This window comes from Kaistia granuli DSM 23481 (genome assembly GCF_000380505.1).
Taxonomy (GTDB): Bacteria; Pseudomonadota; Alphaproteobacteria; order Rhizobiales; family Kaistiaceae; genus Kaistia; species Kaistia granuli.
In genome coordinates this window covers 288200-515785 of record NZ_AQYH01000007.1, presented here as the reverse complement: position 1 = coordinate 515785, position 227586 = coordinate 288200, and the positions used below count along the sequence as shown (strand labels likewise).

At 66.2% G+C, this 227586-nt stretch carries 218 protein-coding genes, 2 tRNA genes and 3 pseudogenes (1 of these 223 running past the window's edge); 109 read left to right on the top strand and 114 right to left on the bottom strand.

All coding sequences use genetic code 11. From position 1 onward, the window contains the following. Positions 1-84: 84 nt before the first annotated feature. Entirely contained in the window at positions 85-714 is a 630-nt protein-coding gene (gene catB / locus G342_RS0112345) for a type B chloramphenicol O-acetyltransferase (protein WP_018183457.1), read from the top strand. A 140-nt stretch (positions 715-854) separates the two neighbouring features. Here catB and clpB read toward each other — a convergent pair whose 3' ends face one another. The 6 genes from clpB to G342_RS0112315 form a co-directional block, all read right to left on the bottom strand. Beyond that, positions 855-3455, bottom strand: coding sequence for an ATP-dependent chaperone ClpB (gene clpB / locus G342_RS0112340; RefSeq protein WP_018183456.1), 2601 nt, complete (start codon positions 3453-3455; stop codon positions 855-857). Positions 3456-3720: 265 nt separating this feature from the next. Next, complete coding sequence (locus G342_RS0112335) at positions 3721-4971, bottom strand: DUF4167 domain-containing protein (RefSeq protein ID WP_018183455.1); 1251 nt, start codon at positions 4969-4971, stop codon at positions 3721-3723. A gap of 464 nt (positions 4972-5435) precedes the next feature. Then, positions 5436-6308, bottom strand: coding sequence for a peptide chain release factor N(5)-glutamine methyltransferase (gene prmC, locus G342_RS0112330; RefSeq protein WP_018183454.1), 873 nt, complete (start codon positions 6306-6308; stop codon positions 5436-5438). Continuing rightward, positions 6305-7375: a peptide chain release factor 1 gene (gene prfA, locus G342_RS0112325; RefSeq protein WP_018183453.1), complete on the bottom strand. Its 1071-nt coding sequence runs from the start codon at positions 7373-7375 to the stop codon at positions 6305-6307. Before prfA ends, prmC begins: the two co-directional genes overlap by 4 nt. A 5-nt stretch (positions 7376-7380) precedes the next feature. After that, positions 7381-9648, bottom strand: coding sequence for a phosphoenolpyruvate--protein phosphotransferase (gene ptsP, locus G342_RS0112320; RefSeq protein ID WP_018183452.1), 2268 nt, complete (start codon positions 9646-9648; stop codon positions 7381-7383). Positions 9649-9811: 163 nt separating this feature from the next. Further along, positions 9812-11065 carry an aspartate kinase gene (locus G342_RS0112315; protein ID WP_026304373.1) on the bottom strand — a complete coding sequence of 418 codons (1254 nt, stop codon included), beginning with the start codon at positions 11063-11065 and terminating at the stop codon, positions 9812-9814. A gap of 321 nt (positions 11066-11386) precedes the next feature. On the opposite strand from G342_RS0112315, the gene ubiG reads away from it, so the two are divergent. Further along, entirely contained in the window at positions 11387-12139 is a 753-nt protein-coding gene (gene ubiG / locus G342_RS0112305; RefSeq protein WP_018183449.1) for a bifunctional 2-polyprenyl-6-hydroxyphenol methylase/3-demethylubiquinol 3-O-methyltransferase UbiG, read from the top strand. A 51-nt stretch (positions 12140-12190) separates the two neighbouring features. On the opposite strand, the gene G342_RS0112300 is transcribed toward ubiG, so the two are convergent. Genes G342_RS0112300 through G342_RS0112285 form a run of 4 tightly spaced genes read right to left on the bottom strand, consistent with a single transcriptional unit; the run spans position 12191 to position 14589 of the window. Next, positions 12191-12625, bottom strand: a complete 435-nt coding sequence (locus G342_RS0112300; protein ID WP_018183448.1) for a DUF1178 family protein — start codon at positions 12623-12625, stop codon at positions 12191-12193. A 15-nt stretch (positions 12626-12640) separates the two neighbouring features. Beyond that, on the bottom strand, positions 12641-13492 hold the full coding sequence (locus tag G342_RS0112295) for a carbon-nitrogen hydrolase family protein (RefSeq protein ID WP_018183447.1): 852 nt from the start codon (positions 13490-13492) through the stop codon (positions 12641-12643). A 40-nt stretch (positions 13493-13532) separates the two neighbouring features. Then, positions 13533-13790: a glutaredoxin 3 gene (gene grxC, locus G342_RS0112290; RefSeq protein WP_018183446.1), complete on the bottom strand. Its 258-nt coding sequence runs from the start codon at positions 13788-13790 to the stop codon at positions 13533-13535. A 37-nt stretch (positions 13791-13827) separates the two neighbouring features. Beyond that, positions 13828-14589, bottom strand: coding sequence for a ComF family protein (locus tag G342_RS0112285; protein ID WP_245557268.1), 762 nt, complete (start codon positions 14587-14589; stop codon positions 13828-13830). A 111-nt stretch (positions 14590-14700) separates the two neighbouring features. Here G342_RS0112285 and G342_RS0112280 point away from each other — a divergent pair, with 111 nt between their 5' ends. Next, positions 14701-15582, top strand: coding sequence for a methyltransferase domain-containing protein (locus G342_RS0112280; RefSeq protein ID WP_018183444.1), 882 nt, complete (start codon positions 14701-14703; stop codon positions 15580-15582). A gap of 7 nt (positions 15583-15589) precedes the next feature. On the opposite strand, the gene G342_RS0112275 is transcribed toward G342_RS0112280, so the two are convergent. The 5 genes from G342_RS0112275 to G342_RS0112255 form a co-directional block, all read right to left on the bottom strand. Then, positions 15590-15802, bottom strand: coding sequence for a Flp family type IVb pilin (locus G342_RS0112275; RefSeq protein ID WP_156830906.1), 213 nt, complete (start codon positions 15800-15802; stop codon positions 15590-15592). Between the two features lie 51 nt (positions 15803-15853). Beyond that, the gene (gene mutT, locus G342_RS0112270; RefSeq protein ID WP_018183442.1) at positions 15854-16252 is read right to left on the bottom strand and encodes an 8-oxo-dGTP diphosphatase MutT; all 399 of its coding nucleotides are present in this window, start codon (positions 16250-16252) and stop codon (positions 15854-15856) included. Between the two features lie 8 nt (positions 16253-16260). Continuing rightward, a complete protein-coding gene (locus tag G342_RS0112265; RefSeq protein WP_018183441.1) occupies positions 16261-17064 on the bottom strand; it encodes a GNAT family N-acetyltransferase in 804 nt (267 codons plus the stop codon). After that, complete coding sequence (gene argJ / locus G342_RS0112260) at positions 17045-18277, bottom strand: bifunctional glutamate N-acetyltransferase/amino-acid acetyltransferase ArgJ (RefSeq protein ID WP_018183440.1); 1233 nt, start codon at positions 18275-18277, stop codon at positions 17045-17047. The genes G342_RS0112265 and argJ overlap by 20 nt, the downstream gene beginning before the upstream one ends. Positions 18278-18433: 156 nt before the next feature. Continuing rightward, positions 18434-19270 (bottom strand): peptidylprolyl isomerase, encoded by an 837-nt coding sequence (locus G342_RS0112255; protein WP_018183439.1) that lies wholly within the window; start codon positions 19268-19270, stop codon positions 18434-18436. Positions 19271-19649: 379 nt separating this feature from the next. On the opposite strand from G342_RS0112255, the gene secA reads away from it, so the two are divergent. Together secA and G342_RS0112245 are read left to right on the top strand one after the other, a co-directional pair. Continuing rightward, the gene (secA, locus tag G342_RS0112250) at positions 19650-22373 is read left to right on the top strand and encodes a preprotein translocase subunit SecA (RefSeq protein ID WP_018183438.1); all 2724 of its coding nucleotides are present in this window, start codon (positions 19650-19652) and stop codon (positions 22371-22373) included. Between the two features lie 136 nt (positions 22374-22509). After that, positions 22510-23289, top strand: coding sequence for an aminoglycoside nucleotidyltransferase ANT9 (locus G342_RS0112245; RefSeq protein ID WP_018183437.1), 780 nt, complete (start codon positions 22510-22512; stop codon positions 23287-23289). Positions 23290-23382: 93 nt separating this feature from the next. Here the strand turns inward: G342_RS0112245 and G342_RS24025 are convergent, their stop codons facing one another. From G342_RS24025 to G342_RS0112225, 4 genes are all read right to left on the bottom strand, one after another. Next, positions 23383-24522, bottom strand: coding sequence for a L,D-transpeptidase family protein (locus tag G342_RS24025; RefSeq protein ID WP_156830905.1), 1140 nt, complete (start codon positions 24520-24522; stop codon positions 23383-23385). Between the two features lie 136 nt (positions 24523-24658). Continuing rightward, a complete protein-coding gene (locus G342_RS0112235; RefSeq protein ID WP_018183435.1) occupies positions 24659-25612 on the bottom strand; it encodes an acetyl-CoA carboxylase carboxyltransferase subunit alpha in 954 nt (317 codons plus the stop codon). A gap of 127 nt (positions 25613-25739) precedes the next feature. Next, complete coding sequence (gene xerD / locus G342_RS0112230; RefSeq protein ID WP_018183434.1) at positions 25740-26699, bottom strand: site-specific tyrosine recombinase XerD; 960 nt, start codon at positions 26697-26699, stop codon at positions 25740-25742. After that, entirely contained in the window at positions 26699-26848 is a 150-nt protein-coding gene (locus G342_RS0112225; RefSeq protein ID WP_018183433.1) for a hypothetical protein, read from the bottom strand. Before G342_RS0112225 ends, xerD begins: the two co-directional genes overlap by 1 nt. A 216-nt stretch (positions 26849-27064) precedes the next feature. Between G342_RS0112225 and G342_RS0112220 the strand changes: the two genes are divergently transcribed. Together G342_RS0112220 and aroB are read left to right on the top strand one after the other, a co-directional pair. Continuing rightward, positions 27065-27670: a shikimate kinase gene (locus tag G342_RS0112220; protein WP_018183432.1), complete on the top strand. Its 606-nt coding sequence runs from the start codon at positions 27065-27067 to the stop codon at positions 27668-27670. 4 nt (positions 27671-27674) lie between these two features. Beyond that, the gene (gene aroB, locus G342_RS0112215; protein ID WP_018183431.1) at positions 27675-28799 is read left to right on the top strand and encodes a 3-dehydroquinate synthase; all 1125 of its coding nucleotides are present in this window, start codon (positions 27675-27677) and stop codon (positions 28797-28799) included. A gap of 241 nt (positions 28800-29040) precedes the next feature. On the opposite strand, the gene G342_RS0112210 is transcribed toward aroB, so the two are convergent. Continuing rightward, on the bottom strand, positions 29041-29304 hold the full coding sequence (locus G342_RS0112210; protein ID WP_018183430.1) for a BolA family protein: 264 nt from the start codon (positions 29302-29304) through the stop codon (positions 29041-29043). Positions 29305-29373: 69 nt separating this feature from the next. Between G342_RS0112210 and G342_RS0112205 the strand changes: the two genes are divergently transcribed. From G342_RS0112205 to G342_RS24015, 5 genes and pseudogenes are all read left to right on the top strand, one after another. After that, entirely contained in the window at positions 29374-29997 is a 624-nt protein-coding gene (locus G342_RS0112205; RefSeq protein ID WP_018183429.1) for a J domain-containing protein, read from the top strand. 100 nt (positions 29998-30097) lie between these two features. Continuing rightward, a complete protein-coding gene (gene cobS, locus G342_RS0112200; protein WP_018183428.1) occupies positions 30098-31084 on the top strand; it encodes a cobaltochelatase subunit CobS in 987 nt (328 codons plus the stop codon). A 157-nt stretch (positions 31085-31241) separates the two neighbouring features. Next, positions 31242-33152 (top strand): cobaltochelatase subunit CobT, encoded by a 1911-nt coding sequence (cobT, locus tag G342_RS0112195; protein ID WP_040878705.1) that lies wholly within the window; start codon positions 31242-31244, stop codon positions 33150-33152. Then, positions 33149-34195 carry an esterase-like activity of phytase family protein gene (locus G342_RS24020; RefSeq protein WP_018183426.1) on the top strand — a complete coding sequence of 349 codons (1047 nt, stop codon included), beginning with the start codon at positions 33149-33151 and terminating at the stop codon, positions 34193-34195. Before cobT ends, G342_RS24020 begins: the two co-directional genes overlap by 4 nt. A 59-nt stretch (positions 34196-34254) precedes the next feature. Continuing rightward, positions 34255-34728, top strand: a pseudogene (locus G342_RS24015) (DNA helicase); the annotation flags it as partial. 58 nt (positions 34729-34786) lie between these two features. Here the strand turns inward: G342_RS24015 and G342_RS0112180 are convergent. Further along, entirely contained in the window at positions 34787-35425 is a 639-nt protein-coding gene (locus tag G342_RS0112180) for a queuosine precursor transporter (protein WP_018183424.1), read from the bottom strand. A gap of 8 nt (positions 35426-35433) precedes the next feature. After that, positions 35434-35736, bottom strand: a complete 303-nt coding sequence (gene rpmB, locus G342_RS0112175) for a 50S ribosomal protein L28 (protein ID WP_018183423.1) — start codon at positions 35734-35736, stop codon at positions 35434-35436. 257 nt (positions 35737-35993) lie between these two features. Here rpmB and G342_RS24010 point away from each other — a divergent pair, with 257 nt between their 5' ends. From G342_RS24010 to G342_RS0112145, 6 genes are all read left to right on the top strand, one after another. After that, complete coding sequence (locus tag G342_RS24010; RefSeq protein WP_018183422.1) at positions 35994-36854, top strand: DUF3108 domain-containing protein; 861 nt, start codon at positions 35994-35996, stop codon at positions 36852-36854. Positions 36855-37482: 628 nt separating this feature from the next. After that, positions 37483-40704 carry a helicase-related protein gene (locus G342_RS0112165; protein WP_040878702.1) on the top strand — a complete coding sequence of 1074 codons (3222 nt, stop codon included), beginning with the start codon at positions 37483-37485 and terminating at the stop codon, positions 40702-40704. Positions 40705-40732: 28 nt separating this feature from the next. Further along, positions 40733-41146 (top strand): RNA-binding S4 domain-containing protein, encoded by a 414-nt coding sequence (locus G342_RS0112160; protein ID WP_018183420.1) that lies wholly within the window; start codon positions 40733-40735, stop codon positions 41144-41146. Positions 41147-41265: 119 nt separating this feature from the next. After that, positions 41266-41604 carry a ferredoxin FdxA gene (gene fdxA, locus G342_RS0112155; protein WP_026304367.1) on the top strand — a complete coding sequence of 113 codons (339 nt, stop codon included), beginning with the start codon at positions 41266-41268 and terminating at the stop codon, positions 41602-41604. 454 nt (positions 41605-42058) lie between these two features. Next, positions 42059-42652 (top strand): CarD family transcriptional regulator, encoded by a 594-nt coding sequence (locus tag G342_RS0112150; RefSeq protein ID WP_018183418.1) that lies wholly within the window; start codon positions 42059-42061, stop codon positions 42650-42652. A gap of 213 nt (positions 42653-42865) precedes the next feature. Then, a complete protein-coding gene (locus G342_RS0112145; protein ID WP_018183417.1) occupies positions 42866-43732 on the top strand; it encodes an RNA polymerase factor sigma-32 in 867 nt (288 codons plus the stop codon). A 98-nt stretch (positions 43733-43830) separates the two neighbouring features. Here the strand turns inward: G342_RS0112145 and G342_RS0112140 are convergent, their stop codons facing one another. From G342_RS0112140 to G342_RS0112100, 9 genes are all read right to left on the bottom strand, one after another. Further along, positions 43831-44340 (bottom strand): heme-degrading domain-containing protein, encoded by a 510-nt coding sequence (locus tag G342_RS0112140; protein ID WP_018183416.1) that lies wholly within the window; start codon positions 44338-44340, stop codon positions 43831-43833. A gap of 5 nt (positions 44341-44345) precedes the next feature. Further along, positions 44346-44849 (bottom strand): OsmC family protein, encoded by a 504-nt coding sequence (locus G342_RS24005; RefSeq protein WP_018183415.1) that lies wholly within the window; start codon positions 44847-44849, stop codon positions 44346-44348. A 54-nt stretch (positions 44850-44903) separates the two neighbouring features. Continuing rightward, positions 44904-45095: a hypothetical protein gene (locus G342_RS0112130; protein WP_018183414.1), complete on the bottom strand. Its 192-nt coding sequence runs from the start codon at positions 45093-45095 to the stop codon at positions 44904-44906. A 283-nt stretch (positions 45096-45378) separates the two neighbouring features. Further along, positions 45379-46167 (bottom strand): sugar isomerase domain-containing protein, encoded by a 789-nt coding sequence (locus tag G342_RS0112125; RefSeq protein WP_245557267.1) that lies wholly within the window; start codon positions 46165-46167, stop codon positions 45379-45381. Positions 46168-46211: 44 nt separating this feature from the next. Further along, positions 46212-46955 (bottom strand): GntR family transcriptional regulator, encoded by a 744-nt coding sequence (locus tag G342_RS0112120; protein ID WP_018183412.1) that lies wholly within the window; start codon positions 46953-46955, stop codon positions 46212-46214. Then, positions 46952-47848 carry an ROK family protein gene (locus G342_RS0112115; protein ID WP_018183411.1) on the bottom strand — a complete coding sequence of 299 codons (897 nt, stop codon included), beginning with the start codon at positions 47846-47848 and terminating at the stop codon, positions 46952-46954. The genes G342_RS0112120 and G342_RS0112115 overlap by 4 nt, the downstream gene beginning before the upstream one ends. Continuing rightward, complete coding sequence (locus G342_RS0112110; protein WP_018183410.1) at positions 47845-48711, bottom strand: carbohydrate ABC transporter permease; 867 nt, start codon at positions 48709-48711, stop codon at positions 47845-47847. The genes G342_RS0112115 and G342_RS0112110 overlap by 4 nt, the downstream gene beginning before the upstream one ends. Further along, positions 48708-49595, bottom strand: a complete 888-nt coding sequence (locus tag G342_RS0112105) for a carbohydrate ABC transporter permease (RefSeq protein WP_018183409.1) — start codon at positions 49593-49595, stop codon at positions 48708-48710. Before G342_RS0112105 ends, G342_RS0112110 begins: the two co-directional genes overlap by 4 nt. Positions 49596-49864: 269 nt before the next feature. Then, positions 49865-51172 carry an ABC transporter substrate-binding protein gene (locus G342_RS0112100; protein ID WP_245557266.1) on the bottom strand — a complete coding sequence of 436 codons (1308 nt, stop codon included), beginning with the start codon at positions 51170-51172 and terminating at the stop codon, positions 49865-49867. 313 nt (positions 51173-51485) lie between these two features. On the opposite strand from G342_RS0112100, the gene G342_RS0112095 reads away from it, so the two are divergent. From G342_RS0112095 to G342_RS0112085, 3 genes are all read left to right on the top strand, one after another. After that, positions 51486-52895 (top strand): pyridoxal-phosphate dependent enzyme, encoded by a 1410-nt coding sequence (locus tag G342_RS0112095; RefSeq protein ID WP_018183407.1) that lies wholly within the window; start codon positions 51486-51488, stop codon positions 52893-52895. After that, positions 52892-54061, top strand: a complete 1170-nt coding sequence (locus G342_RS0112090) for a cystathionine gamma-synthase (protein WP_018183406.1) — start codon at positions 52892-52894, stop codon at positions 54059-54061. The genes G342_RS0112095 and G342_RS0112090 overlap by 4 nt, the downstream gene beginning before the upstream one ends. Positions 54062-54155: 94 nt before the next feature. Next, the gene (locus G342_RS0112085; RefSeq protein ID WP_018183405.1) at positions 54156-54455 is read left to right on the top strand and encodes a BrnA antitoxin family protein; all 300 of its coding nucleotides are present in this window, start codon (positions 54156-54158) and stop codon (positions 54453-54455) included. Between the two features lie 79 nt (positions 54456-54534). On the opposite strand, the gene G342_RS0112080 is transcribed toward G342_RS0112085, so the two are convergent. The 6 genes from G342_RS0112080 to G342_RS0112055 form a co-directional block, all read right to left on the bottom strand. Beyond that, positions 54535-54870, bottom strand: coding sequence for a cytochrome C oxidase subunit IV family protein (locus G342_RS0112080; RefSeq protein ID WP_018183404.1), 336 nt, complete (start codon positions 54868-54870; stop codon positions 54535-54537). 9 nt (positions 54871-54879) lie between these two features. Further along, a complete protein-coding gene (locus G342_RS0112075) occupies positions 54880-55584 on the bottom strand; it encodes a heme-copper oxidase subunit III family protein (RefSeq protein ID WP_026304365.1) in 705 nt (234 codons plus the stop codon). A gap of 39 nt (positions 55585-55623) precedes the next feature. Then, a complete protein-coding gene (locus G342_RS0112070) occupies positions 55624-56328 on the bottom strand; it encodes a cytochrome c oxidase subunit 3 (RefSeq protein WP_018183402.1) in 705 nt (234 codons plus the stop codon). Further along, the gene (locus G342_RS0112065) at positions 56325-58121 is read right to left on the bottom strand and encodes a cytochrome c oxidase subunit I (protein WP_018183401.1); all 1797 of its coding nucleotides are present in this window, start codon (positions 58119-58121) and stop codon (positions 56325-56327) included. Before G342_RS0112065 ends, G342_RS0112070 begins: the two co-directional genes overlap by 4 nt. Before the next feature lie 116 nt (positions 58122-58237). Beyond that, the gene (locus tag G342_RS0112060) at positions 58238-59053 is read right to left on the bottom strand and encodes a cytochrome c oxidase subunit II (RefSeq protein ID WP_018183400.1); all 816 of its coding nucleotides are present in this window, start codon (positions 59051-59053) and stop codon (positions 58238-58240) included. A 220-nt stretch (positions 59054-59273) separates the two neighbouring features. After that, positions 59274-59663, bottom strand: coding sequence for a c-type cytochrome (locus G342_RS0112055; RefSeq protein ID WP_018183399.1), 390 nt, complete (start codon positions 59661-59663; stop codon positions 59274-59276). Positions 59664-59909: 246 nt separating this feature from the next. Between G342_RS0112055 and G342_RS0112050 the strand changes: the two genes are divergently transcribed. Together G342_RS0112050 and G342_RS0112045 are read left to right on the top strand one after the other, a co-directional pair. Continuing rightward, the gene (locus tag G342_RS0112050; RefSeq protein ID WP_018183398.1) at positions 59910-60236 is read left to right on the top strand and encodes an NIPSNAP family protein; all 327 of its coding nucleotides are present in this window, start codon (positions 59910-59912) and stop codon (positions 60234-60236) included. A 275-nt stretch (positions 60237-60511) separates the two neighbouring features. Next, positions 60512-61639: a linear amide C-N hydrolase gene (locus G342_RS0112045; protein ID WP_018183397.1), complete on the top strand. Its 1128-nt coding sequence runs from the start codon at positions 60512-60514 to the stop codon at positions 61637-61639. Positions 61640-61707: 68 nt separating this feature from the next. Here the strand turns inward: G342_RS0112045 and cax are convergent, their stop codons facing one another. The 5 genes from cax to aspT (G342_RS0112020) form a co-directional block, all read right to left on the bottom strand. Continuing rightward, positions 61708-62799, bottom strand: a complete 1092-nt coding sequence (cax, locus tag G342_RS0112040; protein ID WP_018183396.1) for a calcium/proton exchanger — start codon at positions 62797-62799, stop codon at positions 61708-61710. 119 nt (positions 62800-62918) lie between these two features. Next, positions 62919-63278, bottom strand: a complete 360-nt coding sequence (locus tag G342_RS0112035) for a potassium channel family protein (protein ID WP_018183395.1) — start codon at positions 63276-63278, stop codon at positions 62919-62921. Between the two features lie 97 nt (positions 63279-63375). After that, on the bottom strand, positions 63376-65067 hold the full coding sequence (aspT, locus tag G342_RS0112030; protein WP_018183394.1) for an aspartate-alanine antiporter: 1692 nt from the start codon (positions 65065-65067) through the stop codon (positions 63376-63378). An 82-nt stretch (positions 65068-65149) separates the two neighbouring features. Further along, positions 65150-67861 (bottom strand): aminotransferase class I/II-fold pyridoxal phosphate-dependent enzyme, encoded by a 2712-nt coding sequence (locus tag G342_RS0112025; RefSeq protein ID WP_018183393.1) that lies wholly within the window; start codon positions 67859-67861, stop codon positions 65150-65152. A 181-nt stretch (positions 67862-68042) separates the two neighbouring features. Then, entirely contained in the window at positions 68043-69734 is a 1692-nt protein-coding gene (aspT, locus tag G342_RS0112020; protein ID WP_018183392.1) for an aspartate-alanine antiporter, read from the bottom strand. 695 nt (positions 69735-70429) lie between these two features. Here aspT (G342_RS0112020) and G342_RS0112015 point away from each other — a divergent pair. The 5 genes from G342_RS0112015 (at position 70430) to ydiK (ending at position 76471) form a co-directional block, all read left to right on the top strand. Further along, complete coding sequence (locus G342_RS0112015) at positions 70430-71578, top strand: porin family protein (protein WP_018183391.1); 1149 nt, start codon at positions 70430-70432, stop codon at positions 71576-71578. Positions 71579-71708: 130 nt separating this feature from the next. After that, positions 71709-73316 carry a bifunctional aspartate transaminase/aspartate 4-decarboxylase gene (locus G342_RS0112010; protein WP_018183390.1) on the top strand — a complete coding sequence of 536 codons (1608 nt, stop codon included), beginning with the start codon at positions 71709-71711 and terminating at the stop codon, positions 73314-73316. A 181-nt stretch (positions 73317-73497) separates the two neighbouring features. Then, positions 73498-74010 (top strand): hypothetical protein, encoded by a 513-nt coding sequence (locus G342_RS0112005; protein ID WP_018183389.1) that lies wholly within the window; start codon positions 73498-73500, stop codon positions 74008-74010. A 3-nt stretch (positions 74011-74013) separates the two neighbouring features. Then, positions 74014-75246 (top strand): HlyD family secretion protein, encoded by a 1233-nt coding sequence (locus G342_RS0112000; protein WP_018183388.1) that lies wholly within the window; start codon positions 74014-74016, stop codon positions 75244-75246. A gap of 175 nt (positions 75247-75421) precedes the next feature. Then, positions 75422-76471: an AI-2E family transporter YdiK gene (gene ydiK / locus G342_RS0111995; RefSeq protein WP_018183387.1), complete on the top strand. Its 1050-nt coding sequence runs from the start codon at positions 75422-75424 to the stop codon at positions 76469-76471. A gap of 132 nt (positions 76472-76603) precedes the next feature. Here ydiK and G342_RS0111990 read toward each other — a convergent pair whose 3' ends face one another. From G342_RS0111990 to G342_RS26460, 5 genes are all read right to left on the bottom strand, one after another. Further along, positions 76604-77839, bottom strand: coding sequence for an HlyD family secretion protein (locus G342_RS0111990; protein ID WP_018183386.1), 1236 nt, complete (start codon positions 77837-77839; stop codon positions 76604-76606). Positions 77840-77842: 3 nt separating this feature from the next. Continuing rightward, positions 77843-78361 (bottom strand): hypothetical protein, encoded by a 519-nt coding sequence (locus tag G342_RS0111985; RefSeq protein ID WP_018183385.1) that lies wholly within the window; start codon positions 78359-78361, stop codon positions 77843-77845. Positions 78362-79024: 663 nt separating this feature from the next. Continuing rightward, on the bottom strand, positions 79025-79786 hold the full coding sequence (locus G342_RS25705) for an outer membrane protein (protein ID WP_245557264.1): 762 nt from the start codon (positions 79784-79786) through the stop codon (positions 79025-79027). Between the two features lie 86 nt (positions 79787-79872). After that, positions 79873-80259 (bottom strand): helix-turn-helix domain-containing protein, encoded by a 387-nt coding sequence (locus G342_RS26465; protein ID WP_245557275.1) that lies wholly within the window; start codon positions 80257-80259, stop codon positions 79873-79875. Beyond that, on the bottom strand, positions 80208-80510 hold the full coding sequence (locus G342_RS26460) for a response regulator (RefSeq protein WP_051094200.1): 303 nt from the start codon (positions 80508-80510) through the stop codon (positions 80208-80210). The genes G342_RS26465 and G342_RS26460 overlap by 52 nt, the downstream gene beginning before the upstream one ends. Before the next feature lie 440 nt (positions 80511-80950). Here G342_RS26460 and G342_RS26455 point away from each other — a divergent pair. Continuing rightward, positions 80951-81040: pseudogene (locus G342_RS26455) on the top strand (integrase); the annotation flags it as partial. Between the two features lie 128 nt (positions 81041-81168). On the opposite strand, the gene G342_RS0111970 reads toward G342_RS26455, so the two are convergent. Next, positions 81169-81245: transfer RNA gene (locus tag G342_RS0111970), tRNA-Arg, on the bottom strand. Positions 81246-81572: 327 nt separating this feature from the next. Between G342_RS0111970 and G342_RS23995 the strand changes: the two genes are divergently transcribed. After that, entirely contained in the window at positions 81573-82403 is an 831-nt protein-coding gene (locus G342_RS23995; RefSeq protein ID WP_018183383.1) for a thermonuclease family protein, read from the top strand. Between the two features lie 3 nt (positions 82404-82406). Beyond that, positions 82407-83909, top strand: a complete 1503-nt coding sequence (locus tag G342_RS0111960) for a M48 family metalloprotease (RefSeq protein WP_018183382.1) — start codon at positions 82407-82409, stop codon at positions 83907-83909. Positions 83910-83980: 71 nt separating this feature from the next. Here the strand turns inward: G342_RS0111960 and G342_RS0111955 are convergent, their stop codons facing one another. The 3 genes from G342_RS0111955 to ilvD form a co-directional block, all read right to left on the bottom strand. After that, the gene (locus G342_RS0111955; protein ID WP_156830902.1) at positions 83981-85840 is read right to left on the bottom strand and encodes a tetratricopeptide repeat-containing sulfotransferase family protein; all 1860 of its coding nucleotides are present in this window, start codon (positions 85838-85840) and stop codon (positions 83981-83983) included. 154 nt (positions 85841-85994) lie between these two features. Continuing rightward, positions 85995-86792, bottom strand: coding sequence for an outer membrane protein (locus tag G342_RS23990; RefSeq protein ID WP_245557263.1), 798 nt, complete (start codon positions 86790-86792; stop codon positions 85995-85997). A gap of 182 nt (positions 86793-86974) precedes the next feature. Beyond that, positions 86975-88831: a dihydroxy-acid dehydratase gene (gene ilvD, locus G342_RS0111945; RefSeq protein ID WP_018183379.1), complete on the bottom strand. Its 1857-nt coding sequence runs from the start codon at positions 88829-88831 to the stop codon at positions 86975-86977. A 259-nt stretch (positions 88832-89090) separates the two neighbouring features. On the opposite strand from ilvD, the gene G342_RS0111940 reads away from it, so the two are divergent. After that, complete coding sequence (locus tag G342_RS0111940) at positions 89091-90110, top strand: TerC family protein (RefSeq protein WP_018183378.1); 1020 nt, start codon at positions 89091-89093, stop codon at positions 90108-90110. Here the strand turns inward: G342_RS0111940 and G342_RS0111935 are convergent. Together G342_RS0111935 and G342_RS25290 are read right to left on the bottom strand one after the other, a co-directional pair. Beyond that, positions 90068-91237, bottom strand: a complete 1170-nt coding sequence (locus tag G342_RS0111935) for a M20 aminoacylase family protein (protein ID WP_018183377.1) — start codon at positions 91235-91237, stop codon at positions 90068-90070. The genes G342_RS0111940 and G342_RS0111935 overlap by 43 nt on opposite strands. 83 nt (positions 91238-91320) lie before the next feature. Beyond that, positions 91321-91998 carry an urease accessory protein UreE gene (locus G342_RS25290; RefSeq protein WP_018183376.1) on the bottom strand — a complete coding sequence of 226 codons (678 nt, stop codon included), beginning with the start codon at positions 91996-91998 and terminating at the stop codon, positions 91321-91323. A 379-nt stretch (positions 91999-92377) separates the two neighbouring features. Between G342_RS25290 and G342_RS23980 the strand changes: the two genes are divergently transcribed. From G342_RS23980 to G342_RS0111895, 7 genes are all read left to right on the top strand, one after another. Next, positions 92378-93691: a D-alanyl-D-alanine carboxypeptidase family protein gene (locus tag G342_RS23980; RefSeq protein WP_018183375.1), complete on the top strand. Its 1314-nt coding sequence runs from the start codon at positions 92378-92380 to the stop codon at positions 93689-93691. Positions 93692-93696: 5 nt separating this feature from the next. Continuing rightward, positions 93697-94875 (top strand): CobW family GTP-binding protein, encoded by a 1179-nt coding sequence (locus G342_RS0111920; RefSeq protein ID WP_018183374.1) that lies wholly within the window; start codon positions 93697-93699, stop codon positions 94873-94875. Between the two features lie 92 nt (positions 94876-94967). After that, positions 94968-95321 (top strand): ArsR/SmtB family transcription factor, encoded by a 354-nt coding sequence (locus tag G342_RS0111915; RefSeq protein ID WP_026304361.1) that lies wholly within the window; start codon positions 94968-94970, stop codon positions 95319-95321. An 18-nt stretch (positions 95322-95339) separates the two neighbouring features. After that, positions 95340-95813, top strand: coding sequence for an SRPBCC family protein (locus G342_RS0111910; RefSeq protein ID WP_018183372.1), 474 nt, complete (start codon positions 95340-95342; stop codon positions 95811-95813). 54 nt (positions 95814-95867) lie between these two features. Then, positions 95868-97490 carry an MFS transporter gene (locus G342_RS0111905; RefSeq protein WP_018183371.1) on the top strand — a complete coding sequence of 541 codons (1623 nt, stop codon included), beginning with the start codon at positions 95868-95870 and terminating at the stop codon, positions 97488-97490. A 1-nt stretch (position 97491) separates the two neighbouring features. Further along, entirely contained in the window at positions 97492-97758 is a 267-nt protein-coding gene (locus G342_RS0111900; RefSeq protein ID WP_018183370.1) for a hypothetical protein, read from the top strand. A gap of 70 nt (positions 97759-97828) precedes the next feature. Continuing rightward, positions 97829-98359, top strand: a complete 531-nt coding sequence (locus G342_RS0111895) for an NADPH-dependent FMN reductase (RefSeq protein WP_018183369.1) — start codon at positions 97829-97831, stop codon at positions 98357-98359. Here G342_RS0111895 and G342_RS0111890 read toward each other — a convergent pair. Further along, positions 98356-98649 carry a sulfurtransferase TusA family protein gene (locus G342_RS0111890; protein ID WP_018183368.1) on the bottom strand — a complete coding sequence of 98 codons (294 nt, stop codon included), beginning with the start codon at positions 98647-98649 and terminating at the stop codon, positions 98356-98358. The two genes, G342_RS0111895 and G342_RS0111890, sit on opposite strands and share 4 nt — an antisense overlap. A 149-nt stretch (positions 98650-98798) precedes the next feature. Between G342_RS0111890 and G342_RS0111885 the strand changes: the two genes are divergently transcribed. Together G342_RS0111885 and G342_RS23975 are read left to right on the top strand one after the other, a co-directional pair. Beyond that, a complete protein-coding gene (locus G342_RS0111885) occupies positions 98799-100238 on the top strand; it encodes a lipopolysaccharide biosynthesis protein (RefSeq protein ID WP_018183367.1) in 1440 nt (479 codons plus the stop codon). Then, positions 100235-101386 carry a GNAT family N-acetyltransferase gene (locus G342_RS23975; protein ID WP_018183366.1) on the top strand — a complete coding sequence of 384 codons (1152 nt, stop codon included), beginning with the start codon at positions 100235-100237 and terminating at the stop codon, positions 101384-101386. Before G342_RS0111885 ends, G342_RS23975 begins: the two co-directional genes overlap by 4 nt. Here G342_RS23975 and G342_RS0111875 read toward each other — a convergent pair. Then, positions 101349-102389, bottom strand: coding sequence for a YeiH family protein (locus G342_RS0111875; RefSeq protein WP_018183365.1), 1041 nt, complete (start codon positions 102387-102389; stop codon positions 101349-101351). The genes G342_RS23975 and G342_RS0111875 overlap by 38 nt on opposite strands. A gap of 83 nt (positions 102390-102472) precedes the next feature. On the opposite strand from G342_RS0111875, the gene G342_RS0111870 reads away from it, so the two are divergent. Next, on the top strand, positions 102473-103372 hold the full coding sequence (locus G342_RS0111870) for a LysR family transcriptional regulator (RefSeq protein WP_018183364.1): 900 nt from the start codon (positions 102473-102475) through the stop codon (positions 103370-103372). On the opposite strand, the gene G342_RS23970 is transcribed toward G342_RS0111870, so the two are convergent. Both G342_RS23970 and G342_RS0111860 read right to left on the bottom strand, forming a co-directional pair. Further along, a complete protein-coding gene (locus G342_RS23970; RefSeq protein WP_018183363.1) occupies positions 103362-103970 on the bottom strand; it encodes a CAP domain-containing protein in 609 nt (202 codons plus the stop codon). The two genes, G342_RS0111870 and G342_RS23970, sit on opposite strands and share 11 nt — an antisense overlap. Before the next feature lie 89 nt (positions 103971-104059). Further along, positions 104060-106432 (bottom strand): DUF3772 domain-containing protein, encoded by a 2373-nt coding sequence (locus G342_RS0111860; protein ID WP_026304358.1) that lies wholly within the window; start codon positions 106430-106432, stop codon positions 104060-104062. Positions 106433-106644: 212 nt separating this feature from the next. Here G342_RS0111860 and G342_RS23965 point away from each other — a divergent pair, with 212 nt between their 5' ends. The 7 genes from G342_RS23965 (at position 106645) to G342_RS0111825 (ending at position 114177) form a co-directional block, all read left to right on the top strand. Continuing rightward, positions 106645-107313: an exopolysaccharide biosynthesis protein gene (locus G342_RS23965; RefSeq protein ID WP_018183362.1), complete on the top strand. Its 669-nt coding sequence runs from the start codon at positions 106645-106647 to the stop codon at positions 107311-107313. A gap of 261 nt (positions 107314-107574) precedes the next feature. Beyond that, complete coding sequence (locus G342_RS0111850) at positions 107575-108627, top strand: LacI family DNA-binding transcriptional regulator (RefSeq protein WP_018183361.1); 1053 nt, start codon at positions 107575-107577, stop codon at positions 108625-108627. Between the two features lie 106 nt (positions 108628-108733). After that, on the top strand, positions 108734-109933 hold the full coding sequence (locus G342_RS0111845) for an ABC transporter substrate-binding protein (RefSeq protein WP_245557274.1): 1200 nt from the start codon (positions 108734-108736) through the stop codon (positions 109931-109933). 81 nt (positions 109934-110014) lie between these two features. Then, positions 110015-110950, top strand: a complete 936-nt coding sequence (locus tag G342_RS0111840; protein WP_018183359.1) for a carbohydrate ABC transporter permease — start codon at positions 110015-110017, stop codon at positions 110948-110950. Then, positions 110950-111822: a carbohydrate ABC transporter permease gene (locus tag G342_RS0111835; RefSeq protein ID WP_018183358.1), complete on the top strand. Its 873-nt coding sequence runs from the start codon at positions 110950-110952 to the stop codon at positions 111820-111822. Before G342_RS0111840 ends, G342_RS0111835 begins: the two co-directional genes overlap by 1 nt. Before the next feature lie 39 nt (positions 111823-111861). After that, positions 111862-113796, top strand: coding sequence for a glycoside hydrolase family 127 protein (locus G342_RS0111830; RefSeq protein WP_018183357.1), 1935 nt, complete (start codon positions 111862-111864; stop codon positions 113794-113796). A gap of 99 nt (positions 113797-113895) precedes the next feature. Next, positions 113896-114177, top strand: coding sequence for a hypothetical protein (locus G342_RS0111825; protein ID WP_018183356.1), 282 nt, complete (start codon positions 113896-113898; stop codon positions 114175-114177). A gap of 15 nt (positions 114178-114192) precedes the next feature. On the opposite strand, the gene G342_RS0111820 is transcribed toward G342_RS0111825, so the two are convergent. The 6 genes from G342_RS0111820 to G342_RS0111795 form a co-directional block, all read right to left on the bottom strand. After that, positions 114193-114927, bottom strand: a complete 735-nt coding sequence (locus tag G342_RS0111820) for a L,D-transpeptidase (RefSeq protein WP_040878700.1) — start codon at positions 114925-114927, stop codon at positions 114193-114195. Positions 114928-115115: 188 nt separating this feature from the next. After that, on the bottom strand, positions 115116-115754 hold the full coding sequence (gene bioD / locus G342_RS0111815; protein WP_018183354.1) for a dethiobiotin synthase: 639 nt from the start codon (positions 115752-115754) through the stop codon (positions 115116-115118). Then, complete coding sequence (bioB, locus tag G342_RS0111810) at positions 115751-116725, bottom strand: biotin synthase BioB (RefSeq protein WP_018183353.1); 975 nt, start codon at positions 116723-116725, stop codon at positions 115751-115753. Before bioB ends, bioD begins: the two co-directional genes overlap by 4 nt. A gap of 32 nt (positions 116726-116757) precedes the next feature. Further along, the gene (locus G342_RS0111805) at positions 116758-117324 is read right to left on the bottom strand and encodes a biotin transporter BioY (protein ID WP_018183352.1); all 567 of its coding nucleotides are present in this window, start codon (positions 117322-117324) and stop codon (positions 116758-116760) included. Positions 117325-117411: 87 nt separating this feature from the next. Further along, positions 117412-118080, bottom strand: a complete 669-nt coding sequence (locus G342_RS0111800; protein ID WP_018183351.1) for a GntR family transcriptional regulator — start codon at positions 118078-118080, stop codon at positions 117412-117414. A gap of 566 nt (positions 118081-118646) precedes the next feature. Beyond that, a tRNA-Leu gene (locus G342_RS0111795) sits at positions 118647-118731 on the bottom strand. A 271-nt stretch (positions 118732-119002) separates the two neighbouring features. On the opposite strand from G342_RS0111795, the gene G342_RS0111790 reads away from it, so the two are divergent. Then, positions 119003-119506, top strand: a complete 504-nt coding sequence (locus G342_RS0111790) for a disulfide bond formation protein B (RefSeq protein ID WP_026304354.1) — start codon at positions 119003-119005, stop codon at positions 119504-119506. A gap of 83 nt (positions 119507-119589) precedes the next feature. On the opposite strand, the gene G342_RS0111785 is transcribed toward G342_RS0111790, so the two are convergent. The 3 genes from G342_RS0111785 to G342_RS0111775 all read right to left on the bottom strand — a co-directional run bounded on the left by G342_RS0111785 (position 119590) and on the right by G342_RS0111775 (position 121757). Continuing rightward, the gene (locus G342_RS0111785) at positions 119590-120411 is read right to left on the bottom strand and encodes a TrmH family RNA methyltransferase (RefSeq protein ID WP_018183349.1); all 822 of its coding nucleotides are present in this window, start codon (positions 120409-120411) and stop codon (positions 119590-119592) included. Positions 120412-120432: 21 nt separating this feature from the next. Next, positions 120433-120990, bottom strand: coding sequence for an HNH endonuclease (locus G342_RS0111780; RefSeq protein ID WP_018183348.1), 558 nt, complete (start codon positions 120988-120990; stop codon positions 120433-120435). A gap of 113 nt (positions 120991-121103) precedes the next feature. Beyond that, entirely contained in the window at positions 121104-121757 is a 654-nt protein-coding gene (locus tag G342_RS0111775) for an alpha/beta hydrolase (RefSeq protein WP_018183347.1), read from the bottom strand. 94 nt (positions 121758-121851) lie between these two features. Here G342_RS0111775 and gluQRS point away from each other — a divergent pair, with 94 nt between their 5' ends. Further along, positions 121852-122733 (top strand): tRNA glutamyl-Q(34) synthetase GluQRS, encoded by an 882-nt coding sequence (gene gluQRS, locus G342_RS0111770; RefSeq protein WP_018183346.1) that lies wholly within the window; start codon positions 121852-121854, stop codon positions 122731-122733. Here the strand turns inward: gluQRS and G342_RS0111765 are convergent. Continuing rightward, positions 122712-123656: an AEC family transporter gene (locus tag G342_RS0111765; protein WP_026304353.1), complete on the bottom strand. Its 945-nt coding sequence runs from the start codon at positions 123654-123656 to the stop codon at positions 122712-122714. The genes gluQRS and G342_RS0111765 overlap by 22 nt on opposite strands. Positions 123657-123899: 243 nt before the next feature. Here G342_RS0111765 and G342_RS0111760 point away from each other — a divergent pair, with 243 nt between their 5' ends. The 8 genes from G342_RS0111760 (at position 123900) to G342_RS0111725 (ending at position 129687) form a co-directional block, all read left to right on the top strand. Then, positions 123900-124733, top strand: a complete 834-nt coding sequence (locus G342_RS0111760) for an SDR family oxidoreductase (RefSeq protein WP_018183344.1) — start codon at positions 123900-123902, stop codon at positions 124731-124733. Between the two features lie 64 nt (positions 124734-124797). Next, the gene (locus G342_RS0111755; RefSeq protein ID WP_018183343.1) at positions 124798-125316 is read left to right on the top strand and encodes a TspO/MBR family protein; all 519 of its coding nucleotides are present in this window, start codon (positions 124798-124800) and stop codon (positions 125314-125316) included. Positions 125317-125395: 79 nt separating this feature from the next. Continuing rightward, the gene (locus G342_RS0111750) at positions 125396-125587 is read left to right on the top strand and encodes a twin transmembrane helix small protein (protein ID WP_018183342.1); all 192 of its coding nucleotides are present in this window, start codon (positions 125396-125398) and stop codon (positions 125585-125587) included. Between the two features lie 7 nt (positions 125588-125594). After that, positions 125595-126161: a cob(I)yrinic acid a,c-diamide adenosyltransferase gene (locus tag G342_RS0111745; RefSeq protein WP_018183341.1), complete on the top strand. Its 567-nt coding sequence runs from the start codon at positions 125595-125597 to the stop codon at positions 126159-126161. A gap of 9 nt (positions 126162-126170) precedes the next feature. Beyond that, positions 126171-126890: a rhomboid family intramembrane serine protease gene (locus tag G342_RS0111740; protein ID WP_018183340.1), complete on the top strand. Its 720-nt coding sequence runs from the start codon at positions 126171-126173 to the stop codon at positions 126888-126890. 104 nt (positions 126891-126994) lie between these two features. Beyond that, the gene (locus G342_RS0111735; protein ID WP_018183339.1) at positions 126995-127744 is read left to right on the top strand and encodes an electron transfer flavoprotein subunit beta/FixA family protein; all 750 of its coding nucleotides are present in this window, start codon (positions 126995-126997) and stop codon (positions 127742-127744) included. 1 nt (position 127745) lies between these two features. Continuing rightward, a complete protein-coding gene (locus G342_RS0111730) occupies positions 127746-128681 on the top strand; it encodes an electron transfer flavoprotein subunit alpha/FixB family protein (protein WP_018183338.1) in 936 nt (311 codons plus the stop codon). Between the two features lie 124 nt (positions 128682-128805). Next, on the top strand, positions 128806-129687 hold the full coding sequence (locus G342_RS0111725; protein ID WP_018183337.1) for a 3-hydroxybutyryl-CoA dehydrogenase: 882 nt from the start codon (positions 128806-128808) through the stop codon (positions 129685-129687). A 53-nt stretch (positions 129688-129740) separates the two neighbouring features. On the opposite strand, the gene tlpA is transcribed toward G342_RS0111725, so the two are convergent. Beyond that, a complete protein-coding gene (gene tlpA, locus G342_RS0111720) occupies positions 129741-130406 on the bottom strand; it encodes a thiol:disulfide interchange protein TlpA (RefSeq protein ID WP_018183336.1) in 666 nt (221 codons plus the stop codon). Positions 130407-130432: 26 nt separating this feature from the next. On the opposite strand from tlpA, the gene argH reads away from it, so the two are divergent. From argH to G342_RS0111690, 6 genes are all read left to right on the top strand, one after another. Continuing rightward, a complete protein-coding gene (gene argH / locus G342_RS0111715) occupies positions 130433-131827 on the top strand; it encodes an argininosuccinate lyase (protein ID WP_018183335.1) in 1395 nt (464 codons plus the stop codon). Positions 131828-131920: 93 nt separating this feature from the next. Then, positions 131921-132118, top strand: a complete 198-nt coding sequence (lptM, locus tag G342_RS25695) for an LPS translocon maturation chaperone LptM (RefSeq protein WP_026304351.1) — start codon at positions 131921-131923, stop codon at positions 132116-132118. Between the two features lie 200 nt (positions 132119-132318). Further along, positions 132319-133590: a diaminopimelate decarboxylase gene (lysA, locus tag G342_RS0111705; RefSeq protein WP_018183333.1), complete on the top strand. Its 1272-nt coding sequence runs from the start codon at positions 132319-132321 to the stop codon at positions 133588-133590. A 74-nt stretch (positions 133591-133664) separates the two neighbouring features. After that, entirely contained in the window at positions 133665-133991 is a 327-nt protein-coding gene (locus tag G342_RS0111700; RefSeq protein WP_018183332.1) for an ArsR/SmtB family transcription factor, read from the top strand. A gap of 95 nt (positions 133992-134086) precedes the next feature. Next, positions 134087-134836 carry an SDR family NAD(P)-dependent oxidoreductase gene (locus G342_RS0111695; RefSeq protein ID WP_018183331.1) on the top strand — a complete coding sequence of 250 codons (750 nt, stop codon included), beginning with the start codon at positions 134087-134089 and terminating at the stop codon, positions 134834-134836. 141 nt (positions 134837-134977) lie between these two features. Continuing rightward, entirely contained in the window at positions 134978-137524 is a 2547-nt protein-coding gene (locus G342_RS0111690; protein WP_018183330.1) for a TIGR02302 family protein, read from the top strand. Between the two features lie 159 nt (positions 137525-137683). On the opposite strand, the gene G342_RS0111685 is transcribed toward G342_RS0111690, so the two are convergent. After that, the gene (locus G342_RS0111685; protein WP_026304348.1) at positions 137684-138073 is read right to left on the bottom strand and encodes a response regulator; all 390 of its coding nucleotides are present in this window, start codon (positions 138071-138073) and stop codon (positions 137684-137686) included. Positions 138074-138200: 127 nt separating this feature from the next. Further along, the gene (gene hpt / locus G342_RS0111680; RefSeq protein WP_018183328.1) at positions 138201-138740 is read right to left on the bottom strand and encodes a hypoxanthine phosphoribosyltransferase; all 540 of its coding nucleotides are present in this window, start codon (positions 138738-138740) and stop codon (positions 138201-138203) included. 406 nt (positions 138741-139146) lie between these two features. Between hpt and ftsE the strand changes: the two genes are divergently transcribed. From ftsE to G342_RS0111655, 4 genes are all read left to right on the top strand, one after another. Further along, positions 139147-139806, top strand: coding sequence for a cell division ATP-binding protein FtsE (gene ftsE / locus G342_RS0111670; RefSeq protein ID WP_018183326.1), 660 nt, complete (start codon positions 139147-139149; stop codon positions 139804-139806). Next, positions 139799-140794 carry a cell division protein FtsX gene (locus G342_RS0111665; RefSeq protein WP_018183325.1) on the top strand — a complete coding sequence of 332 codons (996 nt, stop codon included), beginning with the start codon at positions 139799-139801 and terminating at the stop codon, positions 140792-140794. The genes ftsE and G342_RS0111665 overlap by 8 nt, the downstream gene beginning before the upstream one ends. A gap of 81 nt (positions 140795-140875) precedes the next feature. Then, complete coding sequence (locus tag G342_RS23960) at positions 140876-141640, top strand: YdcF family protein (RefSeq protein ID WP_018183324.1); 765 nt, start codon at positions 140876-140878, stop codon at positions 141638-141640. A 34-nt stretch (positions 141641-141674) separates the two neighbouring features. After that, positions 141675-142466 (top strand): lysophospholipid acyltransferase family protein, encoded by a 792-nt coding sequence (locus tag G342_RS0111655; protein WP_018183323.1) that lies wholly within the window; start codon positions 141675-141677, stop codon positions 142464-142466. 9 nt (positions 142467-142475) lie between these two features. On the opposite strand, the gene G342_RS0111650 is transcribed toward G342_RS0111655, so the two are convergent. After that, positions 142476-143012: a gamma-glutamylcyclotransferase gene (locus G342_RS0111650; RefSeq protein WP_018183322.1), complete on the bottom strand. Its 537-nt coding sequence runs from the start codon at positions 143010-143012 to the stop codon at positions 142476-142478. 71 nt (positions 143013-143083) lie between these two features. Between G342_RS0111650 and G342_RS0111645 the strand changes: the two genes are divergently transcribed. Both G342_RS0111645 and G342_RS23955 read left to right on the top strand, forming a co-directional pair. Continuing rightward, the gene (locus G342_RS0111645; RefSeq protein ID WP_018183321.1) at positions 143084-144169 is read left to right on the top strand and encodes a DUF2125 domain-containing protein; all 1086 of its coding nucleotides are present in this window, start codon (positions 143084-143086) and stop codon (positions 144167-144169) included. A gap of 55 nt (positions 144170-144224) precedes the next feature. Further along, positions 144225-144929 carry an aspartate/glutamate racemase family protein gene (locus G342_RS23955; RefSeq protein WP_156830898.1) on the top strand — a complete coding sequence of 235 codons (705 nt, stop codon included), beginning with the start codon at positions 144225-144227 and terminating at the stop codon, positions 144927-144929. A 13-nt stretch (positions 144930-144942) separates the two neighbouring features. Here G342_RS23955 and G342_RS0111635 read toward each other — a convergent pair whose 3' ends face one another. The 4 genes from G342_RS0111635 to G342_RS0111620 form a co-directional block, all read right to left on the bottom strand. Next, positions 144943-145875, bottom strand: a complete 933-nt coding sequence (locus G342_RS0111635; RefSeq protein WP_018183319.1) for a prephenate/arogenate dehydrogenase family protein — start codon at positions 145873-145875, stop codon at positions 144943-144945. Continuing rightward, positions 145875-147002: a histidinol-phosphate transaminase gene (hisC, locus tag G342_RS0111630; RefSeq protein WP_018183318.1), complete on the bottom strand. Its 1128-nt coding sequence runs from the start codon at positions 147000-147002 to the stop codon at positions 145875-145877. Before hisC ends, G342_RS0111635 begins: the two co-directional genes overlap by 1 nt. Next, positions 147002-147880, bottom strand: coding sequence for a chorismate mutase (locus G342_RS23950; protein WP_198010779.1), 879 nt, complete (start codon positions 147878-147880; stop codon positions 147002-147004). Before G342_RS23950 ends, hisC begins: the two co-directional genes overlap by 1 nt. A gap of 198 nt (positions 147881-148078) precedes the next feature. Continuing rightward, complete coding sequence (locus G342_RS0111620; RefSeq protein WP_018183316.1) at positions 148079-148822, bottom strand: class I SAM-dependent methyltransferase; 744 nt, start codon at positions 148820-148822, stop codon at positions 148079-148081. Positions 148823-148915: 93 nt separating this feature from the next. On the opposite strand from G342_RS0111620, the gene gloB reads away from it, so the two are divergent. The 3 genes from gloB to G342_RS25285 all read left to right on the top strand — a co-directional run bounded on the left by gloB (position 148916) and on the right by G342_RS25285 (position 152173). Next, positions 148916-149686, top strand: a complete 771-nt coding sequence (gene gloB / locus G342_RS0111615) for a hydroxyacylglutathione hydrolase (protein ID WP_040878800.1) — start codon at positions 148916-148918, stop codon at positions 149684-149686. Further along, entirely contained in the window at positions 149683-150117 is a 435-nt protein-coding gene (locus G342_RS0111610) for a cupin domain-containing protein (RefSeq protein ID WP_018183314.1), read from the top strand. The genes gloB and G342_RS0111610 overlap by 4 nt, the downstream gene beginning before the upstream one ends. Positions 150118-150271: 154 nt before the next feature. Further along, complete coding sequence (locus G342_RS25285) at positions 150272-152173, top strand: NYN domain-containing protein (protein WP_018183313.1); 1902 nt, start codon at positions 150272-150274, stop codon at positions 152171-152173. 89 nt (positions 152174-152262) lie between these two features. On the opposite strand, the gene phbB is transcribed toward G342_RS25285, so the two are convergent. Together phbB and G342_RS0111595 are read right to left on the bottom strand one after the other, a co-directional pair. Further along, a complete protein-coding gene (phbB, locus tag G342_RS0111600; RefSeq protein ID WP_018183312.1) occupies positions 152263-152991 on the bottom strand; it encodes an acetoacetyl-CoA reductase in 729 nt (242 codons plus the stop codon). Positions 152992-153049: 58 nt separating this feature from the next. Further along, positions 153050-154231 carry an acetyl-CoA C-acetyltransferase gene (locus G342_RS0111595; protein ID WP_018183311.1) on the bottom strand — a complete coding sequence of 394 codons (1182 nt, stop codon included), beginning with the start codon at positions 154229-154231 and terminating at the stop codon, positions 153050-153052. A gap of 275 nt (positions 154232-154506) precedes the next feature. Here G342_RS0111595 and phaR point away from each other — a divergent pair, with 275 nt between their 5' ends. The 11 genes and pseudogenes from phaR to leuC all read left to right on the top strand — a co-directional run bounded on the left by phaR (position 154507) and on the right by leuC (position 163287). Then, complete coding sequence (phaR, locus tag G342_RS0111590) at positions 154507-155115, top strand: polyhydroxyalkanoate synthesis repressor PhaR (protein ID WP_018183310.1); 609 nt, start codon at positions 154507-154509, stop codon at positions 155113-155115. A gap of 176 nt (positions 155116-155291) precedes the next feature. After that, a complete protein-coding gene (locus G342_RS0111585; protein ID WP_018183309.1) occupies positions 155292-155672 on the top strand; it encodes a YkvA family protein in 381 nt (126 codons plus the stop codon). 249 nt (positions 155673-155921) lie between these two features. Continuing rightward, positions 155922-156404 carry an invasion associated locus B family protein gene (locus G342_RS0111580; protein WP_018183308.1) on the top strand — a complete coding sequence of 161 codons (483 nt, stop codon included), beginning with the start codon at positions 155922-155924 and terminating at the stop codon, positions 156402-156404. 273 nt (positions 156405-156677) lie between these two features. Beyond that, positions 156678-158222, top strand: coding sequence for a signal recognition particle protein (gene ffh, locus G342_RS0111575; protein WP_026304346.1), 1545 nt, complete (start codon positions 156678-156680; stop codon positions 158220-158222). A gap of 84 nt (positions 158223-158306) precedes the next feature. Further along, entirely contained in the window at positions 158307-158669 is a 363-nt protein-coding gene (rpsP, locus tag G342_RS0111570; RefSeq protein WP_018183306.1) for a 30S ribosomal protein S16, read from the top strand. A gap of 171 nt (positions 158670-158840) precedes the next feature. After that, positions 158841-159392 (top strand): ribosome maturation factor RimM, encoded by a 552-nt coding sequence (gene rimM, locus G342_RS0111565; protein WP_018183305.1) that lies wholly within the window; start codon positions 158841-158843, stop codon positions 159390-159392. A gap of 44 nt (positions 159393-159436) precedes the next feature. Continuing rightward, positions 159437-160168 (top strand): tRNA (guanosine(37)-N1)-methyltransferase TrmD, encoded by a 732-nt coding sequence (trmD, locus tag G342_RS0111560; protein ID WP_040878797.1) that lies wholly within the window; start codon positions 159437-159439, stop codon positions 160166-160168. 142 nt (positions 160169-160310) lie between these two features. Then, positions 160311-160685: pseudogene (gene rplS, locus G342_RS0111555) on the top strand (50S ribosomal protein L19); the annotation flags it as partial. Positions 160686-160801: 116 nt separating this feature from the next. After that, positions 160802-161614: a class I SAM-dependent methyltransferase gene (locus G342_RS0111550; RefSeq protein ID WP_018183302.1), complete on the top strand. Its 813-nt coding sequence runs from the start codon at positions 160802-160804 to the stop codon at positions 161612-161614. 56 nt (positions 161615-161670) lie between these two features. Further along, on the top strand, positions 161671-161805 hold the full coding sequence (locus tag G342_RS26575; RefSeq protein WP_018183301.1) for a hypothetical protein: 135 nt from the start codon (positions 161671-161673) through the stop codon (positions 161803-161805). A gap of 63 nt (positions 161806-161868) precedes the next feature. Continuing rightward, positions 161869-163287, top strand: a complete 1419-nt coding sequence (gene leuC, locus G342_RS0111540) for a 3-isopropylmalate dehydratase large subunit (protein ID WP_018183300.1) — start codon at positions 161869-161871, stop codon at positions 163285-163287. Positions 163288-163364: 77 nt separating this feature from the next. Here the strand turns inward: leuC and G342_RS0111535 are convergent, their stop codons facing one another. Both G342_RS0111535 and G342_RS25690 read right to left on the bottom strand, forming a co-directional pair. Next, positions 163365-163667: a hypothetical protein gene (locus G342_RS0111535; RefSeq protein ID WP_018183299.1), complete on the bottom strand. Its 303-nt coding sequence runs from the start codon at positions 163665-163667 to the stop codon at positions 163365-163367. A 139-nt stretch (positions 163668-163806) separates the two neighbouring features. Further along, a complete protein-coding gene (locus G342_RS25690) occupies positions 163807-164250 on the bottom strand; it encodes a hypothetical protein (RefSeq protein WP_083931217.1) in 444 nt (147 codons plus the stop codon). A 234-nt stretch (positions 164251-164484) separates the two neighbouring features. On the opposite strand from G342_RS25690, the gene G342_RS23935 reads away from it, so the two are divergent. From G342_RS23935 to leuD, 3 genes are all read left to right on the top strand, one after another. Next, positions 164485-164967: a GNAT family N-acetyltransferase gene (locus G342_RS23935; RefSeq protein WP_018183298.1), complete on the top strand. Its 483-nt coding sequence runs from the start codon at positions 164485-164487 to the stop codon at positions 164965-164967. A gap of 16 nt (positions 164968-164983) precedes the next feature. Further along, positions 164984-165397, top strand: coding sequence for a metallopeptidase family protein (locus G342_RS0111520; RefSeq protein ID WP_018183297.1), 414 nt, complete (start codon positions 164984-164986; stop codon positions 165395-165397). Positions 165398-165506: 109 nt separating this feature from the next. Continuing rightward, positions 165507-166112, top strand: coding sequence for a 3-isopropylmalate dehydratase small subunit (gene leuD, locus G342_RS0111515; RefSeq protein WP_018183296.1), 606 nt, complete (start codon positions 165507-165509; stop codon positions 166110-166112). Positions 166113-166210: 98 nt separating this feature from the next. Here the strand turns inward: leuD and G342_RS0111510 are convergent, their stop codons facing one another. Next, the gene (locus G342_RS0111510) at positions 166211-167089 is read right to left on the bottom strand and encodes an HpcH/HpaI aldolase/citrate lyase family protein (RefSeq protein ID WP_018183295.1); all 879 of its coding nucleotides are present in this window, start codon (positions 167087-167089) and stop codon (positions 166211-166213) included. A gap of 138 nt (positions 167090-167227) precedes the next feature. Between G342_RS0111510 and pdxY the strand changes: the two genes are divergently transcribed. From pdxY to G342_RS0111495, 3 genes are all read left to right on the top strand, one after another. Continuing rightward, positions 167228-168109, top strand: coding sequence for a pyridoxal kinase (gene pdxY / locus G342_RS0111505; RefSeq protein ID WP_018183294.1), 882 nt, complete (start codon positions 167228-167230; stop codon positions 168107-168109). Then, positions 168106-168825 carry a DUF429 domain-containing protein gene (locus tag G342_RS0111500; protein ID WP_018183293.1) on the top strand — a complete coding sequence of 240 codons (720 nt, stop codon included), beginning with the start codon at positions 168106-168108 and terminating at the stop codon, positions 168823-168825. The genes pdxY and G342_RS0111500 overlap by 4 nt, the downstream gene beginning before the upstream one ends. Before the next feature lie 145 nt (positions 168826-168970). Next, entirely contained in the window at positions 168971-169633 is a 663-nt protein-coding gene (locus G342_RS0111495) for a carbonic anhydrase (RefSeq protein ID WP_018183292.1), read from the top strand. A 214-nt stretch (positions 169634-169847) separates the two neighbouring features. Here G342_RS0111495 and G342_RS0111490 read toward each other — a convergent pair whose 3' ends face one another. After that, positions 169848-170882 (bottom strand): aspartate-semialdehyde dehydrogenase, encoded by a 1035-nt coding sequence (locus G342_RS0111490; RefSeq protein WP_018183291.1) that lies wholly within the window; start codon positions 170880-170882, stop codon positions 169848-169850. A 115-nt stretch (positions 170883-170997) separates the two neighbouring features. Beyond that, positions 170998-171123 carry a hypothetical protein gene (locus G342_RS26570; protein ID WP_018183290.1) on the bottom strand — a complete coding sequence of 42 codons (126 nt, stop codon included), beginning with the start codon at positions 171121-171123 and terminating at the stop codon, positions 170998-171000. Positions 171124-171191: 68 nt separating this feature from the next. On the opposite strand from G342_RS26570, the gene G342_RS23930 reads away from it, so the two are divergent. Then, positions 171192-171656 (top strand): hypothetical protein, encoded by a 465-nt coding sequence (locus G342_RS23930; RefSeq protein WP_156830897.1) that lies wholly within the window; start codon positions 171192-171194, stop codon positions 171654-171656. Between the two features lie 12 nt (positions 171657-171668). On the opposite strand, the gene G342_RS0111475 is transcribed toward G342_RS23930, so the two are convergent. Together G342_RS0111475 and G342_RS0111470 are read right to left on the bottom strand one after the other, a co-directional pair. Then, complete coding sequence (locus tag G342_RS0111475) at positions 171669-172283, bottom strand: LysE family translocator (RefSeq protein WP_018183288.1); 615 nt, start codon at positions 172281-172283, stop codon at positions 171669-171671. A 61-nt stretch (positions 172284-172344) separates the two neighbouring features. Beyond that, complete coding sequence (locus tag G342_RS0111470) at positions 172345-173277, bottom strand: aldo/keto reductase (protein ID WP_018183287.1); 933 nt, start codon at positions 173275-173277, stop codon at positions 172345-172347. A gap of 258 nt (positions 173278-173535) precedes the next feature. Here G342_RS0111470 and G342_RS0111460 point away from each other — a divergent pair, with 258 nt between their 5' ends. Further along, positions 173536-174828, top strand: coding sequence for an Nramp family divalent metal transporter (locus tag G342_RS0111460; RefSeq protein WP_083931216.1), 1293 nt, complete (start codon positions 173536-173538; stop codon positions 174826-174828). A gap of 232 nt (positions 174829-175060) precedes the next feature. Here the strand turns inward: G342_RS0111460 and G342_RS0111455 are convergent, their stop codons facing one another. Both G342_RS0111455 and G342_RS0111450 read right to left on the bottom strand, forming a co-directional pair. Beyond that, positions 175061-176593, bottom strand: a complete 1533-nt coding sequence (locus G342_RS0111455; RefSeq protein WP_018183284.1) for a UxaA family hydrolase — start codon at positions 176591-176593, stop codon at positions 175061-175063. Between the two features lie 157 nt (positions 176594-176750). Then, entirely contained in the window at positions 176751-177668 is a 918-nt protein-coding gene (locus G342_RS0111450; protein WP_018183283.1) for a ribokinase, read from the bottom strand. 471 nt (positions 177669-178139) lie between these two features. On the opposite strand from G342_RS0111450, the gene G342_RS0111445 reads away from it, so the two are divergent. From G342_RS0111445 to pyc, 3 genes are all read left to right on the top strand, one after another. Then, the gene (locus G342_RS0111445; protein WP_018183282.1) at positions 178140-179726 is read left to right on the top strand and encodes an OpgD/OpgG family glucan biosynthesis protein; all 1587 of its coding nucleotides are present in this window, start codon (positions 178140-178142) and stop codon (positions 179724-179726) included. After that, complete coding sequence (mdoH, locus tag G342_RS0111440) at positions 179714-181921, top strand: glucans biosynthesis glucosyltransferase MdoH (protein WP_018183281.1); 2208 nt, start codon at positions 179714-179716, stop codon at positions 181919-181921. Before G342_RS0111445 ends, mdoH begins: the two co-directional genes overlap by 13 nt. Before the next feature lie 125 nt (positions 181922-182046). After that, positions 182047-185487, top strand: a complete 3441-nt coding sequence (gene pyc, locus G342_RS0111435; RefSeq protein ID WP_026304342.1) for a pyruvate carboxylase — start codon at positions 182047-182049, stop codon at positions 185485-185487. Between the two features lie 44 nt (positions 185488-185531). Here the strand turns inward: pyc and G342_RS0111430 are convergent, their stop codons facing one another. The 7 genes from G342_RS0111430 to G342_RS0111400 all read right to left on the bottom strand — a co-directional run bounded on the left by G342_RS0111430 (position 185532) and on the right by G342_RS0111400 (position 191526). Continuing rightward, positions 185532-186074 carry a hypothetical protein gene (locus G342_RS0111430; protein WP_018183279.1) on the bottom strand — a complete coding sequence of 181 codons (543 nt, stop codon included), beginning with the start codon at positions 186072-186074 and terminating at the stop codon, positions 185532-185534. After that, complete coding sequence (locus G342_RS0111425; RefSeq protein ID WP_156830896.1) at positions 186074-186445, bottom strand: hypothetical protein; 372 nt, start codon at positions 186443-186445, stop codon at positions 186074-186076. Before G342_RS0111425 ends, G342_RS0111430 begins: the two co-directional genes overlap by 1 nt. Before the next feature lie 155 nt (positions 186446-186600). Further along, entirely contained in the window at positions 186601-187929 is a 1329-nt protein-coding gene (locus G342_RS25280) for an extensin-like domain-containing protein (protein WP_018183277.1), read from the bottom strand. Between the two features lie 137 nt (positions 187930-188066). After that, entirely contained in the window at positions 188067-189005 is a 939-nt protein-coding gene (locus G342_RS0111415) for a Gfo/Idh/MocA family protein (RefSeq protein WP_018183276.1), read from the bottom strand. Positions 189006-189230: 225 nt separating this feature from the next. After that, positions 189231-189707 (bottom strand): GNAT family N-acetyltransferase, encoded by a 477-nt coding sequence (locus tag G342_RS0111410; RefSeq protein ID WP_018183275.1) that lies wholly within the window; start codon positions 189705-189707, stop codon positions 189231-189233. Then, entirely contained in the window at positions 189704-190732 is a 1029-nt protein-coding gene (locus tag G342_RS0111405; protein ID WP_018183274.1) for a patatin-like phospholipase family protein, read from the bottom strand. The genes G342_RS0111410 and G342_RS0111405 overlap by 4 nt, the downstream gene beginning before the upstream one ends. Further along, positions 190729-191526 (bottom strand): 3-hydroxybutyrate dehydrogenase, encoded by a 798-nt coding sequence (locus G342_RS0111400; RefSeq protein WP_018183273.1) that lies wholly within the window; start codon positions 191524-191526, stop codon positions 190729-190731. The genes G342_RS0111405 and G342_RS0111400 overlap by 4 nt, the downstream gene beginning before the upstream one ends. Before the next feature lie 190 nt (positions 191527-191716). Here G342_RS0111400 and G342_RS0111395 point away from each other — a divergent pair, with 190 nt between their 5' ends. Both G342_RS0111395 and ispG read left to right on the top strand, forming a co-directional pair. After that, on the top strand, positions 191717-192229 hold the full coding sequence (locus G342_RS0111395) for a transcriptional repressor (protein WP_018183272.1): 513 nt from the start codon (positions 191717-191719) through the stop codon (positions 192227-192229). Positions 192230-192403: 174 nt separating this feature from the next. Next, positions 192404-193672, top strand: a complete 1269-nt coding sequence (gene ispG, locus G342_RS0111390) for a flavodoxin-dependent (E)-4-hydroxy-3-methylbut-2-enyl-diphosphate synthase (RefSeq protein ID WP_040878784.1) — start codon at positions 192404-192406, stop codon at positions 193670-193672. Between the two features lie 55 nt (positions 193673-193727). Here the strand turns inward: ispG and G342_RS25685 are convergent, their stop codons facing one another. Next, positions 193728-194096, bottom strand: a complete 369-nt coding sequence (locus G342_RS25685; protein WP_083931206.1) for an endonuclease domain-containing protein — start codon at positions 194094-194096, stop codon at positions 193728-193730. Positions 194097-194306: 210 nt separating this feature from the next. Between G342_RS25685 and G342_RS23920 the strand changes: the two genes are divergently transcribed. Beyond that, a complete protein-coding gene (locus tag G342_RS23920) occupies positions 194307-195113 on the top strand; it encodes an META domain-containing protein (protein WP_018183269.1) in 807 nt (268 codons plus the stop codon). A 14-nt stretch (positions 195114-195127) separates the two neighbouring features. Here G342_RS23920 and G342_RS0111375 read toward each other — a convergent pair whose 3' ends face one another. Further along, on the bottom strand, positions 195128-196042 hold the full coding sequence (locus G342_RS0111375) for a polyprenyl synthetase family protein (protein WP_018183268.1): 915 nt from the start codon (positions 196040-196042) through the stop codon (positions 195128-195130). 185 nt (positions 196043-196227) lie between these two features. On the opposite strand from G342_RS0111375, the gene G342_RS25275 reads away from it, so the two are divergent. After that, positions 196228-198237, top strand: coding sequence for an acyltransferase family protein (locus tag G342_RS25275; RefSeq protein WP_018183267.1), 2010 nt, complete (start codon positions 196228-196230; stop codon positions 198235-198237). Positions 198238-198331: 94 nt separating this feature from the next. On the opposite strand, the gene ahpD is transcribed toward G342_RS25275, so the two are convergent. Both ahpD and G342_RS0111360 read right to left on the bottom strand, forming a co-directional pair. Continuing rightward, entirely contained in the window at positions 198332-198868 is a 537-nt protein-coding gene (ahpD, locus tag G342_RS0111365) for an alkylhydroperoxidase, AhpD family (RefSeq protein WP_018183266.1), read from the bottom strand. A gap of 146 nt (positions 198869-199014) precedes the next feature. Then, positions 199015-199566: a peroxiredoxin gene (locus G342_RS0111360; RefSeq protein ID WP_018183265.1), complete on the bottom strand. Its 552-nt coding sequence runs from the start codon at positions 199564-199566 to the stop codon at positions 199015-199017. Positions 199567-199749: 183 nt separating this feature from the next. Between G342_RS0111360 and G342_RS0111355 the strand changes: the two genes are divergently transcribed. Together G342_RS0111355 and mtgA are read left to right on the top strand one after the other, a co-directional pair. Then, positions 199750-200682, top strand: coding sequence for a hydrogen peroxide-inducible genes activator (locus tag G342_RS0111355; protein WP_018183264.1), 933 nt, complete (start codon positions 199750-199752; stop codon positions 200680-200682). Further along, complete coding sequence (gene mtgA / locus G342_RS0111350; RefSeq protein WP_018183263.1) at positions 200679-201380, top strand: monofunctional biosynthetic peptidoglycan transglycosylase; 702 nt, start codon at positions 200679-200681, stop codon at positions 201378-201380. The genes G342_RS0111355 and mtgA overlap by 4 nt, the downstream gene beginning before the upstream one ends. 7 nt (positions 201381-201387) lie before the next feature. Here mtgA and hpxZ read toward each other — a convergent pair whose 3' ends face one another. Further along, a complete protein-coding gene (hpxZ, locus tag G342_RS0111345; RefSeq protein ID WP_018183262.1) occupies positions 201388-201783 on the bottom strand; it encodes an oxalurate catabolism protein HpxZ in 396 nt (131 codons plus the stop codon). Positions 201784-201941: 158 nt separating this feature from the next. Here hpxZ and G342_RS0111340 point away from each other — a divergent pair, with 158 nt between their 5' ends. After that, the gene (locus G342_RS0111340) at positions 201942-203120 is read left to right on the top strand and encodes a fumarylacetoacetate hydrolase family protein (RefSeq protein ID WP_018183261.1); all 1179 of its coding nucleotides are present in this window, start codon (positions 201942-201944) and stop codon (positions 203118-203120) included. A gap of 139 nt (positions 203121-203259) precedes the next feature. Here G342_RS0111340 and G342_RS0111335 read toward each other — a convergent pair whose 3' ends face one another. Beyond that, positions 203260-205140 carry an ABC transporter ATP-binding protein gene (locus G342_RS0111335; protein ID WP_245557261.1) on the bottom strand — a complete coding sequence of 627 codons (1881 nt, stop codon included), beginning with the start codon at positions 205138-205140 and terminating at the stop codon, positions 203260-203262. Positions 205141-205473: 333 nt separating this feature from the next. On the opposite strand from G342_RS0111335, the gene guaD reads away from it, so the two are divergent. After that, positions 205474-206817 carry a guanine deaminase gene (gene guaD / locus G342_RS0111330; protein ID WP_018183259.1) on the top strand — a complete coding sequence of 448 codons (1344 nt, stop codon included), beginning with the start codon at positions 205474-205476 and terminating at the stop codon, positions 206815-206817. 30 nt (positions 206818-206847) lie between these two features. Here guaD and G342_RS23910 read toward each other — a convergent pair whose 3' ends face one another. The 5 genes from G342_RS23910 to G342_RS0111305 form a co-directional block, all read right to left on the bottom strand. Then, positions 206848-208254, bottom strand: a complete 1407-nt coding sequence (locus G342_RS23910; RefSeq protein ID WP_018183258.1) for a glycoside hydrolase family 1 protein — start codon at positions 208252-208254, stop codon at positions 206848-206850. 85 nt (positions 208255-208339) lie between these two features. Beyond that, entirely contained in the window at positions 208340-209332 is a 993-nt protein-coding gene (locus G342_RS0111320; protein WP_018183257.1) for an ABC transporter permease, read from the bottom strand. Next, positions 209329-210309, bottom strand: coding sequence for an ABC transporter permease (locus G342_RS0111315; protein WP_018183256.1), 981 nt, complete (start codon positions 210307-210309; stop codon positions 209329-209331). The genes G342_RS0111320 and G342_RS0111315 overlap by 4 nt, the downstream gene beginning before the upstream one ends. Before the next feature lie 11 nt (positions 210310-210320). Then, entirely contained in the window at positions 210321-211847 is a 1527-nt protein-coding gene (locus tag G342_RS0111310; RefSeq protein ID WP_018183255.1) for a sugar ABC transporter ATP-binding protein, read from the bottom strand. 73 nt (positions 211848-211920) lie between these two features. Next, a complete protein-coding gene (locus tag G342_RS0111305) occupies positions 211921-213048 on the bottom strand; it encodes a sugar ABC transporter substrate-binding protein (protein WP_018183254.1) in 1128 nt (375 codons plus the stop codon). Between the two features lie 405 nt (positions 213049-213453). Here G342_RS0111305 and G342_RS0111300 point away from each other — a divergent pair, with 405 nt between their 5' ends. Both G342_RS0111300 and G342_RS0111295 read left to right on the top strand, forming a co-directional pair. Continuing rightward, positions 213454-214404, top strand: coding sequence for a ring-cleaving dioxygenase (locus tag G342_RS0111300; RefSeq protein ID WP_018183253.1), 951 nt, complete (start codon positions 213454-213456; stop codon positions 214402-214404). An 18-nt stretch (positions 214405-214422) separates the two neighbouring features. Beyond that, positions 214423-215094, top strand: coding sequence for an alpha/beta hydrolase (locus G342_RS0111295; RefSeq protein ID WP_018183252.1), 672 nt, complete (start codon positions 214423-214425; stop codon positions 215092-215094). Positions 215095-215155: 61 nt separating this feature from the next. Here the strand turns inward: G342_RS0111295 and G342_RS0111290 are convergent, their stop codons facing one another. The 6 genes from G342_RS0111290 to G342_RS0111265 all read right to left on the bottom strand — a co-directional run bounded on the left by G342_RS0111290 (position 215156) and on the right by G342_RS0111265 (position 220913). Beyond that, complete coding sequence (locus tag G342_RS0111290; protein WP_018183251.1) at positions 215156-215947, bottom strand: SDR family oxidoreductase; 792 nt, start codon at positions 215945-215947, stop codon at positions 215156-215158. Then, complete coding sequence (locus tag G342_RS0111285) at positions 215947-216945, bottom strand: ABC transporter permease (protein ID WP_026304340.1); 999 nt, start codon at positions 216943-216945, stop codon at positions 215947-215949. Before G342_RS0111285 ends, G342_RS0111290 begins: the two co-directional genes overlap by 1 nt. Positions 216946-217113: 168 nt before the next feature. Further along, on the bottom strand, positions 217114-218160 hold the full coding sequence (locus G342_RS0111280; protein ID WP_026304339.1) for a substrate-binding domain-containing protein: 1047 nt from the start codon (positions 218158-218160) through the stop codon (positions 217114-217116). Between the two features lie 60 nt (positions 218161-218220). Continuing rightward, positions 218221-219024: an ATP-binding cassette domain-containing protein gene (locus tag G342_RS0111275; RefSeq protein WP_018183248.1), complete on the bottom strand. Its 804-nt coding sequence runs from the start codon at positions 219022-219024 to the stop codon at positions 218221-218223. After that, positions 219021-220253: an ROK family transcriptional regulator gene (locus tag G342_RS0111270; protein ID WP_018183247.1), complete on the bottom strand. Its 1233-nt coding sequence runs from the start codon at positions 220251-220253 to the stop codon at positions 219021-219023. The genes G342_RS0111275 and G342_RS0111270 overlap by 4 nt, the downstream gene beginning before the upstream one ends. A 243-nt stretch (positions 220254-220496) precedes the next feature. Continuing rightward, the gene (locus G342_RS0111265) at positions 220497-220913 is read right to left on the bottom strand and encodes a DUF3830 family protein (RefSeq protein ID WP_018183246.1); all 417 of its coding nucleotides are present in this window, start codon (positions 220911-220913) and stop codon (positions 220497-220499) included. Between the two features lie 148 nt (positions 220914-221061). Here G342_RS0111265 and G342_RS0111260 point away from each other — a divergent pair, with 148 nt between their 5' ends. The 3 genes from G342_RS0111260 to G342_RS0111250 all read left to right on the top strand — a co-directional run bounded on the left by G342_RS0111260 (position 221062) and on the right by G342_RS0111250 (position 223964). After that, positions 221062-221538 (top strand): DUF992 domain-containing protein, encoded by a 477-nt coding sequence (locus tag G342_RS0111260; RefSeq protein WP_018183245.1) that lies wholly within the window; start codon positions 221062-221064, stop codon positions 221536-221538. A 154-nt stretch (positions 221539-221692) separates the two neighbouring features. Beyond that, positions 221693-223171: a sensor domain-containing diguanylate cyclase gene (locus G342_RS0111255; protein ID WP_018183244.1), complete on the top strand. Its 1479-nt coding sequence runs from the start codon at positions 221693-221695 to the stop codon at positions 223169-223171. A 166-nt stretch (positions 223172-223337) separates the two neighbouring features. Continuing rightward, positions 223338-223964 (top strand): hypothetical protein, encoded by a 627-nt coding sequence (locus tag G342_RS0111250; RefSeq protein WP_018183243.1) that lies wholly within the window; start codon positions 223338-223340, stop codon positions 223962-223964. A 50-nt stretch (positions 223965-224014) separates the two neighbouring features. Here G342_RS0111250 and G342_RS0111245 read toward each other — a convergent pair whose 3' ends face one another. The 4 genes in view from G342_RS0111245 to araG are tightly spaced (at most 11 nt apart) and all read right to left on the bottom strand, a layout consistent with a single transcriptional unit that may run on beyond the window. Next, complete coding sequence (locus tag G342_RS0111245; RefSeq protein ID WP_018183242.1) at positions 224015-224791, bottom strand: SDR family oxidoreductase; 777 nt, start codon at positions 224789-224791, stop codon at positions 224015-224017. A 7-nt stretch (positions 224792-224798) separates the two neighbouring features. Next, positions 224799-225974 (bottom strand): enolase C-terminal domain-like protein, encoded by a 1176-nt coding sequence (locus tag G342_RS0111240; protein ID WP_018183241.1) that lies wholly within the window; start codon positions 225972-225974, stop codon positions 224799-224801. 11 nt (positions 225975-225985) lie between these two features. After that, positions 225986-226936 carry an L-arabinose ABC transporter permease AraH gene (gene araH, locus G342_RS0111235; protein WP_018183240.1) on the bottom strand — a complete coding sequence of 317 codons (951 nt, stop codon included), beginning with the start codon at positions 226934-226936 and terminating at the stop codon, positions 225986-225988. Further along, positions 226936-227586 carry the final stretch of an L-arabinose ABC transporter ATP-binding protein AraG gene (gene araG, locus G342_RS0111230; protein ID WP_018183239.1) on the bottom strand. It continues 870 nt past the right edge of the window, so 651 of the gene's 1521 nt are visible here — the last part of the coding sequence; its start codon lies beyond the right edge, outside the window — the gene reads right to left on this strand; the stop codon is at positions 226936-226938. The genes araH and araG overlap by 1 nt, the downstream gene beginning before the upstream one ends.

The following is a 227586-nucleotide window of genomic DNA, read 5'->3' as shown; positions in this document are numbered from 1 at the left end:
TTCGCGAGAAGCGCGATATCTCTTTATCCAGGCGCCCCGAAGCGATGCGCAAGCTCGCCGGCGGGCTGTTGCATGGAAAACCCCATGAACTATTTCGAAAGCCCGTTCCTCGGCAAACCGTTGACCGAGCAGGTCACCAATCCCAACATCGTCGTCGGCCGCTACAGCTATTATTCCGGCTATTATCACGGACACAGCTTCGACGATTGCGCTCGCTACCTGATGCCGGACCGAAACGATGTCGACCGGCTGATCATTGGCAGCTTCTGCTCGATCGGCAGCGGGGCGTCGTTCATGATGGCCGGCAATCAGGGACATCGGAACGACTGGGTCACGACGTTCCCATTCTTTTTCGTGCCGGAGGAGCCGGCCTTCGCCGGCGCCGTGAACGCCTACCAGCCGGCCGGCGACACGGTCATCGGGCATGACGTCTGGATCGGATCGGAAGCGATGGTCATGCCCGGCATCCAGATCGGCCACGGCGCCGTGATCGGCAGCCGCGCCCTGGTGACGAAAAATGTCGAACCCTACACGATCGTCGGCGGCAATCCCGCCCGGCCAATCCGCAAGCGTTTCGACGACGACACGATCGCCATGCTGCTGGAGATGACCTGGTGGGATTGGGATCTCGGTGACATCCGCGATGCCATGCCACTGCTCTGCTCGGGCGACGTCGCTGCGCTGCATGCGCAATGGCGGTCGCGCAGCGCCTAATCTGCGGACTGCATCGCCCGCCCAACAACGGGACGCCGGCATGAAGAAGGGCTGCGCTGCCGGAAGGGCAGCGCAGCCCTCGCTTCTTGTGGTGTCTCGGGCGGCATGGGGCTCAACCCATGCCGCAATCGAGACGACCGTCAGGCGGCTTCGGACGCCGTCTCGCCGCGCGGCAGGAACAGGAGCCTGTCCGTTCCGGCCGTGATCTTGATCAGCGAACCGTCGGCGATCTCGCCGGCGAGGATCTTGTCGGCCAGCGGATCCTGCACGTAGCGCTGGATCACCCGCTTCAGCGGACGCGCGCCATAGGCCGGATCGTAGCCCTTCTCCGCCAGCCAGCTCCGGGCCGTATCGTCGAGCTCGAGCGTGATCTTGCGCTCCTCGAGCAGCTTGGCCAGACGGCCGAGCTGGATTTCGACGATCCGCCCCATCTCGCTCTTCTTCAGGCGATGGAACAGGATGATGTCGTCGAGCCGGTTCAAGAACTCGGGCCGGAAATGCCCGCGCACCACCGCCATCACCTGCTCGCGCACGCCGTCGACGTCCTCGTCATCACGAAGATGGGCGAGATAGTCGGAGCCGAGGTTCGAGGTCATGACGATCAGCGTGTTCTTGAAGTCGACCGTGCGGCCCTGGCCATCAGTCAGACGACCGTCGTCCAGCACCTGCAAGAGCACGTTGAAGACGTCGGGATGCGCCTTCTCGACTTCATCGAACAGCACGACCTGATAGGGCCGACGCCGTACCGCCTCCGTCAGGGCACCGCCCTCCTCGTAGCCGACATAGCCAGGAGGCGCGCCGATCAGCCGGGCCACGGAGTGCTTCTCCATGAACTCCGACATGTCGATGCGGACCATCGCGGTCTCGTCGTCGAACAGGAAGGAGGCGACCGCCTTGGTCAGCTCCGTCTTGCCGACGCCGGTCGGGCCGAGGAACAGGAACGAACCGATCGGCCGGTTCGGATCCTGCAGGCCGGCACGAGCCCGCCGGACCGCCGTCGAGACGGCATGCACGGCCTCGCCCTGGCCGACGACGCGGCGGCCCAGCTCGTCTTCCATGCGGAGCAGCTTCTCGCGCTCGCCCTGCAGCATCCGGTCGACCGGAATGCCGGTCCAACGCGAAACGATCTGCGCGATATGGTCGGGCGTCACCGCCTCCTCCATCATCGCGCCGGTCTGCGCCTTCTCGGCCTCGACAAGCTGACGCTCGAGCGTCGGGATCGTGCCATAGGCAAGCTCGCCCGCCTTGGCCAGGTCGCCGGTGCGCTGCGCCTTGTCGAGGTCGCTGCGCGCCTGGTCGAGCTGTTCCTTCAGCTTCTGCGCGGCGTTCAGCTTCTGCTTCTCGGCCTGCCAGCGCTGGGTGAAGGCCGACGATTCCTCCTCAAGGTCCGTCAGCTCCTTCTCGAGCCGCTCCAGGCGATCCTTCGACGCCTGGTCGGTCTCCTTCTTCAGCGCCTCGCGCTCGATCTTCAGCTGGATGATGCGACGATCGAGTTCGTCGAGCGCCTCCGGCTTGGAATCGACCTGCATGCGCAGACGCGCCGACGCCTCATCGACAAGATCGATCGCCTTGTCGGGCAGGAAGCGGTCGGTGATGTAGCGGTTCGAGAGCGTCGCCGCCGAGACAAGCGCGGAGTCGGTGATCCGCACGCCATGGTGCAGTTCGTATTTCTCCTTGATACCGCGCAGGATCGAGACCGTATCCTCGACGGTCGGCTCGCCGACGAAGATCGGCTGGAACCGACGGGCGAGCGCCGCGTCCTTCTCGACGTGCTTGCGGTATTCGTCGAGCGTCGTGGCGCCGACGCAATGCAGCTCGCCGCGCGCCAGCGCCGGCTTCAGGAGGTTGGACGCATCCATTGCCCCATCCGCCTTGCCTGCACCGACCAGCGTGTGCATCTCGTCGATGAACAGGATGATGCCGCCATTCGCCGCCGTGACTTCGGAGAGAACGGCCTTCAGGCGCTCCTCGAATTCACCGCGATATTTCGCGCCGGCAATCAGCGAGCCCATGTCGAGGGCGAGCAGGCGCTTGTCCTTCAGGCTCTCCGGCACGTCACCATTGACGATCCGGAGCGCCAGCCCTTCCGCGATCGCAGTCTTGCCGACGCCGGGTTCGCCGATGAGCACGGGATTGTTCTTGGTCCGGCGCGACAGCACCTGGATGGTGCGGCGGATCTCGTCGTCGCGGCCGATAACCGGGTCGAGCTTGCCGTCCCGCGCCACCTGGGTGAGGTCGCGGGCATATTTCTTCAGCGCGTCATACTGGCCCTCGGCGCCGGCCGTATCGGCGGTCCGGCCCTGGCGCAGCGCTTCGATCGCACGGTTGAGCGTGACCGGTGTGACGCCGGCATCCTTGAGGATCTCGGCGGTCTTCGCGTCCTTCTCCAGAGCCAAGGCGAGCAGCAGCCGTTCAACCGTGACGAAGCTGTCGCCAGCCTTCTTGGCGAGATCGGATGCCTGCTGGAACACCTTCGCGAGGGGCGGTGCGAGATAGAGCTGCCCGGCGCCACCGCCGGAAACCTTCGGCATGGCTTCCAGTGCCCGTTCCGTCGCGGCCAGGGCCTGCCGGGAATTGCCGCCGGCGCTATCGATCAGACCGCCGGCGAGACCTTCCTCGTCGTCGAGCAAAACCTTCAAGAGATGTTCAGGCGTGAACTGCTGGTTGCCACGCGTCATGGCGAGCGTCTGCGCCGACTGGATGAATCCCTGCGCGCGCTCGGAATAGTTTTCGAAATTCATGAGTACCTCCTGACCCGGTCCCACCGCCCCGAAGGCACGCATGGGCCGCTCCAAAGATATGGAATTACATTCGGCGACATCCACTCTTGGCCTGCCGCTATCAACCATATGGTGTGGCAACATCGCAACAGGAAGGGGCGCGAGCGGACAAATATGGCAGTAGCAGAACGATTGTCGGCAACGCGGATCGGTGCAGGCGTGCGCATAAAAAAACGCCCGGGCGTCGAGCCCGGGCGTTCTCCAATCCGCGGAAAGCGGACGAGGTCTACTCTTCGCCGGCCGGCTCTGCGGTCAGCGCGGGCTCAGCGCCCTCCGAGCCGTCGGCCGCGCGAACGCGCGTCCGGGTCGTGCGACGACGACGAGGACGGAATTCCTCCTCGGTACCGGCGCCGACCTCGGCCTGTTCGTCCAGCTTGAGGACGGGTTGTTCGGCATTGGCCGCCGCTGCGGCAGCGGCAGCCGCCGCCGACGATCGGCTCGCCCGGACACGCGCCGGCGGCGCGGCAACCGGGGGAGCCTCGACGACGGGCGCGTCGGCAACCGGCGCAACGGCGACGGCCGCAGCCTGAACCGGGGCCTCGACCGGCGCGGGCTTCGGCGCTTCCATGGCCGGCTTCGGCGCTTCCACCACAGCCTGAGGCTGCTCCTGTGCGGGCTGCGGTGCGGGTCCGCCGGTCACAAAGCGCGGCAGCTGCGAACGTTCGTTGCGATCGCTCCGGTCGGGACGGTCGCGACGCTCGCCGCGGTCGGGACGGGCCTGACGTTCCGGGCGATCCTGACGCTCGGGACGCTCCTGACGCTCACCACGCTCCTGCTGGCTCGGCTGGTTCTGACGGTCGGGCTGACCCTGCCGGTCAGGCTGAGCCTGGCGTTCGCCACGATCCTGGCGCTCGCCGCGGGCCGAGCGATCGAAGCGCTCCTGGCGGTCGCCGCGTTCCGCCCTGTCACCGCGATCCTGGCGCTCGCCACGATCCTGCCGGTCAGAACCCTGACGCTCGGAACCGTCGCGCTGGTCGCCGCCATTCCCGCCGTTGACGTAGTTCTGCTGGTCATTCGGGCTGGCGCCGCCGCCCTCGTTCTCGCGGCCGGGCTGACGCTCACCTTGCTGGTTGCGCTCCTGATGGGCCTGACCGAAGCGCTCGCTGAAGCGATCGTCTTCCTCGTCGAGACCCTCATCGTCCTGATCGGCGCGATAGAAGGGCTGCGGCTGCTGGTTGTTCTGGGGGTTCTGCGCCTGAGCCGCCGCGATGACGCGGAAATAGTGCTCAGCATGCTGCAGATAATTCTCGGCCATCACGCGGTCGCCGGACGACTGCGCGTCGCGCGCAAGCGTCACGTATTTCTCGGCGATATGGAGCGCGGTGCCGCGGATCTTGACGTCGGGACCGTTGCTCTCGAACGAGCGGGTCAGCGGGTTGGGGCCCTTGCGGCTGCCACCGCTGTTGCTGTTGTTGTTATTGTTGTTCCGCCCGCGCATCCGCTTGTTGTTATTGTTGTTCTGCTGTCCTTGTCTCATGAATTTTCTCTTCCGTGACCAACAAGGTCAAACAATCTCATCGACCAAGGCGAAACGCCGGTCGGACAATTCCGTCGATCGGGTCGTCACGAGCCTGGGCTCGAGAGGCCGGAACCGGCGAAGGCGATCATCACAATCCCGCAGATCGTGCAGCCGAAGTCCGCATGGCAGACCGAGGGCAAACTGGCCACCGCCGAAGCGGGGCGTCCGGGAAATTCGTGTCGTACCGAGTAGAGATGACGTTCGAGCTACCAGAGCCTGGCCGATCTCCCCCGATCCGACCCTCATGGCCAATCCAGTGGCCTCTAACCGCGCCACTCCTGATCGCGGCCGTAGCTTCGGCGTTCGGGAGTCGCATCAAATCCATCTGCGGCGGCTCGGAAACTAGCTGTTTCGTGGCTGATTTCCAAGCGGATTATTCAAGGCGGGCCCCATCACCGCCAATCTGCCCTCCTACGGACATCTCAATCGATCCTGTGCAGTTCCACGACACGGTCATGACCAGCGAGATCGGGATGAACCGACGCATCAAGACCAACCGACCGCGCCATCGCCCGGAGGGCAGCGGCCTGATCGAAACCGATTTCCAGAAACGTCGCACCCTTGGGTGCCATCACCCGCTCAAGATCGTGAAGGATCGCACGATAGGCATCAAGCCCATCCATCCCACCATCCAGCGCCAACATCGGATCATGGTCCCTGACCTCTTGATCCAGCGTCCGGATGACATCACGCACAATATAGGGAGGATTGGAGGCGATTACATCAAATTGGCCGCAACTATCCGACCAAGCGCCGACAATGAACCGGCTCCGGTCGGCGACTCCGAGACGTTCGGCGTTGTCGCGGGCGGTGCGCGCCGCCTGTTCGGAGAGATCGATGCCGAGTCCGATGGCGTTCGGAAGCGCGCTCAGCAGCGCGATGAGAATGGCGCCGCTACCGGTGCCGATGTCGACGATACGCAGCGCCTCGTCGTGACGGCCGCTGCGATCGATCCAGGCCAGCGTCGCCTCGACCAGCGTCTCGGTGTCCGGACGCGGCACCAGCGTCGCCTCCGACAGACGGAAGCTCAGGCCCCAGAATTCCTTCTCGCCAACGATACGGGCGACCGGCTCACCCGCCAGACGGCGCAGGATCGCCTGCTCGATGGCGCGGATCTCCGGCTCCGACAGAAGCCGATCATCGAGGAAGAGGAGTTGGTCCGGCGCGACGCCGATCGCCGCGGCGATCAACAGGCGCGCATCCAGCGCCGGGGTCGCATCGGCGCCGAGCCCTGCCGCCAGCCGTTTCGCAGCGCTCTGCCGCGCGGCGAAAAGCGTCGCGGCGACGCCGGTCATGAATCGAGCGCGGCGAGAAGGCCCGCCTGGTGCTCGGTGATCAGCGGCCCGATGATCTCGTCCAAAGCCTCGCCGGCCATCACCGCCTCGAGCTTGTAGAGCGTCAGGTTGATCCGGTGATCCGTCACGCGGGCCTGCGGGAAGTTATAGGTCCGGATGCGCTCGGAGCGGTCTCCCGAACCGACCTGCCCCTTGCGATCGGCGGCGCGCTCCGACGAAAGCCGCTCGCGCTCCATGTCGAACAGACGAGCGCGCAGGATCTGCGTCGCCTGGGCGCGGTTCTGGTGCTGGGACCGGCCGGCGACAACGATCACAGTCCCCGTCGGCAAATGGGTGATGCGGACGGCGGTATCGGTCGTGTTGGCGTGCTGGCCACCGGCCGAGGAGGCACGCGTGGTGTCGATCTTGATATCTTCCGGACGGATATCGATGTCGACATCCTCGGCTTCCGGCAGGACGGCGACGGTGGCGGCGGAGGTATGGATGCGGCCGCCCGATTCCGTCGCCGGCACGCGCTGCACGCGGTGGGCGCCGGATTCGAATTTCAGCCGGGCGAACACGCCCCGCCCCGTGACGTCGGCGATGATTTCCTTGTAGCCGCCGGCGTCGCCTTCGCTCTCGGAGAGAACCTGCATGCGCCAGCCATGCAGCTGGGCGTAGCGCTGGTACATGCGGAACAGATCGCCGGCGAACAGGGCGGCCTCGTCGCCGCCCGTCCCGGCCCGGATTTCCAGGATCGCGCTCTTCTCGTCAGCGGCATCGCGCGGCAGGAGCAGCACGCGGATTTCCTGCGTCAGCGTCTCGACCTGGGCGTCGAGCGCCTCGCGCTCCTCCTCGGCCAGCGCCGCCATTTCAGGATCGTCAGCCAGATCGTCGAGCGCTTCGCGCTCGGCCACCGCCGCCTTCAGGCGGTGCACGGCTTCGACGATATCCTGCAACTCGGCCCGCTCCTTGGAGAGCTGCACGAGGGTGCCGCCGTCGCTGGTCGCGGCGAGCTTCTGATCAATCACTTCGGCGCGGGCGACGAGGTGATTGATCTTGTCCCAGGGAAGTCCGGTCGGGAGCATCGTAGTCAGATCGGTAGGCCTTCGGATTCGGCGAAAGCGGTCAGCGCCGCGCGGACGCCGTCTCCACCATCGTCCAGGGCAAGCATGGGATCGAGCACGGCCTTCAGCCGGCCGACGTCGAGGGCCAGCAGCATCGCCTTGACCGGGCCGATGGCCGCCGCCGACATCGACAGCGAGCGGAAGCCGATACCGGTCAAAGCCATCGCCGCCAGGGGACGGCTGGCAATCTCGCCGCAAAGCGTAACATGGGTCTCGTGGCGGTCCGCCGCCTCGACGATCCTGGCCAGCGTGCGCAGGAAATGCCGCGACAGCGGATCGAAACGGCTGGCGACACGCGTGTTGCCGCGATCGCTGGCGGTCATGTATTGCAGCAGGTCGTTGGAGCCGACCGACACGAAATCGACGGCCTGCATCAGCGAATCGAGCTGGAACAGCAGTGCCGGAACTTCCAGCATCGAGCCGAGCAGGATCCGCGTCGGCTCCTTGTGGCCGTGCCGCCGCAATTGCGTCAGCTCGCGTTCGAGCAGCGCGCGGGCCCGGTGGATTTCGCCGACTTCCGTCACCATCGGCAGCATGACGCGCAATTCGCGCCCGCCGGCCGCGTGCAGCAGCGCGCGCAGCTGGATCCGCAACAGGCCTGGGCGATCAAGGCCGAGCCGGATGGCGCGCCAGCCGAGCGCCGGGTTTTCCTCCGGCTGCATCCGCATGTAGGGCAGCACCTTGTCGCCGCCGATATCGAGCGTGCGGAAGACCACCGGCCGATTGCCGCTCGCCTTCAGCACGGCTTCGTAGAGCGCCGTCTGCTCGTCGAGGCGCGGCATGGTCGAGGCGACCATGAACTGCAGCTCGGTACGGAACAGGCCAATGCCCTCGGCGCCCGCCTCGACCAGATGCGGCAGGTCGACCAGCAGGCCGGCATTCATGTTGAGCGAAACGCGATGGCCGTCGAGAGTGACCGCCGGCTTGTTGCGCAGGAGCCGGTACTGGGCCTGGCGCTTGGCACGGAACTTGACCTTCTCGGCATAGGCGGCCTCGACATCCGCCGGAGGCCGCACATGCGCCTCGCCGGTATCGGCGTCGAGAATGATCGGGTCGCCGTTCTCGACCAGCGAGACGATGTTGGCGGCGCGGCCGATGGTGGCGATGCCGAGAGCCCTGGCGACGATGGTGACGTGACTGGTCGCCCCGCCCTCCTCCAGCACCAGGCCACGCAGCCGGCTGCGGTCATAGTCGAGCAGTTCGGCGGCGCCCATGTTGCGCGCGACGATGACGCCGTCCTTCGGCAGGCTGCCGCCATCGGGACCATGCGACTTGCCCATCAGTTCGCGCAGGAGCCGGTTGGCGAGGTCGTCAAAATCGTGCAGCCGCTCGCGCAGATACGGATCGGTCTGGCGCTGCAGCCGGGCGCGCGTATCGCTCTGCACCTTCTCGACGGCGGCCTCGGCCGAAAGGCCATTCTGGATCGCCTCGTCCATGCGGCGGACCCAGCCGCGGTCGTAGGCGAACATGCGATAGGCTTCGAGGATGTCGCGATGCTCGCCGGCCGGCGCGATATCGTCGCGCGAAAGCATATCGTCGACGGACAGTCGCAGATTGGCGATCGCCTGCTCGAGGCGTCGGCTTTCCTTGTCGGAATCTTCGGCGAGCAACTGGGTCACGACGACGCGCGGCTCGTGCAGCACGACATGGCCCAGCGCGATACCGTCGGAAAGCGGCGTGCCCTTCAGGGAGAGGGGGCGCTTGACGTCAAGCGACGTGCCCGGCCTCGCCAGGCCCTGCAGCTCGCCGACGGCGATCATTTCCGCGAGCACCATCGCCGTCGTCTGAAGGGCTTCGACCTCTTCGTCGTAGTAGGTGCGGTGCGCCCTGTTCTGAACGACGAGCACGCCCAGCGTGCGGCCGGCGCGCAGGATCGGCACGCCGAGGAAGGCGTTGTAGATCTCTTCGCCGGTTTCCGGGAGATAGGCAAAGGAAGGATGGCTCTGGGCGTCCTGCAGATTGAGCGGGCGCGCCTCGGAGGCGATCAAGCCGACGAGGCCCTGACCGACCCGCAGACCGGCGTGGTGAACCGCCGAGCGGTTCAGACCCTCGGTAGCATAGAGCTCGAGCACGTCATCGGCGCGGAGCACATAGACCGAGCACACCTCGGCGACCATGTTGGCCGCGATCTGGGCGACGATCTTGTCGAGCCGGTCTTGCGCGCTGATCGGCTCCGCCATGATCTCGCGCAGGCGACGGAGCAGGACGCGCGGCCCGGCGAGTGAACCCCGCATGGTCCGCCTTCCCCAAAGCTTGAACTATGACGGGTTTCGACCACCGAAAACCGCCTTCCGGAGCCGGCCGATTCGGCCGCGCTCCGGCATGCTTCCTACCTAGTCGTGGCACGAGTTAGGCAGAAGATACAATGTTGTTTCGTCAGGTCCGAAGGCCTGTTGATCAGGCTGCGTCCAGACCATAGAGCGAGTGCAAGGTCCGGACCGCGAGCTCGGTATAGGCGGCGTCGATCAGGATCGAGATCTTGATCTCGGAGGTCGTGATCGCGCGGATGTTGATGCCCTTGCCGGCCAGCGCCTTGAAGGCGGAGGCCGCGACGCCGGCATGGCTTCGCATGCCGATGCCGATCACCGACACCTTGGTCAGATCGCGCGAGCCCTGGGCGCTGGTATAGCCGATCGAGTCACGCGATTCCTCCAGCACCTTCCAGGCACGATCGAAATCGGCCGTCGGCACGGTGAAAGTCATGTCGGTCGTCGTGCCGTCTTCCGAGACGTTCTGCACGATCATGTCGACATTGATGTTGGCTTCCGCCAGCGGCACGAACACCGCCGCAGCGACGCCCGGCTTGTCGGCGACTTCGCGGATCGAGATCTGCGCCTCGTCCTTGGCATAGGCGATGCCGGTGACAACCTGCTTTTCCACGATCTCGTCCTCGTCGCAAATGAGGGTGCCTGGGGGATTGTTGGGATCGACGAGCCGCGGGTCCTGCGGATCGACAAAACTGGACCGCACGAAGGTCCGGACGCCATGCACCATGGCCAGTTCGACAGAGCGCACCTGCAGGACCTTGGCACCCAGCGACGCCATCTCGAGCATTTCTTCATGCGAGACGCGGTCGAGGCGCTTGGCCTTCGGCACGATCCGGGGATCGGTTGTGTAGACGCCGTCGACGTCCGTGTAGATGTCGCAGCGGTCGGCCTTGATCGCCGCGGCAATGGCGACGGCGCTGGTATCGGAGCCGCCGCGGCCGAGCGTCGCAATGCGGTTGTCCGGGCCAAGGCCCTGGAAGCCGGCGACGACGGCCACCTGGCCTTGCTCGAGCCGCTCGATCAGACGCGAACCGTCGATCTCGACGATCCGCGCCGCGCCGTGCGAAGCATCGGTCCGGATCGGGATCTGCCAGCCCTGCCAGGAGCGTGCGTTGACACCCATTTCCTGCAGCGCGATCGCCAGGAGACCCGACGTCACCTGCTCGCCGGAAGCCACGACAGCATCATACTCGCGCGCGTCATGCATGGCGGCCGCGTCGCGCGTCCAGGCAACGAGTTCATTCGTCTTGCCCGACATGGCCGATACCACGACGGCAACCTGGAAGCCCGCATCCACCTCGCGTTTGACGTGACGAGCCACATTGCGGATGCGATCGATATCGGCGACGGAGGTTCCGCCGAACTTCATCACCAGCCGGGCCATCATCAACCTTTGAAGGGCAGGTTCCGCAGCAATTGCGGAAGAGATTGAAGGAGTTCCGGCCAAGAAGAACAACCGGACGGGCGCCTTCATAGCGGCTTCGGATAGAAGCCGCAACGGCAACGGCGCGAAGCCGGCTACCCCATCCCGGTTTACCGCGCAGCCGGGCTGGAAATGAAGGGAAAGGCCGCCGCGATCGGCCGGATCGCGGATGCGTCACGCCGCCCGTCTTGACTTCGCCAACGCCCCCGACGACGTTCCGCGATGAAGGAGCCGCCCATGTCCTCTGCGCCCAAGTCCTCTGCGCCCAAGTCCTCTGCGCCCATGCCCCCCTCGCCCACGCCCGCCGCGTCGACGGTTGATCAGGACGAGATCGCCCATTTTTCCGCGATCGCCAGCGAGTGGTGGGCGCCGAAGGGCAAGTTCGGCCCGCTGCATCGCCTGAACCCGATCCGCATCGGCTTCATCAAGGACGAGGCGGCGAAGCTCTTCGGCCGCGATGTCCGGGATCCGAAGGCCCTCACCGGTCTGCGCGTGCTCGATATCGGCTGCGGTGGCGGGCTGCTGTCCGAGCCGATGGCCCGGCTCGGCGCCGACGTCGTTGGCGCGGACGCCTCCGCCACCAATATCGGCGTCGCCGAGCTCCATGCCCGGGAGGCCGGGCTCGCCATCGACTACCGCGCAACCACGGCCGAGGCGCTCGGCGCCGCCGGCGAGCGTTTCGACATCGTGCTCGCGATGGAGATTGTCGAGCACGTGGCGGACCTGCCGCTGTTCATCCGCGAGATCTCGGCGATGGTGAAGCCCGGCGGTCTGATAGTGCTCTCGACCATCAATCGCACGCCCAAGGCCTGGGCGCTGGCAATCTTCGGGGCGGAAGTCGTGCTGGGCTGGTTGCCGCGCGGCACGCACAGCTACGAAAAGCTGGTGCGGCCATCGGAATTGTCGACAGCGCTCGGCGAGAACGGGCTCGAGCTCTCGAGCGAGACCGGTGTCGTCTACAATCCCCTGCGGGATCAGTGGCACCTGTCGTCCGACATGGACGTCAACTACATGCTGTCGGCCGTACGCCGGTAGGGTTGCCCGGAGGCAACGGCCCGCGCCGTCGAAGCGCGGGCTCGGAGCCGGCTAGTTGCCCTCCTCGGGCAGGACCGGCAGAGGCAGGAACTCGACCCCCTCCTCCATCAGCGAGCGCGCCTCTTCGGGCGACGCTTCGCCATAGATGCCGCGCGCCTCGACCTCCTGATAGTGGATCTTGCGCGCCTCCTCGGCGAATTTGTCGCCGACATAGTCGGCATTCTCGGTCACATGCTCGCGCAGCTTGCGCATCATCTCGACCATCGCCACCTGGCGCGGATCGGGGGTAGCCACCTTGAGAGCGGCTGCCTCGCGCTTGCGCGCGGTGGCAACCGAAGGCGCCATCAGCGCCTTCACGACATCGGTCGTGCCGCATTGCGGACAACTGACGGCATGCGCTGCCGCCGCCTTGTCGAAGGCAGCGGCATCACGGAACCAGCTCTCGAAATCATGGCCTGCGACGCAGACAAGGTTGTACCGGATCATGAACTCTATATGGGGTCAGATCACGAAAGAACCGACCTGCGGCATTTCCGGCAGGGCGAAATCGCGGGCATTGGCAAGCGCCGGGATTGCCTGGCGGGCCGATGCCGAGAAGGCCGGGTCGATCTCGGCGATGATGAAGCCCGGTTGATCGTCCGCCTCGGCGAGGATCTTGCCCCACGGATCGATGATCATGCTGTGGCCATAGGTGTCGCGGCCGTCCTCGTGATGGCCGGCCTGCGCGGCGGCTACCACGTAGGAACCGGTCTCTATGGCGCGCGAGCGCAGCAGGACGTGCCAGTGCGCCTCGCCCGTCTTCTTGGTGAAGGCGGCAGGGACAGCGAGAACGGCGGCGCCGGCCTTGGCCAGCGTGCGGTGCAGTGCCGGGAAACGGACATCGTAGCAGATGGTGAGGCCGAGCTTCGTCCAGGGCAAATCGGCGACGACGGCGGTCTCGCCAGGGCGATAGGTGGCGGATTCGCGGTAGCTCTCGCCGCCCGACAGATCGACGTCGAACATGTGGATCTTGTCGTATCGACCAACGACCGAGCCATTCGGCGCGATCAGGAACGAGCGGTTGGCGATGTGGTCGTCGCCGAGCTTGATCGCCATCGAGCCGATATGCAGATGGATGCCGAGTTCGCGCGCGATCTCGCGGAAGCGCTGCAGCGACAGATCGATCTCCTCCGGGCCGATGGCGGCGAGAAGCGCTGCCTTGTCGCGATCGAGGATCGTCGTCATCTCCGGCGTCAGAACGTAGCCAGCACCGGCCGCGGCGGCGGCGCGGATCAGCGCCTCCGCATCATCGACGTTCCTTGCCACCGAACGACCGCTGCGCATCTGGACGCAAGCCGCTTTGAAGCTCGTCATCGGCTGTCTCCTTGAAGGACTGAAAGAAGTTTGGCGCCCGTCACGACGCCAGCAGCAGATCCAGACGGCCCTGGCCGTCGAGATCATGAAGGTCATCGCAGCCGCCGACATGGTGGGCGCCGACGAAGATCTGCGGGAAGGTGGCGCGGCCATTGGCCCGCTCGATCATTTCCTGTCGCAAATCCGGCTTTCCAGTTGCATCCAGCTCCACATAGGGGACGCCTTTCCGGTCCAGCAGGCGCTTGGCAGCGGAGCAGTATCCGCAGGCCTGCCGGGTGTAGATAATCACTTCGGCCATGTTCGTTCCTGATGATTGGGAGTGGCCTATATAGGCTTCAGCCCAGCCCTTCGACAACCCGGGCGAAGACGACCACGTCGACCCCGCTCGCTCCCCCGCGCAAGAGCGCCCTGGTCACCGCCTTGACCGTCGCACCGGTCGTGTAGACGTCGTCAACCAGGAGAACCCGACGCCCCGCCACCTTCAACCGCGCTTCCGCGGAAACGCGAAAGGCGCCCTGGACGTTGGCCAAGCGCGCCGTCGCCCGCAATCCCACCTGCCGGCGCGTCGCCTTGATTCGTTCAACGAGATCCGGGACATGCGGTTGCCCGATCCGGCGCGCGATTTCCGCCGCGATCATCGCCGACTGGTTGAAGCGCCGCTGCCAGAGGCGACCGCGATGCAGCGGCACCGGCACGACCAGATCGGTCTCCGGCGCCAGTTCGCCCGCCGCCCGCGCCATCATGGCGCCGATCGACCGGGCGAGCTCGGTATGGTCGTGATATTTGAGCGCCTGCACGATCCGCCCGGAAACCGCGTCATAGACGGCGACGGCCCGCAACCTCTCGAAGGGCGGTGGATCGGCGATAGCCTCGGCCGAAAGCGCCTCGGGGCCGATATCGTAGCTGAACGGTATGGCGAGCCGCCGGCAGAACGGCTGCTCGATCAGCCGGAGGCCGCTCCAGCAGCCCGGGCAAAGCGCGCCGGTCACCGCCACCGGCCGCGCGCAGGCCATGCAGGCCGGCGGCAGGGCGATATCCACTACCCGCCGGCCGGCAGCTCCTACCCGCGCACCGAACTCCCCGAGGAAGGCCCGCATGTCGATCGCCCTACCCGCTCGCATGACGTAACGTAATGCAGATCGGCTTTGACCGGAAGGGTGGGGAGTTCCATAACCACCGCGAACCCGCATCAGCAGAAAAGCACCTCCATGGCCGGCGCCCCCATCCTCTTCGACCGCAGGCTTCTCGAGCAGCATCGCGCTCGCGCCGAACGCATGGCGATCGCCGGCAGCGACTTCCTGCTGACTCACGCCGTCGCGGACCTGGTCGAAAGGCTGGCGACGGTGAACCGCCGCTTCGAACATGGCGCCGACATCGGCTCGCTCTCGCCGGCGCTCGCCGCCGCGCTTGCCGAGGCTGGCCAGGGCGGCGCCGTCGAGCGGATCCCGCTGCGCGAAAGCGAGGCGCTGCCTCTGGCGGCCGGTTCGCTCGATCTCGCGGTCAGCGTGCTGCAACTGCAATGGGTTAATGACCTCCCCGGCCTGTTCGCCCAGATCAGGCGGGCGCTGCGTCCGGATGGCCTGTTCCTGGCGACGCTTGCCGGCGGCGACACGCTGAACGAGCTCAGGACCGTGCTGACGATCGCGGAGAGCGACATTCGCGGCGGCGCCGCGCCGCGCGTCGCCCCCTTCGCCGACATACGCGACATCGGCGCGCTGTTGCAGCGGGCCGGCTTCGCCCTCCCCGTCACCGACAGTGACCGTTTGACGGTGCGCTACGACAGCATCTTCCACCTGATGCGGGATCTGCGCGCCATGGGCGCCACCAACGCACTGACGGCGCGCGATCCGCGTCCGCTGACCCGCACGATCCTCGCCCGCGCCGCCGCCCTCTATGCCGAACGATTTGCCGATGCCGACGGTCGCATCCGTGCCACCTTCGAATTGATCGCGTTGTCCGGCTGGGCGCCGCATGAAAGCCAGCAAAAGCCGCTGAAGCCGGGATCGGCGAAGCTGCGGCTCGCCGACGCGATCGAAGCGGCGCGAAAGGATGCGGAAGCCAAGGAGACGAAGGATCGGCGGGACGAATAAAACGGCGTCAGGCGCCGAGGACGACCGCCACGAGCCGCTCGTAGAGGGAAACGATGCCGCCGCCCGTCATCGTCACGCCGATCAGCGCGATCAGGATGACGCCGATGATGAGTCCGTACTCAGCCAGGACCGCCCCGCGTCGGTGGCGCAGGAAGCGTTTCAGGGAATGTCCAGCGGCCGCGCGCATAGAAATGCCTTGCCCGGACAGCGGCGTCGCCACGTCCCTGGCGCCGCGACATGCGACGCCCTCAGGCCACAGGCTCGCGCAAACTCATAAAAGCTCGATTAACGGTGCGATCAGCGGCTCGTCTGCCGGCGGCATCGGATAGTCGCGGAGTTGCTTCGCCCGGACCCATTTGAGCGCCTGGCCCTCGAGGCTGCGCGGAAATCCGGTCCAGCGGCGGCAGACATAGAGCGGCATCAGGAGATGGAAATCGTCATAGGTGTGGCTGGCGAAGGTCAGCGGCGCCAGGCATGCCGTCTTGGTCTCGACGCCCAGTTCCTCGCGCAGTTCGCGGATCAGCGCCGCTTCCGGCGTCTCGCCGGCATCGACCTTGCCGCCCGGAAACTCCCAGAGGCCGGCCAGCGACTTCCCCTCGGGACGCTGCGCGATCAGGATCCGGTTGTCGACATCGACCAGGGCGCAGGCAACGACGAGCAGCGTTTTCATCAAATCTCTCAGGCTGGGCGGGACGGACCGGCCGGCTGGCGGTAGTGATAGCGATACTGCTCGACGAAACCGAGCTCCTCATAGAGGCGGATGGCCGGCACATTGTCGGCACTGACCTGGATCGCCGCCGATCGGGCACCATTGTCGATCGTCCAGCCGATCGCCGCCCGCATCACGGTCGCGCCATAACCCTGCCGACGCTTCGTCCGGTCGGTCACAACGTTCAGATAGACGCCGATCCCGCCGGCATTGACGGCGAGTGCCGCGGCGGCCGGCGTGCCGTCGGGCGCATAGGTGACAACGCCCCGCGCCTCCGGCGCGATCAGGCCGAGCAGGGTCTTCAGTGTCTCGACCGTCTTGCCCGGGCCGGCGCTCAACGCCGTCTGGGCCCGAAACCAACGCGGATCGGTGGGGTTGAAAAAGCGGACGTCACCGGTGCGCTCGAAGCTCCTGCCGTCGAGATCCATCGCCAGCACGCAGCTCTCGTCGAAAGCGGCCCAGCCGCCGTGATCGAGCGCCTCGAGGACGCCCGGACCGGCGAGCGGCGTTACCCGGAACACCGGCTCGATGCCGTTGCGGGCCGACAGCGCCGCCAGATAGGCGATCCGGCGATCGGCATCGCCGTCATCGGCCGGGTCGAGACTCTGGAACGAATTCGACCGCTTGCTGTAGCCATGCGCGAAGCGCCAGATCCAGGCGCCGTCATGCACCGTGCTGATCGCCGGCCATGCGGAAAGGCACGCCGCCTCGATCGCGAGCGTCGTCGGCAGATTGCCTTCCGTTCCGGTCGAATCAGCTCCGATAATCGCCATTGATCGCGACATATTCCTTGGTGAGGTCACAGGTCCAGACCGTCGCCCGGCCGGTGCCGAGGCCGATCTCGGCGGTGATGACGATTTCCTTGTTCTTCATGTAGGCGGAAGCGGCAGCCTCGGAATAGTCGGGATCGCGCTCGCCTTCGAAGGCGACGCGGGTGTCGCCAAACGAGATCGACAGCCTGTCGCGATCGGCCGGCTCACCGGCCTTGCCGACGGCCATGACGACGCGGCCCCAATTGGCGTCCTCGCCCGCCGCCGCCGTCTTCACCAGCGGCGAATTGGCGATCGACAAGGCGATGCGCTTGGCGGAGGCGTCGGAGACGGCGCCCTCGACGCGGACTTCGATCAGCTTGCGGGCGCCTTCGCCGTCGCGCGCCACCTGGGTAGCGAGGTCGAGCAGCACGTCGTCCAGCGCCGCCGCGAAATCGGCGAGGCGGGGATCGGCGGGATCGGAGATGAGTTCGGCGCCGGCCGCCTTGCCGGTCGCGAACAGCAGCAGCGTGTCGGAGGTCGAGGTGTCGCTGTCGACGGTGACCGAATTGAAGCTGCCGTCGACGCCCTTCGAAAGCAGAGCTTGCAGCACGGGCGCGGCGATGGCGGCGTCGGTGGCGACGAAGGAGAGCATGGTCGCCATGTCGGGCGCGATCATGCCGGCGCCCTTGGCGATGCCGTTGATCGTCACCGTGGCGCCACCGAGCTTCACCTGCCGGGTCGAGCCCTTCGGGAAGGTGTCAGTGGTCATGATGGCGCGGGCGGCGTCGACCCAGGGACCACGCGCGGCGCGGGCTGCGGCGTCCGGCAGGACGGCGGCGAATTTCTGGGCATCGAGCGGCTCGCCGATCACGCCGGTCGAGGCGAGGAAGACTTCATCGGGGCGGCAATCCGCGACCTTGGCCGCCAGTTCGCCCTGCAATCGGGTCGTCTCGCGGCCCTTCTTGCCGGTGAAGGCATTGGCGTTGCCGGAATTGACCAGCAGCGCCCGCGCGGTGCCGCCCGCCAGCGATTCCCGGCACCAGTCGACGGGCGCCGACGGGCATTTCGACTTGGTGAAGACGCCGGCCACCGTGGTGCCCGCCGCGAAAAGCGCCAGGAAAACGTCGAGCCGGTTCCGGTACTTGATGCCGGCCTCGGCCGTCGCAAAGCGCACGCCCTCGATCGGCGGCATGTCGGGAAAGGGGACGGCGAGAGGGGAGACGGCGGTGGACATGATGCCTCGGCTGTTTCGGGCACTGGGAAAGCCAACCCTCTGCCCGAACCGCTTGTCACGCGCAAGCCGTTTCAGATCGGCGCAACGATCCCCGAACGCAAAAGGGCCGGACGATGTCCGGCCCTTCCGTTAGCATTCCGTTAACCCTGCGACCGGTTACTGCGCCGGCGGCTGCGACGGGGCGGCCTTCAGCGCCGGGTCGAGGATCTCGACCTTGCCGTCGGTGCGCAGCTTCGAGACGGTGTCGACGAAGGTGTCGCGCAGCACGAGCTGGCGGACCTGGTCCTTGACCTGGTCATAGGTCGGCAGCGGCTGCTTGCGCTTCTCGACCGACTTGATGACGTGGTAGCCGTACTGCGACTTGACCGGCTTCTCGGTGTACTTGCCGGGCTCGAGCGCGAAGGCCGCGTCCTCGAACTCCTTGATCATCTTGCCCTTGGTGAAGAAGCCGAGATCGCCGCCCATCTTGCCCGAGCCGGGGTCCTTCGACTTCTCCTGGGCCAGCTTGGCGAAATCGCCGCCGCCATCGAGCTCCTTGATGATTGCCTTGGCCTCGTCCTCGGTCTCGACCAGGATATGCGCGGCGTGGACTTCCTCTTCCGGCACGATCTTGGCGACTTCGGCCTCGTAGCGCTTCTTGACCGCCTCGTCAGTGACCGCGAGGTCGACCTTGGTGCGGAAGAACTCGTTGCGGAGCGCGCGGGCGCGCAGCAGGGCCAGGCGACGCTGGAACTCTTCCGACTTGTCGAGCCCGTCCTTTTCGGCTGCGCCCGCCATCAGGCGCAGGTCGACGAGGACGTCGAGGATGGCCTTGCGGCGCTGTTCCGGCGCGACCTTCGCGAGCTCCTCGGCGAAGTCCTCGCCGGCGAGCGACAGGTCGGCTTCGGTGATCGGCTGGCCATTGACCGTGGCGAGGACCGCCTTGGGGTCGACCGGTGCCGCCGCCGGTGCAGCCGCCGGCGCCGCGTCCTGGGCCGCCGCGGGAAGCGCCATCGCCATCAGACCGAGGACGGCCAAAGCAGGGCCGCGCAGGGCCGACAGGGAAGATGAAACTCGTGACGTCATGGACTTGTCCTGTTCCGTTACGGAGGGATAAGTGAAGAGTAGGGACTACCCGACACGATCAGGTGCGTGGATCTGCTGCAATTCCGGCATTTTCCGGGCATTGGACGGGCCGGTGTCCACGTTGACAACCATTGTGCCCCCTCTTATCTGTCTCGGAACTCGGCGTCCAGAACGCTGTGACATCTGAGGTTACGGCGCTCTGACGGTTTCCGGCCTTCGTCGCAGCGGATGCGATCGCGCCGACAACAAGAACCCGGCGCCCCCCACGCCTTCTTCGGGCGGCCCGGACCAACATCAAGGATGACCCATGGTCGGTCTCGGTTCGCTCGCGCGCAAAATTTTCGGCTCCGCCAATGACCGCCGCGTCAAGGGCTACCGGCCCCAGGTCGCGCAGATCAATGCGCTGGAAGCCGAGCTTGCCAAGCTCACCGACGACCAGCTCCGCGCCCGAACGGAACAGTTCAAGCAGGAGATCGCCGCCGGCAAGTCGGTCGACGAGCTGCTGGTTCCGGCTTTCGCAACCGTCCGCGAAGGCGCCAAGCGCGCCCTCGGCATGCGTCATTTCGACGTGCAGCTGATCGGCGGCATGGTGCTGAACGACGGTTCGATCGCCGAGATGAAGACGGGTGAAGGCAAGACGCTGGTGGCGACGCTGCCGGTCTACCTGAACGCACTGACCGGCCGCGGCGTCCACGTCGTCACCGTCAACGACTATCTCGCCAGCCGCGACGCCGAGTGGATGGGCAAGCTCTACCGCTTCCTCGGCCTGTCGGTCGGCGTCATCGTGCACGGCCTCGACGACGACCAGCGTCGCGCGGCCTATGCCTGCGACATCACCTACGGCACCAACAACGAGTATGGCTTCGATTATCTGCGCGATAACATGAAGTACGAGCTCGGCCAGATGGTGCAGCGCCCGCATCATTACGCGATCGTCGACGAAGTCGACTCGATCCTGATCGACGAGGCGCGCACGCCGCTGATCATCTCCGGCCCGCTCGACGACCGCTCGGAACTCTACACCACGATCGATGCGTTCATTCCCGCCCTCGCGCCGGAAGACTACGAGATCGACGAGAAGCAGCGCACCGCCAATTTCACCGAGGCCGGCAACGAGAAGCTTGAGCAGCTGCTGACCGAAGCGGGCCTGCTGAAGGGCGATTCGCTCTATGACGTCGAGAACGTCACCGTCGTCCACCATATCAACCAGGGTCTGCGGGCGCACCGCCTGTTCCAGCGCGACAAGGACTATATCGTCAAGGACGACGAGGTCGTCATCATCGACGAGTTCACTGGCCGCATGATGCCGGGCCGTCGCTATTCGGAAGGCCTGCACCAGGCGCTGGAAGCGAAAGAGCACGTCAAGATCCAGCCGGAAAACCAGACTCTGGCCTCGATCACCTTCCAGAACTATTTCCGCATGTACGAGAAGCTGGCCGGCATGACAGGTACGGCGCAGACGGAAGCGTCCGAATTCCTCGACATCTATGGCCTCGAGGTCCTCGAGATTCCGACCAACCTGCCGATCTCCCGCGTCGATGACGACGACGAGGTCTACCGGACGGCGGCCGAGAAATACAAGGCGATCATCCGCGTCATCAAGGATTGCAGCCAGCGCGGCCAGCCCGTGCTCGTCGGCACGACCTCGATCGAGAAGTCCGAACTGCTCGCCGATATCCTGAAGAAGGAGAAGGTGCCGCATCAGGTCCTGAACGCGCGCTATCACGAGCAGGAAGCCTATATCGTCGCCCAGGCCGGCGTGCCCGGCGCCGTGACGATCGCCACCAACATGGCCGGCCGCGGTACCGACATCAAACTCGGCGGCAACCTCGAGATGCGGATCGAGCGCGAGCTCGGCGACGTGCTCGACGAGGCCGAGCGCGAGCGCCGGATCGAGGAGATCAAGGCCGAGATCGCCGTCCTCAAGGACAAGGCGCTCGCCGCCGGCGGTCTCTACGTCATCGGCACCGAGCGGCATGAAAGCCGCCGCATCGACAACCAGCTGCGCGGTCGTTCCGGCCGCCAGGGCGATCCGGGCCATTCGCACTTCTTCCTGTCGCTGCAGGACGATCTGATGCGCATCTTCGGCTCCGAGCGTATGGACGGCATGCTGCAGAAGCTCGGCCTCAAGGAGGACGAGGCGATCGTCCATCCCTGGATCAACCGGGCGCTGGAAAAGGCGCAGCAGAAGGTCGAGGCGCGCAACTTCGACATCCGCAAGAACCTGCTGAAATACGACGACGTCATGAACGACCAGCGCAAGGTCATCTTCGACCAGCGCGTCGAGTTGATGGCCGAGGAAGACGTCGCCTCCACCGTCGACGACATGCGCCACGAGGTGATCGCCAATCTGGTCGCCAAGCACATACCGGAAAAGGCCTATCCCGAGCAGTGGGACGCCAAGGGCCTGCACGAGGCGCTGATCGCCGCCGTCAATCTCGACCTGCCGGTCGAGGCCTGGGCAGCCGAGGAAGGCATCGCCGACGCAGAAGTGCTGGAGCGCGTGCAGAAGGCTGGCGACGAAGCCGCCGCCGCCCGTACCGAGCGCTTCTCGCCGACGGTCATGCGCCAGGTCGAGAAGGCCGTGCTGCTGCAGACGCTGGATCACCTCTGGCGCGAACACCTGGTCACCCTCGACCATCTGCGCCAGGTCATCGGCTTCCGTGGCTACGCCCAGCGCGACCCGCTGAACGAGTACAAGACCGAAGCATTCGAGCTGTTCGAGGCGATGCTGCAGAACCTGCGCGAGGCCGTCACCGCCCAGATGATGCGCGTCGAGATCATGCAGTCGCCGCCGCTGGCGCCGGATGACATGGACATGGACAACCTGCAGGCGATGCATATCGACCCGTTCTCAGGCGAGAACGAGTTCGACGAGCCGCTGCTGCAGAATGCCGATGCCGCCGCCGGCTTCGCGGCGCTCGGCGTCGATCCGAACGATCCGACGACCTGGGGTCGCCTGCAGCGCAACGCGCCCTGCCCCTGCGGCTCGGGCAAGAAGTTCAAGCATTGCCACGGCAAGCTCGCCTGAGGTAACGCCCGCTTCCCAAGCGGTCACCATGAAAAGCCCGGCATGTCGCATGCCGGGCTTTTTCGTGCCTAGGTTTCGCCAAGCCGTTTGAAACGCCGCGCCGGTATCGCTGCCGGACGATCTCAGGAGGACAACCATGCCGGAAGGTGCACCCGAGCCCCTCGGACAGGTGAGAGCGGCGACCGACGCCATACGCGCCCTGCTTCAGGATTCGCTGCTCGGCATCTACCTGCACGGTTCGGCCGTCGCTGGCGGCCTGCGGCCGCAAAGCGACATCGACCTGCTGGCCGTCATCGACGCTCCGATGACCGCGGCTCAGAGCCGGAGCCTGCTATCGACGCTCCTGCAGATCTCAGGCCCCCATCCCGCCCCGCCCGGCGGACCTCGCTGCATCGAGGTGATGGTGTTTCAGAGCCCCGAACTCGTGGCGCCGGACTTCCCGGCTCGGGCGGAGTTCATGTATGGCGAATGGCTGCGGCAGGCATTCGAAGCCGGCGGCCTTGCTGTCCCAGCTGCCGATCCGGAACATACCCTGATCCTGGCGCAGGCCCGGGGACAGGCCATTCCCCTGATCGGCCCCGACGCGACGGAGCTGATTCCGGAAATCCCGCCGGAGCAGGTTCGCCGCGCGATGCGCGAGGCGCTGCCGGCGCTGGTCGAGGGATTGCACGGGGATGAGCGGAACGTCCTGCTCACCTTGGCGCGGATGTGGCGAACCGCCACCACGGGAGATTTCGTCGCCAAGGATGTCGCCGCCACCTGGGCAACCACCCGCATGCCGAGTCCGGAAGCCGGCACGCTCGACTATGCGCGCGAAGCCTATCTGGGGAGCCGCGCCGACGATTGGGCCACCAGGCAGGCTGAAGCCGGACTAGCGGCAACGTTCCTGCGCCAACGGATCGCTGAGCTTCTGTAGCGGCTTGCCCGGCCCGCTTCCTGGCCGCCCGCCCACCACGCCGCCGTCATCCCGGGTGTGACCCGGGATCCGTTCAGCGGGAACGACAAGGCCTTACGACGGCTGGCGGCGCTTGAACTTGTCCCAGAAGCTCGGCTTCTTCTCGACGGCGGCAGGTGAAGCCGACGCCGCAGGCTCCATGGTCATTCGCACGGGCGACGGCACCGGGATCGGCATGCCGGGCGCCGGAACGCCGTCGATCGCCATCGACGCGGCGTTGCCCTCGGCGACGACCGGCGTCGCGAAGGCGGCCGGGGCGGATGCGAGCACCGCCGCATCGGCCGAAGCCTGGCGGGCCGCTTCGTCGGTGACGGCCTTGGAGGCCGCGACCTGGTCCTGGCCGTCGAGCTTGGCCGCCGTCGCCACGAAGATCTGCTGGTCCTTCGCCTGCTTCTGCTTCACCGCCGCGTCGAGCCATTCCGGCACGCGCATGTCGGTCGGGCAGGCCGCCGACGCGTTCAGCTTGCTGCTGGTATTCACATCGAAGACGTAGCGCTTGTCGCAGACGCCGACGACCGGCGGCTTGCGCGTCACCTCGAAATGATCGCTGCCATCCTTCAGCATCCGCCAGAACGGCATGTTCGGGTCGTTGCGATGACGGGCCATGTTCTCGGGCGTCATGCGGAACGGATAGAGATGCACCTCGAACGAGCGCTGGCCGCCGATGAAGGAATCGCGCGCGAGCCAGTAGATCTCGCCGGCGGATTCGTCGGTCATCGAATAGCAACCGGCCGAGGAACAGGCGCCATGCACCATCAGATTGGTCCCATAGCGTCCGAGCGACTGGTCGAAGGCGTTCGGGAACCCGATGTCGAACGAGAGGTAATAGCTCGAATTCGGGTTCATCTGGCCGGGCCGGACCGTATAGAAGCCCTCCGGCGCCTGGCGGTCGCCTTCCTTGATCTTCGGGCCGAGTTTGCCGGACCATTTGCAGATCGAATAGGTGCTGAGCAGGCCATAGGTGCCGTCGCGGCGCTGTTTCCAGACCTCGAACTCGGACGTTTCCTTGAAGGAGCGGATATAGATCGGCGCCTTCGGGTCCATGTTGAGCTGCTCCATCTTCGCCTTGACCTTGGCGGGAAGCGGCTTCATGTGCTTGGGAACGCCGGCATCCTGACAAGCGGCGAGCGTGAGCCCGACCGCCACCAGCAAGGCAGCCTTGCGAAGACGAGCGAAAAACGCGGAACCTGGCATGCAACACCCCTGAGGAGCCTCGCCGTCACGGGGCAACCGGCTCCATCCCGTCTCTGAACGACCGGACGCCCCCACAATTCAGGGGCGTACGGACCGAATCACATGCTCAATAGGCTGGAAGACAGGCGGAATCGTGTCAAAGCGTCCGGCCGATCGCGAGAAACTTCTCGCGACGCTGACGCTTGATATCGGCTTCCGACATGCCGTCGAACGCGGCCAGCGCCTGCTCGATCGCATTGCCCGTCGCGTCGACGGCGACGTCCGGATCGCGATGGGCGCCGCCCATCGGCTCGGGGACGATCTCGTCGATGACGTGGAAGCGGAACAGGTCCTGCGCCGTGATCTTCATGTTGGTCGCCGCGTCCTGCGCGCGGCTGCCGTCGCGCCAGAGGATCGAGGCCGCGCCTTCCGGCGAGATCACGCTGTAGATCGAATGCTCCAGCATCAGGACGCGATTCGCCGTCGCGATGGCGATCGCGCCGCCGGAGCCGCCCTCGCCGATGATGACGGAGACGTTCGGCGTGCCGAGGCCCAGCGCCGCCTCGGTCGAGCGCGCGATCGCCTCGGCCTGGCCGCGTTCCTCGGCGTCGATGCCCGGATAGGCGCCGGCGGTGTCGACCAGCGCGATCACCGGAAGACCAAAGCGCTCGGCCAGTTCCATGATGCGCACGGCCTTGCGGTAGCCCTCGGGCCGCGCCATGCCGAAATTGTGCCGGAGCCGGCTCTCGGTGTCATGGCCCTTTTCCTGGCCCATGACGGCGACCGGGCGGCCGCGGAAGCGGCCAAAGCCGGCGAGGATCGCCTGGTCTTCGCCGAACTTGCGGTCGCCGGCGAGCGGCGTGAAATCGGTGATCAGCCGCTTGGCGTAGTCGACGAAATGGGGCCGGTCGGGATGGCGCGCCACCTGCGTCTTCTGCCAGGGCGTCAGCTTGGCATAGATGTCGGCCAAGGCCTGGCCGGCCTTCGCCTCCAGCTTGGCGATCTCGTCACCGACCGCGACGGCGTCACCCTTCTCGGCCATGGCGCGGAGTTCCTGCACCTTGCCCTGGAGATCGGCGACGGGTTTTTCAAATTCAAGAAAGGTTCGCATCCAGACCTTCAAGCCGTACAAACATGGCTTAATGCGGGCGGCCGGATAGACCTCCCCGAAAGTGCGCGCACACTGGCTGCAAGGCCCGGCGGTGTCAAGTTGACCCGATCGTAAGGCGTCGATTCCGTCACGATTTCGCCAGCGGATGGTGCTCGGCGACGAGCGCGCGCAGCCTCTCCTCCAGCACATGCGTATAGATCTGCGTCGTCGAGATGTCGGCGTGGCCGAGCAATTGCTGGACGATGCGGAGATCGGCGCCGTTCTGCAGCAGGTGGCTGGCGAAGGCATGGCGCAGCACATGCGGCGAGACGCGAGCGGCCGGGATGCCGGCAGCGACCGCGAGGTCCTTCAAATCGCGGGCGAAGGCCTGGCGCGTCAGCGTGCCGCTGTCACCGAAGGAGGGAAACAGCCACTGCCCGCTCGGCGCCTTGCCCTCATGCTCGCGGCGGAGCGCGACATAGCGGGCGATCGCCTCGCGCGAGCGCCCCGTCAGCGGCACCATGCGCTCCTTGTTGCCCTTGCCGCGCACGATCAGCACGCGCAGATCCGCCCGCGCCGCTGAGGAAGGCAGCGCCACCAGTTCGGAAACGCGCATGCCGGAGGCGTAGAGCGTCTCGAGCAAAGCCGCGAGGCGGGCGGCCCGGAGCGCCGCGGCGGCCGTCTTGGCGGCGCCGACATTGGCTTCGGCGGTGGCTAGCAGCCGGTCGACTTCGGCCTCCGACAGCACCTTGGGGATCGGCACCTTGCGCTTCGGCCCCTCGACGATGCCGGAAGGATCATCCGCCCGCACGCCCTCGGCGAACAGAAAGCGATGCAACTGCCGGAGCGCCGACAGACGGCGCGCGGCGGAAGAGGCGGCGAAACCGCGGACTTCGAGGTCGACCAGATAGGCCCGCACGTCGGCGAGCGTCGCCCGCTCGAAGTCGAGGCCATGGCCAACGAGGAAATCGGCATAGTCCTCGAGGTCGCGGCGATAAGAGGAGAGCGTATGCGGCGAGGCGCCGCGCTCGGCGCTCATCATCTCCAGGAAGGCTTCGAGATGATGCAGCCCGGCGAGCGATCGCCCGCCCTTCGACTTCGCGGCCATCATGGTTCCTGCAGGAGCTTGTCGGTGGGGACCCGGATCGTGATCTCGCGCTTCGTCGGCTCGACATAGTTGGCCAGTCCGAACACGACGGCATAGCCGGCGAGCGCGAGCAGGATGCAGGCGACGATGAAGCGCGACAAGGTCGGCATGGACCGGTCCCGGACCTCCGGATCGTGGATCTCTGGTTATGGCCACGCCGAAGCGCTTCTGGCAAGGGCGTCGCCCCGCGCGCGCCACGCCGCCATCCACGCTCTCTCGGGCCGCCTTCAAAGCCAATCCTCCCCATTCACGGCGGCGCGCCTGCTTGACAGCATCGCCCGGGTCCGGTTCTACCTCGGCAGAGGCCGACGAGGAGCTGCGGAACCATGATCGAGAGCATCGTTCCAGAGAATGAAAGCACCGCAGCTGCGGCGGCCGTGAACAGCCGCCTCGGTCCGCGCGCCATCGTGCTGGTCGGTTTGATGGGCGCCGGCAAGACCTCCGTCGGCAAGCGCATCGCCGCCAAGCTTCACCTGCCCTTCATCGACGCCGACGCCGAGATCGAGAAGGCGGCCGACGCCACCATCCCTGAAATCTTCGCCCAGCATGGCGAGGCCTATTTTCGCGACGGCGAGCGGCGGGTGATCAAGCGCCTGCTCGATGGCACGCCGAAGGTGCTGGCAACCGGCGGCGGCGCCTTCATGAATGACGAGACGCGGGCGGCCATCCTCGACGGCGCCGTCTCGATCTGGCTCCGGGCCGAGCTCGACGTGCTCATGGCCCGCGTCCGCAAGCGCGCCAACCGGCCGCTGCTGCAGACGCCCGACCCCGAGGGCACGATGCGCCGGCTGATGGCGGAGCGCGACCCGGTCTATGCCGCGGCGAACATCCACATCCTGTCGCGCGACGTAACGCACGAGATCGTCGCCGACGAAACCATCGAAGCCCTGCTCGCCTTCCTGGCAGCCGAGGCGAATGCGCAGGAAAGCTGATCCGATGACCGCCGAAGCCGCCGACATCACCTCGGTCCCCGTCGCGCTGGGCAGCCGCGCCTACGACATCCTGATCGGCCGCGGCCTGCTCGCCGATGCCGGCCGCGCCATCGCCGAACGCCTGCCCAAGGTGCGCGCGGCTGTCGTCACCGACGAGACCGTGGCGGGCCTGCATCTCGCCACCCTCACCGCCTCGCTCGACGCCGCCGGCATCCCGAGCGAGCCGATCCTCGTCGCGCCCGGCGAGGCTTCCAAGAATTTCCGGACGCTCGAAACGGTCACCCGCGCCATTCTCGCCGCCCGGCTCGAGCGCGGCGACATCGTCATCGCGCTGGGCGGCGGCGTCGTCGGCGATCTCGCTGGCTTCGCGGCGGCGATCGCCCGGCGCGGCATGCGTTTCGTCCAGATCCCGACCTCGCTGCTGGCGCAGGTCGACAGCTCGGTCGGCGGCAAGACCGGCATTAACACGGCCGAGGGCAAGAACCTCGTCGGCGCCTTCCACCAGCCCGACCTCGTCATCGCCGATACGGGCGTTCTCGACACCCTTTCGCCGCGCGAATTCCGCGCCGGCTACGCCGAAGTGGCGAAATACGGCCTGATCGACGATCCGGCCTTCTTCGCCTGGCTGGAGCAGAACTGGCGGGGCATCCTTGCCGGCGGACCGGAGCGCGAACACGCGGTGGCGACCAGCTGCCGCGCCAAGGCCAAGGTGGTCGCGGCCGACGAGCACGAGACCGGCGAGCGCGCGCTGCTCAATCTCGGCCACACTTTCGGCCACGCGCTCGAATCGGCGACCGGCTATTCGCAGCGCCTCGTGCATGGCGAGGGCGTCGCCATCGGCATGGTGCTGGCGCATCAGTTCTCGGCCCGCATGAACCTCTGCTCGCCGGATGACGGCGCCCGCGTCGAGGCGCATCTGAAGGCGGTCGGCCTGCCGACCCGGCTCTCCGACGTGCCGGGCGGCCTTCCGGATGCCGAGGACCTGATGAAGCGGATCGCGCAGGACAAGAAGGTCTCGCGCGGCACGCTGACCTTCATCCTGACGCGTGGCATCGGCCAGGCCTTCATCGCCAAGGACGTTCCGCCGGCGGCCGTCCAGGCCTTCCTCGCCGACAAGCTGGCGGACTGATTCTTCGGGGACGCGGCAGGACGGAGGGAAGACACCCGCACGGCCTCACACACCGTCATCCCCCGGTGGCGGGGATCCATGCAGCCACGCCCCGGGGCGTTTCACGCGTCCATCAACCCGGCTGAATACATCCCGGGCCAAGCCCGGGATGACGGCGAGGGTTGCGGAGGCGGCGGTGCGATGCCGGCGAGGCTGTGAAGGTTCAGCGTCCCTCGCCTGCGGCGGAGGGTCGAAGACCGCCCTATTCCGGCGCCTTCGCCTGAATGGCCAGCGCGTGCACGCCGGCGGCCAGTTCGTCGGCGAGGATCGCGTTGATGGCGCGATGCATGTCGACGCGGCTCTTGCCGCGGAACGCCTCCGCCGTGATCTTCACGCGAAAATGCGTCTCGCCTTCCGGCCGATGGCCGGCATGGCCCTTGTGCAAATCCGACTCGTCGATCACATCTAGGCTCTGCGGCGACAGGGCACTTGTCAGCGCCTGCGCGATCCGCTCTTTCGTATCCATTCAGAGAACCTCGTTCACTCGGCGAAACCTCGCCTTGTCCCTCGGCGAGGTGGCTACCATAATCGCATCATGAAGCTCGATTCAAAACTGTTCGACGGGATCCGGATCAAGCCGGGCGCCAGCAAGACGGCTCAACAGCCAACGACCCAACGCTGCAGTTGGGCCGGCTGCGAGGCCGAAGGCACGCATAAGGCGCCGAAGGGGCGGAACCGCGAGGGCCAGTTCCACCACTTCTGCATCGATCACGTCCGTCTCTACAACAAGAGCTACAACTACTTTTCCGGCATGGGCGACGACGACGTCGCCGCCTACCAGAAGGATTCGCTGACCGGCCATCGGCCGACCTGGACCATGGGCGTCAACAGCGCCGGCGAGCAGCGCGAGCGCGTTCGCAGCCATGCGACGCGCGACTGGAGCGGCGGCGTCCAGGATCCGTTCGACATGTTCGACGGCACGGCGGGCCGCGTGAAGGAGCCGCCGAAGCCGGCGCGCCACCTGAAGACACTGGAGCGAAAATCCTTCGACACGCTGGAACTCGACGGGACCGAGACCAATGTGGAGATCAAGGCGCGCTACAAATCGCTGGTGAAGATCTACCACCCGGATGCCAATGGCGGCGACCGCAGCTCGGAGGACAGGCTGCGCGAAATCATTCAGGCATATAACTTTCTCAAAGCGGCCGGCTTCTGCTAGAAGACGCTCGTCTTCCGCTCGCGCCCGCGAGGGGAAAACCAGTTTGGCCCTCCTGCCTTGAACCCGACCGCAAGCGTCCGCTGGATGCGACGGAGCAGACATGACTGAGACGACGACTGATCGCACCGCCCTGCCCGATACGATGATCTCCGTTCGCGAGGTCTTCGGCATCGATTCCGATCTGCAGGTGCCGGCCTATTCCGAGCCGAACGAGCACGTGCCGGACGCCGATCCGGACTATCTCTTCGACCGGACGACGACGCTTGCCATTCTGGCCGGCTTCGCCCGCAACCGTCGCGTCATGGTCACCGGCTATCACGGCACCGGCAAGTCGACTCATATCGAGCAGGTCGCAGCCCGTCTCAACTGGCCGGCCGTGCGCGTCAATCTCGACAGCCACATCAGCCGTATCGACCTGATCGGCAAGGATGCGATCGTCATCAAGGACGGCCTGCAGGTCACGGAATTCCGCGACGGCATCCTGCCCTGGGCCTATCAGCACAACATCGCGCTCGTCTTCGACGAATATGACGCCGGCCGCCCGGACGTGATGTTCGTCATTCAGCGCGTGCTCGAATCCGCCGGACGCCTGACGCTGCTCGACCAGAACCGCGTCATCCGCCCGCATCCCGCCTTCCGCCTGTTCGCCACCGCCAACACGGTCGGCCTCGGCGACACGTCGGGCCTCTATCACGGCACGCAGCAGATCAACCAGGCCCAGATGGACCGCTGGTCGATCGTGACCACGCTGAACTACCTGCCGCACGACAACGAGGTCGGCATTGTCGTCTCGAAGGCCAAGCACTTCGCCGACCCGAAGGGCCGCGCCCTGGTCGGACGCATGGTGCGCCTCGCCGACATGACGCGCTCGGCCTTCATCAATGGCGATCTGTCGACCGTCATGAGCCCGCGTACCGTCATCACCTGGGCCGAGAATGCCGAGATCTTCGGCGATATCGGCTTCGCCTTCCGGGTGACGTTCCTGAACAAGTGCGACGAGCTCGAGCGCTCGCTGGTGGCGGAATTCTATCAGCGCGCCTTCGGCGAGGAGCTGGTCGAATCGGCAGCGAATGTCGTGCTGAGCTAGGACTGAGGCAGGCCCCTTCCCCGCATCGCGGCAGGGGCCTGGTTCGGGCGCGGGCGCGCTCCTTCCCTTTCGCGCCCGCCCGAAGCCTTCCGTCCAAGACGCGGCGCCGAAGCCCCTCGCCAACCCGCCTGCAAAGTGCGGGAATGCGGAGGGGGAAATGGAATCGAGAATGAGCGGCAGCAACAGCGATCCGAGACAGAGACCCGGCGAGGCGACGACGGAGCCGTTCAAGCGGGCGGTCGCCGGCTGCGTCCGCGCGATTTCCGGCAAGCCCGATCTCGAGGTCTCGTTCTCGAACGACCGCCCGATCCTGACCGGCATGCGCGCCCGCCTGCCGGAACCGGCCCGCAAGCCGACGGCGGCCGAGATCGCCGTGACCCGCGGCCTCGGCGACTCCATGGCGCTTCGGCTCGCCTGCCATGACGACGCGATTCACCGCGCCGTGGCGCCCGAGGGCAAGAACGCCCGCGCCGTGTTCGACGCGGTCGAGCAGGCGCGCGTCGAGGCGATCGGCGCCAAGCGGATGGACGGCGTTGCCGGCAATCTCGCCGCCATGCTCGAAGACCGCTACCACCGCGGCAATTTCCACGAGATCACCGAACGCTCGGAAGCGCCGCTGGAAGACGCCGTCTCGCTGATCGTGCGCGAAAAGCTGACCGGCCAGAAGCCGCCGGCCTCGGCCGAGAGGATCGTCGACCTCTGGCGCGACTGGATCGAAGAGAAGGCGAGCGCCGATTTCGGCAAGCTGGCCGATACGCTGGGCGACCAGAAGCGCTTCGCTTCGGCCGTCCGGTCGTTGCTCGCCTCGCTCGAAATGGCCGACGAACTTGGCAGCGGCGACGAAGACGAGAACGACGACCAGGGCGACTCCTCGGAGGATTCCGGCTCCGAGCAGGAGAACGCATCGGACCAGGCCGACCAGGCCGACAGCGACGCCTCGGAGGAATCCGAGACGACGGGCGACGAATCCGAGGCGGGCGAGACCGAGACGACGGAAGCCGGCGCCGAGGACGATTCCGACGGCGAGGATGCCGAGGATGCGCGCGACGCCGGCGAGGCCAAGCGCCCCGACGCCCCCTTCTCGAACGCTCCGCCGGCCATCGACTACAAGGCCTTCACGACCCGTTTCGACGAGACGATCAAGGCCGAGGATCTCTGCGATCCGGCCGAGCTCGACCGGCTGCGCGCCTTCCTCGACAAGCAGCTCTCCAACCTGCAGGGCGCCGTCGGCCGCCTCGCCAACCGGCTGCAGCGCCGGCTGATGGCGCAGCAGAACCGCTCGTGGGATTTCGATCGCGAAGAGGGCATGCTGGATCCGGCACGGCTGCACCGCGTCGTCACCGATCCGATGCAGCCGCTTTCCTTCAAGATCGAGAAGGACACGAATTTCCGCGACACAGTGGTGACGCTGCTGCTGGACAATTCCGGTTCCATGCGCGGCAGACCGATCACGGTGGCGGCGACCTGCGCCGACATCCTGGCCCGCACGCTGGAGCGCTGCGGCGTCAAGGTCGAGATCCTCGGCTTCACGACCCGCGCCTGGAAGGGTGGCCAGTCGCGCGAAGCTTGGCTGCAGGCCGGCAAGCCGGCGGCCCCCGGCCGTCTCAACGATCTGCGCCACATCATCTACAAGGCGGCCGACGCGCCCTGGCGGCGCGCCCGGCGCAATCTCGGCCTGATGATGCGCGAGGGCCTGCTCAAGGAGAACATCGACGGCGAGGCGCTCGACTGGGCGCATCAGCGCCTGCTCGCGCGCACCGAGCAGCGCAAGATCCTGATGATGATCTCCGACGGCGCCCCGGTCGACGATTCCACCCTTTCCGTGAACACCGGCAACTATCTCGAGCGGCACCTGCGCTACGTCATCGACGAGATCGAGAACCGTTCGCCGGTCGAGCTGATCGCCATCGGCATCGGCCATGACGTGACGCGCTATTATCGCCGCGCCGTGACGATCGTCGACGCCGAGGAGCTCGCCGGCGCGATGACCGAGAAGCTGGCAGAGCTGTTCGACGAGCACCAGCAGCAGCCGGTGCGCGGCCACTCGAGACGCCGGGTCGCCCGATGAAAGCCGCGCGGGCAGCCTTCGCAGCGCTGCTCCTCGCCGCTTCGGCGGGCCTTGCCATCGCCGCCGGCTTCGAGCCGGAAACGATCCGCGCCAGCCGCATCGACCAGTTCCTGATCGGGCGCAGCCAGTCGCAGTTCGGAGAATTCGAATTCGCCGGCGGGCTGGTGCTGACCTCGCCCAACCGCCTGTTCGGCGGGCTCTCCGGCATCGATGTCGGCCCCGACGGCAAAAGCTTCGTCGCGATCTCCGACACCGGCTACTGGTTCCGCGGCACGCTCGACCGAGAGGAAGGCCGGCTCGTCGGTATCAGCGACGCACGCTGGGCGCCGATGCTGAACGCCAAGGGCGAGCCGCTCGGCATCAAGAACCGCTCCGACGCCGAAGGCCTCCGGCTCACGACGATCAAGGGCCGCGAGGCGGCCTATGTGTCGTTCGAGCAGGCAAACGAACTGCGCCTCTATCGCGCCAAGGGCGACGGCGAAGAGGCCCTCGCCTTGGCGCGGCCGGACGTCATCAAGTTTCCCCGCGCCGGCCGCAAGATCGTCGGCAATCGCGGCCTCGAGGCGGTGGCGCTGCCGCCCAGGGACGGCCCGCTCGCCGGCGCGCCGGTGCTGGTCGCCGAGCGTTCGCTCGACAAGGACGGCAATCATCGCGGCTGGATCGTCGGCGGGCCGCTCGCCGGCGCCTTCTTCGTCGTTCGCAGCGGCGACTATGACGTCACCGACGGCGCCTTCCTGCCGAATGGCGACCTGCTGATCCTCGAGCGGCGGCTGGTGGTGCCCTATGGCGTCGGCATGCGGCTGCGCCGCCTGCCCGGCGACGCGATCCGCCCCGGCGCCCTCGTCGACGGCCCGGTCGTGATGGAGGCGGACATGCTGAGCCAGATCGACAACATGGAAGGCCTCGCCGTCTCGACCGACCCGGACGGCCGGGCGCGCGTGACGCTGGTCTCCGACGACAATGTCAGCATCCTGCAGCGCACGCTGGTGCTGGAATTCATCTGGCAGGGCCCGGGCGTCCCCTCCGGCACCGCCGTCAACTGACACATCTTTTGTCGGCACGGAGCATCCTCGCGATTCTCGGCCGGCGCGCCATCGGCTATGCTCTGGAACTCGCCGTCGAGGCGATGAAGGCAGGCCATCGCGGCGTCTTCTTCACGCTGGAATACACCGAGGAGGAGATCGTCGACCGGCTGCGGGCGATCGGCGCGGAGACAAGGCTCGCGGACGGCCAGTTTGCCTTCGACAGTTCCGACGCCATCCGCGCCGACTACATCATGGCGAGGCTGGCCACGGCGGCGCCGGGCACGCTGGTGGTGATCGATTATCTGCAGCTGCTCGACCAGCAGCGCGATACTCCCGAGCTGATGGAGCAGGTCCGCACGCTGAGATCCTTTGCCCGTGAACGCGGGCTGATCCTCGTCTTCCTGTCGCAGATCGACCGCTCCTACGATCCGGCCACAAAGCCCTTCCCGGATCTCGGCGTTGTGCGCCTGCCGAACCCGCTCGGTCTGGCGCTGTTCGACAAGACCTGCTTCCTGAACCGGGGCGAAGTCCGGTTCCAGGCGACGGGCTGACATAAAAAAAAGCCCCGCCGAGGCGGGGCTTTTTCCAATCGGGAATAGACGTCGAGGCCTATGCCGGACGCGCCTGGGCGCCCGGCCACGCCAGCACGACCCGCATCAACGCGCGATAGGGCGCCAGCAGCAGCAGCGCCGCCAGGAGCTTCACCGTCAGATCGCCCAGCGCCCAGGACATCCAGCGCGCCGCCGTCACCGACAACACGCCCAGCACCGGCGCCGATTCGAGCGCGAAGGCATCGTTGGGGCCGAGGAAGGACGCGAACGGCGCGAAGGCGAGCGTGAAGAAGATCGCCGTGTCGAAGATCGAACCGAACACCGAGGCAGCCAGCGGCGCGCGCCACCACGCCATGCGGCGCAGACGGTTGAACAGGCTGATATCGAGCAACTGGCCGAACAGATAGGCCGCGCCGGAGGCGACCGCGAGGCGCGGCGTCGCCAGCTTGACCGACACCGCGACGGCGCAGACGAAGCCGACCAGCACGATGATCCGCGCCACGTTCGGGCCGTAGCGGCGATTGGTCAGGTCGCTGACGAAGAAGGCGAGCGGAAAGGTGAACGCGCCCCAGGTCAGGATATCGGCGAGTTGAAGCTGGCCGACCATGGCCTCGACCGGGTACTGGACGAGGACATTCGACAAAACGACAACGGCCGCCATGACGGCGGCCGCAACGATGTGACCCGGCTTGATCATCGATGGCCTCAAGCGGCTGCGACGGCGTCCTGCTCGGTCTTCTTGGCGATGGCGCGCTTCAGCGTCGCCGCGCGGAAGGAGAGCTCCTTCGCGTCAGCCTTGGCAAGGAACGCATCCAGGCCGCCACGGTGCTCGACCGAACGCAGGCCATAGGCGCTGACGCGCAGCTTGAAGCTACGGCCGAGCGCGTCGCTGATCAACGTCACGTTGACGAGGTTCGGCAGGTAGCGACGGCGCGCCCTGTTGTTGGCATGGCTGACGGTGTTGCCGGTCATAACGGCCTTGCCGGTCAACTCGCAGACACGGGACATGACAAAAATCCTTCTATTCCGCCGCAACGCGCCAGCTTCGGCATCCATCACGGCAGGGGTATCGGAAAGTGGGCCTTCTCATAGTGGCCGAAGCCGGGGCCGTCAAGCATTCAGCGCGCGATGACTAGTGACTAAAGCGGGGCAAATCACCTAGAATCGCGCGAAGTGATTTGGGGGCAGCATCCGAACCACGCGCCGGCGCGGCGATGACGGCGAAAATCGCGCCCGGCCAAGCCTCTTCGACGGAACCATTTCTCATGAAATCGCGCCGCTTCCTCCGTGCCCTTTGCCTGCCGGCCCTGGCGGTGGCGTCGATCTGCGCCCAGGCACCAACCGCCGCCGCCGCGCCCGCCAAGGCCCAGGCGCCGAGCGGCAAGGTCGATGCCACCTATAACATCCTGCTCGGCGGGCTGACCATCGGCCGCTTCGCGCTCGACACCGAATTCGACGGCAAGGGCTACACCATCACCGTACGCGGCACGACCAGCGGCGTCAGCCGCTTCGTCTCCGACGGCAAGGGCTATCTGAAGAGCAGCGGCCGTATGATCGGCACCCGTGTCCTGCCCGGCGCCTACCTGCTCGACACCAGCGAGAACGGCCACCGCAACTCGACCGTCTCGATGCAGATGAATGCCGGCAACATCCAGCATGTCGCGGCGATGCCGCCGCTGGCGAAGAAAGCGGACCGCGTGCCGCTGCTGCCGCAGCACAAGCGCAACATCTTCGATCCCTTGAGCGCGATGATCGTGCCGATGAAGAACGGCAGCACCGCCGGCGCCTGCAACCGCACCGTCCCCGTCTTCGACGGCTGGCAGCGCTTCGACGTCAAGCTCTACTACAAGGGCACGGCCGAGGTGGACGGCCAGGACGGCTCCTACAAGGGCTCCGTGGTCGTCTGCGGCGCCCGCTATGTCCCGGTCGCCGGCCACCGGCCGACGCGCGAGGCGATCGAGTACATGGAAAACAACAAGGCGCTCGAGGTCTGGCTCGCCCCCGTCGAGGCGCTGGGCGTCATGATCCCCTACCGGATGCAGATCGGCACCGAGGTCGGCATGCTGACCATCCACGCCTCGCGCTTCGTCGGCCACTCCGAAACCCAGCGCGCCTCGGCAGAGTAAGCCGGACCGATTCCGCGACCTCGCCAAAGGACGTCGCCGACAGGGCAAATCTCCCCGCGCGGAGCGTCTATTGGCCAGTTTGGCCCCTCCCACCCTGTCCCGGATTGCGACAGCGTCTCTCCCATTCGTTAACGCGCGGCCCGGCCGATCGGCCCGCGCGCCGGGTCCGCTGGGGCGGCCGGCGCGATATCTCGTGGGGCGGCTGGCCATGGCCACCACCGGTCGTGGGCACGAATCCGGAACGCCGGGGTACCGATGATTCGTCCATGCTCCGTTCCGGATTCGATCGAATCCCTAACGAAGTTTCACAAATGTCATTGATCGAATTTACGTTTCGCTAACCATGGCGGACGGGGATCCGGAGGCCAGACGTTAACGCTCCGGCGGCATTTCCGGTCGCCGCGCCGCGGCTCGCGGCACTATTTCGTGGCGGTCCCGCGCGAGCGGCACATATATGGTGGTGAACAGAACGCGATTTCCGGCGAGTCAGTGATTCGGACATCGTTTGTTCCAGAAAGGTTCCACAGGTTAATCGGGGACTTTCTGCAGGCGTGGAACGGGCCCCCCTTTGTTTCGACATGATACAGGGGCATCGTCCGAACGTTGGAATTGTGAGACTGCCCGCGAGATGATTGATCGGTCGAAAGCTACAGGCGCCGGAGCGGGCGGGCGCAACGTCACTGCCGTTTTGGGTCCGACCAATACCGGCAAGACGCATCTGGCGATCGAGCGCATGCTCGCCCATTCGTCGGGCGTCATCGGCCTGCCGCTCCGCCTGCTCGCCCGCGAGGTCTATGGCCGGGTCGTGGCGCGGGTCGGCGCCAACGCCGTCGCGCTGATCACCGGCGAAGAAAAGATCATCCCGCCGCACCCGCGCTATCGCGTCTGCACGGTCGAGGCCCTGCCCTCCCATACCGACGCGTCCTTCCTGGCGATCGACGAGATCCAGCTCGCCGCCGATCTCGACCGCGGCCACGTCTTCACCGACCGGCTGCTCAACCTGCGTGGCCGCGACGAGACGCTGCTGCTCGGCGCCGGAACGATGCGCGGCATCCTGGAAAAACTGCTGCCGGGGATCAACGTCGTCACCCGGCCGCGCATGTCGATGCTGACCTATGCCGGCTCGAAGAAGATCACCCGCCTGCCCCGCCGCACCGCCGTCGTCGCCTTCTCGGCCGACGAGGTCTATGCGATCGCCGAGCTGATTCGGCGGCAACGTGGCGGCGCAGCGGTGGTGCTCGGCTCGCTTTCACCGCGCACGCGAAATGCCCAGGTCGAACTTTATCAGTCGGGCGACGTCGATTTTCTCGTCGCCACCGATGCGATCGGCATGGGCCTCAATCTCGACGTCGATCACGTCGCCTTCGCGCAGGAACGGAAATTCGACGGCTTCCAGTACCGGCGGTTGACGGCGGCCGAGCTGGGCCAGATCGCCGGCCGCGCCGGACGCCATACCCGCGACGGCACCTTCGGCGTCACCGGCCAGGTCGACCCGTTCGAGGACGAACTGATCGAGGCGCTGGAGAGCCATCAATTCGCCCCGGTGCGCACGCTGCAATGGCGCAACCGGGCGCTGGATTTCCGCACGATCGATAGCCTTCGCGCCAGTTTGGAGCGGACGCCGGACCAGGAGGGCCTATCGAAGGCCCCTCCCGCCGAGGACGTGACCGTGCTCGAAATCGTCAGCCGCGACCCGGGCATCCGGGCGCTCGCCAACCGGCGCGAGCGCATCGAATTGCTCTGGGATATCTGCCAGACGCCCGACTACCGCCGCATTGCCCCGGCCAATCATGCCGAGATCGTCGGTGACATTTTCACCTTCGTCGCCCGCGACGGCGCGGTGCCGGACGACTGGTTTCAGCGTCAGGTCGCCTTTGCAGATCGCACGGATGGCGATATCGATACGCTCGCCAACCGCATTGCGCACATAAGAACATGGACCTTTGCGGCAAACCGGCCTAACTGGCTTAAGGATCCTCGCCATTGGCAGGAGCGCACGCGCGCTATAGAGGATCGACTTTCCGATGCGCTGCACGAAAGGCTGACTCAGCGTTTCGTGGACAGGCGCACAAGTGTACTGATGAAGCGGCTCAGAGAAAACGCCATGCTCGAAGCAGAAATCACGACCTCCGGCGATGTGCTGGTCGAGGGACAGCATGTCGGAAGCCTGCAGGGTTTCCGCTTCACGCCAGATCCCCAGGCCGACGGCCCGGACGCCAAAGCGATCGGGGCCGTAGCCCAGAAAGCGCTTGCCGGCGAGATCGAACGCCGCGCCGAGAAGATCGGCAACGCCCCCAATCCCGAATTCGTGCTCTCGACCGACGGCACGCTGCGCTGGCTCGGCGCGCCGGTCGCCCGCATCGTCTCGACGGACGACGCGCTGCGGCCGCGCCTGGTGCTGCTCGCCGATGAGGGCCTGACCGGTCCGGCGCGCGAACGTGTGCAGGACCGCGTCGACATCTGGCTGAAGAGCCATATCGAGACGCTGCTGAAGCCGCTGTTCGAACTGCTGGCGGGCGTCGAGCTTTCAGCGCCGGCGCGCGGCATCGCCTTCCGCATTGTCGAGGGCCAGGGCGTTCTCGAACGCTCGGAGATCGCCGAGGAAATCAAGGCGCTGGACCAGGAGGCCCGCTCGGGCCTGCGCAAGCTCGGCGTGCGCTTCGGCGCCTACCACATCTACGTTCCGGCCCTGCTGAAGCCGGCGCCGAGCGCCCTCAACGCCATGCTGTGGGCGCTGAAGAACCACGGCCTCGACGCGCCGGGCCTGGCCGAGCTGCCGCAGCTCTCCGCCACCGGCCGCACCACCGTGCCGGTCGATCCGACCTTCGCCCGGCCGCTCTACCGCGTCGTCGGCTATCGCATCGCCGGCAACCGCGCCGTCCGCATCGACATTCTCGAGCGTCTGGCCGACATCATCCGGCCGCTGATCGCCTGGAAGCCGACTTCCGATAATCTCGTGCCGCCCGAGGGCGCCGTCGACGGCAATGGTTTCACTATCACCGTTTCGATGACCTCGCTGCTCGGCTGCTCCGGCGAGGATTTCGCCGGCGTGCTGAAGTCGCTCGGTTACCGTCTCGATCGCCGCCCGGCGCCGCCGAAGGCAGCGCCGGTCGCCAAGGCGGAAACCGTCACGACCGAGACGGTCGAAACGGTGACCGAGGCCGAAGCGCCTGCCGCCGCCGAGGCGGAGGTTGCGACGGCCGTCGAAAGCGACGTTGCGGCGGCTGTCGAGGCTGATTCGGCCGTGGCCGAAGCTGCCGTCGAATCCGCCGAGACCGAAGTTGCAGAGGTGGAAGCCACGGAAACGGTAGCGGCAGCAACGGCAGAGACCGTCGCCGAGACGACCGAGACCGAGACGGCGACCGAGGTCGTGACCGAGACCGCCGCCGAGCCGGCGACCCCGGCCGAGCCGGAAATGATCGACGTCTGGCGTCCGGGCCGGTTCGACCGTCGCCCGCAGCAGCGCGATCATCGCCGTGACCGTCGTCCGAACAGCAACGCGTCGGCTCCGGCCGAAGGCGCTGCCGGTGAAGCGAAGCCGGAAGGTCGCGAAGGCCGTGGCCGCCAGCAGGACGGCGAGCGCGACGGCCGTCGCCAGGGCCGGCCGCAGCAGCGCGGTCCGCGTCCCGAGCGCGGCAATGGCGACCGCCCGCAGGGCGAGCGCGAGGGCCGTCGCAACGACCGTCCCGGCAACGATCACCGCAACAAGGGCGGCGATCAGCGTCCAGGCCAGGCTGCGGCGCCGCGGCGCGAGGAGCCCCGGCGCGAACGGCCGATCGATCCGAACTCGCCCTTCGCGGCTCTGGCGGCCCTCAAGGCCGACCTCGAAGCCAAGAAGCGCGGCGGCTAGTTAGTCTGGGACCCAACGCGGAGCAGCGATGAGCGAGGAGACCGGACGCCAGCGTATCGACAAATGGCTCTGGTTTGCTCGCCTCGCCAAGAGCCGCTCGATCGCCCAGAAGCTGGTGACGGGCGGCAAGGTCCGCGTCAACCGCGACAAGATCGACGCGTCGAGCCGCCTCGTGCGGCCCGGCGACGTCCTGACGGTCGCTTTCGAACGCCAGGTGCGGGTGATCCGCATCCTGGACCCCGGCACGCGCCGGGGGCCGGCGCCGGAAGCGCAGCGTCTCTACGAGGACATCACGCCGCCGGCTCCGATTTCGCCGGCGTCGTCGCCGCTCCAGCGCGGCGGTCCACGGCCGACGAAACGCGACCGCCGGGTGCTGGATGCGTTCCATTCCGGGACATCCGCCGACGACGGATCGAATTTTCCAACCGACGACGAAGATTGAGAAAACAGGTTCAGGCGGGACCGCCCCGTGCGGCATCCGCGATCCTTGCGCCGCCTCGCTAAAGCGTTTACCCATCCGGCGACGGCGAGCTTGGAGCGTGCCCGCCCGAGGAGACGATCGTGCCCTATGTCGTGACCGACAATTGTATCCGCTGCAAATATACGGATTGCGTGGAAGTGTGTCCCGTGGACTGCTTCTACGAGGGCGAAAACATGCTCGTCATCCATCCGGATGAATGCATCGATTGCGGCGTCTGCGAGCCGGAATGCCCGGCCGAGGCGATCAAGCCGGATACCGAGCCGGGCCTCGAGAAGTGGCTGAAGCTCAACGCCGAATATGCCGAGAAATGGCCGAACATCACCGTCCGCAAGGATCCGCCGGCCGACGCCGCCGATTTCGACGGGGTGGCCAACAAGCTCGAGACGCAGTTCTCCGCCGCCCCCGGCGAAGGCGACTGACAAGGCTTCCGATTCGCCTACCGATCCCGATCCAGGCGGCCGACGCGAAGCGCCCTCGCGGCGCAGCGACGGCAATGCTTTGATTTTTGGGTATTTTGTGATATATATACAAATACAGTCGGTAACCACCTACGGCGTAACCGCACCTTTTTGGTGTTTCGTTCGTGAACAACCCTCAACATTGACGCGATAGACCGCCCTGACGCGACAAGCGCGCGCCGGCGGAGGATCGTCGACGATGTTGTTCACGCATGCGAGACACCTGGCTGGTGACAAGCGTCTTCCTGATCGGCTGACAAGCGGAATGAGCGGACCCGACCGGTTCGCCTCCGGGGCGCGTTTGCTCCGGAACCGGGTCGGAGTCGCATTTGCCATGGATGAGACGGGGAATCGTCAAAATCCGGCCTTTGGCTTGGCGAGCCGGGCCCGCCAATTTAACGGAGTTAATACGCGTATGGCCACCCTCAAGAAGACCACTCTGCGTTCCGATTTCAAGACCGGCGAGCATATCGTCTATCCGGCGCACGGCGTCGGTGAGATTGTCGGTATCGAAGAGCAGGAAGTGGCCGGCATCAAGCTTGAGCTCTTCGTGATCGCGTTCGAGAAGGACAAGATGAAACTGCGCGTACCCGTCGCGAAGGCGACGACGGTCGGCATGCGCAAGCTTTCGGACGCGACCACCGTGAAGAAGGCGCTCGAGACCATTCGTGGCCGCGCCCGCGTCAAGCGCACCATGTGGAGCCGTCGGGCCCAGGAATATGAAGCGAAGATCAACTCCGGCGACCTGATTCAGATCTCGGAAGTCGTTCGCGATCTCTACCGTTCCGACACGCAGCCGGAGCAGTCCTACAGCGAGCGTCAGCTCTATGAGGCGGCCCTCGACCGCATGTCGCGCGAAATCGCGGCGGTCAGCGAGATCTCGGAGACCGAAGCGGTCCGCCAGATCGAGCAGAACCTCGCCAAGAGCCCGAAGCGCGGCGGCAAGGTCGACGAGGAAGTCGTCGCCGAGGTCGATGCCGACGACGAGAAGCACGACGAGGCAGCCTGAGCCCGCGGCGCTGAGCGCCCGGCTTCGGATCTTCGAAGATACCAAGGAACGCCCGGCACCCGCCGGGCGTTTTCTTGTGTCGGATGCCAACAGCGCGGCGCCCGCTCACGCGCGCCTCCGCACGCATCACACCAATGTGTCGCCCCTTTTTGGAACCGGATCGTATGGTGAAGCCTTAGCTCGCTACGGGGCTTCAACATAGGAGTGGTCGAGATGGGCACGTCGGCAATCTCCGGACGTCAATTCGTCAAGGCCGCCATGCAGGCACCTTATCTCGAGCGCACCGAGGAACATGACCTCGCCGTGCGCTGGCGCGAGGTCAAGGATCAGGCCGCCCTCCATCGCCTGACCGCGTCCCACATGCGCCTCGTCATCGCGCTCGCGGCACGTTTCCGCCATTTCGGCCTGCCGATGAGTGACCTGATCCAGGAGGGCCATGTCGGCCTCCTCGAGGCGGCCGCCCGCTTCGAGCCGGAGCGCGAGGTTCGCTTCTCGACCTATGCCACCTGGTGGATCCGCGCCTCGATCCAGGATTACATCCTGCGCAACTGGTCGATCGTGCGCGGTGGCACCAGTTCGACGCAGAAGGCGCTGTTCTTCAATCTGCGCCGTCTGCGCGCCAAGCTGTCGCAGGGCTCGGTCGCGATACCGAACCAGCAGATCTACCAGCAGATCGCGGTGGCTGTCGGCGTTTCCGCCAACGATGTGGCGCTGATGGATGCGCGGCTGTCGGGCTCCGACACCTCGCTGAACGCGCCGATCCACGATACGGATTCATCGACGTCGGACCGGCAGGATTTCCTCGTCGACGACATGCCGCTGCCCGACCAGATGGTCGGCGACGTGATCGACACCGAGCGCCGGGTCACCTGGCTGAACGAGGCGATGAGCGCGCTGTCCGATCGCGAGGTGCGGATCCTGCGCGAGCGCCGCCTGCGCGAGGAAGGAGCGACGCTGGAATCGCTCGGCGAGACGCTCGGCATCTCGAAGGAGCGCGTCCGGCAGATCGAAAGCCGGGCGATCGAGAAGCTGAAGGCGGCGTTGCTGCGCGAGCACCCCGACCGCGCCACCTTCGTCTGAACGCCCGGGAATTCCGCGCCACCTTCACCTATCCCTGAGGGCGAGGTGAAGGTGCAGCGCGATCGAATGGGCCCCGAGGAACCGCGTCGTGGCAGCCCCTACGCCGTCCAGACCTCGGGCCGGGCCTCGGCGAGGCCGAGTTCGGCGAGATATTCCTCGATCACCGTCACGACCAGCTTGTGGTCCTCGGCCTGTGGCAGGCCCGAGACAGTCGCCGTGCCGACCATGCCGACCTTGGCGACGAGGATCGGAAAGGATCCGCCATGCGGCAGGTATTTCTTCGGGTCGACCGACTGGGCCGTCGCGAAGTCGACGCCGCGCTGGCGGGCCCGCTCGCCCATGTAATAGGAAGAATGGCCGAAGCGACGGACGACCGCCGTCTTGCCGGCGACCCAGAACTCGTTGTCGGCAGAGGTGCCGGCGAGCGCGCAGTAATAGAGCCGCTGCTCGCCGCGGGCGATCTCGACCACGATCGAGAGCCCGTCGCGCCGGGCCCGCTCGATAATGCGGGTGCCGAGCTCGATCGCCGTGTCGTTGTCGAACCGATCGAAGACGAGGCGCCGCTCCTGATCGAGCAGTTCCTGCAGCAAACCCTGATCGTCGCTCATGTCCCTCACCCCTCCGTCGGCGCGCTCCGCGCTATCCCAACGGCATCGCACCCGGAGGCGGGATCGTCAATCGGGCGCGCTCTGGGGGCGGCGGATCCGCCGGCGGCGATCTCGGCGCCGGCGCGCAGCGTGTTGCTGACGGTGCAGATCGTCTCGGCCGCCTCGACCAGCCGGGCCTTTTTCGCGTCGTCGAGCGGCCCTTCGATCGTCACTGTGGTGACGAAGCGCGCCACCCGCGACGGGGCGTCGTCGGCCTTTTCGGGGATCACCCGGGCCGTCACCTGGTCGATCTCCGCCAGCCAGCCTTCGCCGCGCGCGGCGATCTGCACGCTGAGCACGATGCAGGAGGACAGCGAGGCCGCCATCAGGTCGACGGGATTGAAGCCCTCGGCGGATGGCCTTGTCACCACGGCCAGCCGTCCACCGGTCTCGCTGGTCACTTCAGGCAGGCTGTCGCGGCCCGCCGTCGCCGTCGCACCGATCGATCGCGTCCGGATCGTGGCATTCATACTCGCTCGTCCTCGAATGGCGGGCCGGAGCGACTCCGGCCCTGGTTCGAAGGCTTACAACCACGGCCAGTAGGCCAGTGTCCAGACGATATCCGATGTGGTGTCGCGATCATCGCCGGTCCGGCCATGTGGCGGGTAGTCGGTTTCGGCCGGATTGGCTCTGTCGGACACGACGAGCGGAGTAACAGTCCTGGCGGCGGTCGGCGCCACCGCGGCATCGCGGGGCCAGTCGAAGGCGTAGGTCATCCTGTATCTCCCGAATTGCGCCGCTTGCGCGGCTGCCCGGCATCTCTCCATCGCTTCTCGGCCACCGCCCCTTCGGGCCGGCCAGGCACGAGATTTCCCAATCTTCGCGCCGCTGTCAATAATCCCGACTGAACCGATCGTGTATCAGCCCGGGCGGCGAAGGTCTCAACCTGCCACTCCTATGGGCCCGTTCCTGGGCAAACAGGGATCGCACAACCTTCAAAAGAAACGCCGCGAACCCAGCGGTTCGCGGCGTTTCTAGGTCCCGGAGTGCGAGGGCCGATCAGCCCTTCATCTTGTCCTGGAAGGTCTTGAGGTGCTTCTGCTGCGCCTCGATCATCTTCTCGCGATAGATGCCGTAGATCACGTCGGTGTCGTGCAGCGTGACACCCTCGATCGTCGGCGAGGCGAAGACCGGCAGCTCGACGCCCTTCTTCGACAGCTGGTCGGCGGTACGCGCGATCAGCTCATGCGTCAGGATCATCGCCAGCACGGTCGACGAGCCCGAGACCGGACGGCTCCAGCCCTCGATCGGGACGATGGCGTCCTCGACCGGCGAGTTGGTGTCGATGACGACGTCGGCGACGTCCTTCAGGCGCTTGCCCGACGAGTGCTTGGCCGGCTTGTCGTTCGCCTTCGAGGTGACGGCGACGACGAACAGGCCGCGCGCCTTGGCGTAGAGCGCCGTCTCGATGCCGGCCGAGTTGGTGCCGGAATGCGAGTAGATGATGATCGAATCGCCGGCGTTCAGCGGCTGGTGATCGAGGAACTTGTCGATGTAGTTCTCGATCCGCTCCAGCCAGAGCAGCTCGCGTACGCCGCCGGCGCCGAGCACGTTGTGCCACATGACGCGCGGGTCGGTCAGCGGGTTGAAGCCGACGAACGAGCCGTAGCGCGGGAAGGCCTCCTGGGTCGGCAGCACCGAATGGCCCGAGCCGAACAGGTGGATCAGGCCGCCCTTGGCGAGCGACTCGGAGAAGCGCTGGGCCGCCTCGTTGAGGGCTGCGTCATTGGCCGATCCGGCCTTCTCGATCAGCTTGATCAGGCGGTGCAGGTAGAAATCGGACATCATGGTCTCCTTGAGATGATCCGTGGGAAGTGGGTCGAGGCGATGCGTCAGATCCGCAGGGTGGAGCGGATCTCGTAGCGGTCGCCCCGCATGATCGAGAGGGTGAATTCGAACGGCCCGCGCGGGTCGACGGCGAGGCGCTCGACGATGAAGGCCGGACTGCCCGCCTCGATCTCGAGCAGTTCGGCATCCTCCGGCCCGACGGCGCCGACGCGATAGATCTCGGTCGCCTCGAACGGCTTGATGCCGTAGCGGCGCTCGATCTGGGCATAGAGCGAGCTGCCGGAAAGGTCCTCGTCCAGCAGGCCGGGCACGCGATCGAGCCGCAGATGCGCCGTCTGCACGCCAATCGGCGATCCATTGCCGAGGCGGAGGCGGCGGACCATGGCGACCGGCTCGCCCTCCTCGATCTCCAGCGCGGCGGCGACGCGGACGCTCGCCGGCACGATCTCCTGCGCCAGCATGCGCGAACCGACGGTGAGGCCGAGCGCCGCCATCTCGTCGGTGAAGCTGGTCAGGCCGCGCGCGCCGGCCACCACGGTGGCGCTGCGCACGAAGGTGCCGCGGCCATGCTCGCGCCGGAGCAGGCCGAGCGCCTCCAGATTGCGCAGCGCGTGGCGAACCGTGATGCGGCTGACGCCGAGCAGTTCGCACAGCCGGTCCTCGGCCGGGATCTGCGAACCGGCCGGCCATTCGCCCGCCTCGATATGCGAACGGATGACGCGCTCGGCCTGGTGCCAGAGCGGCTCCGGCCGGCGCCGGTCGAGGGATGTAATCAGACCTTCGGTCATCGGACCCTCCACCATTCGGGCCCGTGGGCCCCGGCCAAGGCTGCGCCAACGAGGCCGGCGCGCGGGCCGAACTGGCCCGGCCGGATGTCGATGGATCGAAGATGCGGCGGCAGATTGCGCGCCAGCGACGCACGCAGCGGCGGCGCCAGCACGTCGACCGCCTCGGAAACGCCGCCCGCCAGCAGGACAGCCGCCGGATCGAGCAGCGCCACGGCGCCTGCCAATGCCGTGCCGAGCGCCGTGCCGGCGGTATGGATGGCAAGGCTGGCCGCCCGGTCGCCCCGTCGCGCCGCGTCGATCAGGGCGGCGCCGTCGGCAAGTCCGATCTCGCGCGCCAGCCGGTCGAGCGCCCGGCCCGCCGCCTGCCGTTCGAGCCAGCCGGAACGATCCTCGCCGGGATCCGCCATGTCGGCCGAGGCCCAGCCGAAGGAGCAGGCCCCACCACGGCTGCCGCGAACGATACGGCCGCCGGCCAGCACGGAGGAACCGATGCCGGTGCCGATCGCCAGCAGGATGGCGTCGTCAAGGCCTTTTGCCGCGCCCAGCTTCGCCTCGGCGAGCAGCGCCATCTGCGCATCATTGCCGGCCGCGACCGGCACACCGGCCGACGCCAGCAGTTCGCCAAGATCGACGCCGTCGAGATGCGGCAGGTTCGGTACCCAGCGGGCGACCGTGCCCTCGACCAGGCCCGGAATGGTGATGCCGATGCCGGCGAGCGGCCCGCCATGCGCCGCGATCAGCGCCTGCACCTTTTCCCGCAGCGCGTCGGCGTTTGCCGGCGCCGGGCAACGTTCGACGGTGCCGAGCTCGGCCGGCGCGTCGGCGGGCGCGAAGCCGGCGCGCAGGCTGGTGCCGCCGAGATCGAGGGCGAGGACGTGGGATATGGTGCTCATTGCCCCGTCACTCCGGACGCCGTGATGGTGCGGACGAAGAAGCGCTGCAGGAATACGAACAGGATCAGCGGCGGCAACACGGCCAGCGTCGCACCGGCCATGACCAAGCCCGTATTGACGGCGGAACGGTTGTAGGAGAGCAGCCGCGAGAGGCTGATCACGATCGGGTAATTGTCGGAATTGCCCTGCAGCACCGTCAGCGGCCAGAGATAGCTGTTCCAGTGATAGACGAAGGCGAACAGGGCCAGCGCGGCAAGTGCCGGCGCCACGGCCGGCGCGACGATCTGGAACACGATGCGGAACTCCGAGGCGCCGTCGAGGCGCGCCGCCTCCAGCAGTTCGTCTGGCATGCCGGCGATGAACTGGCGCATCAGGAAGATGCCGAAGGCGTTGGCGAGATTGGGCAGGATGACGCCGGCGAGGCTGGCATTGAGGCCGATCGAGCCGACCAGCCGGTAGAGCGGGATCAGCGTCACGATCGGCGGCAGGAACATCGTCGCGATGGTGATGGCGAACAGAACCTCGCGGTAGCGGAAGCGGTATTTGGCGAAGGCGTAGCCGGCCATCAGCGAGGTGACGAGGATGCCCGCCGTGGTGATGCCGGCGATCAGGGCCGAATTGGCGAAGGAGCGGCCGACGCGGATCAGCTCATTGACCTTCTGATAGGCGTCGAGCGACGGCGTGGCGGGGAGCCAGACCGGCGGCGTCTGCATCGCCTCGGCCGGCGTCTTCAGGCTGGAAAGGACCATCCAGACGAGCGGAAAGGCCGAGGCGACGGCGATCGCGATCATCAGGAGATAGAGAAAGGCGCGCCAGCCGGTCGAGGCGGCGGCGCCGGCGGGAAGACGACCGCGGGCGCTCATCGACGTTCCTCCCGGCGTGCGAGGGCGAAGACGGCGGTGACGGTGACGACCAGCGCCAGAAGCAGCGTCACCGACATGGCCGAGCCGAGCCCGCCCTGGGCCCGCTCGATGCCGACGCGGCGGATATGGTAGGTCAGCACATTGGTCGAGCCGACGGGGCCGCCCTGGGTGATCAGCGCCACCGGCTCGAACACCTGCACGGCGTTGATCAGGGCGATGACAACAGAAAACAGCAGCGTCCGCTTCAGCAGCGGCAGCGTGATGAAGCCGAACAGCGCCGGACCGCGCGCGCCGTCCATCTTCGCCGCCTCATAGATCGACTGGGGGATCTGGGTCAGGCCGGCGATGATCAGGATGGTGAAATAGCCGACCTGCTGCCAGACATTGAGCAGCACGACAGAGACCAGCGCCGTATCGGGCGAGGAGAGCCAGGGCTGCGGCCCGATGCCGATCCAGGCCAGCATCTGGTTGAAAGGCCCCTCGGTCGGCGAATAGAGTTTTGAAAACACCAGCGCCACAGCGATCATCGGCACCATGTAGGTGGCGAACAGGATGGTACGGAGAATATTGGCGCCCTTCAGTTCGGCCTGGTGGATCAGCATGCCGAAGACGACGGAAAGCGGCAGGATCAGCGCGATCGACATGGCCGAATAGAGCGCCGTGTTGATCATCGCGCCCTTGAAGTCGCGCCCCACGGAGGTCGACCCGAAAATCTCGCGGAAATTGTCGAAGCCGATGAAGGTGGCGCTCGAGAACGGCGTCTGCACCGACCATTTGGTGAAGGCGAGCCAGATGGTGAGCGCGATCGGCACCAGGATGAACAGGGCGATCAGGCTCAGGCTCGGCGCGAGCATGGCGAAGATCGATTTTCGAAGGCCAATCATCGGTATGCGTGTTCTCTATTCATGGCAGGCCGGACGTGACTCGACCTTCCCCTCTCCCGGTCACGGGAGAGGGTTGAGGTGAGGGTCTCTCAATGGCGTCGGTCGGGGCTCGGGCTCTGCAAGCAAGGCCCTCGCCCCTCTCCCGCTTGCGCGGGCGAACCCCTCCTCCGTCCTCCTCGCGGAGGCGGGAATCCATTCAGCGTCCCAAGCCGGTCGGCTGGATGGATCCCGGGCCAAGCCCGGATGACGGCGAGCGGTTCGGAGGCCCCTTACTGCGCGGCCTTTTCCAGGATCGCGGCGGCATCAGCCTGGGCAGCGGCGGCGGCCTCTGCGGCCGTCTCCTTGCCGAACTGCACCGCCTCGATATGGCTCTGCAGCGATTCCGTGAATTCCTGGCCGCCGAGCACGGTCGGGAACGGACGGGCTTCCGACAGCACGTCGACATAGCCGGCGAGGAACGGCGTCTTCAGCCGTTCGGCGAAGGCCGCGACGTCGGAGGTGCGCGACGGCAGGATGCCCATGGACTGCAGCAGGTCACCCATGGCCGAGGCGCCGTTCTCGCCCGAGGTCGGGCCGTTGAACCAGCCGAGGAAGTCCCAGGCTGCCTTCTTCTCGGCGTCCGAGGCGCCATCGGAGACGACGGTCATCCAGGAATAGGAGATCGAGTGCGGTCCGTCGCCCTTCGGGCCGACTGGGATCGGCGCGGTGGCGACGTCAGCGAAGCGGTCGCCCATGCCGGCCTTCAGCGCCGATTCCCACCAGTTCGCCATGATGATCATGCCGGTCTTGCCGGAGACGAAATTGTCGAGGAACGGACCGGTGGTGTTGGCGTCGGCCGTGCCCATGGTGGCAACCGAGGCGCCGGACTTGATCAGCTTCTCGTAGAGCTCGAACGTCGCCTTGGCGTTCTCGCTGTCGAGCTGCGGCTTGCCGTCAACCACGAGCGCGCCGCCATTCGAGGCGAGCAGCGAGGCGAAGGGATGGACGACACCCGCCGCCCAGGAATTGATCATGCCGAAGCCCTGCTGGCCCTTGTCCTTGTTGGTCAGCTTCTCGGCCGCGGCGTAGAATTCATCCCAGGTCTTCGGCGCTTCCTTGATGCCGGCTTCCTCGAACAGCTTCTTGTTGTAGTTGAGCGCGTAGACGTCGATCTCGTTGGGATAGCCATAGACCGTGCCGCCGACGCTGGCGGCGGTCGCGACGCCCTTCGGCCAGTTGGTGGTGACGTCGGCGGCGTTCGCTTCCGGCGCGGCGTTGACGAGCTTGTCGCGCGCCAGCTCCGGCAGCCAGAGATCATAGATGCCGGCGATCGTCGGGCCGCCGGCCTGGCCGGCCTGCGAGCGCAGCGTCGTCAGCAGGTCGCCGAACGGCACGGCGCGCACCTCGACCTTCACGCCCGGATGGTCTTTGGCGTAGGTGGCGGCGGCGGCTTCCAGCTTGGCGACCGTCTCCGGCGGCCAGTGCGTCAGGAACGATACGGTTACGTCCTCCGCCCAAGCCACGTTCAAACTGGCGACGCTCGTGAAAGCGGCCATGGCGGAACCCAGAAACAAGCCCATCAACGGTCTGATCGTCACGGTACCCCTCCGTATTTTTGTAACCGACGGTCCGACGGTGTTCGGCCGCCTTTTAGATTATGACGTAAGGACGTTATAATGACTTTTCTCGCTCGGCAAGCCGCCAATTCGGTGAGCGCGGCGCCGACGCTCGCCCGCCCAGCATATCCGCGGGTTTCCGGAGTGCCAGCCGCTGGCGCTGTCAGATCCGCGACCTGGCGGAAAGGCATGATTTTGCGCGCATCGCAGCTATGCCGGAACGCCCGGGCTTGCCGATCCCGGCGCAGACGCCACATCCTGTGCACCGCTGCGACTGCGCCGTGTGGAGGCACTCATGACCGATCGAGCCGTTTCGTCCCCGCTTCCCCTGCCCCGCCCCGTCCGCTCCAGCCTCGATCTGATCGGCCGGACGCCGATCGTCGAACTGACGACCTTCGACACCGGCCCCTGCCGGCTGTTCGTCAAGCTGGAAAGCCAAAATCCCGGCGGCTCGATCAAGGACCGCATCGCGCTCTCGATGATCCGCGCCGCCGAGGCGGACGGTCGCCTGAAGCCCGGTGGCACGATCGTCGAGGCGACGGCCGGCAATACCGGCCTCGGCCTCGCCCAGGTGGCTCTGCCGAAGGGCTATCATCTGATCCTCGTCGTCCCCGACAAGATGTCGCGCGAGAAGGTGCAGCATCTGCGCGCCATCGGCGCCGATGTCCGCACCACCCGCTCCGATGTCGGCAAGGGCCATCCCGACTATTACCAGGACATGGGCGCCCGCATCGCCGAGGAAACGGGGGGCTTCTTCGTCAACCAGTTCGCCAATCCGGCCAATCCGCAGGCACACGAGACGACGACAGGACCGGAAATCTTCGAGCAGATGGACGGCAAGGTCGACGCCATCGTCGTCGGTGTCGGCTCCGGCGGCACGCTGACTGGCATCGGCCGCTATTTCCGCAGCGTCTCGCCGACGACGCAGATGGTGCTGGCCGACCCGAAGGGCTCGATTCTGGCGCCGCTGGTCAACACCGGCGAGACGATCGAGCCGGGCAGTTGGGCCGTCGAGGGCATCGGCGAGGACTTCGTGCCGCCGAATGCCGACCTGTCGCTTGTCTCGCGCGCCTACACGATCTCCGACCGCGAAAGCGTGGCGGCGGCGCGGGCCCTGCTTGCGCAGGAAGGCATCCTCGCCGGCTCCTCCTCCGGCACGCTGCTGGCGGCGGCGCTGCGCTATTGCCGCGAGCAGACGACGCCGCAGAACGTCGTCACGCTCGTCTGCGACAGCGGCAACAAATACCTCTCCAAGGTCTTCAACGACGTCTGGGTCGCCGAGCAGGGCCTGATCGAACGGATCCGCCACGGCAATCTGCGCGACCTTGTCGCCCGTACCTATGCCGATGGCGCCACCGTCACCGTCGCCCCCGACGACACGCTGTCGACCGCCTATGCCCGCATGCGCTCGGCCGACGTCTCGCAACTGCCGGTGATCGAGCAGGGCAATCTGATCGGCCTGCTCGACGAGAGCGACGTGCTGAGCGGCCTGCGCCGGCTCGGCCATGAGGGGCGTGGCGATTTCAGCGCCTCGGTGCGCGACACCATGGTGACAACCCTCAACACGCTGCAGGCGGCCGAGCCGATCGATGCGCTGCTGCCGGTATTCGAACGCGACGAAGTGGCGATCGTCATGGACGGCGATGAATTTGTCGGGCTGATTACCCGCATGGATTTGATCAATCACGAGAGGTTGGCGACTTGAACAAGCCCGAGAAGACGAACCGCCTTGCGTTCGAGACACGAACCATCCACGGCGGCCAGAGCCACGACCCGCTGACCGGCGCGGTCATGGTGCCGATCTACGCCACCTCCACCTATGCCCAGGAAAGCCCCGGCGTTCACAAGGGCTTCGAATATGGCCGCTCGCAGAACCCGACGCGCTTCGCCTTCGAGCGCGCCATCGCCGATCTCGAAAGCGGCACGGCCGGCTTCGCCTTCGCCTCGGGCCTGGCTGCCATCGCGACGACGCTGGAACTGCTCTCCGCCGGCGACCACATCATCGCCACCGACGATCTCTATGGCGGCACGTTCCGCCTGCTCGACAAGGTGCGCAAGCGCACGGCAAACCTCGACGTCACCTTCGTCGACTTCACCGACCTCGCCGCCGTCGAGGCGGCGATCCGCCCCGAGACGAAACTGCTCTGGGTCGAGACGCCGACCAACCCGCTCCTGCGCATCATCGACCTCGAGGCGGTGGCAGCGCTTGCCAAGCGGCGCGGCCTGATCACGGTCGCCGACAATACCTTCGCCAGCCCCTATATCCAGCGGCCGCTGGAGTTCGGCATCGACATCGTCGTGCATTCGACGACCAAATATCTGAACGGCCATTCCGACATGATCGGCGGCACCGTCGTCGTCGGCTCCAGCCAGGCGATCGTCGACCAGATCCGCTTCCTGCAGAACGCGGTCGGCGCCATCTCCGGCCCGTTCGACAGCTTCCTGGCGCTGCGCGGCCTCAAGACGCTGGCGCTGCGCATGCAGCGGCACTCGGAGAACGGCCTCGCCATCGCCCAGTGGCTGGAAGCGCGGCCGGACGTGAAGCGGGTGATCTATCCGGGGCTGGAGAGCCATCCGCAGCACGCCATCGCCAGGCGACAGATGCATGCCTATGGCGGCATGATCAGCGTCGAGTTCGACCGCGACCTCGCCGGCACCAAGCGCTTCCTCGAGCGCGTGCGGCTTTTCACGCTGGCGGAGAGCCTCGGCGGCGTCGAGAGCCTGATCGAGCATCCCGCCACCATGACCCATGCCTCGATCCCGCTCGCCCAGCGCGAGGCGCTCGGCATTTCCGACGGGCTGGTGCGTTTTTCGGCCGGCATCGAGGCGGCGGACGACTTGATCGCCGACATCGCGCAGGCGCTCTATTGAGCCGCTTGTTCGACCTGTGATCCCGATCACTGCGCGGATGATGACGTAACGGAATCTCTGGTGTAGAAGAGCGAACTTCGACACCGGGGGAACCATGGTCGCATCCGACATGCCTGCGCAGGACGACGCCCCGGGGGGCGACGACCACACCGTTGCATCGCCGGCGCGGCGGCGCTCCGCGAAGGCCGACGGGATGACGCTGGTGACGGTCTCGCTCGCGCTGAGCGAGCGCGTGATCGACTATTTCAAGACCGATGGCGGCGACTGGCAGGCGCGCATCAACGAGACGCTCAATCTGCTGGTCAACCGGCAGAACGCGCGCGACGCCAAGAAGCGGGCGCGCCTGCGGGCCCGCGGCGCCATCCGCCGCCGGCCGGGCGCTGCGGCCGACTGATCAGTTCACGTGAAACATCAGGGCCTTGCCGTCTCCAGGCTGGCGCCCTGCCCTTTGCCGACTTCGCGGGCGCCGATCGTCAGGCTCCGCCGGCGAAATGGACGACCCGCGTCAGCAGCGTGTAGTTCGCCTCGTAGATCATGATGCCGACGAAGACGAGGATGAGCAGCGGCGGCAGCAGGATGGCGTAGATCAGCGTCAGCCGCTCCCACTTCATGTGCATGAAGAAGGCGACGATCAGCCCGGCCTTCAGCATCATGAACAGGATGATCAGCGACCAGCGCAGCAGGCCCTGCACGCCAATGTAATCGACGAGATAGGAGCAGGCGCTGAGCACGAACAGCCAGCCCCAGACGGCGAGATAGAGTTTTATCGGGTGGTGCTGCGTGTCGGCATGCGCGGTCGCATCGGTCATTCGGACCTCCTACCAAAGGTAGAAAAAGGCGAAGATGAACACCCAGACCAGATCAACGAAGTGCCAGTACAGGCCCATGATCTCGACGGATTCATAGCGCCCCTTGCGGCTGGTGAAGAAGCCGCGTCGACCATCGTCGAAATCGCCGCGCAGCACCTTGCGCGCCATGATGATCAGGAAGATCACGCCGAAGGTGACATGGGTGCCGTGGAAGCCGGTGATCATGAAGAAGGTCGAGCCGAATTGCGGCGCGCCCCAGGGGTTCTCCCAAGGGCGCACCCCTTCATGAATGAGCTTGGTCCATTCAAACGCCTGCATGCCGACGAAACAGGCGCCGAGAAAGGCCGTCAGCAGCATCAACAGGCCGGCCTTGCGGCGGTCGCGCAGATAGCCGTAATGCACGGCGAGCGCCATCGTGCCGCTGCTGGAAATCAGCACGAAGGTCATGATCGCGATCAGGATCAGCGGCACGCTGGTGCCGCCGATCTCGAGCGCGAACACCTCGCTCGGATTGGGCCATGGCACCACCGTCGACATCCGCGCCGTCATGTAGGCGACGAGGAAGCAGCCGAACACGAAGGTGTCGGAAAGCAGGAACACCCACATCATCGCCTTGCCCCAGGAGACGCCCTTGAAGGCGCCCTGGTCGGAAGCCCAGTCGGCGACGAAGCCGCGCCAGCCCGACATTTTCGGCGGTGCCGTGTGCCCTTGCATCACCCGATCATCGGCCAGATGCTCCACCAATCCCGCCTCCTATGTCAGCAGCTGACGGCAAATGGCGACGAATTCGCCGATCCGGCCGGTGAGCAGCCCGAGCAGGACCAGCCAGATCAGCAGCAGCACGTGCCAATAGGTGGCGCAGAGATCGACGCCGAGCCGCAGCTCGGCCACGCCCGCGCCGCGCAGCATCTTCCGCGTCACCCGCCCGAGCCCCACCAGGCCGCCCGCGACATGCACGCCATGCAGCGCCGTCAGCAGGTAGAAGAAGGCGTTGGCGGGATTGCTGGCGAGATAGTAGCCCTCGGCGTTCAGCTGCCGCCAGGCGAACAGCTGGCCGCCAAGAAACACCAGCGCCGTGAACCCACCGGCGAGCAGCCCCGTCCGCACGCTGTCGAGATCGCCGCGCCGGGCGCCGACCTTGGCCGTCTGCAGCGCCAGGCTGCTGACCAGCAGCGCGAAGGTATTGGCGAACAGGATGCCGGGCAGCGGCGGCGCCCGCCAGTCAACCAGCGCCGATCGCATCAGATAGGCACTGACGGTCAGCGCGAACAGCGACCCGACCACAACGAGGAACACCAGTAGCCCGATCCGCGCCACCTGCGACGGCGACGGAGCCGGTGCCGCCATGCCGCCGACGACGCCAACCTCGAGCCAGGGCTTCGAGAACAGCCCCTGCCGCCACAGCCACCAGAGCATGACCGCCACGATCGCCAGCAGGAAGATCAGGATGACGCTCACCGCGCGCCCTCCGCCACTGCCGTGTCCGGGGCCGGGGCCGGTTCGCCGGGCCAGGGATCATTCTGGGGCAGGAAGTCCCTGTCGGCCCCCGGCACGCTGTAGTCATAGGCCCAGCGATAGACGACCGGCAGTTCCGGGCCCCAATTGCCATGCGCCGGCGGGGTCTCCGGCGTCTGCCATTCGAGTGTCGTCGCCCGCCAGGGATTGCCGCCGGCCTCCTTGCCGTGCCGCAGGCTCCAGGCCAGGTTGAACAGGAACAGCATCTGCGCCGCGCCGACGACGAGCGCGGCGATGGTCATGAACTCGTTCAGCGTATGCGCCGAGGGCGGCACGAAGGCGGTTTCTCCCATTTCGAAATAGCGCCGCGGCATGCCGAGCAGCCCGAGATAGTGCATCGGGAAGAACACCGCATAGGCGCCGAGGAAGGTCACCCAGAAGTGGATCTTGCCGAGCGTCGCATCGAGCATGCGGCCGGTGATCTTCGGATACCAGTGATAGATCGCGCCGAAGATCACCAGGATCGGCGCGACGCCCATGACCATGTGGAAATGCGCGACGACGAACAGGGTGTCGGAAAGCGGAACGTCGACGACGACATTGCCGAGGAACAGGCCCGTCAGCCCGCCATTGACGAAGGTGACGATGAAGCCGAGCGCGAACAGCATCGGCACGGTGAAATGGATGTCGCCACGCCAGAGCGTCAGCACCCAGTTGTAGACCTTGAGCGCGGTCGGCACCGCGATGATCAGGGTCGTCGTGGCGAAGAAGAAGCCGAAGCCGGGATTCATGCCACTGACATACATGTGGTGCGCCCAGACGACGAAGGAGAGCGCCCCGATGACGACGATCGCCCACACCATCATCCGGTAGCCGAAGATGTTCTTGCGCGCATGCGTGCTGATCAGGTCGGAGACGATGCCGAAGGCCGGCAGGGCCACGATGTAGACCTCGGGGTGGCCGAAGAACCAGAACAGGTGCTGGAACAGGATCGGACTGCCGCCGCCGGTCGGCAGCTGCTCGCCCATGGCGACGATCGACGGCATGAAGAAGCTGGTGCCGAGCAGGCGATCGAATAACATCATCAACGCCCCGACGAAAAGCGCCGGGAAGGCCAGCAGCGCCATCACGGTGGCGGTGAAGATGCCCCAGATCGTCAACGGCATGCGCATCAGCGTCATGCCCTTCGTCCGGCCCTGCAGCACGGTGACGACATAGTTGAGGCCGCCCATGGTAAAGCCGATGATGAACAGCATCAGCGACACCAGCATGATGATGATGCCCCATTGCTGGCCGGGCGTGTTGGCGAGGATCGCCTGTGGCGGATAGAGCGTCCATCCGGCGCCGGTCGGCCCGCCGGGCACGAAGAAGCCCGCCGCCAGCACGAGCACGGCGAGCAGGTAGATCCAGTAGGAGAGCATGTTGAGATACGGGAACATCATGTCCCGCGCGCCCAGCATCAGCGGGATCAGGTAATTGCCGAAGCCGCCGAGGAAGATCGCGGTCAGCAGATAGACCACCATGATCATGCCGTGCATGGTGATGAACTGGTAGTAGTGGTCGGCATCGATGAAGGCCAGCAGGCCCGGATAGGCCAGCTGGATCCGCATCAGCCAGGACAGCACCAGCGCCACCAGCCCGATCGCCGTGGCCGTCAGCCCGTACTGGATGGCGATGACCTTGGCATCCTGCGAAAAGACGTATTTCGTCACCCAGTTGGTCGGGTGATAGAGCTCCAGCTCCTCATCATGCCCCGGCGCGGCATGTCCGTCTGCGCCATGCGTAAGATCGACCATCCGGCGTCACCTCGCTGCCTTCGAGAGCCCATGCCCCCGCCCTGTTTCCGGAGAGGCGCGTCCAAAGTCGCCGCCCCGTCGTCATGCTCCGTCTTCATGCCCCCGCGCCGGATGCCCTATTCCAGCGCGCTCGTCGTCGCCGGCGCCAGCATCTGCTCGAAGGTCTGCTGCTGGTCGAGCCAGGCCTGATAATCGGTCTCCGTGTCGACGATGACCGTGCCGCGCATATAGGGGTGGCCGACGCCGCAGAGTTCGGCGCAGAGCGCCTCGAACGTGCCGGTTCGGGTCGGCGTCACCCAGTAATAGGTGACGGAGCCGGGCAGCATGTCCATCTTCGCCCGGAACTCCGGCACGTAGAAATTATGCAGGGCGTCGATAGACCGCAGCAGCAGCGCCACCGGCTTGCCGACCGGCAAATGCAACTCGCCACCCTGGACGATCACGTCGTCCAGGCTCTTCGGATCGTCCGGATTGACGCCGAGCGGGTTCTCGGCCGTGACGGCGCGCGTATCCGCGGTGCCGAGCTGCCCGTCCTTGCCGGGCAGCCGGTAGGCCCATTGCCATTGCTGGCCGACGACCTCGATCGCCGACGCGCCCGCCGGCACGGTGATGAACTGGCCCCAGACGACGAGCCCCGGCGCCAGCATGGCGGCGACGCCGATGCCGGTCACGATGGCGAGCCAGGTCTCGAGCCGCTTGTTCTCCGGCTCATAAGCGGCGCGGCGCCCCGGCTGGTGCCGGAACCGCCAGACGCAATAGGCCAGGAACAGCACGACGACGGCGAAGACGACGCCGGTTATCCAGAAGGTGAAACTGATGGTGTCGTCGATATAGCGCCAGTTCGAAGCAATCGGCGTGAACCACCACGGGCTCAGAACGTGGAAAAGCACCGAGCCGACGACGACCAGAGCAAGGATAATTGCGATGAGCATCCCTTATTCATCCCAGCCAGGAGACAACCCGTCTTGCGGCAGTGGACACGAATGAAGTGGCTATGCTTACTGTCGCGGATACGCCGGTTGCGCCCGCGACCATCCTTTTTCTGCTTCCGTCACTGTAGACCTCATCCCCGCCCGATCCAAGCGACCGGGTCGTCGCCCGAAAAAATATCCGGCGGCGCCGGCCGCGGTGGAGCGCGATCGCGAAGCCGTCTCACATTTTCTTGCCGTCCGGGCCGAACTGCTTCAGGTAGGCCACGATGTTGTCGATGTCCTTGTCGTCCTTCAGACCGGGAAAACTCATCTTCGTGCCCGGGACCTTGGCCTTCGGGTTGCGGATATATTCGCGGAACACCGTCTCGTCCCAGACGATGCCGGAGTTCTTGTTGGCGTCCGAATATTTATAGCCCTCGACCGAGCCCGAATGACGGCCGAACAGGCCGTTCAGTTCAGGACCGACGGCGTTCTTGGCGTTCTCACCGATCTGGTGACAAGCCTTGCACTTCAGAAACACCTTCTGGCCGGCCGCCGCGTCGCCATCCGCATGGGCCGCCGCCGGCGCGGCGAGAAGAGCCAGAATCACCACAAAGCCCCGTGAAATCATCGAAGCCTCCCAGGAGCGTCGCGCCCGTTCCGCCGGGCCCGGTGCCCCGAACGGCGTGCTCCATATACCAGCCTAGCATAGTTCCGTTGCGTCATGTAGCTGCCATTGACGATGATCAGGCCAGGAAAGCACCTCGCCGGGCCGGATCCACGATGAACGGGCCTTGCCTCGGCCGATCGACTCGGCTTCAGTTTTGCCCGCGACCAAGCCGCGTCGATCCTCAGCGAAAATGCCGGAGTGAAGCGAATGATCTACGAACTGCGCGTCTATACTTGCCTGCCCGGCCGCATGCCGGCGCTGCAGAAGCGCTTCCAGAACCACACCCTCGCCCTCTGGGAAAAGCACGGCATCCGGCAGGCCGGCTTCTGGACCACGCTGATCGGCCCGGCCAGCAATGATCTGACCTACATGCTGGCCTGGGAAAACCTGGCCGAGCGCGAAGCCCGCTGGAACGCCTTTCTGGCGGATCCGAACTGGATCAGCGCCCGCGCCGACAGCGAGAAGGATGGCCTGATCGTCGCCAATGTCGCCAGCTCGCTGCTGCAGCCGACCGCCTATTCGTCGGTTCGCTGAGGCAGCGAACACCACCGTTCCGATCCGACGGAAGCCCGACTCCATCGCGCCGCCGGAGCTACTTCGGTGGCGCGGTCTCGACTGGCGCGACGAAGCTTCCTCCACTTGAGATTATCGGACAGTATTGGCTGAACCGGCGAAACAGCACGGTAGCCATCCAATCGAATTGTGCCGCAACGACCAGAAGCGGCAGGCCAAATTCCTTGAACCAAGCGTCTTTTCGCCCTTAAGTGGAACCCGTAATTCCTGCAATTGGAATCGGGGCTAGGGAAATCATGCGGTTCAGAGAACGAATTCTTGGACGATTCTGGCGCAAGACGGCACGAACCGCCGCGACGGCGGCGATCGCGGCCTCGCTGCTGACGACGCAGACGGCGCTGGCCTGCACCAGCTTCCTGATCCGCACGACCGACGACAGCGCCGTCTACGCCCGGACCATGGAATTCGCCATGCCGATGGAATCGAGCGCCATGGTGATCCCGCGCGGCTTCACGCTCACCTCGACCGGCCCCGACAACACGCCTGCCATGACCTGGACCAGCAAGTATGGCGCCGTCGGCCTCAACGCGATGGGCATCACCGCCCTTGTCGACGGCATGAACGAGAAGGGCCTCACCGGCGGCATCCTCTATTTCCCCGGCTTCGCCGGCTACGCCGACCCGGCCAAGTCGGATCCGGCGAAGTCGCTGGCACCGTGGGACGTGCTGACCTGGGCGCTGACCAGCTTCGCCACCGTCGCCGAGGTCAAGGCGGCGCTGTCCGAGATTGCCATCGTCGAGGTGGTGCAGTCGGACATGAAGATCGTGCCGCCGGTCCACTACACGCTGCACGACCCGTCCGGCGCGTCGCTGGTGATCGAGCCGATGGACGGCACGCTCAAGGTCTATGACAACCCGCTCGGCGTCATGACCAATTCGCCGCCCTTCGACTGGCATCAGATCAATCTCAGCAACTACGTGAAGATTTCGCCCTTCAACGCGCCCGCGCTGGAGCTCGAGGGCCAGAAGATCCAACCGCTCGGCCAGGGCTCCGGCCTGCTCGGCATCCCGGGCGATCCGACGCCGCCGTCCCGCTTCGTCCGGGCGCTCGGCTACTCGATCTCGGCCGAACGCAAGCCGAGCGGCATCGAGAGCGTGCGCCTCGCCGAGCATGTGCTGAACAATTTCGACATTCCGCGCGGCTGGATCCGCGAAGGCACGGACAAGGCCACCGAGCAGCTCGAGTACACCCAGTGGTCGGCGATCGCCGATCTCAAGAACCGGGTCTATTACGTCAAGACCTATGACGACCAGGTCCTGCGCAGCATCGATCTGATGAGCTTCGACCTCGACGCCAAGCAGACGGTGACCGCGCCGCTGAAGCCGGCAGCGGCCGCGCCGGCGCTGGAATTCCCGAAGCCCTGATCCGGACGGGCGATGTTGCCGAAGGCGCGCGGCACCCCGCGCGCCTTTCATGATTCCTGCCAACGGCCTCACTGCATATCGGGCGGCAGCAGATACAGCGTCATGGCGAAGACCAGATAGACCATCAGGATGAACACGCCGACGAACCACGCAGAGCGGCCGGTGCTGGTGATCAGAAATGCGGTTATCGTCGCCACAAACACCATGATCACCGCCCCGCGCCAGAACCGCAGATCCATCGGCGTCGGGCCGATGACATAGCTCAGCAAGACGAGGACCGGCGCCACAAAGAGCGCGATCTGGGCAGCACTGCCCAGCGCGATGCCGACGCTGAGATCCAGCCGGTCCTTGCGCGCGCCGGAGAAGGCGGAGGCCATCTCGGCGGCGCCTCCGACCAGCGCGACGACGATGAAGCCGACGAAGGCGGGCGACATGCCGAACGTCTTGGCCGCCTCCTGAACCGACTCGACGAAGATCTCGCTGGTCAGCGCCACCAGCACGGTCACGCCGGCCAGCACAGCCAGGGCCAAGCCGACCGGCCATGTCTCCTCTCCAGCCTCGTGATGCGGCGCGCCGCCGAACAATTCGCGGTGGGTCCAGAGCGAGAACAACAGCCCCAACGCGTAGGTTCCGATCAGCAGAACCGAAAGAGCGATGCTCAATTGCTGGATGAAGGCCGTCGAGGAGCCTTGAGCGTCGACAATCGCGGAAGGGGTCATGATCGCGATGGCCGCCAGGAACAGCAGGCCGGTCTGGAGGCGCGCGCTTTCCCGGTTGAAAACCTGCGTATGGTATTTGAGACCGCCGAGAAGAAACGACGCGCCGAGCATGAAGAGCGAATTGGCAACGATGGCGCCGGCGATCGACGCCTTCACCAGCGTGTATTGCCCGGCGCTCAGCGCGGCGAGCGCGATGATCAGTTCGGTCAGATTGCCGAGCGTGGCATTGAGCAGCCCCCCGACGGCGTCGCCCGTCTTGGCCGCCACCGACTCGGTCGCCGAGCTCAGCAGCGTCGCCAGCGGCACGATGGCGAGGACAGAGAGAAGAAAGAGCAGCGTATGCGCTTCCGGCCGCAGTCTTTGGGCGACAAGCACCACCGGCACGAAGAGAAGCAGCCAGAGGACAGGATTGGCGCGGATTTCCTTGAGTAGAAGGGTCATGGCTGCGATCTGTCGCCTCCTGTTCCCGGGGGCAGCCCCGCCCGAAGGCGGCAAGCGGCTGCGTCACGGCTCATCCATCCATCCGCGTTCCCGGCTGGCCGCCGCCAAAGACGGCGCGCCTATTTGGGCTCGGGACGTTGCGCCTCCGTCGCTCGCAGCGCCTGGACGCTGACAGCCGCGACGAGACCGGTCAGCACAATTCCGCAAAAGCCGATCAGCACGGCCAGAACCCGCGTCGTGAAGTGCTGCGGCGCAAAATCGCCGTAGCCGATGGTCAGGCCGGTGACGAAGGTGAAATACATCGATTCACCCAAGCTCCAGCCTTCCAGGCGGCCGACGACAAAGCCCGACCCGGCCATGACCAGGAGAACACCGGACAGGATGGGCCACAGAACGAGGAGCTGATGCCAAAGCGCGAGCAGGAAAACGAGTCTCACATGTCGCGTCTGCCGCAGTTCGAGCTTGATGCCTGGTTCCACGCGCACCGAACGACCCTTTCCTGTGTTTCGCGGCCTCGCTGGGATCCTGACGACAGACCCGAGCCTGGCCCGAACCTGGACACATCCGTCCCTCGGCTCAGCCGGCCATTATGCCCACGATCACCGTCCCCCATGTCGTCAGCAGGATGTGACCGATCGGCACCGCCGGCGTATAGCCGAGCACCGCGACCGGACTGCCGGACCGATCCTGGATCGCCGCCATGCCCGCCGTCATGGTCTGGGCTCCGGCGAGTCCGCCGAGCAGCAGGATGGGGTTCATCCGAAGTAGATAGCGTCCGGCATAGAGCCCGACGATCAGCGGCATCAGGGTGACGACCATGCCGCCGAACAGCAGGCCGACACCGGCTTCGGCGATGGCGGAGGCGAAGACCGGCCCGGCATGCAGCCCGGTCATCGCGACGAAGGCGGCCAGACCGAGCGCGGTCATCAATGACACCGCCGCATCGGGTATGCGGCCGAACAGAGGGAAGCGCGTGCGCAGGTGGCCGACGACCAGTCCGGCGATCAGCGTGCCCACGCTGGTGCTGAGCGACACCCGGATATCGCCGATCGGAAAGGTGACGAGAACGCCGACGAGGCCACCGAGAAAGATCGCCAGGCCGAGCACGAAGAAATCGGTCGCCGTCGTCGGGGCAATGGTGACGCCGATCTGCTTGGCAGCCTGCGCCACGACCGGCGCCGGTCCGATCAGCTGCAGGATGTCGCCCCGCTCCAGCGTGACCTTCGGCCCGAGCGGAATTTCCTGGCCGCCGCGCGTGAGGCTGGCGAGATACAGGCTCCTCGCCCAGTCCTCGCGGGAGACTTCGTCAAGGCCGCGACCGGCGAGCTCGGGACGCGTCAGAAGCACTTCCGCCGCGGCAACCGGAATGTCGAGCAGTTCGCGGTCCTCGACCTCGTCGGCGCGCGGATCGAGCACGTCGACCAGCGTCTCGCGCCGGCCTGACACGGCAATGACGTCGCCCGCCTCGATCCGCAGTTCCGGCGAGGCCTCGAGGATGGCGCCCCGCCGCCGTACGCGCTGGATGAACAGCCGGTGTTGCGGATATTTTGCCTCGGCTTCCGTCATCGATAGGCCGACGATCGGAGCATTCTCCGCGATCCGGTAAGCGCGCAGCTCGAACCGGTGCCAGGCCGAGCTGACGCCCGCGGGCGTCCGCTTGATACCCAGCTCCTGCTCAAGCTTGAGCGATTCGGCAGTGAGGTCGACGCCGAGCAGCTTGGGCCCGACGACGCTGCAGAACAGGATGACGCCGACGGCGCCGAAGATGTAGCAGACCGCATCGGCGACCGCGATATGCGCCACCAGGCGGGCCCGTTCGAGTTCCGGCAGAGGCAGCGCATTGATGGCTTCGGTGGCCGTGCCCATGGCCGGGCTTTCGGTCAGCGCCCCGGAAACCAGGCCGGCGGCGAAGCCCGGATCGAGGCCGAGGATCTTGGCGACGACGATCGCCGTCAGCAGACCCGTCACGCAGACAACGACGGCCAGCGCGACGGGCTTCATGCCGTCCCGCTTCAGCGCCTGCAGGAACTGCGGCCCGACCGAGTAGCCGATGCCGAACAGGAACAGGAGGAACAGCAGCGATTTCGCCATGCCGGAGATCGGCACTTCGGCGAACTGGCCGATCAGGATGCCGGCGAAGAGCGAGCCTGTGACCGGCCCGAGGCCGAAGCCGCCGATCTTGATCGCGCCGATCCAGTAGCCGAGGCTGATCGCCAGGAACACGGCGAGTTCGGGATATTTGACCAGGAACTGCTCGAGCCAGACCATGATCGGCCCCCTCCCCACTTGCTGAGCCCAGACGACCGCGCCGGCGCCCTGCAGGGAGCGGCACGTTCCTTCCCGCAGCCGTTCAGCGCTTCGCCTTGGCTGCGACGGCGTCGGGCTTGACCAGCTTCAGTCCCCTGGCCTTCTCGTAGCCGTGGATCTCCTTCACATCGAGCTTGCGCATGAAGTCGATCGTCTCCTGCGTCAGCACCTGGCCCGGCACCATGATCGGGAAGCCAGGCGGATAGGGAATGACGAAATTGGCGGAGACCATCTCGGGCCCGTCGCGCAGCCGCTTGTCGCACTCGGCGCCGTTGAGCGGCACATACTCGCAGACCGAGGCGTCATAGGCATTGAAGAAGGCGGAGCGAATGTCGCCCTCCGGCGTGTCCCGGCCGGCGTCGCCGCGATAGATCTCGTGGAAATGGCTGAAGTTGGGGAGATCGGGCACGTCGGTCATCAGCGACTTGACCCGCGCCGCGAAGGCTGTCCGCACTTCCTCGCCGCCATCGGCCAGGCGCTTCTCGATGCCGTGGCAGATCTCGACCAGGACGCGGACGAGATGGGCGATGTCGCTGCGGGTGTTGTTGATGTTCGACTGCAGCAACACGCTGTTGCGCGACGTCTTGTTGAGCTGGATGTCGTACTCGTTCGCCAGCAGCCCCTTGAACTGCGTGCCGTCGAAGCCGGCGGTGCCGCAGACCAGTGTCATGCGCGTCGGGTCCAGATAGAACTCGTCCTCACGCATCGCCTTGAGGGCCGTTCCCCAGGTCGAGCCCGGCGCGAGATAGTCCTGGAAGCCGGATTGCCGGTATTCGGCCGGGATCATCTCGTGGGCTCCGAGCACGCGGAAATATTTCGAAATCAGCGGATGCGAGTTCACCGCGTGGCGGATCTTCAGCGCGATCTCGATAGCGTTCATCACCAGCCCGTAGCCTTCGAGCTCCATCTGCCGGCGCGCGACGTCCAGGCTGGCGATCAGCTGCTGGTTGGGGCTGGTCGAGGCATGCGTGAACACCGCCTCGTGGAACTGCGCCTCGACGGTGTGGAAGTCGACATCCTTGACCAAGAGCATCGAGCCCTGCCGGATCGCCGACATCGACTTGTGCGTGGAATTGGTCTGGTAGACGCGCAGCCGGACCTGGCGCGGATCCGGAATCAGATGCGCCGTAAGCAACGCCTCGTCGGAGGGGCTGTCACCGAGCTCGGCTTGCTGCTTCTCATAGGCGTCGATGGAGTCAGGATCGCGCAGCCAGTCCTCCAGATCCGCCGCCGCGCCCATCGCCGTGCGCGGGCGCAGGAAGGGCGAGAAGCGGGCGAAGCCGGACCAGGCCTCGTCCCACAGGAAGATGAGATCCGGCTTGATGGCGAGGCATTCCTCCATCACCCGCCGGACATTGTACATGTGGCCGTCGAAGGTGCAGTTGGTCAGATCCAGCAGCTTCAGCCGGTCAAGCCGCCCCTCGGCCCGGAGCGCCAGCAGCGCCCGCTTGATGGTGGCCAGCGGTACCGCGCCATACATCGAGTATTCCGTCATCGGGAAGGCTTCGACGTAATAGGGCTGCGCGCCGGTGAGGACCATGCCGTAATGGTGCGACTTGTGGCAGTTGCGATCGACGATCGCGATATCGCCCGGGGCGAGCAGCGCCTGCACCGCCATCTTGTTCGAGGTCGAGGTGCCGTTGGTCACGAAGAAGACGTGGTCGGCGCCGAAGGCGCGCGCCGCCATCTCCTGCGAGCGCTTGATGTTGCCGGTCGGCTCCAGCAGGCTGTCGAGGCCGCCCGTCGTCGCGCTGCTTTCCGCCAGGAATAGGTTGAGGCCGTAGAACTCGCCCATGTCGCGGATCCAGTCGGACTTGAACACCGACTTGCCGCGGGCGATCGGCAGCGCATGGAACGTCCCGATTGGCCGCCGGGCATATTTCTTCAGATTGTCGAAGAATGGCGTCTCGAAGCGGTCCTGCACGCCTTCGAGGACGGCGAGGTGCAGCTCGAGCAGTTCCTCGACGGCGTAGAAGATGCGCCGCACGGCATCCGCCGCCGGATCGCCGGCCAGGGTCTCGACCTGACGGTCGGAGAGCAGGTAGATGTCGAGCTCCGGCCGGATCCGCTTCAGGGTCCGCGCCAGCCGCAGAGCCGACACGTCCGGCCCTTCGGTCTCGCCGAGTGGATCGAGCACCGATCGCAGCACCGGCGCATCGCGGCGCGACCGGTAGGGGAAGCCCTCGGCCAGCACGACCGAGATGATGTCGGGGTTCAGCGCCGCGGCGCAGAGCGCATCCTCGAAGGAGCCCGCCATGACAGGCTCATAGATGAAGGCATCTTCCGGCCGGCGCAGCTTGCGGATTTCCGCCGCGAAGGCGGGCCAGCGCGCGGCCGGCTGGCTATTGACGAACAGAACTTCGAAATAGGGTCGGCGTCCACTGATCTCGCCTGCTGCGGGCGGCAGCAGGTCGGCCAGCTCACCGGCCGACCGTTCCTCATGCTCGTCCCATTCGCCCGGATTGTCGCGATAGGCGCGTGTCAGCAGGCCGTTCGAGATCCGACGCGCGAGCTTCGCCGCGCCGCTGGCGTCGTTGGAAGCAACGCGCTCCCTGAGCACCCCGAGCAGTCTCGCGCCCGGATAGGCGTGGCACTCCTCCACGGCCTCCATGTCGGCGATCGCCGCTTCCAGCGCCGCCCGCTCGCCGCGCCCGGCCGCCCAGCCGTCCGCCAGTGTGGTGATCTCGCGCCAATTGTCAGCGCGGGCCGAATGGATGAGGAGGAACTGATCGATCCGTGCGGTCTTGCGTGGCATCGCATGCTCCCAATGTCGGTCTTGTTGGGCCTCCCGGGCGCGGTCGTCGGCGGTCGCCCCGCCGACATCGTCACGAAATCATCCCGGCGGCGAATGGAATGCTCAAGCGGACCTGCCATGGCGGACAGATCCAGAAATCCGGCCGGCGCGGAGCCCCGCACAAGGGGCCAGGACCGGGCGGTCAGGTCATCATCATCACCAGGACCATTCCCCAGATCGTCAGCAGCGTGTTGCCGACCGCGTAGGTGACGGTATAGCCGAGCCCCGGAATCTGGCTCTTGGCGCGGTCGTTGATCATGCCGAGCGAGGCCGTCGTGGTGCGGGCGCCGGAACAGGCTCCGAGCAGGATGGCCGGGTGGAACTTGAACACGTATTTGCCGACATACATCGCCAGGACCAGCGGCACGGTCGTCGCGAAAACACCCCAGAGGAACAGGCTGAAGCCGAGTTCCCGCAGGCCGGATACGAAGCCCGGTCCGGAAGAGATGCCGACCACGGCGATGAACACGTTGAGACCGACCGAATTCATGAACCAGACCGTGGAGGACGGGATCCTGCCGAATTTCGGCCGGACCGAGCGCAACCAGCCGAAGAACAGGCCGGAGATCAGCGCGCCGCCGGATGTCGACAGCGTCAGCGGCACGCTGCCGATCTTGTAGACCAGCGCGCCGATCAGCGCGCCGATGGCGATGGCAGCGCCGATGAAGGCAACGTCTGCAATATCGGTAGGCCGGTCGGCGACGCCCAGCGCCTTCGCCGCCGCCGTGGTGTCCTGCGTGCGTCCGACGATCGTCAGGATGTCGCCGCGGTTGATCTTGGTATTCGGCAGGATCGGGATTTCGGTCGCCGTCACGCCGCGGACGATCCGGCGAAGGAACACGCCGCGCGACGACGGCATTGTCGCCAGCTCGGCCAGCGTCTTGCCGTCAACCTCCTTGTTGGTGACCAGCACGTCGACACCTTCGATCGGTACCGCCAGCAATTCGCGATCGTCCACCTCTTCGGCGGCGTGGCCGAGCAGCCCGACCAGCACTTCGCGTCGGCCAGACACGGCGACGATGTCACCGGCCTGGATCACGGTATCCGCCGTCGCGTCCTCGATCTGGCCACCCCGGCGGATGCGCTCGATGAACAGGCGCTGATCGGGAATCATCGACTCGGCTTCGCTGGCCGTCCGCCCGACGATGGGCCCATCCTGGCGGACCTTGTAGGCGCGCAATTCGTAATGATGCCAGGCGGTGCCGGCGCCGCCTTCCTGCTTCTTGCCGCCATGTTCCTCTTCGTAGCGCTTGCATTCGGCCTCGAGATCGATCCCCAGCAGCGCAGGGCCGATCAGGGCGAGCACGATGGCAGAGCCGACCGTGCCGAAGATGTAGGTGACGGCATAGGCGACCGGCATCGCATCGAGCAGTCGCTTCGTCTCCTCCGCCGGCAGCGCCAGACGGTTGATGGCGTCCGTCCCCAGCCCCATCGACGCCGAAATGGTCTGGGAACCGGCATAGAGCCCGACGGCAGAGCCGACATCATAGCCGGCCAGCTTGGCGGCGAGAAAGGGCGCCAGGAGACAAAACACGCAGACAACGACGGCGAACAGCGCCTGCGGGACGCCGTCCTTGGCAATGCCGCGCACGAATTGCGGACCGACGCCGTAGCCGATGGCAAACAGGAACATCAGGAAGAAGGTCGCCTTGAGCGGCGGCGAAATCGTGATCCCGAGCTGGCCGATGATTACCGCCGCGATCAGCGTCGCCGTCACGGCGCCGAGCCCAAGCCCCTTATAGGTGAAGGAGCCGAAGTAATAGCCAAAAGCCAGGGAGAGAAATATCGCGATTTCCGGGTAGGTGCGAAGTGTGTTCACGAACCAGTCAAACATAGCGGTACTTCCCCTATGAATCAGAACGGCCGATCATGAATTTTCACTGCAACTTGTGGGATTATCCAACCAATCCTACGCTCTTGCGGGATTCTTTCAAGGTGCTAACATAACAAATGACGGAAAGGAAGGCAGGCAATGTAAGCCCTCGAATACACCGGTCCGCAGCAACCTTAGAGCCGGCTTCGATCTTATGATCGAATCATATATATTTCTAAATTTATCTTGGTATAATTGTTATTTTTCTGGAGAAGAATACGCTGAATTTCGATTAACAAACGCTACTTCGCAGCTTCCATACCGATGGCGAAAAAATAAAAATGTCGTTTGGGGATTTCGGCATCAATACCTCAAGATTCCATCTGTTCAAAGACAGATGGACGGGATTTTCCGCACGCGTACTTCTCTTGCCGTTCGCTCCGACAAGACTATCTCCCTCTAGCCGGATGGCACGAAACAACCGTTCCTCGTCCGACATCCCGATCGACACGGCAAAGTCGCGGCAAGCGCGAAAATTAATCGGCGCACCAGACAAGCATGCCGTAACGGAATATACATCGAATATTCTGAAAATCTGAGCTTTGGCGACGCCACGCGGGGCAACGCCATCGACAGTGACCGCTGGGGGACAGATGCGGTTCTACAGATCGGAGATGGGAGCCATGCGAACGCAACGACGGGTGTGGGCAGCGGCCATGCTCTTTCCGCTTATGTCCCTGGCGCCGCTCGCGCCGGCGGCGGCCGCGGATGTCGCGGCGCCGACGGAAGCCGAGATCGCCAAGGCGAAGGCAACGCTGATTCCCAAGCTGCGGCTTGGCGACGACAGCGGCTACATCGAGGTGTACGGCCAGATCAACAAGGGCCTGCTGATCTTCGACGATGGCGGCTCGACGCTCGGATATGGCCCGGTCGACAACGGCAACTCCTCGACCCGAGCCGGCGCGCGGATCTACGGCGTCGTCAACGACACCTGGGCGATGGGCGGCAATCTCGAATGGGAGTGGACGCCCTACTCCACCAACTCCGTCAACCAGCTCAACCGCGGCGATTTCGACTGGGACACCAACCTGCTGCGCAAGGCCGAGCTCTATCTGGAGTCGAAGACCTACGGCAAGCTCTGGCTCGGCCAGGGCAGCATGGCTTCCGACAGCTCCGCCGAAGTCGACCTGTCCGGTACGACGGTGGTCGGCTATGCGCTGGTCTCCGACATGGCCGGTGGACCGTTCTTCCGGTTTTCGGACGGGACGCTGACCTCCGTGAAGGTCAAGGATGCGTTCACCGACTTCGACGGCCTCGGCCGCAAGCTGCGCGTTCGTTACGACACGCCGCAAATTGCCGGCTTCACGGTCTCGTCCTCGGTCGGCACCCAGGTGGTCCCGGACCAGACCCACGAGACAGTGTGGGATCTGGCCGCCCGCTACGACAAGACGATCGACGACTTCAAGATTTCCGCCGCCATCGCCTATTCGGAGCCAGCCGACGACCAGTCCCTCTATGACGGATCCGTCTCGATCCTGCATCAGCCATCGGGACTGAGCCTGACCGTCGCCGCCGCCTATTCGGACGAGGACGTGGTCGATGGCAGCTACGGCTATTTCAAGCTCGGCTACCAGACCAACATCTTCGAGGCCGGCAAGACCGCGTTCTCCGTCGACGCCTATTTCGGCGAGGACATCGATGCCGCCGGCAGCACCAGCCAATCCTTCGGCGCGCAGCTGGTCCAAAACCTCGATTACTACCAGACAGAGCTTTATCTTGGACTTCGGCAGTATGCCTACGAGGAACCGGCCGTGGACATCGACAAGAGCTATGCCGTTCTCGCGGGAGCCAGGCTGAAGTTCTAAAGCACCGGCCGGCGAGGCGGCTCAGGCCGCCACCGGAGAGATCATCCAGCAGCCGCCGAGGCTCGACCCCCGACGGTAGATCAACGGGAAGCAGGCGATGACGCCTGCTCGGTATTCTGGGAGCGCCACCATGGGAACGATCGACTACCGGGAATTCGAGAAGATGAGCCCGTTCGAGATCAAGGACGGGCTCCTCAAGCTGGCCAAGCGCAGCGCGCAGAAATCGGCGCAATCTCTGCTCAACGCCGGGCGCGGCAATCCCAACTGGGTGGCCACCGCGCCGCGCGAGGGCTTCTTCCTGTTCGGCCAGTTCGCCCTGACCGAATGCCGACGCTCGATGGACAATCCGAAGGCCGGCCTCGCCGGCATGCCGCGGATGCCGGGCATCGCCGATCGCCTGGAAGCGTGGCTGGAGAAACACGCCGACATGCCCGGCGCCTCCTTCCTGTCGCACATGGTCCAGCACGGCGTGAAGGTGCTGGGTTTCGACGCCGACGCCTTCGTCTTCGAACTCGCCGACTCGATCATCGGCGACAACTACCCGGTGCCCGACCGCATGCTCGTCCATGCCGAGCAGGTGGCGCATCGCTACCTGATGTGGGCGATGTGCGGCGACAAGCCGCCGGCCGGCAAGTTCGATCTCTACGCGGTCGAAGGTGGCACCGCGGCCATGTGCTACATCTTCAAGTCGCTGATGGCGAACCGCATCCTCAAGAAGGGCGACACCATCGCGATGGGCACGCCGATCTTCACGCCCTACATCGAAATCGCCGAGCTCGAGGACTACGCCTTCCACGCCGTCCACATCCGGGCCACGCAGGAAAACCGTTTCCAGTATTCGGATGAAGAGATCGAGAAGCTGGCGGATCCGAAGATCAAGGCCTTCTTCGTCGTCAATCCGGGCAACCCGACCTCGATGGCGATCGATCCTCCCACCATGAAGAAGCTGGTCGACTTCGTGAAAACGAGGCGGCCGGACCTCATCCTCCTGACCGACGACGTCTATGGCACCTTCGTCAACGGCTTCCGCTCGCTGATGGCGGAGCTGCCGCACAACACGATCGGCGTCTATTCCTACTCGAAATATTTCGGCTGCACCGGCTGGCGCCTCGGCGTCATCGCGCTGCACGAGCAGAACATCCTCGACGACATGATCGCCAAGCTTCCCGCCAAGGAGCTGGAGGCGCTCGACCAGCGCTACATCTCGATCACGCTCGAGCCGCGCAAGCTCAAGATGATCGATCGCATGGTCGCCGACAGCCGCGACGTCGCCCTCAATCACACCGCCGGGCTATCGCTGCCGCAGCAGGTGATGATGACGATGTTCTCCATGGGCGAACTGATGGATTCGGAGAAGATCTATCAGAAGGCCTGCATGAAAATCTGCAACAGCCGCGTCAACAGCCTGCTCGAAGGGCTGCCGCTGGACGTCCAACCCAATCCCAACTTCGCGGGCTATTACGGCACCCTCGATTTCGAGTTCTGGCTGCGCAAGTACCAGGGCGACGAGATGGTCGAATGGCTGAAGAAAAACGTCCATCCGCTCGATCTCGTCTACCGGCTGGCCGAGGACCATTCGATCGTGCTGCTGAATGGCGGCGGATTCGACGCGCCCAACTGGAGCGTGCGTGTGTCGTTCGCGAACCTGGAGGATGACGTCTATGACGACATCGGCCGCGCCGTCCGCGCCGTCGGGCGAGGCTATGTCGACACTTTCAATGCGACGCAAAAGAAGTAACATCGCGATGGATCATAGCCTTGTTCGGACGTGGAGCCTCCCCGTGGAATAAAGCAGCATGAAACCCAAGGGCGGAGAGGACGAGGTCTCGCCCTTTCCGTACGACGACTGTTTCGGTAGTCGCTCGGAGCCCGGCGTCAGCAACGTCACTCCAAGCTTGGCTTGACGGGGAGAATTCCCGATGGACGACAAGCTTCATCCCCTCGCGATCGAACACCTGCCCTTCTTCATCACCGCACCCGGGCAGACGGACGTCCTCTTCAATGTGATGGTCGTCTTCATGCTGGCGGCGGTCCTCCTCGTCGGTAATCTGTACTTTCAGCTGCACGCCTTTCCGGAGCGCTTGGCGCACCGGACCAATGTAGTCCAGATGGAAATCGTCGCCGTCCTGGCGCTGATTTCGCTGTTCACCCACAATCACCTGTTCTGGATCGCCGGCCTGCTGCTGGCCCTGGTGCGGTTTCCGGATTTTTCCACGCCGATGGAATCAATCGCCGGCTCGCTCGAAAAGCTGGCCGGACAGCGCGGGGGCGGCGTCGATCGGTCGGCCATGGCGCCCGGTCCAGACGCCAGCCCCGATACGCTGACATCGCCGGCCTCGCCCGACAGACCTGCCGTGGCCCCAGATCCCGAACGGGGCGGGCAGACAACCGGCAAGGCGACCGCCGCGCACGCGCCGAAACAGGGACACTGAGCAATGCTTGAGTTGATGCTCTGCTCGATGCTGACGATTGTTCCCGACTACCTCTATCGCCGGTATGTCCAGGGCAAGCGGATCGGCCGCGAAATAACGCTCTATTCGGTCTGGTACGAGCTACGCTGGGGCATCACGGCCTGCCTGGTCCTGACGGTTTCGCTGATCACGCTGATCTTCTACTTTCACCCCGCGACCAAGAACGTCACCGCCGTGTTCCGCACCATCTCCATCCTGCCGGAGTCTGGCGGGCGGGTCGCCAAAGTGTTCGTCGGCGTCAACGACAAGGTCCAGGCCGGAGACCCGCTGTTCCAGCTCGACAGCACGGAGCAGGAGGCGGCGAAGGAATCAGCCCAGCGTCGTATCGCGGAGATCGATGCCGAGGCAAAGGTGGCGGAAACCGAACTGGCGGCCGCCGACGGTGCGATCAAGCAGGCGGAAGGTGCCTATCTGCAAGCCCAGGACGAACTGGAGACCAAGCAGGAACTGATGCGCCGCAATCCGAATGTCGTTGCCGTGCGCGAGATCGAGCGCCTGCAGGTCGCCGCCGATGGCCGCAAAGGCGCCGTCGACGCCGCGCTCGCCAACAAGGAAACACTGCGGACCCGGATCTCGGCGCTCCTGCCGGCACAACGAGCGAGCAGCGAAGCCGCACTCGCCCAGGCGCAGGTCGAACTCGACAAGACGCTGGTGCGGGCCGGCGTCGCCGGCACGCTGCAGCAATTCACGCTGCGGCCGGGCGACGTCGTCAATCCGATGTTGCGGCCGGCCGGCATCCTGGTGCCAGCCGAGGCTGGGCGGGTCGCCCTCATCGCCGGCTTCGGCCAGATCGAGACCCAGGTCCTCAAGGTCGGCATGATCGCCGAGGCAACCTGTATCGGCAAACCCTTCACCATCCTTCCGATGGTGGTGACCCAGGTCCAGGATGTGGTGGCCGCCGGGCAGTTTCGCCCCACGGACCAGTTGATCGACGTCCAGAAGCTGGGGCAGCCCGGATCGATCACCGTCTATCTGGAGCCGCTCTACGCCGGAGAGCTGGAAGGCGTTCCGCCCGGCGGCAGCTGCATCGCCAACGCCTATACCAACAATCATGACGCGCTGGCGGACAAGAACATCGGCACGGGACGCTGGCTCTTTCTCCATGTCGTCGACACGGTCGCACTGGTGCATGCCATGATCCTCCGGATGCAGGCCATCCTCCTGCCCGTGCAGACGCTGGTCTTCGGCGGCCACTGACAGCGCCGCCACCGCATTGGGGGCGGCAACGACGACACAAGGAAAGTCCGGCGGCATTGGCGCGGCGATCAGGCTGCCGTGGGAACCTGCCAGGGAGACACCAGGCGGCTTCATCGGCGGGACTGGCAGATCGGCGGCCCGGTTCGATCGCCGCCGGGGCGCGGAAGGGCGGGACATGATCGCAGAACGACAGGATCTGACGCGCATCACCCTGGCGGTGCTATTCATCGGCAGCATCCTCGTCGCCAGCATCTGGGTGATGCTCCCCTTCCTGCCGGCGATCATCTGGGCCACCACCCTGGTTATCGCCACCTGGCCGCTGATGCTGTGGATCCAGCGCCATACCGGAAACCGGCGCGGCTGGGCGGCCCTGATCATGACGGCTATCCTGCTGCTGATCCTGATCGTGCCGATCTGGCTGGCTGTCAGCGCCGTCGCCTCAAACACCGACGAAATCGGCGACATGATCCGAACCGCCCTGTCGATACGGCTGCCGCCGCCGCCCGCCTGGCTCGCCGAAATTCCGCTGTTCGGCGCCCGGGCCGCCGAGGCCTGGTCGCGGTGGTCGGCCGGATCAGTCGGGGAACTCGCGCCCAAGCTTTCCCCTTATATGGGCGCCGTTAGGCAATGGGTCACCGCGACCGCCGGCAGCCTCGGATCGATGTTCGTGCATTTCCTGCTGACGACGCTGATCGCCGCCATCATGTATCTGAGCGGAGAAACGGCCGCCGCACAGATGATCCGCTTCGGTCGCCGACTGGGCGGCGATCGCGGTGAAATGGCCGTGCGACTGGCCGCCCAGGCCATTCGCAGCGTGGCGCTCGGCGTTGTCGTGACCGCGATCGCCCAAAGCGCAGTGGCCTGCGTCGGCCTTCTCGTCGCCGGCGTGCCCTTCGCCTCGATCCTGACCGCGATCATCTTCCTCTTGTGCCTGATCCAGCTCGGGCCCGCCCTGGTGATGGCTCCAGCCGTCGTGTGGATGTACTATTCGGGCGATGGCTTCTGGGCGACTGTGTTGCTGGTCTTCACGATCGTCGCCGCAACGATGGATCAGCTGATCCGCCCTGCCCTCATTCGCCGGGGCGCCAACCTGCCAACCCTGCTCATCCTTGCCGGCGTCATCGGCGGGCTCATCGCGTTCGGCATGCTCGGCATCTTCATCGGCCCGACGGTGCTTGGCGTCGCCTACACGCTGGTAAATGCGTGGATGGCAGAAGGCGAGTAAGCCTCGCCCGGAGGGCGCGATTGCTCGCGGCCCCGATGCCGAGCGCGGATCGGGCAGCCATCGGCCCAGCTAAAGCGAGAGCACAGCGCGCCCTCGCCTAGCTTTCGCGGTGCGGTAGCTACCTGTCGGCGATCAGTGCCCGCCACTCAGGACCAAGGTCTGCACCGGCAGCATGATCGCCTGCATGCGCAGGATCATGGCATGCACCAGGCCGACCGTGTCGACGACGTGGAGGAAGAGCCAGCGTCCCGTGCCGATGTTCTTGTCCGCCAGCGCGTCATGATTGTTGGTATAGGCGTTGGCGATGCAACTGCCGCCGGGCGGAACGCCTTCCAGCTCTCCGGCGTAGAGCGGCTCCAGATAGACGGTGATCGATCCGGGCTGCCCCAGTTGCTGAACGTCGATCAACTGGTCCGTGGGGCGAAACTGCCCGGCGGCCACCACATCCTGGACCTGGGTCACCACCATCGGAAGGATGGTGAAGGGTTTGCCGATGCAGGTTGCCTCGGCGATCATGCCGACCTTGAGGACCTGGGTCTCGATCTGGCCGAAGCCGGCGACGAGAGCGACCCGCCCAGCCTCGGCTGGCACGAGAATACCCGCCGGTCGCAACATCGGATTGACGACGTCGCCCGGCCGCAGCGTGAATTGCTGCAGCGTGCCGGCAACGCCGGCCCGCACCAGCGTCTTGTCGAGTTCGACCTGCGCCTGGGCGAGTGCGGCCTCTGTGCTCGCTCTTTGGGCCGGCAGAAGCGTGGAGATCTGTGCCTCGAGTGTCTGCTTGTTGGCCATGGCGGCATCGACCGCGCCCTTCTGGCCGTCAACGGCGACCTGCAGGCGCTGGATCTCGCGCACGGCGACGACATTTGCGTTACGCCGCATCAGCTCCTGCTTGGTATCCAGCTCGTCCAAGGCTTGCTGGTAGGCACCTTCCGCCTGCTTGATCGTGCCGTCAGCGGCGGCCAGTTGCGTCTTCGCGACAGTCGTCTGGGCATCGATCTCTGCGATCCGGCGCTGGGCAGCCTCGAGGGCCGCCTGCTGTTCCGAACTGTCGAGCTGGAACAGCGGGTCTCCCGCCTGGACCTTCTGGTTGATGCTGACAAACACCTCGGCGACACGACCGCCCTTTTCGGGAAGGATCGAGACCGTCCGGAAAACGGCGGTAACGTTCTTGGTCGATGGGTGGAAGTAGAAAATCAGGGTGATCAGCGAAACCGTCAGGATCAGGCAGGCGCTGATGCCCCAGCGCAGTTCGTACCAGACCGAGTAGAGGGTGATCTCGCGTCCGATCCGCTTGCCCTGGCCATAGCGGCGAAAGAGATAGTCGGGAAGAATCGTCAGCATCGAGCAGAGCAGCAGTTCAAGCATCGCTCAGTTCCCCGCTCTCGACGCAGGCGCGCCCGGCGCTGCTTCGGGCGTCAGCACGCGGCCGCCGTGATCGACGTTCGACACGTCGACAGGCCGAGCGGATGGTTCGGGCGAAGTCGAAGCGCTGATGCCGGGGGGCGGCCCCGCCGCCCCGGCCACTCCATGCGCGCCGCCATCGCGTTGTCCGGCGAGCTTTTCGAGAGACCCGGCGATCGACGCCATTGGCGTGGAGAAATCCGGAAACCGTATCAGGGCCAGCAGCAGGCCGGCGATCCAGAACAGGTGATTGTGGGTGAACAGCGAAATCAGCGCCAGAACGGCGACGAACTCCATCTGAACCACGTTGGTCCGATGCGCCAAGCGCTCCGGAAAGGCATGCAGCTGGAAGTACAGATTGCCGACGACCAGGACCACCACCAGCATGAAGACGACCATCCCGTTGAAGAGGATGTCGGTCTGTCCAGGCGCGGTGATAAAGAACGGCAGGTGTTCAATCGCAACCGGATGAATATTTTCGTCCAACGAGATTGCCCCCTCAGGCCGCCTTCGAAATGAGTCGACCTACCCGTTCTCCGAGCAGCGACCAGCCGGCGCACGCGTAACATTGCAACCGTGGTTCATTCAAGTCTTAGGCGGCACCATCTTGATGAATGCCTTGGCGGCAGCAGCCAGCCGCGCGCACGAAAACCTTCGTCTCTGATCCCAAATTCGTAGGGCTTCCGAGGGGTTGGATTTGTTGATCGACGTTCCCAATTGGACAGGAACGGCAAGCTCGCGTCACGACCTCCGAACTCACGGCAATGTTCGGTTGGACCTCGGGGATACGAGCCTCATCTCCCCCCGACTCGGCACGCTCGGTGTTCGCGCCAGCAGCTCGCGGCACGGGAGTCGTGTCAAAAATACCCTATAAAATCAATGGGTTCGTAAAAAATTCTGCAACAGCTGGTGGCGCTTTTGCCCGCCCGCTGGGGCATATGGTCGGAAGGAGAAGCGACAACCAGATTCGTAGGCTCTCTGAGCCATAGAGTTCATTGAAAGGCGCTCCCAAGCGGGCGGACGGAAAACAAGATGGAGGCGGCTCTCTGAGGAAGCCGCCTACTAATGCACCTTAAGGTAGAAAAATCACAACTTCTCCCTGTATGAATAGCCGCGCGTGAGCGGCTATTCATACGAGACTGTCAACGATCAGAACCGATAGTTCAGGCCCATACGAACGGTCTGAAAACTAGCATCGGTTTCAGCAGAGAACTTCGTATAGCCGCGCTGGGCGCTGAAACTATCGATATCCCCCAGATCCGTGTACAAATACTCTGCCTTCAATGACCAATGGTTGTCGAAGGCGTATTCTGCACCGCCGCCAACAGCATATCCGGCCTTAGTCTTAGAGACAGATGAATCATACCCAGCGTAGCTCATGTAGGACTCAACATGACCATATGCCAAGCCGCCGGTTGCATATGTCATAAAGCGTTCTGCGAGAATATAGCCAACTCGAGCGCGAGCAGTGCCATACCAATCTATTTTTGTATCTGCTGCGAAGTTGTACGGGGCGTCTCCTCCCGATACACTACCCTTTATATTCCCGCCCTGAATGTCGGCCTCGACACCAACTACTAGCTGATCAAACTGCCAATTATACCCAAGCTGTACCCCCCCGACAAAACCGTCTGGAGAGGCAGTATGGGTCGCCTGATCTAGAATTTCATAGTCGATCTCTGACTCGGGCGTACCTGGCAGCGGCGACTTGCCTTCGGGGCGCTTTGTCTGAACCGAATGATCGAAATCCCCCCATCCGTAGCCAGCGTTAAGACCAATATACGCACCGGTCCAATTAAATACATCTACAACGACCGGTGCCGATTCATACGTGGCAGTCAGATCAGCCGCGTGCCCCCCCGTTGTGACCAAAGAAAAACAGGCTACCAGTGCCATCTTATTCATAAACATCGCCCCTCTCCATGTCTGCGCACGCGCCGCCCCTGGGGATCGGCGTCTTTGACCGGTCCAGCGGCGCCAGCGCGTTCCTTCCAAACCTAATAGCGCACTGGAATCGTCACAATTGCAGAGGCATTCAGATCCTTGCACTCTCTGTCACACCGGCAATGTACCCAACATCCATTTGAGCCAGCAGGTCGACGGACAGGGCTATTCGGTGAAGGTGAAGGCGAAGCCCAAGCCGCGCATTGTGTGCAGGGGCAGAACCATACGGGACTTCCAGCTCTTCTACGCAGGCGGCTAACGATGGTGTCCAGGTGGGCATAGTTGAAATCATGGACATCCCCGCCGAGCGCTTCGACGAGCGCCTGGCGCTCGACCGTTTTGCCGCGCTCAAGGAACAGGCGACCGAGGAAGCGCTGTTCCGACGAAGTCAGGCGAAGACGACCGCCCAGCCCATCGGTGAGCAGCCAGCCCGCCTCCACCAACGCCCAGTGCGACTTCTCTTGAGACGTTCATCGAGCGCTATCGCCGTGACTGCAAGTTCTCGGACATTGAGGGGTTTGACGAGGTACGCGTCTGCACCCCTTTTCAGGCCGCCAACCCGGTCATCAACATAACCCCGGGCCGTGGCCATGATGATCCCGACCGATTGAGAGCTCCGCAGATGGGTAGCGATCGACAGACCGTCCTCACCCTCGAGCCCAATATCGAGAATGACGATGTCGGATGGCATGACGGCGTATCGTGGAACCCGCGAGCGTTCAGGCCCAAGCTAGACAGGCCGAAGATCATTTCCTCACGGAAGTCCTCGTCGTCATCGACGAGGTAGACGTGGGGGGGGGTCGCAACATGGTTGGCCTTGAAGTAGCCCTCGCTCATCGGTGCGCCCTATGCATGAGATTAGTGCGACACTAACTAAGTGACCGAAGCCTCGAATGCCCATCCAACCATCTCATTTCCATATGTCGGGCGCGCTTCGCTGGTTGTGGCGAGAGTATAAGCGGTCGAGAGAGTCCCGCGCGCTCGAGAAGTCGACCCAGCGAGTCCGCCATCTCGTCATCGAGAAGTGCCTAGCTGAGCCGATCCATGTTGGAGCACAAGTGATCTATGGCGACTGCCCGGTGAACAAGCTGACCGCCAAGACCATCAAGGTGCCTCGAAGCCGTTCACCAGCATGGGTTCGGCAACAAGATGCATGAATGGTGCAACCAAGCGGGCCTCCCGCAGTGCTCCGCTCACGGTCTCCGCAAGGCGGCGGCATCGCCAGCGAACCCTTGCCGAAAACGTAATGCGCCGGTTGAACGCGCGCTGGACTAGGCAGAACGAACCGAAAACCGACCCTTTAACAACAGCTGCTAATTCGTTTGTAACTTATTGAATTTCAGAGACTTTGGTGTCCCGGAAGGGATTCGAACCCCTGACCTACGGTTTAGGAAACCGTTGCTCTATCCTGCTGAGCTACCGGGACTTCGGCCGTCGTGACGGCGCCGGCCCGGACGGCGGAACCGCCGGGCGACATGCTTATGATCCGATTGTCGCCACGGTTTCAAGAGCGCTCGGCAGGAATCTGGTGATGGCGGCACCGTTTGGCGCGGCTGCAAGGCGGCGCATTTGCCTCAGGAGCCGCCCAGACCGCCCTGTTTCCAACCGTCTTGCGGGATGCAACGATGTCGGCATGAGGACTGCAACGGGTCGCCGCGTCCGCCCTGCCCTTCCCTCGACCGCGGCAGAGCGGACGGGCCGGTCCTGTTCGACGATGCGGACCCGCTGGAACTGTGCCTTGTGGATAGCCGGCATGCTGACGGTGATGGGAGCGACGATGACGGATTCGACGGCGCGCGACGAGGCAGCAGGCTCCAGCCAAGGCGAGCGGACGGCCGGCCCCTATCAGTGCGACCTCATCGACGGCGAAGCTGGGATCGTGACGCATGTCATCGACGGCGACACGCTGGTGCTCGATGACCATCTCGAGGTCCGGCTCGTGGGCATGCAGGCGCCGAAATTGCCGCTCGGCCGCCCGGGCTTCGTCGCCTGGCCGCTGTCGACGGAGGCGAAGGCGTCTCTGGAGACGCTGGCGCTGGGCCAGGCGGCACAGCTGCGCTATGGCGGCACGAGGCGCGACCGCTACAGCCGCGCTTTGGCGCACGTCACAATCCTGCCGGAGGGCGGCGAACCGATCTGGGTGCAGCAGGCGATGCTGGCGCAGGGGCTCGCCCGCGTCTATTCCTTCGCCGACAATCGCCAGTGTGTCGGCGCTTTGATGAATGTTGAACGGGCGGCGCGCAATTCAGGGCTTGGCCTCTGGCGAGATCCATACTACGCCATCCGCCCTGCGGCCGATCCCGCTCTTGTAACCCGACACGATGTGTATGATCTGGTTGAGGGAAGGGTGATTTCAGTGGGCGAGCGCGGTCCGATCGCCTATCTGGATTTCGGGCGTGACTGGTCGACGGATTTCACGGCGGTTTTGACCACGGAGGCGATCACCGCCTTGGCGGAATCAGGGATCGCCGTGGAGACGCTGCGGGGGCAACGGGTCAGGCTGAGGGGCTGGATCGAGAGTCACGGCGGGCCGAGCATGCGGGTGACGCATCCCGAGCAGCTCGAACTGCTGGACCAATGGTGAAGTATGACGGCATTCGGTGCCCATCTGCATAGGGAGCGCGCAAGCTCCTGCGGCGCGCTTTTCTGGAAAGCGGCGATCCTCACGGCGAGCCTCCTGCTCGCCGGCTGCACAACCGTGCTCGAACAGACCTATGGTCCGCCGCAGACGACGGCCGGCGCGGCGACGCCGCCTGCCGTCGATCCCGAGCAAGCCCGCATCGGCGCGCAGGAGCATCCGCGTATCGTCGCGAGCTTCGGCGGCATCTATCACGACGACAAGCTGGAAAAGACGCTGGCCCGCATTGTCGGCCGCATCGTCGCTGCCTCCGACGATCCGTCGCAATCCTACCGGATCACCATTCTGAACACCCCGTCGGTCAACGCCTTCGCGCTGCCGGGCGGCTATCTCTACGTGACGCGCGGCCTGCTGGCACTCGCCAATGATTCCTCCGAAGTCGCCGCCGTCATCGCGCACGAAATGGGCCACGTCACCGCCAACCATGCGATGCAGCGCCAGGACAAGGCGCGCGCCGCCATGATCGTCAGCCGCGTCGTCACCGACGTGCTGCAGGACGGCAATGCCGGCCAGCTGGCGCTCGCCTCCAGCCAGCGCAATCTCGCCGCCTTCTCGCAGCAGCAGGAGCTGGAGGCGGATGCGATCGGCGTGCGCACGATCGGCAAGGCCGGCTACGATCCCTTCGCCGCCGCCCGATTCCTCGACCTGATGGGCCGGTTCGCCGCCTATAAATCGGCCGGTAGCGTGCAGGACAAGCGAGTCGATTTCCTCGCCTCGCATCCGGCGACGCCGCAGCGCGTCGATTTCGCCGTCCGTGCGGCGCGCCAGTTCGGCGCCCCCGGCATCGGCGAGGTCGATCGCGACCGCTACCTGCAGGGCATCGACGGCATGCTCTATGGCGACGACCGCTCGCAGGGTTTTGTCCGCGGCAAGAATTTCTACCATCCGACCCTCGGCGTCGGTTTCACGGTGCCGAACGGCTTCATCCTCGACAACACCGCCGAGGCGGTGCTGGCGACGGCGCCCGACGGTACGGCGCTGCGCTTCGACGGCGCCAATCTGCCGGCCGGCACGGCGCTGCCCGATTATATCGCCTCTGGCTGGGTCAACGGGCTCGATCGCAACTCGATCCAGACTTTCACGGTCAATGGCCTCGACGCGGCTTCGGCGCGCGCCGAAGCCAAGGGCTGGGTGTTCCGCATCGCCGTCATCCGCGTCGGTCCCAACGCCACCTACCGCTTCATCTTCGCCAATGAGAGCGACACGCCGGGCCTGGCCCAGGCCGCGACCGAGACGGTGCAGAGCTTCCGCAAATTGTCGCCGCAGGAAGCCGCGGCGCTGAAGCCGCTGCGGGTCAAGCTCGCCACCGTGCGCCCCGGCGACACGGTCGACAGCCTCGCCAGCCGCATGCAGGGCGTCGACCGGCCGGGCGACCTCTTCCGCGTCCTGAACGACCTCAAGGCCGGCGCGGCGCTGAAGCCGGGTGACAAGCTCAAGATCATCGGCGACTGACAGGCGGACGGAGACTGACGGCTAGGTGGCGGTAGCCGCCAGGCTGACAGCGTTCGGCGCTACCTTCCTGTTCAGTTCAGGAAACTGGAATAGGGCCTGGCGCAATCGCGATCGTCATGAAGGGGCGGGGTCGTCTCCGCGCGAACCGGCAGCCGGCACAGCTCGGCAATCGCGTTGACCGAAGCACCTGGCGAGGCCAGCATGTCCTCATAGGACATGACCCTGCTGATATCCGGGAGCATTCGCGCCACCTCGTCGATCATCTGGTGATACCAGACGACATGGGCGCGGGCCGCATCAATGTCATAGGCGTAGGCGTGCCCATGGCGGTAGCTCTTCATGAGCATTCGCAGCACGGTGTCCTCGACGTTCCGCTTGATCAGCAGAAAGCGCACGCCCGGCAGCGTCTCGGCCAGGAATGCAGAAGACTGGATGAGCCCCGGATTGGTTGTTGTGAAAATTGTCCCGGCCCCCGCCGCGCGGGTCACAGCGGCGCGATAGGTATCGCGAAAGCACGCCCTGGCCGCTTCCGGCAAATGATCGTGCCTACCATCGTCCGCCAAGCCATGCCGGTTCAGCGTCAGTCGCCAGCAGTCGTCGATCAACGAGTTCTCATAGCCTCGGTCGACGCCGTCGAGATGGCTGGCCAGCGTTTCAGCCGTGGTTTTGCCTGACCGCGACGCACCAAGGATGAACAGAGTGGAGCACCGGGAACTGGCGTCGATTGCAGCATGAACAGGCCAGGACCGAAGCTGCGTCAGCGCTTCGGCTTCCCGCGCCTCCTCGACACGCCGCTGCGGCTCCAACGACTTCCATAGCTCAGCATTGGCCTTCTCGATGACCGCCCATGCTTCCCCATAGCGCCGGGTTCGGTCGAACAGGACACCGCGGCTAAAGTCGAGCAGCCTGCCCTTGGTGTCGTCGACCTGGCCGCTCATCTTGTCGAACTCGCCAAGAAGATCGATGCGAAGTGTCGACGGGGGCAAGCCAGCCAGTTGGGAAAGAACCTCGCCCGACCGAACCCCGCGCTCGATCATGCTCTCGAACAAGCGTGCAGCCTCCTCGAACCGGTGCAGCAGGATACAGGCCCGGCCCAGCCCGTAGACGACCCGTTCGTTGCTTTGGTCAAGCTGCTGCGCGCGCTCGTAGATGCGCAAGGCCGAACGGCCATTGTCCGCATGCAAATAGAGCTGTCCGATCATCACGAGCGTGCTGACATCCGCAAGCAGGGAGGCGGGCACGGCCAGATTCGTCACGGCATCGCCGACATATCCCAGCCCGACGAGTCCGACCGCCAGATTGCGTCGCGCTTCCGAAAAGGCCGGATTGAAAGAAAGAGCGTGACTATACGCTGCAAGAGCGTCGGCGCTCCGCGCCAGTGCCTGGAGGGCATTGCCGCGGTTGTTGTGCGCCTCCGGATAGGCCGGCCGCAGCGCCAATGCCTTGTCGCAGTGTTCCAGCGCCTCCGGATAGCGCTGCAATTGCTGCAGCGTGTAGGCGAGATTGTTGTGAGCCTCGGCGAAGCCGGATTTTCGTTTCAGGGCCAGCTTGTAATGGCGGACAGCCGCATCCAGCCGCCCTGTGCCGGTCAGCGCGAAGCCCAGCGCATTATGAAATTCGGCCGAGCGGGACGCGTTCTTAGGAGCCGCCTCCAGCAGCAGCACCGCGTCGCCAAATCGTCGCTGCCGGACCATCTCCATGCCGACACCGGCCCTGGATTGCGGCTCCCTGGAGGCGTGGGCGACGATGGCACAGTAGACGGCTTCCGCCTCCTTGAACTGACGCCGGACCTTGTAGGCAGCCGCCTGCCGGAACAATTGCCTATACGCGGGCGGCAAGCTCTCCGGCGCGACCGACGCCATCAGCGCAGCCCCTGTCCCGACGTCAGACTTCAGACGGCCAGGTGTCGCGGATCGGATCGGGATCTTCATGCCATGCCCATGCGAAGTGCGGTGGCTTGTCGATGTCAGGCGGGGCCTGATGTCGTGGCCGGTGCGATGTCCAAAAAAGACGCGTCCGACATCGGCACGGCTGAAAATCAAAAGGGCGCGGCCCGGCCGCGCCCTTTCGGTCAAACGCGGTGGATCAGAACTTGCGGCTCAGACCCGCCAGGACCGCCGACTGGCTCCAGCTCACATCAACCGGTCCCTCCATCAGCTGATAGGTCTTGCTGCCGAAATCCGTGTAGCGGTATTCGGCGCGCACGAGCCACTTGTCGGTGAGGGCATGCTCGATGCCAACGCCAATCGTCCAGCCGACATGCGTGTTGCGGTCGTCGGAGCTGAAGCTCTGGTTCGGCCAGTCGAAGTTCGTTCCGGACGAAGTCAACTTGCCATCCGCGAAAGCGATACCGCCGGTTCCATAGACGAAGGTCCGGTCCATCGCGTAGCCAGCGCGCAGGCGAGCCGACGCCTGCCACTGGCTCTTCAGCTCAAGATTACCGTCGGGATAGGTGCCCGTCCCGTCGAAATAGCCGGTAAAGTCGCCCGACCCCTTGAGGTTGGTGAAGTCGAAATCGCCCTCAACACCATAGACGAAAGCGCCGGACTGCCAATTATGGCCGGCATGGATACCGCCGAGGAAGCCGTCGACGCTGAAATCGTCGTCGAACGTCAAGGGCACGGATCCGTCGCTCACCAACCTGTTATGGTCATTGTCTTGGCTGCCCCAGGCATACCCGCCATGAACACCGGCATAGAACCCACTCCAGCTGAAAGCCGGCGCCGCTTCCTCGATCGGCGGCGCTTCATAGGTGAGGTCGGCCGCATTGGCCACGCCAGATCCCAGCAGCAAGGCGGCCAGCGCGCTGCCGCCCAAAACATTCCGATACATCCACAGCCCCCCAAAAAATCTCAACCCGTCATCGTCGACAGGAGATGCCATCACAATCCTACGTTGTTTCCTTTCGAACGGAAACCAAAATTCATGTCGTATGGCCTACGAATTATACTCAGAGACTACCCTCGTTCGCGGCAACGGGCGCGCAAAGGCGATCGCTGCCCGTCCGAAGCGCAACAAAAAGGGCGCCCAAGAGGCGCCCTTTTTCATTCCGCAGCAGCGTTCGCTCAGACGTCGAAGCGGCTGACGTCGCGGACCGCGCCCTTGTCGGCGCTGGTCGCCATCGCGGCATAGGCCTTGAGCGCCGTCGTCACGTTGCGCTTGCGCGGCTTGGTCGGCTTCCAGCCATCCTTGCCACGGGCGTCCATGGCGACGCGGCGCGCGGCAAGCTCCTCGTCGGAGATCTTGATACGCAACACGCGGTTCGGGATATCGATCTCGATCGTATCGCCTTCCTCGACCAGGCCGATGGCGCCGCCGGCCGCCGCTTCCGGCGCGACATGGCCGATCGACAGGCCCGACGTGCCGCCCGAGAAACGGCCATCCGTGACCAGCGCGCAGGCCTTGCCGAGGCCGCGCGACTTCAGATAGCTGGTCGGATAGAGCATTTCCTGCATGCCGGGGCCACCGCGCGGCCCTTCGTAGCGGATGATGACGACGTCGCCTTCCTTGACCTTCTTGTTCAGGATGCCGAGCACGGCGTCATCCTGGCTTTCGAAGATCACGGCCGGGCCGGTAAACTTCAGGATCGACTCGTCGACGCCGGCCGTCTTCACGACCGAGCCGTTCAACGCGATATTGCCCTTCAGGACCGCGAGGCCGCCATCCTTCGAGAAGGCATTCGGCACGTCGCGGATGGCGCCCTTCTCGCGGTCGAGGTCGAGCTCACTCCAGCGCTTGTCCTGGCTGAAAGCCACCTGCGTCGGCACGCCGCCGGGCGCCGCCCGATAGAATTCACGCACGCTCTCGCTGTTGGTCTGGCGGATGTCCCAGCGGGCGATCGCCTCGGCCATGGTCGACGAATGGACGGTCGGCAGGTCGAGATTCAGCAAATCGCCGCGCGCGAGCTCACCGAGGATGGCCATGATGCCGCCGGCGCGGTGGACGTCCTCCATGTGGACGTCCTGCTTGGCCGGCGCGACCTTGCAGAGCACCGGCACATGGCGCGACAGGCGGTCGATGTCGTCGAGGTCGAAGTCGATCTCGCCCTCATGCGCCGCCGCCAGGATGTGCAGCACCGTATTGGTCGAACCGCCCATGGCGATGTCGAGCGTCATGGCGTTCTCGAACGCGCCGAACGAGGCGACGTTGCGCGGGAGCACGCTCGCGTCGTCCTGCTCGTAATAGCGACGGGTGATGTCGACGATCTGGTGGCCGGCCTCGATGAACAGGCGCTTGCGATCGGCGTGGGTCGCCAGCGTCGAGCCGTTGCCGGGCAGCGACAGGCCGAGCGCCTCGGTCAGGCAGTTCATCGAATTGGCCGTGAACATGCCGGAGCACGAGCCGCAGGTCGGGCAGGCATTCTGTTCGATCAGCGTGACATCGGCATCCGACATGCTGTCGTCGGCTGCGGCGACCATGGCGTCGACCAGGTCGAGCGCATGCAGCTTGCCATCGGAGAGCACGACCTTGCCGGCCTCCATCGGGCCGCCGGAGACGAAGATCGTCGGGATGTTGAGGCGCAACGAGGCCATCAGCATGCCGGGGGTGATCTTGTCGCAGTTCGAAATGCAGACCATGGCGTCGGCGCAATGGCCGTTGACCATGTACTCGACCGAGTCGGCGATGATCTCGCGCGAGGGCAGCGAGTAGAGCATGCCGTCATGGCCCATCGCGATGCCGTCGTCGACGGCGATCGTGTTGAACTCCTTGGCGACGCCGCCGGCCTTTTCGATCTCGCGCGCCACCAGCTGGCCGAGGTCCTTCAGATGGACGTGGCCCGGCACGAACTGGGTGAACGAATTCACCACGGCGATAATCGGCTTGCCGAAATCGCCATCCTTCATGCCGGTGGCGCGCCAAAGGCCGCGCGCTCCGGCCATGTTGCGGCCGTGGGTGGTGGTACGAGAACGATAGGCGGGCATGGTGACCTCGATCTGCAGGCGTTTTCCCTCCTATAGGGCGCCGCCGATCGAGCGGAGCGTCCGAGGGAAGTGGTTAGGGTTGGTTGCACCAAAGATACCGGGATGTCGAGAAAATTTCTCGCCTTCGGCCTTGCACGCACCCGGTCAGAGTGCCATGTCCTCCCTACGAGCGGGGTCCGGGCCCCTCTGGCGGTGCGTCGCCCACCGTGATGTCGGACCCATTAACGCCTTTTGGCCCGGCGACATCTGCTCGTGGTCCATGGATATAGCATCGTATTTCGCCGCCGATTTTCTCGGTCATTCCGTTGGTGCCTGGACGCTCTTCATGAGCGTCGTCGTGGTGCTGCTGGTGCTGGACCTCGGTGTCCTCAACCGCGGCGATCATGAAATCGGCATTCGCCGCAGCCTAATCCTCTCTACCTTCTACATCACCGTCGCCCTGCTGTTCGGCGCGTGGGTCTGGTGGGATCTCGGCGCCGAGTCCGGCATGCTCTTCCTGACCGGCTTCGTGGTCGAGAAGAGCCTGGCGCTCGACAACATCTTCGTCATATCGCTGATCTTCTCCGCCTTCGCCATCCCGCGCGCCTATCAGCATCGGGTGCTGTTCTGGGGCATCCTGGGCGTGCTGGTACTGCGCGCCGTCATGATCGGCCTCGGCGCGGCTCTGATCTCGTCCTTCGGCTGGATCCTGTATTTCTTCGGCGCCTTCCTGATCTTCACCGGCATCAAGATGATGTTCGCCGGCGACGAACCGATGGATCTCGAGAAGAGCCGCATCCTGAAATTCGTGCGCAAGGCCATTCCGGTCTCGCCGACGCTCGACGGCCACAACTTCTTCACTCATGTGAAGAAGGCGGACGGCAAGGCCCACTGGGTCGCGACGCCGCTGTTCCTGGCACTGGTCTCGATCGAGATCGCCGACATCGTCTTCGCGGTCGACAGCGTGCCGGCCGTGTTCGCCATCACGACCGATCCGTTCCTCGTCTACACCTCGAACATCTTCGCCATCCTCGGCCTGCGCGCGCTCTATTTCGCGCTCGCCGCCATGGTCCACCGCTTCGACTATCTGAAATACGCGCTGGCTCTGGTGCTGGTCATCGTCGGCGGCAAGATCTTCTGGACCCACCTCGTCGGCCCGGTGAACACTTTCGTCTCGCTCGGCTCGACCATCGGCATCCTCGCCGCGGGCGTCGTCCTTTCGCTCTGGAAGACGCGCAAGGACGACAAGGCGGCGGCTCAGGCCGGCGCCAGCGACGTCTCCACCAGCCGCACCCAGTAGGATGCGCCGATCGGCAAGGCTTCGTCATTGAAGTCGTAGGCCGGGTTGTGCAACCCGGCCGAATCGCCGTTGCCGATGAAGATGAAGGCGCCGGGGCGCTTCTCCAGCATGTAGGAGAAATCCTCGCCGCCCATCATCGGCGCTACCGCGCGATCGACGCGGTCGGCGCCGACGACCTCCGCCGCCACATCGGCGGCGAAAGCCGTGTTGGCGTCGTGGTTGACCGTCACGGGATAGTTGCGGTCGTAGTCGACCTCGATGCGGGCGCCGTAGACGGCCGCGATGCCGGCCGCGATCTCGCGGATACGCGTCTCGGCGAGATCGCGCATTTCGGAGGTCAGCGTCCGCACGGTGCCGCCGAGGAAGGCCTCCTGCGGGATGATGTTGTGGGCCTCGCCCGCATTGAACTTCGTCACCGAGACGACGACGGATTCCAGCGGATCGACGGAGCGCGAGACGATCGTCTGCATCGCCTGGACGAGATGCGCGCCGATGACGATCGGATCGATGCTGGAATGGGGCTTCGCGGCATGGGCGCCCCGGCCGGCGATGACGAAATTGAACTCGTCGGTCGCCGCCATGATCGGGCCCGTCCGAATGGCGAACTTGCCGATATCGAGCCCCGGCATGTTGTGCATGCCATAGACCTCGTCGATGCCGAAGCGGTCCATCAGGCCGTCCTCGATCATCGCCTTGCCGCCGCCGCCGCCTTCTTCGGCCGGCTGGAAGATCACCACCGCCGTGCCGTCGAAATTGCGGGTCTCGGCTAGATATTTGGCGGCGCCCAGCAGCATGGCCGTATGGCCGTCATGACCGCAGGCGTGCATCTTGCCGGGTATCGTCGACGCATAGGGCTTGCCGGTGATCTCCGTCAGCGGCAGCGCATCCATGTCGGCGCGCAGGCCGATGGTGCGCGTCGCCTCGCCCCGCCGTCCCCGGATGACGCCGACGACGCCGGTCCGCCCGAGGCCGGTCACGACCTCGTCGACGCCGAAGGATTCCAACCGCTCCGCCACGCTCGCCGCCGTGCGGTGCACGTCGTACAGGATCTCCGGATGGCGGTGCAGATCGTGCCGCCAGGCGGCGACTTCGTCCTGATACTCGGCCAGACGGTTGACGATCGGCATTCCGGAACTCCGCAGGTCACAAAAGCGAAGTCCCACTCTAGCTGCGCCGCAACAGAAAATCACGGGCCGGGTTCAGCGACGCTTCACCCCGGCCGATGGTCTTGCCCGTCCTGCGCGTCGGCCTCGTCCCAGTCCGGGTGAGACGGGCCGCCACCGGGATCATGAGGGGGCTCCGACGTCGTATCAGCATATGACGGCGCATGGCTGCTGCTCGCATAGGAATGGCCATAGGCGCCGGCGAAGCCGTCGCCGCTGTGATGCGAAAAGCTGGAATGACGCGAGAATCCCTGGCCGTGCGAGAATTCCACGCTGTGCCAGAATCCGGGACCACCCGGACCGACGGCATCCGCTTCCGGATCGAAGGCAGCGACGACCGGTGCAATCCGGGCTCCACGCTCGACCAGTTCCGCCTCGACGATCGGATCGCGCCGGATCCGCAAATGGTCGCCAAGCAATTGGGTCGGCAGGCGCTGATTGCCCAGATGCCAGGCGAGCCGGGCGAGCGTTGCGGCATCGGGGGCGGCGATATCCGCGAGCGGCTCGACCGCCGCCTCGACGAGGACGACGCGGCCATCCTCAAGCAGCAGGCCGTCCCCCTGTCGCAGCACTGTCGAAGCCGGCAGATCGAGAAAGAAGGACATGCCGCCCTTGGCCGACATGGCGACACGTCGGCGGCGACGCGCCTCGAAGTCGAGCAGCACCGTGTCGGCGGGTGTGCCGGCCCAGGTGCCGGCGGGAAGAACGGAGGTTGCGCGGATCATACAGCACCTCTTCAGAAGAAGCCCCGCGCCCGCGCCTCGGCAGATCCCTCGATATGGGGGAGAAAGGCACAAACGCTGCGATCCCAGACCCAATCCCTGCAAGTTCTAAAACATAACGCAGCGTCACGCCACGGTCGGGTGTCCCGGGCAGGATGGTCCTCGCTGAGTCTCTGCCAGATTTTCGCGTTATCGCCTGACCGACCCGCCTTTCGGCGCGGCCGCGACAAAAGCGCATTTCATTCCATATTCCAATAACTTCGCGTTTCCGATCGCCGCCGGCCAATCCGCCGCTTTGCCAAGTCCGGCGCAGATCGGTTATTCAGGACGGACGCGCCGGTGCTGCCGGCCTCGCGACTTCCCGAGACGGACAAAGCCTGACATGCACCTCGTGACCCGATCGATCGCCCGGTTTCTCGCCCTTTTCCTGCTGATCGGCCTTGGCGCGAACACGGCCGCGGCGATCGAGACGCCCTACATCGTCGTCGATCTCGACAGCGGCAAGGTGCTGGCGGAGCGCAACCCGCACCAGCTCTGGTATCCCGCCTCGATCACCAAGCTGATGAATGCCTATGTGGTGTTCAAGGCGCTGCGCGACGGCCGCGTGAACATGTCCACCCAGGTCGTCGTCTCGCGCCACGCGCTGAACGAGCCGCCGAGCAAGATGGGCTTCAAGGTCGGCACCATCATCGATCTCGACAATGCGCTGAAGATGATGATGGTCCATTCGGCCAACGACATCGCCATGGCGATCGGCGAGACCATCGGCGGCAGCGAGGAAGGCTTCGTCGCCATGATGAACGCCGAGGCGGCCCGGCTCGGCATGGCCTCGACCCATTTCATCAATCCGAACGGCCTGCCCGGCGAAGGGCAGTACACGACAGCGCGCGATCTCGCCGTGCTGGCCCGCGCGCTCTGGACCGAGTTTCCCGATCGCCGCCAGCTCTACGGCATCACGGCGATCCGCTCCGGCGACCGCGTCATGAAGTCGGCCAATTCGCTGCTCGAGCGCTATCCCGGCTCCAGCGGCATGAAGACCGGCTTCATCTGCGCCTCGGGCTTCAACGTCGTGGCAACTGCCTCGCGCGGCGGTCATACGCTCGCCGCCGTCGTGCTCGGCGCCCCCAATGCCAAGGACCGCGCCGAACTGGCGGCCCGGCTGATGAACCAGAGCTTCGGCAGTCTGGCGCTGACCGGCCTGCGCCCGTCGCTCGCCAACTATCGCGGCAACTCGCCCGTCGCCGGCCCGATCAACATGCGGCAGGACATCTGCGCCCGCAAGGAACGCGGCGAGCATGAGGCGGACGCCGCGCAGAACGCGGCGCTGCCGAGCGCCCTGCAGCCGCGCGTCAAGCTGATGGAGCCGGTGGTCGTCAGCATTCTGGGCGTGCGAAAGCCCGATGGCTCGATACTGTCGCCGGCCGAAGCGCAGGCGCAGGAGATCGCCGAGGCCGAAGCCGCAGCCGCAGCGAAGGCCGCCAAGAAGAAGGGCAGCAAGCAGGCCGGCAAGAAGGACAAGGACAAGAAGGCGGCGGCAGCCAAGCCGGCTCCGAAGCCGAAGAAGAACGCCGAGAAGCCCGTCCCGGCCAAGGCGACCGCCAAGCCGGCGGCGAAGCCGAAGCTCGAGGTGGGCGTGCCGTTCGATTCCACCGACTTCGCGCCCCTGCCCGACTCCGCCCTCGCCATCACGCAGTGACGCCCATGACCACGGCCGCACCGGGCCTGCCCCGGCAGCGCCCCAAGCCGATCCCGCTGACGGTGCTGACCGGCTTTCTCGGCGCCGGCAAGACAACGCTGCTCAACCGGCTGCTCCGGGATCCCGACCTCGCCGGCACGGCCGTCATCGTCAACGAATTCGGCGAGATCGGCCTCGACCACCTTTTGGTCGGCGAATCCGAGGACGGCATCATCGAACTGTCGTCGGGCTGCCTCTGCTGCACCATCCGCGGCGAGCTGGTGACGACGCTGGAGAACCTGTTGCGGGCGCTCGACAATCACCGCATCGAGCGCCTCGATCGCCTCGTGATCGAGACCACCGGCCTCGCCGATCCGGCGCCGGTGCTGCAGAGCGTGCTGCTGCATCCCTATCTTTCGCTGCGCTACCGGCTCGACGGCGTCGTCACGGTGGTCGATGCCGTGCATGGCGACCGCACCATCGAAATGGCGGACGAGGCCGCCCGGCAGATCGCCGTCGCCGATCGCATCGTGCTGACCAAGACCGACCTGCCGGACGCCGATCCGGCGATCGCCGCGCGGATCCGCCGGCTGAACCCCGGCGCGCGCATCCTCGAAGCTGCCAAGGGCGAGGCGTTGCCGCAGGCGCTTTTCGACACCCAGCCCTTCTCGACCGACGGCAAGATCGCCGACGTCGCCGGCTGGCTGGCGGCGGAAGCGCACGCCCACGCCCACGACGACCACGGGCATGATCACCATCACGATCACGGCCACTCCCATCCGCACGGCCACCAGCATCCGCATGACGTCAATCGCCACGACGCCCGCATCCGCTCATTCACGGCGACGCGCTCGACACCGATCGCCCGCGCTGCGCTGGAAGATTTTCTCGACCGGATCGCCCGCGAGCATGGCGCCAGCCTGTTGCGGCTGAAGGGGCTGGTGGCGACCGCCGACGCGCCTGATCGGCCGCTCGTCATCCAGGCGGCGCAGACGATCTTCCATCCGCCGGTCCGCCTGTCGGCCTGGCCGAGCGAAGACCACCGCTCGCGGCTGGTGCTGATCGTCCGCGACCTGCCGGAAACGGCCGAGCACGCCATTGTCGGCGCCTTCTCCGACCTGCCGCAGGCGGACACCGCCGACGCGGCGACCATGGCCGACAATCCGCTGGCGATTTCCGGTTTCTCCGGCACCTTCAAGCCCTAACGTCCCGCCGTCCATCGGACGGCAAGCCCTGTCATAACGCAGCGTCCAGGCCCTTTCCTTGACAGACTTTGCGCACGCTGATACTTAAGTGAATGCTTAACCAATCAACCTCGCTCGACCTGATGTTCCAGGCTCTCGCCGACCCGACCCGGCGCATCATGGTGGAGCGTCTGTCGCAGGGTCCGGCCTCCGTCAGCGAGCTTGCCAAACCGCTCACCATGTCGCTGCCAGCCGTGGTCCAGCATCTCCAGATCCTCGAGACGAGCGGCCTGGTGCGGAGCGAGAAGATCGGGCGGGTTCGCACCGTCACGATCGAGCCGGGCGCGCTGCAGCGCGTCGAGCAATGGGTCAATGATCGGCGCATGCTCTGGGAGCGGCGCCTCGACCGGCTGGGCGCCTATCTCGCCCAGTCGACCGACGAGCCGGGCCAGGAGGGTCCGGCCTAGTCCGACCGAAGGAGAGAAATGATGACCGAACGAACCGTCACCCACGCCACCTTCACGCTGCGCCGGGACTATCCGGCGGCGCCCTCGCGGGTCTTCGCGGCCTTCGCGACGGCCGACGGCAAGAAGGCCTGGTTCGGCGCGCCGGACGAGGGAACCGAGGCTTTTCAGCTCGATTTCCGCGTCGGCGGCCACGAGCATAGCGAAGGGCGCGGACCGAACGGCCAGATGTACCGCTATGACGCCACCTACCAAGACATCGTGCCAAACGAGCGGATCGTCTACGCCTACGACATGCATCTCGACGACCGTCGCATATCCGTTTCGCTCGCCACCGTGGAATTTCGGCCGGAGGGCGGCGGCACGCAGCTCGTCCTGACCGAGCATGGCGCCTATCTCGACGGGCTAGACAACCCCAGGGATCGCGAGCACGGCACCAACTGGCTGCTCGACCAGCTGGGCAAGGTTCTGGAGCGCCAGGCGGCCACGACCTGACGCCATCGGCTGGGGCGCGACCGGTACCCGCCTGTTCGATCGGAGGAAAAGCGGATGACTGACGGACTGCACGCCGCCGGGCCGAAGGCCGGGCTCCGCGAATGGATCGGTCTGGCCGTGCTGACGCTGCCGACGTTGCTCGTCTCCATCGACGTCTCGGTCGTTATCCTCGCCTTGCCCCATATCAGCGAGAGCCTCGGCGCCGACAGCGCGCAGCAGCTCTGGATCATGGACATTTACGGCTTCATGCTGGCCGGCTTCATGATCACCATGGGCACGCTCGGCGACCGGATCGGCCGGCGCAAGCTGCTGATGTTCGGCGGCACGGCCTTCGGTATCGCCTCGGTTCTGGCCGCCTTCTCGAGCACGGCCTCGATGCTGATCCTGTCGCGCGCCCTTCTCGGCGTCGCCGGCGCGACGCTGGCGCCCTCCGCCCTGGCGCTGATCACCAACATGTTCCGCGATACCGGCCAGAGAGCCTTCGCGATCTCGATCTGGATGGTCGGCTTCATGTCGGGCATGGTGGTTGGTCCGCTGGTCGGCGGCTTCATGCTCGAGCACTTCTGGTGGGGCTCGGTGTTCCTGCTCGGCGTGCCCGCCATGGTGCTGCTCCTGGCGACGGCGCCCGCGCTGCTGCCGGAATATCGCGATCCCCATGCCGGCCGGCTCGACTTCGCAAGCGTCGGCCTGTCGCTCTGCGCGATCTTGCCGGTGATCTTCGGCCTGAAGGAAATCGCCAAGAACGGTCCGGCGGCGGCGCCCATCGCCGCGATTCTGGGCGGCATCTGTTTCGGCATTGCCTTCGTCATCCGCCAGCGCCGGCTCGACGATCCGCTGCTCGACCTCGGCCTGTTCGCCAACCGCGCCTTCGCGACCGCCGTCGGCAGCATGTTCGCCATCACGCTGACCGGCGCGCTGATGCTGTTCATCAGCCAGTACCTGCAGCTGGTGATGGGCCTGTCGCCGCTTCGGGCGGGGCTCTGGCTGCTGCCGGGCGTCGCAGCCTCCGTCGTCGGCTTCCTGCTGGCGCCGCTGATCGCGCAGCGGATGCGCCCCGCGCCGCTGATCGCCGCCGGCCTGCTGGTCTCGGCCGCCGGGCTGTTGCTGATCATGCAAGTGCGGGCGGATACGGGGCTCGCCGCTCTTGTCGTCGGCTTCGCCCTGATGAACATCGGCGGCACGCCGCTGGTAACGCTCTCGAGCGGCATCGTCGTCGGCTCTGCCCCGCCGGAAAAGGCGGGCTCAGCGGCGGCCATGTCGGAAACCAGCGCGGAACTCGGCTTCGCGCTCGGCATCGCGACGCTCGGCAGCCTTGCCACCACCGTCTATCGACATCAGATCGGAGATCAGCTGCCGCTCGCACTGCCGCCGGAGGCCATAGCCGCCGCGCGCGACACGCTGGCCGGGGCCATCGTGGCGGCGTCACAACTGGAGGCGACCGTGGCGGGTCCCCTTCTGGCGGCCGCCCGCGAAGCCTTCCTCAGCGCCATGCACATGGTCGCCCTCTTCTCGGCCGTCCTGGTGGTCGGCCTCGCGGCGTTCAACCTGGTTCTGCTGCGACATGTCCGGCCGATCGGCCAGGGCGGCGCGCCGGAGCCTGAAGCAGGCCTGGCGATTGTCGGGAACCGAACCGAAAAGCCGCCGTTGACGTCCCAGATGCAACCGGAAGGAGACTGAGATGTCGATCAAGATGCTCATGGTCGCCGCCGCTGCGGCCGCGTTCGCCATACCCCTGGCTCCCCTCGAGGCACTTGCCGTCTCCAAGAGCGAGGCCCAGACGATCTGTATCAACGCCGCCGCGACCAGCAACAATGCCCTGCGCGGCACCATCCAGGTGCGCCGCTCGAAGCCGCATAGCGCGGGTTATGAAGTCGGCCTCGTGGTCGACGGTCGCGAACTCAACTGCATCGTCACCAAGAGCGGCAAGATCCAGTATCTGCAATAGACAACCTCGTCACGCACCCCATTCGCCACCATGATGCCGGCCCCTCGGAACCAACCGATTCGGAGCCGGCATGCCCCTCGTCCTGACGCTCTGTGGCAGCCTGCGCGCGCAATCCTCCAACCGGTCGCTCCTGGGCGCGGCGGAGCGAATTGCGCCGGCAGGCGTCGCCTTCGATCACTATGCCGCCATCGACCGACTGCCGCATTTCAATCCCGACATCGAGCAGGCCGGGCTGCCGGGGGAGGTTGCCGATCTGCGCCGCCGGGTCGGCGCGGCGGATGCCATCCTGATCTCCTGCCCGGAATATGCGCGCGGCATTCCCGGTTCGTTCAAGAACGCGCTCGATTGGCTGGTGGGCGGGCATGAGTTTCCGGGCAAGCCGATCGCCCTCTTCAACGCCTCGCCGCGCGCTTCCGACGCGCAGGCCTCCCTCCGGCTGGTGCTGACGACGATGTCCGGCCGGGTGATCGACAGCGCGGCGATCTCGGTAGCCTTGCTCGCCAAGGGGCTCGATGCCGAAACGATCGCCGCCGATCCCGTCATCCGCCCGCAAATCGTCGCCGGTCTCGGCGCCCTGATCGCCGCGATCGGCAGCAATTAGGCGGGCTGAGCCGCGGCCGCGCCGCGCTCGATCAGGAAGCGCAGCAGCGCACGCTCGCCCTCGCCGCTGCGGTCCTGCCGCACCAGACGGTGGCCGTCCTGCTGGCAGAGATGCGGGATATCGATCGCCGCCATCGGATCGGTCGCCTCGACGAGCAGCAATTGGCCCGCCGCCATGCCGGTGATCCATTTGCGCGCCTTCAGAACCGGCAGGGGGCAGGCCAGCCCGCGCGCGTCCAGCACATGATCGGCGCGCCAGAGATCGGCGCCATCCTCGACTTCTTCACGCATAACGGTCGGCTGGTCTCCGGGACATGGGGGCTGCCCGGACACCGCCGGGCGAACGCTTTCTTAAAGCAGAAAGGGCTAGAAGACACGCTTCGCGACCAGGCTTGTCAGGCAGCCAGCCGTGGCGGAACCTCGCAAAGGGAGCTTGCTCAGTGCGTCTTTCCTTCGTCGGCATGGTCGAGCGCTGGGCGCCGGTGCGACTGCGCGCCCGCCTCGCCCGCTTCGCCGCCGTCGGCGACAGCATCGTCACCGGGCGCGACGACCGCGCCGTGGCGCAGCGCATGGCGCTGACCGCCTTCGCCATCCGCATCGTCAGCGCCGTCATCGCCTATCTCAGCCAGGTATTGCTGGCGCGCTGGATGGGCGAGTTCGAGTATGGCATCTACGTCGTCGTCTGGGTCGGCGCCGTCATCATCGGCGGCCTCGCCTGCCTCGGCATCCAGACCGCCGTGGTCCGCTTCGTGCCGGAATACGCGGCCCGCAACGAACTGGCCCTGCTACGGGGCATCGTCATCGGCAGCCGCGTCCATGGCCTGGCGACGGCGACGCTGATCGCCGCGATCGGCCTGATCGGCATCGCCCTCTTCCGCGACCAGATCGCCAACTACTACGTCATGCCACTCTATCTGGCGGCGATCTGCGTGCCGATGCTGGCGATCGGCGAAATCCAGGACGGGCTGGCGCGCGGCTTCAACTGGGCCGATCTGGCGCTCTGGCCGACCTTCATCATCCGTCCCGTCCTGATCATCGCCTTCACCTTCCTGGCGCTGGAGATGGGCGCCGTGCCGAATGCGACCACGGCGATGACCACGGCGATCCTCGCCACCTATCTGACCAGCCTGCTGCAGATGGCGGCGCTCGCCTATCGCACCCGCAAGGTCGTGGCGCCCGGCATCCGGCACTATCGCTCGATGAACTGGATCGCCGTCGCCTTCCCGATCTTCCTGGTCGAAGGCTTCTTCAACCTCCTGACCAATGTCGACATCCTGATCGTCGGCCAGTTGCGGGCGCCGGAAGAGGTTGCGGTCTATTTCGCCACGGTGAAGACGTTGGCGCTGGTTCATTTCGTCTATTTCGCCGTTCGCGCCGCGACCATGCAGCGCTTCTCGCAATATTACGCATCCGGTGATCGCGCCCGATTCGAGGCGACGGTGCGCGATTCCCTGCACTGGACGTTTTGGCCGTCCGTCGCCGCCGTCTTGGTACTGCTCCTGTGCGGGCGGTTCCTGCTGTCGATGTTTGGCGAGAGCTTTGTCTCCGGCTTCCCGCTGATCTTCATCTTCTCCGCCGGTCTGCTCATCCGCGCCTCGATCGGCCCGGCCGAGAGCATCCTGACGATGGCGGGAGAGCAACGCATCTGCGCCACCGTCTATGCCGGCACCTTCGTCGTCAACCTGATCCTCAACTACACGCTGATCCCGCATTTCGGCCTGACGGGCGCGGCTATCGCCACCTCGCTCGCGCTGGTTCTGGAGACGCTCGCCGTCTATCTCGCCGTCCGCTGGCGTCTGAAGCTGCGCTGCTCGATCCTGCATGTGATCGGCCGGAACAGCACGATCTCGCTGACGTCCCGCACGGAAAGACCGTCGTGACGGAGCCGAGGGACGATCCGGAGGTGACGGCGCTGGAAGCCGGCACCGCCGAGGATAACCCCTTCTTCGCCTCCGCCCTGCGGCAGGCCGCGCTCGCCCATCTGGCCGACGGCAAGGTAAGCCTTGCCCGCGCCACGGGAGAGGATGGCCGGCTGCTCGCGCTCGCGCCAATACGGCCGACCCGCCTCGGCCACCTCATACCGGCCGTCGCCGCCTGGGTTCATCCGCTTGGCCCGCTCGGCACGCCGCTGCTCGACCGGGAAGATCCAGATGCCGCCGCCGGCGCCCTGATCGCCGCCATGGACGGCGCCAGGCCCGGTCGTCGCATCCTGGCCTTTCCTTATCTGCCGCTGACGGGCCCGGTCGCCGAGGCGCTCAAGCGGCAGGCTCGGATCGAGGGCCGCCCGACGAATGTCCTCGGCGCACACCCGCGTGCCCTGCTGCTGCGGGCGTCCGACAATGCTCCGGATCGGCTCCCGCCGTTGGCGCCGAAAAAGCGAAAGGAGCTCGCCCGCCAATTCCGTCGGCTCGCCGAGCTCGGCACGGTAACACTCGACCATGTCACGCAGCCGCAAGACGTGGCGGCCGCGCTGGATGATTTCTTCGCGCTGGAGGCGAGCGGCTGGAAGGGACGACGCGGCACTGCGCTCACGCTCAGACCGGCGGAAAGAGCATTCGCGGTCGCGGCGGTGACGAAAGCGGCGGCGACGGGCGACGCCGCCCTGCATGCGATCCGGCTCGATGGCCGCGCCATCGCCATGCTGGTGAGCTTCCGCGCCGGAGCGACGGCTGTCACCTGGAAGATCGCCTATGACGAGGCCTATGCCCGCTTCTCGCCCGGCGTCCACCTGATGCTGGAAGCCTCGCGCGCCCTAATGGCCGACCCGGCGATCACGCGGATCGATTCGCTCGCCATCGCCGACCACCCGATGGTCGACCATCTGTGGCCGGACCGGCTGGAGATCGGCACGCTGGTAATCGGGCCGAAGGGCGGCGGCTTCGCCCTAGCCCTCGGCCTGGCGCTGGCCCGACTGGAACTCGCGGCCCGTCCGATCCTGCGAAACGGGATCCGACGGGCGCGCAAGGACGTCGCTGCGATGCGCGCCCGCCTCAGCCGATCTGCATCAGCCGGATCGCCAGAAGGCTGATCGCGCCCAGCGACAGCAGCGACAGCACCACGGTGGCGGTCACCCGCATCCCGGCCCGAGCCACCGAACGGATGTCGACGCCGAGGCCGAGCGCCGCCATGGCGAGAACGGTCAGGAAGCTGGCGGCGGCGCTCGCATGCTCGGCAACTACGACCGGGATTAAGCCGACCGAGCGAAGCACGCCGAGCGCGAGGAAGCCAAGGATGAACCAGGGCACCATGTGGCGGAGCTGCGGCCGGCCGGCGTCGGTCTCCGTCCTGTCCGCCCGGCTCTCGAGCAGGGACAGGACGAGAACGACGGGCCCCAGCATCAGCACGCGCAGCAGCTTGATCAGCGTGCCCATCTGCAGGCTGACGAGGGAGACCGGCGCCGTGGCGGCCAGCACCTGCGGCACGGCATAGACGGTCAGGCCGGCGAGGACGCCATACTGCGTATCCGACAGCCCCAGGACCGGGACCAGCAGCGGCAGCAGGAGCACGACGACGACGCCGAGCACGGCCGTGAAGGCGATGGCCGAGGCAACGTCCTCGCCATCGGCGCGAATGACCGGCGCGGCGGCGGCGATGGCCGAATTCCCGCAGATCGAATTGCCGCAGGCGATCAGGATCGCCATCCGCCGCTCGAGCCCCATAAGTCGGCCGATGCCGTAGCTGACGAGAATGGCGCAGGCGACGACGACCGCGACGCCGATGATCAACGTCAGGCCCTGCGCGGCAACCGCACTGGCGCTGATCGAGGCGCCCAGGAGCATCACCGCGACTTCGAGCAGCGTCTTGGCGCTGAAGTCGATGCCGGGCAGGAAGGCCCCGCCCGGTTTCCAGCACGAACGGACGGCGACGCCGATCAGGATCGCCAGAACGACGCCATCCAGCCAGGCACGGCCGAACAGTGCCGCTTCCAGCGGCTGCACCCCCAGCGCCACCACCGCGACGGCGGCGGTCACAGCAAGGCCGGGAGCCAAGGAATGGGGATGCGAAAGGAAAAAACGTGCGAAAAAGCTCATGGGCGCAAGATGCGATCAACCATTCGCGCAATCCATTTCGAAATATATTACCATTCGTTCGACCCAATCGAACGATTACCGCCATGACCCTCGACCAGCTCCGCATCTTCGTCGCCGTCGCCGAACGCGAGCACCTGACGCGCGCCGCCGAGGCGTTGCGGCTGACACCCTCCGCCGTCAGCTCGGCCATCCAGGTCCTGGAATCGCGGTATGATGCGCGCCTGTTCGATCGGGTCGGTCGCCGGATCGAACTGACCGAGGCCGGGCGGATCTTTCTCGTCGAGGCCAAGGCGACCCTCGCCCGCGCCGAGGCGGCCGAACTGGCGCTTTCCGAGCTCGGCGGCGCAATGCGCGGCACGCTGACGATCGAGGCCAGCCAGACCATTGCCAGCTACTGGCTGCCGCCGGCCCTGGTGCGATTTCGCACCGCCTATCCGGCCGTCGGCATCCGCCTCGGCGTCGGCAATACCGAGACAGTGCGCCGCGCCGTGCATGACGGCGCGGCGGAGATCGGCTTCATCGAAGGGCAAATCGACGATCCGGCGCTCTCCAACCGTCAGGTCAGCGAGGACCGGTTGATCATCGTGACGGCGCCGGGCCATCCGCTGGCCCATGCGGATCAGGTCGGGGCGCGGGAGCTGATGGAGACGCGCTGGGTCCTGCGCGAGCACGGCTCCGGCACAAGGTCGGTCTTCGAGATGGCGCTGCAGGCGCGCGGGATTTCACCGGAATTGCTGATCGTCGACCTCGAGCTGCCGAGCAACGAGGCCATCCGCGCCGCCGTCGAGATGGGCGGCCACGCCACCGTCGTTTCCGAGCTGGTCGCGACGCCGCACATCGCCGCCGGCAAGCTGGCGCGCGCCGCCTTCGAGATGACGCCGCGCGCTTTCAGCATGATCTGGCACAAGGAGCGCTATCGCTCCAAGGCGGCGCGTACGCTCGACGCGCTTCTGACCGGTACGCCGGACGCGGCTACCGGTTGACGACGGCGCCACCGATCGAGACCACCGTGCTGCCATCGGCCGGCAGCGGGCCGCCGCCGACGACGGCCGGGCGCTCATAGGGCCTGGCCAGCACCAGCGACCAGTACACCTTGTACTTGCTGTTCGGCGCATAGGCAGTGCCGATGCCGATCTTGGTGACGCCCGGCTTCAGCATGTTGGCGTTGTGGTGCGGGGAATCGCGCCAGCCGGAAAAGGCCTCGGCGAGCGTGCGATAGCCGGCGCCGACATTCTCGGCGGCGATGCCGGCGTCGAAGCCCGAGGCGGCCAGGCGGCGCTTGAAGCTGCCGCCGACATCGTGATTGACCTTGTCGGCCTTTGCCATGGCGCGCGCCTGCTCGGCCGCCATCTTGTTCAGCTGCGGATCGACGCTGACAGGACCGAGGCCCTTGTTGGCCCGGTAGCCGGAAATCAGGCTCGCCGCCGCCTGCGGATCGACCGAAGCGCCGGCGGAATCGATGCGATTGTAGAAAACGGGCGATTTGGGGGTCGTGTCGACCGTCTCGGAGCAGCCCGCCAGAGCGGCGGCCGCGACCAGGGCGGAGAGAAGCAGGGGCAGGCGCCGGCGGAACGTGGTCATGGAACAGCCTCGGGGGGTGAAGAAGTCGATACGGAACGGGATACGCTAGAAAACCAAACGAACTGCGAACGACCCATGTCGAGCGCAGGCTACCCCGGCAGCGCCACGCCTTCTTCCTTCAACCGGCTCAGAATCGCGAAGCGCAAATCGGACCGGACCGTCGCGCCCGTGGCGATGTCGGCGAGATAGCAGCGCAGCTCGAAATCGAGCGCCTTCTCGCCGAAATTCAGGAACAGCACGATCGGCTCCGGATAGCGCAGCACCAGCGAGTGGGCCTTGGCGCATTCGATCAGGATGGTCTTGACCTGCTCGGCATCCGACAATTTGCTGACTGTGACCGGCACGACGACCCGCCCGGAGCGATCGCGCAGCACCATGTTCTTGACGACGCCGGTGATCAGGCTGGAGTTCGGCACGATAACGGTGGCGCGATCGAAGGTCTCGATCTCGGTGGCGCGCACATTGATGCGCTTTACCGTGCCCTCCTCGGCGCCGACGGTGATCCAGTCGCCGGCCCGGATCGGCCGCTCGGCCAGGAGGATCAGGCCCGAGACGAAATTGTTGACGATCGCCTGCAGGCCGAGACCGATACCGACGGACAGCGCACCGGCGACGATGGCGATGTTGGAGAGGTCGAGGCCGGCATAGCCGAAGGCGAGCGTCGCGGCGAAGATCATGCCGACATAGCCGACGCTGGTGCGGATCGAATTGCGCAATCCGGAATCGAGCCGCGTCGTCGGCAGGAAACGCGTATCGAGCCAGTTCTGGATCGACCTCGTGATGATCAGACCGATCAGGAACACCACGATGCCGGCGACCAGCGTCGACAGCGAGATGGTGATCGAGCCGATCTTGAAGCCGAAGAAGAGCTGGCGGATGGTCGCGAACAGGCCGGAGGAATCGACGCCCCACTGCGCCACGATGGCGAGGAAGGCCAGGCCGATCAGCACCAGATGGGCGACGCCGTTGGCGAGGACGCCAGCTTGCGTCACCGAGCGCGGCGCGAAGCCGACCGAGGTGATCAGACGGCTGCCGACAAGGCCGTCGCGGCGGAACGAGGCCGCCGTCACTTCGTCGGTCACCTTCATCAGCAGATAGAGCAGCGACACCACCACGGCGGTCCAGACCGTCTGCGTGGTGAGAAAGCGCCCGAGCGCGACATAGCCCATCAGATTGGCGAGGATGGCGCCGCCCGAGGCAAGACCCGCCGCCATCAGCGCGAGGCGGCCGAGGCCGTAATCATCATCCGCCGCGTCGTCGCCCTCCTCCTCGGAGGGTTCGGCGCGCCGGGTCAGCACGCGCACCATCAGGATCACCAGGATGGCGATGACGATCGACGCGATGCCATCGAGGGCGATGGTGAAGGCGAGCGAGGCCTGTGTCACCTTGGCGAAGCTCTGGTGGAAGATCACCAGCGCCTGCACGGCGACGATCGCGACGGAAAACCGGAACGCCCGCATCGCGACGGCATCGTCGAGCGAGACCAGCCGCCATGGGCTGCGCGTCGGCGCCAGCAGCGCTCGCGACACGCCGAAGGCGAGCGAGAAGAAGACGATCGCCGCGGTGGCGCCGAGCCAGAGCAGATCGATCCGGTAGGGCAGCAGGTCGAGCGCATCCAGCACCGACTTGCCGCCGGTCAAGACGACGAGCGGCAGGAAGGCATTGACCGCGACGATGGCAGCCGCCGAAATCACCTTGGTCCGCATTGTCGGCTGATGGTCGACATCCGAGCGGCGCAGCTTCGAGAGCAGGAAGCGGCGCCCCGGCACCAGCACGGCGACGATCAGCGCCAGCAGGCTGACGAAGACGGCGATGACCGAGCGATCGCTGCGGTTGGCGACGACGCTGGCCCATTCGCCGACGACGGAGCCTGTCCGGCCGGTAATGCCGGGCAGGTCGCTCGCCGCGTCGCCCCACAATCCCGGATCGATCAGGCTGGTATTGCGCTCCAGCAGCGCCGCGGTGAAGCGGGTGCGCCGCCGCTCGCCGATCTGCGACAAGGCGTAGGAGCCATGGCTGGCGGTGGCCAGCGCCTGCTTCTGGAAACCGGCGAGATCCGCGAGCTGCTTTTCCGCCTCCTGGCGGTTCTGCTTGGCGGCATCGGATTCCGGTGCATCAGCCGCCCCGGTCGGCTTCAGCTGCTCAACCTGCGCCGTCGCCGCCGCGACCTTCGGCGCCAGCGCATCGGCGAGCGCATTGGCAGCCTCGACGATTTCCGTGACCTGCTGCTTCAGATTCTTGAAGTCGACGTCGCTGGTGCCGTCCCGTTCGATCGCTGTGTCGACCTTCTCGAGCGACGTGTTCCAGGCATCGATCTGCTTCTGCGGGTTCTCGGGCTGCGCCATCGCGCTGCCGGCCGCGGCCGCGACCAGGATGGCGATGCCGAGCACCAGCCCGGCCAAGCTGCCGCGCGACGCGAGGAATCGCGTCCAACGGGACGTGAGGGAGGTCTTGCAGAACAAGAATGTCTCCTGCTGGGCAGCGGAAGGGCCGGATCGTTGGCGACTGAGCTATAGTATTAAAGATGACGAGAATAGGGAGTTCCGTTGCCTTTCGCGGTTCACCGCACAGCGCCGACCAGTCCTTTGCCCCCGGCGGAGCGTCGACACGGACTGGCGATGGCGAGGACGAACCCCATATGCCGTGGGCCGCCGCTATCCCGAGGATCCGACGCTTGCCCCATGACGCCCTTACCGACGAGGCAAGAGCCAATTTCTTCCGGACGAGATCGGCGTCGGAGATTCTGGCCAATCTCGACACGGTGCTGGTCGGGGATCGGGTGACGCTCGGCGAGATGGTCGATGCGCTCGGCGAGGCCGGCATCGGCCTCACCATCCTGATGCTGGCGCTGCCTTCCTTCATCCCGGTTCCGGGCCTGCCGACCGGGGTCGTGTTCGGCACGGCGCTCGCCATCCTGTCGCTGCAGATCATGACAGGCGCCGACCGCCTGCTGCTGCCGGAGTGGCTGCGTCGGCGCAGCCTGCCGCGCGGCCCGGTGGTGATCGGCGCCGCCTGGGTGGCGCCCTGGTTCCGGCGGATCGAGTGGCTGCTCAGACCACGACTGCGAATTCTCTCCAGCCGTCTGGCTCAGTTCATCCTTGCCGTGCCGATCTTCGTGCATGCGGTGATGATCCTACTGCCAATCCCGCTCGGCAATCAGTTGCCCGCCCTCGCCGTCATCGTCTTCGCCTTCGGCCTGATCGAGCGCGACGGGCTGGCGGTCTTGATCGGCTGGCTGCTGACCGTCATCGCCATCGCCTGGAACACCACGATCGTGCTTTTCGGCGCCGAGCTGTCGATCCTTCTCTACCGCTGGTCGACCGCGATCTGGGACAAGCTCTAGCTTCCGCCACACCCCAATCCGGCCTGCGTCCGCAGCCAGCCAAGCGCCCTACCCGGAGCTCAACGATTTTCTGCGGCTCTCCACCGCAAACCGTCTTGCGCGGGCCGAAAACTGTGCTAGCCTTCACTGAGAAAAGGTTTTCTCAAGCCATCCAGGCGGCGGGCCGGGCTCCTCCGCCTTTTTTGTTCCGAATTTGAGAAAAGCTTTTCTCTAAGAACGGATCCGGCCGCTCGAACGGCCGGCGCAGTGGGGAAATACGGCATGGACGACGCCAGCGACAGCACGATCAAGACCGCCCGCCGGCGGCCTGTGACGCTGCGTGACGTCGCCGAAGCGGCCGGCGTCAGCGTCGCCACGGCCTCGAAGGCACTGAACGATCAGGGCCGCATGACGGCCGAGACGCGCACCCGCGTGCAGGCCATCGCCCGCGAGCTCGGCTTCCGCCCGAACAGTCTGGCGCAGAGTCTGCTCCGCCAGCGCAGCTTTACCATCGGCCTGCTCACCAACGACACCTATGGCCGCTTCTCGCTGCCGGTGATGGCCGGCGTTTCCGAAGCCCTGCTCGAAAAGGGCGTCTCCGTCTTTCTCTGCAACGTCGAGGACGATCCCCGTCTCGGGCAGATGCATGTCGACGCCATGCTGGAAAAGCGCGTCGACGGCATCATTGCCTCGGGCAAGCGGCTGGATCGCCACCTGCCGGTCGATCTGTCCAATCTCGGCATTCCCGTCATCTACGCCTTCACCGAGCCCGATCCGAACTCGATCGCCTTCGTCTCGGATGACGAGGGTGGCGCGCGCCTCGCGGTCGAGCACTTCATCGCCCTGGGGTGCCGGCACATCGTGCATGTGACCGGGCCGGAGACCTTTGCCGTCGTGCACCGGCGCGCCGAGGCCTATCGCGCGGTGCTGGCCGACCACGGCCGGACACCGCCGCGCGTGATGATGGGGCCGTGGTCCGAGAACTGGGGCCATCAGGCTATCGCCGAACTGTTCGACGACGCGGAGGGCGAGACGCCCGACGCCGTCTTTTGCGGCAACGACCAGATCGCCCGCGGCGTCGTCGACGCGCTACGCGAGCGCGGCCTGCGGGTCCCGGAGGATGTCGGCGTCATCGGCTTCGACAATTGGGAGATTGTCGCCGCCGCCACGCGCCCGCCGCTCACCACCATCGACATGAACCTGACAGCGCTCGGCCGCGAGGCCGGCCTGACGCTCCTTTCGCTCGTCGACGGCAAGGCCGTCGAGCCGGGCATCCGGAAACTGCCGTGCCGCCTGGTGGTGCGACAGTCATGCGGTCGTCCGCCGGGCGACTAGGGCTACCTGTCACGGTCCCGGGAGGAGCCTGGATCGGGGACACACAGGGAGGAAAGACATGAAAAGACTGACTGGCCTGCTGGCGGCAACCGCCACGCTGCTTTCGATGACGGCGCTCGCCTCGGCGGCGGAAACCGCCAATATCTGGGTTCGCGCCGACGGCTCCAATTTCATGCCGCAGATTGTCGAGGCCTTCAACAAGAGCCACGAGAACCAGATCAAGCTCGACATCATTCCGAATGCCGAGCTGGTGCAGAAATACGCGACCTCGGCCGCCGGCGGCACCGCCCCGGACGGTCTGTCGCTCGACCTGATCTACACGCCGGCCTTCGCGGCGGCCGGCCAGCTCGAGGACATCACCGACTGGGCGAAATCGCTGCCCTACTTCAAGGATCTGTCGCCGGCCCATGTGAAGACCGGCACCTACAAGGACAAGATCTACGGCCTGCCCTTCTCGGCCGACAGTTCCGTGCTGATCTGGAACAAGGATCTGTTCAAGAAGGCCGGCCTTGATCCCGAAAAAGGCCCGAGCAACTTCGCCGAGATCGCGGCGAATGCAGAAAAGGTCGCGGCGCTTGGCGGCGACGTCAAGGGCTTCTACTTCTCCGGCGCCTGCGGCGGCTGCAACATCTTCACCTTCACGCCGCTGATCTGGGCCTCGGGCGGCGACATCCTCAGCGAGGACGGCTCGAAGGCAACCCTCGACACGCCGCAGATGCGCGACGCGATCGCGCTCTATCGCGGCATGGTCGAGAAGGGCCTGGTGCCGGAAGGCGCCAAGACCGATTCAGGCGCCAACTTCTTCGCCGCCTTCGCCGGCGGCAATATCGGCATCGCACCATCCGGCGCCTTCGCCATCGGCGCCCTCAACACGCAGTACAAGGACATCGACTACGGCGTGACCTTCCTGCCGGGCAAGGACGGCGGCTCGTCCTCCTTCGCCGGCGGCGACAATTTCGTCGTCACCAAGGGCACGCCGAAGCTGGCGGTGCTGAAGGAGTTCCTCGACTACGCCTACTCGCTCGAGGGCCAGACGCTGCTCGCCAGCCGCGGCAGCCTTCCGGTCCGCGGCGACATCGCCAAGGAAGCGTTGAAGGATCTCGATCCACGCTACCAGATCGCCGCCGAGGCGATGGCCAAGGGCCGCACGCCGTACAGCGTCGTGTTCAACGACATCATCAACTCCGCCAACGGCCCGTGGGCGCAGATGATCAACGAAGTGTTCTTCGGCGATGACGTGGATGGCTCGATCGCCAACGCGCAGGAGACGATGCAGGGCATCATCGACGCCGGCACCGGCCAGTAAGGCCTCGCGATCGGCGGGGATGCGACGCATCCGATCGCATCGCGTCCCCGCCGTCACGCCATCGCTTGCGAAGGAAACGCCATGTCCTCGATCACGGCCAAAGCCGGCGTCGTCACGCCTGCCGCGCCTGCCAGACGACGGTCGAAGATCGACCGCGGCCATTGGGTCGGCCTGCTCTATATCGCCCCGGCCATCGTCCTGGTGACGGTGTTCTTCGTGATCCCGCTCGGCATGACCGCGTGGATGTCGCTGCACAACTGGCCGCTGATGGGCCAGCACCGTTTCATCGGCCTCGACAACTATGTCGCCATCACCAAGGACGTCCGCTTCTGGAACGCCCTGAAGTTCACGCTCTACTACACGGTGATCGTCACCATCGCGATCTTCGCCGTCGCCTTCCCGCTGGCGCTCTTCGTCGAGAAGCCGCGGCCGATGAACGGCGTCTACCGCACCGCCTTCTTCATGCCTGTTGTCGTCGGCTTCGCCTCGGCGAGCCTGCTCTGGGCCTGGTTGCTCAACGTCGATAGCGGCCTGTTCAGCCCGGCGGCGCAGCAGCTCGGCCTGACCGAGAAGAAATTCAACCTGCTCGCCACCTTCAACCCCGCCTTCTGGTCGATCATCGTCATGGTGGTCTGGAAGGTGGCCGGCTTCACCATGGTCATCCTGATGACCGGGCTGCAATCGATCCCGACCGAATTGCAGGAGGCCGCCAAGATCGACGGCGCCAACGCGTGGCAGCGCTTCCGCGCCATCACCCTGCCGCTGATGCGCCGGACCGTGGCCTTGGCGCTGATCCTCTCCGTCGCCGGCTCGATCCTCGCCTTCGACCAGTTCTACATCCTGCTGCGCGGCGGCCCGCGCAACTCGACGATCACGGCGGTCTACTGGATCTTCAACCAGTCCTTCGTGTCGTTCAAGCTCGGCTATGGCGCGGCGCTCTCCATGGTGCTGCTGGTGATCCTGGTCGTTCTGAGCCTCATCCAGCTCCGGCTGCTGCGAAATCCGGAGGGCACATGATGGCCAAGTCTTCCCGCATCAAGTCCAGCTCCAGCGACCGTTCGCTCGGACGCTTCGCCGGCGAGCATGGCATCGGCGTTTTCCTGTCGATGGTTTTCGTCGCGCCGATCGCCTGGGCGATCCTGTCGACCTTCAAGCCGCCGATGGAGGCGCGGCAACCGCCAATTCCGCCCTGGCCGACGACCGGCTTCTCGATCGAGAACTACATCACGCTGGACAGCTTCGGTGCCGGCCTCTGGCACTCGGCCCAGAACAGCATCTTCGTCGCCATCTCCAGCGTCGTGCTGACGGCGGTGATCAGCCTGCTCGCCGGCTACGGCTTCTCGCGCTTCCGCTTTCCGTTCAAGAACCTGTTCTTCATCCTGATCCTGTCGACGATCATGATCCCGTTCCAGTCGATCCTGACGCCGATCTTCCTGATCCTGTCCTGGCTCGGCCTGCAGAACACCCTGACCGGCCTCGTCCTCGTCTACGTCACGCTGCAGATGCCGTTCTCGATCTTCATGATGCGCAATTCCTTCGACGCCGTGCTGAAGGAGATCGAGGAAGCCGCCCGCATCGACGGCGCCACCAATTTCGCGCTGCTGACCAAGGTGATGCTGCCGCTGGTCTGGCCAGGCGTGGTGACGGTCGGCCTGTTCGCCTTCCTCAATACCTGGAACGAGTTCCTCGCCGCCCTCGTGCTGATGACTGATCAGGGGAAATTCACGCTGCCGATCATGATGACGGCCGTGCAGTCGGGCCGCTTCGGCGCCGTCGACTGGGGCGCCGTGCAGGCGGGCGTCACCGTGATGATGATCCCCTGCCTGATCCTCTTCCTGCTCCTGCAGCGCTACTACATCCGCGGCCTGACGGCCGGCGCGGTGAAGTAGCCCTCCCCCGAACCCCTTTTTGAAAGATAGGAGTCTTCCATGAGTGCCCTGCCATCCGCCGACGAGGCCCCGCGCGCCCGCTTCCGTCCGCCCGCCGTTCCCCAGGTTGAAGTCCGCGGCTTCTGGGGCGCGCGCGTCGACGCCGTCGCCGACAAGACCGCTGACATCCTCTACCAGCGCTGCGTCGAGGCCGGCATGCTCGACCAGATCGATCCGGACCGGCCGGTGCCGGCGCTGCGCATCCCGTTCCATCCGAACGGCACGGTGACGATGCAGATGTTCTGGGATTCCGATCTCGGCAAGACGATCGAGACGGCGGCCTATTGCGTCTATCGCAAGCCGAACCCGGCGCTCGAAGCCAAGATCGACGCGGTCATCGACATGTTCGAGAAGCTGCAAGCCGAAGACGGCTACCTGTCGAGCTGGTACCAGCGCATGGAGCCCGGCAAGCGCTGGACCAATCTGCGCGACTGCCACGAGCTCTATTGCGCCGGCCATCTGATCGAGGGGGCCGTCGCCTATTACCAGGCCACCGGCAAGCGCAAGCTGCTCGACGTGATGTCGCGCTATGCCGACCACATCGCCACCGTGTTCGGCCCCAATCCCGGCCAGCGCCAGGGCTATTGCGGCCATGAGGAGCTGGAACTGGCGCTGGTCAAGCTCGCCCGCGTCACCGGCAACCACAAATACATGGACCTCGCCAAGTACATGGTCGACCAGCGCGGCCAGCAGCCGCACTATTTCGACGAGGAGGCAAAGGCTCGCGGCGCCAATCCGGCCGACTACCACTTCAAGAACTACGAGTACAACCAGGCGCACAAGCCGGTGCGCGAGCAGGACAAGGTCGTCGGCCACGCCGTCCGCGCCATGTATCTCTATGCCGGCATGGCCGACGTCGCGACCGAGTATGGCGACGACGACCTCCGCAAGGCGCTCGACCGGCTCTGGGACGATCTCAATTCGAAGCGCCTCTACGTGACCGGCGGCCTTGGGCCCTCGGCCGACAATGAAGGCTTCACGGCCGACTACGACCTGCCGAACGAGACGGCCTACGCCGAGACCTGCGCCGCCGTCGGTCTCGCCTTCTGGGCCAACCGCATGCTCGGCATGGGACCGAACACGCGCTATGCCGACACGATGGAACTCGCGCTCTACAACGGCTCGATCTCCGGCCTGTCGCTCGACGGTTCGCTGTTCTTCTACGAGAACCCGCTCGAGAGCCGTGGCGGCCACAATCGCTGGAAGTGGCACCGCTGCCCGTGCTGCCCGCCGAATATCGGCCGCATGGTGGCGTCGATCGGCACCTACATGTACGGCCAGGCCGAAGGCGAAGTCGCGGTCCACCTCTATTGCGACTCGACCGCGACGCTCGATATCGGCAGCGCCGAGGTCAAGCTGACCCAGGCGACCCGCTATCCCTGGGACGGCGCGATCGGCATCACCGTCGACGTGGCGAAGCCGACCCGCTTCGCGCTCAACCTGCGCATCCCGGCCTGGTGCCGCAAGGCAACGCTTTCAGTCAACGGCTCGCCGGTCGATCTGAAGGCCGCGACCGAGGACGGCTATGCGCGCATCGAGCGCGAATGGAAGACCGGCGACACGGTGCAGCTCGATCTCGACCTCGCCGTCGAGCAGCTCTACGCGCATCCGGAAGTCCGCCAGGACGTCGGCCGCGTCACCCTGAAGCGCGGCCCGCTGGTCTATTGCCTGGAAGGCATCGACAACCCGCCCTCGCTCAATCGCATCCGTGTTCCCGACGCCTCCAGCTTCACGGCCAATTTCGAGCCTGGCCTGCTTGAGGGCGTCGTGACACTGGCGGCGGAAGCCGAAGCCGATGCGACCGGTGACTGGAACGGCGACCTCTATCGCACGACGCCGCCCAAGACTGAGACCGTGCCGATCAAGGCGGTCCCCTACTATGCCTGGGACAATCGCGAGCCGGGCGAAATGCTGGTCTGGCTGCGCGGCGGCTGATCCCTCACGGCCCGCTGCGCCGGAGGTTTGCAAGCCTCTGGCGCGGCGGAATTTCTTCTCTATGCTCGCGCATCTTCCCGCTCAACGAGGTCGTGCGCGTTGTTCTTCCTGATCCGGCTGGCTTTTCTCTATTGCGTGATCGGCGCCGGCATCCTGCTGGTCCAGCTCACCTTCACGCCCTGCCAACGGCCGCTCGTCCTCGACGACGGCAGCGGCGCGCTCAAGGGACCGATCGAGTTCGGCCGCCTCTGGCACGACACCGCCTATACATCGCGGGTCATCAAGGACGTCGTCTTCTGGGGACCGCGCGCCATCGACTTCGTCATCAAGGGCGACGTGTCGGTGAAGAACTTCCTGCTCGCCACCGACTGCAGGCGCTGAACCGGTGCAGGCGCCTCAGATCACCAGCAGCGGCGTCTTCGACGGCACGCGGTCATAGAGGTCCATGACGTCCTGGTTGAACATCCGGACACAGCCGGCCGAGGCCGACTTGCCGATCGACTTCCATTCCGGCGAGCCGTGGATGCGGTAGAGCGTGTCGACACCGTCCTTGTAGATATAGAGGGCGCGCGAGCCGAGCGGATTCTGCAGGCCGGGCGGCATGCCCTTGCGCCACTTCTCCAGCTCAGGCTTGCGCCGGATCATGGCGGCGGGCGGCGTCCAGGTCGGCCATTTCCGCTTCCACTGCACCACCGCGCGGCCCTTCCAGGAATAGCCCTGGCGGCCCAGGCCGACGCCGTAGCGGATCGCCTTGCCGTCCTTCAGCACCCAATAGAGGTGTTTTTCCTTGGTGTTGACCACCAGCGTGCCGGGCGGCTCGCCGGTCGGATCGTCGACGATCTGGCGCAGATATTTCGGATCGACCGTCGAGTAGGGAATGCCGGGAAGGCGGTAGTCGCCATCCGTCACCGCCGCGTAGCGCAGGGCATTTTCGCCAGCCGGGACCGGCTCGACGACGCTTGCCAGGGGCGGCTGCAGCGCGGGCGCCTCGGGAGCCGGCTTCGGCGTCAATGCCGTCAGGCTGCCGTCGTCGCCGGTTCCCTTCGGGACCTGCGCGCAGGCGGCAAGCGCCGACGCACCGACGACGGACATGCCGGTCAGCAACGACCGACGCGAAAGAAGCAAAGACACTGGACGAGAACCTTGGGCTGACGGGGAGGATTCGGCTGCGTGAGCCGATCTTGAGGGGGTCTCCTGCCAAGGCGAATGCGGCGGCGATGTGATGATCGCCGCCGCTGGCGGCGCAGAGCAGCCATGCAGCGGCACGATGACCCGAGCTGTTGCCAGAAGGACACGGATGCCGCGCGGGGCGGACGCCGCTACACCCCGGACACGAAATCGGCGGCGCAAAACGCCGATGCGAACGACCGCTGCAGGCTGGAAGCGGTCAGCGGCCGCAGCCGGGGCAAGCGGCCCAGGATGCGGACCCGGCCGATTTCGGCGATCGCCCGCGCCGCCACGGGCTCGGCATCGCCGACAAAGGCAACACCGAGCATGGGAACGCCGCGATTGCGCAACGCCTCCAGCGACAGCAGCGTGTGGTTGATCGTGCCGAGCCCGGTCCGGGCGCAGAGCACGACCGGCAAGCGCCAGTCGGCGAAGACATCGGCGAAGGTCACCGTCGAGGTCAGCGGCACCATCACCCCGCCGGCTCCCTCAATGACCAGCGGCCGCCTTGTGGTCGGCGGCACCAGCGCCTCGACCGCGATCGAGACACCCTCCGCCACCGCCGCATGGTGCGGCGATGCGGGTCGCCGCAGCCGATAGGCTTCGGCAAGGATGCGATCCTCGCCGACCGCCGCCAGCCGGGTGACCGTCGCGCTATCGGTCTCCTCGTCGAGGCCCGCCTGCACCGGCTTCCAGTAGCAGGCCCCGAGCAGCGCCGTCAGTCCGGCGGCGAACACCGTCTTGCCGATGCCGGTGTCGGTTCCGGTGACGACGAGGCGTGGCGGCGTCACCGGGACGACGCCTGGATCGCGCCGGCCCGCATGCCGAGCTTAGCCAGCAGCGCGGCGTCCTGCCGGCGCTGCGGATTGCCGGTCGTCAGCAGCGTGTCGCCGGTGAAGATCGAGTTGGCGCCGGCGAGAAAACAGAGCGCCTGCGTCTCGTCGCTCATGGCATGCCGACCGGCGGAAAGCCGGACAACGCTCCGTGGCATCAGGATCCGCGCCAAAGCCACCAGCCGGACGAAGGCGATGGGATCCACCGGCTCGCCCTTGTCCATCACAGGGGTCCCCTGGATCTCGTTCCACATGTTGAGCGGGACGCTTTCCGGCGGCGGATCGAGGCCGGCAAGGAGAACCAGCATGCCGATCCGGTCGGCGATCGTCTCGCCCATGCCGACAATGCCGCCGGAGCAAACCTTGATGCCCCCCTCGCGGACATGGGCCAGCGTCTCCAGCCGGTCGTCCATCGTACGTGTCGTGATGATCTCGGAGTAGAACTCAGGCGAGGTGTCGACATTGTGGTTGTAGTAGTCGAGCCCCGCGCCAGCGAGCCGCTCGACCTGGGCCGAGCTCAGCATGCCGAGCGTGACGCAGGTTTCCATCCCCAGCGCCCGCACGCCCTCGATCATCGCGCAGACCTTGTCGATGTCGCGATCCTTCGGGCTTCGCCAGGCCGCACCCATGCAGAAGCGTGTCGCGCCGCCTGCCCTCGCCCGCTCGGCCTCCGCCAGCACGCGCTCGACTTGCATCAGCTTCGTCGCCGTGACGCCGGTGTCGTAGCGGGTGCTTTGCGAGCAATAGCCGCAATCCTCCGGGCAGCCGCCCGTCTTAATGCTGAGCAGGCTCGCCTGTTCGATCTCGGCGGGATCGAAATGCTGACGATGAACCGTCTGGGCGCGGAACATCAGCTCGGGCCATGGCAGGTCGTAGATGGCCTTCGCCTCGTCCTTCTCCCAGCTTCTGCAGGGTTGTCCCGCCTGCATCGCAGGCGCGACAACGGAGTGGCCGGCAGCCCTCATCGGCCAAGCTTTCCGATGAAGCGGGCCGGCACCAGGGCGGCGCCGAAGGCGACCATGGCTATGTTGATCAGGTCGCCGAGAATGAAGGGCGTGAAGCCGAGCGCCAAAACCTTCCCGGTCGGCACGAACAGCGCGAGCCACGGCAGGCCGGCAGCATAGGTGACGGTGATGCCTGCCAGCATGGCCATGGTGCGCCCCAACGTCTTGCGCCCTTCAGCCAGCACGCCGGTGACCCAGCTCGCCGCCAGATAGCCGAGCAGATAGCCGCCTGTCGGCCCCGCCATATAGGCCAGTCCGATGCCGCGCTCCGGTGAATCCGAGAAGACCGGCAGGCCGGCGGCGCCGACCGCGAGATAGGCGAAGAAGGTGGCGGTAGCGAGCCGGGGCCCCGCCGCGATCGCGATCGCCATGACGGCGAGCGTGTGCAGCGTCATCGGCACCGGCCAGGACGGAATGTGGATCTTGGCGCACAAGGTGATGAGCGCGACGCCGGCGAGAACGAAGGCGACCGGGCGCACCAGCGTCCGCGCGTTGCGGGACGGGATCGAAAGAATGGAGCTCATTGCGGTTCCTAAATTATAGATAATAACTGAATCTATCTATAATAGAATCCACATCCTCTCCCGAGTCGCAAGGGCTATCTATAATTATCAGCCAACGATAGCGAATGCGTCGCGCACCTTGCCGCCCGCCGCAGCTACCGGACGTCGGCCGATCCATTGCACATGGCCGGCGAGCGTCGTGCAGGCGACATCAACCTGCCGGCCCCGCAGGGCAGCCAGTATCGCGCGGTGATCATGGTCGGTTCGCGCTTCCCAATCGGCGCGCCAGGCGGCGAACAGGAACCGCGCACTGGCGGCATGCAGATCGTCGATCGACGCCAGCAGACGCGGCATGGCGCAGGGCGAGAGGATCAGTCGGTGGAAGCGCCGGTTGGCCTCCTCCCAGGAGCGGACATCGCGCGAATTGTCGCCAGCCTTCGTCGCTTCTTCGGCTTCGTCGAGAATGGCGGGAGTCAGGTTCGGAGCCGCATGCCGCAACGCCAGGACCTCGAGCGCCGCCCGCATTTCCGCCACTTCCTTGACCTCGGCCAGATTGAAAGCGGCAACTCGCACCCCGCGACGCGGCTCGCTGACGGCGAGACCCTGCGCCTCCAGCCGCCGGAAGGCCTCACGCACCGGCACATGGCTGGCGCCGAATTCTTCCGCGATATGATCCTGACGCAGGCGCGAGCCCGGCTCAATATCGCCGGCGATGATCCGCTCCGCCAACGTCCGGCTGATCCGGACGGCCAGCGTCTCTTCTCTGGGCTTGCTCATGTTTTATAGATAATTTCTCGCGCTGCGATTGTCGATTGCCGAATCCGGCCGCGACACCGCAAACGCGGCCCGGCAGCCCCGTACCCGTCACGCGGCCGAAGCGCCGCGAACCATGGCTGATCTTAGCCAACCTAGCCGTCGGCGCCATAGCAGGACGGCCGAAGCCAGGCCGCTGGATCCCCGAAATCCCGCCCAAACAACCCGACACAACCGAAACTTAGCTAGCTGTTGCGCGGCCGCTACAGCAGTCCAGCTGGAATGCGACTAACCCCCATCCGCTATCACCGTTTGGGGGACTACCATGCGCTTGCTGCCTTCGGTCGAGGGGCGCTACTAGCGCCCCTTTTTCTAGGATCATCCTAGGCGCAAAGGAGAATTCGACGATGCGGCCGAGTTGATCCCGGAACGCCAGGCTATGGCACAGTGGCATGAGCGGCCCCGCACTCGTCCCACACTGCTTTCAATAGGAAATCAGGCTGCCGAAGTGGCATCCATGTCGATTACGACTGCTGGAAGAGAAACTGAGAGCCTTTTGCATAGATGCCAGATGCACATCTCAGAAAGACTGGTGCGGGCGGTCGGAATCGAACCGACACTCCTTTCGGAACCGGATTTTGAGTCCGGCGCGTCTACCAGTTCCACCACGCCCGCAACGCGCAGGCTCCTGGCCCGCGACGGCGCGACTATAATCAGGCTCGCGGCAGAAGCAACGGCGATTTCGACATGTGCCCAGTTGCGAGGCCGGCGCCTTCGGCATGCACGAAGGTGGGCAGGCTCCACAGCGGCAGTGAACCACCGGCCGGCAAGGAAGCTGGCGGATCGGATCGCCGCGACCGCCTCGCGCCGATATGAAGGCCGCGACGTCGACAGACCCGAGGTCGGCGGGCTAGAAGCAGGCGGCATCGATCAAAGCGAGACATCCATGGCCGCCAGTTCCTCTTCCCGCCGCCTGCCGCTCGCGCTCTTCAGCTTCGGGATCGGCCTCGTGGCCATCCTCGGCGCCTGGGCGTCCCAGATCTTCGGCGGCTATTCGCCGTGCAAGCTCTGCCTCGAACAGCGCATTCCCTATTATGTCGGCCTGCCCGTCCTGCTGGTCGCCATCCTGCTGCTCAGCATGAAGTCGTCGGAGCGGCTGGCGCGATGGCTGCTGGTCCTCGCCGGGCTGATCTTCCTGGCCGGGCTCGGGCTCGCGCTCTACCACGCTGGCGCGGAATGGAAATTCTGGCCGGGACCGGCGGATTGCGGCGGCGGCATCGCCACCACCGGCAATGCCGGCGACCTGCTGGCACAGATCGGCAAGACCAAGGTGGTGAGCTGCACGGAAGCGGCGCTGCGAGTCCTCGGCCTGTCCTTCGCCGGCTGGAACGCGCTTGTTTCGGCCGTCATCGTTGCCGCCACGCTGTGGGCCGGGCTCGGCCGTCGCTGAAAGCGTTCGCGCGAAGAAGAGCCAACAGTCAGATGATGCGGCCCCTTTCCATGTTTCGATGAAACGCTGGAAGGGCCGCGACGCTAGGCCGGATCCTCGTCGACAGCCGCCTGCGTCAGCTGATGCAGCACGATGCCGCTTGTCGTCGCGACATTGAGCGAATCGACGCCGCCGACCATGGGAATCCGCACCGTCCGGGTGCGGGCCATGACCGCGTCGTCGAGACCGGGACCTTCGGTTCCAAGCAGGGCCGCGACGCGGGCCGGCCGCTTCAGCTCGGCCAGGCGAAACGCTCCGTTCGGGCTCAACGACACGGCGGTGAAGCCATGCCGTTCGAGCAGCGATACGACATCCTCCGCGTCTGACAGGCGCGCATGCGGGAGGGTCAATGTGTTGCCGACCGAGACACGGATCGCCTTGCGATAAAACGGATCGCAGCAGCGCGCATCGAGCAACACCGCGTCGGCGCCGAAGGCGGCGGCGTTGCGGAAGATGCCGCCGAGATTGTCGTGGTTGGAAATCCCCATCAGCACGACGACCAGCGCCCGCCCCTCGATCCCGCCGAGCAGTTGATCGGCAGAAGGCGGCAGCGCGCGATGGCCGAGCGCCAGGATGCCGCGATGGATGTGAAAGCCAACGATGCCGTCGAGCACGGCCTGACCGGCGACATAGACCGGCGTCTCGTCCGGCAGCTGGTCGGTGATATAGGCGAGGCCGCCGACGCGCTTCTCGTCCAGCAGGAGCGAAACAGGCTGGTGCCGATCGGACTGCACCAGCGTCTGCAGCACGACCTCGCCCTCGGCGATGAAGTGATCGTGGCGGCCGACGAGATCGCGCTCGCGCACCTGGCAATAGGGCGCAATGCGGGGATCGGCGGGATCGGTGATGCGGATCAGCTTGGGCAAGGCTCTGGGATCGACGGTGGACTACGGGTCCAGCTCCGTATCCCAGTAGAGATAATCGAGCCAGCTGTCGTGCAGATAGTTGGGCGGGAACAGGCGGCCGTTATTGTGCAGGTCGGAGACGCTCGGCTGGAACGGCTTCTGCCGCGGCCACATCCGGGAATCGGCAGAGGTGAGGCTGCCCTTGCGCAGATTGCAGGGCGAACAGGCGGCCACGACATTTTCCCACGTCGTCGTGCCGCCCCGGGCGCGCGGGATGACGTGGTCGAAGGTCAGATCCTCGCGCGTGCTGCAATACTGGCACTGGAAACGGTCGCGCAGAAAGACGTTGAAGCGGGTGAAGGCCGGATTGCGTGTCGGCGTCACATAGCTCTTCAGCGAGACGACGCTCGGCAGCCGCATCCGGAAGGACGGGCTGCGGATGTCGACGTCATATTCGGAAACGATATTGACCCGGTCAAGAAACACCGCCTTGATCGTGTCCTGCCAGGACCAGAGCGACAGCGGGTAATAGCTCAGAGGCCGATAATCGGCATTGAGCACAAGGGCGGGATGTGCGCCGGGCGACACGGCTATCGTCAAGACATGGCTTCCTCTGCTGAGACGCGCCGAACCTCGAGATTGCTCAAATAGTCTACAGGCTCTGTGTCATCCTTGTGAAGACAATGGGACGGTGACGTTTCCGTGCGTGTCGATCAGATCTCGGCTGTGGCAAAAATGCGATTGAGGAAGGCGGCCCCTGCGGCAAGTCCCGCCTCGTCAATGCCGTGTCCGAGGCCGGGCCGCTCGATCGCAGCAACCGCGAAGCCGGCATCGCGCAGCGCCTTTTCCGTCTCCTGCAGCGCCGCGACCGGGATCACCTCGTCCAGCGCGCCGTGAACGAGCAGTACCGGCGGGCGGCTCTTCACCTCGGCGGCGAGCCGCTGCGGCCCGGCGATGCGGCCGGAATAGGCGATGATGCCCGCCATCTCGCGCGGCCGGCGCGGCCCGACCTGCAGCGCCATCATGGTGCCCTGGCTGAATCCGACCAGCGCCAGATCGGCATCGGTGAGGCCGTGGCGTTCGAGTTCGGCGTCGAGGAACTCGTCGAGCTTCGGCGCCGCGGCCGAGGCGCCCTGCCAATATTCATGCGCATCGCGCACGGAGAGACGGAACCACTGGTGTCCCGCGCCCCAATCACAGGGGTCCGGCGCATCCGGCGCGACGAAATACGTATCCGGAAACAACGGCGCCCAATGCGCGCCGATATCGATGAGATCGCGGCCATCCGCGCCGACGCCATGCAGGAGGACGACGAGTTTCTTGGGCTTGGCCCCGGAAAGCGGAGCGAGGCGCGGACCATCGAGCATGGAAAATCCCTGTTGCGGGCGGGGGGACGAATCTGCCTCATGCTAGCAAGCGCAGGCCCCTTTTCACCATCCCGAACGACGACGTGCCCGCCCCATGACCCGCATCTTCCGCTTTGCCCCGAGCCCGAACGGCGAACTGCACCTCGGTCATGCCTACTCGGCGCTGCTGAACAGCGATCTCGCCCGCGCCGTCGGCGGGCGGCTCCTGATTCGCATCGAGGACATCGACCGGACACGCTGCCGTCCAGAATTCGAGGCGGCGATTCTCGACGACCTCGCCTGGCTCGGGCTCGACTGGGAACAGCCTGTGCGCCGGCAATCCGAACATTTCGACGCCTATTCGAAGGCGCTGGAAACGCTGCGATTGATGGACCTCGTCTATCCGAGCTTCCTGAGCCGGGGGGAAATCCGCGCCGCCACCGCCGATCCCGCCTGGCCGCGCGATCCCGACGGCGCCCCGCTCTATTCGGGCCTCGACCGGGACCTCGCCGCCGGCGAGGCTGCGGCGCGGATCGCTTCGGGGGCGCCCTATGCGTGGCGTCTGCGCATGGCGGCGGCAATCGACCGGATCGGGCCGCTTCGTTTCACCGAGCACGGCAGCGGGCCGGACGGCGAGACGGGCGATGTGACCGCGGACCCCGGCCGCTGGGGCGATGTCATCATCGCCCGCAAGGAGATCCCGACCAGCTACCACCTCTCGGTCGTCGTCGACGACGCGCTGCAGGGCGTGACGGATGTCGTGCGCGGCGAAGATCTCTTTCACGCCACCAGCGTCCACCGCCTGCTGCAGGCACTGCTCGGACTGCCCGCGCCGATCTATCGCCACCATGGCCTGGTCCGCGACGCTGCGGGAAGGAAGCTGTCGAAATCGGAGGGAGCCAGGGGCCTGGCCGCACTGCGGGCGGCCGGCGCCACGGCCGAGGATGTACGGAGACTGGTGGGCCTGGCGCCGGCTCAGCCCACACCCAGCACATAGAGCCAGACCGTCACCGTGAAGAGGCTGAGCATGGTCGATAGCGACACAGCGCTGGCGGTGCTGGCGACGCCCGCCTTGTAGTGGTTGGCGAGAAGATAGGCATTCACGCCGCAGGGCATGGCGGCAAAGACGACGGCGACGCCGGCCCAGACCGGCGGCATCGGCAGGACCTGCACCAGGGCGAGCACGATCAGCGGGTGCACGACGAGCTTCAGCACGCTGATGACCAGCGAGGCGTTGAGGTCGCCGGCGAAACCGTAGCGACGCAGCGCCAGCCCCATCGAGATCAGCGCGCAGGGCACCGACGACGCGGCGAGCATACGCACGACCTCGCCGGCCGGGCCGCTGGCGTGGATGCCAGCGATCTGGCCGATGGCGCCGGCATAGATGCCGATCAGGATGGGATTGCGGGCGAGCGCCCGGACAAGCCGCATCAGCGTCGCCCGCGAGATGCCAGATTCCGAGCCCTCGGCGAACAGGGTCGCCGCCGTCGTCATCACCGGCAGATGGATGGCGATCAGCAGGAAGAGCGGCACGGCTCCTTCATTGCCGAAGGCGTTCAGAATCACCGGCACGCCGACAAAAACAGTGTTGGACTGGCCGCTGGCAAAGCCCTGCATCACAGCCTCGACATGGGCGCGCCCGAACCATCGCCGCGCAATGAGGAAGCCGATGCCGAAAACGATGAAGGCGCCGGCGAAATAGGCGATCCAGTAGCCCCAGGGCTGCCCGCCTTCCGGCATCTTCGCTTCCGACAACGTCTTGAAGATCAGCACCGGCACGGCGATGCCGAAGACATATTCCGACAGCCCGTCGGCGGCGCGGTCGCCGAGATGCTTGGTCCATCCGGCGATGTAGCCGACCGTGATCAGCCCGGCGATCGGCAGGACGATGAAGGCGATCTCGGCCAGACGGCCGATCATCAGCATGCGCCGCACCCCGAGAGGACGGACGTGATCAGGGCATGGCAGGGCATCAGGGTCTGAACCGGGAGGCTTTGGGGCGAAAAGGCCGCTCGACAGTAGAAAGCTCGCCGTAGCCGGTCAACCGCGGCCAATACGCGATTCGGCCATTCCCGCTTGGCTCCCCGGCCCGGCCCTCTATAGTCCGGCCGTCGCGGCGAGCCTATCGCACGGCTCATTTCAGCAGAACCTGTCAGGAGCAGCATGTCGGACGCCCGCTCGATCCTCATCACCGGCGCCTCGTCCGGCATTGGCCATGACGCGGCCAAGACGTTGAAAGCGCGGGGCTGGCGCGTCTTCGCCACGGCCCGCAAGCCGGAGGACATCGCCGCCCTCGCCGCGTCCGGCCTCGACGCCCTCTTTCTCGACTATACCGACGAGGCCTCGATCCATGCCTGCGCCGACGCCGTGCTGGCGGCAACAGGCGGGCGGCTCGACGCGCTGTTCAATAACGGCGCCTATGGCCAGGTCGGCGCGGTCGAGGACCTGACCACCGAAGTGCTGCGCCGCCAGTTCGAGACCAATGTCTTCGGCTGGCACACGCTGACGTGCCGGATCCTGCCGGCCATGCGGGCGCAGGGGCACGGTCGCATCGTCCAGTGCTCGTCCATTCTCGGCATTGTCGCCGGCAAGTACCGGGGCGCCTATGTCGGCTCCAAATACGCGCTGGAGGGCCTGACCGACACGCTGCGGATCGAACTCGCCGGCAGCGGCATCGCCGTCGCGCTGATCGAGCCGGGCCCGATCGCCACCCGCTTCCCTCAAACCGCGCTTGAGAATTTCCACGCCACGGTCGACATCGAAGGCTCCGTCCATCGCGCCGACTACCAGGCGCAGCTGGCGCGAATGACCGGCACGCGCCGTCCGTCGCGCTTCAAGCTCGGCCCGGAAGCGGTGACAGCGGCGCTGCTGCACGCCCTCGAAAGTCCGCGCCCGCGGATCCGCTACCGCGTCACGGTGCTGACCAAGGCCGCCGCGCTGATGCGGCGTCTGCTGCCGGCACGGTGGATGGATCATCTCATCGCGCGAAATTCCTGAGCCGCGGAACCGGACGGCTGTTCCGCACGTATAAGCAGCGAATAACTTCGCCGACAGGACGACCATGAGTTCGATTTCCGCCGACACCAAGACGCCGCCGCAATCCTGGCTCTCGCCCGGCTCCCTGCTTCGCCTCGTCGTCAGCCTCGCCATCTGTTTCGGCGCCGCCGCGCTCGGATCCTGGATGACCCTGCCCAGCATTCCGACCTGGTATGCCGGGCTAGCGAAGCCGTTCTTCAGTCCGCCCAACTGGATCTTCGCGCCGGTCTGGACGGTCCTCTACGCGCTAATGGCAGTGGCCTTCTGGCGGGTCTGGGTGCTTGGTCGCGGCTCGGCGCTGCAGGCGGCCGCCCTCGCCTTCATGGTGCAGCTCGTTCTCAACGTTGCCTGGTCCGGCGCGTTCTTCGGCCTGCACCTGCCCTGGCTCGCCCTGGTCGACATCATCCTGCTCGTCCTCGCGATCATCGCCACCATGAGCGCCTTCCACAGGATCGACGGCCGCGCGGCCTGGATGCTGGCCCCCTATCTCGCCTGGGTCCTGTTTGCGACAGCGCTCAACGCAGCGGTCTGGTGGCTCAATTGAACGCAGGGCGCGCCGGTGGCGACGAGCAGCGGATCGGGCGTATAAGGGCGGATCATCCGATTCCGGAAGCAAGAGCCCGATGAACAGCTTTTTCTACTACCTGATCCCGATCGCGCTGGGCGCCGTTGCCGTCGTGCTGCTGTTCGGTCTCTTCAACATGGTGCGCGGCGGATCGCCCGAGCGGTCGCAGAAGCTGATGCGCCTTCGCGTCCTGCTGCAGTTCGCCGCCGTGGTGATCATGATGGCCGCCCTCTATTTCGCCTCCCGCTGAGGACATCATGGTCGCGCTCACCCGCATATACACAAGGACGGGCGATGACGGCACCACCGCCCTCGTCACCGGGGAGCGGCGGGCCAAATCGGACCTCAGGGTCGAGAGCTACGGCACGATCGACGAGACAAACGCCCATATCGGCGCCGCGCGTCTCTACGTCACCGATACGCTCGATCAGATGCTGGCTCGGATCCAGAACGACCTGTTCGACCTCGGCGCCGATCTCTCGACGCCGGAAGCGGGCCTGAAGCCGGGACGCGAGGCACTGCGCATGGTCGACGCGCAGACCGACCGCCTGGAAGCCGAGATCGACCAGTTGAACGCCGAACTGAGCCCGCTGCGCTCCTTCGTGCTACCGGGCGGCTCTCCCGCCGCGGCGCATCTGCATCTGGCGCGCACCGTCGCCAGGCGCGCCGAGCGCGTCATGGTCGACCTCGCCTCGCGCGAAGCGGTCAATGCCGCCGCCATCCGCTACATCAACCGCCTGTCGGATTTCCTGTTCGTGGCGGCGCGTTATGTCAATGATCGCGGCGCCACGGATGTCCTGTGGGTGCCGGGTCAGAATCGCTGAGGACGACACATGTTCGTGCCGTTCCACGATCAGAATCCGTTGCGATACATCCGCTTTCCCTGGGTCACGCGCGGGCTGGTGGTCCTGAACTGCCTGATCTTCCTGATCTACCAGCGCGCCGGTAACGCCGACGCCGAAGCCGCGTCGGTAATGGCTTTCGGCCTGATCCCTTCGACGCTGGCCGGCATCCACATCCGCACTCCCGGCATCTTCCACGCGCCGGAATATCTGACCTTCATCACCTCGTCCTTCCTGCATGGCGACATCTGGCACCTTGCCGGAAACATGCTGTTCCTCTGGGTCTTCGGCGACAATGTCGAGGATGCGATGGGGCACTGGCGCTTCATCCTGTTCTATTTCCTGTGCGCCATCGGCGGCGGTTTGGCGCATGTCGCGGTCGAGCCCGGCTCCGATATCGCCCTGATCGGCGCCTCCGGCTCGGTCGCCGGCGTGATCGCAGCCTACCTCCTGCTGCATCCTCGCGTGAAGATCTGGATCCTGCTGCTGTTTCGTATTCCCATCCGGCTCAGGACCGTCTGGGTGCTCGGCTTCTGGATCCTGCTGCAGGTCTACAATTTCGCCTTCGGTCCACCCGGCGAGATCTCCTGGGCCGCCCATCTCGGCGGCCTGGTCATGGGCACCGTTCTGGTGCTGTTCCTGCGCCGTCCGGGCGTGCCACTTCTGGCGCGACCGGCGGACGAGGCACTGCCGGTCGACCCTGTGGTTTGAGCCGTTCCAGCCTGCCGGACTTGCGTTGACTCCTAGCGAACCCGCCGGTACGGTCCCGCGCCAAACGCTCCGCAAATCGCTGCAGCGAAAGGATAATCACCGAGATGAAAATCCTCGTGCCCGTCAAGCGGGTTGTCGACACCAACGTCAAGATCCGGGTCAAGGCGGATGGCACCGGCGTCGATCTCGCCAACGTCAAAATGTCGATGAATCCCTTCGACGAAATCGCTGTCGAAGAAGCGTTGCGTTTGAAGGAAGCCGGCAAGGCGACGGAAGTCGTCGTCGTATCGATCGGCTCCGACAAATCGGCCGAGACGCTGCGCACTGGCCTCGCCATGGGCGCCGATCGCGCCGTGCTGGTGAAGACGGACGCCGCCAGTGTCGAGCCGCTCGCCGTTGCGAAGCTGCTGAAGGCGGTCATCGCCACCGAACAGCCCGGCCTCGTCATCCTCGGCAAGCAGGCGATCGACGACGATTCGAACCAGACCGGCCAGATGCTGGCCGCCCTGCTCGGCTGGCCGCAGGCGACCTTCGCCTCCAAGGTCGTCATCGGCGACGGCACGGTCGACGTGACGCGCGAGATCGACGGTGGCCTGGAGACGCTGCAGCTCAAGCTGCCGGCGATCGTCACCACGGATCTCCGTCTGAACGAGCCGCGCTACGCCTCGCTGCCGAACATCATGAAGGCGAAGAAGAAGCCGCTCGACGAGACGACGCCGGAGGCGCTCGGCGTCGACGCGGCGCCGCGCCTGACCGTGCTGAAGACGGTCGAGCCGACGGGCCGCACCGCCGGCGTCAAGCTCGGTTCGGTCGACGAACTCGTCGCGAAGCTCAAGCAGGCGGGAGTACTCTGAGATGGCCACGCTGATCATCGCGGAACATGACGACGTTCATCTGAACGAGGCGACGGCCAAGGCATTGAGCGCGGCTCAGGCCCTCGGCAAGCCGATCGACATCCTCGTCGCCGGCCACCAGGCCAAGGCGGTGGCCGACGCGGCGGCGCAGCTCGCCGGCGTGCGCACCGTGCTGCTGGCCGATGGCGAGAGCCTCGCCAACCGCCGCGCCGAGCCGCTGGCCGACCTCGTGCTGTCGCTCGCCGACAAGTATGAGGCGATCGTCGCCCCGGCCACCTCGGCCGGTAAGAACGTCGCGCCGCGCGTCGCGGCACTGCTCGACGTGATGCAGGTGTCCGAAATCACCAAGGTCGTGGCTCCCGACACGTTCGAGCGCCCGATCTATGCCGGCAACGCCATCGAGACGGTGCAGACAAGCGACAAGAAGCTGGTCCTGACGGTCCGAATCGCCGCCTTCCCGGCGGCCGCAACCGGCGGCAACGCGGCGATCGAGACGATCGCGGCGCCGGCCGATGCCGGCCTCTCCCGCTTCGTCGGCGCGGAACTCTCCGTTTCCGACCGGCCGGAGCTCGCCTCGGCCCGCGTCATCGTTTCCGGCGGCCGCGCGCTCGGCTCGGCCGACAAGTTCCAGGAAGTGATCGCCCCGCTCGCCGACCAGCTCAAGGCGGCCATCGGCGCCTCTCGCGCCGCGGTCGACGCCGGCTATGCGCCGAACGATTGGCAGGTCGGCCAGACTGGCAAGGTGGTCGCACCGGAGCTCTACATCGCCGTCGGCATCTCGGGCGCGATCCAGCATCTCGCCGGCATGAAGGACTCGAAGGTCATCGTCGCGATCAACAAGGACGGCGACGCGCCGATCTTCCAGGTCGCCGATTACGGCCTCGTCGACGACCTGTTCACGGTCGTTCCTGCGCTGACCAAGGCACTCGCAAACTAAGCGTTTACCAAGGTCGGTTGACAATCCCGCCGGCCGTGCTCGACTGACCTCCCGGTCGTCGAGCGCGGCCGCATCATTTTTCAGACCCGCATTTGGTTCGAGACGACAAAGGAGCCCTTGGGGCATGAGCACCGCGATTAAGACGATCGGCGTCATCGGAGCCGGTCAGATGGGCAACGGTATCGCCCATGTGAGCGCGCTTGCCGGCTACGAGGTCTTCATCCACGACCTCGCCGAGGAGCGGGTCCGCAAGGGCCTTGCCACCATCGACGGCAATCTCTCGCGCCAGGTTCATTCCGGCCGGATCACCGAGGAAGATCGCAAGGCGGCGCTGGCCCGCGTCAAGCCGGCGGTCAGCGTCGACGCGCTCGGCACCTGCGATCTCGTCATCGAGGCGGCGACCGAGGACGAGCAGACCAAGCGCAAGATCTTCGCCGGCATCTGCCCGGCCCTGAAGCCGGAGGCGATGCTCGCCACCAACACCTCGTCGATCTCGATCACCCGCCTCGCCTCGGCGACCGACCGTCCCGAGCGCTTCATCGGCATCCACTTCATGAACCCGGTCCCGGTCATGCAGCTGGTCGAGCTGATCCGCGGCATCGCCACCGGCGACGAGACCTTCGAGGCGTCCAAGGGCTATGTCGCGCAGCTGAACAAGACCGCGACCGTCTCCGAGGATTTCCCGGGCTTCATCGTCAACCGCATCCTGCTGCCGATGATCAACGAGGCGATCTACGTGCTGTATGAAGGCGTCGGCTCGGTCGACGCCATCGACACGGCGATGAAGCTCGGTGCCAACCATCCGATGGGTCCGCTGCAGCTCGCCGATTTCATCGGCCTCGACACCTGCCTATCGATCATGCAGGTGCTCTATGAGGGTCTGGCGGATTCGAAGTACCGCCCCTGCCCGCTGCTGGTGAAATATGTCGAGGCCGGCTGGCTCGGCCGCAAGACCAATCGCGGCTTCTATGACTATCGCGGCGAGCACCCCGTCCCGACCCGCTGATTGTCCCCAGGAGCCGGATGCGGCCCGGGGGCCGCATCCTTGAGCCTGCCGGATCAGGCGGACGGCGCCGTCGCCGCCTTGATCAGTGCCTTGGCGTCTTCGGAATCCCACTCGGCCGGTCCCGACATCACGCCGAGCGCGCAACCCTTGCCGTCGATCAGCACCGTCGTCGGCAGGCCGACGGCCATGCCCTTGTTCTTGAGACCGGTGAAGATGCCGGTGGTCGGATCGCCGTAGAAGGCGAGCGACTTGACGCCGATCTCGTCGAGGAAAGCCTTCGGCTTGGCCGGATCCTGCGTGTCGATCGACACGGCGACGACCGAGAAGTCCTGCCCTTCATGCGCCGCGTCGAGGCGATCGAGCGCCGGCATCTCCTGCCGGCAGGGCGCGCACCACGTCGCCCAGAGGTTCAGGAGCACCGTCTTGCCGGCGAAATCGGCGATCGAGACCTTGTCGCCGCTGGCGTTCTGGAACGAGAGATCGCTGAGCAGCGCCGGCTCGCTGGCGACGCGGAAAGCCGCGACCTCCCCCTTGGCGAAGGGTGCCAGAAGGCCCGCCGCCTTGACCGCCGGGGCGCAGTCGACGCCCGACCATTCAACGACAGCGTTGCCTTTCCGGGTCTCCGTCACGTATACCGCCGCGACTCCCACTGCGATGCCAGCGATCGCGGCAAGGCCGATTACCGTCCAGCGCCGCGATTGACCGCGCGTCTCATTCATTCCGTCCTGCCTCCAAGAGAGGGTACATGAGCAATTCGATGTGGGGCGGCCGCTTCTCCGAAGGTCCGGCCGCCATCATGGAAGAGATCAACGCGTCGATCGGTTTCGACCAGAAGCTCTACCGTCAGGACATTGCCGGCTCGAAGGCGCATGCTGCCATGCTCGCCCGTCAGGGCATCATTGGCGCGGACGATGCCGAAAAGATCACGGCAGGTCTAGACGCCATCCTGCGCGAAATCGAAGCGGGCGAGTTCAAATTCTCCCGCGCGCTCGAGGACATCCACCTCAATATCGAGTCGCGCCTGAAGGAACTGATCGGCGACGCAGCCGGCCGGCTGCACACCGCCCGCTCGCGCAACGACCAGGTGGCGACCGACTTCAAGCTCTGGGTCCGCGACACGATCGACGCCATGGATCTGGCGCTGCGCGACCTGCAGGTGGCGCTCGCAGACAAGGCCTTCGCCCATGCCGGCCAGGTCATGCCGGGCTTCACCCATCTGCAGAGTGCCCAGCCGGTGACCTTCGGCCACCACATGCTGGCCTATGTCGAGATGATCGGCCGCGACCGCGGCCGCTTCCAGGACGCGCGCCGCCGCCTCAACGAAAATCCGCTCGGCGCCGCGGCGCTCGCCGGCACCTCGTTCCCGATCGACCGCTTCCAGACGGCGCAGGCGCTCGGCTTCGACCGCCCGACCGCGAATTCGCTCGACAGCGTCTCCGACCGCGACTTCGTCATCGAGGCGCTGGCGGCGGCGAGCCTCTGCGCCATCCACCTCTCCCGCTTCGCCGAGGAGATCGTGATCTGGTCGTCGGCGCAGTTCCGCTTCATCAAGCTTTCCGACAAGTTCACCACCGGCTCGTCGATCATGCCGCAGAAGCGCAATCCGGACGCCGCCGAACTGGTGCGGGCCAAGACCGGCCGCATCATCGGCGCCCAGACGGCGCTGCAGATCGTCATGAAGGGTCTTCCGCTCGCCTATCAGAAGGATATGCAGGAAGACAAGGAACAGGCCTTCGACGCGTTCGAGAGCCTGGAACTGGCGATCGCCGCGACCACCGGCATGGTGCTCGACATGGAGCCGGAAGCCGCCACGCTGAAGAAGGCGGCCGGTTCGGGCTTCGCGACCGCGACCGATCTCGCCGACTGGCTGGTGCGCGAACTGAACATGCCGTTCCGCGAGGCCCATCATGTGACGGGCCGCATCGTCGCGATCGCCTCGGAGCGCGGCGTCGAGCTGACCAAGGTGACGCTCGCCGAGATGCAGGCCGTGCATCCGGCCATCACCGACGCGGTCTATTCGGTGCTGACGGTCGACAAGTCCGTCCGCAGCCGCACTTCCTATGGCGGCACCTCCCCGAAGAATGTGCGCTCGCAGGCGAAGCGTTGGCAACGGGCGCTGGCTCGCGAGATGAAGGCCTGATCGGCTCCGCCGATCGAGCCAACTTTGACAATGACGGGGCAGCGCGATCGGCTAAGATGCCGCCGGATCGCCGAGCCCTCCAGGAGAAGCCCCTTGGCCCTTGCTGCCCGAATCCTTCTGATGTCCGCCGCCCTGGCGCTCGCCGGTTGCGGCGTGAAGGGTGCTCCGGAGCCGCCGCCGGGCGGTCCGCAGGCGCTCTCCGCCGAACAGCCCGGCCCGGACGGCAAGAAGCCCGACATCTCGCAGCCGTCGAAACCGGATCGCTCGCTGTTCATCGACAAGCTGCTCTAGCTCAGCCTGATCCCCCAATGCAGACCCTCGCGCCTCACCTCTCCCTGAGGGAGAGGTCGACGGCGAAGCCGGCGGGTGAGGGTTTAGGGAATTCTCAGGAGAGGGCGTAAGCCCTCACCCGGACCTGCGGTCCGACCTCTCCCTCAGGGAGAGGTAAGCAAGTGCGCAGCCTCCCCATATTCGACCCGAAGAATGTTGCCATGAACCATTTCGAATATCGCGACGGCGCGCTTTACGCCGAGGACGTGGCGATCGCCGATATCGCTGAAGCCGTCGGCACGCCGTTCTACTGCTATTCGACCGCGACGCTCGTCCGCCATTTCCGCGTGTTCCGCGAAGCGCTGGCCGGCCTCGACACGCTGGTCTGCTATGCGGTCAAGGCGAATTCCAACCAGGCCGTGCTGAAGACGCTGGTCGCCGAGGGCGCCGGCATGGACGTCGTCTCGGAAGGCGAACTGCGCCGGGCGCTCGCCGCCGGCTGCCCGCCGGAAAAGATCGTCTTCTCGGGCGTCGCCAAGACGGCGCGCGAGATCGCGCTGGCGCTCGACACCGGCATCCTCTGCTTCAACGTCGAATCCGAGCCGGAGCTGGCCAGGATCTCCGAGATCGCGACCGCCAAGGGCAAGACCGCGACCATCTCGCTGCGCATCAATCCGGATGTCGACGCCAAGACGCACGCCAAGATCACCACCGGCAAGGCCGAGAACAAGTTCGGCATTCCCTATGAGCGCGCCCGCGAGGTCTATGCCCATGCCGCGACGCTGCCGGGCCTTCGCGTCGCCGGCGTCGACATGCACATCGGCAGCCAGATCACCGACATGGAGCCGTATGACGCGGCCTATGGCCTGCTCGCCGACCTGGTGCGCGACCTGCGCGCCGATGGCCACCAGATCGACCATGTCGACGGCGGTGGCGGCCTCGGCATTCCCTACCATCTCGACCGCGAGGCCCCGCCGGAGCCGACCGCCTATGCGGCGATCGTCCGCAAGCGGCTCGGCAATCTCGGTGCGAAGATCCTGTTCGAACCGGGCCGGATGATCGTCGGCAATGCCGGCATCCTCGTCTCCGAGGTCGTCTATGTGAAGGAAGGCGCCGCCAAGACCTTCGTCATCGTCGACGCCGGCATGAACGATCTGATCCGCCCGACGCTCTACGAAGCGCATCATGACATCCAGCCGGTCACCCTGCCGAAGCCCGGCACGCGCGAGATCTTCGCCGATGTCGTTGGCGGTGTCTGCGAGACGGGCGATTTCCTGGCGCTCGACCGCACCATGGCCGCCGTCGAACCCGGCGACCTCCTCGCCGTCATGACGGCCGGCGCCTATGGCGCGGTGCAGGGATCGAGCTACAACACGCGGCCTCTCGCCGCCGAGGTGCTCGTCGACGGCGACCAGTTCGCCGTCATCCGGCCGCGCCAGACCTATGATGAGCTGATCGGCATGGACCGGCTGCCGCCCTGGCTGGCGGAGTAATCGCGCGGCTCCGCCGCAGCCATGCGGCGACGGCAAGAATTGCCAAGCTGCGTAGCAATGCCGATATTGGGGTCATGACTGACCCCAATAGGCTTCCCATCGATCCGAGCCAGCTACCTGAGCCGCTTCGCCTCAGCGATCGGCAGATCGTGCTGATCTCGAAGGCGCTGGCGGAGCCGCGCCGCTACCAGATACTGAAGGATCTCGGCACTGCCAGCGCACCGGTGGCATGCAGCTGCATCATCCAGCGCCACCAGGTCAGCGCCGCCACCATTTCCCATCATCTGAAGGAACTGGAAACGGCGGGCCTGATCGAGATTGTACGCGAAGGCAAATTTGCAAGCCTGGTGCTGCAGCGTGACGTGCTGGACGCCTATCTGGCCCAACTTTCCGAAATCTGAAACCTGGCCGAATTTTCGTCTGATTTCGCTCTTGTAACGATTAGATGGTTATCTAAATATCTAATTATTAAGACCATCCAACAGGAGCGAATGCGTTGAGCAAGCTGACAGGCAAGGTAGCGGTCGTAACGGGCGCTTCGAAGGGTATCGGGGCGGGCATCGCCAGGGAGTTGGCCGCCGCCGGCGCGTCGGTCGTGGTCAACTACGCCTCCAGCAAGGAAGGCGCGGACCGCGTGGTGGCGGAGATCGAGGGCAAGGGCGGCAAGGCCGTCGCGGTGCAGGGCGACGTTTCGAAGTCGGCAGACGTCACCCGCCTGTTTGCCGAGGCGAAGGCGGCCTTTGGCTCGCTGGACATCCTCGTGAACAATGCCGGCGTCTACCAGTTCGGATCGCTCGACGACCTCACAGAGGAAGAGTTCCATCGCCAGTTCAACACCAATGTTCTCGGCCTGCTGCTGACGACCCAGGAAGGCGTGCGGCATTTCGGCGCCGAGGGCGGCAGCGTCATCAACATCGGCTCCACAATCAGCCAGCTGCCGATGGCCAACTCGTCGATCTACACCGCCACCAAGAGCGCCGTCGACGGGATCACCCAGGTTCTCTCCAAGGAGCTTGCGGGCCAGAACATCCGCGTGAACTCGATCAATCCGGGCAGCGTCGAGACCGAAGGCACGCATGCGGCCGGCATGGCGGGCAGCGAACTGGAAAAGCAGATCGTCGCGCAGACCCCGCTCGGCCGTATCGGCCGGCCGGATGATATCGGCACGATCGCAGTCTTTCTCGCGTCCCCGGAATCGGGCTGGCTGACCGGCGAACGGCTGCTCGCTTCGGGCGGCATGCGCTAGCCACTTCCCTTCGGCACGCGCGCGGCCTCCGACGCGTGCGTGCCGAATGCGGTACCAAACCTTGCCTCCGGGCTCGCCCTGCACCAGCTCTCTTGCTACAGTCATCGGGGCGGCGGGCGTGACGGACAAGACGGAGCGACGATGACCGAGCCCGCGGGCGGCACGGCGGACAGGAAGAGAGCGGAAACCGGGCGGGATCTGCCGGCTTCGGTCGAGCAGGCGGCACAGCAGCAAATCGCGCGCGCCACCGAGAGAGCCCGGCTGGTTCTGCTCTGGGAGGTCCTGTGGCCTCGTCTCGTTCCCCTGCTCTGCCTCGTCGGCGTCTTCCTGATCCTGTCCTGGTTCGGCCTTTGGCCGCGCCTGGCCGATCCGCTGCGCCACGGTATCCTCGCCCTCTTCGCCATCGGCTATGGCTGGCTGATCCTGCGCGTGACGCGATTGCCGATGCCGACGCAGGACGAAGCGCTTGCCAGGGTCGCCCGTGAAAGCGCCATGGAGCATCGCCCGGCCACGGCGTTCGGCGACCGGCTGTCACAACCGACCGACGACCCGCTGACCCACTCGCTCTGGCGAGCCCATCGCCTTCGCCTGCTCAGGACGCTCGATCGCCTCGCCGCCGGTTTCCCCTCGCCCGGCATGAACCGGGTCGATCCCTATGCGCTGCGCTTCCTTGTGCCGCTGCTTCTCATCGTCGCCTTCCTGATGGCCGGTCCCGACCGGTTCGATCGCATCCTCGACGCGGTGCGGCCCGGAACGGCGACGGCGGAAGCCCCGCCGCGCATCGACGCCTGGGTGACGCCGCCCGCCTATACCAGCCGACCGCCGATCTTCCTGACCGGCGACGGCAGCCGGCCGGCCAATCTCGATCCCACGGCCGCCGTCCGCGTGCCGGAGGGCTCCGTCGTCACGCTCCGCATGCCGACCCAGCCCGACCTCGCCGCAGAGGCGGTCACCACGGCGGGCGAGGCGATCGCCTTCGACGCCGCCCAGCCGGCCAAGGACCGGGACAAGTCAGCGGTCAGGACCTCGGACGAACGCAAGCTGACCCTGGCGAAGGACAGTGCGCTCAGCATTTCGCGCGATGGCAAGCCGCTGCTTTCCTGGTCGTTCGCCGTCATGCCCGACGCGCCGCCCGGCATCGAACTGACCCGCGATCCCGGTTCGACGGCGAGCGGTGCCCTCTCGCTAGCCTATTCGCTGACGGACGACTATGGCGTCGTATCCGCCAACGCCTCGATCGCCGCCGTCGAACCTCCCTCCACCGAGGGCAGCCGTCCGCTGGTGACCGCTCCCGAACTGCCCCTCAACCTGCCGCGCCTGCGCATGCGCGAGGGCAATGGCGAGACGATCCGCGACCTCTCCGCCCATCCCTGGGCCGGCGCCAAGGTCAAGATGCGGCTGATCGCCAAGGACGAGGCCGGCCAGAGCGGCGAGAGCGCGCCGATCGAATTCGTGCTGCCGCAGCGCCCGTTCAACAATCCGCTCGCCCGCGCCGTCGTCGAGCAGCGCCGCGTGCTGGCCCTCGACGCGAACAAGGCGCCCGCCGTCGCGATGGCGCTCGACGCGATCACGCTCGACCCGGAAAAGTTCCAGAACAACGGCGCCTTTATCGCGCTGCGCGCCGCCTATCACCGCCTGACAGGCGCCCGCAGCGACGCCGAGCTTGTCGAGACCGTCGACTTCCTCTGGGAGATCGCGCTCGGCATCGAGGATGGCGACCTGTCGCTCGCCGCGCAGGATTTGCGCGCCGCGCAGGAGGCGCTGCGCAAGGCGATCGAGAACAATGCCTCGGACGCCGAGCTTGAAAAGGCGATGCAGGACCTGCGCGACGCGATGGACAAATATCTCGAGGCGCTCGCCCGGGACGCCGAGCGCAATCCTCAGGCGAACCAGCAGCCGATGGATCCGAACGCGCAGGTGCTCCGGCCCGAGGACCTGCAGAAGATGATGGACCAGATCGAGAATCTGGCGAAAACAGGCTCGCGCGACGCCGCCCAGCAGATGCTGAGCGAATTGCAGCAGCTGCTGGAGAACCTGGAGGCGAGCCGATCGCAGCAGGGGCAGCAGGGCCAGAACGGCGAGATGAACCAGGCGCTCGACAAGCTCGGCGAGATGATCCAGCGCCAGCAGCAGCTGATGGACCAGACCTTCAAGATGGATCCGGACACCGACGGCAGCGGCGCCGAGGCGCAGCCGATGAGCCCGGAGGAACGCCAGAAAACGCTTCAGGCGCTGCGCGAGGGCCAGAAGAACCTGCAGAAGATGCTGCAGGAACTGCAGCAGTCGATGCAGCAGCAGGGCATGCAGCCGGACGGCAAGCTCGGCCAGGCCGACCGCTCGATGGGGGACGCCGCCAACCAGCTCGGTGAAGGGGCGCCCGGCCAGGCCGTCGGCCCGCAGGGCCAGGCGCTGCAGGCGCTGCGCGAGGGCGCGCGCAACCTGGCCGACCAGATGGCACGCCAGAACGGCACCGGAACCCGCCAGGGCGGCCCGATGCCCGGCCAGGACCCGCTTGGCCGGCAGCAACAGGGCCGCGGCACGGATCTCGGCTCCTCGGTCAAGGTGCCGGACGCGATCGACACGCAGCGCGCCCGCGAGATCCTGGACATGATCCGCAAGCGCCTCGGCGACACGGCGCGGCCGCTGATCGAGCGCGACTATCTGGAACGTCTGCTGCAGAAATATTGAAGCGGGCCGCTCGGTCGAAGCGCCGGCCTATCCGTCATGCCGGCCGCAAGCCAGAATCCGTTTAGCCCCTCCCATGCTTCGCCAGCCCCGATGATGGGGCACGCCTGAAAGCGCGCGCGGGCGAGTCAGGCTCCGTCCTACACTGGCGAAAAGCGGCCCTTAGGCGACCTTGGCGCGGGGGCTGTTGGCGTTCAACGCGCATTTGACGACATGGCGGATCTCGGCCAGCGAGAACGGCTTTGGCACGACGTCGAAAATGAGTTCCGCCAGGCCGTCGGCCCGTTCCCGCTGATCGGCGAAGCCAGTCATCAGCAGGATGGTGAGATCGCGATATTGCGACGCCGCCGCATGGGTCAGCGCGATGCCGTCCATGATCGGCATCTTGATATCGGTGAGGAGGAGGTCAAACTCGCCCTTCTCCTGGATGAGAACGTCGAGCGCGTTCTCGCCGTCCTCGGCCGTCATGACGTCATGGCCGTCGAGCATAAGCGCGCGCGATACGAACATCCGCACCGCGTCGTCATCTTCGGTCACCAAAATCCGCGCCATCAAGTCCCGTCCCGGAGCATGGTCCCCGGGACAAGTCTTCCCGGATCGGACCATCGTTCAAACGATCAGACCGGGATCATCCTCGATTCGCCTAAACAGATCGTGACCTCAGCCGAGGTAATTCGAGCTATTCCTCGACGACGCCGACAAAGGGAAGCTCGCGGAAGGCGTGCGCCACGTCCATGCCGTAGCCGACCACGAACAGGTCAGGGCAGACGAAGCCGACATGTTCGGCGTCGATCGCGGTGACGCGCTTGCCGGGCTTGTCGAGCAGGACGGCGATACCGACGCGGGCAGCACCCCGCTCCTGCATCAGCTTGCGGGCGAAATCGAGCGTGCGGCCCGATTCGAGAATGTCGTCGACCAGCAGCACGTCGCGGCCGGCGACCTCGCTCTCGATATCCTTGACGACGCGGACGGCGCCCGACGAGGTCGTGCCGGCGCCATAGCTGGACAGCGAGATGAACTCGACCTCGGGCGCCATGCCGGCCGCGTGCAGGGCGCGGATCAGGTCGGCGGCGAAGACGAAGCTGCCCTTCAGGATCGAGATGACCAGCAGGTCGCGATAGCCGGACGCGGCGATCTCGGCGGCGAGTTCGGCGTTGCGCGCGGCGATTTCGGGAATGTCGTAAAGGACCCGGATCGACCGGCCACGGACAACTGGCATCAATTCTTTCCTTCGTTGATCGGATCGCCGAGAGCGCGGATTCCGCGCACCATCCTGCTCGCCACCCCGGGCACGAGGCCCGGGAAACCGTTCTCTTAGTCGCGGAACGGCCTGATGTCACCGAAAACGAGCCGACCGGCATCGAAACGCCTCCATTGGTCGCGATCGAGAGAGGCCGACAGCATCGATGCGGGCACGACATCCTTCGCCGGGTTGCCATGCCGCTGCTTTGCCTTGATCGGATGGCATATGCTGCGCGAACCGCCCGATCGACGGGCATCGCTAACAACTCGTTAACGCTGATCCTGACATTCTGTGCGAATCGGCGCCGGACATTTGGCGACGACATCGAGCGCGATGCGCAGGACGGCCGGCCCGGCAGAGAGAGCGGAACAGGAAAAAGACGGTGATCCGCTTCGAAAATGTCGGCCTGCGCTATGGTATGGGAGCCGAGGTCCTGCGCGACCTCTCGTTCCAGATCGCACCGAAATCATTCCAGTTCCTGACCGGCCCCTCGGGCGCCGGCAAATCGACGCTGCTGCGCCTGCTCTGCCTGTCGCTGAAGCCGACTCGCGGCCTGATCACCGTGTTCGACCGCGACGTCGTCACCCTGCCCAAGGCCGAGTTGCCGGCGCTGCGCCGGCGGGTTGGCGTCGTTTTCCAGGATTTCCGCCTGCTCGACCACCTGACCACCTTCGAGAATGTCGCGCTGCCGCTGCGCGTGCTCGGCCGCGAGGAATCGAGCTACCGCGCCGACGTCATCGAACTCCTGAAATGGGTCGGGCTCGGCGACCGCGTCCAGGCGCTCCCCCCGATTCTCTCCGGCGGCGAGAAGCAGCGCGCCGCGATTGCGCGCGCGCTGATCGGCCAGCCCGAAATCCTGCTTGCCGACGAGCCGACCGGCAATGTCGATCCGCCGCTCGCCAAGCGGCTGCTTCGCCTGTTCGTCGAGTTGAACCGTCTCGGCACGTCGGTGGTCATCGCCACCCACGATATCGGGCTGATGAACCAGTTCGACGCACGCCGGCTCGTTCTGCATGAAGGGCGGTTGTCTATCTATGACTGACCGCACCTTGCCCTCGCCGCGCTCCGGCATCCTCAACCGCATGATCGGCGTCATCCTGCCGTCGCGCCGGCGTGCTTCGCGCGCGGCCGGCCCGGTTTCGGCTCCGATCGTGCCGGCGCAATCGATCGCCGGTCGATCGCTGATGATCGTCATCGCGATCATGAGCTTTCTAGCCTGCCTGACGCTGGGCGCCGTGTCGCTGGTGCGCGACGCCTCGCTCGCCTGGCAGGACGACATCGTCCGCGAGATCACCATCCAGGTCCGGCCCGTCGACGGCTTCGATACCAAGGCCGAGGCGGCCAAGGCCTCTGCCATCGCGGCCTCCATGCCGGGCGTCGCCTCGGCGCGCGCGCTGGAGGACTGGGAGAACGCCAAGCTGCTCGAGCCCTGGCTCGGCAGCGGGCTCGACATGACCGATCTGCCGATCCCGCATCTGATCGTCGTCGAACTGGCCGATCCGGACGCCGTCGATCTGGTCACCCTCGCGGCTCGTCTTGAGATGGGGGTAAAAGGCGCCAGCCTCGACGATCACCGCAGCTGGACCGACCGGCTGAAGACGATGGCCAACGCTACGGTCATCATCGGCGTCTCGATCCTCGGTCTCGTCTTCGTCGCCACCGTGCTGTCGGTGATCTTCGCGACGCGCGGCGCCATGGCCTCGAACCGCGACATCGTCTCGGTGCTGCACTATGTCGGCGCCGAGGCAAGCTTCATCGCGCGCGAATTCCAGCGCCATTTCCTCTTCCTCGGCCTGAAGGGCGGCCTGATCGGCGCCTCGGGCGCCGCGGCGCTCTTCGCTATTCTCTCCTTCTTCATCGGCCAGTCGATCGCCACGCCGGAAGGCGACCAGGTCTCGGCGCTGTTCGGCCGTTTCGCAATCGGCCCGACCGGCTATCTCGGCGCACTGGTGATCGCGCTGCTGATCGGCGTGATGACCGCGATCACGTCGCGGCTCACCGTCTATCGCCATCTGGCGTCGATCGAATGAGGATGTCGTCCCCCTCCGGTCGGACCACGCGGAATTTGGTGTGCCAAGTCTTGGCCGCAATCGACGATCATCCTTGCCGTCATGACTGACGCGGCCCGAACCGAACTGGAACTTGGCCGACGGAATTTTGCCGGCGCGTCTTCGCGTGCCGATGCGTCCGGCCGTCCCGGTCGGCCGCCGGCGCCCGGACGGCGCCCCCTGGTCACGGTGCTGCTGCTGATCGCCATCGCCGGCTCGTTCGCCGGCATCGATTTCACCCGTTTTGCTCGCCAGGTCGCCAACCTCGCGCCACCGACGGACGTCACGGCCCAAGGCATCGTGGCGTTGACGGGCGGCACGGCGCGGATCGACGGCGCCCTCGCCTTGCTGCGTGACAACCGCGCCGAGAAGCTGCTGATCTCCGGCGTCAATCCGGCCGTCGGCCGCCACGACATCGCCCGTGCTGTCGAGCGCGCCTCGAACATCGTGCTCGACCACAGGGTCGATCTCGGCCATGCGGCGCGCAACACGATCGGCAATGCCGACGAAACGCGGGCCTGGGTCGAGAAGCAGGGCATCCACTCCCTGATCATCGTGACCAGCGACTACCACATGCCCCGCAGCATGGTGGAATTGTCACGCGCCATGCCTGATGTGCAGCTCATTCCCTACCCGGTATCGAACAAACAGCTCGAAATGGACCGTTGGTGGCGACACGCCTCGTCAGTAAAGCTTCTCCTTGGCGAGTACGTGAAGTATACGCTCGCTCGTGCGCGGCTCGCTTTCGAGACACCGCGGGGGGAAAGCGTGACCGCATTGGCGGCGGAAACGTCCACTCACGGGACAACGGGCGGGGTCTTGCGCTGACGCCGTATCTTTCGACGCCGACGTAGAACCGCTCATGCTGATCCTTCGCTCCTTGCTCTTCCAGGCCGCGTTCTACCTGATCATGGCGATCATCCTCGCCGTGACGCTTCCGTTTTTCTTCCTGCTGCCGCACCGCGCCGCCATCGCCGTGGTGAAGTTCTGGACAGCGGCGTCGATGTGGGCGCTGCGCGTGTTCGCCGGCACCAAGATCGAGATTCGCGGCGCCGAGAACCTGCCGAAGGGTGGCGGCCTGATCGCGCCGAAGCACCAGTCCGCCTTCGAGACGATGGCGCTGTTCCACCTGCTCGACGATCCGACCTATGTGATGAAGCGCCAGCTGATGTGGATCCCGCTGTTCGGCTGGTACACATGGAAGGCCGGCATGATCCCGGTCGACCGCGCGGGCGGCTCCAAGGCACTCCGGAAGCTCGCCGCCGATTCGAAGGAAGCCGTCGACCAGGGCCGGCAGGTGATCCTGTTCCCGGAAGGGACGCGGCGCACGGCCGGATCGCCGCCCGACTACAAGTTCGGCATCATCCATCTCTACCGCGAGCTGAAGGTGCCGGTCGTGCCGATCGCGATGAATTCCGGTCTCTACTGGCCGCGTAAGAGCTTCCTGCGCTTTCCCGGCACGATCATCATCGACGTGCTCGAGCCGATCCCGCCCGGTCTCGATTCGAAGACTTTCCTGGCGACGCTGATCGGCGTGCTGGAGCCGGCGACCGACAAGTTGCTGGTGGAGGCCGCCGAGGGGCCCAATCCGCCGCCGCTGCCGCCGGAAACCATCTCCCGCATCCACGCGCTGCAGGCGAGCGAATCGCCCTAGTCCAGTTATCTAGGCGGCCTGCCCGGCGTTGAGCTGCTCGGCGAGCCATTCCAGCTGCGCATCCTCGATACCGAGGCTGGCCAGATGCGCCGCCGTGGCGAGCACGTAGTCGCGATTGCTGCCCGCCTTGCCGACGCTGTCGCGCACCTGCGCCAGCACGGCCTCGCGGGCCAGGTCACCGGCATATTGCGGATGGTTGCGGTCGACGACATAGGTTACCGCCCGGACATAGTCGCGGGCGGCCCGCTCGAGCCGGACATTGCGTTCGACCTCGATATAGGAGTTCGTCACCAGTTCGCGCTCGCGCAGATAGGCGAGCACGGCATCCCGCTCCGCCGCCGCGACGCGAAACGCGATCCCACGACAGGATCCGCCGCGATCGAGACCGAGCACCAGGCCCGGCTTTTCCGGCGTGCCGCGATAGACGTATGACTGGACGCAGAAGGCCCGGCGCTCGCCGTCAAGGTGCGCCGGTACGACCTCCTCATAGGCGAAGCCCGGCCGCCACATCAGCGAGCCATAGCCAAAGACCCAGAAATCGGACATGAGTGGCGTCCTCTCGTCGGCGACGTCACCCGCGTAACAGCCGCAGCCCGCCAATTCAACGGAGGAAACGGATGATCGACCCCGCAGGGAAAGACGCGTCCGCGCCGGCCAAGCCACGTTCCGTGCGCCGCAAGTTCCAGTTCGTCATCGTCGCCGCCCTTGTCCTCTGCGCGCTCTGGGCCGGCGGCTGGTTCGTGGCGAATCACCTGGCCAGCGAGAAAATCGCGGCGCTGAAGGCCGATTTCGTCGCGCGCGGCGGCGTCATCGGTTGCGACCAGGAGTCGCTGGGCGGCTTCCCCTTCAAGTTCAGCCTCAATTGCGCGCCCGCCTCGCTCGACTTGCCGGAGCGCGGCCTGTCGGCCCGCGTCGGCGCGCTGGAGGCGATCGCTCTCCTCTACAATCCCGGCCATGTGCTGACCTCGGTCCAGGGGCCGCTCAGCCTCAAGGCGCCCGGCGACATCGGTGTCGAGGCCAACTGGACCTTGCTGGAGACGAGCCTGCGCGTCGGCACGTCGCGCCTGAAGCGCTTCTCGGCCGTCACCGATAATCTCACCAGCACGATCACGGCACCCCTCGCGACGAGGCTGCCAACCGCGGCCAGCGCCAAGCACGCCGAGATCCACCTCCTGCAGAATTCGGCCGATGCGACGGCTCTCGATTTCGCCGGCACGGTCGACGATTTCGCGACCACCATCCCCGGCGCGCCGGCGCTGCCGAAGCTCTCCGCCCAGCTCTACGCGACGTTGCCGGGCGCCCTGCCCGAATTCCGCGACGGTCGGGTCGATCCGCTTCCCGCCTGGCTCGCCGCCGGCGGCCAGTTGAAGCTCGGACGCCTGAGCCTCGACGTCGGTGGCTTCCTCGCCATGGCGAGCGGCGACCTCTCCGTCGCCCGGAACGGCGAGATCTCCGGCCGCGTGGCGATCCGTGTCGACCAGTTGGACCGGCTTCCTGACCTCGCCGAAACGCTCCATCCCGGCAGCCGCGACCGCGTCGCACAGATCATCGGGCCGCTTTCCGCCTTCCTGAAGCCGGTCGATGTCGACGGCAAGACCTGGCGCGAGACGACGCTGACGATCAAGAACGGCAAGGTCTCGGCCGGCTTCATCCCGCTCGGCCGGATTCCGCCCCTGAAGCTCGGTGCCGCCGCCGGCGGCTGAGGATGGCGCGGAGCTTGCTTCTCTGTCGGCCTTGGAAGCGGCGAGGAGCGAGCGCATGACTGAAACGACGACAGGGGCCAATGACCGAAACGCGCAGGCGCCGCTCCGTCTGCTCGTGATCAATCCGAACACGTCGGCGCCGATCACGGCGCGGGTGAAGGCGCTCGCGCAGGCCGAGGCCGGCGACACAGTCGAGGTCGACGCCGTCACCGCCCGTTTCGGCGCCCCCTACATTTCCGATCGTGCCGGCGCCGTGGTCGCCGCTCATGCCGTGCTGGATGTCGCCAAAGCGGCGCTGGACGCCGGCGACAGGCCCGACGCCGTCATCATCGCCTGTTTCGGCGATCCGGGACTGAGAGCGCTGCAGGAGACACTTGCCTGTCCCGTTGTCGGCTTTGCCGAGGCGGGCCTGCTCGCCGCCGCGGCCGAGCCCGGCCCGTTCCTGGTCGCCACCAATGGCGAAGCCTGGTGCGACATGCTCGCCGAACTGGCCTTGGTGATGGGGCTATCGGCCCGGATCCCGACCTTCCTGTCGATCGGCGATGCGGCGGCGCGCGATGCCGAACTGTGCCGCGCCATGATCACGGAAGCGGCGGAGCGGACCGGGGCGGCGCGCATCGTGCTCGGCGGCGCGGGGCTGGTCCCGATTCTCGACGAGGTCGCGAACGGAATGGCGCTGCCGCTGGTCGATCCCCACCGCGCCGCCATCCGCAAGGCGATCGCGCTGGCGAGGGCGGAAGCCCCCCTCGCCTCTGCCTGAGCAGCGGTCGAGATCAGCCCTGCGGCTTGGTGTGATCCCGGCGGCCGAAATCGGGCGCGGCCGTATCCTGGCCGATGGCGACGATCGAGCGACGGATGGCGCGCGTCCGCGTGAACAGGTCGAACAGCGTATCGCCGTCGCCGTTGCGGATCGCCCGCGTCAGCGTCGCCAGATCCTCGTTGAAGCGGCCGAGCATCTCGAGCACGGCTTCCTTGTTGTTGAGGAAGACGTCGCGCCACATCGTCGGATCCGACGCCGCAATGCGGGTGAAATCGCGAAAGCCGGAAGCCGAGAATTTGAGCACTTCCGAACGGATGCCGGATTCGAGATCCGAGGCGGTGCCGACGATGTTGTAGGCGATCAGGTGCGGCAAATGGCTGGTGATGGCCAGCACCAGGTCATGGTGCTCGGCGCTCATCGCCTCGACATTGGCGCCGAGCGCGCGCCAGAACGCCATCAGCTTCTCGACGGCGACCGGATCGACCGTCTCGGCCGGCGTCAACACGCACCAGCGGTTCTGGAACAGATCGACCAGGCCGGCATCCGGTCCCGAATGCTCGGTGCCGGCCAGCGGATGGCCCGGAATGAAATGGACCGCCGACGGCAGATGCGGCGCCATCGCCCGGATGACGGAGGCCTTGACCGAGCCGACATCCGAGACGATCGCGCCGGCCTTCAGATGCGGGCCGATTTGCTTCGCTACCTCGCCCGACGCGCCGACCGGCACGCAGACGATGACGAGATCGGCATCGCGCACGGCGTCGGCGGCCTCGGCGAAGTAGACGTCGCCGAGGCCCAGTTCCTCGGCGCGCTTCAACGTCGCCGGGCTGCGGGTCGAGATGGCGATCTTGCCAACCACGCCGGCACGGCGCGCGGCGAGCGCGATCGAGGCACCGATATGGCCGATGCCGACGAGAGCCAGTTGGCCAAAAAGAGGATCAGCCATCAGCGCGCGGTCCGGTGCATGAAATCGCGCAGCGCCGCGATGGTGGCCTCGTTCGCCTCGGCCGAGCCGATCGTCATGCGCAGCGCGTTCGGCAGGTGATAGCTGGTCATCACCCGCAGAATGATGCCCTGCGAGACCAGATATTCGTCGGCGTCCTTGGCGCGGCGACCCTTCTCGTCCGGGAAATGGATAAGAACGAAATTGCCGACGCTCTGCGTCACCTCCAGCCCGAGCGAACGGATCGCCTCGGTGACACGCGGCAGCCATTCCTCGTTGTGGGCAATGGCGGCGTCGATATGGCTGCGGTCCCTGAGCGCCGCGATACCGGCGGCCATGGCCGGCGCCGACACGTTGAACGGTCCGCGAATCCGGTTCAGCGCCTCGATCACCTCGGCTGGCCCGTAGCCCCAGCCGAGCCGGATGCCGGCGAGGCCGTAAATCTTCGAGAAGGTGCGCGTCATGATGACGTTCGGCGCGGTGCCGGCAAGCTCGATGCCGCTCTCATAGTCGTTGCGCCGGACATATTCGGAATAGGCGGCGTCGAGGACGAGCAGCACGCGCGGCGGCAGACCGGCATGCAGGCGACGGATCTCGCTGAACGGCAGATAGGTGCCGGTCGGGTTGTTCGGATTGGCAATGAAGACGACCTTGGTCTTCTCGTTCACCAGTTCGAGGATGCCGTCGACATAGGTCGTCAGCTCCTTCTCCGGCGCGACGACCGGGGTGGCGCCGGCGGCCTGGATCAGGATCGGATAGACGTTGAAGCCGTGCTTCGAATAGATCGCCTCGTCGCCCGGGCCGAGGAAGACGTGGCTGATCATCGCCAGCACGTCGTCCGAGCCGTTGCCGCAGATGACGCGGGCCGCGTTGACGCCGAAGACATCGGCGATCGCCGCGCGCAGTTCGGCGGCCGATCCGTCCGGATAGATCTCGAGCTTGGCCGCGACGCCCTGGTAGGCGGCGATCGCGGCCGGGCTCGGCCCGAGCGGCGTCTCGTTCGAGGACAGCTTGTAGACCTTGGCGCCGCCGGTCGCCTTGGAGCGACCCGGCACATAGGGGGCGATGTCCATCACGCCCGGGCGGGGAACGGGCCGGTCGGCCGGCTTCGGATCGGACAACTTGCTCATCACGATACTCCCGCCTCGTCGAGGCGCTGATAAAGAACGGGATTGGCGTCGGTATCGCCCATGGCGATGCCGCGCGATAGCGCGCCGACCAGGGCGATGTCGTCGAAGCCGGCACGCGCGGCCAGCGCCGCCACGGCCGTGCCATGCGGTAGCGCCACCAGCTTCTCCGCACCGGCCTCGGCCAGGATCGCCCCGCCGGCGGCGGCGATGGCCGCGTTCGGATCGCCGCTGATCACCGTCACGGCAAAAAGTTCCAGATCGGGCGGGGTCGGATCGGCGAGCTCCGGCGCGATCACGAAGGAGGCATGCTCGGCCGGCCGGCCGGCGATCCGGATATAGGGCGACAGCGCCATAATGCGCGGACCGGATGCGCGTCCAAGCGCCCGCCACCAAGCTCCGGCACTCGCCGGCTGCTCGGCCGCGACGAGGCCGAGATCGGTGCCGCTCTCGCGGATATGATTGATCGTCGCCATCGCATCGGGCTGGCCATGCAACGCAACGGTGAAGCCGAACAGGAAGCGGGCGGTATCGCGGATCGCGTCGCGCGCGACGCCCTGGTCGATGGCGACATCGAACGGCGCCTGCATGCGCGTGAAGGTGGTGATGATCTCTCGCCAGATGTGCTCAACGGTCCAGAGCGGCAGCGCGCCCTCGTGCCGCGCTACAAGGCGACGCATCATGTCGGCTTCGCGACCGGGCCGAAAGGCGGCGCCGGGACGGCTGGTGCCCTTGACCTTGATCAGAGTGCCGATCGCGGTGCCGCGCTCGATCAGGCAGCGATGCATCTCGGCATCGAGCTCGTCGATCGTTTGCCGGATACGGGCGAGGGTCGCCGCATCCGCTTCGGTCGCAGAAATCTTTGTCTCGGTCGGGGCCATCGTCGGGTCGGCTCTGGGCGGGAAAATCGAAGGCCGCGCCAGGCTGGCCGACGGCGGCCGATTCATAGGCAAGCCCCGTTGCAAAATCAAAGAAAACATTGACAACAATCGAGGGAGCAGGCGTGCGGCTTCCCCTTCGGCCCGGTGGCCGAAATGTCGGCTACTGCGGGAGGGCACGACACGGTCCGTCCATGCCGCCTATCCCGGCGGCGCCAGCGCCGGCCGGAACGCCGGCTGACGGCGGCGGCTGGTCGTGCGGGCCGGCAGGCCCTGGTAGACAAGCTTGGTTGCCTCGACGATCTGCACGCCGCAGAAGCCCGGCCAGAGCGCCTCGCCCGCCCGCTCCCAGGCGCGGCCGCTACGGATCAGCAGCCGGCTCGAAAACGGCGGTGCGAACAAGGCGCCGGTCCACGCCGTCTCGCTGAACTCCGTATTGCGCAGCAGCGTCGAAAGCTGGCCGCGGCTGAACGGCCGGCCATAGCCGAAGGGCGTACGCTCGACCCGCGCCCAGATGCCGCGCCGGTTCGGCACCACGGCGATCATCTTGCCGCCGGGCACCAGCACGCGCCACAATTCGCGCAGCGTTTCGCGCGCATTGCCGGCCGTCTCCAGACAATGGACGACCAGGATGCGATCGATCGACGAGTCGGTCAGCGGCAATTCGTCCTCGATGACGAGCGCGGAGAGGTTGCCGCCATCGGAGGGCCAGTTCATCACGCCCTGCGCTGCCGGCATGAAGTTCAGCACCCGCTCCGCCTGCGGCTGGAACGGCGCCAGATAGGGTGTCGCATAGCCGATGCCGAGCACACGGTCGCCGGAAACACGGGGCCAGAGCGCCGCCAGACGCGCCGCGATCAGGCCCTGCGCGACGCCGCCGAGGCGCTCCGCGTAGAAACTTGCGAGATCGAGCACGTCGGGCGTCAACGTCCGGCCCTGTTCCAAGCACGATCTCCCTGTCGATATGTCGGCGCGACGATGTTAGGTAACGATCCGAAACGGCGCCACCCCATCCATACGCCCATATTGGAGTTCGTCATGGCTCTCGCAATCTTTCAGTTCCCCTGCCTGTCCGACAATTACGGCGTGCTGATCCACGATGAGGCCACCGGCCGCACGGCGTCGATCGACGCCCCGGACGCGGACGCCGTCAAGGCGGCGCTGGCCGAGAAGGGTTGGCGGCTGACCGAAATCCTGACCACGCATCACCACCCCGACCACACCGACGGCAATCTTGCCCTGAAGGCGGCGACCGGCTGCACCATCACTGGCCCCGGCTACGAGGCCGACAAGATCCCCGGCATCGACAAGACGCTGCGCGAGGGCGACGTCTATGACTTCGCCGGCCATCCGGTGCATGTGATCTGGACGCCCGGCCACACGCTCGGTCACATCGCCTACTACCTGCCCGAGGACGGCATCGCCTTCGCCGGCGACACGATGTTCGCGCTCGGCTGCGGCCGCGTCTTCGAGGGCACCTTGCTGCAGATGTGGGAATCGCTGCAGAAGCTCGCCGCCCTGCCGGACGAGACGGTGGTGTATTGCGGCCACGAATATACCGAATCGAACCTTCGCTTCGCCCTGACCATTGATCCCGCCAATCCGGCGCTGATCGCCCGCGGCGCCGAGATCAAGAAGCTCCGCGCCGACGGCAAGCCGACCGTGCCGACGACGATCGCCGCCGAGAAGGCGACCAGCCCCTATCTCCGCGCCGACGACCCGGCCGTGCGGGCGACGATGAAGCTGGCCGACGCCTCGGCCGCCGACGTCTTCGCCGCCATCCGCACCGCCAAGGACAATTTCAAATGAGCTCGGCCGAAGCGATCATCCGCCGGCTCGATCTCGCTCCGCATCCCGAGGGCGGCTATTATCGGCGCACGTTCGAGGACACCGTCACGACGGACGGTCGTCCCGCCTCGACGGCGATCTACTACCTGCTTGCCAAGGGCATGACGTCGCACTGGCATCGTATCGATGCGATCGAGGTCTGGCACTACTATGCCGGCGCGCCGATCGCCCTCTCCTTGTCCGAGGACGGCACGACCAGCGAAGTTCACCGCCTCGGTCCGGATCTCGCCGCCGGCGAACGGCCGCAACTGGTGGTTCCGACGAGTTGGTGGCAGGCGGCGAAGAGCCTCGGCGACTGGACGCTGGTCGGCTGCACGGTGGCGCCGGGCTTCCGCTTCGAGGGCTTCGAACTCGCCGCTCCGGATTGGTTGCCGAACGATCAGCGCGCATGACGATAGGAAAGGCGCGCTATGGTCGTGGACGGATGGAAAGCAGGAATCGCCAAATCGGCTATCGCCCGCTAAGGTGCTGTCACCGTTGGGGCAACGGTCACAATTCCGCGATATGAGCTGGGGGAAGAACGTTGATGTACCGCAGGGATAGGACATGACGGCCCCCATCAAGAGCGTCCTCTTCGTCGACTACGACAGTCTCTATATGAGCCTTCGCGCCCGCGATCCCGGCATGGCGCGCCGCTTTGCCCTGCGTCCCGGCGTCTGGCTGGATGCCATTGAATCGGGCTTGCTGCTGGAGCCGCGCGGCGACGAGGCCATCCGTCGCCGGGTCCTGATGCGCCGCTGCTATGCCGATCCCAAGCTGCTCGGCAAGGCCCGCTCGGCCTTCACGTCGCAGGGTTTCCAGATCGTCGACTGCCCGCCGCTGGCCGGCCGCGAACGCAATTCGGCCGAGATCCACATGGTCCTCGATACCGTTGATGCGCTCGCGCACCAGACCGGCTTCGAGGAATTCATCCTGCTTTCGGCGGATTCCGACCTGACGCCGGTGATCTTCCGGCTCCGCTCCTACAACCGCGCCACGACGATCTACACCACCGCGACGACGGCCGCCGGCTACCGCGCCATCGCCGACAGCGCCATCGACGAGCAGGCTCTGATCGCGCTGCTTGCCCCGACCGCCGACGCCGAGACGCCGGAGACATCCGAGGATGCCGACGACGACAACGCGCCCGGCCGCGCCAGTTCCAACGAGCGCGACGAACTCGCTGGCCTCGCTCGCCGTGTCCATCAGGCCACCAACGTGCCGCTGTTCTCGCCGCGGGTCTATGGCGAGCTGTTCCGCACGCTGACGCGCGAAGTGGCGGAGAACGGCTATCATTTCCAGTCCACGGCGGAAAACGTCGCGGCACGGCTGACGGCCAATGGCCGCAACGCCTCGCGGCGCCAGATCGCCTTCATCGTCAAGGGCCTGGCGCTCAAGGGCCATGTCTTCTCGGTCAGCGACAGCCCGGAAAAGCTGGCGGAGGCCTTCAAGGAGCAGGTGCTCTATCTGGCGCGCAATGCCGGCGTCGAGATCGACGAGGGCATGGAGGATCTGATCCGCACCTGGATCGTCGGCCGCAATGTGCCGCCGCAATCCGCCCCGGCCGAGATCGCGGCGCCGACGGTGGATCCGGAGCTCGCGGTCGAGCGACCGGCGGTCCGCCAGGCGCCGATCCCCGTGCCGCAACCGGCACCGGTCGCCGCGCCCGCCCCGCGCGAGGCCCGGCCAATCACGCTGCAGCCGATCTCCGCCTCGATGCCGCAACCGGCCCGGCCGATCCAGGTCCGCGCCATCCCCGAACCCGAGTCGGCTCCGCAACCCGTCGTCGAGACGCCGCGCCCCGCCCCCACTTCGGCGCCCGCGCCCGTTAGCATTGCGGTAGCCCCGCCGGCCCCGGCTGTTACCCCGCCTGCCGCCGTCGCGCCCGTCGCACCGCCTCCAGCCGTCGCGACCCCGGCTCCGCGCGCGCCGGCCAGCGTCCGCGCCGTACCGGATGCCCCACAGCCGGAGGTCAGCGCGCCGCCGCCGGTGCCGAGACGGGTTCAGATCGACACCGAATCGCTGCTGGCCGACATCTCGTCCGATCAGCCGGTGCCGCGCGCCTCGATCGCACCGCCGCGAGCCCGCGCCGCCCGGCCCGAAGCGATCCCCGAGCCGACGACCCGGCCCAATATCGCGCCGCCCCGCACGCCGGCCCTGCGCGGCGGCTCGGCCGTTGCCATGCGGCCGCCTGTGCGACGCAGCCTGGTCGCGACGCAGGAGCCGCAATCCGGCGAGCGCGACCCGATCGAGAATTCGATCCTCGCCGCCATCGCCCAGGCGGTCGACGTGCTGGTCGACGACGGCGACAAGAAGCAGCCGCCGGCCGAGCCGGTCGCCGCCACCCCGCCGCCCGCGCCCGAACCGGAGCCGGAGCCCGCCGAGGCCGAGGACGCCGATATAGGCGACGAGATCCAACGCATCCTCGCCGCCTACAGCCAGAACCGGAAGCCGCCCGCCGGACGCTAGTGCGTCGACCGGTGGATCCGAACGAAAACGGCCGGCGCTTTCGCACCGGCCGTTTCCTTTTCAGCGACTAGGGCCCAAAGGGCGACCGCTCAGCCGTTCGCCATGTACTGGCCGCCATTGATGGTCAGTACCGCGCCGGTCATGAAGGCCGACGCATCGGAGGCGAGATAGACGACCAGCGAGGCGATCTCGTCGGCCTTGCCGATCCGACCGACCGGGATCTGGCCGAGGATGCCCTCCATCACCTTCGGCGGCACCGCCATCACCATGTCGGTGTCGATATAGCCCGGGCAGACGCAATTGACGGTGATGCCTTTGCGGGCGTTCTCCAGCGCCAGGGCCTTGGTGAAGCCGATCACGCCGGCCTTGGCGGTGGCGTAGTTGACCTGGCCGAGCTGGCCCTTCTGCGCGTTGATCGACGAGATGTTGATGATCCGGCCGAAGCCGCGCTCGCGCATGCCCTCGATCAGGGGCCGCGTCATGGTGAACATCGAATCGAGATTGGTGCGGATCACGCTCGACCATTGAGCCTGGTCCATCTTGTGGAACCAGCCGTCGCGCGTGATGCCGGCATTGTTGACGAGGATGTCGACGGGCCCGAGCGCCGCCTCGACGGTGCGGACGCCGGCGACGCAGGCCTCGGCATCCGACACATCCCACTGGAACACGGGAATGCTGGTTTCCGCCTGGAAGGCATGCGCCTTCTCGGCATTGCCGGCGAAGGTTGCCGCGACCGTGTAGCCGGCAGCCTTCAGTCCCTTCGAGACGGCCGCGCCGATGCCGCGCGTGCCGCCGGTAACGAGGGCGACTTTCCCCATGTGTTCCTCCCCTGAGCGACCGGTTGAGTTCCGGTCTTCGAATTGATCCGTCGGCGCGTCAGCGCTCGACGGTCAAAGCAATTCCCATTCCACCGCCGATGCAGAGCGTTGCCAATCCCTTCTTTGCGTCGCGCCGCACCATTTCGTGCAGCAGGGTGACGAGAATGCGGGCGCCCGACGCGCCGATCGGATGGCCGATGGCGATGGCGCCGCCATTGACGTTGACACGCGCCGCGTCCCAGTCGACGCCCCGGTTGACGGCGCAGGCCTGCGCCGCGAACGCCTCATTGGCCTCGATCAGGTCGAGATCCTCGGCTGACCAGCCGGCCTTCTTCAGTGCCTTCTTCGAAGCCGGGATAGGGCCGGTGCCCATCACGGCCGGATCGACGCCGGCCGTCGCCCAGGAGGCGATGCGCGCGAGCGGCGTGACACCGCGGCGCGCCGCTTCCGCCGCCGTCATCAGCAGCAAGGCGGCGGCGCCGTCGTTCAGGCCCGAGGCGTTGCCCGCCGTCACCGTGCCGTCCTTGGCGAAGGCCGGGCGCAGCTTGGCCGCCGCCTCCAGCGTCGCGCCGGCGCGGATGTATTCGTCCTGGTCGACGATGATGTCGCCCTTGCGGGTCGAGATGGTGAAGGGCGTGATCTCGTCCTTGAAGCGGCCGGCCTTCTGCGCGGCTTCCGCCTTGTTCTGCGAGGCGGTGGCGAAGGCGTCCTGCTGCTCGCGGGTGATCTGGAACTCGCGCGCCACGTTCTCGGCGGTGACGCCCATGTGGTAGCCGTTGAAGGCATCCCAGAGGCCGTCCTTGATCATGGTGTCGACCATGTTTAGGTCGCCCATCTTGGTGCCGGCGCGCAGATGGGCGGCGTGCGGCGACAGCGACATCGATTCCTGGCCGCCGGCGACGATGATCGAGGCATCGCCGGTGGCGATCTGCTGCATGCCGAGCGCGACCGAGCGCAGGCCGGAGCCGCAGACCTGGTTGAGGCTCCAGGCGGTCGTCTCTTTCGGCAGGCCGGCGAGCATGGAGGCCTGGCGGGCCGGGTTCTGGCCCTGGGCCGCGGTCAGTACCTGGCCGAAGATCAGCTCGTCGACAGCCTCGGCCTCGGTCTTGCCCTGCTCGAGCACGGCCCTGACGACGGCGGCGCCCAGTTCATGCGCCGGAACGTTGGCAAAGGAGCCATTGAAGGAGCCGACGGCCGTGCGGGTGGCGGCGGCGATGACGATGTCGTTTTCTGAAGCCATGATGTTTCCTCGGTGCGGGTTCGGCGGCTGCCTGTTGCAGCAATCAGAGACCGGCGGACGAGGGCTGTCAATCAAGCATGGTGCAGCGCCGTTGCTGCACTGCAGCGTGTGCGCAGCAAGGCCAAGACAATGCAGCGCACAATCAGTTTGGTGGATTTCGAGAATGCTCTTATCGTGGACAGTCTGAGGGACAGCTTGCCGGGCAAATGGGCGCGCAGACGCCGCAGACGGCGAACCAACCGATCGATCACGAGAGAGGGGCCAGGGGAGCGGACATGACCAAGGAAAAAGAACCGACGACGATCAAGAAGTACGCCAATCGTCGTCTCTACAACACCGGGACCTCGACCTATGTCACGCTCGAGGACCTGGCGAACATGGTCAAGGCAGGCGAGGATTTCGTGGTGTTCGACGCCAAGTCGGGCGACGAGATCACCCGTTCCGTCCTGACGCAGATCATCTTCGAGCAGGAGAACAAGGGGCAGAACCTGCTGCCGATCACCTTCCTGCGCCAGCTGATCCGGTTCTATGGCGACAGCATGCAGAACCTGGTGCCGACCTATTTGGACTTCTCGATCGACAGCCTGACCCGCGACCAGGACAAGCTGCGCGGCCAGATGGCCAACGCCTTCGGACCGGGCGCCTTCACCACGATCGAGGAAACCGTCCGCCGCAACACCGAGATGTTCGAGCAGGCGATGCGGATGTTCCTGCCCTTCAGCGGCGGCCGCCCCGATGCGCCCGCGTCGCCGGAGCGCGCGAATGGCAAGCCGGAAGCCCGCGCCGACGCCAAGCCGGAGCGCGGCGATGGCGACTTCGACATGCTGAAGCGCCAGCTCGACGAGATGCAGAAGAAGATCGAGCGCCTCGCCGAGAAGGGCTGACCCCGGACGGATCCTCGCTTCGTATCCGGCGCGTTGGCGCCGGATGACCGGCGCTTGCCGGCAGGCATCGGCGCGATTCGTTGCAGATCGCCGTCGCACTTCCTAAATGCACACCTGCCCGGCCCGGTGCGCGACTTTTTCGCCGCCCTCCCCGCTGGCAGACGAGGTTGCAGGCAATGAAGAGCACCAAGTTCGGCGACGTTTTCGGTCCGGGATTCGATCCCGAGGACGATTCGGCCCGGGCCGAGCGTGTTCGTCGTGGCTTCTGGAAGAAATTCCGCACGGCGGCCCGCCATATTCCCTTCGCAGAAGATGTCGCAGCTGCCTATTTCTGCGCCTTCGACAGCGCAACGCCGCTGCGCGTCCGGGCGACGCTGATCGGCGCGCTCGCCTATTTCGTCCTGCCGGTGGACGCCGTCCCCGACTTTCTGGTCGGCATCGGTTTCGCGGACGACGCGACGGTGCTGATGACGGCGCTGACCCTACTGCGCGGCCACCTGAAGCCCGTGCATTACGAGGCGGCCAAGCGCGCGCTCGGCAACGGAAACAACGCCTGACACAGCCCAGCGGTGGCATTCGAACACGGAACCGGCCGGCAAGGTCACACTCTCGCCCCATTGGCCGGACTCTCTCTCCCCTCAATCTCGGCCAGCTCTCCACATGGCGTGGTTCATGGATTCTTAACGGAAATCCGCGCAATTTGAGGCAATTGCTCGGGTGACGGAATCCACCCGCCCGACGTGTGTGCTGACAAAATTGGTGGGAAAAACATGAACGGAACAAGGATCGCAACAGCAGCGCTCCTCATGGGTGCTCTCTTTGGCGGTTTCGCAGGCGTGGCTTCGGCCCAGACCCCGAACCGGGTAGGTACCTTCAAGGACTGGAGCTCCTACGCGTATTCCGACACGCGCGGGAAGGTCTGCTATGCGGCCTCGCAGCCGACGGCCCAGGCCCCGCAGGGCCTCAATCGGGACCCGGCCTATTTCATGGTGACGGCGCGTCCGAGCGAGAATGTCCGCAGCGAAGTGTCGATCATCATCGGCTATCCGTTCAAGGAAGGCTCGAAGGTCACCATTGATATCGACGGCCAGAAGTTCTCGATGTTCACCAAGGACGATGGCGCCTGGGTCGAGAACGCCGCGCAGGAAACCGCGCTGATCGCCGCGATGAAGAAGGGCCGCTCGATGTCGGTGTCCGGCACGTCGCGCCGTGGCACGCAGACGACGGACACCTATTCGCTTTCCGGAATTTCCGCCTCGCTCGACGCGCTGGCGAAATCCTGCCGCTGACGTCCGCCAAAGGCGACAGCTTCAGATGGTCGGGCGCTGTCCCGGCCATTTTTCGTTGCGGCCCGGCGCGCAGCACAAGGCGGCTTGATTGACTCCGCCTGCCTTTCCGCGCTAAAAGCCGCCCAAATTCTCGCGAAGAGGTCTCCTCTGAGCCGCCGACCGGGGCCCGACCCCGGAGGTCAACGTCCGCCAGCGCGTCGCGCCCGCGGGCGCTGAACGTCTTTGGAAAATCGGCGGATCGGCAACGATCCCTTCGAGGAAGAGCGGAACCTGATGTTCAATACCCTGTCCGATCGCCTCTCCGGCATCTTCGACAAGCTCACCCGCCGCGGTGCGCTGTCGGAGGCCGACGTCAACGACGCGATGCGCGAAGTTCGCCGCGCGCTGATCGAGGCGGACGTGGCGCTCGACGTCGTCCGCTCCTTCACAGACAAGGTGCGCTCGCGCGCCATCGGCGCCGACGTCATCCGCTCGGTGACCCCCGGCCAGATGGTCGTCAAGATCGTCCACGACCAGTTGGTCGAGATGCTGGGCGCCGAAGCCGAGCCGATCGACCTCAATGCCCCCGCCCCGGTCGCCATCATGATGGTCGGCCTGCAGGGCTCGGGCAAGACGACCTCGACCGCCAAGATCGCCCGCCGCCTGACGCTGCAGCAGAAGCGCAAGGTGCTGATGGCGTCGCTCGACGTGCGCCGCCCGGCGGCGCAGGAGCAGCTGCGCATCCTCGGCGAGCAGAACGGCATCGACACGCTGCCGATCGTCGCCGGCCAGTCGCCGACCGACATCGCCACGCGCACGCTGCAGGCAGCCCGCCTCGGCGGCTACGACGTCGTCATCCTCGACACCGCCGGCCGCACCCATATCGACGAGCCGCTGATGCTCGAGATGGCCGAGATCAAGGCCATCGCCAAGCCGCACGAGATCCTGCTCGTCGCCGACAGCCTGACCGGCCAGGACGCGGTCAACCTTGCCCGCTCCTTCGACGAGCGCGTCGGCATCACCGGCATCGTGCTGACCCGCGCCGACGGCGACGGCCGCGGCGGCGCCGCGCTCTCGATGCGCGCCGTCACCGGCAAGCCGATCAAGCTGATCGGTACCGGCGAGAAGGCCGAGGACCTGGAAGACTTCCACCCCGGCCGCATCGCCAACCGCATCCTCGGCATGGGCGACATTGTCTCGCTCGTCGAGAAGGCGGCGCAGAACATCGACATGGAAGAGGCGGCCAAGGCGGCCGAGAAGATGCGCAAGGGCATCTTCGACCTCGACGACCTCGCCAACCAGCTCCGCCAGATGGAGAAGATCGGCGGCATGTCCGGCATGCTCGGCATGCTGCCCGGCGTCGGCAAGATCAAGAAGCAGATCGAGGGCGCCAATCTCGACGACAGCATGATCAAGCGCCAGGTCGCCATCATCTCGTCGATGACCAAGGCCGAGCGCCGCAATCCCGACATCCTGAAGGCGAGTCGCAAGAAGCGCATCGCCGCCGGTTCCGGCGTCAAGGTCGAGGACGTCAACCGCCTGCTCAAGATGCATCGCCAGATGGCCGACATGATGAAGGCCATGGGCAAGCAGAAGGGCGGCGGCATGCTCGGCAAGATGATGGGCGCGCTCGGCGGCGGCATGGGTGGCGGCATGGGCGGCATGCCTCCCGGCGGCATGCCCAATATCGATCCGGCCCAGCTCGAGAAGCTGGCCAAGCAGATGGGTGGCGGCGCCGGCCTGCCGCCCGGCCTCGGCAAGGGCATGCCCGGCCTCCCCGGTCTCGGCGGCAAGCTGCCGGGCCTCGGCGGCATTCCCGGCTTCGGCAAGAAGAAGTAGCACGTTCCCGACATAGGGGGCCCGAGGCTGGCGAAAGCCGAGGGTCCACCCGATTACAGATCCCGTTTCAAAAGGAAGAAACCAATGTCCCTGAAGATCCGTCTTTCCCGCGGTGGTGCCAAGAAGCGTCCGTTCTACCGCATCGTCGTCACCGATGCCCGTTCGCCGCGCGACGGCCGCTTCATCGAGCGTATCGGCTCGTTCGACCCGATGCTGGCCAAGGACGCCGCCAACCGCGTCGTGCTCGACCTCGACCGCGCCAAGCATTGGCTGTCGGTCGGCGCCCAGGCCACCGATCGCGTCGCCCGCTTCCTGAGCGATGCCGGCCTGGTCAAGCGCGACCCGCGCAACAACCCGGAGAAGGCACTGCCGGGCAAGAAGGCCCAGGATCGCGCCGCCGAGAAGGCCAAGAAGGCCGCTGCGGCTGCCGAAGCAGCCGCCGAGTAATTTCGGACCCGCGCCGCGCCCTGCCGCAAGGCGGGCGCGCGACGCGGCCCGCGCTCGGGAGGGGACGTCCCCGGCCTTGCCGGGTCGTCGCTCGATTTGGGCCGCGACGCCCCCTCCCCGAAACCGCTTCCGCGGTTTCCGCCCCGAAGGGGCCATCGATAAGGACACGCGATGCCCGCTCCGGAGCAAGACAGGGTTCTCCTCGGCCAGTTCGGTGCCGCCCACGGCATCCGTGGCGAGATCAAGGTCAACGCCTATACCGAAGAGCCGCTCGGCATCGCCGACTACGGCCCGTTCACGCTGGATGACGGCCGCGTCGTCGAGATCACCGGCGTCCGCATCCAGGGCGAGAACGTCATCGCCCGCGTCAAGGGCATCGGCGACCGCAACGCGGCCGAGACCCTGCGCAACCGCAAGCTCTTCGTCGACCGCTCCGCCCTTCCCCCGCTCGACGAGGAAGACGATTTCTACCACGCCGACCTGGTCGGCCTTTCGCTTGAGCTCGCCGACGGCAGCGCCTATGGCAAGATCGTCTCGGTGCAGAATTTCGGCGCCGGCGATCTGATCGAGGTCGAGCCGTCGGAAGGCGCCCGCTCGTTCTACCTCCCCTTCACCCGAGCCATCGTGCCGACCGTCGACATCAAGGCCGGTCGCGCCGTCGTCGTGCCGCCGCCCGAGACCGAGGCGCGCCCGGAAGACGGCGAGAGCGAGGACGAGGCGTGAGCGAACCTTTCGCCACGGCGAAGGACAAGGCCGAGACAGACGCGTTGGTGGGCACGAAGCCCTGGCGGGCGACGATCCTCACCCTCTACCCCGACATGTTCCCCGGCCCGCTCGGCCAGTCGCTGTCCGGCAAGGCGATGGCCGAGGGCAAGTGGTCGCTCGACGCCGTCAACATCCGCGATTCCGCAACGACCAAGCACCGCAATGTCGACGACACGCCGGCCGGCGGCGGTCCCGGTATGGTGATGCGCGCCGACATCGTCGCCCGCGCTCTCGATGCGGCGGCGCCCGCTGACGATCCCCGTCCGCGTCTCCTGATGAGCCCGCGTGGAAAGCCGCTGGAGCAGGCGCGCGTGCGCGAACTCGCCGCCGGTCCCGGCGCGCTGATCCTGTGCGGCCGCTTCGAGGGCGTCGACGAGCGCGTCATCGAGGCGCGCCAGCTCGAGGAAGTCTCGATCGGCGACTATGTGCTGTCGGGCGGCGAACTCGGCGCCATGGTGCTGCTCGACGCCATCGTCCGCCTGCTGCCGGGCGTGATGGGCGGCGCCGAATCCGGCACCGACGAAAGCTTCGAGGGCGGCCTGCTCGAATATCCGCACTATACCCGCCCGCGCGAATGGGAAGGCCGCACCATCCCCGACGTGCTGCTCTCCGGCGACCACGCGGCGATCGCGAAGTGGCGCCGCCTTGAGGCCGAGCGGATCACGGCCGAGCGCCGGCCGGACCTGCTCGCCGGCCTTCCTGACGTCACGCCGACGCAGGAAAAGCGCCGCTGAGCGCTCCAGCTCTGGACTCGAAGCGCCCGATCCTGTACACGCGCGCCATCCGAAGCCTTCCACGGCTAAGGACCAATAACTGAAAACAGCGCACCGAAACGCTAGCGGCCCGCAAAGGGTCGCATCGGCAGGAGTTGAGACTATGGTCAATATCATCGAACAGCTCGAGAAAGAGCAGCTCGAAATCGTCGCCGCCATGCGCGCCGTCCCGGAATTCCAGCCGGGCGATACCGTCAAGGTCAGCGTGAAGGTCGTCGAAGGCTCGCGTTCGCGCGTTCAGGCCTATGAAGGCGTCTGCATCGCCCGTTCGGGTGGTGGCCTTTCCGAGAGCTTCACCGTCCGCAAGATTTCGTATGGCGAAGGCGTCGAGCGCGTCTTCCCGGTCTACTCGCCGCTGATCGCAGCGATCGAAGTCGTCCGCCGCGGCAAGGTCCGCCGCGCGAAGCTTTATTACCTGCGCGATCGTCGCGGCAAGTCGGCTCGTATCGTCGAGCGGGTCGAGCCCCGCAAGGAGAAGGCGAAGGTCTGAGACCTTTCCTTCTGCACGACATTCGAAGGCGGGTCGCATAGACCCGCCTTTTTCTTTAGGCGAGCAGGGTTTCCATCGGCAGACACGTTCCCGACGAGGCAAGCATGGACGTCTTCAAGCAGAGTAACCGGGCCGGCTGGGACGAGCGCGCCGATATCCACGCGCAGGACCGCACAGGCTTCTACGCGATCGACCGCTTCCTAGCGGGCGAGGACGTGCTCTATCCGATCGAGGCCGCCGAGATCGGCGACATATCGGGCCAGAAGCTCGCCCATTTCCAGTGCCATATCGGCATCGACACGCTCTGCCTCGCGCGCCGCGGCGCCATTGCCACCGGGCTCGATTTCTCGCCGCACGCGATCACGCAGGCCCGCTCGCTCTCGGAACGCTCGGGCATCCGCGCCGATTTCGTCGAAGGCGAGGTGTATGACGCGCCGGCCCTGATTGGCTCGGATTTCGACATCGTCTTCACCAGCTGGGGCACGATCACCTGGCTCGACGACATCCGCGCCTGGGCGCAGGCGATCGCCGGCGTGCTGAAGCCGGGCGGCAGGCTCTATTTCGCCGACACCAGCCCGACGATCGAGGTGTTCGAACAGGTCGACGGCACACTCCGCCCGCATTACGACTGGCGTTCGGCCCGCGAGAAGCCGCAGCGCTTCGACGCCGAGACGACCTATACGGGCGACGAGACGCCGCTGGTCACCAATTTCACCTATGAGTGGATGCGCGGCACGTCCGACGTGATCGACGCGCTGCTCAAGGCGGGACTGCGGCTCGACTTCCTGCGCGAGCACGAAGTGCTGCCGTTCAAGATGTTCCCGATGATGGTCGATGCCGGAAACCGCATGTACCGCCTGCCGGCCGGCATTCCGCGCATGCCGCTCGCCCTGTCGCTGGGCGCGACGAAGCTCTGATTCCGTGCCATGATCCGAATTGTCGTTCCGGTAATTGACTGCTATCTAGAACTACTATGAACAGCCCCTTCGCCCGCATCCATCAGCCGACCACCGCCGAATTCGCGGCGCTGACGGATCATGCGCGGCTGCCCTGGCGGTTTTTCGCCCGTCTGCTGGCCACAGAGGATCGCGGTTCCGATCGACTTTGACGGGGCAGTGGCCCCGATCGATCGACCCTCGCGCAGCAATTTATCCTTCAGGAAGATGACGTCATGACCACGTCGAATGGCAATCCCCGCACTCTCTACGACAAGATCTGGGACGACCACGTCGTCGAGAAGAACGACGACGGCAATACCATCCTCTACATCGACCGCCACCTCGTCCATGAAGTGACGAGCCCGCAGGCCTTCGAAGGCCTGCGCATGGCCGGCCGCCAGGTTCACCAGCCGAAGAAGACGCTGGCCGTCGTCGACCACAACGTGCCGACGACCGACCGCACGCACGGCATCGAGAACCCGGAATCGGCCCTGCAGGTGGCGACGCTGGCCGAGAACGCGGCCGAGTTCGGCGTCGAATATTATTCCGAGCTCGACCGTCGCCAGGGCGTCGTCCACATCGTCGGTCCCGAGCAGGGCTTCACGCTCCCCGGCATGACCATCGTCTGCGGCGACAGCCACACCTCGACGCATGGCGCCTTCGGCGCGCTGGCGCATGGCATTGGCACGTCGGAAGTCGAGCACGTGCTCGCCACCCAGACGCTGATCCAGTCCAAGGCCAAGAACATGCTGGTCACCGTCGACGGCGTGGCGCCGGAAGGCGTCTCGGCCAAGGACATCGTGCTCGCCATCATCGGCGAGATCGGCACCGCCGGCGGCACTGGCCATGTCATGGAATATGCGGGCGAAGCGATCCGCGCGCTCTCCATGGAAGGCCGCATGACCGTCTGCAACATGTCGATCGAAGGCGGCGCCCGCGCCGGCCTGATCGCGCCGGACGAGAAGACCTTCGAATACATCAAGGGCCGCCCCAAGGCGCCGACCGGCGCCGAGTGGGACATGGCGGTGCGCTACTGGGAAACGCTGCACTCCGACGCGGGTGCGCATTTCGACACCGAGATCCGTCTCGACGCCGCCAGCCTGCCGCCGATCGTCACCTGGGGCTCCTCGCCCGAGGACGTCGTCTCGATCGCCGGCGTCGTGCCGAACCCGGACGACATCGCCGACGAGAACAAGCGCAAGTCGAAGTGGCGCGCGCTCGAATATATGGGCCTGAAGCCCGGCACCCGCATGGTCGACATCCCGGTCGAGCGCATCTTCATCGGCTCCTGCACCAATGGCCGCATCGAAGACCTGCGCGCCGCCGCCGCGATGATCCGCGGCCAGACGGTGCGCGAGGGCGTCAATGCCATGGTCGTTCCGGGCTCCGGCCTGGTCAAGGAGCAGGCGGAAGCCGAGGGCCTCGACAAGCTGTTCAAGGCCGCCGGCTTCGAATGGCGCGAGCCGGGCTGCTCGATGTGCCTGGCCATGAACGACGACCGGCTGAAGCCGCATGAGCGCTGCGCCTCGACCTCGAACCGCAACTTCGAGGGTCGCCAGGGCTTCAAGGGCCGCACCCATCTGGTGTCGCCCGCCATGGCGGCGGCCGCCGCGATCGCCGGCCACTTCGTCGACATCCGCAGCTGGCGCTGAGCTGCGACGTCGCTGGATGCAAAAAAGGGCCCGGACGGCGACGTCCGGGCCCTTCTGCGTTTTAGGATACGAGGCGCCTACCAGCGATGGCCACGATTGCCGCCGCGCACCCAGTGGCAGCGCTCGCCGACCACCACCTTGCGCCACTGCCAGCGATGATGACGCCAGACCTTGCGCTCGCGGACCACCGGGCGGCAGACCTTGTGGGCGCGGCCCCAGCCATGGTGGCCGCGCGGGCCGTTGTCCCAGCCGCGATCGTGATACTGGCCACGATGCGACTCGCCGCGATGCCCGGCGAGCGCGCTGCCCGTCGACACGCTGAGCGCGCCCGTGACGAGCACGAGGGTGGTGGCGGCGGCGATCATGGTTTGCTTCAACATCGTTCAGTCTCCCTTTCAGGCATTCAGGTCCGACCGGCCTGTTGCCCGCATTTGGGGAGATTGCGCATGAACCGGCGCTGAGACGCCCGTTCATGCCACGTTCACGATGACCACCGGGCGGGACGATAGTCAGCTCGCCTTACCAGCCGTAATTGACCCAGTAGCAGCGCCTGCCGACATAAACGTCGCGCCAGCGCCAGCCTCGGTTGGTCCGCACCTTGACGGTCCGGAATGCCGGCCGACAGACCCGCGTCGGTCCATAGTCGTAGCCGTAGTTCCACGAGCCGAGCCCATAGCCGAGGCCGAACCCAACGGCCGGACCCCATCCCCAGCCCCATCCCAAGCCGCCGCAATTCCAGCAGCCGCCACCGCCATGCCATCCACCGCCACGCCAGTTGCCGCCGTGCCAACGGCCGCCACCGCCATGCCAGTTGCCGCCACCGTGCCAGTTGCCGCCGCCGCCGTGCCACCCGCCACCTTGCCAGCGGCCACCCCGCGCCGAGGCATCCTCCGTCGCGGCGCCCAGCGTTCCGAGCGTTAGGGCTAGCGTAGCCGCGGCGGTGATCAGGACATGCTTCATCATGGCCATTACTCCAAGGAGCCATGGCGCGCCGCCCCGCGACGATCCCGACGCGCCATTCCAATCCGTGCCGACATCAACAGCCGAGACCGGCCGGCTATTCGGCCGGAGGGTCCGGCTTGCCGCATGGACTCCGGAACATTGCGGATTGCATCGCCGGGACCGATGCGACATTGCTATGACATGGGAAACAGGACCGAACGCTGCCAGTGGGCAGCCGGAAATGGCAAGTAGGGAATGAGTACACTGCCCCTCTCGACACGCTTCGACACCGTCACGCTGACCATTGATGACGCGCTGGAATTCGCCCCGCTGCTGGCAGCCTATGTCCAGGACATGAAGCGCGGTGCGCCGCGCCATCCGGACCTCTACTATGCGGAGAGCCTGCTGCGCGACCGCACCGCGGAAATCCTCGGCGCCCGCCTCGACGGCGTGCTGGTCGGCTTCGCCGTCTTCTACGACCTGCCCGACTCCATGACCGGCATGCGGGCCGGACAGCTGGAAGACCTGTTCGTCATGCACGATTCGCGCGGTCGCGGCGTCGCCCGCGCCCTGGTCGAGGCGCTCGCCCGCAAGGGCCAGTCGCGCGACTGGCTGTCGCTGCGCTGGATGGTTCCGGAGGGGTCTTCGATGCGCACGACCTTCGCCGAGACGCTCGGCAAGAAGGCGCGCCTCGAAAGCTTCGTCGTCCGCATCGACCGCGGCCGGCCCGCGGTCTGAGCTCGAGTCCGGCACCATGACCCCCATCGACCTCGACGCGCTCAAGGCACCCTCGCTCGACGATTTCCAGAAGCTCGGCCAGGCCGCGCTAGACAGCCTGCCGGACGAATTCCGCCAGCTGTCGGGCGAGATCGAGATCCGGGTCGACGATTTTCCCGATGACGAGGCGCTGAACGCGCTCGGCATCGAGTCGGAATTCGACCTGCTGGGCCTGTTCCAGGGCGTCGGCCTCGCCCACGCCTCGGCCGTCGAGCAGACCGGCATGCTGCCGAACCGCGTCTGGCTCTATCGCCGCCCGATCCTAGACTATTGGGCCGAACATGACGAGACGCTGGGCGCCATCGTCAGCCATGTCCTGATCCACGAGATCGGCCATCATTTCGGCCTCTCCGACGACGACATGGAAGCGATCGAGGAAGCGGCGGGCTGAATCGGCCGCCCACCCTGCCGATACGACAGCCTCTGCCGCCGAAACCCTTGACCTCAGCGGCTTTTCATCGCATCTACCGCCGTCTGACGGCTAAATGGGAATGATCACCATGGAAAAATTCACGACGCTGACCGGTGTTGCGGCTCCGCTGCCGCTGATCAACATCGACACCGACATGATCATCCCGAAGGACTATCTGAAGACGATCAAGCGCACCGGCCTCGGCAAGGGCCTGTTCGCCGAGATGCGCTTCAACGAGGACGGCAGCGAGAATCCGGACTTCGTGCTGAACAAGCCGGCTTATCGCAACGCCTCGATCATTGTCGCCGGCGACAATTTCGGCTGCGGCTCGTCGCGCGAGCATGCTCCCTGGGCGCTGCTCGACTACGGCATCCGCTGCGTGATCTCGACGTCCTTCGCCGACATCTTCTACAATAACTGCTTCAACAACGGCATCCTGCCGATCCGCGTGTCGAAGGAAGACCTCGACAAGCTGTTCGACGACGCCGACCGGGGCGCCAATTCGCGCCTGACGGTCGACCTCGAAGCGCAGGAGATCCGTGGTCCCGACGGCGGCACCGTGCATTTCGACATCGACCCGGCCCGCAAGGAGAAGCTCCTGAGCGGCCTCGACGATATTGGCCTGACCCTGGTCAAGGCGCCCAACATCGAAGCCTTCGAGAAGACCACGGAAGCCGTCCGCCCCTGGGCCTGACCGGCCGCGGGTGACCCGATTTTTCAAAAGGCGTCCGGAGCGATCCGGGCGCTTTTTTGTTTTTTAGGCACCGTCCTCGCAGGCGTCGCGGGAGCCCCCTACCCCCGCGCCGCGATCGCCTTGGCCAGCGCCAGCAGCCGGCCGGCCATCTCCGCGTGCAGTCGCTCGACCATGCGGCCATCGACGCTGACAACCCCCTTGCCGGCGTTGTCCGGCTCGTCGAAGACGCCGGCGATGCGCGCCGCCCAGGCGAGCTCCGCCGCATCCGGAGCAAAGGCCGCATTGGCACCCTCGATCTGCTTCGGATGGATCACCGTCTTGCCGTCGAAGCCGCAATCGCGGCCCTGCCGGCATTCCGCCGCGAAGCCGTCGGCATCGGCGATGTCGTTGAAGACGCCGTCGAGGATGTCGAGCCCCGCCGCGCGCGCCGCCGCCAGCGCCGTCATCATCCAGGGCAGCATCGGCGCCCGTCCCGGAATCTGGCGCGTGCCCGTCTCCCGGGCGAGGTCGTTGAGGCCGAGCACCAGCGCGACCAGCGGCAGCCGCTCGTCCTGTGCCTCGGCGATCCCGATCGGATCGAGCACAGCGCGCGGCGTCTCGATCATTGCCCAGAGCGGAAAGGCGATGTCGGGCGCGATCATCGCCCGGACCCGGGCGAGGTCCCTGGCGCGCGAGATCTTCGGCAGCAGGATGCCGTCCGGCCGCGTCGCGCCGATGACGGCGAGATCGGCCTCGATCCAGGGCGTATCGAGCCCGTTGACGCGGACGACGATCTCGCTCGCCGTGCCATCGCCCGACCGCAGCGCCGCCACCCCCTCGGCCACCCGCGCGCGCGACTCTTCCTTCGCGGACGGGGCGACGGCGTCCTCCAGATCAAAGATCACGACATCGGCGCCGAGCATCGGCGCCTTCGCCATGGCGCGCGGGTTGGAGCCCGGCACATAGAGGGCGGAACGGCGGGGACGGATCGGCTTCATGCAAACTCCAGCGTGGCGTGGCGGCGCGCCGGCCGCGCGCCCAGCGACCATAATGGCGGCAGGCGCGGAGCGGAACCGAATCGGATAATTTCGTGCCGCCGGCCGTCTTGCTGACCGGTGCCCGCAGAAAGAACCCGCATGACCGTCTCGCCAGACGCCACCGCCCCTCTCGCGACCAAACCCGCCATTCTCGTGCTCTCCTCTAGCGTCGTGCGCGGCGCCGTCGGCGGGCGCGGCGCGGTCTTTGCCCTGGAGCGCTTCGGCCATCCCGTCTGGACGATGCAGACGGTGACCTTGCCCTGGCATCCCGGCCACGGCCGGTCGAGCCGGATCATCCCGGACGAAGCCGCCTTCGAGGCGCTGATCGACGATCTGATCCGCGCGCCCTGGCTCGGTGAGATCGGCGCCATCCTGACCGGCTATATGGGCGCCGCCAGCCAGCCGGCCGCCGTGGCCCGGCTGATCGACGCCGTCAAGGCGGCGCGACCCGACGCGCTCTATCTGTGCGATCCGGTGATGGGCGACGCCGGCGTCCTCTATGTGCCGGAGGCCACCGCCAGCGCCATCCGCGACCATCTGGTGCCGCGCGCCGACATCCTGACGCCGAACCCGACCGAGCTCGGCTTCCTGACCGGCAACCTGGCCCTGCCGGCCGAGGCGCTGCACGCGGCGGCCGCCAGCCTGACGACAGCGCGCGTCGCCGTCACCTCCGCCGCCGGCACGGAAGGCGAGATCACCACCCTGCTGGTATCGCGCAACGGCGGCGACCACGACACCATCCGCGCCAGCCACGCCGCCATCGGCGGCCGCGTTCCGAACGGCACCGGCGATCTCTTCGCGGCGCTGTTCCTCGCCCGCCTGGTCGGCGGCGCGTCGGACGCGCAAGCCCTCCGGCTCGCCACCGCAGCCGTCGCCGACGCGATCGACGCGGCGGCCAGCCTCGGCAGCAACGAACTGCCGCTCGCCACCATCCAGGATCGCCTGCTGGCGCCGCTGACGCCGGTCCGGATCATCCCGTGACCGTCCGCGTCGTCGGCGTCGACGGCTGCCCCACGGGCTGGATCGCCGTTTCGATCGCGGCCGACGGCCCGGTCGAGCCGGAGGTCCGCATCGTCGCCCGCTTCGCAGAGTTGGTCGCCGACGCCGACAACACCGTGATCGCCGTCGACATGCCGATCGGCCTGCCGGATTTCGTCGGTCCCGAAGGGCGCGGCCCGGAACGGCTGGTGCGGCAGCGGCTCGGTCCGCGCCAGAGCTCGGTCTTCTCGGTACCGTCGCGCAGCGCCGTCATGACAGCCGACTATCGCGACGCCTGCGCGGTGGCGAGCGCCACCTCCGAGCCACCGCGCATGGTAGCGAAGCAATGCTTCCACATCTTCCCGAAGATCCGCGAGATCGACGCGCTGATGACGCCGGCGCTCGAAGCGCGCGTGTTCGAGGCGCATCCGGAGCTGGCATTCTGGCGATTGAACGGCGACGCGGCGATGCGCCTGCCGAAGAAGGTGAAGAGCCGGCCCAATCCGGACGGCCTCGAGGAACGCCGCGCCCTGCTGGCGCGGTCGGGCTACGCCGCGGAAGATCTCGCCAGGCCGCCGCGCGGCGCCGGCGCCGACGATCTGCTCGACGCGGCCGTGAACGCCTTGATCGCCCGCCGCATCCTGCGCGGCGAAGCGGAGAGCTTCCCGGCGGAACCGACGCGCGATGCGCGGGGACTGCGGATGGCCATCTGGGCCTGAGCGCTGCGGAAGGCCTTCCGCCCGAACGCAACCCAGCCCCGTGCGCGAACCCTCTCGACCCGTGCGAAAAACCGGTTTATTGGATCGCTGAGATTATGCTGCACTGCATGATTTCTTCCAAGGCCCACCTCTGGAGCACCACCCGATGGCTCAGGCCCCTGATTTTCCCTCCCGGCTCCTGCGCGGCTATGCGACCTTTCGCGACCAGCGGCTGCCGCAGGAGAGTTCCCGCTACAAGGTTCTTGCTGAGACTGGTCAGCGCCCGCGCACGATGATCCTCGGTTGCAGCGACAGCCGCGCCGCGCCCGAAACGATCTTCGACGCCGCTCCCGGCGAGTTGTTCGTCGTCCGCAACGTCGCCGCGCTCGTGCCGCCTTTCACGCCCGATGGCGAGCATCACGGCACCTCGGCCGCGATCGAGTTCGGCGTCATGGGCCTGAAGGTCCGCAATCTGGTCGTGATGGGCCATGGCCGCTGCGGCGGCATCACCGCCTACATGGCCGAGCGTGACGCGCCGGGCATGCAGGCGCCGAACGACTACATCAGCAAGTGGACCTCGCTGCTGAAGCCAGCCGAAAAGCTGATCTGCGAGGATCCGGTCGAAACGACCGATCGCCAGCGGGCGCTGGAATTCGCCTCGATCCGCCAGACAATCGAAAATCTGCGCACCTTCCCGTGGATCAAGAGCCTTGAGGAAATCGACGAGCTCGAACTGCACGGCGCCTGGTTCGACATCTCGACCGGCGAGCTCTATTTGCTCGACAAGCGGACCGGCCGCTTCACCGTGCCGGACGAAATCGAGGCCTGAGGGCCGTATCCTGCTACGTTGAGACGAAGGCCGTCCTCACCTCTCCCTGAGCGAGAGGTGAGAAAGCCGATCTCTTCCCAAATCGCCGTTTCGATCCGAGCGTCCGACGCGTCTCGAAAGCGCACTTGACCAAAACCCCATACAGAAAAGGCGCGGCCTCGTGGCCGCGCCATTTCCAATTCTAGCGTGTCACCCGAAGGGACAGCGGCTCGCCTCAGGCAGCCTTCTTCTTCGGCTGGATCAGCTTGCGGTTGACCAACACTTCGGCGATCTGCACCGCGTTCAGCGCCGCGCCCTTGCGGAGATTGTCGGAGACGACCCACATGTTGAGGCCGTTCTCGACGGTGGCGTCCTCGCGGATGCGCGATATGTAGGTCGCGTCCTCGCCGGTCGCCTCATAGGGCGTGATGTACTGCTCTTCTTCCGGATTATCGATGACCAGGCAGCCGGGCGCCTCGCGCAGGATGTCGCGCGCCTCGTCGGCCGAAATCGGCTTCTCGAACTCGATGTTGACGGATTCGGAGTGCGAGACGAACACCGGCACGCGCACGGCGGTGCAGGTCAGCTTGATCTTCGGATCGAGGATCTTCTTCGTCTCGGCCATCACCTTCCACTCTTCCTTCGTGTAGCCGTCTTCCATGAAGACGTCGATGTGAGGGATGAGGTTGAAGGCGATGCGCTTGGTGAACTTGGTCGACTCGACGGGGTCGTTGACGAAGACGGCGCGGGTTTGCGTGAACAGCTCGTCCATGCCTTCCTTGCCGGCGCCGGACACCGACTGGTAGGTCGAGACGACGACGCGCTTGATCGTCGCGATGTCGTGCAGCGGCTTCAGGGCCACGACGAGCTGCGCGGTCGAGCAGTTCGGGTTGGCGATGATGTTGAGCTTGGAGAAGCCGACGATGGCGTCGGCGTTCACTTCCGGCACGATCAGCGGCACCTGCGCGTCATAGCGCCAGGCGGACGAATTATCGATGACGACGCAGCCCTGCGCGCCGATCTTCGGCGACCATTCCTTCGAGATGGTGCCGCCGGCCGACATCAGGCAGATGTCGGTGTCGGAGAAATCATACTGGTCGAGCGGCCTCACCTTCAGCACGCGGTCGCCGAAAGAGACTTCGGTGCCCTGGCTGCGGCGCGAGGCCAGCGCCACGACCTCGTCGGCGGGAAAGCCGCGCTCGTCGAGGATGGAGAGAATTTCGCGGCCCACATTGCCCGTGGCGCCGACGATCGCGACCTTGTAACCCATAATGTCCTGCTCCTTGTCCGGCTCTCTCCCCCACCGTCCAGTCGCCGGAAAATCCGCGTCTGGCCGGCCCCGTCTCCCTCTAGCCCCGAGGGAGATTGGGGGCACGGAGGGACGATCAGGCGGTCGTCGTGGTTTTCGACGTTTTGGGCGTGGTGGAGATGCGCATGGCAGCCGTGCTTGTCCGGGTGACGAAAGCCACCAGGTCGATTAGGATCGAAGAAGCATCGGCGTGCGCGATCATCGGTCTACCCGAAAGAGAATGGCGCATCTTCTGCCGCCAAACCGGCGAGAAGTCAACGGAGACGAGGCTTGAGCGCAATGATGGTCGGTCCGCAACCCTCGCGCAGCCGCCTACTCGCCGGGCTGGCGAGCGTGATGCTGGCCGCGATGTCGCCGAGCGCGGTCCGTGCCGGCGAGCGCGTGCCGGAAGGCGAGATCGAGAAGTCGCTCGCCGGCGTGACGCTCGACGGCATCTACAACAACGGCGCCTTCTTCACCGAGACCTATAACGAAGACGGATCGGTCCGCTATCACGACATCGACGGCGCGGATTCCGGCCAATGGTCGGTGCAGGGGGGCAAATTCTGCACCTTCTACGAGACGCAGCAGGGCGCGTGCTTCTTCGTCGAGCGCGACGGTACCAACTGCTTCACCTTCTTCGTGCCGGATGAGAAGGGCGGGCCGGACGCCGGCCCCGTCAAGGACTGGACCTCGCGCGGCTGGGACCGCCGCAAGCCCTCCACCTGCCCGACCGCGCCGGAAATCCAGCTCTAGAAATCGAGCGGATCAGCGCGTTCGCGCCAGCGCCAGCCAGACGCCGCCGCCGACCAGAAAGGCGCCGCCGAGGCGGGCGACCAGCTGCGCCCGCGCCTTTGTCAGCAACCGCCCCGCCCGGCTCGCCAGCACCGTGAACGCCGTATCGTTGAGCGCCGCGACCACCAGGGCCGTGACACCCATGATGACGACCTGGCTGACCTTGTCGCGCGCGGGATCAATGAACTGCGGGAAGAAGGCGCCGAAGAACAGCATCGTCTTCGGATTGCTCAGCGCCACGACGAGCCCCTGCAGCAGGAAGCCGCCGCGCGGCGGTACCGGGGGGCCGGCGATGGCGCCGATGCCCTCGGAGCGCAGCATGCGGACGCCGAGCCAGACGAGATAGGCGGCTCCCGCCAGCCGCAGCCAATCGAACCAGTGACCAGCGGCGGCGATCATCGAGGAAAGGCCGATGCCGGCCACGCTGATCATCACCGCGAGGCCGAGCTGGGTACCGACGACATTCAGAAGCCCGGCTCGGGCGCCGTGCCGCAGGCTGTTGGCGACGATCAGCGTCACGGTCGGGCCTGGAATGATGGCGATGACGATGCAGGCGACCACGAAGGCCGCATAGGTCTCGAACGACATGGCGTTGTCCTCCCGCGCCGCTGAGGATGGCACGCGGCCGTCGCCGACTCCAGTCGGTTCCTCAGGCCCCGAGCGCCTCGAAGGCGGCGACATCGGCCGCCGTCAGCTGCCATTGCGACGCGGCGGCGTTGGCGGCGACCTGCTCGGGCGTGGTGGCACCGGCGATCACCGAGGGCACGGCATCCTGCGCCAGCAGCCAGGCGAAGGCGAGTTCGAGCACGCTGTGCCCCCAGGCGCTGGCGAAGGCGTCGAACTTCTCGACCAGCACCATGTTGCGCGGCGTGAGATAGCGGTCGCCCATCGTCGACCAGGCATCGAACCGGCTGCCGGCGGGCCGCTCGCCCCGGCGGTACTTGCCGGTCAGCAGGCCGCTCGCCAGCGGGAAGAACGGGATCAGGGCCATCTTCTCTTCGCGCACCACCGGCAGCAATTCCTGCTCGATCGAGCGCTTGACCAGGCTGTACTCGTCCTGGCTGGAAACAAAGCCGCGATAGCCGGCCTCGCGCGCCGCCGCCTGCGCCTGGCGGAGCTGCTTCGCGGTAAAATTCGAGGCGCCGTAATAGCGGATCTTGCCGGATGTCACGAGATCCTCGAGGGCTGCCAGCGTCTCCTCGATCGGCGTGTCCGGGTCGGGCTCGTGCTGCTGGTACAAATCGATGCGATCCGTCTTGAGCCGCGTCAGGCTCGCCTCGACGGCGCGGGCAATATAGTCGCGGGAGGCACGCCGCTTTTCGGTCGAGCCGCGGACGGACTTGCCGAACTTGGTCGCCAGCACGATCTGGTCGCGGCGCGATCCGAGCACCTCGCCGAGAATGGTCTCCGAGCGGGTCTCGGCATAGATGTCGGCCGTGTCGATGAAATTGATGCCGTTCTCGATGGCGGCGTCGATCACCTGACGCGACGCCTCGAGATCGATCCGTCCGCCGAAATTGTTGGTGCCGAGACCGATCACCGAAACGTCGAGATCCGTACTGCCGAGCCTGCGTGTCCGCATGTTGCTGCCCCTCCTGCCTGTGCAGGATGATGAGACTAGGGAAACTAGGGTGCCGCGCCAACGCCTGACAGTCGCGCCGCGTACCGCCCTGACATCGCTGGCTGCCTCCGGCACCGGCTGCCTCAAGGTTTTCCTTGACAGCGACGGCGTGGCCTCCATCTATTGCAAGTAATTCTCATTCTTAATTATGGATGCGACGTCGTGCGGACGATCGATCAGGAGACGGGCGAAGGCGGCGGATGGCGTCGCGCCCGAGGGATGCCGTCGCTGTCGGAAGTGCACGGATCGATCGCTGTTGCCGAAGGCGCGCCGAACTGGCGCAAGTTCGCCGCCTTCCTAGGCCCCGGCTACTTGGTCGCCGTTGGCTACATGGATCCCGGCAACTGGGCGACCTCGATCGCCGGCGGCTCGCGCTTCGGCTACACGCTGCTGTTCGTCGTGCTCTTATCGAGCCTGATGGCAATGATCCTGCAGGCGCTGGCCTCCAGGCTCGCCATCGCCACCGGGCGCGACCTGGCGCAGGCCTGCCGCGACGCCTACCCGGCGCCGGTCGCCGCCCTGCTCTGGGTCCTGGCCGAGATCGCCATCTGCGCCACCGACCTCGCCGAGGTGATCGGCACGGCGATCGGCCTCAACCTCCTGTTCGGCATCCCGCTCGAGATCGGCGTCGTCATCACGTCGCTGGACGTCTTCCTGGTGCTCTATCTGCAGACCAAGGGATTTCGCTGGGTCGAGGCGCTGGTGATCACGCTCCTCGGCGTCATCGCTGTCTCGTTCCTGCTGCAGATCATCATGGCCGACCCGAACTGGGGTGACCTGGTCCGCGGCTTCGCGCCGAGCACGGAGATCGTCCGGAATCCGGACATGCTCTATCTGGCGCTCGGCATCATCGGCGCCACCGTCATGCCGCATAACCTCTACCTGCATTCCGGCATCGTGCAGACGCGCGCTTATCACGCCGACAAGGAGGGCAAGCGCCAGGCGATCCGCTTCGCCACGATCGATTCGACGCTGGCGCTGATGTTCGCGCTGCTAATCAACGCGTCGATCCTGGTGCTCGCCGCCTCCGCCTTCCACGCCAAGGGCTCGACCGAGGTGGTCGAGCTCGACAAGGCCTATGCGCTGCTGCACCCCCTGCTCGGCTCGGCGCTGGCACCGACGCTGTTCGCGATCGCCCTGCTCTGCTGCGGCCTCAATTCGACGGTGACGGCGACCATGGCCGGCCAGATCGTCATGGAGGGCTTTCTCAACATCCGCCTGGCGCCCTGGCTGCGCCGGCTGATCACCCGCGGCATTGCCATCGTGCCAGCGGCGGGAGTGACCATCTTCTACGGCGAGAGCGGCGCCGGCCAGCTTCTGATCCTGTCGCAGGTGATCCTGAGCCTGCAACTGCCCTTCGCCGTGCTGCCCCTGGTGATGTTCACCGCCGAGCGCCGCAAGATGGGTGCCTTCACCGCGCCGCGCTGGCTCACCGCCATCGCCGCCGTCGTCGCCACCGTCATCATCATCCTGAACATGAAGCTGCTGATCGATTTCACGACCGGCGGGTGAGCCCTGCCCGGATCCCCTCCCCCTTGTGGGGAGGGTTAGGGAGGGGGTACCGGCTCCGCCCCCCTGCAAGCAGAACGCCGTTCGAAAGCACCTCCCGGCACCGAGGTGCGCACCCCCACCCCGCCCTCCCCACAAGGGGGAGGGAGAAAGCGGCGCCTGCCCCCCACAACAAAAAAGCCCCCGTCCGCTGGACGGGGGCTTTCCGAAATGCGTCAGGCGGTAAGGCCGGCCCTTACATCACGGCGCCGATCTGCCACGGCACGAATTCGGCGTCGCCATAACCGAGGTCTTCCGACTTCGAGTGCTTGCCGGAAGCAACCGCGACGATCTCGTCGAAGATCTCCTGGCCCTTCTCCTCGATCGAGACGCCGTCGAGGACGTCGCCGCAATTGATGTCCATGTCGTCGATCATACGGGTGTAGACGTCGGAATTGGTGGCGAGCTTGATCGAAGGCGTCGGCTTGTAGCCGGCAGCCGAGCCGCGGCCCGTCGTGAAGACGATCATGTTGGCGCCGGAAGCGATCTGGCCGGTAACGGCGGCCGGGTCATAGCCGGGGCTGTCCATGTAGACGAAGCCATGCGCGTCGATCGGCTCGGCATATTTGTAGACGCCGCGAAGCGTCGAGGTGCCGCCCTTGGCGGCGGCGCCCAGCGACTTCTCGAGAATGGTCGTCAGGCCGCCGAGCTTGTTGCCGGGCGACGGATTGTTGTTCATCTCGCCCTGGTTGCGCTCGGTGTAGTCTTCCCACCACTTGATCAGGTCGACCAGCTTCTCGCCGACCTCGCGGTTGGCCGCGCGCCGGGTCAAAAGATGCTCGGCGCCGTAGATCTCCGGCGTCTCCGACAGGATCGTCGTGCCGCCATGCTTGACGAGGATATCGGAGGCATGACCGAGCGACGGGTTGGCGGTGATGCCGGAATAACCGTCCGAACCGCCGCACTGCAGGCCGACCATGATCTCGGAAACCGGCGTCGCCTGGCGCTTGTAGGCGTTGGCGGCCGGCAGCATGTCCTTGATCACGGCGATGCCGGTCTCGATCGTCTTGCGGGTGCCGCCGGTCTCCTGGATCGTCATCGTCCGGAAGCCGTCATGCTCGACGAGATTGTACTGCTTCATCAGCCGCGGGATCTGGAACACCTCGCAGCCGAGGCCGACGACGAGCACGCCGGCGAGGTTGGGATGCGTGGCATAGCCCCACTGCGTGCGCTCAAGCGTGTCGTAGCCCTCGCCCGAGCCGCCCATGCCGCAACCCTGGCCGTGCACGAAGGCGACGACACCGTCGACATTCGGATAGTCCTTCAGGATGTCGGTGCGATTGAACGCGTCTGCGATGTAGCGGGCGACGGTGGCCGAACAGTTCACGCTGGTCAGGATGCCGATATAGTTGCGCGTGCCGACCTTGCCGTTCGGGCGATGATAGCCCTCGAAATGGCGGCGCTCGGCGAGCGGCAGCAGGCCGTCATCATGCGCGCCCTCGGCGAACTGATAGTCGCGATCGAAATCATGCATGCCGCAATTCTGCTCATGCACCCATTCGCCCGGCGCGATCGGCATCTTGGCGAAGCCGATGATCTGGCCGAACTTCACCACCGGCGCGCCCTCGGCGATGCCAGTGACGGCGAGCTTGTGGCCCTTCGGCACGCGCTGGGTCGCCGTCACACCCTCCACGACCGATCCCGGCATGATCGTGTCGATGGCGACGCGGACGTTGTCGGCGGCATTCAGGCGGAGTGTGCGGGGCGGGGCAGCGGTGGTGACGCTCATCGGAGATCTCGAAATAGGAGTAAGGACGATGGGTTTCCTCCGGATTTCCGCGCTTGGCGCATCTCGGATTTCACCCTCGACAGGCTTTTCAGGTGAATGCAGCATTCACCAGTGATCAGTCTAGTTACCTGTCATATATAGCAGCGACGACTTTCTGTCACGGAAAAGCGGGATCGCTGGCCAGCGACAATTCGATCGCCTCACGCAGGGGAAAGCTGGGTTGTGCGCCGGCCTTGGCGCAAGCGAGTGATCCGGCGACGGACGCCCGCCGCATCGCCGTCGCCAGGTCCGCGCCCTCGTCGAGCAAGGCCGCCAGCACGCCGCAGAACGTGTCGCCGGCGCCGGTCGTGTCGACGGGCACCACCTTGAGCGCCGGGACGCTGATCGTCTCGGTCTGGGTGGCGGCGACGGCGCCCTCCGGGCCGAGCGTCGCGATCACGGTGCGGCCGAGCTCCGAGGCGAGCTTCGCCACGGTCGCGGCGCCGTTCGAACCGGGCAGCAGGCCGAGATGGCGGGCGAGGTCGGCGGCCTCGGTCTCGTTGACGAGGATCATGTCGACGTCGGCGAAGGCTTCGCGCTCGACCGGCAGGAACGGCGCGATGGAAAGGATGACCCGAGCGCCGGCCGCCTTGGCGATGCGCGCGGCCGCGAGGTTCTCGGCGAACGGCACTTCCATCTGCAGCAGCAGCGTGTCGCCGGCGCCGATAGCACCGGCCTGCAATCCGCTCGCGGAGAGGCGGGCATTGGCGCCCGGCGACAGCACGATGGTGTTCTCGGCATTGTCGTCGACCGTGATCACCGCCATGCCGGTGGTGGCACCGCTGCGCTGGATGCCGGAAAGGTCGACGCCACCGGCCTCGAGCTCGCTCAAGGCGATCGTCGCCATGTCGTCCGTGCCGACCGCGCCGATCATCCGAACCGAGGCGCCGGCCCGCCGGGCCGCGAGCGCCTGGTTGGCGCCCTTGCCGCCGGGAATAAGCTGGTAGTCCGATCCGGGCACTGTCTCCCCCGGCCGGGGCAGGCGCGCGGTGCGACTGACGAGGTCGATATTGACCGAACCAAATACCGTGATCATGAACGCTTCCTCAAACCGGCCGCCTTCCTGCGTGTCGTGGCGATCTTGCCGCGGCGGCGGCGCAGAGAATGCCGGGGCGCCGCGAGGCGCACAAGAGGCAGCGCCGTCGCGCCGCTGAGGGGTTCGGGCGGCAAATCGAAGGGCGCGCCTCAAATATGATCCCGCGCCTGCCCCCTGCGACATTCCGCAATCAAAAAAACATGGTTAGATTGCCAGCGAACCCACTGGAAACGTGGCATCGGGGATCGCGGCCTTGTCGGACTTGATCTATGCGGTGTGGAGAAACGAAACGGCCGGATTCAAGGCTCGCGTCGGCAATCGGCCTCCCCCCCGCCGCCGACGACGGAACTCGCTCCCTGCCATCGACGTTCGCCGCCAAATCAGCTACGCAAGCTTGACCGTGAAACTTTCACCACAGTTCGATCCTAGGTTCGGGCCATCCGACGGTTTCCCGAGAAAAACAGACAGAAAATGACTGAGACTCCGTACAAGATCACGCGGCGCCGCCTGTTGGCTTCTGCCGGCGCCTTTGTTGCCGTGGCCGCCATCGGCGACCTGTATCCCGACCAGGCCATGGCACAGGCGACCAACGTCGCCGCCTCGCTTGCGACGGATGGCCCCTTCACCCGTTCGACCGTCGCCGAGATCGCCCGCCGCCTGTCGCGCGTGCCGTTCGCCGCGCCGACCTCGCGTCTGCCGGATGTCCTGCAGAACCTGACCTACGATCAGTATCGCGACATCCGCTTCAAGTCCGCCGCTTCGGTCTGGGCCGATGACGGGCTGCCGTTCAAGATGCAGCTCTTCCATCCCGGTTTCTATTTCAAGGAGCCGATCGAGGTCGCCATCGTCAAGGATGGCGAGGCGAAGCACCTGCCCTACTCGACCAACCTGTTCGATTTCGGCCCGCTGGTCCCGAAGGGCATTCCGGACGAAGACATGGGCTTCGCCGGCATTCGCGTGCACGGCCCGATCAACAAGCCGGACTATTTCGACGAGATCCTCGTTTTCCAGGGCGCCAGCTATTTCCGCTCGCTCGGCAAGGGCCAGGTTTACGGCATCTCCGCGCGCGGACTGGCCCTGAAGACGGCCGAGCCCGAGGGCGAGGAATTCCCGATCTTCCGCGCCTTCTGGGTCGAGACCCCGGTGCAGCAGGGCGACACCATCGTCCTGCACGCGCTGCTCGACAGCCCGAGCGCGTCGGGCGCCTACCGCTTCACCGTCCGTCCGGGCTATCCGACGACGATGGATGTCGAGGCGACGCTCTTCCCGCGTACCGAACTGACCAAGGTCGGCCTCGCGCCCGGCACCAGCATGTTCTTCTTCGGCGCCAATGACCGCACCAATGTCGACGACTTCCGTCCGGAGGTGCATGATTCGGACGGCCTTCTGATGGTGAACGGCCGCGGCGAGCGCCTGTGGCGGCCGCTCTCCAACCCGTCTACGCTGCAGATCAGCGCCTTCGTCGACGCCGGTCCGCGCGGCTTCGGCCTGATGCAGCGCGATCGCGTGTTCGAGACCTATCAGGATCTCGAAGCCGCTTATGAAAGCCGTCCGAGCCTCTGGGTCGAGCCCGTCGGCGACTGGGGCCAGGGCGCCGTCACCCTCGTCGAGATTCCGACCAATTCGGAAATCCACGACAACATCGTCGCCTACTGGCAGCCAAAGGACCCGATTCCAGCCGGATCGGAATATTCCTTCGCCTATCGCCTGTCCTGGGGCGGCGATCCGAACTACGTGCCGGGCGGCATGGTCGTCGCCGGAACGCGCGTGGGTCGCTCCACGCTCGACGGCGACACGCCCAATCGCCGCTTTGTGATCGATTTCTTCCCGCCGCAGCCTCTCGAAGACAAGCCGGCGCCGGAACCGAAGGCGACGGTGACCACGTCCAAGGGTAAGATCAGCAATGTCGTGCTGATCCCCAACCCGAAGCTGGGCGAGGGCTGGCGGGTCAATTTCGAGCTCGATCCGGAAGACGCGACGCTTGTCGAGTTGCGGGTCGTGCTGCAGTTCCCCGATGAACGACCAGCGGAGACCTGGGTCTATCGATGGACGGCGTAATCGCTTTCCCGGCCGGTGAGGCGAAGCAGACGGCGGAGACATCGCCGGCTGCCCGCCACGCCCCCGGCACGGACGGTGAGACGACGTTTCATCCCGAACCCGGCATGCCGACGGAGACCCCTGGCGACATGCCGCCGCAATCGCTCTGGCGTTTCCGCCGGCGCGACCGGCGCAAATTCGTCGATCCCCGTCGTTCGCGCTCGTCCTGGATCCGGCGCATCGCCATCCTCGGCAGCGCTTTCCTGCTGGCGGTCGTCGCCGTCTACGAGATGGAGCAGGTGCTCATCGTCGGCGGCCTGACCCCGGTCGAGATCGCCGTTCTGGTGCTGTTCGCGCTGAATTTCGGCTGGATCGCGATGGCCTTCACCAGCGCGATCGCCGGCTATGGCGTCGTCATGAACCGGCTGTACCGACCGAAACGGACACCGGCAGGGCCGCTCGAATCCCGCACCGCCATGCTGATGCCGACCTATAACGAGGACCCGTCGCGGGTCTTCGCCGCGGTCGAGGCGATGGCGTCGGGGCTCGACGAGCTGCGCCAGGGACCGGCTTTCGACTGGTTCATCCTTTCCGATACCACCGACCCCGACGTGGCGCTGGCCGAAGAGGCGGCGCTGCTGACGCTGCGCGAGCGCCTCGGCGACCGGGCGCGGATCTACTATCGCCGCCGCCGCAAGAACGTCGCCCGCAAATCCGGCAATGTCGCCGATTTCTGCACGCGCTGGGGCTCGGCCTACGACCACATGCTGGTGCTCGACGCCGACAGCCTGATCGCCCCCGAGACGATCATCGAGCTGGCGCGCCGCATGGAAGAGGACCCGGATGCCGGCCTGATCCAGACCATTCCGGCGCTCGTCAACGGCACCACCATCATCGCGCGGCTGCAGCAGTTCGCCGGCCGCGTCTATGGCCCGATCGTCGGTGCCGGCCTCGCCTTCTGGACCGGTTCGGAAGGCAATTACTGGGGCCACAACGCCATCATCCGCACCCGCGCCTTCATGGAATCGGCGGGACTGCCGGATCTTCCCGGCAAGCCGCCCTTCGGTGGCCATATCCTGAGCCATGATTTCGTCGAGGCGGCGCTGCTGCGCCGGGCCGGCTGGACGGTGCGGATCGCCGAGGATCTCGCGGGTTCCTATGAAGAGAGCCCGCCCTCGATCATCGACCTCGCCGTGCGCGACCGCCGCTGGTGCCAGGGCAATCTGCAGCACCTTCTCGTGCTGCCAGCGCGCGGGCTGCACTGGGTCAGCCGGATCCATCTCCTGACCGGCATCGGCTCCTATCTCGCCTCGCCGCTCTGGCTGCTCTTGATCCTCGCCGGCCTGGTGCTGTCGCTGCAGGCGCATTTCATCCGGCCGGAATATTTCACCGAGGAGTTCCAGCTGTTTCCGACCTGGCCGGTGATCGACGCCGAGCGCGCCTTGCGTCTGTTCGGGCTGACGCTGGCGATCCTGTTCGGGCCGAAGCTGCTGGGTCTCGTCGCCTTCCTGCGCAACCGCGACGACCGCCGAACCGTCGGCGGCTTCCGCACCATCGCCAGCTTCCTGTTCGAGATCCTGATCTCCGCCCTCGTCGCGCCGGTGATGATGCTGGTCCATACCGGCGCCATCCTGTCGATCCTGCTCGGCCGCGATTCCGGCTGGAAGCCGCAGCGCCGCGATGATGGTGGCGTGCCGCTGCGCGATCTGATCGCCCGTCATCGCTGGCACTTCCTGATCGGCATCGCGCTGCTCTTCGCCGCCTCGCTCGATAGCTGGGTGCTGGTGGCGTGGTTGTCGCCGGCCCTTCTCGGTCTGCTGCTGGTCGTGCCGGTTTCCGGCTGGACCGGCTCCAACCGGGTCGGCCGCTTCATCCGCCGGATGGGCCTGCTCCGCACGCCGGAGGAAGTCGATCCGCCAACGGTCGCCCGCAACGCCGCGGCGATCCGCCCGGTCTACGAGGCGGCGGTCGAGAGCGCCCCCGATCTCGTCGCCATCGCCAGCGACGACAAGCTGCGCACGGTCCATCTCGCCCTGATCGACGCTGTGCCGGAGCGCAAGCCCGGCAAGGTCGAGGCGGTCGAAGCGCTGTCCGCGGCCAAGATCGACGACGCCGCCAGCATCGCCGAGGCGGTTTCCTTCCTGACCCCCCAGGAGCGCGCGATGGTCATGGCGACGCCCGCCCTGCTGAGCCGGCTCAGCGCCTTGCCAGGCTGAAACAGCCCGATTTTACTCGCACCGCAACATAAACCTGCGGCCTTTTCGCACCCGCACAAACCTTGTAAGCAAGTGTCCAGAGGCTCGTTCGCAGGGCGGAGAGCTGCTTCATGTTGGGGGAATACGTGACCATCAAGAAAATCCTGGTCGCCAACCGGTCCGAAATCGCCATCCGCGTCTTCCGCGCTGCGAACGAACTGGGCATCACAACCGTCGCGATCTTCGCCGAGGAAGACAAACTCGCCCTGCACCGGTTCAAGGCCGACGAAGCCTATCAGGTCGGCAAGGGCCTGGGCCCGATCGAGGCCTATCTGAACATCGCAGACGTCATCCGCATCGCCCGCGAGGCGAAGGTCGACGCCATCCATCCGGGCTATGGCCTTCTGGCCGAGAGCCCCGAATTCGCCGAGGCCTGCGCCGAGGCCGGCATCATCTTCATCGGCCCGTCGCCCGATACGATGCGGATGCTCGGCAACAAGGTCGCGGCTCGCAATCTGGCGATCGCCGCCGGCGTGCCGGTCATGCCGGCGACCGACCCGCTGCCGGACGACATCGAGACCATCAAGGCTGAGGCGGCCCGCATCGGCTACCCGCTGATGCTCAAGGCCTCCTGGGGCGGCGGTGGACGCGGCATGCGCGTCATCCGCGACGAGGAGACCCTGCTCAAGGATGCGATCACCGCCAAGCGCGAGGCGAAGGCCGCCTTCGGCAAGGACGAGATCTATCTGGAGAAGCTGGTCGAGCGCGCCCGCCACGTCGAGGTGCAGATCCTCGGCGACCAGCACGGCAACATCGTCCATCTCTATGAGCGCGATTGCTCGGTGCAGCGCCGCCACCAGAAGGTCGTCGAGCGCGCGCCCGCGCCCTACCTGTCGGACGCCGAGCGCAAGGGCATCACCGATTACGGCGTCGAGATCGCCAAGGCCTCGAACTATTACGGCGCCGGCACCGTCGAATTCCTGATGGATGCCGATACCGGCAAGTTCTACTTCATCGAAGTGAACCCGCGCATCCAGGTCGAGCACACCGTCACCGAGCAGGTGACCGGCATCGACATCGTCAAGGCGCAGATCCACATCGCCGAGGGCGCCGCCATCGGCACGGCCGAATCGGGCGTGCCGAAGCAGGCCGACATCCGCCTCAACGGCCATGCCCTGCAGTGCCGCATCACGACCGAAGATCCCGAGCAGAACTTCATCCCGGATTACGGCCGCATCACCGCCTATCGCGAGGCGTCCGGTTTCGGCATCCGCCTCGACGGCGGCACCGCCTATTCCGGCGCGGTGATCACCCGCTTCTACGATCCGCTGCTCGAGAAGATCACCGCCTGGGCGCCGACGCCGCAGGAGGCGATCGCCCGCATGGACCGCGCGCTGCGCGAGTTCCGCATCCGCGGCGTGGCGACCAACCTGACCTTCGTCGCCAACATCATCAACCACCCGCAGTTCCGCGACAATTCCTACACGACGCGCTTCATCGACACGACGCCGGAGCTGTTCTCGGCCGTGCGTCGGCGCGATCGCGGCACCAAGCTGCTCAACTACATCGCCGACGTCACCGTCAACGGCCATCCGGAGACGCGCGGCCGCGTGCGCCCCAAGGCCGATGCCCTCGCCAAGGTGATTCCGCAATTCGCGGCCGAACCAGCGCCGGGCACCAAGCAGTATCTCGACGCCCACGGCCCCGAGGCGCTCGCCCAGTGGATGCGCGCGGAGAGCCGCGTGCTCGTCACCGACACGACGATGCGCGACGCGCACCAGTCGCTGCTCGCGACCCGCATGCGCACGCATGACATCGTCGGCATCGCCGATGCCTATGCGCGCGGCCTTCCCGGGCTGCTCAGCCTCGAATGCTGGGGCGGCGCCACCTTCGACGTCTCGATGCGCTTCCTGACCGAGGATCCCTGGGAGCGTCTCGCCATGGTGCGCGAGCGCGCGCCGAACATCCTGCTGCAGATGCTGCTGCGCGGCGCCAACGGCGTCGGCTACACCAATTACGCCGATAACGTCGTCAAGTTCTTCGTCAAGCAGGCAGCCGCCGGCGGCGTTGACCTCTTCCGCGTGTTCGACTGCCTGAACTGGGTCGAGAACATGCGCGTCTCGATGGACGCCGTGCGCGAAGAGGGCAAGGTCCTCGAGGCGGCGATCTGCTACACCGGCGACATCCTCGATCCCGACCGCGCCAAGTACGATCTGAAGTACTATGTCGCGCTCGCCAAGGAGCTGGAGAAGGCCGGCGCGCATGTCATCGGCCTGAAGGACATGGCCGGCCTGCTGAAGCCGGCCGCCGCCAAGAAGCTGATCACGACGCTGCGCGCCGAGACCGACCTGCCGATCCATCTGCACACGCATGACACGTCGGGCATTTCGGCCGCGACCGTGCTGGCGGCGGTGGAAGCCGGCGTCGACGCCGTCGACGCGGCGATGGACGCGCTCTCCGGCCTCACCTCGCAGCCATGCCTCGGCTCGATCGCCGAAGCCCTCAAGGGTTCCGAGCGCGACACCGGGCTCGATCCTGACGCGATCCGCAAGATCTCGTTCTACTGGGAAGCAGTGCGCGGCCAGTACGCCGCCTTCGAGAGCGACCTCAAGGCCGGCGCCTCGGAAGTCTATCTGCACGAGATGCCGGGCGGCCAGTTCACCAATCTGAAGGAACAGGCCCGTTCGCTCGGTCTCGACACGCGCTGGCACGAGGTGGCGCAGGCCTATGCCGACGTCAACCAGATGTTCGGCGACATCGTCAAGGTGACGCCGTCCTCGAAGGTCGTTGGCGACATGGCGCTGATGATGGTGTCGCAGAACCTCTCGGTCGCCGATGTCGAGAACCCGGCCAAGGACATCGCCTTCCCGGATTCCGTCGTGCAGATGATGCGCGGCGATCTCGGCCAGCCGCCGGGCGGCTGGCCGGAAGGCATCCAGAAGAAGGCGCTGAAGGGCGAGAAGCCGTCGACGGCCCGTCCGGGTTCGCTGATCGCTTCGGCGGATCTCGAGGCCGAGCGCAAGACGGCCAAGGAGAAGGTCGGCAATGGCGACATCGACGATTTCGCCCTCGCCTCCTATTTGATGTACCCGAAGGTCTTCACGGACTTCGCCAAGGGCCTGCAGAACTGGGGACCGACCAGCGTGCTGCCGACGCCGGTCTATTTCTACGGCCTGCCGGTCGGCGAGGAGATCCTGGTCGAGCTCGAAAAGGGCAAGACCATGGTGATCCGGATGCAGGCCATCGGCGACGCCGATGAGGAAGGCCTGATCCGCGTCTTCTTCGAGCTGAACGGCCAGCCGCGCGTCATCAAGGTCCCCGACCGGGCCAATGCCGGCTCGGTCGTCGCCAAGCGCAAGGCCGAGGACGGCAATCCGAACCATGTCGCCGCGCCGATGCCGGGCGTCGTCTCGACGCTCGCCGTCAAGGCCGGCCAGACGGTCAAGGCCGGCGACGTGCTGCTGTCGATCGAGGCGATGAAGATGGAAACCGCCATCCACGCCGACCGCGACGGTACCATCGCCGAGGTGCTGGTCCACGCCGGCAGCCAGATCGACGCCAAGGACCTTCTGGTGGTGTTCGGCTGACAAAAACGGGCGCCTGTGCCTCGACGGAGACAGGCGCCCGAAGCTCACTGCGTGTGACGGCCGATGGCTGCCTTGCAGTAGGGTCCGAAGATCTCGTTGAGTCGTTCGATGATCCGGGGATCCGCGAGAACGGCGGCATCGGAATATTTATCCCGGCAGAACGTGAAGGCGTCCTTGTCGTTCTTGCGCGCCAGGGCATGCGAATAGCAGATCGTCAGCGTGACGATAAAGGCCAGCACGGCCAGGCTCACCAGCCCCGTTTCGTCGTGCTTCTTGCCGAACAGATAGACTGCGACGACGCCCAGCAAGGTCAGGATCGCCGGAACCAGCTGGCCGGCAATTGATTCCTGGCTGGATCCGCTGAGATCCCCGACCATCGCACCGATCAGGGCGATGCTGAACAGCACCACGGCAGCCTCGACGCCCCCGATCGGGGCCGGGCGCCAGGGAGCCGGCGAACGGTGACGCCTCAGATAGAAGAAGAGTGCCATGGTGACGGCCGCCACCAGTAGGGCGACGATCATCATGATGCCGAAGCGCCAGATGACGAGCTTCCACACCGAAACCGAGAATTCGAAATCGCTCATCACATCTGCGACTTGAATTCGATGATCGGCGGCTTGCCGTCCTCGACCTTGCCGCGGGCAGTGAAGGAGGCGGGGTCATTCCATTGCAGGATGACGGCCCCCTTGCCTTCCGGGATCTTGCCGGCGAACTGGCCGAGCCAGTCATGCAGGCGCTTGGTGTCGTGGCTGGACAGGGTCGCCTTCGGCGCGCCAAAGACAGGCGTCGTCAATTTCATGCCGGGCTGAACACAATCGGCCAGCGTCACATAGGCTGCTTCGGAAGGCAGCGACGCATAGGCGCGCGCTTCCTCGATGCAACGCAACTCCGCCGCGACAGCCCCGCACGGCACCAGACAGGCGAAGACGAAGAAAGACCCGACGTACCGCATCATCCATTCCTCTCTGCGCAACAGGAGAAGGGCATGCTGACGTTGGGTAAATTACTGTGTTTCCGATCGGGCTGCAAAAGCGGGAACGACGAGACAACCAGCGGGCCGACAGGAATTCCCCTAGCCGGACCGGAACTCGGCCAGCGTCCCGACAAGGCTCAATGGCAATACTTCTTGCCGGCACCCTTGCCGCGCTGGCGCAGGTCGAGGTGGTAGTGATCCTCGTGGTAGCCATCCGAGCCGGGGCCGAGCACGGTCATGAACTTGTCGCAGGCCGAGACGCGCGCCGCCTTCAGGAAACTGTCTTCCTTCTCCGTGCGGTCCTTGGCCTTGGTCACCGTCACCCAGCGGCCACCGATCTCGAAGGCGCCGATGTCGACGGCGTTCAGGAAGGCATGCTCGGAAAGCTGGGCGTTGGCGACCCGGTTGCGACCGCGACAGGAATAGGAGTCGGCGATGCGCAGCCCCGTGACACGCCCCCCGAGCAGCGCCTGCGCTGAGGGCTGGATATCTTCCTCGATCCAGCGCGCCAGCGTCGTCGCCACCGCACAATTGACCTTGGCGGCCGGGCTCAGATCGATCGCCCCGCCCTCCAGTTCGCTCACATCGAACGGATCCGGACCACCGCAACTGCCGGACTGGATCGCCGGGAGAGCCTTGGCGGAGATCTTCATGCTCGCCATCGACGCACGGCAGGCGGCGAGCCCCTCCGGCAACGCTGGCGTGACGGTCGGGATCATCGCCGCCATCACGATCTCGGGCTTTCGCCGCGGAGTCGGTAACGGCGCCGGCAGATTGGCTGGCGCACGCCCGACTTCGTCAAGCGGCCCTTCCCCGGCCGTCGCGGCGGCCTCCGGCGACGCGATCGCCGCCTCCTTCTGCGGCGGCGGCAACCGGTCGGATTTCTTCAGGCTGCCGTCGGTGTTTCGCCCGCCCGCTTCACCGGGCGCCGGCTTCAGCGCGCTCGGCAGGACGGGCGGCGCGAACGCCAGCTGTTCGGCTGTCGGCGGATCGGCAGGAACCGCCCCGGCCAACGCCGCCGCCGCGCCCGCCGCCAGGGCAGGATCCGCCGGCACGGTTTCGGTCGTCACTTTTTCGACGGCGGCATCGGCGGGAGGCGGAATCGCCACCAGACCGGCTGCCTTGCGCTCGCTCTCGGGCTTGGAGCGGGGCAAGGGCGTCGCCGGACGGTCCGCAACAACCGGCGCCGGCGTGACCGGCACGGCGACAGCGGCGACCGGGGGCTCTGCCGCGGCGTCCGGACGGCGCGCCGGCAATGGCATCGCCGGCGACGCGTCGCTCTTCGCGCCTTCCGGCAACGCGGCCTTCGCCTGCGGCGCGGCCGGGGTGGCACGCTGCGTCCGCCGCTTCGCCGGCTTGCGCTCGGAGCCCGGGTCCACCTTGGGGATGATCTTCTGGAACAGTTCGTCCGGGCTGATCGCCCGCGCTTCGATCGGCATCGCGGTCACGAGAAAGGCGGCCAGCAAGCCGCCTATCCCGGATCGGACATGTCGCCATCGTGCCATGTTCGCGCCCGTCTCGTTTGTGCCCAACGTCGCCTCACAGCCGAAATCCTGCTGTCTTCAATGCGCGGCGCTGGCCATCCGTTCCGACCGGCGGACAACTACCAGTCGAAGGCGTCCGTCACGTTTCGCCGGCCGACCAGCATCGCGTCGGCCACCAGCCGCAGCGGCGATCCATCGACATCGCTCTTGCCCGACGCGAGCAGGTCAGCGAAATGCGCGTAGATCCGCTCATATTCCTCGCTCGGCGCCTCGACGACCAGCTTGCCATCGACCTCCAGCGCCGCGCCGCCCTTGTAGAGGCGAAGCTTCTTGCCGTCGGCCGTCTCGATGGTCATGTGCCACTTCTCGTCGCCCTGCTCGCGCCAGTCGAAATCGGCGGTGAGCGCCGGGGCGGAAGCGGCTGCGCTGCCGAAGACGAGCTTGGCGGCGATCGGCGTCTGACGGTTCGCCGGATAGGTCAGCTCCGCCGCCTTCACGAAAGGCGCGAAGGGCAGGATCTTGACGAAGATGGAGAGCGCGTTGATGCCGGGATCGAAGACGCCGAAGCCGCCCGGCTCCCAGACCCAGTCCTGGCCCGGATGCCACTTCTTGACGTCCTCGCGCCACTCGATCTTGACCGAGCGCACGCCTTGTTTGGCGAGCAACGCCTTCGCCTCGTCGACCGCCGGGTTGAACTGCGAATGCCAGGTGGCGAAGAGAACCTTGCCCTCAGCCTCGGCAAACGCCTTCAGATCCTCGAACTCGGCCAAGGTCGCCGCCGGCGGCTTCTCGAGCAGGACATGCTTGCCGGCAACGAGCGCCTCGCGTGCGATCGCATGGCGGACATCCGGCGGCGTGTTGACCGAGACGATGCCGATCTCCGGCATCGCCGCGTAGAGCTCGGCCGCCGTCTTGAAGCTCGGAACGCCGTTATGGCTCAGGCCGCGCTGACTGACGACGGCGGCGACCTCGAAGTCGCCGCTCTTGTCGATCACCGGCAGATGCTGGTCCTGCGTGATCTTGCCGAGACCGATGATCGCAATCTTATGCTTGGCCATTCATTCCGCCCTGAGTGCATTTTCTGAACCATTGCGCGATCTAACACGATGGCGCGCCGGTTCGTAAAGCACCGGACCGGTCGGAGGGAATCCCGCCTTCACCTCTCCCGCCGGGAGAGGTCGGCTCGAAGAGCCGGTGAGGGGTTGAGGAGCCATCCGGTGGGGCCGTAAACCCTCCCGCCGCCCTGCGGGCGTCGATCCCTCAGGGAGAGGCGAAGGAAGATCCTATCGCCCGGGAGCGCCTGTCGGCTTGACGAAGACCGCCAGCCGGTGCTCGCCGACATCGCGCTCGACCTCCTGCCAGCCGCGCGCGAGGTAGTAGGCTGCCTTGTCGGCGCTGGCGCAGAGATAGACGCTCTCGTGCCCGAGCGCCGCCGCTTCGGCGAGGATGCGATCGCTGAGCGCCGTGGCGACGCCGCGCGAGCGCGCCTCCGGCTCGACCCACAGCGCCGCCAGCCAGGGTGAATATTGCGGCCGCTCCTCGAGGTCGCTGTCGATCAGCAGCGCCGAACCGACAAAGTCGTCGTCGCGATGGGCGACGATGCCGAGCGGGATGGCATCGTTGCGGAACTCGCGCAGGTGGCCGAGCAGGGTCGAAAGCGGCTCGCCCGCCTCGCGCCACCAGGCATGCCACATCCGGTCGGCGACGGTGCCGATGAAGTCGGATCGAAGCGCGAGGCTCGAAAAGGCGAGATCCGTCACTGGAACTGGCTCCGCAAATCCACGGTATCCCGAACGCCTATATCGTCGAAATGCGCAGCGAGCCAGTCCCCGGCCGCCGCACGGCCCGCCGCATGCAATTCCTCGAAGAAGGCGCGCGACGTATCGAACTTGGTCGAGGCGGAGAAGCGTTCGAGCGCTCTGCCGGCGTCGATGCGGTGCACTCGGTTGCGACGGTAGCGCGCCGGATCGAGCCGGCCCTCGTCGAGCATGCGGTTGACGAAGTCGATGGCGCGGAATTCGCGCAGGAGCGAGGCGTTGAAGGTGATCTCGCTCATCCGCTCGAGGATCTCCTTGGCCGAAATCGGCACGGCGCTGCGCTCGATCGGGTTGATCTGCACCAGCAGGATGTCGGTCGCCTTCGTCTCGGTGAAGAACGGAAACAGCGCCGGATTGCCCATGAAGCCGCCGTCCCAGTAAGGCTCGCCGTCGACGACGACGGTCTGGAACAGATAGGGCAGGCAGGCCGACGCCATCACCGCCTCGGCCGTGATGCCATGGCCGGAGAAGACCTTGATCTTGCCGGTACGGACCGCCGTCGCCGAAATGAACAGCTTCGGCGCGTCCGCGGCGCGCAGGCGATCGAAATCGACCAGTTCCGCGACGATCTCGCGGAGCGGATTGATGTTCATCGGGTTGAAGCCATAGGGCGAGGCGAAATTGGTCATCGCCTCGATCATGTGGAAAGGCTGCATGGCCGGCATCCGCCACGCCCCCATCCAGGCCTCCATCAGGTCGCGCGCCGAGGCGCCGGGACGACCGGCGGCGCTGACCCGCATCCAGAATTCGCGGAGCCGCGCCCGTCCGCCGGCCGCGCCGTCGCGCGCCAGCCCGTCGGCGAGCGCCACCGCGTTGAGCGCGCCGGCGCTGGTGCCGGAGATCCCCTCGAAATCGAGGCGTCCATCCTCCAGCAGCCGGTCGAGCACGCCCCAGGTGAAGGCGCCATGCGCGCCGCCACCCTGCAGGCCGAGATTGAGGATCTTGCGCCCTTCCAGCGTGACCGTCATGCCGCGGTCCAGCCGCCGTCGATCGACTGCAGCGAACCGGTGATCGAGCGGGCGCCGTCCGTGGTGAGGAACAGCGCCAGCGCCGCCACTTCCTCGACGGTGACGAATTCCTTGGTCGGCTGCGCGGCGAGGATGACGTCCTTCTTGACCTGCTCCTCGGTCATGCCGCGCGCCCTGGCCGTATCGGGGATCTGCTTCTCGACCAGCGGCGTCCAGACATAGCCGGGGCAGATGGCATTGACGGTGATGCCCTTGTCGGCCACTTCGAGCGCGACGGTCTTGGTGATGCCCGCGATGCCGTGCTTGGCGGCGACATAGGCGACCTTGAAGGGCGAGGCGACGAGCGCGTGCGCGGATGCCGTCGAGATGATCCGGCCCCAGCCCTTCTGCTTCATTGCCGGCAGCGCCAGGCGGATGGCGTGGAAGGCGGCCGAGAGGTTGAGCGCCAGGATCAGGTTCCACTTGTCGACCGGGAACTCGTCGACCGGCGCGACATGCTGGACGCCGGCATTGTTGACGAGCACGTCGATGGCGCCGAATTCCCTTTCGACATCGCGGATCATCCCGGCGATCTCGTCTTCCTTGGTCATGTCGGCGCCAAAGTAGCGCACCTCGACGCCAAACTCGGCCGCAAGGCCCGCCCGGAGCTTCTCGATCACCGCCGGATCGCCGAAGCCGTTCAGCACGACATGCGCGCCGGCCCCGGCGAGCGAGCGGGCAATGCCAAGCCCGATGCCCGAGGTCGAGCCCGTCACCAGCGCGACCCTGTCCTTGAGATGGCCGTCCTTCGACATGAATTCGTCTCCTAGAGGGAGGAAAAGGGGTGAGAAGTGACCGAGACGACCATATATTGCGGTGCAGCAGCAAGGGAAGGCGTGCGGCAATCGGCGCGGAGTCGGCCTCTTCGTCGATCCATGCTAGAACGCGGCGCGCGGAAAGATACTCCACGCGGCTTGAGGAAGAGACGACCAGAATAGGGCGGCCATGAACGAAGCAGACCGGGTCGTGCTCGAACATCGCGACCATGACCACGACCATTGCGCCCGCGACGCCATCGCCCATGCTGAGGCGATCTCGGCCGCCGAGGGGCTGCGCTTCACCGAGCAGCGCCGCAAGGTTTTGGCGGCGCTTGCCGAAAGCCATGTCCCCGCGAGCGCCTATGACGTGATCGACCGGCTCGCCGTCGAAGGCCCGCGCCCGGCGCCCGTCTCCGTCTATCGCGCCCTCGATTTCCTGGTCGAGCACGGCTTTGCCCACCGCATCGAGAGCCGCAACGCCTATATCGCCTGCTCGCGCGGGCCGGAGGGGCACGACAAGCCCGGCCATGGCGCCGCCACCGTGTTCCTGCTCTGCGAGAACTGCGGCGCCGCCGGCGAGGCCTCGTCCGCCGCGCTGACCGACGCCCTCGCCGCCGTCACCAAGGCCGCCGGTTTTGCGCCGCGCGCGCCAATCATCGAGATCCGCGGCCTATGCGCCCGCTGCCGCGAGGCGGCGTAGGAAGATGTCTGGCAAAGCCCTCCTTCCCCCGAGCCCCAAAAGCCCTCGCCGGCTCGCGGGTGAGGGCTTGCTTGCAACCGACTTTCCGAATTCGCGCCTCCGGCGCCCCCTCACCCCAGCCCTTCCCCGCACAGCGGGCGAGGCAGCGACAGCGCGTGATCTCGCATGAATGACATGACCCCCGCCTCCGAAACGCTCGCCGGTCCGCTGCCGCGCCGCCACGCCACCTCCGTCCGCGTCGGCAAGGTCCGCGTCGGCGGCGACGCGCCGGTCGTCGTGCAATCGATGACCAATACCGACACGGCCGACATCGACGCGACCGTCGCCCAGGTCGCGGCGCTCGCCCGCGCCGGCTCGGAGCTAGTGCGGATCACCGTCGACCGCGACGAGGCGGCGGCGGCCGTGCCGTTCATCAAGGAAAAGCTGCTCGCGCGCCGCATCGACGTGCCGCTGATCGGCGACTTCCACTATATCGGCCACAAGCTCCTGACCGATCACCCGGCCTGCGCCGAGGCGCTCGACAAATACCGCATCAATCCCGGCAATGTCGGCTTCGGCGAAAAGCGCGACCGCCAGTTCGCCACCCTGATCGAGCTCGCGATCCAATACGACAAGCCGGTCCGCATCGGCGTCAACTGGGGCTCGCTCGACCAGGACCTGCTGACCCGGCTGATGGACGAGAACGCGGCTTCCGCTGCGCCGATCTCGGCCGCCGCCGTGATGCGCGAGGCGATCTGCCAGTCGGCCATCCTCTCGGCGAACCTTGCCGAGTCGATCGGCCTGTCTCGCGACAAAATCATCCTATCGGCCAAGGTGTCGAACGTGCAGGATCTGATCGCCGTCTATCGCGATCTCGCCCGCCGTTCCGACCATTGCCTGCATCTCGGCCTCACCGAGGCCGGCATGGGCACCAAGGGCATCGTCGCTTCGTCCGCCGCCATGGGCATCCTGCTGCAGGAGGGCATCGGCGACACCATCCGCGTCTCGCTGACGCCGGAGCCGAACGGCGACCGCACCCGCGAGGTGCAGGTGGCGCAGGAACTGCTGCAGACCATGGGGTTCCGCGCCTTCCTGCCGATCGTCGCCGCCTGCCCCGGCTGCGGCCGCACGACCTCGACTGTGTTCCAGGAACTGGCAAGCCGGATCCAGGAGGATATCCGCACCTCGATGCCGATCTGGCGTGAGCGCTATCCGGGCGTCGAGGCGCTGAAGGTCGCGGTGATGGGCTGCATCGTCAACGGCCCCGGCGAATCGAAGCATGCCGATATCGGCATCTCGCTGCCCGGCACCGGCGAGACGCCGGCCGCCCCCGTCTTCATCGACGGCAAGAAGGCGGTGACGCTGCGCGGCCCCGCCATCGCCGACGATTTCCGCAAGCTGGTCGGCGAGTACATCGAGAAGCGCTTCGGGCTCGGCTCGAAGGCGGGCGAGGCGGCGGAGTAGGACTACCCTCCCCGAAAACGCCAAGGCGTTTTCGACGCTCCCTCAAGGGGAGGGTTCAAGCGGAGTTCGTCCCGATGCTTCGGCGATGAACCTGATAGACAGCTTCGATATTCTGCATCACCTCGAGATTGGTCAGGCGCAGGACCCGGAAACCTCGCGCTTCGAGCCATGCAGTGCGTCGGACATCAGCGGCCATCGCCTCATCCGAAAAATGCTGGCTGCCATCAATCTCGATGACCAGGCGTCGCTCGGCACAGAGAAAGTCGACAATGTAGGGGCCGATCGGGACCTGGCGGCGGAATTTCAGGCCCTCTGCACCACGAGCACGCAGTCGTAGCCAGAGCCGGAGCTCCGCTTCCGTCATGTTCCGGCGCATGGTCCGGGCAAAAGAAAGCTGGCGAGGATCTACGCTGCGCCGGCTCATCTCGGCCTCCCAAGATCATCGTCCAGCTCCGCGCCATTCCATTGCTTCAGCAAGCTCCGCTTGAACCCTCCCCTTGAGGGAGGGTCAAAACGGGCGAAGGCCGTTTTGGGGAGGGGGCGTTCGGACGGCGCCTCTCCATCTCCCCCGTTTACTGCCCTTACGGTTGCGTTTAGATCTCTTCTCCCTTCTTTCGCCCGACGAGGTTCGATCGTGACCCGCATCCTGCCCCTGCGCCTGTTATGTGCCCTGGCGCTGATCATCCTGCCGTCGACCCTGGCACTGGCACGGACGCTTTCCGGCGAGGTGACCTATCGCGAGCGGATCGCCCTCGATCCGCGCGCCAGGATCACCGTCCAGCTGGTCGACGTCTCGCGCGCCGATGCGCCGGCGAACGTCATCGCCCAGCAGCGAATTCGGTCGCGCGGCAAACAGGTGCCGTTCGCCTTCAAGCTCACCTACCGCGCCTCGAAGATCCGCCCGGGCCGTCGCTACGAATTGCAGGCCCGGATCGAGCGCGGCCCCGAACTGCTGTTCATCAACCAGACCGCCATTCCCGTCGAACCGCTGAAGACGCGGGGACCGGTGACGATCCTGGTGCAGCAGGCGTCCGCCCGGACGGGCGCCACGCCTCCACCGCCCAGCCCGGCCCCGGTCCCGAACCCGGCTCCGACGCCGGCGGCGGCGTTGCAGGGCACGGAGTGGCTCGCCGAGGACATTGGCGGCCAAGGCGTGCTCGCCATCGTGCAGTCGACGCTGGCGATCGAGGCGGGCGGCAAGATCTCCGGCTCGGGTGGCTGCAACCGCTATTTCGGCACGGTGACGGTCAAGGACGGCGCCCTCAAGGTCGGCCCGCTCGGCGCGACGCAGATGGCCTGCGTGCCGGCGCAGATGGAGCAGGAGCGGAAGTTCCTCGACGCGCTGTCGGCGACGCAGGGCTATCGCCTCGACGGCGCCAAGCTGGTCCTGCTCGATGGCCGCGGCCAGCCGCTCGTACGTCTCGTCAAGAACAAGGCCTAGCTCAAGGCGGCGCGTCAGGCGCCGCGATGGGCGACGAAATGCGCCGCCGCGGCCAGGGTCGCGGCGCGCTCGCCAAACGGCGCCAGCAGCGCCTCGGCCTCGGCGACGAGCTCGTCGAGCATGGTGCGGACGCGCTCCACGCCGTAAAGCCCGACCAAGGTTCCCTTGCCGCGGGAAGAGTCCTTGCCGGTCGCCTTACCGAGCGCCTCGGGCGTCGCCGTCTCGTCGAGGATGTCGTCGGCGAGCTGGAAGGCCAGGCCGATGATCTCGCCGAAGCGGCGGATGCGGCCGCGGTCCGCCGTCGAGGCACGGCCGAGAATGGCGCCAGCCTCGCAGGAGAAGCGGATCAGCGCGCCGGTCTTCATCGCCTGCAGCTGGCGGATCGACGCCTCGTCCGGCGCCTCCGTCTCGGCCTGCAGGTCGAGCATCTGGCCGCCGGCCATGCCGCCGAGGCCGGAAGCGCGGGCAAGCCCGAGCACCAGCTCTGCCCGCACCAGCGGATCGGCCGTGGTCGCGGGATCCGCCATCAGGTCGAAGGCCAGCGTCTGCAGGGCATCGCCGGCGAGGATGGCGGTCGCCTCGTCATAGGCGCGATGCAGGGTCGGCTTGCCCCGGCGCAGATCGTCATCGTCCATGGCCGGCAAGTCATCGTGGACAAGGCTGTAGCAATGCAGGCACTCGATCGACGCGCCGATGCGAAGCGCGCCGGCGCCGTCCTCGCCGAACAGCCGCGCCGCCTCGATCGCCAGGAACGGGCGCAACCGCTTGCCGCCGCCCAGCGCCGCATAGCGCATGGCCTCGACCAGCCGCGCCGGCCGGGCGATTTCGCCTTCCGCCGGGCTCTCGACCAGAATGGCTTCCAGGAGGGTTTCGGTGGCGGCGGCGGCGTCGGTGAGACGGAGCTGGAATTCGTCGTCGAGCAGAACCAAGATTGCCTCATGCGAACGAGGGAGATGCGGCAAGCCTTGCCGCTTCCGGCGGGCCGCCGTCAAGCCGTCCCGCCGTTCTGGGGTGCGTCACTATCCCTTCTGCGGAGGCGCCGCACCAAGAGCGCGATTGCTCCCGGCGGCCGGGCCGCCTATTGCTGGGCAACTCCTATCGACCAAAGCGCCGCATGACGACTTCCTCCGCTTCGCCCTCGCCAAACGCTTTCCGCCTCGACATCAATCTGTTGCGGGCGATCGCCGTCGTCGGAGTCGTGCTCTTCCACTTCCGGATCGGCCCGGTGACGGGCGGTTTCGCGGGTGTCGACCTGTTCTTCGTCGTCTCCGGCTATCTGATGACGCGGATCATCGCTGACGGGCTCGATCGCGGCCGCTTCTCGCTGCTCGGCTTCTATGCGGCGCGGGCGCGGCGGATCGTGCCGGCGCTCGGCGCCCTCTGCCTCGTCCTGCTGCTGTTCTCGCAATTCCTGATCGACCCGCTGACGCGCCGCGAGATCGCATCCGGCATCGCCGCGTCGATGCTGTTCGTGTCGAACTTCGCCTATTGGGGCGAGGCCGGCTATTTCGACCTGGCCGCCAAGGAGAAATGGCTGCTGCATACCTGGTCGCTGTCGGTCGAATGGCAGTTCTATCTGGTCCTGCCGCTCGTCATGCTGGCGCTGCGCTACCTGCTGCCCGGCCGCAACTGGCTGATCGCGGCGTTCTGGACCGGCATGATCCTGTCCTTCGCCCTCGCGGTGTGGCTGGCGCCGACGCGCCCCGTCTTCGCCTTCTATCTGCTGCCGACGCGCGCATGGGAAATGCTGGCCGGCGGCCTGGTCTACCTGCATCTCGGCGAGCGTCGGCCGGGACCGCGCCTTTCGGCCGGCCTGGCGCTTGCCGGCCTCGCTTTGATCGCCATCGCCTTTGTCGGCCTCGACGACCTCGTCGCCTGGCCGTCCTTCGCCACGCTGCTGCCGGTCGCCGGCGCCGTGCTGGTCCTGGTCGCCCGCCAGGAAACCGCGCCCGGCCTCGACAGCCAGGTGCTGCGGGCGCTCGGGCTCTGGTCCTATTCGATCTATCTCTGGCACTGGCCGATCGTCGTCGGCCTGGCCTATTACGGCTTCGGCGGCACGCTGGTCGCGCTCGCCGGCATGGCGGCGACGCTGGTTCTCGCCGGGCTCTCCTATCGGTTCATCGAGACACCGTTCCGCCAGAAGCCGGCGCGCGACGCCCGGGTGCATCGGCCGCGCGCGATCATGCTGGGCGGCCTGGTCGTGCTGGCCGGCACGACGACGGCTTCCTTCGTCGCCGCCAGCGGCCCGATCTCGCCGCGCGACACGCTGGCCGCCCGCATGATCGCCGCCGAGGAGGCGATGGCCGACGGCGCCTATCCGCCGGAATGCGGCGGCTACAGCTTCAAGGGCGCGCTCCGTCCCTGCGTGATCGGCGAGCCGGCCGCCACCAACATCCTGTTCATCGGCGATTCGCACGCCGAGCTGTTCTATACGCATTTCAAGGAAGGCCGGCCGGGCCACGCCTTCACCTTCCTGACCTATGGCGGCTGTCCGCCGCTTCCCGATGTCGATCAGGTCATGCCGGGCGCGCGCTGCCATACCTTCTTCGATGCGGCCTGGGCGCGCGCCGAGAGTGGCGACTATCAGGAAGTGGTGCTGGCGGCATACTGGCCGATTTATCTCGATCCCTATCGGCGGCATGGCGCCAACAACCACCTGCTCTGCTTCGATCATGACGGCGCCTGCCGGTTCGAGCACGACGCGGCCGACTACCGGCGCGAAATCCAGGCGACCTTCGAGCGGCTGGCGGAGCGGATTCGTGGCCTGCGCGACAAGGGCATTGCCGTGACGGTGGTGATGCCGATCCCCTATGCGGCGATCGACATTCCGCGCAATTCGGTGAAGCGGGCCTTCCTGGGGGGCGAGCCGGACGCGCTGGCGCCAATCGGGCTCGAGGCGACGCGCCAGGCGGCGGCGGAGGCGCGCGGCTATCTCGAGGCGCTCGCCGCCTCGTCCGGGGCCCGGCTGGTCGATCCGCTCGAGGCGATGTGCGACGCGGCGACCGGTTGTCCGGTGTCACGCGACGGCGTGCGGCCGGACTATCGCGACACCAACCATCTGACGGCGCGCGCTATTCGCGATGGCCGCCTCGACTTCATCGACGCGGCCATTCTGAGGCCATAGCGCGCTACCGGACGGCGGATAGCGCTTCCGCCCGGGATAAGGCCCGCGAGCGGTGTGTCGGGCCCGCCATTCGCGACGGCGGGCCGATCGATGGTCAGGCGGCTTCGACAGCTTCCGCCGCTTCGAGCGCGACGGCGACCGACTGGATGATCGCGGCGAAGCGCACCGCGGTCTGGATCACTTCGGACGACACATTCGCCTTGCGCAGGATCGCCTCATGGCTGTCCATGCACATGCCGCAGCCATTGATGGCGGACACGGCGAGCGACCAGAGCTCGAAGTCCAGCTTGTCGACGCCGGGATTGCCGATGACGTTCATGCGCAGCTTTGCCGGCATGGTGCGGTATTCGGTATTCGCGACCAGATGGCTGAAGCGGTAATAGACGTTGTTCATCGCCATGATCGACGCGGCCGACTTGGCGGCGGCGAGCGCTGCCGGCGACAGATGCTGCGCGGCCTCGGCCTCGAGCGCCGACTTGACCACCGGATTGCGGCTGGCGATCGCGCAGGCGACGATCAGGCCGTATTTCTGCTGCGGCGGCAGCGTCTCGTCGGAGGCGAGCGTCGACAGGTTGAGGCGGACGTCCTTGGCGAAATCCGGGATCCGGGACTTCAGCTGATCGATCGACATGGGAAACCTTTGGCATCGCGCCGGCGGTCCCGTCCGGTCGACGGGCGGATCGCGAGGGCGCTTGAAACACGGATCGGACGAAGCTCGTCGCAGGGTTCCGGGCGGGCAGCCATGCCTTGGCACGACCGCCCGTCCGGCTATTCCAATCAGGCCGCCAGCGTGGCGCCGCCGACTTCGCGGTTGCACGGGCAGAGCTCGTCGGTCTGCAGGGCGTCGAGGACGCGCAGCGTATCCTTCGGGTTACGGCCGACGTTCAGGTTGGTCGCGTAGCTGTGCTGGATCGTGCCTTCCGGATCGACGATGTAGGTGACGCGATAGGCGACGCCGTCCGGCGAACGCACGCCGAGGCCATCGACCAGCGAGCCATTGGTATCGGCGAAGTTCCAGATCGGCAGCCGGTCCAGGTCCTTGTGATCGCGGCGCCAGGCCAGCTTGACGAACTCGTTGTCGGTCGAGCCGCCGAGGACAACTGCGTCGCGGTCCTCGAAATCGCCGGCGAGGCGAGCGAATTCGGCGATCTCGGTCGGGCAGACGAAGGTGAAATCCTTCGGGTAGAAGAAGATGACCTTCCACTTGCCGGGGAAGCTCGCCGCCGTGATCGTCTCGAAGGCGCTCTCGCCGTTTTCCTCGTGCTGGTTGAAGCCGGGCTTGACGCCGGTAACCGAGAATTCAGGCAGCTTGTCGCCAATGCCGAGCATTCTAATCTCCTGTCCAGAACTGGATCGGGTTGCAAGATATCGCAGCGCATCCAAGAAGTTAGATTCGCTGCTGCAGGTGCGAAGAGATCCCATGCGCCGGTGCTTCGGTCAAATCGTAATAACCGAAGCGTGCCATCGGAAAACTCGATTGTCGTTCCGCCGTACGGCCGCTATAGCAGGACCATGTTGCTCCCGACGCTCCGCCAGATGCAGTATTTCGTGGCCCTCGCCGAGACCGGCTCGTTCAGCCGCGCGGCGGCAGCGTCGCATGTCACCCAGTCGACCCTTTCCGATGCCATCCGCCAATTGGAAGAGATCATCGGCGTCAGCCTGATCGACCGTTCCAACCGGGGATTGTCGCTGACCTCGGCGGGCGAGGAGACCGTTCGGCGGATGAAGACGCTTCTGGTCGATGCTCGCGAGATGGTCGACGCCGCCCGCGCCAGCCAGGCGCCACTCTCCGGTCGCATCCGCCTCGGCGTCATCCCGTCGATCGCGCCCTATTTCCTGCCGCGCGCCCTGCCCGACCTGCGCCGGGCCTATCCGGACCTCCGGCTGCATCTGCGCGAGGATCTGACGCGGACGCTGCTGGACGACCTGCGCGCCGGCCGGCTCGATATCTGCCTCATCGCCTTCCCGGTCCAGACCGACGGCCTTGCGAGCGAGATCATCGCCGAGGACACGCTGCTGCTCGCGGTCGACGAACATCATCCGCTCGCCGGCCGCCGCCAGGTTCGCCGCGAAGAACTGGCCAACGAGACGCTGCTCCTGCTGGAAGACGGCCACTGCCTGCGCGATCACATCCGCGCCGTCGCGCCTGCCCTGGCCGACCGGCAGAACGAGGAGATCCGGGCCTCCAGCCTGTCGACGCTGGTCCAGATGGTAGACAACCAGCTCGGCATCACCTTCCTGCCGCGCATCGCGGTCGAGGCGGGCATCCTGTCGGGCACCGACATCCAGCTCCTGGAACTGGCCGGACTTCCCGCGCGCCGTTCGCTCGGCCTGGTCTGGCGCAAGGGATCAAGCCGCGAGGCGGATTTCCGGCTTCTGACCGCCTTCCTCCGCAAACTCGCCGTCGAGCCGGTTCCGCACCGACCTGCACTGGATGCCGCATGAGCCTCAGATTGCCGGCAGCCCTGTCTCGCCCCTTCGCCAATAGTCGGGGCCTCGTCGGCGTCGCGCTGCGTGTCGCACTGGTCGTCATCGCCCTGCCGCTGGTGCTGACGCCGATCTACGCCTTCGTGCCGCCCGTCTCGACGCTGATGCTCTGGTCGGGCATCACCGGCCAGGGCATGGATCGGCGCTGGGTGCCGATCGACCAGATCGCCCCGGCGCTGGTCAATTCAGTGGTGATGTCGGAGGACGGCCAGTTCTGCAGCCATTCCGGCGTTGACTGGGGCGCCCTCAACGAGGTGCTCGACCGCGAGGGCGGTCCGTCGCGCGGCGCCAGCACGATCGCCATGCAGACAGTCAAGAACCTCTTCCTCTGGCAATCGCGATCCTATGTCCGCAAGGCGCTGGAAATTCCCCTCGCCTACTACGCCGACTTCATCCTGTCGAAGCGTCGCGTCATGGAAATCTACCTGAACATCGCCGAATGGGGCCCAGGCCTGTTCGGGGCGGAGGCGGCGGCGCAGTACTATTTCAAGAAGCCGGCGTCGAAACTGACGGCGCGCGAGGCCGCCCTGCTGACGGCCGCCCTGCCCAATCCGATCACCCGCAATCCGGCCAAGCCGACGCGCTATCTGCAGAACCGCGCCCGCAACATCCAGGCCAGGGCCCGCGCGGCGCGCGACTACGTCGGCTGCATCTGAGCGACGCTCAACGACCCGGATCCGGATCGGCAATGACGCTGACATGGGCGGCGACGATGCGCCAGCCGGCAGGCGTACGGACCCAGCTCTGCATCTGGCGGCCGACGCGGCCGGGAGCGCCGTCGCGCCGGAACAAGGTCGAGGCGGTGCCGAAGTCGCGGCCATAGGTCGTGATCACCGTGCGCTCCAGCGCACGCGCCAGGCCGGCCGGCGAGCGGCCGGCGCGGAACGCCTGGATCTCGGCATAGCCATAGAGATTCTCGCCGGCGCCGTAGCGGATCGTCGTCGGCGCGTCGAGGAAGAGCGCATCGAGCGTCTCGACGTCATTGCCGACCAGCGCCCGCTCGTAGCGGGCGAAGGCCGCCTCCAGCTCCGCCTTGATCTCCGGAATATCGATCTGCATCGGCATCTTTCGGTCGCGGCGACGATCGCAACGCGCGGGGTCGCGACGGCACCCACACGAAAAGCGACAGACATCTGGCCTATCGCGCATCGCAGGCTATAACGGGGGCGCCGTTTTTCAACTGTCGGCCCCACGCCGAAAATCCGGAGACCGTCCCTATGCCGCTCGACACTGCCGCCCGCTTTGCGCTGCCCGAGGACGCGGAGGCCGCGACGCTCGTCGGCCGCGTTTTCCGTCCCGACGTCGACGGCCCGTCGGTCGTCGTCCTGCGCGACGGCCAGCTGATCGACATCACCGCCTCCGTCGTCACCATGCGCGATCTCTGCGAGGAGCAGGATCCGGCCCGCGTCGCCACGACGGCGGACGGTGAGCTGGTCGGCAGCTTCGAGGAAATTCTGGCCAACACGCCGCTCGCCAACCGCGACCCGTCCAAGCCCTATCTGATCGCGCCGATCGACCTGCAGGCCGTCAAGGCGGCCGGCGTCACCTTCGTCGTCTCGATGCTCGAGCGCGTCATCGAGGAGCAGGCCCGCGGCCTGCCCGAGCGCGCCAATGCGATCCGCTCCGAGATCACCACCACCATCGGCGACGATTTGGCGGCGCTGCGCCCCGGCTCCGAGCAGGCCATGGCGCTCAAGAAGCTGCTGATCGAGAAGGGCATGTGGTCGCAATATCTCGAGGTCGGCATCGGCCCCGACGCCGAGATCTTCTCGAAGGCCCAGCCGATGTCAGCGGTCGGCCACCTCGCCGAGATCGGCATCCATCCGATCTCGACCTGGAACAATCCCGAGCCGGAAGTTGTGCTGGTCGTCTCCTCGGCCGGCAAGATCATCGGCGCCACGCTCGGCAATGACGTCAACCTGCGCGACGTCGAAGGCCGCTCGGCTCTGCTGCTCTCTAAGGCCAAGGACAACAACGCCAGCGCCTCGGTCGGCCCGATGATCCGCCTGTTCGACGGCGGCTTCTCGCTCGACGACGTGCGGCAGACCGAGGTCCGGCTGACGGTTGACGGCGAGACCGACGGCTTCCGCCTCGACGGCTCCAGCGCCATGTCGAAGATCAGCCGCGACCCGGAAGACCTGGTCAAGCAGACGGTCGGCAAGAACCACCAGTATCCGGACGGCTTCGTGCTCTATCTCGGCACGATGTTCGCGCCGGTGCAGGACCGCGACGGCCCCGGCCAGGGCTTCACCCACAAGGTCGGCGACATCGTCACGATCAGCGCGCCGAAGCTCGGCAAGCTGTCGAACCGGGTCGTGCTCTGCCCCGACGCCGAGCCCTGGACCTTCGGCACGGCGGCGCTGATGCGCAACCTCGCCGGCCGCGGCCTGCTCTGAGCCCGGCGCGCGTCGCAAACGAAAACGGCCCTCCCGCGCAGGGAGGGCCGAAGCCTTCAGGGATGGGCGCCGCGATGGCGCGGGCCTCCCGAACGGGACACGATCGAGGCCAGCCGGACGAACCGGCCGCCGCGTGGCCTCAGAGCGCCACCTGGGCGGCTTCCTTTTCGGAAACACCCTCGTCGAACTGGTAGCGGTAGAGCTTCTCATAGACGCCGCCGAGCCGCACGAGCTCGGGATGCGTTCCGACCTCGACGACATGCCCGCGCTCGATCACCGCGATCTTGTCAGCGTTCAGGATGGTCGCCAGGCGGTGGGCGATAACGATCGTCGTGCGCCCCTCCACCAGCTTGTCGAGCGCGATCTGGATCATGTGCTCGGATTCGGAATCGAGCGCCGATGTGGCCTCGTCGAGCAGCAGGATCGGCGCATTCTTCAGGATGGCGCGCGCGATGGCGATACGCTGGCGCTGGCCGCCGGAAAGCTGCACGCCGTTCTCGCCGACATGGCTCTGAAAGCCCTTCGGCAGTCCCATGATGAAGTCATAGGCGAAGGCATCACGCGCCGCCTGCTCGACCTCGGCATCGGTCGCGCCCAGCCGGCCAATGCGGATGTTGTCGGCGACGGTGCCCGAGAACAGGAAGACGTCCTGGCTGACAAAGGCGATCTGGTGGCGCAGCGAGCCGACTGAAACGGTGCGGATATCCTGTCCGTCGATCTTCACCGCGCCCGTCTGCACATCGTAGAAGCGCTGGATCAGCGACAGGATGGTCGATTTTCCGCCGCCCGAAGGCCCGACCAGCGCCAGGCGCTGCCCGTGGTCGACGGACAGATTGACATCCCGCAGCACCGGATCGGTCTTGCGGTAGCCGAAACTCACATCCTCGAGCTCGATCTTGCCACGCGTCAGTCGCAGCGGCGGATGATCATCCGATTCCGTCGCGCTCTGCGGATGGTCGAGAATGTTGAACAGCGCCCGCACCGAGATCAGGCTTTCGGCGATGCCGACATTCATGCGGGCCAGCCGCTTCGCCGGCTCGTAGGCGAGCAGCAGCGCGGTGATGAACGACATGAACTCGCCCGGCGTCTTGCCGGCGGAGATCGTGCTCCAGCCGGCATAGAGGATGACGAGACCGATCGAGATGCCGCCAAGCGTTTCCATCAGCGGGCTGGTGCGGGCCTGCAGTTGCGACACCTTGTTGGCGCGCTGCTCGACCGCCGATACGGCCTCCGTCATCCGGCCGCGCATGTGATCGGCAAGCCCGAAGGCCTTGACCATCTTGGCGCCGTGCACGGTCTCCTGGATGATCGAGACGATCTGCGTGCTGGAGGCGAATTCCGACTTGGAGATGTTGCGGATGCGCTTCACCAGACGCGTGACGAAAACGATCGCGATCGGCGCCACCAGCAGCGCGATGATCGACATCAGCGGCGCCTGGTAGACCATGACGAAGATCAGGCCGATCAGCGTGACGAGATCGCGGCCGAGGCTGAGCACGATGGTGTCGAGGATCGAGCGGATGGCATTCGAACCGCGCGAAATCGACATGATCAGTTCGCTTGAGGCGCGATCATTGTAGAAATCGAGGCCGAAATTCAGGCAGCGATCGTAGAACCGCTTCTGGTTCTCCGCGACAATGCGATTGCCGATGCGGCTCTGGATGACCACCTGGCCATAGGTGGCAAAGCCCTTGACGATGAAGATCGCCATCACGCCGAAGGACAGCACCCAGAGCATCTGGACATTCTGGGCGACGAATATCTGGTTGACGACGTCGCGCATGATCCAGGCCGAGAGCGAGGTCATCGCAGCGACAAGGAACAGGAAGCCGAAAGAGATCAGATAGCCCTTGCGGTGATCGCGGAAGTTGGCCCGCAGGATCCGCGCCACCACGCCGATCGTTCCCTCGTCATTGTTGACGATTGCGCGGTAGAAATCGCCCCATCGACGCAGATTGAGCTTTGCCTCCTCGGGAGGCATCGGCGTCTTGGGATGCAATTGAGCCTGGGGCTTTGTCATGTGCGCTTGGTCCGGCGTCCTGAGACGCACACCGACCTCTGCTCCGTCTGGTTACTGACAGCGCCTTTTATCGGCTGCGGCCATCGCTGTCCACAAATCGCCCTGCGGCCGATTCGAGCCCGTGCCCCCGCGGCGCCCTCGAAATCGGCGAAGAGCGGCGACGGAGCCTTTCGCGGCGCGGCCGGCGAGGGGCGAACCGCCTCGCCTGCATCCTATTTCAAACTCGCGCATCTTCCCCACTGGCATTTCCCGGCTGGCCGGGAGATCGTGGTCGTTCGTGTCCAGTGCAGGTATTCGGGGCGGATTCCGCCCCTCCCGGAAAAGGAAGCCACCATGACGCAGCGGGCGATCCGCGGTCCCGCCCTGACGTTTCGCGGCGACCCGTTCCGGTTGCCGGCCGGCGAAGCCCTGCACTATTGGCCGGATGCGCTGATCCGGATCGAGGACGGCCGCATCGCCAGCGTCGAGGACGCGGCCGAGGGCCTGGCCCGGCTGCCGGCCGGCGTGCCGCTGACGCATCATGCCGACGCCCTGATCTGCCCGGGTTTCATCGACGCGCATGTGCATTTTCCGCAGATGCAGATGATCGGCGCCTTCGGCGCGGAACTGCTGGAATGGCTGGATCGCTACACCTTCGTCGCCGAGCAGGATTTCGCCGATGAGGACCATGCGCGCGACGTGGCGGGCCGCTTCCTGCGGGAGCTGCTGCGCGCCGGCACGACGACGGCGGCCGTCTACTGCACTGTGCATCCGCATTCCGTCGACGCGCTGTTCGAGGAGTCCGAGCGCTTCAACACAAGGATGATCGCCGGCAAGGTGCTGATGGACCGCAATGCGCCGGAAGGCCTGCTCGACACGGCCGGAACCGGCTACGCCCAGTCGAAGGCCCTGATCGAGCGATGGCACGGCAGGGGCCGGCAGCTCTATTGCATCACGCCGCGCTTCGCGCCCTCATCGACGGAGGCGCAGCTCGAGGCCGCCGGCCGCCTCTGGCGCGAACATCCCGGCACCTATGTGCAGACGCATCTCTGCGAGAACCCCGGCGAGATCGCCTGGGTGCGCGAGCTCTTCCCGGATCGCTCCAGCTATCTCGACGTCTACGACCATGCCGGGCTGACCGGCCCGCGCGCCATCTTCGGCCATGCCGTGCACATGAGCGAAGACGACTTCGCCTGCTGCCACCACACCGGCTCGGCGCTGGCGCATTGCCCCACCTCGAACCTCTTCCTCGGCAGCGGCCTGTTCCGCCTGTTCGACGCCAGGCGGGCGGACCGGCCCGTGCGGGTCGGCCTCGGCACCGATATCGGCGCCGGCACCAGCTTCTCGCAGCTGCAGTCGCTGAACGAGGCCTACAAGGTGGCGAAACTCGGCGGCAACGCCCTGACCCCCGAGCAGGGCTTCTACCTGGCGACACGCGGCGGCGCCGAAGCGCTGCGGCTCGACGACCGTCTTGGCCAGATCGCTCCCGGCTTCGAGGCCGATCTCGTCGTGCTCGACCTGAAGGCGACGCCACTGCTCGAATTCCGTCTCGCGCATGCGCGTGACCTCGCCGAGACGCTGTTCGTGCTGATGACGCTCGGCGACGACCGGGCGATCCGGACGACCTATATCGCCGGCGAGCCGGTCTATGAACGCGACCGGGCCGAGCCGTTCGTCTATCCGGCCGCGGCCCGGTAATGCCGGACTGCGCTTGGCGGCCCCGTCCGTTCAGGTCCCGTCGCCGTGATAGTCGATGCCCTTGGCGATGATCTCGCGATAGGCCTCGAAGCTGCGTTTCGGCGTGCGCTTCTGGGTGTCGAAATCGACATGGACGATACCGAAGCGGCGGCCATAGCCCTGCAGCCATTCGAAATTGTCGAACAGGCTCCAAACCATGTAGCCGCGCAGGTCGACGCCATTCGCCTTGGCCTTCAGCGCCGCCTCGATATGACGGCGGATATAGTTGGCGCGGCGGGGATCGTTGACCGTGTCGCCGTCCAGCACCTCGTCGATCGGCCCGAAGCCGGCGCCGTTTTCGGTGATGTAGATCGGCGGATTGTCGTATTCGTCGCGAATGCGCTCGAGCAGGCGGCGCAGATAGTCGGGCCGGACCGGGCCGTTGAAGGCGGCGGGCGCCGGATCGGGATTCGTCTCCATCCAGTTGATGCCGAGCGGCTTCAGCGGATCGTGGCGGACATAGGCCGGCGCGTAGAAATTGACGCCGAGAAAGTCCGGCCGGTTCGCCGCCAGCGTGGCGAGATCGGCGTCCGAGACGACGAAATCCGGATTGAGCGCCTGGAACGAGTTCATCACCTCGATCGGATAGCGACCCTTGAACAGGGCATCGAGGCACCAGCGATTGATGACGGCGTCGCCGAGCCCCGCCGACAGGATGTCGTCGGATTTGCCGGGATTTTCGGGGATTGTCGGCATCAGCGGCAGCGCGACGCCGATCTCGCCGCGATAGCCGGCGGCGCGGAAATCGCCAATCGTCTCGGCATTCGCCAGCAGCCAGTGATGCAGGGCGACGGCCTGGCGTCCATATTGCGCATCGGTGATGGCGGCGGGATCGCCAACGCCCGTCTTGATGTTCTCGACCATCGGCTCGATCAGGAAGAGATTGATGAAGGGCTCGTTGAAGGTGATGAATTTCGTCACCTTGGCGCCGAGCACCTCGCGCACGAGGTTCGCGTACTGGCGGAACCAGCTGACCGATTCCGGGTTCGACCAGCCGCCGCGATCGTCGAGCGCCCGCGGCAGGTCCCAGTGATACAGCGTCACCACCGGCTCGATGCCGGCCTCGAGCAGATCGACGACGAATTGCTGGTAATGGGCGACGCCTGCCTCGTTGATCTTGCCGACACCGTCCGGCAGCAGACGCGCCCAGGAGAGGGAGAAGCGATAGCAATTGATGCCGAGCTTCTGCATCAGGGCGATGTCTTCGAGATACTGGGTCCGATCATAGGCGTTGATCGCGACGTTGCCCGTCTCGTGCTTCTCGGTGACCGGCTCCGTGGCGCGGTAGACGTTGGTGTAGATGTCCCAGTTCGACAGGCCCTTGCCGTCGGCCTGCCAGGCGCCCTCTACCTGATAGGCGGCGCTCGCCGCGCCCCAGAGAAACTTCGTCGACACCATATACGGCGCTCCCTTCCACGCCGCCTGCCCGACGGCGCCTCGGATACGACGCTCCGAACTTGGCTTCTTTCAGGCGCGCACGAGATCAGCTCCGTGCCTTGGCTCCGCGCCCATAGATCAGCAGCATGACGATGATGACGCAGCCATAAATCACCTGGCGTCCCGCCTCCGGCATCTGCATCACCGAGAGAATCGATTGCAGCAGCGTGATCAGGATGACGCCGGCGATGGTGCCGAGATAATTGCCGCGCCCGCCGAGGATGTTGGTTCCGCCCAGCACCACCGCCGCGATCGCCGGCAGCAGGTAGGAATCGCCCATGTTCTGGTAGGCCTTGTTGGAATAGCCGGCGAGCAGCACGCCGGCGAAGGCGGCCATGGCGCCGGAGAAGGCGAAGCAGCCGATCAGCACGCGATTGGTGTTGACGCCGGAGAGGTAGGCGGCGGATTCTCGGTTTCCCACCGCATAGACCGCCCGGCCGAAGGCGGTGCGCCGAAGCACGTAGATGACGAACAGGCCGACGATGGCCCAGACGAACAGCGCATTCGGAATGCCGAACAGGCTGCGTTGCACGGCGATGAAATGCATCGCCTTCGTCGCCTGGTCGAGCGGCGCGAATCCGCCCGTATGCAGCACCATCAGACCCTGGGCGACGGCGTTCATGCCCAGCGTGAAGATCATCGACGGCAGGCGCAGATAGGCGACGCCGAGACCGTTCAGCGTGCCGACGACGGCACCGCAGAACACGCCGAACGGGATGCAGAGCCAGACACCGGCCGCCCCGCCCCAGCCGACCATGGCGGTCGCCATCATCGCGCCCAGCGTCACCACCCAGGGGATCGACAGGTCGATGTGGCCGAGCAGGATCACCATCATCGCGCCAGAGGCGATGATGCCCAGGAATGCGCCGACCTGCAGTTGCTGCAGCAGATATTCCGGCGACAGGAAAGCGGGCGAATAGAGCGCGCCGCCCGCCAGGATCAGCAGGATGCAGCCGAAGGCGATCGCCACCGACCGATCGATGCCGAAACGGCCGGCCAGGCTCGGGCCGCGCGCGGCCCCCGTGTCGACCCCGGTCACGTGAAAAGCTCCAGACGATTGCGAACGCGCAGGATGCGGAAGGCGCCGAGGCTGACGGCGAACAGCAGCACGACACCCTGGAACAGCGGCTGCCAGAGCGGCGGCAGATCGAAGACGAACAGGAGGTCCTCGATGGTCCGAAGCACGAAGGCGCCGAAGATCGAGCCGATGGCCGAGCCCCAGCCGCCGAACAGCGAGGTGCCGCCGATGACGACGGCGGCGATCGAATTCAGCGTATAGGCGCCGGCGATCGGCGCCGATGCTTCGCCGGAATAGGTGTTGAAGGTCAGCATCAGGCCGCCGGCCGACGCCAGCAGGCCGGCCAGCGTATAGGCCAGCAGCTTCGCCCGCTGTACCGGCACGCCGGACATGTAGGCGGCCTGCTCGTTCGAGCCGACGGCATAGGCGGCCCGCCCGAGGATCGACCGGCGATAGGGGATCCACACCACCAGCACGATGAAGAAGAGCACGACCAGCGCGGCCGGCACGACGCCGAACAACTGGCCGGTCAGCAAATCGGCGATATCGGACTGCACGTCGCCGCCCGGGCTCGGCCGGATGAACAGGGAGATGCCGTAATAGACGGCGCCGGTCGCCAGCGTCGTGATGATTGGCTGCAGGCGGCCCCAGACGACGATGGCGCCATTGATGAAGCCGGCCAGCGCGCCGATCCCGAGCACGGCGGCGACGCCGAGAAGGCCGGTCCCGACCGAACCGACGACGATGGTCGAGGCGATGCAGTTCGCCAGCACGAACACCATGCCGACCGAGAGATCGAGGCCGCGCGTCAGCACCGGCAAGGTCTGCGCCATGGCGACGAGGGCGAGCAGCACCGCCTTGTTCGCCGCCGTGGTGGCGACGGCCGGCGTCAGCCCGGCGCTGTGGTTGGAGACATAAAGGGTGAACATCACCGCGAACAACGCGACGGCGGTCAGCACGCCGGCATTGTGGGCGAGCCAATAGCGCGCATTGCTCATCGCTCCGTGGCTCATGCCGCCTGCTCCGAAGCGTCGATGTTAAGCGCGCTCTCGAGCAGATTTCGCTCGGTCAGCGCCTCGCCCGTCAATTCGCGGCGGATGCGGCCGTCATAGATGACAAGCACGCGGTCGCAGCAGCCGATCAACTCGGCATAATCGGTCGAATAGAACAGGATCGAGGCCCCCTGGTTCGCCAGTTCCCGCATCAGGCGGTAGATCTCCTGCTTGGTGCCGACATCGATGCCGCGCGTCGGGTCGTTCAGCAGGATGATGCCGGGTTCCGTCATCAGCCATTTCGCCAGCACGACCTTCTGCTGGTTGCCGCCGGAAAGCGCGGAGACCGGTGCGTCAAGGTCGGGCGTCTTGACCCGCAGCCGGTCGACCATGACGTTGACGGCGGCGGCCTCCTTGTCGGCGTCGATGCCGAAGCGGCCGAGCAGGCGCGGCAGGGCGGCGAGGGTCATGTTGTCCCGCACGCTCATCGGCAGCATCAGGCCCTCGGTCTTGCGATCCTCGGGGATCAGCGCCATCGGCAGCGGCGCCTGCATCGCCTGGCGCGGCCCCTTCAGCGGAACCGGATGGCCATCGACGGTGAGCGAGCCCGAGACACCCCGCAGGACGCCGAACAGGCCGAGCAGCAATTCGCGCTGCCCCTGCCCGTCCAGGCCGCCGAGCCCGACGATCTCGCCTTTACGGACCGCGAACGAGACGTCCTGGATCTCGCGCCCCCAGTTGAGGTTCGCCGCGGCCAGGGCTACCGGCGCGTCGGGTTTCGGCTCCGGTTTCGGCGGATATTGATGCGTGACCTCGCGGCCGATCATCATCTCGATGATGGCTTTGACCGAGCGATCGCCCTTCCTGAAAGTCTCGATCTTGCGGCCGTTGCGGAAGACGGTCGCCGTATCGGCCAAGGCCTCGATCTCGCGCATACGGTGCGAAACATAGAGAATGCCGACCCCGGAGGCCTTCAGCTCGCGGATGATGGCGTAGACGCGTTCGACATCGTCGGCCGTCAGCGCCGACGTCGCCTCGTCGAGGATCAGGATGCGCGGATCGCGGCCGAGCGCCTTGGCGATCTCGACCATCTGGCGGCGCGACAACGGCAGGTCGCGCACCAGTTCGAGCGGATGCACGTCCTCGCAGCCGACGCGCTTCAGCAGCGCGCGCGCCCGGTCGCGCTGGGCGCCGGCGTCGATCATGCCGCCCCATTTCGGAGGGTCGACGATGGAGAGATTGTCGGCGACCGTCATTTCCGGCAGCAGCGACAATTCCTGGAACACGCAGACGACGCCGGCTCGCATCGCCTCGGTCGGATTGCGGAAGCGGACCGGCCGGCCCTCGATGAGGACCTCGCCCTCGGTCGGATCGGTGACGCCGGAGGCAATCTTGATCAGCGTCGACTTGCCGGCGCCGTTCTCGCCCAGCACGGCATGGATTTCTCCGGCATAGGCGGAAAAATCGACCTCGGTCAGCGCGGCGACACCGCCATAGCGCTTCGATATGCGCTTCAGTTCGAGATAGGGCTTCCGGTCTGGCAAGGCGGCGATCCACGCAAGGAGAGACAGAATCCGGCTGGCGGGTCATAAGGCCCGCCAGCCGGAAAGACAGGCGCTACTGGTTCTCTTTGCTCTGGCCCATGATCTCCTGGGCGGTGAAGTTGATCCCGCAGCTGGGGAAGGCGTTGCCGACGAAGAAGTTGTCGGATTCCTTGGCGTAGAAATTCACGCCGTCCTTGAAGTCCGGGTCCTTGTCGATGGCGAGCGGCAGCTCGATCGACTGCGGGACGACATTGCCTTCGAGCGCCTCGATCGCCGTCTTGATGGCGACCGCGACCTGGGCCGGGCCGGATCCGGCCGAAACGCATTTCAGGCCGTCGCCCGTATGCTCGGCGCAGAGCTTGCGGAAGCCGTTCTCGGTCTCGCCGCCGACGGGAACGAACGGATGACCGGCATCCATCAGCGCCCGAACCGTGCCGGTCGAACCGCCCTGGACGGTGACGCCGTCAAACTTCTTGTGCACGGCGACCGCATCGGCCGTCACCTTCTGCGCCGTGCCGTCGTCCCAGCGGCCGATGACCTCGACGGTCTCGAACTTCTTGCCGGACTTGGCGAGCACTTCCTGGATGCCTTCATGACGATCGCGGTCAACCGAGGTGCCGGTCACGCCGCGCACCTCGAGCAGCTTGCCGCCCTCGGGCAAGTGGTCGACCATCCACTGGCCCCAGAGCTCGCCGAGGCCCTTCTGGCTGACGTTGACGTTGATCGCCTCGTCGGTGTCGAGCGTATTGTCAAAGGCGACGAGCACGACGCCGGCCGCCTTGGCGCGCTTGATCACCGGCTTGAAGGAGGTCGGGTTCTGGGCGTTGACGACGATCGCGTCGTAGCCCGAATTGATGAAGTTATCGACGGCGGCGATCTGCGCGGCGACGTCGTCACCGGTCGAGACGACCTTGAATTCCTTGAGCTTCGCCTTGACGTCCGGCTGCTCGGCATAGGCCTTCGCCGTCTGGATCATCTGGATGCGCCAGGTATTGCCGATGAACCCGTTGGCCAGCGCGATCCGGTACGGACCTTCCTTCTTCGGGAACTTGAAGAATTTCGTGTCCGCCGTCCACGGCTTGAAGCAGTTGGGGTCGTTGCTCGGTCCCGCCACGATTTCGGGACCAGCGGCATGCGCCGCGGTGGCGAGGGCGCCGATGGCGATCGTCGTCGCCAGGAGCTGCCGGATGAGCTTCACCATGTTGTAGCCTCCCTAGATATTCTTGATTGGACCGGTTCGCCGACCCCGCGCCTCCCTTCGCGCGAACGCCGCCGTCTCCTTCCACCCTCGAGCAAGCCGGTTCTCGCGCCAGGGCCACACTCTCCATATCTGAGATATTTGAGTATCTTACCGCCTCACGCAACGTCACGCACGCAAAATGCGTCGCGACTGCAATCGCGTCCAGAACTTCTTCACAGGAAGCCCGCACGCAGGGAATACCCTTACGGAAGTATCGCAATCTTACTACGGATTCTTCAAGGGAAGCTCAACCGTCGAATGGCGGCGATTGTCCATTCTCCGGAGACAGCCTTATTCTGGCGGGACGGTTGAGTTCCGGTCGCAGAAAGCCATTTTCAGACCAACGCACTCAATGGAGAGAACATCATGGATCTGCAGCTCGGTGGCTTCCACCATCTCACCGCGATCACGGCGGACGCGCCGGGCAATCTCGCCTTCTACACCAAGGTCCTCGGCCTTCGTCTGGTGAAGAAGACGGTCAACCAGGACGATACCAGCGCCTACCATCTCTTCTATGGCGACGGCGCGGCGACGCCGGGCTCCGACATCACCTTCTTCGACTGGCCGGTCGGCCCGGCCCGGCGCGGAACCCATTCCATCGTCCGCACCGGCTTCCGTGTCGACGGCGGCAGCCTCGGCTGGTGGCGCGATCACCTGCGCGCCCAGGGCGTCACCACCGGCGACGTCGCGGATGTCGGCGGCCGCCAGGGCCTGGTGTTCGAGGATCCGGAAGGTCAGCGCCTGTCGCTGGTCGACAACGGATCGGTCGCGGCGACCCATCCCTGGGAGCGGAGCACCGTGCCGGCCGAGCATCAGATCCACGGCCTCGGCCCGATCACGATCAGCGTGCGCGATCTGGCGCCGACCGAGATGGTGCTGACCCGCGTCATGCACATGAAGAAGGTGCGCGACTATCCGCAGAGCGCGATCTCGTCGAACCGGGTGCACGTCTACCAGATGGGCACCGGCGGACCGGAGACGGAACTGCATGTCGTCGTCGAACCGGACGCGCCGACGGCGCGCGAGGGCGCGGGCGGCGTCCACCACGTTGCCTTCCGCACGCCCGACTATGACAGCCTGCGGCTCTGGGCCGAGCGGGTGCGCGACTTCCGCATCGGCTCCAGCGGCGAGGTCGAGCGCTACTATTTCCGCTCGCTCTATTTCCGCGAGCCGAACGGCATCCTGTTCGAGATCGCCACGGACATCCCCGGCTTCACCGCCGACGAGCCGATGGAGTCTCTCGGCGAGAATCTGTCGCTGCCGCCCTTCCTCGAAGGCCGGCGCCAGTCGATCGAAGACAATCTGAAGCCGCTCTGACGGCAGGGAACGAACGATATGACCATCGACAGGACGGGAGGCTCCGGCCCCCACTCCGGCCAGCGGATCCTGACCGCCGGCGCGCCGATTGCCGGCGCGCGCGGCGCCGTCATCACGCTGCATGGCCGGGGAGCCTCCGCCGACGACATCATCGGGCTGTCCGATCATCTCGGCCAGGACGATATCGCCTATTTCGCGCCGCAGGCGGCGGGCTCGGTCTGGTATCCACAGCGCTTCATGGAACCGCGGGCGCTGAACGAGCCCTGGCTCGGCTCGGCGCTCGGCATCGTCCATAGCCTCGTCGACGACATCATCGGGGCCGGCATTCCGCGCGAGCGGATCGTGCTGCTCGGCTTCTCGCAAGGCGCCTGCCTGGCGCTGGAGGCCGTGGCCCGCAAGCCGGGGCTCTATGGCGGCGCCGTCGGGCTGAGCGGCGGCCTGATCGGCGCGGAGAACGAGATGTGGGACGGATCCGGCGATCTCGCCGGAACGCCGGTCCTGCTCGGCTGCGCCGAGCGCGACGGCCACATCCCGCTCGCCCGCGTCGAGGAAACGGCGGCCCGTTTCGCCAAGGCCGGCGCGACGGTGACCAAGCGAATCTACCAGGGCTCCGCGCATGGCGTGAACGCCGACGAGGTCGAGCTGACGACCGCGATGCTCGCCGCGCTCGGCAACAAGGCAGCCGTCTAGAGAGTGGCAACAACAACCTGTCCCGACCGCTGGTCGGGACAGGCGACATCCGTTCGCCCGACTAGGGCGGCGTCAGGCGGAAATCCTTGCTCTCGGGCAAGGTCTGGCCGCCATCGACGACGATCGTCGTGCCGGTGATGTAGGCGGACTCGTCCGAGGCCAGGAACAGTGCCGCATTGGCGATATCCTCCGGCGTGCCGAGACGGCCGAGCGGGATCGAATCCTCCATGCCCTTGATGAAGGCGGCGCTGCGGCCGGCCTTCATGCCTTCGGTCAGGATGTTGCCGGGCTCGATGCCGTTGACGGTGATGCCGTAGCCGGCGAATTCCAGCGCCGCCGACTTGATGAAGCCGTTGATGCCGGCCTTCGAGGCCGAGTAGTGGCCATGACCGGGGCTGGAGACGCGCGGGCCGGTGATCGACGAGGTGAAGATCATCCGCCCATAGCCCTTGGCCCGCATGACCGGCAGCGCCGCGCGCGCCACCAGGAAGGTGCCGCGCAGATTGACGCCGAGCACGGCGTCCCATTCTTCCGGCTCGATGTTCTCGATCAAGGTCCAGGGATAGATGCCGGCATTCTGCACGGCGATATCGAGACCGCCGAAATGGGTCACGGCTTCCGCGACCGCGCGCTCGGCATCCGCCTGCTTCGAGATGTCCGTCTGGATGAAGCGCGCCTTTTCCGGGCCGCCAAGCGACGCCACGAAGGCCTCGCCCGCCTCGATCTCGGTGTCGGCGACGACCACACGGGCGCCTTCGGCGGCAAAGCGGGCGGCGATGCCGCCGCCAATACCGCGCGCCCCGCCCACGACGAGCGCGACACGGCCGTCGAGACGTTGAGACGTAGTGCTCATTACGCGAGCCTCTTTCTGATGCTGAGTTTGAAGGTATCGAGCAGCACCGCCACGAGAACCATGCCGCCCTGGATCAACTGGGTGAAGTGCGCCGGCATGCCCATCAGGTTGATCGCGGTCTGGATCGAGGCGAGCAGCAGCACGCCGGCATAGACGCCCGGCAAGCTGCCGACGCCACCCTTGAGGCTAACGCCGCCGATGACCACGGCCGCGAAGGTCTGGAACAACATGCCGACGCCGAGATTGGCGGTCGCGCCGGAGGTCCGGATCGCCAGCAGCCAGCCGGCCAGGCCGGCGATGGCGCCGGCGAGGACGAAGGTGGTCGCCGTCAGCCGGTCGACCTTGATGCCGGCGCGATAGGCGGCGGTCGGATTGCCGCCGATCATCAGCAGGTGGCGGCCGAACGGCGTCCGGTTGAGGATGAAGGCGAAGACCAGCGTGGCGATGATGGCGATCCAGGCCATCAGCGGGATCTGCAGGAAGCGCTGGATCGCGAGAAAGCGGAGCTCGGCCGGCAGTTCCTGCGCCGAGCGACCACCGGACAGCGCGACGACCAGTCCGCGGCCCCAGATATAGGCGGCGAGCGTGACGATGAACGAGTTCATCTTCAGCTTGACGACGAAGAGCGCGTTGCTAGCTCCGACCATGGCGCCAATCGCCAGCGCGACGGCGAGTGAGATCGGCACCACCAGCCATTCTGGCGTGAAAGCGATGCCGAGACCGACGCCCGACTTGGCGAACAGGATTCCCACCACCATGGCGGCGAGCGCCATCACGGACTCGATGGAAAGGTCCATATAGCCGGCGATGATCAGCAGGGAGAGGCCAATCGCCAGCGTGCCGACGAAGGTCGACTGCTCGACGATGTTGGCGAAGATGCCGATCTGGAAATAGTTCGGGATCGTCAGCGAGAACAGCGCCAGCACGGCGATGAGGATGAACCAGACGAGATGATCGAGGACGAATTCGATCGCGGCCCGGCGATTGGACGAGACCATGGAGCGGCTCCGGGTGTTGCGGCGATGGCGGACAGGCTTCAGGGACGCCGGCTTCAGCAGCGCGGCCGCCTGGAACTGTCCCGCGCCGTCGGCGGCCAGGCCGGCGACGACACGAGGAAGCAAAGTCGTCCCGACCGGCTGGCCGGGACGACGAGTTGCATGGAACCGTTACTCGACCGACTTAACCGGCGCTTCCGGTGTCTTCATGTTGCCCCAGAAGCGTGGGTCGTCGATGTTGTCCTTGGTGATCGCGGCGCCCGGGATCTTGATGTTCGGACCCCAGTCCTCGATCGTCATGACGCCTTCGAGACCGAGCACGTCATAGGTGCCGGGCTTGATCTCCTGCTTGTTCACGACCTTGTCGGTGAACATGGCGAGCGCTGCGGCCTGGGCGAACAGCGGCTGCTCGACCTCGACCTGCTGCCAGCCCTTGCGGATCAGGTCGAGACCGACCGGAGCGCCGTTCGACGAGACGAGCATGATGTCGCCCGGCTTCTTGCCGGCCGCCTCGAGCGCCGCGACGGCGGCGACCGAGAGATGGGCGGCATGCACGAAGATCAGGTCGATGTCAGGGTTGGCGAGCAGCTGATCGGCGACGATCGAACCGGCGTTCGAGGCCTCCCACTGCATGGCCGGATGCGAAATGATGGTGACGTCCGGGAACGCCTTCATCTTCTCCTCGAAACCCTTCTGGATGTCGAGCGTGTAGGGATCGCCGGGGTCGCCGAGGACCTGCAGCACCTTGCCCTTCACGGCACCGTTCTTCTCCTTGAGCAGGCGCTCGATCTCGGCAGCCGCGACGTGGCCGATCTCGATCGTGCCGGCGACCGAGGTCAGATCACTCTTGGTCGAGGTGATCTGGCGGTCGAACTGCATGACCGGGATGCCGGCGGCGCGGGCCGCCTCGATCTGCGGCTTCAGGGCGTTGAAATCGACGGCGGCGAGCACGATCGCCGACGGCTTCAGGGCGATGACGTCATTCATCTGGCCCTGCTGGACATCGGTCTTGTTGTCGGCATTGAGCGCGACGGTCTCGTAGCCGACATCCTTCATGAACTTGGTGATGGCGGTCACCGATCCCGTCTGGAATTCGTCCAGCAGGGTCGGCACCAGGTAATAGACCTTGCCCTTGTCGGCGGCCCAAGCGGCCGGCGTCAGGAAGGTTGCGGCGCCGAGCACGACGGCTCCCGCCAGGACACCCATCAAACGCTTCATCATATGGCTCCCTCAGCTGGTGTTCGTAGTCTGGAAGGTGCGGTTTCGGCTCTTGCCAGCCTATGCCGCCGGATGGGCTTGACCATTGTCCTGGTCGATACTCCGCGCGCGGCCGCCCAGTGCCTCGCCGGTAATCAGTTGCACGATCTCGTCGGCCGAAGTCTCGGAGCGACGGACATCGCCGGCGACCTTGCCCTGCCGGATCACCACCATGCGGTCGGCCACCTGGAAGGCCTGGCTCATGATGTGGGTGATGAAGATGACGCCGATGCCCTGGTCGGCGATGCGGCGGATCAGTTCCAGGCCGCGCCGCGTCTGCTCGACGCCGAGCGCTGCGAACGGTTCGTCGAGCAGCACCAGCTTGCCGCCCCAATGGACGAAGCGGTTCAGCTCGATCGCCTGGCGCTGGCCGCCGGAGAGATGCTCGACATTGGTCCGGAGGGACGGGATCTTCGTGCCGGCGTCGGACAGCGCCTTGGCAACGATCTCCTCCATCGCCTTTTCCTGCAGCACGGGCACGCCGAGATACTTCTTCACGATCTCGCGGCCCATGAAGAAGTTCGCCACGACGTCGACATTCGTGCAGAGCGACAGGTCCTGGTAGACGGTCTCGATGCCGGCTGCCTTGCCGTCGGCGGGCGAGGTGAAATGGCGCTCCGCGCCGTCATAGATGACCCGGCCTGAACTCGGCTCCAGGCCGCCCGAAATGATCTTCACCAGCGTCGACTTGCCGGCGCCATTGTCGCCGAGCAGCGCCACGACCTCGCCGCGTCCGATCTCAAACGAGATGTCGCGCAACGCCTGGATTGCGCCGAAGCTCCTGGAGATGTTCTCGAGCCGCAGCAGCGGCGCTTCGGTGGTCATGCAGCTACCTCTTTCTTTGCCGGGCCGGTCATGATCGGATCGCGATCGGTGCGCTCCTCCTCGCCGGCGAAAAGAAGACCAAAACGGGGGGACAGCACGCCGGAGATCGCCAGGGCGGCGGAGCCCCGCATCACGGCGTCCTTGCCCTCGGTCGACAGCAGCAGCCGCGGCGAGGTTCGCCCGCTGCGCTCGGCGACGGAATGCATCAGCGGCTCGGTCGCCGCGAACAGGCGGCGCAGCAGCGCTTCCGAAGCGAAGCCGCTGATGACGATGCCTTCGGGATCGAACAGGTTCTCGATGGTGGCGATCGCCCGGCGCAATACGGGCGCGGTCTCGGCGATCCACTCGTCGACGATGGCGGGATGATCCTCGAGCGCCCTCTCGACCTCGGCGCCGGGATCGACGGCCTTCAGGCGCCGGTCGAGCGCCTCCAGCGACACATAGCGCTCCAGGCAGCCTCGATTGCCGCACGGGCAAAGATCGCCATCCGGCACGATCGGGATATGGCCGATCTCGCCGGCATTGCCATGCGCGCCGAGCAGCACGCTGCCGCCATGCACCATGGCGCCGCCGAAGCCGACGCCGACATAGAGATAGTAGAAGGAGTTGAGGTCGCGGCCCTTGCCGTAGAGACGCTCGCCGAGCGCCGCGGCGCTCGGTTCGGTGCCAACGAAGGCCGGCAGCCCGGTCGTGGCCGTCAGGCGGCCGCCGACATCGACGCCCTTCCAGCCTTCCAGCGTGGTCGGGCCGACGAAGCTCATCGACTCGACGTCGTTCGGCCCCGGCATGGCGACGCCGATTCCGAGCATCCGGGCATCCGGCCGCAGGGCCCGCATCTCGGCGATCAGGGTCTCGAAGATGGCGAAGGAACGCTCCGGAGTGACCGGCGCGAAGGCATGGTAGCGGCTACCGACGATGTCGCCGGCGAGGTTGACCAGCGCCGCGCCGATGCCGATCGGCGTCACATGCAGGCCGATGGCGAAACCGCCCTCCGGATTGAGCATCAGGCTCGTGCGCGGCAGTCCGCGGCCCTTGGGCGCGTCTCGGGAGCCGGTGACAAAGCCGTTCTGTTCCAGTTCGCGGATGATGGTGGAGACGGTCTGGACGGTAAGGCCGACGCGGCTGGCGATGTCACCGCGAGCAATGGGCGCTTCCAGCCGTATCGTCTCGAGCACGATACGCCGGTTGTAGGGTCGCCCAAACTCCTGGTTGGTGCCGCGCAGGGCCATCGTCGCTCCCGTCCTGTTACCTCAACGTTAGCCCAATGATTTATTCAGTCAAATGGATTTATATATTGCTGCGGACGCCGCCGCGCCGGTCGCCGGAAGCGGTGCATAAGTGGCGGGCTACAACCGGAATATCCTGTGGGCCGGCTGTGGATAAGCTGTGGAGCGCCTGTGGGTCGCGGCTACGGCCCCACGGCAGACGGGCTACCCCGACGCTGATGCGCCGGGGCGTCCTCAAGGGGCCGATCAGTCGGCCAGTTCGAACAGGATATCCTGAGCACCCTTCCAGAGCGTCAGCTTGCCGAGCGCGACGATGTTCTCGAGCCCCTCGGTGATGGTCAGGAAGTGGTTGCCCGAAAGCTGGCCAACCTTCGACGAGAAGCAGACGCCGCCATAGGCGAGCAGGATCTCGGTTTCACTGACACCGCCGGGATAGACGATGATCTGGCCGGGCGCCGGATGGCTGGTGTTGTTCTCGTAGCCGAGGCCGAGATCGAGATCGCCGAGCGGAATCCAGCAACCTTCACCGCTCCAGCGCACATGAATGATCTTCTCGCGGTAGGGCAGCAGCTTCTTGAAGACCGCGCAGGTCTTCGGCGCCAGCTCTTCCTCGAGCTTGCCGTAGAAGGTGAAGGGACCGGCGGTGATTTTCACTTTGGTCATTCGATCTCGTCGTCCTTGTTTCGCAATCGTCAATGCATGGCGCGGTCACACGCATTTGATGTGCCGCTGTCGGCGGAGGGGCATGCGGGCCGGAACGTTCGCGCCGCGGCGCCGTTTTCCGGGCCCGACACGCGTCACGAGGTCTGCCATGTCCCGTCTTCCGAACATCATCATCGCAGCTTCCGCTGTCATCGTCATGTCCGCGTCCACCGTCGTCCCCGCCAGCGCAGCGACCCGCACCGGCACCCTGGTCTGCACGGTCGCGCCGGGCATGGGATTCCTCATCGGATCCAGCAAGCGTCTCGATTGCCAGTTCAACTCGAAGACCGGCCGCGAGCGCTATACCGGCAGGATCAACAAGCTCGGCCTCGATATCGGTATCACCACGGGCGGCAAGATCGCCTGGGCCGTGCTGGAGCCGTCGCGCCGGCATGGCGATCTCGGCGGCACCTATGTCGGCGCGTCGGCCGAAGCCACCGCCGGCGTCGGACTGGGCGCCAATGTGCTGGTCGGCGGCGGCAATGGCGGCATCTCGCTGCAGCCGCTTTCGGTCTCCGGCCAGAAGGGCCTGGACATAGCCGCCGGCATCGGCTCGATCACGCTGACGCGCGTAGCGGGCACCTGACCCCCGCCGCTTGCCGGAAGGGTCGGCCTCCCCGCCAGCCCTTCCGGAGATGACAATCATGCTGCCATATGGAACGCGCAGAGCATTCGCGATGGCGAAGACGGTGCGAAGCGAGTAGCTTTCCCTAATGCCACCGAATGACCGGACCGAACGAATGCTGCGTGAGCCGAGCACTGACGGCCAGATTTTCGACATCGCCCCAGTGTCGCTATGGGAAGAAGACTATAGCGGCCTGAAAGCACTCTTCGATAGCTGGCGGGCAGCCGGGGTCGTCGATCTCGAAGCCTATCTACGCGAGGATCCCGCGCGGGCGGCGGCCTGCTCCAGCCAGATCCGGGTCCTGCGCGTCAACCGCAAGACCCTGTCGCTGCTTGAAGCCGACGATCTCCACCATCTGGTCGCCAATCTCGACCGCGTGTTCCGCGACGACATGCTGCACGCTCATATCGGCGAGCTGGTGCAGCTCTGGAACGGCGAGATGACCTTCAGCAGCCTGACGGCCAACTACACGCTTTCCGGCCGGAGGCTCGATGTCCTGCTGAAGGGAACCATCGTTCCCGGCTACGAGGCGAACTGGCAGCGCGTGCTCGTGACGATCGAGGACGTGACCGAGCGCGAGACGGCCCGACGCAGCCTGGTGCGCAGCGAGGAGTATGCCCGCGGCCTGTTCCATCATTCGCCGGTGTCGCTCTGGGTCGAGGATTTTTCCAGCGTCAAGCGACTGATCGACGAGATCCGCCAGAAGGGCATCATCGACTTCCGCGTGTTCACCGACGTGCATCCGGAATTCGTCACCCGCTGCATGAGCGAGATCCGCGTCATCGACGTCAACCAGCATACGCTGCAGCTGTTCGCCGCCGCCGACAAGCCGACCTTGCTGCGAAATCTCGGCGACGTGCTGCGCGATTCGATGAACGGCCACTTCCGCGAGCAGCTGATCGATCTGTGGGACGGCAAGCTATTCCAGCAGCGCGAAGTCGTGAACTACGCGCTCGACGGCAAGGAGCTGCACCTGCACCTGCAGTTCTCGGTTCTGCCCGGCCATGAGCAGGACTGGTCGCTCGTGCAGGTCGCGCTGACCGACATCACCGCCCGCAAGGCGGCGGAAGCCTATCTGGAATTCCTCGGCAAGCACGACGTGCTGACCAAGCTGTACAATCGCTCCTTCTATGTCGACGAGCTGAACCGGCTGCGGCGCAACGGCCCGGCTCCCGTATCGATCATCATCGTCGACCTGAACGGGTTGAAGGCTGCCAACGACAAGTGGGGCCACGCCGCCGGCGACGAGCTGCTGCGGCGCGTCGGCGAGGTGCTCGGCAAGCTGGTCACCCAGCCCTATCATGCCGCCCGCATCGGCGGCGACGAATTCGCCGTCCTGCTGCCCGGCACGGACGAGGCCGGCGCGGAGAAGACCATCGAGGACATCCGCCGGCTCGTCGAGCTCAACAACCAGTTCTATTCGAGCACCATGCTCAGCCTTTCGATCGGCGCCGCCACCAGCGAGCCCGGCGAGGCGTTGGAAGATGTCGTGAAGCGCGCCGATGTGCGGATGTATGAGGAAAAACACCGTTTCTACGGCCTGTCGCCGCTGGAGCGCCGCCGCGCCGCGGCCTATTTCGACGCCGACGCCTGAGCGGCGCTCGCCAGCCCCACACCCCCTTGTGGACAGAACGTCGCGGTCGGACCTTCGTATGGGTTACATTCGCTCCAGCTTATAGGATGCTGGCACGGGGCAGCGGCGCAACCGATGGACGGTGCCGCTGCGCGAGCGAGTGTCCGCGTTAATCGAGGAAATCAAGATGACCCAACCTGGCCAGGACGGCACCAACGGCACTATCGGCTATCAGGAGCGCGAAGCCGTGGCCGTCTTCGACAGCGAAGCCGCCCTCAACGCGGCTGTCGACGCCCTCATGCAATACGGGCTCCGGCAGGAGGATCTGAGCGTCCTCGCCACGACGGAAACGCTGTCCGCCGCCAACCCGACGACCGCGCTCGAAGACAAGGACGACGTTGCCCGGGCGAGCTATGTCACCGAGGATTCGCGCACCGAAGGCGCGGCGGCCCTGACGGGCGGCCCGGCACTCGTCACCGGCCTCGGCGCCGCGCTCGTCGCCGGCACGGTCGGCGCCGCCCTGATCCCGGCTCTGGCGCTGACGATCGGCGGCACGCTCGCCACCGGCTCGGCCGGCTTCATGCTGTCGCGCATCTTCGGCCGCAAGCATGCGAACGCCATCCACCAGCAGCTCGCCAATGGCGGCCTGCTGCTCTGGGTGCATGTGTCGGATGCCAAGGACGACGCCAAGGTCCTCGACATCCTGAAGCAGAATGGCGGTCGTGACGCGCACATCCACACCGTGCACCGCAGCTGGGGCGTCGACGACGTGCCGTTCAGCACGTCGCAGCCCGACCCGTTGCTGAAGCTCTAGGCGCTTTTGGGAAGAACTGCGCGGCCGGCCCTGGGGGCCGGCCGTTTTCCTTAGTCGTGATAGACGACCGAGCGACCGCCATCCATGGTCAGCACCGAGCCGGTGCTGAAGGCGGATTCGTCGCTGGCGAGGAACAGCGCCGCCGAGGCCACCTGCTCGGGCGTGCCGATGCGGCGGAGCGGAATCAGATTCTCGATCCGCGACCGCGCGGCGGCTGGATCCTCGAACTCCGCCAGCCAATCCCTGACCTTGTCGGTCTCGATATAGCCCGGCGCGACCGCGTTGATGCGGATGCCCTTCGGCGCGTAGTCGACGGCGAGCGACCGCGTCAGGCCGACAAGCCCATGCTTCGCCACCGGATAGGGGAAGGTGCCCGGGATGATGGCGAAGGCGTGGGTCGAGGCGATGTTGACGATCGCCCCCTGCCCCGCCGCGATCATCCCCGGCAGGACGGCGCGGATCATGTGCCAGGCGCCTTCGAGGTTGACGGCCATGCAGCGCCGCCATTCCTCGTCCGCGAGTTCCAGCGGGTCGGAGAAGACGTTGATGCCGGCATTGTTGACCAGCACGTCGACCCGGCCATAGCGCGCGAGCACCACGGCGACCGCGGCTTCGACCGAGGCGCGCTCGCCGATATTCGCCTCCGCCGTGACGAGGGTGGCGCCTTCGGCCGCGAGCTCCGCCGCGAAGGCGGCGAGCGCCGGCGCGTCGATGTCGATCAGGCCGAGCGAGGCGCCCTCGGCGGCGAACTTGCGGGCGATCGCCGCGCCGATGCCGCGCGCGGCACCGGTGACGATGGCGATCTTGCCTTCGAGGCGTCCGGCCATGATGAACCTACCAGTCGACGATGGTGCCGTCCGGCAGGACGGCTTCGCGGGTCGGGAACGGCTCCTGCTTCCAGGGATGCTTCGCCGCGACGGCGAGATCAACCTCGACGCCGAGGCCCGGCGCCTGCGGGATCTGCCAGGCGCCGTCGACACGCTCGATCGGACCCTGCACCACCTCGAAATACCACGGCACCGCGCCGGTCATTTCTTCCTGGATGATGACGTTCGGGGTGGCGACGTCGAAATGCAGCGCCGCGACGCCGGCGATCGGCCCGAGCGGGTTGTGCGGGGCGAGGCCGATGCCGGCCACCTCGGCGAGCGCCGCGATCCGCCGCGCCTCGCTGAAGCCGCCGCAATGGCAGAGATCGGGCTGGGCGATGGTCATCGTCCGCGCCTCGATATAGGGGGCGAATTCGGCAGCGCTCGTCAGCCGCTCGCCATGGGCAATGGCGACCGGCGACGCATCGGCGATCACCTTCATCGAGGCGACGTCGCCGGGCGGGATCGGCTCCTCGGCGAACATCACGTTGAACGGCTCCAGCGCGCGCAGATAGGAGAGCGCGGCGCCGGCCGAGGCGCAGCGGCCGTGGAAATCGACCATCAGCTCGATCTCGGGTCCGACGGCGTCGCGTAGCGCGCCCATGCTCTTGACGAAATCGTCGATCGCCGCCGGCGTCGCCGTGTAGTGCGTGTAGGGCACGTTGACGACCTTCATCGCCTTGTAGCCCTGCTCCTTGACGGCGAGACCGCGCTCGACCAGCGAGGAGGCGTCCATCGAATGGTAGACGGCATCCATCTGGCCGAGACCGAGATGGGTATAGATCGGCACGCGGTCGCGCACCTTGCCGCCGAACAGGCGCCAGACCGGCACGCCGAGCGACTTGCCGAGAATGTCCCAGAGCGCCATCTCGATGCCCGACAGCGCCGTCATGCCGATGACGCCGAGCGGCTGCCAGAAGCCGTGCTTCTTCATGGCACGCACGGCATTCTCGATGTCGCGCGGATCATGGCCAAGCAGGATCGGCTCGAGGTCGGCGATGGCCCCGACGATGGCGCGCGCCTTCCATTCGAGCGTCGCCTCGCCCCAGCCATAGAGGCCGGGCTGGTCGGTCAGGACGCGGACGAACACCCAGTTCCGCATCTCGGCGTTGACGACATGCGTCTCGATCTTGGTGATCTTCATTCTGTCAGTTCCTAGCGACGGCCGAGCGAGCGGGAGCGCAGATTGTCGAGCAAGACCGCCATCAGCAGAATCAGGCCGCGCACGACATACTGGTAGAAGGCCTGGATGTTGAGTAGGTTCATAACGTTCTCGGCAATGCCCATGATCAGCACGCCGACGATGACGCCGGTCATCGCCGCGCGGCCGCCGGCGAGCGACACGCCGCCGAGCACGCAGGCCGAGATGACCGAGAGCTCGAGGCCGGTCGCCGCGTTCGGCTGGCCCGAGGTGATGCGCGAGGCGAGCAGGATGCCGGCGATGGCGCAGACCAGGCCCTGCAGCGTGAAGATCCAGATCCGCATCCAGTCGACATTGACGCCGGCGAGGCGCGAGGCCTCGGGATTGCCGCCAATGGCGAGCGTGTTGCGACCGAAGACGGTCCGGTTCAGCACGAAGCCGAAGATGCAGAACAGGATGCCCATCACCCAGATCGGGGTGGGCACGCCGAGGAACTTCGACAGAGCGAGCTGGTAGAACGACGCGTCGTTGATGCCGACGGCGCGGCCGTCCGACGAGATCAGCGCCAGGCCGCGCACGATCTGCATCGTGGCGAGCGTGGTGATCAGCGCGTTGATCTTCAGCTTGGCGATGACGACGCCATTGACGAAGCCGACGAAGGTGCCGAAGCCGATCGCGATCAGGAGGCCGAGCGGGATCGAGCCGGTGGCGTTCGAGGCCATGACCGCGACCATGCCGGTGAAGGCGACGATCGAGCCGACCGACAGGTCGAAATCGCGCGAGGCCAGGCAGAACATCATCGTGCAGGCGACGATGCCGATCGTCACCACCGACTGCAGCAGGCCGAGCATGTTGCGCTCGGTGAGGAAGTTCGGGACGGTCAGCGACACCACGGCGAAGGCGATGGTGAAGATGACGACGAGGCCCTGCTCGCCGAGCAGGATTCGCTTCAGGGAACCGGTCATCAGGAAACCTTCTGGATTGCTTCGGCAGCCGAGCGGTCCGGCAGAGCGGCCGCGAGAATGGTGCGTTCGTTGAAATCGGCGCGATCGAAGGTGGCGGCGATGCCGCCGCCGCACATGACGGCGATGCGATCGGAGATGCCCATCACTTCCGGCAGCTCGCTCGACACCACGACGATGGCGAGACCGCCTTCGGCCAGTGAATACAGCAAGTCGTAGATCTCGGACTTGGCGCCGACATCGATGCCGCGCGTCGGCTCGTCGACGATCAGCACGCGGACGTCGGTCTCGGCCAGCCAGCGGGCCAGGATGACCTTCTGCTGGTTGCCACCCGAGAGGTTGACGATGTCCTGCTTGCGCGACGGCGTGCGGATGCGAAGACTCCTGATGAAGCCGTCGGCGAGCGCCGCTTCCTTGCCGAGGTTCAGGATGCCGAAGGGCGAGAAATGACGGCGCGCCGAGATGGCGATGTTGTCCGAAACCGAGCGGCCCTGGACGATGCCGTCGAACTTGCGGTCCTCCGGGCAGAGCACGAGGCCGGCGCGGATCGACTGGCGCGGATCACTCGGCGCGACCGGCTTGCCGTCGATGGCGACACTGCCGGCGTGGCGATGATCGGCGCCATAGACGAGACGCATCAGCTCGCTGCGGCC

Coding starts and splice junctions, on each gene's coding strand:
- catB (WP_018183457.1), top strand. CDS start 85: ATGAACTATTTCGAAAGCCCGTTCCTCGGCAAACCGTTGACCGAGCAG.
- clpB (WP_018183456.1), bottom strand. CDS start 3,455: ATGAATTTCGAAAACTATTCCGAGCGCGCGCAGGGATTCATCCAGTCG.
- G342_RS0112335 (WP_018183455.1), bottom strand. CDS start 4,971: ATGAGACAAGGACAGCAGAACAACAATAACAACAAGCGGATGCGCGGG.
- prmC (WP_018183454.1), bottom strand. CDS start 6,308: ATGACCGGCGTCGCCGCGACGCTTTTCGCCGCGCGGCAGAGCGCTGCG.
- prfA (WP_018183453.1), bottom strand. CDS start 7,375: ATGCTCCCGACCGGACTTCCCTGGGACAAGATCAATCACCTCGTCGCC.
- ptsP (WP_018183452.1), bottom strand. CDS start 9,648: ATGCGGGGTTCACTCGCCGGGCCGCGCGTCCTGCTCCGTCGCCTGCGC.
- G342_RS0112315 (WP_026304373.1), bottom strand. CDS start 11,065: ATGGCCCGGCTGGTGATGAAGTTCGGCGGAACCTCCGTCGCCGATATC.
- ubiG (WP_018183449.1), top strand. CDS start 11,387: ATGCCCCCCTCGCCCACGCCCGCCGCGTCGACGGTTGATCAGGACGAG.
- G342_RS0112300 (WP_018183448.1), bottom strand. CDS start 12,625: ATGATCCGGTACAACCTTGTCTGCGTCGCAGGCCATGATTTCGAGAGC.
- G342_RS0112295 (WP_018183447.1), bottom strand. CDS start 13,492: ATGACGAGCTTCAAAGCGGCTTGCGTCCAGATGCGCAGCGGTCGTTCG.
- grxC (WP_018183446.1), bottom strand. CDS start 13,790: ATGGCCGAAGTGATTATCTACACCCGGCAGGCCTGCGGATACTGCTCC.
- G342_RS0112285 (WP_245557268.1), bottom strand. CDS start 14,589: ATGCGGGCCTTCCTCGGGGAGTTCGGTGCGCGGGTAGGAGCTGCCGGC.
- G342_RS0112280 (WP_018183444.1), top strand. CDS start 14,701: ATGGCCGGCGCCCCCATCCTCTTCGACCGCAGGCTTCTCGAGCAGCAT.
- mutT (WP_018183442.1), bottom strand. CDS start 16,252: ATGAAAACGCTGCTCGTCGTTGCCTGCGCCCTGGTCGATGTCGACAAC.
- G342_RS0112265 (WP_018183441.1), bottom strand. CDS start 17,064: ATGGCGATTATCGGAGCTGATTCGACCGGAACGGAAGGCAATCTGCCG.
- argJ (WP_018183440.1), bottom strand. CDS start 18,277: ATGTCCACCGCCGTCTCCCCTCTCGCCGTCCCCTTTCCCGACATGCCG.
- G342_RS0112255 (WP_018183439.1), bottom strand. CDS start 19,270: ATGGCGCTTCCCGCGGCGGCCCAGGACGCGGCGCCGGCGGCTGCACCG.
- secA (WP_018183438.1), top strand. CDS start 19,650: ATGGTCGGTCTCGGTTCGCTCGCGCGCAAAATTTTCGGCTCCGCCAAT.
- G342_RS0112245 (WP_018183437.1), top strand. CDS start 22,510: ATGCCGGAAGGTGCACCCGAGCCCCTCGGACAGGTGAGAGCGGCGACC.
- G342_RS24025 (WP_156830905.1), bottom strand. CDS start 24,522: ATGCCAGGTTCCGCGTTTTTCGCTCGTCTTCGCAAGGCTGCCTTGCTG.
- G342_RS0112235 (WP_018183435.1), bottom strand. CDS start 25,612: ATGCGAACCTTTCTTGAATTTGAAAAACCCGTCGCCGATCTCCAGGGC.
- xerD (WP_018183434.1), bottom strand. CDS start 26,699: ATGGCCGCGAAGTCGAAGGGCGGGCGATCGCTCGCCGGGCTGCATCAT.
- G342_RS0112225 (WP_018183433.1), bottom strand. CDS start 26,848: ATGCCGACCTTGTCGCGCTTCATCGTCGCCTGCATCCTGCTCGCGCTC.
- G342_RS0112220 (WP_018183432.1), top strand. CDS start 27,065: ATGATCGAGAGCATCGTTCCAGAGAATGAAAGCACCGCAGCTGCGGCG.
- aroB (WP_018183431.1), top strand. CDS start 27,675: ATGACCGCCGAAGCCGCCGACATCACCTCGGTCCCCGTCGCGCTGGGC.
- G342_RS0112210 (WP_018183430.1), bottom strand. CDS start 29,304: ATGGATACGAAAGAGCGGATCGCGCAGGCGCTGACAAGTGCCCTGTCG.
- G342_RS0112205 (WP_018183429.1), top strand. CDS start 29,374: ATGAAGCTCGATTCAAAACTGTTCGACGGGATCCGGATCAAGCCGGGC.
- cobS (WP_018183428.1), top strand. CDS start 30,098: ATGACTGAGACGACGACTGATCGCACCGCCCTGCCCGATACGATGATC.
- cobT (WP_040878705.1), top strand. CDS start 31,242: ATGGAATCGAGAATGAGCGGCAGCAACAGCGATCCGAGACAGAGACCC.
- G342_RS24020 (WP_018183426.1), top strand. CDS start 33,149: ATGAAAGCCGCGCGGGCAGCCTTCGCAGCGCTGCTCCTCGCCGCTTCG.
- G342_RS0112180 (WP_018183424.1), bottom strand. CDS start 35,425: ATGATCAAGCCGGGTCACATCGTTGCGGCCGCCGTCATGGCGGCCGTT.
- rpmB (WP_018183423.1), bottom strand. CDS start 35,736: ATGTCCCGTGTCTGCGAGTTGACCGGCAAGGCCGTTATGACCGGCAAC.
- G342_RS24010 (WP_018183422.1), top strand. CDS start 35,994: ATGAAATCGCGCCGCTTCCTCCGTGCCCTTTGCCTGCCGGCCCTGGCG.
- G342_RS0112165 (WP_040878702.1), top strand. CDS start 37,483: ATGATTGATCGGTCGAAAGCTACAGGCGCCGGAGCGGGCGGGCGCAAC.
- G342_RS0112160 (WP_018183420.1), top strand. CDS start 40,733: ATGAGCGAGGAGACCGGACGCCAGCGTATCGACAAATGGCTCTGGTTT.
- G342_RS0112150 (WP_018183418.1), top strand. CDS start 42,059: ATGGCCACCCTCAAGAAGACCACTCTGCGTTCCGATTTCAAGACCGGC.
- G342_RS0112145 (WP_018183417.1), top strand. CDS start 42,866: ATGGGCACGTCGGCAATCTCCGGACGTCAATTCGTCAAGGCCGCCATG.
- G342_RS0112140 (WP_018183416.1), bottom strand. CDS start 44,340: ATGAGCGACGATCAGGGTTTGCTGCAGGAACTGCTCGATCAGGAGCGG.
- G342_RS24005 (WP_018183415.1), bottom strand. CDS start 44,849: ATGAATGCCACGATCCGGACGCGATCGATCGGTGCGACGGCGACGGCG.
- G342_RS0112130 (WP_018183414.1), bottom strand. CDS start 45,095: ATGACCTACGCCTTCGACTGGCCCCGCGATGCCGCGGTGGCGCCGACC.
- G342_RS0112125 (WP_245557267.1), bottom strand. CDS start 46,167: ATGATGTCCGATTTCTACCTGCACCGCCTGATCAAGCTGATCGAGAAG.
- G342_RS0112120 (WP_018183412.1), bottom strand. CDS start 46,955: ATGACCGAAGGTCTGATTACATCCCTCGACCGGCGCCGGCCGGAGCCG.
- G342_RS0112115 (WP_018183411.1), bottom strand. CDS start 47,848: ATGAGCACCATATCCCACGTCCTCGCCCTCGATCTCGGCGGCACCAGC.
- G342_RS0112110 (WP_018183410.1), bottom strand. CDS start 48,711: ATGAGCGCCCGCGGTCGTCTTCCCGCCGGCGCCGCCGCCTCGACCGGC.
- G342_RS0112105 (WP_018183409.1), bottom strand. CDS start 49,595: ATGATTGGCCTTCGAAAATCGATCTTCGCCATGCTCGCGCCGAGCCTG.
- G342_RS0112095 (WP_018183407.1), top strand. CDS start 51,486: ATGACCGATCGAGCCGTTTCGTCCCCGCTTCCCCTGCCCCGCCCCGTC.
- G342_RS0112085 (WP_018183405.1), top strand. CDS start 54,156: ATGGTCGCATCCGACATGCCTGCGCAGGACGACGCCCCGGGGGGCGAC.
- G342_RS0112080 (WP_018183404.1), bottom strand. CDS start 54,870: ATGACCGATGCGACCGCGCATGCCGACACGCAGCACCACCCGATAAAA.
- G342_RS0112075 (WP_026304365.1), bottom strand. CDS start 55,584: ATGCAAGGGCACACGGCACCGCCGAAAATGTCGGGCTGGCGCGGCTTC.
- G342_RS0112065 (WP_018183401.1), bottom strand. CDS start 58,121: ATGGTCGATCTTACGCATGGCGCAGACGGACATGCCGCGCCGGGGCAT.
- G342_RS0112060 (WP_018183400.1), bottom strand. CDS start 59,053: ATGCTCATCGCAATTATCCTTGCTCTGGTCGTCGTCGGCTCGGTGCTT.
- G342_RS0112055 (WP_018183399.1), bottom strand. CDS start 59,663: ATGATTTCACGGGGCTTTGTGGTGATTCTGGCTCTTCTCGCCGCGCCG.
- G342_RS0112050 (WP_018183398.1), top strand. CDS start 59,910: ATGATCTACGAACTGCGCGTCTATACTTGCCTGCCCGGCCGCATGCCG.
- G342_RS0112045 (WP_018183397.1), top strand. CDS start 60,512: ATGCGGTTCAGAGAACGAATTCTTGGACGATTCTGGCGCAAGACGGCA.
- cax (WP_018183396.1), bottom strand. CDS start 62,799: ATGACCCTTCTACTCAAGGAAATCCGCGCCAATCCTGTCCTCTGGCTG.
- aspT (WP_018183394.1), bottom strand. CDS start 65,067: ATGGTCTGGCTCGAGCAGTTCCTGGTCAAATATCCCGAACTCGCCGTG.
- G342_RS0112025 (WP_018183393.1), bottom strand. CDS start 67,861: ATGCCACGCAAGACCGCACGGATCGATCAGTTCCTCCTCATCCATTCG.
- aspT (WP_018183392.1), bottom strand. CDS start 69,734: ATGTTTGACTGGTTCGTGAACACACTTCGCACCTACCCGGAAATCGCG.
- G342_RS0112015 (WP_018183391.1), top strand. CDS start 70,430: ATGCTCTTTCCGCTTATGTCCCTGGCGCCGCTCGCGCCGGCGGCGGCC.
- G342_RS0112010 (WP_018183390.1), top strand. CDS start 71,709: ATGGGAACGATCGACTACCGGGAATTCGAGAAGATGAGCCCGTTCGAG.
- G342_RS0112005 (WP_018183389.1), top strand. CDS start 73,498: ATGGACGACAAGCTTCATCCCCTCGCGATCGAACACCTGCCCTTCTTC.
- G342_RS0112000 (WP_018183388.1), top strand. CDS start 74,014: ATGCTTGAGTTGATGCTCTGCTCGATGCTGACGATTGTTCCCGACTAC.
- ydiK (WP_018183387.1), top strand. CDS start 75,422: ATGATCGCAGAACGACAGGATCTGACGCGCATCACCCTGGCGGTGCTA.
- G342_RS0111990 (WP_018183386.1), bottom strand. CDS start 77,839: ATGCTTGAACTGCTGCTCTGCTCGATGCTGACGATTCTTCCCGACTAT.
- G342_RS25705 (WP_245557264.1), bottom strand. CDS start 79,786: ATGTTTATGAATAAGATGGCACTGGTAGCCTGTTTTTCTTTGGTCACA.
- G342_RS26460 (WP_051094200.1), bottom strand. CDS start 80,510: ATGCCATCCGACATCGTCATTCTCGATATTGGGCTCGAGGGTGAGGAC.
- G342_RS23995 (WP_018183383.1), top strand. CDS start 81,573: ATGCTGACGGTGATGGGAGCGACGATGACGGATTCGACGGCGCGCGAC.
- G342_RS0111960 (WP_018183382.1), top strand. CDS start 82,407: ATGACGGCATTCGGTGCCCATCTGCATAGGGAGCGCGCAAGCTCCTGC.
- G342_RS0111955 (WP_156830902.1), bottom strand. CDS start 85,840: ATGAAGATCCCGATCCGATCCGCGACACCTGGCCGTCTGAAGTCTGAC.
- G342_RS23990 (WP_245557263.1), bottom strand. CDS start 86,792: ATGGCATCTCCTGTCGACGATGACGGGTTGAGATTTTTTGGGGGGCTG.
- ilvD (WP_018183379.1), bottom strand. CDS start 88,831: ATGCCCGCCTATCGTTCTCGTACCACCACCCACGGCCGCAACATGGCC.
- G342_RS0111940 (WP_018183378.1), top strand. CDS start 89,091: ATGGATATAGCATCGTATTTCGCCGCCGATTTTCTCGGTCATTCCGTT.
- G342_RS0111935 (WP_018183377.1), bottom strand. CDS start 91,237: ATGCCGATCGTCAACCGTCTGGCCGAGTATCAGGACGAAGTCGCCGCC.
- G342_RS25290 (WP_018183376.1), bottom strand. CDS start 91,998: ATGATCCGCGCAACCTCCGTTCTTCCCGCCGGCACCTGGGCCGGCACA.
- G342_RS23980 (WP_018183375.1), top strand. CDS start 92,378: ATGCACCTCGTGACCCGATCGATCGCCCGGTTTCTCGCCCTTTTCCTG.
- G342_RS0111920 (WP_018183374.1), top strand. CDS start 93,697: ATGACCACGGCCGCACCGGGCCTGCCCCGGCAGCGCCCCAAGCCGATC.
- G342_RS0111915 (WP_026304361.1), top strand. CDS start 94,968: ATGCTTAACCAATCAACCTCGCTCGACCTGATGTTCCAGGCTCTCGCC.
- G342_RS0111910 (WP_018183372.1), top strand. CDS start 95,340: ATGATGACCGAACGAACCGTCACCCACGCCACCTTCACGCTGCGCCGG.
- G342_RS0111905 (WP_018183371.1), top strand. CDS start 95,868: ATGACTGACGGACTGCACGCCGCCGGGCCGAAGGCCGGGCTCCGCGAA.
- G342_RS0111900 (WP_018183370.1), top strand. CDS start 97,492: ATGTCGATCAAGATGCTCATGGTCGCCGCCGCTGCGGCCGCGTTCGCC.
- G342_RS0111895 (WP_018183369.1), top strand. CDS start 97,829: ATGCCCCTCGTCCTGACGCTCTGTGGCAGCCTGCGCGCGCAATCCTCC.
- G342_RS0111890 (WP_018183368.1), bottom strand. CDS start 98,649: ATGCGTGAAGAAGTCGAGGATGGCGCCGATCTCTGGCGCGCCGATCAT.
- G342_RS0111875 (WP_018183365.1), bottom strand. CDS start 102,389: ATGAGCTTTTTCGCACGTTTTTTCCTTTCGCATCCCCATTCCTTGGCT.
- G342_RS0111870 (WP_018183364.1), top strand. CDS start 102,473: ATGACCCTCGACCAGCTCCGCATCTTCGTCGCCGTCGCCGAACGCGAG.
- G342_RS23970 (WP_018183363.1), bottom strand. CDS start 103,970: ATGACCACGTTCCGCCGGCGCCTGCCCCTGCTTCTCTCCGCCCTGGTC.
- G342_RS0111850 (WP_018183361.1), top strand. CDS start 107,575: ATGGACGACGCCAGCGACAGCACGATCAAGACCGCCCGCCGGCGGCCT.
- G342_RS0111845 (WP_245557274.1), top strand. CDS start 108,734: ATGACGGCGCTCGCCTCGGCGGCGGAAACCGCCAATATCTGGGTTCGC.
- G342_RS0111840 (WP_018183359.1), top strand. CDS start 110,015: ATGTCCTCGATCACGGCCAAAGCCGGCGTCGTCACGCCTGCCGCGCCT.
- G342_RS0111835 (WP_018183358.1), top strand. CDS start 110,950: ATGGCCAAGTCTTCCCGCATCAAGTCCAGCTCCAGCGACCGTTCGCTC.
- G342_RS0111830 (WP_018183357.1), top strand. CDS start 111,862: ATGAGTGCCCTGCCATCCGCCGACGAGGCCCCGCGCGCCCGCTTCCGT.
- bioB (WP_018183353.1), bottom strand. CDS start 116,725: ATGCAGGCGGGACAACCCTGCAGAAGCTGGGAGAAGGACGAGGCGAAG.
- G342_RS0111805 (WP_018183352.1), bottom strand. CDS start 117,324: ATGAGCTCCATTCTTTCGATCCCGTCCCGCAACGCGCGGACGCTGGTG.
- G342_RS0111800 (WP_018183351.1), bottom strand. CDS start 118,080: ATGAGCAAGCCCAGAGAAGAGACGCTGGCCGTCCGGATCAGCCGGACG.
- G342_RS0111790 (WP_026304354.1), top strand. CDS start 119,003: ATGGCCGCCAGTTCCTCTTCCCGCCGCCTGCCGCTCGCGCTCTTCAGC.
- G342_RS0111775 (WP_018183347.1), bottom strand. CDS start 121,757: ATGCTCGATGGTCCGCGCCTCGCTCCGCTTTCCGGGGCCAAGCCCAAG.
- gluQRS (WP_018183346.1), top strand. CDS start 121,852: ATGACCCGCATCTTCCGCTTTGCCCCGAGCCCGAACGGCGAACTGCAC.
- G342_RS0111765 (WP_026304353.1), bottom strand. CDS start 123,656: ATGATCGGCCGTCTGGCCGAGATCGCCTTCATCGTCCTGCCGATCGCC.
- G342_RS0111760 (WP_018183344.1), top strand. CDS start 123,900: ATGTCGGACGCCCGCTCGATCCTCATCACCGGCGCCTCGTCCGGCATT.
- G342_RS0111755 (WP_018183343.1), top strand. CDS start 124,798: ATGAGTTCGATTTCCGCCGACACCAAGACGCCGCCGCAATCCTGGCTC.
- G342_RS0111750 (WP_018183342.1), top strand. CDS start 125,396: ATGAACAGCTTTTTCTACTACCTGATCCCGATCGCGCTGGGCGCCGTT.
- G342_RS0111745 (WP_018183341.1), top strand. CDS start 125,595: ATGGTCGCGCTCACCCGCATATACACAAGGACGGGCGATGACGGCACC.
- G342_RS0111740 (WP_018183340.1), top strand. CDS start 126,171: ATGTTCGTGCCGTTCCACGATCAGAATCCGTTGCGATACATCCGCTTT.
- G342_RS0111735 (WP_018183339.1), top strand. CDS start 126,995: ATGAAAATCCTCGTGCCCGTCAAGCGGGTTGTCGACACCAACGTCAAG.
- G342_RS0111730 (WP_018183338.1), top strand. CDS start 127,746: ATGGCCACGCTGATCATCGCGGAACATGACGACGTTCATCTGAACGAG.
- G342_RS0111725 (WP_018183337.1), top strand. CDS start 128,806: ATGAGCACCGCGATTAAGACGATCGGCGTCATCGGAGCCGGTCAGATG.
- tlpA (WP_018183336.1), bottom strand. CDS start 130,406: ATGAATGAGACGCGCGGTCAATCGCGGCGCTGGACGGTAATCGGCCTT.
- argH (WP_018183335.1), top strand. CDS start 130,433: ATGAGCAATTCGATGTGGGGCGGCCGCTTCTCCGAAGGTCCGGCCGCC.
- lysA (WP_018183333.1), top strand. CDS start 132,319: ATGAACCATTTCGAATATCGCGACGGCGCGCTTTACGCCGAGGACGTG.
- G342_RS0111700 (WP_018183332.1), top strand. CDS start 133,665: ATGACTGACCCCAATAGGCTTCCCATCGATCCGAGCCAGCTACCTGAG.
- G342_RS0111690 (WP_018183330.1), top strand. CDS start 134,978: ATGACCGAGCCCGCGGGCGGCACGGCGGACAGGAAGAGAGCGGAAACC.
- G342_RS0111685 (WP_026304348.1), bottom strand. CDS start 138,073: ATGGCGCGGATTTTGGTGACCGAAGATGACGACGCGGTGCGGATGTTC.
- hpt (WP_018183328.1), bottom strand. CDS start 138,740: ATGCCAGTTGTCCGTGGCCGGTCGATCCGGGTCCTTTACGACATTCCC.
- G342_RS0111665 (WP_018183325.1), top strand. CDS start 139,799: ATGACTGACCGCACCTTGCCCTCGCCGCGCTCCGGCATCCTCAACCGC.
- G342_RS23960 (WP_018183324.1), top strand. CDS start 140,876: ATGACTGACGCGGCCCGAACCGAACTGGAACTTGGCCGACGGAATTTT.
- G342_RS0111655 (WP_018183323.1), top strand. CDS start 141,675: ATGCTGATCCTTCGCTCCTTGCTCTTCCAGGCCGCGTTCTACCTGATC.
- G342_RS0111650 (WP_018183322.1), bottom strand. CDS start 143,012: ATGTCCGATTTCTGGGTCTTTGGCTATGGCTCGCTGATGTGGCGGCCG.
- G342_RS0111645 (WP_018183321.1), top strand. CDS start 143,084: ATGATCGACCCCGCAGGGAAAGACGCGTCCGCGCCGGCCAAGCCACGT.
- G342_RS23955 (WP_156830898.1), top strand. CDS start 144,225: ATGACTGAAACGACGACAGGGGCCAATGACCGAAACGCGCAGGCGCCG.
- G342_RS0111635 (WP_018183319.1), bottom strand. CDS start 145,875: ATGGCTGATCCTCTTTTTGGCCAACTGGCTCTCGTCGGCATCGGCCAT.
- hisC (WP_018183318.1), bottom strand. CDS start 147,002: ATGAGCAAGTTGTCCGATCCGAAGCCGGCCGACCGGCCCGTTCCCCGC.
- G342_RS23950 (WP_198010779.1), bottom strand. CDS start 147,880: ATGGCCCCGACCGAGACAAAGATTTCTGCGACCGAAGCGGATGCGGCG.
- gloB (WP_040878800.1), top strand. CDS start 148,916: ATGGCTCTCGCAATCTTTCAGTTCCCCTGCCTGTCCGACAATTACGGC.
- G342_RS0111610 (WP_018183314.1), top strand. CDS start 149,683: ATGAGCTCGGCCGAAGCGATCATCCGCCGGCTCGATCTCGCTCCGCAT.
- G342_RS25285 (WP_018183313.1), top strand. CDS start 150,272: ATGACGGCCCCCATCAAGAGCGTCCTCTTCGTCGACTACGACAGTCTC.
- phbB (WP_018183312.1), bottom strand. CDS start 152,991: ATGGGGAAAGTCGCCCTCGTTACCGGCGGCACGCGCGGCATCGGCGCG.
- G342_RS0111595 (WP_018183311.1), bottom strand. CDS start 154,231: ATGGCTTCAGAAAACGACATCGTCATCGCCGCCGCCACCCGCACGGCC.
- phaR (WP_018183310.1), top strand. CDS start 154,507: ATGACCAAGGAAAAAGAACCGACGACGATCAAGAAGTACGCCAATCGT.
- G342_RS0111585 (WP_018183309.1), top strand. CDS start 155,292: ATGAAGAGCACCAAGTTCGGCGACGTTTTCGGTCCGGGATTCGATCCC.
- G342_RS0111580 (WP_018183308.1), top strand. CDS start 155,922: ATGGGTGCTCTCTTTGGCGGTTTCGCAGGCGTGGCTTCGGCCCAGACC.
- ffh (WP_026304346.1), top strand. CDS start 156,678: ATGTTCAATACCCTGTCCGATCGCCTCTCCGGCATCTTCGACAAGCTC.
- rpsP (WP_018183306.1), top strand. CDS start 158,307: ATGTCCCTGAAGATCCGTCTTTCCCGCGGTGGTGCCAAGAAGCGTCCG.
- rimM (WP_018183305.1), top strand. CDS start 158,841: ATGCCCGCTCCGGAGCAAGACAGGGTTCTCCTCGGCCAGTTCGGTGCC.
- G342_RS0111550 (WP_018183302.1), top strand. CDS start 160,802: ATGGACGTCTTCAAGCAGAGTAACCGGGCCGGCTGGGACGAGCGCGCC.
- G342_RS26575 (WP_018183301.1), top strand. CDS start 161,671: ATGAACAGCCCCTTCGCCCGCATCCATCAGCCGACCACCGCCGAATTC.
- leuC (WP_018183300.1), top strand. CDS start 161,869: ATGACCACGTCGAATGGCAATCCCCGCACTCTCTACGACAAGATCTGG.
- G342_RS0111535 (WP_018183299.1), bottom strand. CDS start 163,667: ATGTTGAAGCAAACCATGATCGCCGCCGCCACCACCCTCGTGCTCGTC.
- G342_RS25690 (WP_083931217.1), bottom strand. CDS start 164,250: ATGATGAAGCATGTCCTGATCACCGCCGCGGCTACGCTAGCCCTAACG.
- G342_RS23935 (WP_018183298.1), top strand. CDS start 164,485: ATGAGTACACTGCCCCTCTCGACACGCTTCGACACCGTCACGCTGACC.
- G342_RS0111520 (WP_018183297.1), top strand. CDS start 164,984: ATGACCCCCATCGACCTCGACGCGCTCAAGGCACCCTCGCTCGACGAT.
- leuD (WP_018183296.1), top strand. CDS start 165,507: ATGGAAAAATTCACGACGCTGACCGGTGTTGCGGCTCCGCTGCCGCTG.
- G342_RS0111510 (WP_018183295.1), bottom strand. CDS start 167,089: ATGAAGCCGATCCGTCCCCGCCGTTCCGCCCTCTATGTGCCGGGCTCC.
- pdxY (WP_018183294.1), top strand. CDS start 167,228: ATGACCGTCTCGCCAGACGCCACCGCCCCTCTCGCGACCAAACCCGCC.
- G342_RS0111495 (WP_018183292.1), top strand. CDS start 168,971: ATGGCTCAGGCCCCTGATTTTCCCTCCCGGCTCCTGCGCGGCTATGCG.
- G342_RS0111490 (WP_018183291.1), bottom strand. CDS start 170,882: ATGGGTTACAAGGTCGCGATCGTCGGCGCCACGGGCAATGTGGGCCGC.
- G342_RS26570 (WP_018183290.1), bottom strand. CDS start 171,123: ATGATCGCGCACGCCGATGCTTCTTCGATCCTAATCGACCTGGTGGCT.
- G342_RS0111475 (WP_018183288.1), bottom strand. CDS start 172,283: ATGTCGTTCGAGACCTATGCGGCCTTCGTGGTCGCCTGCATCGTCATC.
- G342_RS0111470 (WP_018183287.1), bottom strand. CDS start 173,277: ATGCGGACACGCAGGCTCGGCAGTACGGATCTCGACGTTTCGGTGATC.
- G342_RS0111460 (WP_083931216.1), top strand. CDS start 173,536: ATGCCGTCGCTGTCGGAAGTGCACGGATCGATCGCTGTTGCCGAAGGC.
- G342_RS0111455 (WP_018183284.1), bottom strand. CDS start 176,593: ATGAGCGTCACCACCGCTGCCCCGCCCCGCACACTCCGCCTGAATGCC.
- G342_RS0111450 (WP_018183283.1), bottom strand. CDS start 177,668: ATGATCACGGTATTTGGTTCGGTCAATATCGACCTCGTCAGTCGCACC.
- G342_RS0111445 (WP_018183282.1), top strand. CDS start 178,140: ATGACTGAGACTCCGTACAAGATCACGCGGCGCCGCCTGTTGGCTTCT.
- mdoH (WP_018183281.1), top strand. CDS start 179,714: ATGGACGGCGTAATCGCTTTCCCGGCCGGTGAGGCGAAGCAGACGGCG.
- G342_RS0111430 (WP_018183279.1), bottom strand. CDS start 186,074: ATGAGCGATTTCGAATTCTCGGTTTCGGTGTGGAAGCTCGTCATCTGG.
- G342_RS0111425 (WP_156830896.1), bottom strand. CDS start 186,445: ATGATGCGGTACGTCGGGTCTTTCTTCGTCTTCGCCTGTCTGGTGCCG.
- G342_RS0111415 (WP_018183276.1), bottom strand. CDS start 189,005: ATGGCCAAGCATAAGATTGCGATCATCGGTCTCGGCAAGATCACGCAG.
- G342_RS0111405 (WP_018183274.1), bottom strand. CDS start 190,732: ATGACGGTCACGCTGGAAGGGCGCAAGATCCTCAATCTCGGCCTGCAG.
- G342_RS0111400 (WP_018183273.1), bottom strand. CDS start 191,526: ATGTCGAAGGACGGCCATCTCAAGGACAGGGTCGCGCTGGTGACGGGC.
- G342_RS0111395 (WP_018183272.1), top strand. CDS start 191,717: ATGAACGAAGCAGACCGGGTCGTGCTCGAACATCGCGACCATGACCAC.
- ispG (WP_040878784.1), top strand. CDS start 192,404: ATGACCCCCGCCTCCGAAACGCTCGCCGGTCCGCTGCCGCGCCGCCAC.
- G342_RS25685 (WP_083931206.1), bottom strand. CDS start 194,096: ATGAGCCGGCGCAGCGTAGATCCTCGCCAGCTTTCTTTTGCCCGGACC.
- G342_RS25275 (WP_018183267.1), top strand. CDS start 196,228: ATGACGACTTCCTCCGCTTCGCCCTCGCCAAACGCTTTCCGCCTCGAC.
- ahpD (WP_018183266.1), bottom strand. CDS start 198,868: ATGTCGATCGATCAGCTGAAGTCCCGGATCCCGGATTTCGCCAAGGAC.
- G342_RS0111360 (WP_018183265.1), bottom strand. CDS start 199,566: ATGCTCGGCATTGGCGACAAGCTGCCTGAATTCTCGGTTACCGGCGTC.
- G342_RS0111355 (WP_018183264.1), top strand. CDS start 199,750: ATGTTGCTCCCGACGCTCCGCCAGATGCAGTATTTCGTGGCCCTCGCC.
- mtgA (WP_018183263.1), top strand. CDS start 200,679: ATGAGCCTCAGATTGCCGGCAGCCCTGTCTCGCCCCTTCGCCAATAGT.
- hpxZ (WP_018183262.1), bottom strand. CDS start 201,783: ATGCAGATCGATATTCCGGAGATCAAGGCGGAGCTGGAGGCGGCCTTC.
- G342_RS0111340 (WP_018183261.1), top strand. CDS start 201,942: ATGCCGCTCGACACTGCCGCCCGCTTTGCGCTGCCCGAGGACGCGGAG.
- G342_RS0111335 (WP_245557261.1), bottom strand. CDS start 205,140: ATGACAAAGCCCCAGGCTCAATTGCATCCCAAGACGCCGATGCCTCCC.
- guaD (WP_018183259.1), top strand. CDS start 205,474: ATGACGCAGCGGGCGATCCGCGGTCCCGCCCTGACGTTTCGCGGCGAC.
- G342_RS23910 (WP_018183258.1), bottom strand. CDS start 208,254: ATGGTGTCGACGAAGTTTCTCTGGGGCGCGGCGAGCGCCGCCTATCAG.
- G342_RS0111315 (WP_018183256.1), bottom strand. CDS start 210,309: ATGAGCAATGCGCGCTATTGGCTCGCCCACAATGCCGGCGTGCTGACC.
- G342_RS0111305 (WP_018183254.1), bottom strand. CDS start 213,048: ATGGTGAAGCTCATCCGGCAGCTCCTGGCGACGACGATCGCCATCGGC.
- G342_RS0111300 (WP_018183253.1), top strand. CDS start 213,454: ATGGATCTGCAGCTCGGTGGCTTCCACCATCTCACCGCGATCACGGCG.
- G342_RS0111295 (WP_018183252.1), top strand. CDS start 214,423: ATGACCATCGACAGGACGGGAGGCTCCGGCCCCCACTCCGGCCAGCGG.
- G342_RS0111290 (WP_018183251.1), bottom strand. CDS start 215,947: ATGAGCACTACGTCTCAACGTCTCGACGGCCGTGTCGCGCTCGTCGTG.
- G342_RS0111285 (WP_026304340.1), bottom strand. CDS start 216,945: ATGGTCTCGTCCAATCGCCGGGCCGCGATCGAATTCGTCCTCGATCAT.
- G342_RS0111280 (WP_026304339.1), bottom strand. CDS start 218,160: ATGAAGCGTTTGATGGGTGTCCTGGCGGGAGCCGTCGTGCTCGGCGCC.
- G342_RS0111275 (WP_018183248.1), bottom strand. CDS start 219,024: ATGACCACCGAAGCGCCGCTGCTGCGGCTCGAGAACATCTCCAGGAGC.
- G342_RS0111270 (WP_018183247.1), bottom strand. CDS start 220,253: ATGGCCCTGCGCGGCACCAACCAGGAGTTTGGGCGACCCTACAACCGG.
- G342_RS0111265 (WP_018183246.1), bottom strand. CDS start 220,913: ATGACCAAAGTGAAAATCACCGCCGGTCCCTTCACCTTCTACGGCAAG.
- G342_RS0111260 (WP_018183245.1), top strand. CDS start 221,062: ATGTCCCGTCTTCCGAACATCATCATCGCAGCTTCCGCTGTCATCGTC.
- G342_RS0111255 (WP_018183244.1), top strand. CDS start 221,693: ATGCTGCGTGAGCCGAGCACTGACGGCCAGATTTTCGACATCGCCCCA.
- G342_RS0111250 (WP_018183243.1), top strand. CDS start 223,338: ATGACCCAACCTGGCCAGGACGGCACCAACGGCACTATCGGCTATCAG.
- G342_RS0111245 (WP_018183242.1), bottom strand. CDS start 224,791: ATGGCCGGACGCCTCGAAGGCAAGATCGCCATCGTCACCGGTGCCGCG.
- G342_RS0111240 (WP_018183241.1), bottom strand. CDS start 225,974: ATGAAGATCACCAAGATCGAGACGCATGTCGTCAACGCCGAGATGCGG.
- araH (WP_018183240.1), bottom strand. CDS start 226,936: ATGACCGGTTCCCTGAAGCGAATCCTGCTCGGCGAGCAGGGCCTCGTC.